This is a genomic window from Parvimonas sp. D9, from assembly GCF_035282565.1.
In the GTDB taxonomy this organism is placed as follows: domain Bacteria; phylum Bacillota; class Clostridia; order Tissierellales; family Peptoniphilaceae; genus Parvimonas; species Parvimonas micra.
The window spans coordinates 115,344-346,029 of record NZ_JAYKBM010000001.1; the positions used below are offsets into that span (position 1 = coordinate 115,344).

The 230,686-nt window shown below is 27.1% G+C and carries 209 protein-coding genes, 1 other RNA gene and 1 other annotated feature (2 of these 211 only partly in view); of the genes, 116 read left to right on the forward strand and 94 right to left on the reverse strand.

Annotated features, from left to right (window positions below; translation table 11 throughout):
* From VJI94_RS00680 to VJI94_RS00730, 11 genes are all read left to right on the forward strand, one after another.
* Window positions 1-915: the 3' portion of a formate--tetrahydrofolate ligase gene (locus VJI94_RS00680; protein WP_150262905.1), read on the forward strand. 756 nt of this gene lie to the left of the window's left edge; 915 of the gene's 1,671 nt are visible here — the last part of the coding sequence; the start codon falls outside the window, past its left edge; its stop codon occupies window positions 913-915.
* Window positions 916-931: 16 nt separating this feature from the next.
* Window positions 932-1,570 (forward strand): cyclodeaminase/cyclohydrolase family protein, encoded by a 639-nt coding sequence (locus VJI94_RS00685; protein WP_324007978.1) that lies wholly within the window; start codon window positions 932-934, stop codon window positions 1,568-1,570.
* 10 nt (window positions 1,571-1,580) lie between these two features.
* Entirely contained in the window at window positions 1,581-2,432 is an 852-nt protein-coding gene (locus tag VJI94_RS00690) for a bifunctional 5,10-methylenetetrahydrofolate dehydrogenase/5,10-methenyltetrahydrofolate cyclohydrolase (RefSeq protein ID WP_150262906.1), read from the forward strand.
* 1 nt (window position 2,433) lies between these two features.
* Entirely contained in the window at window positions 2,434-3,711 is a 1,278-nt protein-coding gene (locus VJI94_RS00695) for a folylpolyglutamate synthase/dihydrofolate synthase family protein (protein ID WP_324007979.1), read from the forward strand.
* Window positions 3,711-4,253: a 5-formyltetrahydrofolate cyclo-ligase gene (locus tag VJI94_RS00700; protein WP_029948918.1), complete on the forward strand. Its 543-nt coding sequence runs from the start codon at window positions 3,711-3,713 to the stop codon at window positions 4,251-4,253. Before VJI94_RS00695 ends, VJI94_RS00700 begins: the two co-directional genes overlap by 1 nt.
* 110 nt (window positions 4,254-4,363) lie before the next feature.
* Window positions 4,364-5,248 carry a DegV family protein gene (locus VJI94_RS00705; RefSeq protein WP_040597123.1) on the forward strand — a complete coding sequence of 295 codons (885 nt, stop codon included), beginning with the start codon at window positions 4,364-4,366 and terminating at the stop codon, window positions 5,246-5,248.
* A gap of 33 nt (window positions 5,249-5,281) precedes the next feature.
* Window positions 5,282-5,665, forward strand: coding sequence for a CidA/LrgA family protein (locus VJI94_RS00710; protein WP_324007980.1), 384 nt, complete (start codon window positions 5,282-5,284; stop codon window positions 5,663-5,665).
* Window positions 5,649-6,338: an LrgB family protein gene (locus VJI94_RS00715; RefSeq protein WP_324007981.1), complete on the forward strand. Its 690-nt coding sequence runs from the start codon at window positions 5,649-5,651 to the stop codon at window positions 6,336-6,338. The genes VJI94_RS00710 and VJI94_RS00715 overlap by 17 nt, the downstream gene beginning before the upstream one ends.
* 138 nt (window positions 6,339-6,476) lie before the next feature.
* On the forward strand, window positions 6,477-7,496 hold the full coding sequence (locus tag VJI94_RS00720; protein WP_324007982.1) for a hypothetical protein: 1,020 nt from the start codon (window positions 6,477-6,479) through the stop codon (window positions 7,494-7,496).
* 4 nt (window positions 7,497-7,500) lie between these two features.
* Window positions 7,501-8,532: a hypothetical protein gene (locus tag VJI94_RS00725; RefSeq protein WP_150262911.1), complete on the forward strand. Its 1,032-nt coding sequence runs from the start codon at window positions 7,501-7,503 to the stop codon at window positions 8,530-8,532.
* A 3-nt stretch (window positions 8,533-8,535) separates the two neighbouring features.
* Window positions 8,536-9,222: an ABC transporter ATP-binding protein gene (locus VJI94_RS00730; RefSeq protein ID WP_150262912.1), complete on the forward strand. Its 687-nt coding sequence runs from the start codon at window positions 8,536-8,538 to the stop codon at window positions 9,220-9,222.
* Between the two features lie 29 nt (window positions 9,223-9,251).
* On the opposite strand, the gene VJI94_RS00735 is transcribed toward VJI94_RS00730, so the two are convergent.
* On the reverse strand, window positions 9,252-10,463 hold the full coding sequence (locus tag VJI94_RS00735) for a nucleotidyltransferase family protein (RefSeq protein ID WP_324007984.1): 1,212 nt from the start codon (window positions 10,461-10,463) through the stop codon (window positions 9,252-9,254).
* Window positions 10,464-10,668: 205 nt separating this feature from the next.
* On the opposite strand from VJI94_RS00735, the gene VJI94_RS00740 reads away from it, so the two are divergent.
* From VJI94_RS00740 to VJI94_RS00865, 26 genes are all read left to right on the forward strand, one after another.
* Window positions 10,669-11,100, forward strand: coding sequence for a macro domain-containing protein (locus tag VJI94_RS00740; RefSeq protein WP_324007986.1), 432 nt, complete (start codon window positions 10,669-10,671; stop codon window positions 11,098-11,100).
* 52 nt (window positions 11,101-11,152) lie between these two features.
* Complete coding sequence (locus VJI94_RS00745; RefSeq protein ID WP_004833532.1) at window positions 11,153-11,881, forward strand: hypothetical protein; 729 nt, start codon at window positions 11,153-11,155, stop codon at window positions 11,879-11,881.
* A 46-nt stretch (window positions 11,882-11,927) separates the two neighbouring features.
* Window positions 11,928-13,439 carry a murein biosynthesis integral membrane protein MurJ gene (murJ, locus tag VJI94_RS00750; protein WP_041953787.1) on the forward strand — a complete coding sequence of 504 codons (1,512 nt, stop codon included), beginning with the start codon at window positions 11,928-11,930 and terminating at the stop codon, window positions 13,437-13,439.
* Between the two features lie 22 nt (window positions 13,440-13,461).
* On the forward strand, window positions 13,462-14,007 hold the full coding sequence (locus VJI94_RS00755; protein WP_041953788.1) for a hypothetical protein: 546 nt from the start codon (window positions 13,462-13,464) through the stop codon (window positions 14,005-14,007).
* A 325-nt stretch (window positions 14,008-14,332) separates the two neighbouring features.
* Entirely contained in the window at window positions 14,333-16,105 is a 1,773-nt protein-coding gene (aspS, locus tag VJI94_RS00760) for an aspartate--tRNA ligase (protein WP_324007987.1), read from the forward strand.
* Window positions 16,095-16,808 carry a tRNA threonylcarbamoyladenosine dehydratase gene (locus tag VJI94_RS00765; protein WP_281703385.1) on the forward strand — a complete coding sequence of 238 codons (714 nt, stop codon included), beginning with the start codon at window positions 16,095-16,097 and terminating at the stop codon, window positions 16,806-16,808. The genes aspS and VJI94_RS00765 overlap by 11 nt, the downstream gene beginning before the upstream one ends.
* Window positions 16,796-17,221: a SoxR reducing system RseC family protein gene (locus VJI94_RS00770; RefSeq protein ID WP_324007989.1), complete on the forward strand. Its 426-nt coding sequence runs from the start codon at window positions 16,796-16,798 to the stop codon at window positions 17,219-17,221. Before VJI94_RS00765 ends, VJI94_RS00770 begins: the two co-directional genes overlap by 13 nt.
* A gap of 494 nt (window positions 17,222-17,715) precedes the next feature.
* Complete coding sequence (locus VJI94_RS00775; RefSeq protein WP_324007990.1) at window positions 17,716-21,840, forward strand: FMN-binding protein; 4,125 nt, start codon at window positions 17,716-17,718, stop codon at window positions 21,838-21,840.
* On the forward strand, window positions 21,841-22,521 hold the full coding sequence (locus tag VJI94_RS00780) for a ferric reductase-like transmembrane domain-containing protein (RefSeq protein WP_004833524.1): 681 nt from the start codon (window positions 21,841-21,843) through the stop codon (window positions 22,519-22,521).
* Between the two features lie 490 nt (window positions 22,522-23,011).
* Window positions 23,012-24,178 (forward strand): FTR1 family iron permease, encoded by a 1,167-nt coding sequence (locus tag VJI94_RS00785; protein ID WP_004833523.1) that lies wholly within the window; start codon window positions 23,012-23,014, stop codon window positions 24,176-24,178.
* Between the two features lie 43 nt (window positions 24,179-24,221).
* Window positions 24,222-24,944 (forward strand): iron transporter, encoded by a 723-nt coding sequence (locus tag VJI94_RS00790; protein ID WP_004833522.1) that lies wholly within the window; start codon window positions 24,222-24,224, stop codon window positions 24,942-24,944.
* 105 nt (window positions 24,945-25,049) lie between these two features.
* The gene (locus VJI94_RS00795) at window positions 25,050-26,378 is read left to right on the forward strand and encodes a Fe-S-containing protein (protein WP_324007991.1); all 1,329 of its coding nucleotides are present in this window, start codon (window positions 25,050-25,052) and stop codon (window positions 26,376-26,378) included.
* Between the two features lies 1 nt (window position 26,379).
* A complete protein-coding gene (locus VJI94_RS00800; protein ID WP_029948936.1) occupies window positions 26,380-27,660 on the forward strand; it encodes an ABC transporter permease in 1,281 nt (426 codons plus the stop codon).
* Between the two features lie 7 nt (window positions 27,661-27,667).
* Window positions 27,668-28,867 (forward strand): ABC transporter permease, encoded by a 1,200-nt coding sequence (locus tag VJI94_RS00805; RefSeq protein ID WP_324007992.1) that lies wholly within the window; start codon window positions 27,668-27,670, stop codon window positions 28,865-28,867.
* 3 nt (window positions 28,868-28,870) lie between these two features.
* On the forward strand, window positions 28,871-29,548 hold the full coding sequence (locus VJI94_RS00810) for an ABC transporter ATP-binding protein (RefSeq protein ID WP_004833518.1): 678 nt from the start codon (window positions 28,871-28,873) through the stop codon (window positions 29,546-29,548).
* Between the two features lie 33 nt (window positions 29,549-29,581).
* A complete protein-coding gene (locus VJI94_RS00815) occupies window positions 29,582-29,983 on the forward strand; it encodes an FMN-binding protein (protein ID WP_029948938.1) in 402 nt (133 codons plus the stop codon).
* Window positions 29,984-30,004: 21 nt separating this feature from the next.
* A complete protein-coding gene (locus VJI94_RS00820) occupies window positions 30,005-30,463 on the forward strand; it encodes a DUF4418 family protein (RefSeq protein ID WP_029948939.1) in 459 nt (152 codons plus the stop codon).
* A gap of 23 nt (window positions 30,464-30,486) precedes the next feature.
* Window positions 30,487-31,695 carry an ABC transporter permease gene (locus tag VJI94_RS00825; RefSeq protein ID WP_118058761.1) on the forward strand — a complete coding sequence of 403 codons (1,209 nt, stop codon included), beginning with the start codon at window positions 30,487-30,489 and terminating at the stop codon, window positions 31,693-31,695.
* Entirely contained in the window at window positions 31,688-32,368 is a 681-nt protein-coding gene (locus VJI94_RS00830; protein WP_004833512.1) for an ABC transporter ATP-binding protein, read from the forward strand. The genes VJI94_RS00825 and VJI94_RS00830 overlap by 8 nt, the downstream gene beginning before the upstream one ends.
* Before the next feature lie 240 nt (window positions 32,369-32,608).
* On the forward strand, window positions 32,609-32,884 hold the full coding sequence (locus VJI94_RS00835) for an HPr family phosphocarrier protein (RefSeq protein WP_324007993.1): 276 nt from the start codon (window positions 32,609-32,611) through the stop codon (window positions 32,882-32,884).
* A 425-nt stretch (window positions 32,885-33,309) separates the two neighbouring features.
* Window positions 33,310-33,795: a complex I 24 kDa subunit family protein gene (locus VJI94_RS00840; RefSeq protein ID WP_004833507.1), complete on the forward strand. Its 486-nt coding sequence runs from the start codon at window positions 33,310-33,312 to the stop codon at window positions 33,793-33,795.
* 10 nt (window positions 33,796-33,805) lie between these two features.
* Window positions 33,806-35,401, forward strand: coding sequence for an NADH-ubiquinone oxidoreductase-F iron-sulfur binding region domain-containing protein (locus VJI94_RS00845; protein ID WP_029948944.1), 1,596 nt, complete (start codon window positions 33,806-33,808; stop codon window positions 35,399-35,401).
* A gap of 25 nt (window positions 35,402-35,426) precedes the next feature.
* A complete protein-coding gene (gene fdhF, locus VJI94_RS00850) occupies window positions 35,427-38,180 on the forward strand; it encodes a formate dehydrogenase subunit alpha (RefSeq protein WP_324008163.1) in 2,754 nt (917 codons plus the stop codon).
* Between the two features lie 155 nt (window positions 38,181-38,335).
* Window positions 38,336-39,019, forward strand: coding sequence for a response regulator transcription factor (locus tag VJI94_RS00855; protein WP_004833500.1), 684 nt, complete (start codon window positions 38,336-38,338; stop codon window positions 39,017-39,019).
* The gene (locus VJI94_RS00860; RefSeq protein ID WP_324007994.1) at window positions 39,004-40,482 is read left to right on the forward strand and encodes a HAMP domain-containing sensor histidine kinase; all 1,479 of its coding nucleotides are present in this window, start codon (window positions 39,004-39,006) and stop codon (window positions 40,480-40,482) included. The genes VJI94_RS00855 and VJI94_RS00860 overlap by 16 nt, the downstream gene beginning before the upstream one ends.
* Window positions 40,472-41,857, forward strand: a complete 1,386-nt coding sequence (locus VJI94_RS00865; protein ID WP_324007995.1) for a hypothetical protein — start codon at window positions 40,472-40,474, stop codon at window positions 41,855-41,857. Before VJI94_RS00860 ends, VJI94_RS00865 begins: the two co-directional genes overlap by 11 nt.
* A 42-nt stretch (window positions 41,858-41,899) precedes the next feature.
* On the opposite strand, the gene VJI94_RS00870 is transcribed toward VJI94_RS00865, so the two are convergent.
* A complete protein-coding gene (locus tag VJI94_RS00870) occupies window positions 41,900-42,832 on the reverse strand; it encodes a selenium metabolism-associated LysR family transcriptional regulator (RefSeq protein ID WP_324007996.1) in 933 nt (310 codons plus the stop codon).
* A gap of 213 nt (window positions 42,833-43,045) precedes the next feature.
* Between VJI94_RS00870 and glyA the strand changes: the two genes are divergently transcribed.
* On the forward strand, window positions 43,046-44,284 hold the full coding sequence (gene glyA, locus VJI94_RS00875; protein WP_004833494.1) for a serine hydroxymethyltransferase: 1,239 nt from the start codon (window positions 43,046-43,048) through the stop codon (window positions 44,282-44,284).
* A 53-nt stretch (window positions 44,285-44,337) separates the two neighbouring features.
* On the opposite strand, the gene VJI94_RS00880 is transcribed toward glyA, so the two are convergent.
* Window positions 44,338-46,098, reverse strand: a complete 1,761-nt coding sequence (locus VJI94_RS00880) for a glycerophosphodiester phosphodiesterase (RefSeq protein ID WP_324007997.1) — start codon at window positions 46,096-46,098, stop codon at window positions 44,338-44,340.
* Between the two features lie 406 nt (window positions 46,099-46,504).
* Here VJI94_RS00880 and VJI94_RS00885 point away from each other — a divergent pair, with 406 nt between their 5' ends.
* The 49 genes from VJI94_RS00885 (at window position 46,505) to truB (ending at window position 97,378) form a co-directional block, all read left to right on the forward strand.
* Complete coding sequence (locus VJI94_RS00885; RefSeq protein WP_324007999.1) at window positions 46,505-47,182, forward strand: phosphoribosylaminoimidazolesuccinocarboxamide synthase; 678 nt, start codon at window positions 46,505-46,507, stop codon at window positions 47,180-47,182.
* 119 nt (window positions 47,183-47,301) lie between these two features.
* Complete coding sequence (gene purE / locus VJI94_RS00890) at window positions 47,302-47,781, forward strand: 5-(carboxyamino)imidazole ribonucleotide mutase (protein WP_248109471.1); 480 nt, start codon at window positions 47,302-47,304, stop codon at window positions 47,779-47,781.
* A 15-nt stretch (window positions 47,782-47,796) separates the two neighbouring features.
* A complete protein-coding gene (gene purM / locus VJI94_RS00895; RefSeq protein WP_324008002.1) occupies window positions 47,797-48,822 on the forward strand; it encodes a phosphoribosylformylglycinamidine cyclo-ligase in 1,026 nt (341 codons plus the stop codon).
* A 17-nt stretch (window positions 48,823-48,839) separates the two neighbouring features.
* Window positions 48,840-52,508 (forward strand): phosphoribosylformylglycinamidine synthase, encoded by a 3,669-nt coding sequence (locus tag VJI94_RS00900; RefSeq protein WP_324008003.1) that lies wholly within the window; start codon window positions 48,840-48,842, stop codon window positions 52,506-52,508.
* A 1-nt stretch (window position 52,509) separates the two neighbouring features.
* Complete coding sequence (gene purC / locus VJI94_RS00905; RefSeq protein WP_324008005.1) at window positions 52,510-53,217, forward strand: phosphoribosylaminoimidazolesuccinocarboxamide synthase; 708 nt, start codon at window positions 52,510-52,512, stop codon at window positions 53,215-53,217.
* Window positions 53,204-54,652 (forward strand): amidophosphoribosyltransferase, encoded by a 1,449-nt coding sequence (purF, locus tag VJI94_RS00910; protein ID WP_269753828.1) that lies wholly within the window; start codon window positions 53,204-53,206, stop codon window positions 54,650-54,652. The genes purC and purF overlap by 14 nt, the downstream gene beginning before the upstream one ends.
* A gap of 18 nt (window positions 54,653-54,670) precedes the next feature.
* Entirely contained in the window at window positions 54,671-55,294 is a 624-nt protein-coding gene (gene purN / locus VJI94_RS00915) for a phosphoribosylglycinamide formyltransferase (RefSeq protein WP_324008006.1), read from the forward strand.
* Between the two features lies 1 nt (window position 55,295).
* Window positions 55,296-56,825 (forward strand): bifunctional phosphoribosylaminoimidazolecarboxamide formyltransferase/IMP cyclohydrolase, encoded by a 1,530-nt coding sequence (purH, locus tag VJI94_RS00920; RefSeq protein WP_324008008.1) that lies wholly within the window; start codon window positions 55,296-55,298, stop codon window positions 56,823-56,825.
* 9 nt (window positions 56,826-56,834) lie between these two features.
* Window positions 56,835-58,076, forward strand: a complete 1,242-nt coding sequence (gene purD, locus VJI94_RS00925) for a phosphoribosylamine--glycine ligase (RefSeq protein ID WP_324008010.1) — start codon at window positions 56,835-56,837, stop codon at window positions 58,074-58,076.
* 133 nt (window positions 58,077-58,209) lie between these two features.
* Entirely contained in the window at window positions 58,210-58,494 is a 285-nt protein-coding gene (rpsF, locus tag VJI94_RS00930; RefSeq protein ID WP_118058773.1) for a 30S ribosomal protein S6, read from the forward strand.
* A gap of 12 nt (window positions 58,495-58,506) precedes the next feature.
* Window positions 58,507-58,959, forward strand: coding sequence for a single-stranded DNA-binding protein (locus VJI94_RS00935; protein WP_324008011.1), 453 nt, complete (start codon window positions 58,507-58,509; stop codon window positions 58,957-58,959).
* 20 nt (window positions 58,960-58,979) lie between these two features.
* Window positions 58,980-59,204, forward strand: coding sequence for a 30S ribosomal protein S18 (rpsR, locus tag VJI94_RS00940; RefSeq protein ID WP_004833472.1), 225 nt, complete (start codon window positions 58,980-58,982; stop codon window positions 59,202-59,204).
* Between the two features lie 204 nt (window positions 59,205-59,408).
* Window positions 59,409-59,636 (forward strand): helix-turn-helix transcriptional regulator, encoded by a 228-nt coding sequence (locus tag VJI94_RS00945; protein ID WP_029948965.1) that lies wholly within the window; start codon window positions 59,409-59,411, stop codon window positions 59,634-59,636.
* 107 nt (window positions 59,637-59,743) lie between these two features.
* Complete coding sequence (locus VJI94_RS00950; RefSeq protein WP_324008012.1) at window positions 59,744-60,070, forward strand: DUF6442 family protein; 327 nt, start codon at window positions 59,744-59,746, stop codon at window positions 60,068-60,070.
* A gap of 9 nt (window positions 60,071-60,079) precedes the next feature.
* Window positions 60,080-60,409 (forward strand): DUF6442 family protein, encoded by a 330-nt coding sequence (locus tag VJI94_RS00955; protein WP_248109478.1) that lies wholly within the window; start codon window positions 60,080-60,082, stop codon window positions 60,407-60,409.
* Window positions 60,410-60,424: 15 nt separating this feature from the next.
* A complete protein-coding gene (locus VJI94_RS00960) occupies window positions 60,425-60,631 on the forward strand; it encodes a helix-turn-helix transcriptional regulator (protein WP_029948967.1) in 207 nt (68 codons plus the stop codon).
* Between the two features lie 87 nt (window positions 60,632-60,718).
* Window positions 60,719-61,993, forward strand: a complete 1,275-nt coding sequence (hflX, locus tag VJI94_RS00965) for a GTPase HflX (protein WP_324008013.1) — start codon at window positions 60,719-60,721, stop codon at window positions 61,991-61,993.
* Window positions 61,983-62,624 carry a YigZ family protein gene (locus VJI94_RS00970; RefSeq protein WP_324008014.1) on the forward strand — a complete coding sequence of 214 codons (642 nt, stop codon included), beginning with the start codon at window positions 61,983-61,985 and terminating at the stop codon, window positions 62,622-62,624. Before hflX ends, VJI94_RS00970 begins: the two co-directional genes overlap by 11 nt.
* Window positions 62,625-62,790: 166 nt before the next feature.
* A complete protein-coding gene (locus tag VJI94_RS00975) occupies window positions 62,791-64,326 on the forward strand; it encodes an ABC transporter ATP-binding protein (protein ID WP_004833466.1) in 1,536 nt (511 codons plus the stop codon).
* Window positions 64,319-65,395, forward strand: a complete 1,077-nt coding sequence (locus VJI94_RS00980; protein ID WP_040597118.1) for an ABC transporter permease — start codon at window positions 64,319-64,321, stop codon at window positions 65,393-65,395. The genes VJI94_RS00975 and VJI94_RS00980 overlap by 8 nt, the downstream gene beginning before the upstream one ends.
* On the forward strand, window positions 65,395-66,330 hold the full coding sequence (locus tag VJI94_RS00985; RefSeq protein ID WP_324008015.1) for an ABC transporter permease: 936 nt from the start codon (window positions 65,395-65,397) through the stop codon (window positions 66,328-66,330). The genes VJI94_RS00980 and VJI94_RS00985 overlap by 1 nt, the downstream gene beginning before the upstream one ends.
* A gap of 117 nt (window positions 66,331-66,447) precedes the next feature.
* The gene (map, locus tag VJI94_RS00990; RefSeq protein ID WP_324008016.1) at window positions 66,448-67,206 is read left to right on the forward strand and encodes a type I methionyl aminopeptidase; all 759 of its coding nucleotides are present in this window, start codon (window positions 66,448-66,450) and stop codon (window positions 67,204-67,206) included.
* 126 nt (window positions 67,207-67,332) lie between these two features.
* Complete coding sequence (locus tag VJI94_RS00995) at window positions 67,333-68,358, forward strand: sugar-binding transcriptional regulator (RefSeq protein WP_324008018.1); 1,026 nt, start codon at window positions 67,333-67,335, stop codon at window positions 68,356-68,358.
* A 31-nt stretch (window positions 68,359-68,389) separates the two neighbouring features.
* Window positions 68,390-69,397: a type I glyceraldehyde-3-phosphate dehydrogenase gene (gene gap / locus VJI94_RS01000; protein ID WP_227718479.1), complete on the forward strand. Its 1,008-nt coding sequence runs from the start codon at window positions 68,390-68,392 to the stop codon at window positions 69,395-69,397.
* A gap of 122 nt (window positions 69,398-69,519) precedes the next feature.
* Complete coding sequence (locus VJI94_RS01005; RefSeq protein WP_324008019.1) at window positions 69,520-70,716, forward strand: phosphoglycerate kinase; 1,197 nt, start codon at window positions 69,520-69,522, stop codon at window positions 70,714-70,716.
* 11 nt (window positions 70,717-70,727) lie between these two features.
* Entirely contained in the window at window positions 70,728-71,477 is a 750-nt protein-coding gene (gene tpiA / locus VJI94_RS01010) for a triose-phosphate isomerase (protein WP_324008020.1), read from the forward strand.
* A 10-nt stretch (window positions 71,478-71,487) separates the two neighbouring features.
* Window positions 71,488-72,777: a phosphopyruvate hydratase gene (gene eno / locus VJI94_RS01015; RefSeq protein ID WP_324008021.1), complete on the forward strand. Its 1,290-nt coding sequence runs from the start codon at window positions 71,488-71,490 to the stop codon at window positions 72,775-72,777.
* Between the two features lie 168 nt (window positions 72,778-72,945).
* Complete coding sequence (locus tag VJI94_RS01020) at window positions 72,946-74,550, forward strand: Na/Pi cotransporter family protein (protein ID WP_004833449.1); 1,605 nt, start codon at window positions 72,946-72,948, stop codon at window positions 74,548-74,550.
* Window positions 74,551-74,710: 160 nt separating this feature from the next.
* Complete coding sequence (locus VJI94_RS01025) at window positions 74,711-75,640, forward strand: NAD(P)/FAD-dependent oxidoreductase (protein WP_324008022.1); 930 nt, start codon at window positions 74,711-74,713, stop codon at window positions 75,638-75,640.
* A 52-nt stretch (window positions 75,641-75,692) separates the two neighbouring features.
* Window positions 75,693-76,979: a glycine/sarcosine/betaine reductase component B subunit gene (locus VJI94_RS01030; RefSeq protein ID WP_324008023.1), complete on the forward strand. Its 1,287-nt coding sequence runs from the start codon at window positions 75,693-75,695 to the stop codon at window positions 76,977-76,979.
* 73 nt (window positions 76,980-77,052) lie between these two features.
* On the forward strand, window positions 77,053-77,517 hold the full coding sequence (gene grdA / locus VJI94_RS01035; RefSeq protein WP_324008024.1) for a glycine/sarcosine/betaine reductase complex selenoprotein A: 465 nt from the start codon (window positions 77,053-77,055) through the stop codon (window positions 77,515-77,517).
* Between the two features lie 53 nt (window positions 77,518-77,570).
* Complete coding sequence (gene grdB, locus VJI94_RS01040) at window positions 77,571-78,878, forward strand: glycine reductase complex selenoprotein B (RefSeq protein ID WP_324008025.1); 1,308 nt, start codon at window positions 77,571-77,573, stop codon at window positions 78,876-78,878.
* A 129-nt stretch (window positions 78,879-79,007) separates the two neighbouring features.
* Window positions 79,008-80,549: a glycine/sarcosine/betaine reductase complex component C subunit beta gene (gene grdC / locus VJI94_RS01045; RefSeq protein WP_041953851.1), complete on the forward strand. Its 1,542-nt coding sequence runs from the start codon at window positions 79,008-79,010 to the stop codon at window positions 80,547-80,549.
* 10 nt (window positions 80,550-80,559) lie between these two features.
* Window positions 80,560-81,720 carry a glycine/sarcosine/betaine reductase complex component C subunit alpha gene (gene grdD, locus VJI94_RS01050; protein ID WP_281703405.1) on the forward strand — a complete coding sequence of 387 codons (1,161 nt, stop codon included), beginning with the start codon at window positions 80,560-80,562 and terminating at the stop codon, window positions 81,718-81,720.
* A gap of 328 nt (window positions 81,721-82,048) precedes the next feature.
* Window positions 82,049-82,378 (forward strand): preprotein translocase subunit YajC, encoded by a 330-nt coding sequence (gene yajC / locus VJI94_RS01055; RefSeq protein ID WP_004833436.1) that lies wholly within the window; start codon window positions 82,049-82,051, stop codon window positions 82,376-82,378.
* Between the two features lie 64 nt (window positions 82,379-82,442).
* Window positions 82,443-84,188 (forward strand): single-stranded-DNA-specific exonuclease RecJ, encoded by a 1,746-nt coding sequence (gene recJ / locus VJI94_RS01060; protein WP_118058783.1) that lies wholly within the window; start codon window positions 82,443-82,445, stop codon window positions 84,186-84,188.
* Between the two features lie 12 nt (window positions 84,189-84,200).
* Entirely contained in the window at window positions 84,201-86,354 is a 2,154-nt protein-coding gene (locus tag VJI94_RS01065; protein WP_324008026.1) for a bifunctional (p)ppGpp synthetase/guanosine-3',5'-bis(diphosphate) 3'-pyrophosphohydrolase, read from the forward strand.
* A complete protein-coding gene (gene dtd / locus VJI94_RS01070) occupies window positions 86,354-86,803 on the forward strand; it encodes a D-aminoacyl-tRNA deacylase (protein ID WP_004833433.1) in 450 nt (149 codons plus the stop codon). The genes VJI94_RS01065 and dtd overlap by 1 nt, the downstream gene beginning before the upstream one ends.
* 9 nt (window positions 86,804-86,812) lie before the next feature.
* The gene (locus VJI94_RS01075; RefSeq protein WP_118058786.1) at window positions 86,813-87,442 is read left to right on the forward strand and encodes an MBL fold metallo-hydrolase; all 630 of its coding nucleotides are present in this window, start codon (window positions 86,813-86,815) and stop codon (window positions 87,440-87,442) included.
* Window positions 87,443-87,457: 15 nt separating this feature from the next.
* Window positions 87,458-88,903 carry an NAD(P)/FAD-dependent oxidoreductase gene (locus VJI94_RS01080; protein WP_324008027.1) on the forward strand — a complete coding sequence of 482 codons (1,446 nt, stop codon included), beginning with the start codon at window positions 87,458-87,460 and terminating at the stop codon, window positions 88,901-88,903.
* Complete coding sequence (locus VJI94_RS01085; protein WP_324008028.1) at window positions 88,896-90,173, forward strand: NAD(P)/FAD-dependent oxidoreductase; 1,278 nt, start codon at window positions 88,896-88,898, stop codon at window positions 90,171-90,173. The genes VJI94_RS01080 and VJI94_RS01085 overlap by 8 nt, the downstream gene beginning before the upstream one ends.
* The gene (locus VJI94_RS01090) at window positions 90,170-90,520 is read left to right on the forward strand and encodes a DUF1667 domain-containing protein (RefSeq protein WP_004833429.1); all 351 of its coding nucleotides are present in this window, start codon (window positions 90,170-90,172) and stop codon (window positions 90,518-90,520) included. The genes VJI94_RS01085 and VJI94_RS01090 overlap by 4 nt, the downstream gene beginning before the upstream one ends.
* Before the next feature lie 127 nt (window positions 90,521-90,647).
* A complete protein-coding gene (rimP, locus tag VJI94_RS01095) occupies window positions 90,648-91,112 on the forward strand; it encodes a ribosome maturation factor RimP (protein WP_004833428.1) in 465 nt (154 codons plus the stop codon).
* Between the two features lie 10 nt (window positions 91,113-91,122).
* Window positions 91,123-92,238 (forward strand): transcription termination factor NusA, encoded by a 1,116-nt coding sequence (nusA, locus tag VJI94_RS01100; RefSeq protein WP_324008029.1) that lies wholly within the window; start codon window positions 91,123-91,125, stop codon window positions 92,236-92,238.
* An 8-nt stretch (window positions 92,239-92,246) separates the two neighbouring features.
* Window positions 92,247-92,513, forward strand: a complete 267-nt coding sequence (gene rnpM, locus VJI94_RS01105) for an RNase P modulator RnpM (RefSeq protein ID WP_029948995.1) — start codon at window positions 92,247-92,249, stop codon at window positions 92,511-92,513.
* A gap of 18 nt (window positions 92,514-92,531) precedes the next feature.
* Window positions 92,532-95,120, forward strand: coding sequence for a translation initiation factor IF-2 (gene infB, locus VJI94_RS01110; RefSeq protein WP_324008030.1), 2,589 nt, complete (start codon window positions 92,532-92,534; stop codon window positions 95,118-95,120).
* Between the two features lie 9 nt (window positions 95,121-95,129).
* Window positions 95,130-95,528 (forward strand): 30S ribosome-binding factor RbfA, encoded by a 399-nt coding sequence (rbfA, locus tag VJI94_RS01115; protein WP_004833424.1) that lies wholly within the window; start codon window positions 95,130-95,132, stop codon window positions 95,526-95,528.
* On the forward strand, window positions 95,500-96,492 hold the full coding sequence (locus VJI94_RS01120) for a DHH family phosphoesterase (protein ID WP_004833423.1): 993 nt from the start codon (window positions 95,500-95,502) through the stop codon (window positions 96,490-96,492). Before rbfA ends, VJI94_RS01120 begins: the two co-directional genes overlap by 29 nt.
* The gene (gene truB, locus VJI94_RS01125) at window positions 96,482-97,378 is read left to right on the forward strand and encodes a tRNA pseudouridine(55) synthase TruB (RefSeq protein WP_324008031.1); all 897 of its coding nucleotides are present in this window, start codon (window positions 96,482-96,484) and stop codon (window positions 97,376-97,378) included. Before VJI94_RS01120 ends, truB begins: the two co-directional genes overlap by 11 nt.
* A 132-nt stretch (window positions 97,379-97,510) precedes the next feature.
* On the opposite strand, the gene VJI94_RS01130 is transcribed toward truB, so the two are convergent.
* Entirely contained in the window at window positions 97,511-98,116 is a 606-nt protein-coding gene (locus VJI94_RS01130; protein ID WP_324008032.1) for a Maf family protein, read from the reverse strand.
* Window positions 98,117-98,261: 145 nt separating this feature from the next.
* Window positions 98,262-98,393, reverse strand: a complete 132-nt coding sequence (locus tag VJI94_RS01135; RefSeq protein ID WP_009449143.1) for a hypothetical protein — start codon at window positions 98,391-98,393, stop codon at window positions 98,262-98,264.
* A 166-nt stretch (window positions 98,394-98,559) separates the two neighbouring features.
* Between VJI94_RS01135 and VJI94_RS01140 the strand changes: the two genes are divergently transcribed.
* On the forward strand, window positions 98,560-99,198 hold the full coding sequence (locus VJI94_RS01140; protein ID WP_324008033.1) for an XRE family transcriptional regulator: 639 nt from the start codon (window positions 98,560-98,562) through the stop codon (window positions 99,196-99,198).
* Window positions 99,199-99,334: 136 nt separating this feature from the next.
* On the opposite strand, the gene mgtE (VJI94_RS01145) is transcribed toward VJI94_RS01140, so the two are convergent.
* The gene (mgtE, locus tag VJI94_RS01145; RefSeq protein ID WP_041953870.1) at window positions 99,335-100,711 is read right to left on the reverse strand and encodes a magnesium transporter; all 1,377 of its coding nucleotides are present in this window, start codon (window positions 100,709-100,711) and stop codon (window positions 99,335-99,337) included.
* Window positions 100,701-102,095 carry a magnesium transporter gene (gene mgtE / locus VJI94_RS01150; RefSeq protein WP_029949001.1) on the reverse strand — a complete coding sequence of 465 codons (1,395 nt, stop codon included), beginning with the start codon at window positions 102,093-102,095 and terminating at the stop codon, window positions 100,701-100,703. Before mgtE (VJI94_RS01150) ends, mgtE (VJI94_RS01145) begins: the two co-directional genes overlap by 11 nt.
* Before the next feature lie 231 nt (window positions 102,096-102,326).
* On the opposite strand from mgtE (VJI94_RS01150), the gene rsmD reads away from it, so the two are divergent.
* The 24 genes from rsmD (at window position 102,327) to efp (ending at window position 125,791) form a co-directional block, all read left to right on the forward strand.
* A complete protein-coding gene (gene rsmD, locus VJI94_RS01155) occupies window positions 102,327-102,869 on the forward strand; it encodes a 16S rRNA (guanine(966)-N(2))-methyltransferase RsmD (RefSeq protein ID WP_004833416.1) in 543 nt (180 codons plus the stop codon).
* A 2-nt stretch (window positions 102,870-102,871) separates the two neighbouring features.
* Window positions 102,872-103,351 (forward strand): pantetheine-phosphate adenylyltransferase, encoded by a 480-nt coding sequence (coaD, locus tag VJI94_RS01160; protein ID WP_269752999.1) that lies wholly within the window; start codon window positions 102,872-102,874, stop codon window positions 103,349-103,351.
* A complete protein-coding gene (locus tag VJI94_RS01165; protein WP_004833414.1) occupies window positions 103,351-103,824 on the forward strand; it encodes a hypothetical protein in 474 nt (157 codons plus the stop codon). Before coaD ends, VJI94_RS01165 begins: the two co-directional genes overlap by 1 nt.
* A gap of 11 nt (window positions 103,825-103,835) precedes the next feature.
* Complete coding sequence (locus VJI94_RS01170) at window positions 103,836-104,804, forward strand: PhoH family protein (protein WP_029949003.1); 969 nt, start codon at window positions 103,836-103,838, stop codon at window positions 104,802-104,804.
* Complete coding sequence (ybeY, locus tag VJI94_RS01175) at window positions 104,804-105,274, forward strand: rRNA maturation RNase YbeY (RefSeq protein WP_269752998.1); 471 nt, start codon at window positions 104,804-104,806, stop codon at window positions 105,272-105,274. Before VJI94_RS01170 ends, ybeY begins: the two co-directional genes overlap by 1 nt.
* Window positions 105,258-105,629 (forward strand): diacylglycerol kinase family protein, encoded by a 372-nt coding sequence (locus VJI94_RS01180; RefSeq protein WP_004833411.1) that lies wholly within the window; start codon window positions 105,258-105,260, stop codon window positions 105,627-105,629. Before ybeY ends, VJI94_RS01180 begins: the two co-directional genes overlap by 17 nt.
* Complete coding sequence (gene cdd / locus VJI94_RS01185; RefSeq protein WP_041953875.1) at window positions 105,630-106,025, forward strand: cytidine deaminase; 396 nt, start codon at window positions 105,630-105,632, stop codon at window positions 106,023-106,025.
* Between the two features lies 1 nt (window position 106,026).
* A complete protein-coding gene (era, locus tag VJI94_RS01190; protein ID WP_269752997.1) occupies window positions 106,027-106,923 on the forward strand; it encodes a GTPase Era in 897 nt (298 codons plus the stop codon).
* On the forward strand, window positions 106,904-107,602 hold the full coding sequence (locus tag VJI94_RS01195) for a hypothetical protein (protein ID WP_041953877.1): 699 nt from the start codon (window positions 106,904-106,906) through the stop codon (window positions 107,600-107,602). The genes era and VJI94_RS01195 overlap by 20 nt, the downstream gene beginning before the upstream one ends.
* A 6-nt stretch (window positions 107,603-107,608) precedes the next feature.
* The gene (gene dnaG, locus VJI94_RS01200; RefSeq protein ID WP_118058804.1) at window positions 107,609-109,420 is read left to right on the forward strand and encodes a DNA primase; all 1,812 of its coding nucleotides are present in this window, start codon (window positions 107,609-107,611) and stop codon (window positions 109,418-109,420) included.
* Entirely contained in the window at window positions 109,413-110,561 is a 1,149-nt protein-coding gene (rpoD, locus tag VJI94_RS01205) for an RNA polymerase sigma factor RpoD (protein ID WP_004833406.1), read from the forward strand. Before dnaG ends, rpoD begins: the two co-directional genes overlap by 8 nt.
* Window positions 110,562-110,565: 4 nt before the next feature.
* Window positions 110,566-111,246, forward strand: a complete 681-nt coding sequence (locus VJI94_RS01210; protein WP_324008034.1) for a class I SAM-dependent methyltransferase — start codon at window positions 110,566-110,568, stop codon at window positions 111,244-111,246.
* Complete coding sequence (locus VJI94_RS01215) at window positions 111,236-112,015, forward strand: Nif3-like dinuclear metal center hexameric protein (RefSeq protein ID WP_324008035.1); 780 nt, start codon at window positions 111,236-111,238, stop codon at window positions 112,013-112,015. Before VJI94_RS01210 ends, VJI94_RS01215 begins: the two co-directional genes overlap by 11 nt.
* A gap of 6 nt (window positions 112,016-112,021) precedes the next feature.
* Window positions 112,022-112,354: RNase P RNA component class A (gene rnpB / locus VJI94_RS01220), an RNA gene on the forward strand.
* Between the two features lie 62 nt (window positions 112,355-112,416).
* Entirely contained in the window at window positions 112,417-114,510 is a 2,094-nt protein-coding gene (gene rnr, locus VJI94_RS01225) for a ribonuclease R (protein ID WP_004833403.1), read from the forward strand.
* Between the two features lie 4 nt (window positions 114,511-114,514).
* On the forward strand, window positions 114,515-114,982 hold the full coding sequence (smpB, locus tag VJI94_RS01230; protein WP_324008036.1) for an SsrA-binding protein SmpB: 468 nt from the start codon (window positions 114,515-114,517) through the stop codon (window positions 114,980-114,982).
* Between the two features lie 11 nt (window positions 114,983-114,993).
* A complete protein-coding gene (gene miaB / locus VJI94_RS01235) occupies window positions 114,994-116,310 on the forward strand; it encodes a tRNA (N6-isopentenyl adenosine(37)-C2)-methylthiotransferase MiaB (RefSeq protein WP_050749951.1) in 1,317 nt (438 codons plus the stop codon).
* Between the two features lie 12 nt (window positions 116,311-116,322).
* The gene (gene mutS / locus VJI94_RS01240; RefSeq protein WP_324008037.1) at window positions 116,323-118,908 is read left to right on the forward strand and encodes a DNA mismatch repair protein MutS; all 2,586 of its coding nucleotides are present in this window, start codon (window positions 116,323-116,325) and stop codon (window positions 118,906-118,908) included.
* Between the two features lie 13 nt (window positions 118,909-118,921).
* Window positions 118,922-120,772, forward strand: coding sequence for a DNA mismatch repair endonuclease MutL (gene mutL / locus VJI94_RS01245; protein WP_324008038.1), 1,851 nt, complete (start codon window positions 118,922-118,924; stop codon window positions 120,770-120,772).
* Window positions 120,773-120,774: 2 nt separating this feature from the next.
* Window positions 120,775-121,716 carry a tRNA (adenosine(37)-N6)-dimethylallyltransferase MiaA gene (gene miaA, locus VJI94_RS01250; protein ID WP_324008039.1) on the forward strand — a complete coding sequence of 314 codons (942 nt, stop codon included), beginning with the start codon at window positions 120,775-120,777 and terminating at the stop codon, window positions 121,714-121,716.
* Window position 121,717: 1 nt separating this feature from the next.
* On the forward strand, window positions 121,718-122,998 hold the full coding sequence (locus tag VJI94_RS01255; protein ID WP_324008040.1) for an aminotransferase class I/II-fold pyridoxal phosphate-dependent enzyme: 1,281 nt from the start codon (window positions 121,718-121,720) through the stop codon (window positions 122,996-122,998).
* Between the two features lie 142 nt (window positions 122,999-123,140).
* The gene (gene nth, locus VJI94_RS01260) at window positions 123,141-123,743 is read left to right on the forward strand and encodes an endonuclease III (RefSeq protein ID WP_036715297.1); all 603 of its coding nucleotides are present in this window, start codon (window positions 123,141-123,143) and stop codon (window positions 123,741-123,743) included.
* An 8-nt stretch (window positions 123,744-123,751) separates the two neighbouring features.
* A complete protein-coding gene (locus VJI94_RS01265) occupies window positions 123,752-125,152 on the forward strand; it encodes a VanW family protein (RefSeq protein ID WP_004833395.1) in 1,401 nt (466 codons plus the stop codon).
* 81 nt (window positions 125,153-125,233) lie between these two features.
* Window positions 125,234-125,791 (forward strand): elongation factor P, encoded by a 558-nt coding sequence (efp, locus tag VJI94_RS01270; protein WP_004833394.1) that lies wholly within the window; start codon window positions 125,234-125,236, stop codon window positions 125,789-125,791.
* A gap of 122 nt (window positions 125,792-125,913) precedes the next feature.
* Here efp and VJI94_RS01275 read toward each other — a convergent pair whose 3' ends face one another.
* From VJI94_RS01275 to VJI94_RS01500, 46 genes are all read right to left on the reverse strand, one after another.
* Window positions 125,914-126,888, reverse strand: coding sequence for a tyrosine recombinase XerC (locus tag VJI94_RS01275; protein ID WP_324008041.1), 975 nt, complete (start codon window positions 126,886-126,888; stop codon window positions 125,914-125,916).
* A gap of 154 nt (window positions 126,889-127,042) precedes the next feature.
* Window positions 127,043-128,155, reverse strand: coding sequence for a tetratricopeptide repeat protein (locus VJI94_RS01280; RefSeq protein WP_324008043.1), 1,113 nt, complete (start codon window positions 128,153-128,155; stop codon window positions 127,043-127,045).
* 6 nt (window positions 128,156-128,161) lie between these two features.
* Window positions 128,162-129,898, reverse strand: a complete 1,737-nt coding sequence (argS, locus tag VJI94_RS01285) for an arginine--tRNA ligase (RefSeq protein WP_324000918.1) — start codon at window positions 129,896-129,898, stop codon at window positions 128,162-128,164.
* 9 nt (window positions 129,899-129,907) lie between these two features.
* Entirely contained in the window at window positions 129,908-132,262 is a 2,355-nt protein-coding gene (locus tag VJI94_RS01290) for an endonuclease MutS2 (protein ID WP_324008044.1), read from the reverse strand.
* Window positions 132,263-132,267: 5 nt separating this feature from the next.
* The gene (locus tag VJI94_RS01295) at window positions 132,268-132,783 is read right to left on the reverse strand and encodes a cell division protein ZapA (RefSeq protein ID WP_004833389.1); all 516 of its coding nucleotides are present in this window, start codon (window positions 132,781-132,783) and stop codon (window positions 132,268-132,270) included.
* Window positions 132,784-132,796: 13 nt separating this feature from the next.
* Entirely contained in the window at window positions 132,797-135,163 is a 2,367-nt protein-coding gene (pheT, locus tag VJI94_RS01300; protein ID WP_269752950.1) for a phenylalanine--tRNA ligase subunit beta, read from the reverse strand.
* A gap of 12 nt (window positions 135,164-135,175) precedes the next feature.
* On the reverse strand, window positions 135,176-136,198 hold the full coding sequence (pheS, locus tag VJI94_RS01305) for a phenylalanine--tRNA ligase subunit alpha (RefSeq protein ID WP_324008045.1): 1,023 nt from the start codon (window positions 136,196-136,198) through the stop codon (window positions 135,176-135,178).
* Between the two features lie 13 nt (window positions 136,199-136,211).
* Window positions 136,212-136,901, reverse strand: coding sequence for a response regulator transcription factor (locus VJI94_RS01310; RefSeq protein WP_004833386.1), 690 nt, complete (start codon window positions 136,899-136,901; stop codon window positions 136,212-136,214).
* 9 nt (window positions 136,902-136,910) lie between these two features.
* On the reverse strand, window positions 136,911-138,815 hold the full coding sequence (gene selB / locus VJI94_RS01315; RefSeq protein WP_324008046.1) for a selenocysteine-specific translation elongation factor: 1,905 nt from the start codon (window positions 138,813-138,815) through the stop codon (window positions 136,911-136,913).
* Between the two features lies 1 nt (window position 138,816).
* Window positions 138,817-140,205 carry an L-seryl-tRNA(Sec) selenium transferase gene (gene selA / locus VJI94_RS01320; RefSeq protein WP_081697332.1) on the reverse strand — a complete coding sequence of 463 codons (1,389 nt, stop codon included), beginning with the start codon at window positions 140,203-140,205 and terminating at the stop codon, window positions 138,817-138,819.
* A 46-nt stretch (window positions 140,206-140,251) separates the two neighbouring features.
* A complete protein-coding gene (selD, locus tag VJI94_RS01325) occupies window positions 140,252-141,307 on the reverse strand; it encodes a selenide, water dikinase SelD (RefSeq protein ID WP_324008047.1) in 1,056 nt (351 codons plus the stop codon).
* Window positions 141,308-141,316: 9 nt separating this feature from the next.
* Window positions 141,317-141,937, reverse strand: a complete 621-nt coding sequence (locus tag VJI94_RS01330; RefSeq protein WP_324008048.1) for a helix-hairpin-helix domain-containing protein — start codon at window positions 141,935-141,937, stop codon at window positions 141,317-141,319.
* A 199-nt stretch (window positions 141,938-142,136) separates the two neighbouring features.
* On the reverse strand, window positions 142,137-143,522 hold the full coding sequence (gene asnS, locus VJI94_RS01335; protein ID WP_324008049.1) for an asparagine--tRNA ligase: 1,386 nt from the start codon (window positions 143,520-143,522) through the stop codon (window positions 142,137-142,139).
* Window position 143,523: 1 nt separating this feature from the next.
* Complete coding sequence (locus VJI94_RS01340) at window positions 143,524-144,810, reverse strand: replication-associated recombination protein A (protein ID WP_029949034.1); 1,287 nt, start codon at window positions 144,808-144,810, stop codon at window positions 143,524-143,526.
* A gap of 53 nt (window positions 144,811-144,863) precedes the next feature.
* Window positions 144,864-145,211: a 50S ribosomal protein L19 gene (gene rplS, locus VJI94_RS01345; protein ID WP_004833379.1), complete on the reverse strand. Its 348-nt coding sequence runs from the start codon at window positions 145,209-145,211 to the stop codon at window positions 144,864-144,866.
* A 58-nt stretch (window positions 145,212-145,269) separates the two neighbouring features.
* The gene (gene trmD / locus VJI94_RS01350; protein ID WP_278553879.1) at window positions 145,270-145,962 is read right to left on the reverse strand and encodes a tRNA (guanosine(37)-N1)-methyltransferase TrmD; all 693 of its coding nucleotides are present in this window, start codon (window positions 145,960-145,962) and stop codon (window positions 145,270-145,272) included.
* Complete coding sequence (gene rimM / locus VJI94_RS01355; protein ID WP_041953912.1) at window positions 145,955-146,455, reverse strand: ribosome maturation factor RimM; 501 nt, start codon at window positions 146,453-146,455, stop codon at window positions 145,955-145,957. The genes trmD and rimM overlap by 8 nt, the downstream gene beginning before the upstream one ends.
* 4 nt (window positions 146,456-146,459) lie before the next feature.
* Window positions 146,460-146,687, reverse strand: a complete 228-nt coding sequence (locus VJI94_RS01360; RefSeq protein WP_009372714.1) for a KH domain-containing protein — start codon at window positions 146,685-146,687, stop codon at window positions 146,460-146,462.
* A gap of 11 nt (window positions 146,688-146,698) precedes the next feature.
* Window positions 146,699-146,953, reverse strand: a complete 255-nt coding sequence (gene rpsP / locus VJI94_RS01365; RefSeq protein ID WP_004833375.1) for a 30S ribosomal protein S16 — start codon at window positions 146,951-146,953, stop codon at window positions 146,699-146,701.
* 17 nt (window positions 146,954-146,970) lie between these two features.
* Window positions 146,971-148,314: a signal recognition particle protein gene (ffh, locus tag VJI94_RS01370; protein ID WP_029949038.1), complete on the reverse strand. Its 1,344-nt coding sequence runs from the start codon at window positions 148,312-148,314 to the stop codon at window positions 146,971-146,973.
* A gap of 12 nt (window positions 148,315-148,326) precedes the next feature.
* Window positions 148,327-148,680 carry a YlxM family DNA-binding protein gene (ylxM, locus tag VJI94_RS01375; RefSeq protein ID WP_029949039.1) on the reverse strand — a complete coding sequence of 118 codons (354 nt, stop codon included), beginning with the start codon at window positions 148,678-148,680 and terminating at the stop codon, window positions 148,327-148,329.
* 133 nt (window positions 148,681-148,813) lie between these two features.
* Entirely contained in the window at window positions 148,814-149,794 is a 981-nt protein-coding gene (gene ftsY / locus VJI94_RS01380) for a signal recognition particle-docking protein FtsY (RefSeq protein ID WP_029949040.1), read from the reverse strand.
* 1 nt (window position 149,795) lies between these two features.
* Complete coding sequence (smc, locus tag VJI94_RS01385) at window positions 149,796-153,332, reverse strand: chromosome segregation protein SMC (RefSeq protein WP_324008051.1); 3,537 nt, start codon at window positions 153,330-153,332, stop codon at window positions 149,796-149,798.
* Entirely contained in the window at window positions 153,322-154,401 is a 1,080-nt protein-coding gene (locus VJI94_RS01390) for an elongator complex protein 3 (RefSeq protein ID WP_324008053.1), read from the reverse strand. The genes smc and VJI94_RS01390 overlap by 11 nt, the downstream gene beginning before the upstream one ends.
* Entirely contained in the window at window positions 154,394-155,110 is a 717-nt protein-coding gene (gene rnc, locus VJI94_RS01395; protein WP_324008055.1) for a ribonuclease III, read from the reverse strand. Before rnc ends, VJI94_RS01390 begins: the two co-directional genes overlap by 8 nt.
* A gap of 11 nt (window positions 155,111-155,121) precedes the next feature.
* On the reverse strand, window positions 155,122-155,343 hold the full coding sequence (locus VJI94_RS01400; RefSeq protein ID WP_004833368.1) for an acyl carrier protein: 222 nt from the start codon (window positions 155,341-155,343) through the stop codon (window positions 155,122-155,124).
* Window positions 155,343-156,338 (reverse strand): phosphate acyltransferase PlsX, encoded by a 996-nt coding sequence (plsX, locus tag VJI94_RS01405; protein WP_314938264.1) that lies wholly within the window; start codon window positions 156,336-156,338, stop codon window positions 155,343-155,345. The genes VJI94_RS01400 and plsX overlap by 1 nt, the downstream gene beginning before the upstream one ends.
* A 156-nt stretch (window positions 156,339-156,494) precedes the next feature.
* Window positions 156,495-158,312, reverse strand: coding sequence for an aminotransferase class I/II-fold pyridoxal phosphate-dependent enzyme (locus tag VJI94_RS01410; protein ID WP_324008056.1), 1,818 nt, complete (start codon window positions 158,310-158,312; stop codon window positions 156,495-156,497).
* 11 nt (window positions 158,313-158,323) lie between these two features.
* On the reverse strand, window positions 158,324-159,367 hold the full coding sequence (locus tag VJI94_RS01415; protein WP_029949048.1) for a DUF1015 family protein: 1,044 nt from the start codon (window positions 159,365-159,367) through the stop codon (window positions 158,324-158,326).
* A 166-nt stretch (window positions 159,368-159,533) separates the two neighbouring features.
* The gene (recA, locus tag VJI94_RS01420) at window positions 159,534-160,679 is read right to left on the reverse strand and encodes a recombinase RecA (RefSeq protein ID WP_036715249.1); all 1,146 of its coding nucleotides are present in this window, start codon (window positions 160,677-160,679) and stop codon (window positions 159,534-159,536) included.
* A 15-nt stretch (window positions 160,680-160,694) separates the two neighbouring features.
* Window positions 160,695-161,237, reverse strand: a complete 543-nt coding sequence (gene pgsA / locus VJI94_RS01425; protein WP_004833363.1) for a CDP-diacylglycerol--glycerol-3-phosphate 3-phosphatidyltransferase — start codon at window positions 161,235-161,237, stop codon at window positions 160,695-160,697.
* Window positions 161,221-163,551: a DNA translocase FtsK gene (locus VJI94_RS01430; RefSeq protein WP_324008060.1), complete on the reverse strand. Its 2,331-nt coding sequence runs from the start codon at window positions 163,549-163,551 to the stop codon at window positions 161,221-161,223. Before VJI94_RS01430 ends, pgsA begins: the two co-directional genes overlap by 17 nt.
* A gap of 11 nt (window positions 163,552-163,562) precedes the next feature.
* Entirely contained in the window at window positions 163,563-163,994 is a 432-nt protein-coding gene (gene dut, locus VJI94_RS01435; RefSeq protein WP_324008061.1) for a dUTP diphosphatase, read from the reverse strand.
* A 66-nt stretch (window positions 163,995-164,060) separates the two neighbouring features.
* The gene (locus tag VJI94_RS01440) at window positions 164,061-165,200 is read right to left on the reverse strand and encodes a hypothetical protein (protein WP_041953933.1); all 1,140 of its coding nucleotides are present in this window, start codon (window positions 165,198-165,200) and stop codon (window positions 164,061-164,063) included.
* Between the two features lies 1 nt (window position 165,201).
* Entirely contained in the window at window positions 165,202-165,744 is a 543-nt protein-coding gene (locus VJI94_RS01445) for a prepilin-type N-terminal cleavage/methylation domain-containing protein (protein ID WP_029949054.1), read from the reverse strand.
* Complete coding sequence (locus VJI94_RS01450; RefSeq protein WP_004833358.1) at window positions 165,722-166,057, reverse strand: type II secretion system protein; 336 nt, start codon at window positions 166,055-166,057, stop codon at window positions 165,722-165,724. Before VJI94_RS01450 ends, VJI94_RS01445 begins: the two co-directional genes overlap by 23 nt.
* Complete coding sequence (locus tag VJI94_RS01455) at window positions 166,047-166,469, reverse strand: type II secretion system protein (protein WP_324008063.1); 423 nt, start codon at window positions 166,467-166,469, stop codon at window positions 166,047-166,049. The genes VJI94_RS01450 and VJI94_RS01455 overlap by 11 nt, the downstream gene beginning before the upstream one ends.
* A complete protein-coding gene (locus tag VJI94_RS01460; RefSeq protein ID WP_004833356.1) occupies window positions 166,462-166,806 on the reverse strand; it encodes a prepilin-type N-terminal cleavage/methylation domain-containing protein in 345 nt (114 codons plus the stop codon). The genes VJI94_RS01455 and VJI94_RS01460 overlap by 8 nt, the downstream gene beginning before the upstream one ends.
* Before the next feature lie 154 nt (window positions 166,807-166,960).
* Window positions 166,961-168,196, reverse strand: coding sequence for an aminopeptidase (locus VJI94_RS01465; protein ID WP_324008064.1), 1,236 nt, complete (start codon window positions 168,194-168,196; stop codon window positions 166,961-166,963).
* An 81-nt stretch (window positions 168,197-168,277) separates the two neighbouring features.
* The gene (locus VJI94_RS01470; RefSeq protein ID WP_324008066.1) at window positions 168,278-168,775 is read right to left on the reverse strand and encodes a CPBP family intramembrane glutamic endopeptidase; all 498 of its coding nucleotides are present in this window, start codon (window positions 168,773-168,775) and stop codon (window positions 168,278-168,280) included.
* 387 nt (window positions 168,776-169,162) lie between these two features.
* A complete protein-coding gene (gene mgtA / locus VJI94_RS01475) occupies window positions 169,163-171,709 on the reverse strand; it encodes a magnesium-translocating P-type ATPase (protein WP_324008067.1) in 2,547 nt (848 codons plus the stop codon).
* A gap of 583 nt (window positions 171,710-172,292) precedes the next feature.
* Entirely contained in the window at window positions 172,293-172,436 is a 144-nt protein-coding gene (locus VJI94_RS01480; RefSeq protein ID WP_324008068.1) for a hypothetical protein, read from the reverse strand.
* Between the two features lie 461 nt (window positions 172,437-172,897).
* Window positions 172,898-173,848, reverse strand: a complete 951-nt coding sequence (locus VJI94_RS01485) for a DUF3644 domain-containing protein (RefSeq protein ID WP_324008069.1) — start codon at window positions 173,846-173,848, stop codon at window positions 172,898-172,900.
* Window positions 173,849-173,867: 19 nt separating this feature from the next.
* The gene (locus tag VJI94_RS01490; RefSeq protein ID WP_324008070.1) at window positions 173,868-175,334 is read right to left on the reverse strand and encodes a restriction endonuclease subunit S; all 1,467 of its coding nucleotides are present in this window, start codon (window positions 175,332-175,334) and stop codon (window positions 173,868-173,870) included.
* A complete protein-coding gene (locus tag VJI94_RS01495) occupies window positions 175,328-177,352 on the reverse strand; it encodes an N-6 DNA methylase (protein ID WP_324008071.1) in 2,025 nt (674 codons plus the stop codon). The genes VJI94_RS01490 and VJI94_RS01495 overlap by 7 nt, the downstream gene beginning before the upstream one ends.
* A complete protein-coding gene (locus tag VJI94_RS01500) occupies window positions 177,353-177,577 on the reverse strand; it encodes a helix-turn-helix transcriptional regulator (protein WP_324008072.1) in 225 nt (74 codons plus the stop codon).
* A gap of 99 nt (window positions 177,578-177,676) precedes the next feature.
* Here VJI94_RS01500 and VJI94_RS01505 point away from each other — a divergent pair, with 99 nt between their 5' ends.
* Window positions 177,677-177,919, forward strand: a complete 243-nt coding sequence (locus VJI94_RS01505; RefSeq protein WP_324008073.1) for a hypothetical protein — start codon at window positions 177,677-177,679, stop codon at window positions 177,917-177,919.
* A 288-nt stretch (window positions 177,920-178,207) separates the two neighbouring features.
* Here VJI94_RS01505 and guaA read toward each other — a convergent pair whose 3' ends face one another.
* The 24 genes from guaA to VJI94_RS01625 form a co-directional block, all read right to left on the reverse strand.
* Window positions 178,208-179,740 carry a glutamine-hydrolyzing GMP synthase gene (guaA, locus tag VJI94_RS01510; RefSeq protein ID WP_324008074.1) on the reverse strand — a complete coding sequence of 511 codons (1,533 nt, stop codon included), beginning with the start codon at window positions 179,738-179,740 and terminating at the stop codon, window positions 178,208-178,210.
* A 120-nt stretch (window positions 179,741-179,860) separates the two neighbouring features.
* Window positions 179,861-180,913: a BMP family ABC transporter substrate-binding protein gene (locus VJI94_RS01515; RefSeq protein WP_004833331.1), complete on the reverse strand. Its 1,053-nt coding sequence runs from the start codon at window positions 180,911-180,913 to the stop codon at window positions 179,861-179,863.
* 71 nt (window positions 180,914-180,984) lie between these two features.
* Window positions 180,985-184,341 (reverse strand): penicillin-binding transpeptidase domain-containing protein, encoded by a 3,357-nt coding sequence (locus VJI94_RS01520; protein ID WP_324008075.1) that lies wholly within the window; start codon window positions 184,339-184,341, stop codon window positions 180,985-180,987.
* Window positions 184,342-184,353: 12 nt separating this feature from the next.
* Complete coding sequence (gene mreD / locus VJI94_RS01525) at window positions 184,354-184,851, reverse strand: rod shape-determining protein MreD (protein ID WP_324008076.1); 498 nt, start codon at window positions 184,849-184,851, stop codon at window positions 184,354-184,356.
* Window positions 184,844-185,707: a rod shape-determining protein MreC gene (mreC, locus tag VJI94_RS01530; RefSeq protein WP_324008077.1), complete on the reverse strand. Its 864-nt coding sequence runs from the start codon at window positions 185,705-185,707 to the stop codon at window positions 184,844-184,846. Before mreC ends, mreD begins: the two co-directional genes overlap by 8 nt.
* Window positions 185,700-186,722: a rod shape-determining protein gene (locus VJI94_RS01535; RefSeq protein ID WP_004833327.1), complete on the reverse strand. Its 1,023-nt coding sequence runs from the start codon at window positions 186,720-186,722 to the stop codon at window positions 185,700-185,702. Before VJI94_RS01535 ends, mreC begins: the two co-directional genes overlap by 8 nt.
* Before the next feature lie 13 nt (window positions 186,723-186,735).
* A complete protein-coding gene (gene radC, locus VJI94_RS01540; protein ID WP_314938314.1) occupies window positions 186,736-187,599 on the reverse strand; it encodes a RadC family protein in 864 nt (287 codons plus the stop codon).
* A complete protein-coding gene (locus VJI94_RS01545) occupies window positions 187,589-188,086 on the reverse strand; it encodes a Gx transporter family protein (protein WP_004833325.1) in 498 nt (165 codons plus the stop codon). Before VJI94_RS01545 ends, radC begins: the two co-directional genes overlap by 11 nt.
* Window positions 188,086-188,454: a NusG domain II-containing protein gene (locus VJI94_RS01550; RefSeq protein ID WP_248109533.1), complete on the reverse strand. Its 369-nt coding sequence runs from the start codon at window positions 188,452-188,454 to the stop codon at window positions 188,086-188,088. The genes VJI94_RS01545 and VJI94_RS01550 overlap by 1 nt, the downstream gene beginning before the upstream one ends.
* Before the next feature lie 225 nt (window positions 188,455-188,679).
* Complete coding sequence (locus VJI94_RS01555; protein ID WP_324008078.1) at window positions 188,680-191,088, reverse strand: U32 family peptidase; 2,409 nt, start codon at window positions 191,086-191,088, stop codon at window positions 188,680-188,682.
* 112 nt (window positions 191,089-191,200) lie between these two features.
* The gene (locus tag VJI94_RS01560) at window positions 191,201-191,617 is read right to left on the reverse strand and encodes a hypothetical protein (protein WP_324008079.1); all 417 of its coding nucleotides are present in this window, start codon (window positions 191,615-191,617) and stop codon (window positions 191,201-191,203) included.
* A gap of 531 nt (window positions 191,618-192,148) precedes the next feature.
* Window positions 192,149-193,156, reverse strand: coding sequence for an ATP-binding cassette domain-containing protein (locus VJI94_RS01565; protein ID WP_314719810.1), 1,008 nt, complete (start codon window positions 193,154-193,156; stop codon window positions 192,149-192,151).
* Complete coding sequence (locus VJI94_RS01570; protein ID WP_324008080.1) at window positions 193,149-193,850, reverse strand: GTP-binding protein; 702 nt, start codon at window positions 193,848-193,850, stop codon at window positions 193,149-193,151. Before VJI94_RS01570 ends, VJI94_RS01565 begins: the two co-directional genes overlap by 8 nt.
* 8 nt (window positions 193,851-193,858) lie before the next feature.
* Window positions 193,859-195,076: an ABC transporter substrate-binding protein gene (locus VJI94_RS01575; protein ID WP_324008081.1), complete on the reverse strand. Its 1,218-nt coding sequence runs from the start codon at window positions 195,074-195,076 to the stop codon at window positions 193,859-193,861.
* Window positions 195,077-195,174: 98 nt separating this feature from the next.
* Window positions 195,175-196,548: a hypothetical protein gene (locus VJI94_RS01580; RefSeq protein ID WP_004833317.1), complete on the reverse strand. Its 1,374-nt coding sequence runs from the start codon at window positions 196,546-196,548 to the stop codon at window positions 195,175-195,177.
* Window positions 196,549-196,658: 110 nt separating this feature from the next.
* On the reverse strand, window positions 196,659-197,084 hold the full coding sequence (locus tag VJI94_RS01585; RefSeq protein WP_029949074.1) for an OsmC family protein: 426 nt from the start codon (window positions 197,082-197,084) through the stop codon (window positions 196,659-196,661).
* A gap of 2 nt (window positions 197,085-197,086) precedes the next feature.
* On the reverse strand, window positions 197,087-198,352 hold the full coding sequence (locus VJI94_RS01590) for a DUF819 domain-containing protein (protein ID WP_004833315.1): 1,266 nt from the start codon (window positions 198,350-198,352) through the stop codon (window positions 197,087-197,089).
* Between the two features lie 80 nt (window positions 198,353-198,432).
* Complete coding sequence (locus VJI94_RS01595; RefSeq protein ID WP_248109538.1) at window positions 198,433-199,164, reverse strand: class I SAM-dependent DNA methyltransferase; 732 nt, start codon at window positions 199,162-199,164, stop codon at window positions 198,433-198,435.
* Between the two features lie 2 nt (window positions 199,165-199,166).
* On the reverse strand, window positions 199,167-199,688 hold the full coding sequence (gene hpt / locus VJI94_RS01600; protein ID WP_004833313.1) for a hypoxanthine phosphoribosyltransferase: 522 nt from the start codon (window positions 199,686-199,688) through the stop codon (window positions 199,167-199,169).
* A complete protein-coding gene (locus VJI94_RS01605; RefSeq protein WP_004833312.1) occupies window positions 199,666-199,866 on the reverse strand; it encodes a hypothetical protein in 201 nt (66 codons plus the stop codon). Before VJI94_RS01605 ends, hpt begins: the two co-directional genes overlap by 23 nt.
* Before the next feature lie 8 nt (window positions 199,867-199,874).
* The gene (locus VJI94_RS01610) at window positions 199,875-202,502 is read right to left on the reverse strand and encodes a valine--tRNA ligase (protein ID WP_324008082.1); all 2,628 of its coding nucleotides are present in this window, start codon (window positions 202,500-202,502) and stop codon (window positions 199,875-199,877) included.
* A gap of 142 nt (window positions 202,503-202,644) precedes the next feature.
* Window positions 202,645-202,827: a binding site (T-box leader), on the reverse strand.
* Window positions 202,828-203,002: 175 nt separating this feature from the next.
* Entirely contained in the window at window positions 203,003-203,566 is a 564-nt protein-coding gene (ahpC, locus tag VJI94_RS01615) for an alkyl hydroperoxide reductase subunit C (RefSeq protein WP_029949080.1), read from the reverse strand.
* Between the two features lie 775 nt (window positions 203,567-204,341).
* A complete protein-coding gene (locus tag VJI94_RS01620; protein ID WP_324008083.1) occupies window positions 204,342-206,909 on the reverse strand; it encodes an ATP-dependent Clp protease ATP-binding subunit in 2,568 nt (855 codons plus the stop codon).
* A 144-nt stretch (window positions 206,910-207,053) separates the two neighbouring features.
* Entirely contained in the window at window positions 207,054-207,980 is a 927-nt protein-coding gene (locus tag VJI94_RS01625; RefSeq protein WP_004833301.1) for a DnaJ domain-containing protein, read from the reverse strand.
* Window positions 207,981-208,223: 243 nt separating this feature from the next.
* On the opposite strand from VJI94_RS01625, the gene yedF reads away from it, so the two are divergent.
* Complete coding sequence (gene yedF / locus VJI94_RS01630; protein WP_029949084.1) at window positions 208,224-208,823, forward strand: sulfurtransferase-like selenium metabolism protein YedF; 600 nt, start codon at window positions 208,224-208,226, stop codon at window positions 208,821-208,823.
* Between the two features lie 45 nt (window positions 208,824-208,868).
* On the opposite strand, the gene VJI94_RS01635 is transcribed toward yedF, so the two are convergent.
* The 11 genes from VJI94_RS01635 to dnaE all read right to left on the reverse strand — a co-directional run bounded on the left by VJI94_RS01635 (window position 208,869) and on the right by dnaE (window position 222,976).
* A complete protein-coding gene (locus VJI94_RS01635) occupies window positions 208,869-209,903 on the reverse strand; it encodes a hypothetical protein (protein WP_324008084.1) in 1,035 nt (344 codons plus the stop codon).
* Window position 209,904: 1 nt separating this feature from the next.
* Window positions 209,905-211,386 carry an O-antigen polysaccharide polymerase Wzy family protein gene (locus VJI94_RS01640; protein WP_314938342.1) on the reverse strand — a complete coding sequence of 494 codons (1,482 nt, stop codon included), beginning with the start codon at window positions 211,384-211,386 and terminating at the stop codon, window positions 209,905-209,907.
* A gap of 13 nt (window positions 211,387-211,399) precedes the next feature.
* Window positions 211,400-212,500 (reverse strand): glycosyltransferase, encoded by a 1,101-nt coding sequence (locus VJI94_RS01645; protein WP_324008085.1) that lies wholly within the window; start codon window positions 212,498-212,500, stop codon window positions 211,400-211,402.
* A gap of 9 nt (window positions 212,501-212,509) precedes the next feature.
* Complete coding sequence (locus VJI94_RS01650; RefSeq protein WP_324008086.1) at window positions 212,510-213,355, reverse strand: LicD family protein; 846 nt, start codon at window positions 213,353-213,355, stop codon at window positions 212,510-212,512.
* Between the two features lie 21 nt (window positions 213,356-213,376).
* On the reverse strand, window positions 213,377-214,396 hold the full coding sequence (locus VJI94_RS01655; RefSeq protein ID WP_324008088.1) for an alcohol dehydrogenase catalytic domain-containing protein: 1,020 nt from the start codon (window positions 214,394-214,396) through the stop codon (window positions 213,377-213,379).
* Between the two features lies 1 nt (window position 214,397).
* A complete protein-coding gene (locus VJI94_RS01660) occupies window positions 214,398-215,105 on the reverse strand; it encodes a 2-C-methyl-D-erythritol 4-phosphate cytidylyltransferase (RefSeq protein ID WP_269754532.1) in 708 nt (235 codons plus the stop codon).
* 3 nt (window positions 215,106-215,108) lie between these two features.
* Window positions 215,109-216,110: a glycosyltransferase family 2 protein gene (locus VJI94_RS01665; protein ID WP_314719777.1), complete on the reverse strand. Its 1,002-nt coding sequence runs from the start codon at window positions 216,108-216,110 to the stop codon at window positions 215,109-215,111.
* Window positions 216,100-216,813 carry a sugar transferase gene (locus tag VJI94_RS01670; RefSeq protein ID WP_004833292.1) on the reverse strand — a complete coding sequence of 238 codons (714 nt, stop codon included), beginning with the start codon at window positions 216,811-216,813 and terminating at the stop codon, window positions 216,100-216,102. The genes VJI94_RS01665 and VJI94_RS01670 overlap by 11 nt, the downstream gene beginning before the upstream one ends.
* A gap of 61 nt (window positions 216,814-216,874) precedes the next feature.
* On the reverse strand, window positions 216,875-218,626 hold the full coding sequence (gene pyk / locus VJI94_RS01675) for a pyruvate kinase (RefSeq protein ID WP_324008089.1): 1,752 nt from the start codon (window positions 218,624-218,626) through the stop codon (window positions 216,875-216,877).
* Between the two features lie 9 nt (window positions 218,627-218,635).
* Entirely contained in the window at window positions 218,636-219,595 is a 960-nt protein-coding gene (pfkA, locus tag VJI94_RS01680; RefSeq protein ID WP_248109548.1) for a 6-phosphofructokinase, read from the reverse strand.
* Window positions 219,596-219,607: 12 nt separating this feature from the next.
* Complete coding sequence (dnaE, locus tag VJI94_RS01685; protein ID WP_324008090.1) at window positions 219,608-222,976, reverse strand: DNA polymerase III subunit alpha; 3,369 nt, start codon at window positions 222,974-222,976, stop codon at window positions 219,608-219,610.
* Between the two features lie 121 nt (window positions 222,977-223,097).
* Between dnaE and VJI94_RS01690 the strand changes: the two genes are divergently transcribed.
* Window positions 223,098-223,487, forward strand: coding sequence for a GrdX family protein (locus tag VJI94_RS01690; RefSeq protein WP_004833288.1), 390 nt, complete (start codon window positions 223,098-223,100; stop codon window positions 223,485-223,487).
* Between the two features lie 102 nt (window positions 223,488-223,589).
* On the opposite strand, the gene VJI94_RS01695 is transcribed toward VJI94_RS01690, so the two are convergent.
* The 6 genes from VJI94_RS01695 to VJI94_RS01720 all read right to left on the reverse strand — a co-directional run bounded on the left by VJI94_RS01695 (window position 223,590) and on the right by VJI94_RS01720 (window position 229,715).
* Complete coding sequence (locus VJI94_RS01695) at window positions 223,590-224,954, reverse strand: hemolysin family protein (RefSeq protein ID WP_269755555.1); 1,365 nt, start codon at window positions 224,952-224,954, stop codon at window positions 223,590-223,592.
* Window positions 224,955-225,134: 180 nt separating this feature from the next.
* Entirely contained in the window at window positions 225,135-227,144 is a 2,010-nt protein-coding gene (locus tag VJI94_RS01700) for a sodium-translocating pyrophosphatase (protein WP_029949100.1), read from the reverse strand.
* A gap of 18 nt (window positions 227,145-227,162) precedes the next feature.
* Window positions 227,163-227,387, reverse strand: a complete 225-nt coding sequence (gene secG, locus VJI94_RS01705) for a preprotein translocase subunit SecG (protein ID WP_004833285.1) — start codon at window positions 227,385-227,387, stop codon at window positions 227,163-227,165.
* 94 nt (window positions 227,388-227,481) lie between these two features.
* Complete coding sequence (locus tag VJI94_RS01710; protein WP_324008091.1) at window positions 227,482-228,117, reverse strand: prepilin peptidase; 636 nt, start codon at window positions 228,115-228,117, stop codon at window positions 227,482-227,484.
* 1 nt (window position 228,118) lies between these two features.
* Window positions 228,119-228,862, reverse strand: a complete 744-nt coding sequence (locus VJI94_RS01715) for a peptidylprolyl isomerase (RefSeq protein ID WP_004833282.1) — start codon at window positions 228,860-228,862, stop codon at window positions 228,119-228,121.
* Between the two features lie 13 nt (window positions 228,863-228,875).
* Window positions 228,876-229,715 (reverse strand): S1 RNA-binding domain-containing protein, encoded by an 840-nt coding sequence (locus VJI94_RS01720; RefSeq protein ID WP_324008092.1) that lies wholly within the window; start codon window positions 229,713-229,715, stop codon window positions 228,876-228,878.
* 336 nt (window positions 229,716-230,051) lie between these two features.
* On the opposite strand from VJI94_RS01720, the gene VJI94_RS01725 reads away from it, so the two are divergent.
* Window positions 230,052-230,686, forward strand: partial view of a hypothetical protein gene (locus VJI94_RS01725; protein ID WP_324008093.1) — the 5' portion only. 202 nt of this gene lie beyond the right edge of the window; 635 of the gene's 837 nt are visible here — the first part of the coding sequence; its start codon is at window positions 230,052-230,054; the stop codon falls past the right edge of the window.

Sequence of the window (230,686 nt, forward strand, 5' to 3'; positions counted from 1 at the left end):
AAACCAAATCTTGTTCAAACATTAGAACATACTCCTGCATTTATTCATGGAGGACCTTTTGCAAATATAGCACATGGTTGCAATAGTATAATTGCTACAAAATTAGCATTGAAATATTCTGATTATGTTGTTACTGAAGCAGGTTTTGGAGCTGACTTAGGAGCTGAAAAATTCTTAGATATAAAATGTAGATTTGCAGGTTTAAATCCTAATGCAGTCGTAGTTGTTGCTACTGTAAGAGCATTAAAAATGCACGGTGGACTTGCTAAGACTGAATTAGGAAATGAAGATTTAGTTGCATTGGAAAAAGGACTTCCAAACTTATTAAAGCATGTTGAAAATATGCAAAATCTATTTGGTATTCCTTGTGTAGTTGCAATTAATAAATTCCCATTAGATACTGATGCGGAAATCAAATTGATTGAAACAAAGTGTAAAGAATTAGGCGTTAATGTAGTTCTTTCAGACGTTTGGGCAAAAGGTGGAGAAGGTGCTATCGATCTTGCTCATGAAGTTGTAAGACTTGCTGAAAATGACAAACCAATTAATCAAATTTATGATATTGAAGATTCTTTAGAAGAAAAATTAAATAAAATTGTTCAAAAAGTTTATGGAGGATCTGGTATAACATTCTCTCCAGGAGTAAAAAAGAAAATTAAAACTATTGAAGAATTAGGATTTAGAAATGTTCCTATCTGTATGGCGAAAACACAATACTCATTCTCTGATGATAAGAATAAGGTTGGTAGACCAGAAGGATTTAAGGTAAATATCAAAAATATAAAAATTGCTGCAGGTGCAGGATTTGCTGTTGCTTATAGTGGAGATATTATGACTATGCCTGGATTACCAAAAGTTCCTGCTGCAAATAATATTGACATAACTGATGATGGAAAAATAATTGGATTATTCTAGCTAATAGGAGGAATTTATGGAACAAAAAATGTGTGATAAAACCATAAATTTATTTATTCAAGAATTATCAGATAAACAACCAGTACCGGGGGGCGGAGGGGCATCCGCTCTTGTAGGTGCTTTGGGAGTTGCCCTTTTAAATATGGATGCAATTTATACTACTGGTAATGAAAAATTTAAAGATGTTGAAGAAGAAATTAAAGAACAAATTAAAAAGTACAATGAATTAATTATTTACTTAAAAGAATTAGTTCAAGGTGATGCAGATGCTTTTTATCCACTTTCTCAATGTTATAAGATGCCAAGAAATACTGACGAAGAAAAGAGATTAAAGAGAGAAGCATTAGAAGAAAACCTTTATAATGCTGCTATGATTCCTTTACAAATAATGGAAAAATCATATGAGGCACTTTGTTTAGTAGATAGACTTATTAGAATTGGGAATAAAAATCTTATTGGAGATGTTGCAACTGGAGCTGTATTTTTAGAATCCGCTCTTAAAGGAGCAAGTCTTAGTGTCTTTGCGAACACTTCTTCAATGAAAAATGAAGATAATATTAAGATGATAAATGAAAAATCTATGAAATTATTAAAAGACGGAACGAATCTTGCTAACAAGGCGTTTGAAGAAATATTTAATGGATTTTTAAAATAAGGAGACTATTATGACAACAATAATGAAAGGTAAAGAAGTAGCAATTGCTTTAAAGGAAAAGATTAAAGCAGGAGTTGCTGAACTTAAAGAAAAAGGAAAAGTTACTACTTGTGGTTTTATTAGAGTTGGAGATAGAAGTGATTCTATAGGTTATGAAAATGCAGCAATTAAAGTTTTATCTTCTTTAGGAATTGAATGTGTTCAATTTCACTATCCAGAAGATATTACTGAAGCTGATTTTATATCTGAACTTGAAAAAATTGGAAATGATGATAGTGTTGATGGTTTTTTACTTTTAAGACCATTACCTGCACATATTGACGATGATTTGGTTGGAATGAAAATTAATCCTAAAAAAGATATTGATGGAGTAAGTCCATATAATATTGGAGAAGTTTTCTATCCGAAAGAAGATAGTTTCATTCCTTGTACCGCTGCTGCTGTTATAAAAATGTTAGAATTTTATGATTTAGATTTAACAGGTAAAAATGCAGTTGTATTAGGTCGTAGCAATGTAATCGGAAAACCTGTTGCAATGCTGTTATTGGCAAAAAATGCAACAGTTACTGTATGTCATAGTAGAACTCAAAACTTAAAAGGAGTTTGCAAAAATGCAGATGTCTTAGTTTCAGCTATTGGGAAAGCTCATTTTGTTACAAAAGAATTTGTAAAAGAAGGGGCTATAGTAGTTGACGTTGGAACAAATTATGATGAAAACGGAAAGGTAACAGGCGATGTTGATTTTGATGAAGTTTCTGAAATTGCAAGTTATATTAATCCTGTACCCGGTGGTATCGGATCAATAACTACTTCAGTTTTAGCTGAAAAATGTTTAATCGCTGCTAGAAAAAAGGTAAAATAATATGAATTATGAAACTGCAATGATAAAACTCAGAGGAGAAGTTTGCAGTGGAGTTAAATTAGGTTTACAAAATATAAAAAATCTTATGGAAAAATTAGGAAATCCACAAGATAAATTAAAAATTATTCATATTGCAGGAACCAATGGTAAGGGTTCCTGCACTTCTTTTGTAAATTCTGTTTTAGTTTCACAAGGGTATAAAGTTGGGATGTTTACTTCTCCCTCTATTTACAATTTTGAAGAAAGAATTAGAATAAATAATAAAAATATTCCAGAAGATAAATTAATAGAATTAATGAATGAGGTAAGAAAAATTGCAAATACTCTTGAAGTTTTTCCAGCCGATTTTGAACTTGTAACGGCTTTAGCATTTTTGTATTTTTATAGAGAAAATTGTGATTTTGCTATTATGGAAGTAGGATTAGGTGGAAGACTTGATGCTACAAATGTAATAAACAAACCTTTAATTACATTAATTACATCTATAAGTTTTGATCATCAACAATTTTTGGGAAATACAATAAAAGAAATAGCATTGGAAAAAGCAGGAATAATTAAAGATGGTGTTCCTCTAGTTCTATATTCTCAAGGTACTGAAATTATGGATAATATAATGGGAGTTGCAAAATCTAAGAATTCTAAAGTTATAGTAAATGATTTATCTAAAATTAAAGTATTGGAAAATAAAAAATTAGGGCAAGTTATTGACTATAAAGATTTTAAAAATTTAAAAATAAATTTACTTGGATCACATCAAGTTAAAAATGCTACAATTTCTCTTGAGCTACTTTTAGAGCTTAGAAAAATAGGTTTTGATATTTCAAATGAAAGTATATATAATGGATTTTCAACAGTTACTTGGCCTTGCAGATTTGAACTGGTTTCAAAAAGTCCGGATTTTATTTTGGATGGAGCTCATAATATTGATGGAATTGAAAAATTTGTTTCAAATATGAATTTTTATTACAAAAATAATAAAAAGATTGCCATTTTTGGCGTTTTAGCAGACAAAGATTATAATGAAATGCTCGAAAAAATTGTTCCATGTTTTGATGTGTTTTTGACTGTTAGACCGGATTCTGAAAGAGCAATGGAAGCTTATGAATTAAAAGAAAAAATTGAAGCATTAACTGAAAAAAAAGTTTATAATTTTGAAAATTATCAAGAAGCAATAGATAAAGCATTTGAAATATCAAGTAAAGATGATGTTATTTCAGCATTTGGATCTTTGTATTTTGTAGGAGAGATTCGTAAACTTTTGGGAGTGAGTGATTATTAATGGATAAAAAAATTATAAGAAAAGAAATTCAAGAGAAACTAAAAAAAATATCAGATAAAGATAGAAAAAGTTTTGAAGAAATTTTATATAAAAAATTATTTGAAAACGAAAATTTTAAAAATGCAAATTGTATTGCACTGACAATTCCATTTGGTACGGAAATAAATACTTATCCAATAATTGAAAAATTGTTGAAAAACGGAAAAATAGTATGTTCGCCTATTTGTGAAAAAGAAAGTAGAAAAATGACTTTTTATAAAATAAATTCTTTGGATGAGTTAGTTGAAGGATATTATGGTATAAAAACTCCCCCTAAAATAGAAGAAAATATTATCAAAAAAGACGAGATTGATTTAATATTAGTTCCGGGAGTAGGATTTGATAAAAATAATTATAGAATTGGATTTGGTGGGGGCTATTATGACAGGTATTTAAAAGATTTTAAAGGATATACGATATCTTTAGCTTTTAAAGAGCAAATAGTGGAAAAAGTTCCAACAAATGAATTTGATTTACCTGTGGATTTAGTAATAACAAATTAAACATTGGATTTTAAAAAATAGTTTTATTTTAAAGCTATTTTTTTCTTGCAAAAAATTCAAAAATAGTATATTATATAAACTAGGTAGGTTTTTTAAAAATGGAGGTAAATATGATAAAGTTATTTTCTGATATGGGAGCAGATATTCCTGTAGAAATTGCAAAAAAATATAAAATCCGAATTTTTAATATGGTTGTTACTGATGGAGAAAATGAATATATTTTAAATTACGATATAGATAAATATAAATTATTTGAAAATATGGCTAAGGGAATCAATTATAAAACTTCTCAGGTATCATATAAAGATTTTTATGATACTTTTAAGGAAGAAATTTTAGCTGGAAATGAAATTATTTATATTTCTTTGTCTTCTGGACTTTCAGGAACTTTCAATACTGCTAATATGGTAAAAAATGATTTATTAGACGAATTTTCAAATGCAAAGATTCATGTGATAGATAGTTTAGGTGCCAGTTTTGGATACGGTATTCTTGTAATAAAAATTGCAAAGATGATTGAAGAAAATGAAAGTATAGAAGAAATTTTAAAATATATTGATTTTTATAAAAAACACATTAATTACATTTTTACTGTTGATGATTTAACTTATCTTTATAGAGGAGGAAGATTAAATAAAGCTAAATTTATAATAGGCAATTTATTAAATATCTGCCCTATATTAGATGTTTCGAAAGATGAGGGGAAACTTAATTTTTTTGATAAAGTCAGAGGTCATAAGGCATTTAAAAAGAAACTTGTAGATATAATTAGTAACAGATCAAATGTTTTAGATAAACAAACTCTTGTTATTTTTCATGGAGATTGTGAAGATAAGGCAAACGAGTTAAAAGAATTATTGATGAGTGAATTTAATAATGACGATATTTTAATTAGCGGAGTAGATGCAGTAATAGGATGCCATACAGGTCCGACTGTTTTAGCTATGGTTTATCTTGATGAATTATATGGAAAATATGATAAGTTTGAAATTTAAGGGTTAGAGATAACCCTTAAATTATTTTAGGAGATGATTAGTATTAAACATATTTATGAATTCTTAATTATTTTAATTTTTTTATTTATTGGAACTATTTTGGAGGTTATTTTTAAATCTCCAATTCCAGCTACAATTTTGTCAATGTTACTTTTAGTTGCATTATTATATTTTAAAGTAATTGAGTTAAAGAAAATAGAAAAAGTTTCAGGGTTTTTACTAGAAAGTATCACATTGTTTATGACACCGTTAGTAATTGGAGTTATAGATAAATTCCATCATTTTAACGGAAAATTTTTACAAATATTTTTAATTTTGTTTATAAGTGTAGTTGTATCTATGATTGTTACATCCTTTGCTACAACTTTTTTTGTGAAAATTTTTGTAAAAGGAGAAAAAAATGGAATTAATAATTAACAGTCCGCTTTTTGGAATTTTTCTAACAATTATAACATTTATTATAGGATATGAAATTCAAGTAAAACTAGGATTAAAATTTTTAAGCCCAATGGTTACATCTTCAGTTTTAATTATTTTGGTTCTTTTAATTTTTAAAATTCCATATACTAATTATAAGCTAGGGGCGGATATATTAACTTTTTTTGTTGCTCCTGCAACTGTTGTACTGGCAGTACCATTATATAAAAATTTAGATATAATAAAAAAATATTTTCTTCCAATATTACTTGGATGCTTAGTTGGAATTGGGGTTGGAGCTATTACAGGAATTGTATTATGTAATATTTTTGGAATAAATAAAGAAATTTTACTTTCTATGCTACCAAAATCTGTTACATCTGCAATAGGTTATGAAATATCAAAGAAAATTGGAGCAATTATGGAAATTTCTATGGTATTTATAGTTATATGTGGAATTATAGGCTATAGCGTAGGGGAACTAATTTTTAAGATTTTTAAAATAGATAATAAAGTCGCAAGGGGCGTTGCGCTTGGTTCTTGTAGTCATGTTCTAGGAACTGCAAAAGCAATGGAGATTGGAGAAATTGAAGGGTCTATTGCTACAGTTTCAATTTCAATTTCAGGGATTTTAGCTGTAATTTTAATTCCTTTAATATTGAATTTTATTTAGTAAAAAGCTGATAAAAACAAATATATTATTTTTATCGGCTTTTGTTTTTTAATCGTAAAACGCGTTGACAATTTAAATAATATATGGTATTATTAACTTCAATAGTGTATAAAATAATTATACTAAGAGGTAAAAGCTATGAAGATAAGTCAAAATAAAAATATAATCTTCCTATTACTGGTTTTAAATTGTATTGTGGTTCTTGGATTAAATTATATTGTAGGAAGAGATTTAATTTATCCTGATTATGATATGAGTGAAAATTTTGTAAAACTAAAATCAAATGGGAATAACTCCAATAAAAAAAATGATTTTGATTTTTTGCTTGAATTTGATGATATAAAGGTTATAGCAGAAACTAATCGAAATGGACTGATAGGTCTATATAATCCCACTATGGATTATTATTATAAGTCCACTAAATTTAATGCATTAGGCAGGCTTAGATATTTTTCTATGGATGACTATATAGAAAAGAAAAAAGTAGCTATTAATATAGATGAAATATCTCCTAATTTTAGGCATACAAAAGAAACATCATTTTTTGATATTCCCGAAGTAAAAGGTATGGAATATATTAATACTTTTGATCCAAATTCAACTATATATAAAGATGGACTGAGAGTTGTAGCTAATTTATTTGCCTTGTCTTCAACTTCCTTTGACACTATTTATATTGATTCGGATAATGTTAAACATTTGGAAGAAATTAAGGATAAAATAAAAAATTTAGGATATGATGAAGTTGAATTTAACAGATTTAACAATAGAAAACCTTTGATAACCAATATATTTAATTCTCTGAGTGATAGATATGCAAAATTTATATTGCAAGGAGTAGTAGCTACTTATTTATTATTCTGTTATGTGTTCGTAGTTTATCTTTCAAAATATAATAAATATTTTAGAGTATGTCTAGAATGTGGGGCTACATTTAAAGAGGTGTTAAAAAACTTTTTAAAGCAAAATCTACTTTTCAATGTAATAGCGGGATTAATATCCTCAATATTTATGTATATATTTTTGAATCATATATGTAAATATTTATCATTTACAGAACTTTTAGCTATTCCGATATTTATAACGATAACTTCAATGGTTTTAACTTGGGCAAAATTTTCGTTTACATTAAAAAAGACAAAGCGAATGATGAGGTGATGTTATGGTTATAGATAATATAAAATTAGGGTTTAGAGACATAAAACGAAATACAAGAATTTTTATATTATTCGGATTGTTAATCTTATCTATTAGTGTTATATTGTCATTCTCTACTTATGCTTTAAATTTGGCTCTAAAAGAATCGAAAGATACTGAAGTTAGTTATTTTGCAATTCCCGTTTCCTATGAAATGAAAGATTTTATAAAAGTTGAAGATAGAGTAGATAAATTATTAAAAAAAGGTGGATACACAAAATTTGTATCTGAGTATGTAAATGAAGAGAAGGGAATTTTTATCCAAATATTTATTGGAAAATTTCAAAAGAGTTCCGAAAATAGGGTTTTGTTCGCAATAAACTCGGAAGATTTAGAATTATTTAAGCAAAAGGAAAAAACTTTAAAAGTAGTTTCAGCTGATGAATTAGATAAGATAAAATTCAAAACAGTCGGTGTTGACCTTGAGATTGATGACGATAATTTGGTTTTTCTGGAAGTGGCTAAAAAAGAGACTTCATTATCCGATTTTAAGTTAAATCCTGCTGAATTAAAAGATTTAATAGAAGGTACAAAATTTACCGATAAAGAATTAAAAAATGGTTTGGATGAGGAGTTTGAAAAGGCGATTTTAAACTCAGATATAGTTTTTAAAAAGCATATTAATTCTGTTAATATGACAGATGTAGATTTTATATTAAAGTATATATATTTTTATGTATTTTTGCTTTTGTTGGCTTTTTTGCTTTCTTTTGGAATATTCATTAAAAATTTATATAAAAGATTACTTAGAGAATATAAAATTCATATAATATGTGGTGCCACCAAAAAAAGTATATTTATTAGAAATTCAGTTTTTGTTCTGTCATTGGCTGTGTTTAATTTTATGATAATTAATTTTCTGAATAGATTTAATTATGATATTATATTTTTTCTAAATATAGGGTTAAATATTGTTTTTGTTTTGTTATTAGAATTTGTTATCTTAAATATGCTCATTAGAGAAGATTTAAGTACAACTCTAATGGGAGGTGAATAGAAATTGATTAGCTTAAAAAATTTAAGAAAAGTGTATAATGAAAATAAAAAATCTGAATTGCTTGTTTTAAATGAGTGTAATTTAGATATAAAAAAGGGCGAAAAAATTATTATAACTGGAGAAAACGGAGCCGGAAAGACTACTTTTTTAAAAATTCTTGGACTACTTGATAAAAATTATTCAGGAGACTATAAAATAGAAGATAAAGATATAAATTCAATGTCTTCAACAGAAATTGCAAGACTAAGAAATGAAGTGTTCGGTTTTTTCTTTCAAGAGTATAATTTATTAGAGGATGAAACAGCTTATGATAATATTGTAATTCCTTTGATGTATTCTAAAAAGTACAAAAGAAGTGAAAGAAAGAAAAGAATAAATGAAGTCTGTGAAAATTTGGATATAGTAAGATTACTTAATCAAAAAGTCAAAACATTATCAGGGGGAGAAAAGCAAAGAGTTGCTATTGCAAGAGCAATAGTAAATGACCCAGAAGTTATAATTTTAGATGAACCTACGAGTGCTTTAAGCAGTAAACTAAAAGCAAAGGCAATTAATTATATTAAGAATATTGTAAAAGATGAAAAAACATTAATTATTGTAACTCATGATTTAGCAATAGTTGACAATTTGGATAATAAATCAGACTATATATTTTATAATTTGGAAGACGGAAAATTTAATATTATGTAATTTTAAAATAACTACCGAAAATTCGGTAGTTATTTTTGCAAAAAAGATATAAACTCAGTTTCGTTTTTGTTATTTGTGAATAGCTTATAAAGTTTTCTTGAATTTTGTTCAATTTCAAATTTGTTTTTTTGAAAATTCGATAGATTTTGTGTGCTTTTATTTGTTGTTACAATTTCTAGATTAGTTTTATTTTTAATTTCTTTAAGCAATTCTTGTCCTTTTTTATTAAAGCCTAAAACAGTTATATATTCAATATCTTTTGAATAAATTTCCTTTATTTCATTATTTATATTTAATAGATAATTGTAAATAAATCTTTTTATTCTAACTTTTTTATATCTTTTACTCTGTATTTTTTCTGTTAATTCTTCTATAGAGTTTACTGAATATATATTTTTCTTAATTAAATTTAAAATTCCATTTTCGTAATTTACAATATTTTCAGGATTTATTTGATTTATTAAAATATTGTATTTTAAAATTTCTAAAATAACTTTTTCATTAGGTAAAATATTATTTTTTACTGAATTTTTTAATTCGTCAAAAGTATTTTTATCTATAAAGTTTTCAATTTTTTCAAAATTATTTTCATAAATTGCTTTTCTTATTGCTGAAGCACTTAATTGATCCTGTGAATTATAATCTTCATCATTATAATTTTTTCCTTTTCTTTTTATAGGAAATGGAGTTATTTGAGATTTTGATAGTATTAAGTTTTTGACATATTCAATTGATAGAATATTATTTGAAATAAAAAAGTCATCTTGTATTTCTAAAACTTTATATTTTTTGTTGATTTCTATACAAGCATTTTTATATGCAACTGCATAACTTTTTCCAAGTTTTATTTCAAAATTCAAAAATTCTTCTATTTCATCTTTATATTTAAGCTGAAATTTTGCAATTTCTATTATATCCTCTTTTTTTTCACATTCAAAGCCAAAACAAAGATAGTCAATGATATTTAGTTTGTTTAGAATAGATATTCCACCTTTTGCAAAATTTTCTGCACTTTGTAAACTGAAAAAAAATGGAAGTTCTATTACAAGATCAACTCCATTATTTATTGCAATTTTAGCTCTTGTATATTTGTCTAAGATTGTACATTCTCCACGCTGAACAAAATCTCCGCTCATTATTGAAATTATATTAGTATTTAATTCTTTTTTTATTTTATCTATTTGATATTTATGTCCTAAATGAAATGGATTGTATTCAGCTATTATTCCTGAAGTCTTCATAGATACTCCTTTGAAAAATTTTCTAATTTTACTATAACATAATTATTTTTTACTGCTTTTATTATATCATATCATTGGGTTAATTGAAAAATAATTTATTAATCAGAAAATTATCAATTTTATATGCCTGTAATTATTGACTAAATCTAAAAAAAAATATATAATAATTGTACTATTTTTTTACGTATACTTTTGGAGGTTTGTTATGGACATTAGAGTGGTTAGCGAAAGTATTTTCAATATTGAATCCGACTGCATTGTTTATTTTGTTGATAATGCTTTTTCAAATGAGGATACTATGGAAATTATCACTAAAGCCGGAAACAGATTACTTGATGTTTTTAGTAAAATAAGTTCATTAGCAACCGGAGAGTTTAAGACAGTTCCGGCATTTAATCTCAAAGCAACTTATGTTGTTCTTTGTTCAATTCCACTAAAAATTGAAAAGGAAGAAGATGAAAAGTTTTTAGAGGAGATTTTTTCTGATATTTTGGTTGAAATTGAAAGACATAAATTCAACACTCTTGCTGTTGATGTTACAAGACTTTCCAATAGTTATAGTTCTAAACATAGTGAAATTTTAAAAAAATTTTTAAGATATGTAAGTGATGACGTTGTTGTTTTTATGTGTAAATAGGTTATATTCTTTATAGAATGTAGTAGATTAAAATTTATAGGGGGAGGGGAATATGAATACTTTATTAGATAGAGATACCAGACTTGCTTTAGAGTATAGTTTTTTGTACTTAAAAGATTCAGTAGCTTTTGATATTTTTATTTCCTCACTTTCAATAGAACAACGTGGGTTTAATGTAAGATTTAGACAAGCAATTTTCAATAAAATTTCTAAGAGTTTAGATATTTTTTACAAAAATAGATCTGATAGAGAATACATAAAGAGTGCTGTTCAAAAACTTGTGTATGATGATATAAATCGTCTAGAAATAGTATTGGCGGTTAATTCTTATATGTATGGAAAAAAATCAAATGTTTTTGCTAATGAATTAGAGAATTATTTTTTAGTTAATTATCCTAATTTAAAGATTAGTAGAAAACAAAAACTTATAGTTAGAAAATTATCTTCTAAAGATTATAGATTTAGAAATAGGCTTATAAATAATGTTATAGATTATTACAATCTAAATAAAAAATTTGAAGAAAAAACTAATGACTTTTTTGAAAATGTAATAAAAGAATATATTTTTAATCTTAACAATTATATTGTAAAACAATTAAAATTGGAATTTAAAGGCAATAGTTATTATGTTCTGCAAAAAGAAAAATTTTTGACAAAGAAAGAACTGGAAGAACTTTATAATCATATAAATAAAATTTTTATGGAACATTTAAACAAAACTTCAAGAATATTTATATGGTATGGGCTTAATGATAAAGTAACAAGTAGATATAAAAACTAAAGTCAAAAACTTATGTTTTTGACCTTTTTTATGATAGGAGAATTTTATGGGTTATACCGCTTTTTTACTTATGGTTATAAATATTTTATCTAAAATTTTGGGATTTTTTAGAGAAATATTGTTATCCTATTTTTATGGAACCGGAGAAATAGCAACAGCATTTCAAATTTCATTTTTGGTTCCTTATACAATTTTAGGCTTTGTAATGTCGGGGCTTTCTACAAATTTTATTCCGACATATACTTCTTTAGAAAATAAAAAAGGAAGAAACGAGTCTGACAAATTTACAAATAATATTTTGAATATAATTTTTATAATAGCAATTTTTGCAACTATTTTAGCTTATATTTTTGCAAGACAAATTGTATTTATTTTTGCAATGGGATATTCCGGTGAAATTTTTGAATTATCTGTTAGATTTACAAGAATTACTATACTTGGAATGTTTGCTCAACTTTTAAATTCTATTTTAAAAGGATACTTAAATATAAAAGGGAATTTTGTAGTTCCGGGATCAACAGGATTTCTATATAATATTATTATAATATTATTTTTAATTGTAAGTTATAAGATAAATCCAATATTAGCGCCTATAGGGGTTGCTGCTGCGACGATTTTTCAATATATTCCATACATTCCTGCAATTAGAAACACAGGATATAAACACAGATTTATTGTAAATTTTAAAGATGAAAATATTAAAAGAATGCTGATTTTAGCACTTCCAATTATTTTTGGGGTGGCAGTAAATCAGATTAATATACTTATAGATCAAAATTTAGCATCATTTATTTCTGTTAAAGGTATTTCAGTTTTAACTTATTCATTAAGACTTTATGAGTTCGTTTGGGGAATAATGATTGTTTCAATAACTACTGCAATTTATCCTACATTAAGTAGACTTGCAATAGAATCCACTATAAAATTTAAAGTTCAGATAACTAAAACTATTTCTACAATTTTGTATTTAGTTATTCCTTCAACCATAGGAATCATGCTTTTTTCAAAGGAAATTGTAACTTTAATATATAAGAGAGGAAAATTTGACGAAAGTGATGTTATATTGGTTTCAGGAGCATTATTCTATTATGCTTCTGGATTGATTGGACTCGGAATTAGGGATGTCTTATCATCTTCTTTTTATGCATTAAAATTAACAAAAATTCCTTTAATAAATTCAATTCAGATGGTTGTTTTAAATGTAGTTGCATCTATAATTTTATCAAAATTTATGGGACTTAACGGGTTGGCTTTAGGTTCAACAATAGCATCATTTTTTGGAGCGTTTAACCTCTATATGAAATTGGAAAAGAAAATTGGAAAAATAAAATGTAGAGTTATGATTAAAAATGTATATAAGATGTTAATTTCCGGACTTTTGATGGCTATAGGTTCAAGAATTATATTCTATTTATTACATCTAAAATTTTCTGGTAATTTTAGTTTAATTATATCAATTATTTTTGCCGTAATAATTTATGCAGTAAGTTCTATTTTACTTAGAACTAGACAAGCATTGGATATTTTAAAGGTTATTTTAAAAAAATTAAAAATATAAATAATTTATGAAAGGAGAAATTATGAAAAAAGGAAATGCTTTATTTGGAACGATTGGTGCAATAATTGGTAGTTTAGCAGGAGTAGCACTATATGTAGGAGTGGCTATGTTAAGAGTGTTCAGTTCATGGTCAGGATTTGTTGCTCTATATTGTGCAATTTTTATGTATACTTTATTTTCAAGAAAATTAACAAAATTGGGAGTTGTTATATCAATTATAGTTTCATGTGCATCAATGATTTTAGCAGAGGTAATTGTAACATCCATTAATATAGCTAATCGCTATCACTTCCCGTTTTTTGAAGTTTTTAAAAACTTTTTAAAGATATATCCTAAAATAACTAATAAGTTTTCATTTTGGATATATCCGGTTATAGCATGTGCATTTGTTTTAATAGGTGGATTTGGATATTTAGTTGGTAAAAACAAAAATGATGTTGAACTTATAGATAATGACGCAGAAGAAAGTGAAGAAGTTATTGAAGACGATGACTTTGGAGATGATGCTGAAGATGACGTTGAAGATGACAGCGAAGATGTTGTAAAAGAAGATAAATCTATTGAGTAAAAGAAAAAAATATTTAAAAATTAAGGAGTTAATAATTTATTATTTGCTCCTTTTATATTTTTAGTTATAAAATGTTTATATTTAATTTTATTGACTTTTTTTTGTTTTGTTGTTATAATTAATAAAAATTAAAATAGTAAGCGATGAAGGAAAAAAGTTTTGTTAAGATTTTTAGAGAGGTAATATTTGGTGAAAGTTACTAATTAATACAAAATGGGACAATCTGGAGCTGTTATATTAAAGAGAGATACCTATAATTAGGGTGGTACCGCGGATTTAATTCGTCCCTGCATTTTTGCAGGGATTTTTTTATAAGGAGGAAAATATGGCACAAATGGGAAATTTAAGAAGAACACATATGTGTGGAAATTTAAGAAAAGAGGATATTGGTAAAGAAGTAATTTTGATGGGCTGGGTTGCTAAAGAAAGAAATTTGGGTTCATTAATTTTTATGGATTTGAGAGATACAACAGGAATTTCACAAATAGTTGTGAGAGATACTTTAGGAGAAACTATATTTAATAGCGCTAAAGAGATAAGATCTGAATTTGTTTTGGCTGTTAAAGGAATTGTTTCTGAAAGGGAAAGTAAAAATCCAAAAATACCTACTGGTGATATTGAAGTTGAAGTAAGTGAACTTGTGATTTTAGATACTTCACAAACACCTCCAATTTATATTAAAGATGACGATAATGTTTCTGAAAGTCTAAGATTAAAATATAGATTTTTGGATTTAAGAAAAGAAAGTTTACAAAATAATTTAAAATTAAGAGCTAAAGTATGTAAGGTTATCAGAGATTTTTACACTGAAAATAATTTTGTGGAAATAGAAACTCCATATCTTAATAAACCTACACCAGAGGGAGCAAGAGATTATCTCGTACCATCTAGAGTAAATCCGGGAAATTTTTATGCTCTTCCACAATCTCCACAAATTATGAAACAACTTTTAATGATTTCAGGAATGGATAGATATTTTCAGATAGTTAAATGCTTTAGAGATGAGGATTTAAGAGCTAATAGACAACCTGAATTTACTCAAGTTGACCTTGAAATGAGTTTCGTTGATGTTGAAGATGTTATTGATGTAAATGAAAGAATGTTAAAAAAATTATTTAAAGAAATTAAAGGAATTGATATTGAATTACCTATAAAAAGAATGAAATATGATGATGCAATGGAAAAATATGGAAGTGATAAACCGGATTTGCGTTTTGGTTTTGAAATTAGAAATATTACAGATTGTGTTAAGGGTGTTGAATTTGATTTATTTAAAAATGCAATTGCTTCTGGTGGGAGTGTAAGAGCAATTTCAATCGGAAAATATTCAAAGGAATATACTAGAAAGAAAATTGATAAATTAATTGATTCAATTAGAGATTATGGTGCAAAAAATTTATTCTGGATAAAAATAACTGATGGAGAAGTTACATCTTCTATTTCAAAGTTTTTAAATAAAGAAATTATCTCTAATATAAAAACAAAAGTGGAAGCTAAAGATGATGATTTGATTTTAATACTTGCAGATAAAAATGATATTGTTTTAAATTCACTAGGAGCTTTAAGATGTGTTATTGCAAAAGAAATGAATTTATTAAATCCTAATGAATATAACTTATGCTGGATTGTAGATTTTCCACTTTTTGAATATGACGAAGAAGAAAAAAGATATGTTTCAAAACATCATCCTTTTACTCATCCGAAAGATGAAGATATTAAATACTTAGAAAGCAATCCCGAAAAAGTTTATGCAAAAGCATACGACATTGTAATAAACGGAGATGAACTAGGTGGAGGTTCAATTAGAATTAACAATTCTGATTTACAAAATAGAATGTTTAAAGCTTTAGGACTTACTAAAGAGGAAACTGAAATAAAATTTGGATTTTTACTGGAAGCTTTAAAATATGGAACACCACCACATGGAGGTCTTGCATTTGGACTTGATAGATTGATTATGCTGTTAGCGGGTACAAACAATATAAAGGATGTAATAGCATTTCCAAAGACACAATCAGCATCTGATTTATTAACAGATGCACCATGTATTGTATCAGAGGCACAACTTGAGGAGTTAAATTTAAAAATTGGAAAATAATATTTATTCAAGAACTGAAAGTCTAATAGGGAAGGATTCACTTAATATTTTAAAAAATTCTAAAGTTATCGTATTTGGAATTGGTGGAGTTGGAAGTTTTACGGTTGAATCTCTTTGTAGATGCGGAATAGGCGAAATTTCACTCGTGGATTTTGATACTATTGATATAACTAATATAAATAGGCAAATTCACGCAATGTCAAATAATATCGGAAAATACAAAGTTGATGAAATGAAAAAGAGAATAGAACTTATCAATCCCGATATAAAAGTAAATACATTTAAAAAAAAGCTAGATAAAAATAATGTCGAAAACTTTAATTTGAAATATTATGATTATGTTGTAGATGCGATAGATATTATTACTTCAAAAATTTATCTGATAAAATGTTGTTATGAAAATAATATAAATGTAATTAGTGCAATGGGAGCCGGTAACAAATTGGATCCTACAAGATTTAAAGTAGTAGACATTTATAAAACATCAGGCTGTCCGCTTGCAAGAGTAATGAGAAGAGAATTAAAGAAACTTGGAATAAAAAAATTAAAATGTGTGTGCTCTGATGAAACTTCTAGTGGAGAAGTAATTGAATCTTATGAGAGAAGAAAATCATCTCCTTCTAGTATAAGTTTTATTCCTTCAACTATGGGACTTATTATTACATCAGAAGTAGTAAAGGATTTGATATTATGGAACAAGTAGGATATATAACAAAAATTTTACCTGAAGATAAATGCAAAGTTTTGATTTCAAGGATAAGTGGTTGTAAGGGAACTTGTAAAACTTGTGGAGGATGTCCAACTCCGACTATGCATATAGTTATGAAAAAAACATTAGATGTTTCGGTTGGGGATTATGTAAAAATAGGAGTTGATAGTAGTGTTGTATTAAAATATTCAATTTTCTTATATGGTTTTCCTATTTTAATGTTTATCCTCTCAATATTATTAGTCAATATTGCTTTCCCCAATTTAAAGGGAATTGATTTGATTGGATTTGGCATTGGTTTATTTACGATGTTTTTTGCATTTTTAATTGTAAAATTTGTAGATAATAAATACGCACATCTATCTGCAAAAGCAATGTATATGGAAGAAATAATTTCAAAAAAATAGATTCAGTAACAAAGTTGGGGAGTGAATTTTAAAAAATCACTCCCTGACTTTTTTATTGTAAAAAAATAAATTATATGAGATTATCATTTGAGGATATAATAAATGGAATACAATTATAGTTAATAAATTTATAAAAATGCCATTAGTAAAATGATAAAAACTTAATATTTTTAATAAAAATTTTTTATATATAAAAAAGTACACTAAATTAGGTATAAATTCATCTAATAATATTTGAATATGATAAATATTTTTAAAAATATAAAAAAATATAGAAATCTTTTAAAAAATTTTTTAAAAATAATATAGTAAAATATGCAATTAGTTACTTATTATATTTAATTATAGAATAATGATAAGAAATTTTAATATTAAAATCAGTAATTTTAGTTGAAAAAAAATATTAATTTTAGTAGAATTGATAATACGTATTGTTATATTTATAAATAAGTGACAAATTTATAAATTTAACAAAATAAATGCAGGAGGAATTTATGAAAAAAAATAGTATTATTGCCGGTTTATTTGTTTTTTGTATTACAACGGCAGGAATAGGTTACACTGTTTACAATAGTGTTTATTCTGATAGACAAAAACATAGGATAAACGAAACTGCAAAACTTGACAGTGCAAAGGCTCCAAATGAATTGAAAGATGGAGAATATACTGCCAGTGCTGAAGGGTATGAAGGTCCTATAACAGTAAAAGTTGTAATTAAAGAAGGCAAAATTTTTTCAGTTGAAGTGCTTTCACATAATGAAACGCCTGAATACTATGAAATGGCAAAGAAAATTTTACAAACTATTGTAGAAAAAAATACTTTTAATGTTGATTCAATTTCCGGCGCTACGGTTACTTCTGATGCAATTAAAGTAGCTGTTTATAAAGCACTTGTTCAAGCCGGTGCAAAAACAAGTGATGTAGCTGAAGGTCTTGAAAAGGAAAATGAAGAATTAAGAGATAAAGAAAAAGCAAAATTATTAGCAAAACAGTCTTCAGCTGTTGCCGGTAAAGTCGGATTTAATAGAAATAATCTTAAAGATGGTACATTTATTGGCGTTGGACGTGGATATAACGGACCAATCAAAGTTTCTATTTCTATAAAAAATGGAGTAATTTATGATGCGAGAGTTATAAGTCACAGTGATGATTATCCATATTTTACTTGGGCATCCAGTGTGCTTAATAAGGTTATAAGCGGAAGCACCAATATTGATACAGTGTCAGGAGCAACAGTTTCAAGTAGAGGAATATTAAATGCTGTAAAAGATGCTTTAAGAAAGGCAAGTAATGGTAATAACAGTTTGGATATCAATTCGCCTGATGAAACGGAACAAAATATTCCAAGACAAAATAGACGTGAAATTGAACAGATAAAGAAATATTTTAAAGGTTTAAAGGATGGTGTTTATTTTGGAAAGTCAAATGGATATTATACAAATTCAATTGAAGTTAAAGTAACGGTTAAAGATGGTAAAATAGCAAAAATAGAATTAACCAAAAATGATGATGATGAATCATATTTTGATAATAAAAAAGCAGGTATATTAGGAGAAAGGATTATTTCAAATCAATCTACAAATATAGATACAATTTCAGGAGCTACAACATCATCAAAAGGTTTTATAAATGCTGTTGTTAATGCTTTAGAAAAAGCGGTTGATTCTAATGGAAGTGATGCTGATAAATATATTTATTCTCCTAAGACTATAATTGCAAATGTGGGGGAAACTATTGGATTACAAAAGATACGAGATGCATTAGAAAAGTTACCCGAAGATGTACAAATTAATATAAAAAATAATGCAGATACAAGTTCTGAAGGCAAAACGAAAATTGTAGTTGAACTTGTATTCAAGGATAACAGTAAAAAGATTGTGGAAATTCCTGTATTGGTAAATTCTAAAGTGGATGGAAGTTATAAATTTTTATCAGCAGAAGAAGTTAAAAATCTTGATAAAAATGTAAATTATCCTGACGGAGTTTATTATGGCGACAGTTATGGATTTGTTTCTAATAAACCTATACCTGTAAAAGTCACTATCAAGAACAATAAAATTGAAAATGTAGAGCTTGTTAAAGAAGAATTGAACAGATTAAAGGGCGTAACATCACCCGGAAATGTAGATGATGGCGGAATATTCCAAGAAAAATTTTATACTATAATTGATAGAATTAAAAACATGCAAAAATTTGAATCCTTGATATATAAATTTGAAGTTTTAAGAGACGCAACTAGCAAGGTTATGGAAGAAGCACGTGGAAAAGAACAGACGCTGGAAGTCTATAGAGCGGCATTGGATAAAGTAATTGGAAAACATAATTTTGGTAAATGGGGGCTTAGTATAGATGAGTCACATTTAAAAGGAGAAAGAAATATTCATGACAGAATATTTTTATTGCTAAAAATATATGTTAGTGAAGAACTGGGTTATGACAGTAGTGATTATGATGCAGTAAGTGGTGCTACTTTCACTGCAACCGGAACCGCTACATCTATTAAAAATGCATTATTAAAAGCTAAAAACTTTGATTTTTATGATATGAGAGTTGATGATAGTAACTTTAAAACTTCTTATAAAGAAGGCGATAAGCTTGATTTAAAAGATTTAAAAGTTACTATATATAAAAAAAATAATCAGAAAATTACAGTTTCATATCCTGATTTTGGCAAATATGGGTTAAAAGTAGTTGATGAGTATAATAAAGAGCTTAAAGATGGATTAGTTTTGAATAAAGAAAACTTAGGCTATAGTGTGACGGACGGATTGAGGCTCAAAGTAGTTCATGAAGAAAGTAGAAGTTTTAAATTTTTAAACACTATTCTTATATCTAAAAGCACGACTAAGAATTTTGAAATTTTCGGAATTAAGATAAAAGCTAAAGATGGTTCTGAGTGGTATGATACTAAAGGCTATAATACAACAGACTTTATTCAAAATCTAACTGTTTCAAAAGAGGTTGCCGAAAAACTTAATAACAAAGAAATTGAGTTTAAAATAATTGCTAAAGACAAAAAGTCTTCTGAAGAAATTGAAATTCCATTAAGACAAGCACAAAATAAGACTTTAATCGCGGATTTTGTTAGTGGAGAATATACATTAGACGTTATTGAAAAGTATAAAGGTGTGTTATTCAATAATACTTTCCGTATCAAAACAAAAGTTGAAGGAAAGATTCCTAAAGCATTTTTATACAAGGAAACACCTGAAACTTTGACTATATCAAAAGGAACAGAAATAACAGAAAGTAAAATAAGAGGTGTTCTTAAAGATTTACCAGATGGAACTGAAATTTCAGTTTTAAGACCGGTAGATGTAAATAAAGTAAATGAAACAGTACCGCAAAAGCTTTTAATTAAACTTAAATTTGATGATGGTAGTGAAAAAGAGATAGAAATAGATGTTATTGTAAAAGAAAAAGTTATTTCTATGGCAGATAAATATGTTTACAAGCCAAAAGATTTGATTACAATTAAAGGTAAAGAAGTAGAATTAAGTCATTTAAAAAATCACCTTAATGACTTACCGGAAGGTACTAAAATTGAAATTATTGAAAAGGCAAATGTAAGTGAAGTAAATGAGGCAGGTACTTTAATGAAAGTAAGGCTTGAATTTACTGATAAGAGTACAAAGGATATTTCAATTAATGTTATAGTAAAAGATACTGCTCCAAACAAAGCAGAAGAATTTAAGATTTTGTATCCTGAAATAAAAAATGAAATAGTAAATGTAGTTGTAAAAGACCCTAAATATGGAAATATGAAAAATTTTGCAGAAACCGTTAAATGGGGTGCATTTTCAGACTTTGCTATAAATAGAGATTTAAAATTGAAATCTCGTTCTGCTAATATTTCACGTATCGAAGTGTTAAAAGAACCGGATAGATCAAAGCTTGGAGATCAAAAAGGCAAGATAAAATTAAGCTTTAATGACGGTTCTAAACTTGAACTTGAAATATCAGTAAAAATTGTTCCGTATCCTGTGTATAAAATATTTAAATTAACATCAAATAAGACGCAGTATAAATTAGAAGATAAGTTTAATTTAAATGATTTAAAAGTAACATTATTTATTTCCAACAAACTGGAAAATGAATCTGATTGGGCAACTACCGGAACACCTATTTTAAATATACCTTATTCAGATTTTCATTTGTTTGGAATTAAAGTTGTAGAATTAGATTCAAAGAAAGAAATAGAAAATGACAGTATTATAAGTTCACTGATTAAGAATAAAAAATTATCAGTTGGAGCATATTGCGAAAATCTAATTCAAAAAAATAATTATGAAAGCGGAAAGAAATTGGTAGAAATTTTCAATATAAAAATAACAAATATTGATGAATGGAAAGAATCTAAAAAAAATATTGTAGAAATTAAAGATGAGAAAAATTCTAAAAAAGCAGATGACTCTAATAAAACAGAAAAAGTTATGGACTCAAAAAAAGAAATTAAAAATGTTGATAACCTAAATAATACTTCTGAAAAAAATAAAACTATTGAATCTGAAAATACAACTAAAGATAAAGTGCAAAGAAAAGATTCGGATAGTGGAGGAAAATTATCTTATGACTCATCAGAAAAACAAAATTTAAAAACCAATGAAAAGGAAGATTAGATGAATTTAATAGTAGGATTAATTGCAATAACATTATTTTACATTTTATTTGCAGATATTATAAAAAAATATCCAGTGTTGTTTTATATGGCAACTTATGTATTAATAATTCCGGTCGTATTGTATTATCAAACAAAGTTTTATAAAAATATGCCGATTTGGTTTACAAGATATGTCATGGATATTTTTCAAAGAGGTATATTTTCAACAGTAACATTTATGATAGTAATGTTTCTAGGAGTTATTACAACTCATAACAAATATACACGAAAACTTATGAGTATAAGAGGTGAAATGTCGATTATCGGTTGTTTTGCTGCACTTTGTCATAATGTGGCTTTTGGGATAAGATACTTTGTAGAATTTTTTACAAATGCATCAAAAATGAATGTATATACTAAAACGGCAACAATAATAAGTTTAATTCTTATAGCTATGATGATTCCGCTTATGATAACTTCATTCAAGTGTGTAAGAAAGAAAATGAAAGCTAAAAATTGGAAAAATTTACAAAAATTAGCATATCCGTTTTTTTACTTGATATATGTTCACTTGATGGTTTTGTTTATGCATAAACCTGAAAAACATATGCTGTCAATAGTGTTATATACTGTTATTTATATGTTATATACGGTTCTTAGAATTAGAAAATGTTTAATAACCAAAAAAAGACAAAGATAAAAATTTAGACTATTGTAAAGTTAAATTACAATAGTCTTTTTTTGTTGTAAAACATCTCAATATCTATACTCGATATAAAGCATTGTATGAGGGAGATTTTCTTATTAAAATTATAATCTCAAGTTCTGTATGTTCAATTATATACTATGTTTGTATGTTAAAATCAGTTAAAAAATTTTTAAAATTAACAATAAAAAATTTTATTAATTCATTGAAATTTTTTTACAAATATGTTAATATATATTTGATAAATTTAATATTTAATTTAAAGCATTGATTATGTATAATTGGTGCTTAACTTTTTTGTTCACTATGTGATATGTATTATCTTTATCATATATTATTGTTTTTAGGGAGGTGCTAAGTTATAAAAAAATTATTTTCTTTTTTTCTAATATTTTGTAGTGTTTTATTTGTATGCAACGTTGGTAATGTTGATGCCAAAGTAGAAAAGAAAAAGTATTCTAATTGGCAAGAAGTTGCTAAAGATATGCACAAAAAATTTACAGAAGCGAAGGAGTATGCTGATAAAAAAGATTTCAAAAGTGCTTACAAGGCAATGGATTCTGCATATTTTGATTATTATGAAGTTCAAGGTTTTGAAAAAAATGTTATGGTTGCAATTTCTAATAGTAGAGTAAATGAAATTGAGGCGGCATTTAGAGAAATTAAGCATACTTTTTTAGGAAATACAAGTGATTCTGTTGAAAAAATTAAGGCATCAATAGATGAACTTGATATGAAAGTTTATAGAGATGCACTTGTTTTGGATAAAGTAATTTCAAAAAATGCACCAGATTCGGAAGGTAAAGCTGTATTTGGAGATACTGAAATTAAACAGGGAGATGAGAAAGCTAAAAATATCCAAGATTTTTTAACATCATTCGGATTGATGCTTAGAGAGGGATTGGAAGCAATTCTTGTTTGTGTTGCAATTATTGCTTATCTTGTTAAAACAGGGAATAAGCATCTTTGTAAGTCAGTTTATTTGGGAATGGGTGCTGCCGTTGTATGTAGTTTTGGTTTAGCCATAATAATAAACTATTTATTAGGAGGAGTTGGACAGGAACTACTTGAAGGCTGGACTATGTTTTTAGCGGTTATTGTTTTATTCTATGTTAGTAACTGGATTTTATCTAAATCTGAAGAAGAAGCATGGGAAAATTATATTCAATCTAAAGTTCAAAAATCAATAGATAACAGAAGTAAGTGGACTTTGGTTTTTGCTGCTTTTTTAGCTGTACTAAGAGAAGGAGCAGAGCTTATTTTATTTTATAAGGCCTCATTTTCGGGTGGAGGTAAGATTTTGTATCCAATGGGAGGACTTGTTGCAGCCTCTGTTGTTTTGGTTATAATATTTTTACTTTTTAGATTCACATCAGTTAAATTACCGCTTAAACCATTTTTCTTGTTTACAAGTATATTATTATATCTAATGTGTATCTCGTTTATGGGAAAAGGAGTTATTGAGTTAACTGAAGCCGGAGTTATTTCTGGTTCAACAGTTATACCTGCAATGCAAGGTTGGAGTATTCCAATTTTGAATATTTATGATAGAGCCGAAACTTTAATTCCACAAGTTATGTTGGTAATAATTACTGTTTGGATATTGTTAGGTCACTATTTAAAATTAAGAAAAATAAAAAAGGAAAGTTAAATTTCTATTTTATTAAAGTTAAAAAATTAGGAGGATTTATTTTATGAAAAAATCAAAAATGGTTGTAACATTAGCATTATTAGCGTCAGTAGGTTTAGTTGGCTGTCAAAAAAATGACACAGCAAAAATAAATGAATTACAAAAATCAATTGAAGAAAAAGATAAAAAGATTGCTGAGTTAAATGACAAATTAAAAGAAGCTGGAGCCGAAGATGAAAAAGCTGAAGATGCTGAAAAACCAGGTGAATCAGGATTTGAAGAAATAAAAATCGGAGAAGAAAAAATTGTAGGTCCTTTCCAAGTTGCTACAGTTTATTTTCAAGGAGTTGATATGATTCCTGAAGGAAGACAACCTAGTGCTGCAGAATCAGATATGCACTTGGAAGCTGACATTCATTTGACTAAAGAAGCCGGTAAAAAATATGGTTTCGGTAGTGGAAAAGATATTTGGCCTGCATATTTAACAGTAAATTATAAAGTATTATCAACTGATGGAAAAGAAGTTACTTCAGGATCAATGATGCCAATGAACGCTGATGATGGTGCTCATTATGGAACAAATATCAAAAAGAATGTTCTTAAAGTTGGTAAGTATAAATTAGTTATCGAAATTCAACCTTCAGCTGATTACTTATTACACACTGATGAAGAAACAGGTGTTCCTGCAATTAAAGATGGTGGAAAAGCTGCTGCTTCAAAATATTATGAAAAACAAACTGTTGAATTTGAATGGAACTATACAGGACAACAATTACAAAATAAATAATATTAATATATGAATAATATTAGTATTAATATATGACAAACGGACAAATCCTCTCTTAAAATCTTAAGAGAGGTTTTGCCATATTTTAGAAGTGAGGTTTTTATTTTGGGAAAATTTTATGTTGATGTAATTTTTGCTATATGTACATTTTCTTTCTTTTTTGCATTAGCATTGTCTTTTTTAAAAGAAAATGTGTCTTTGACAAATAAAATAATTTCATTTTCGGTTCTTTTGATAGGAATAGTTCTAGGTTTATACATACATATACTTAGAGTGAAGAATAAAAAAGAAATGATACACACAGTTACAAAATTGAATAGATATGTATTTGCATTATGTTTATTTATTTTTATTTTAATGAGTATTTTTTTATTTTTGAGTATTTTTGTAAAAAATCATAAGAAAATTTCTAAAATACTTACTTCTTTGAATTTATTATTTATGTTTATATCTATTTCCTGTATGATTTATCTAATAATACCAAAGCTTTTAACTCAAGCAATGGAATTTATCGCATTTGGAGAAGATTCTGTAAGTACAGTTACTTTATTTAGAGTTAGTGGCTATATTCTTGGAATTTTAACTGGAGTTTTGCTTATATTAGCTCTTTATAAGTTTTTAATAAGATGTAGTAAAAAACAATACATTGTAATGTTTATTGCAATATTTGTTAATACTTTTTTGGAATATGGATTAAAAGGAATTACTGCTACTGTTAGACTTAAAGAATATTTGAAAAAAGATTTTAATATATCTCCTATTTTGACTGAAAAAAGTAATATTTTTGGAATAAAAGTTTTTAATTTAATGATTTTTGAAGACAAAAGTGAAGTGTATTTTATAGGAGCTGCTTTTATAATAATACTGATAGGAGTAATATTCTTCGTTTATAATAATTTAAAAGTCAAGGGAAAATTTGAAAATAAGGCCAGTTTAAGAAAAGAAAAATGGAGGCTAATCGTAAATAGAAGATGGGCATATTTTGCAGTTTTTTTATCTTTTGTTACGTTATTTTCCACAACTTACTTAAATTATTTACTTACAAAACCTGTTGAATTAACAGCTGCTCAACCTTATCAAGAAGAAGGAAATAATATTGTAATTCCTTTATCTGATGTTGATGATGGACATTTACATAGATTTTCTTATAAAAAAGATGGGCATAATATTAGATTTATAGTAGTTAAAAAGCCAAATAGTACATCTTATGGAGTTGGACTTGATGCTTGTCAGATATGTGGTGTAGCAGGATATTTTGAAAGAAAAAATGATATAGTATGCAAAAGGTGCGATGTTGTTATGAACAAAGCAACTATAGGATTTAAAGGTGGATGTAATCCTATACCTTTTGAGTACAAAATTGAAAACTCAAAGATAATAATTGATAAAAGTGTTTTAGATAAAGAAAAAGAAAGATTTCCAATAGGTGAATGATATGTTTTGGAGAATGGTTTTTGGGACTTTAATCAGACAACGAAAAAAGATGTTTATGATAGCATTTACTGTTGCACTTGGTGTTTCACTTGCAACAGGAATGTTAAATGTAATGCTTGGAGTTGGAGATAAAGTAAATAAAGAGCTTAAAACTTATGGAGCAAATATAAATGTGGTTTCTAAGGATGCTTCACTTATTTCTGATTTATATGAATTGGAAAATTCTGAAACTGCAACAAATGATAAGTATTTGAAAGAAGAAGATTTGCCTAAAATTAAACAAATATTTTGGGGATTTTCAATTGTAGATTTTACTCCTTATCTTGAAAAGACTGCAAAAGTTAATAATCAAAAGACAAAATTTATTGGTACGTGGTTTGCTAAACATATGGATTTATCAACTGGTGAACAAATTGATACCGGAATGAAAAATTTGAAAAATTGGTGGAAGATTAATGGAGAATGGTTAAATGAAGACGATAATGATAGTGTTATGGTCGGAAGTTTATTTGCAGGAAAAAACGGAATTAAAGTTGGGGATAAAATAGAAGTTAATAGTGGTAAAAATACTAAAGTCTATAATGTCAAAGGGATATTCGAATCCGGTGGGAATGAGGATTTAAATATTTTTTCTACTTTAAAAACTGCTCAGGAATTATATGAAGTTGAAGGTAAAATTTCAAATATTGAAGTTTCTGCACTTACAACTCCTGATAATGAATTGGCAAAAAAAGCAACTAGGGATCCAAACAGTTTAACACCAACAGAGTATGAAACTTGGTATTGTACAGCTTATGTAAGTTCTATTTGTTATCAAATTCAAGAGGTTGTTGAAGATAGTGTTGCAAAACCTATAAGGCAAGTTGCTGAATCAGAAGGAAGGATTTTAGATAAGACAAAATTACTTATGATTTTAATTACGGCATTAGGTTCAGTAGGATCAGCACTTGGAATTTCTAATCTTGTTACGGCAACAGTAATGGAAAAAAGTCAAGAAATTGGACTTATAAAAGCAATTGGAGGTTCCAATTTAAGAATAATGTTACTTATATTGACCGAAATAGTCATAACTGGAATTTTTGGTGGTATAATTGGGTACTTTATAGGACTTGGATTTACTCAAATTATTGGTATTACTGTATTTGGTTCATATATAGAACCTGCTGTTATGGTTATTCCGATAGATATTGCTTTGGTAATAGGAGTTTCTTTAATAGGAAGTATTCCAGCTATACATTATTTATTCAAACTTAAGCCGACAGAAGTTCTTCATGGAAGGTAGGATTGAAATGACTAAAAGAAAAATGTATTTAAAAATGATTTTAAGTTCTTTCATTAGAAGAAAGTCTAGAATGGTAGTAGCTCTTTTGGCAGTTATAATTGGAGCTACAATTATGTCCGGGCTTATTACCATATATTTTGATATTCCCAGACAGTTGGGAAAGGAATTTAGATCTTATGGTGCCAACTTTATATGCCTTCCTAATGAAGGGAAGATTAGTGAAGAGGAATATAATAAATTTAAAGAACTTATAAAGAATAAAAATGTTGTGGGAATAGCTCCATATAGATATGAAACAACAAAAATAAATCAAAAGCCGTATATTCTTGCAGGAACTGATATGGAAGGGGCTAAAAAAAATAGTCCTTTTTGGTATATTGAAGGAGAATGGGCTACTAATACTGATTCAAATGAAGTTATGGTTGGGAAAGAAATAGCCAATACTTTAGGACTTTCTGTAGGAGATAAATTTAAAGTTGGAGGAGTGAAACACGGAAAAAGTGCTGTTGCATCAGATGTAAATGATTCTGCGGAAAAAAGTAAAAATAAAGATACAGGTGATGATTTTTATGACGTAACTTTGACTGTAAAAGGTATTGTAACTACAGGCGGTAAAGAAGAATCTTTTATATTTTTAAGTTTGGATAAACTCAATGAGATTGTAGAAGATACTACGAAAATTGATTCTATTGAATGTAGTATAGAAGCAAATCACAATGAATTAGATAGCTTGGCAAAAGATCTAAATGCTAAATTACCAAATGTTATTGGCTCACCTGTAAAGAGAGTTACTCAATCTCAGGATACTGTTTTAAATAAATTGACAGCACTTATATTGTTAGTAAACATTGTAATTTTAGTTTTAACAACCATATCCGTTTCTACAACTATGATGGCAATAATTGCTGAAAGAAGAAAAGAGATAGGATTGAAGAAAGCACTTGGAGCTCATAATAAAGAAATTATAATGGATTTTATCGGAGAGAGTGTATTGCTTGGATTGATAGGAGGACTTATTGGAGTTGGGTTTGGATTTGTATTTGCTCAAAGAGTAAGCCTTAGTGTTTTCGGTAGGACAATTACCTTCCAATATTTATTGATTCCTGTAATTGCTATTATTTCAGTATTAGTAACTACTGCAGGTTGTATATTACCTGTTAGAAAAGCTGTTGAAATTGATCCTGCTTTAGTATTAAAAGGAGAATAGACTATGGATAATGATAAAGTAATATTAGAACTTAGGGATGTCTCTAAGATTTATGAATCAGTTAATGCACTTAGCAATATAAATTTAAAAGTGAAAAAAGGTGATTGGATTGCTATAATGGGCTCATCCGGATCGGGAAAAACAACTATGATGAATATTATAGGTTGTATGGATAGACCATCTAATGGACAAGTTTTAATTGACGGTGTTGATATTTCTAAAGAAAGTCAAAAAAATCTTACAAATATAAGAAGAGAAAAAATTGGACTTATTTTTCAACAATTTCATTTGATAAGTTACTTAACCGCTCTTGAAAATGTCATGGTTGCTCAATATTATCACAGTATGATTGATGAAAAGGAAGCACTGGAAGCACTTAAAAAAGTAGGTCTTGGAGACAGAGCTAAGCATTTGCCAAGTCAATTATCGGGTGGAGAACAACAAAGAGTTTGTATAGCAAGAGCACTGATAAATAATCCGGAGATTATATTAGCTGATGAGCCAACGGGAAACTTAGATGAAGCTAATGAAATTATGGTTATAGAGATTTTAAAGCAACTTCATAAAGAAGGCGCTACTATAATTGTTGTTACTCATGATCCAGAAGTTGGAGATGAAGCAATGAGAAAAATAACTTTAGATTATGGCAAAATTATAGATGATAAATTATTGACAATATAGATTATTGATGTTAAAATGTATTCGGTGGTGTTTATGAAAAGAAAAAAATTTAAATTTTTTGTTATTTTAATTTTATCTACCATGTTTGTTACAGCTTGTAGTTCTAAAAAAGAACTAAAAGATGGAGTATTTGAAGGATACTATAAAGATGAAAGTGCGACTGTTAAAGTTGTAATAACTATAAAAGATAAAAAGATTGTAGATTGTGTAAGAGAAGAAAGAGATAATAAAAATAATAAGATAAAAGATGAAAACTATGGCAAAGATGATGCTGATTTTAACTATAAACAAGCTCAAAAAGCTGTAAAAAATAGTGAAGGATATGCAAAAAAGTTAGTTGAGGTTCAAGATATCGATAAAGTTGATTCAGTCAGCGGAGCCACTATTTCATATAAGAGATTTAAAAGTGCAGTAAAAGATGCCTTGAATAAGTAAAAAAATTTAAGGAGGATTTTTATGGAAATTTTAAAGAAAAAGTTTATAAATTTTATAGTTTTATTATTAGGAGTGGTTTTAGCTTTAACTCCTTTTATAATCGCTCCGGTTTGTCCTGCAATGGCAAATGGAATGAGAATGAGTTGTTATTATAGTGGACTGTTTGCTACTTATGTTGGAATTGGGATTGTTATAACCTCATTAATTTCTATCTTCGTAAACAATAAAATTGTTAATATTGTTTTAAGTGTTATTAATATAATTGCAGGAGTTTGTGTTCATTTAATACCAAATAAAATTATAAAAATTTCCGTCGGAATGGGGAAAGATGGAGCACCAAGATTTATGGGATATTGTATGAAAGATACTATGGAGTGTATAAAACATCATACATTTACAATAGTTTCCATTTTAGGAATTGCAGTATCTATTATTTCAATTATGTATTTGATTTATATTTTTATAAAAAGAGAAAATTAATATAGGTAAAAGAGAGTTAAAAAATGAGTAATAGAAAAATCGACATTAAGTTCTTAGCAAAAGAAAATATTAGAAAAAAACCACTTAGAAGTATTTCATTAATTAGTATAATTGCTATTTTTGTTTTATTTTTATTCTGCGGAACCATTTTATCATCAAGTATCTCAGGAGGGGTGAATAATCTTTCCAATAGACTTGGTGCAGATATTATAATTGTTCCCGAAGGCTATAAGGCAAACATTGAAAGTGTTTTATTAAAAGGGGAGCCAAGTGAATTTTATCTTCCAAATGATACATTAGAAAAAATTAAAAAGATTGAGGGAATAGAGTCGGCAACACCACAGCTTTATGTAGCAACTCTTTCTGCATCTTGTTGTTCATATCCGGTGCAAATTATAGGGATAGATTATGATTCAGATTTTTTGATTAAACCTTGGTTGCAAAAAACTCTTAAAAGAGAGTTAAAAGATGGTGAGGTTATTGTTGGTAACCATATTGTAGGAGAAAAAAATTCAAAGGTTAAATTTTTTGAAGAAGAACTTGATATAGTTGGAAAACTTGAACAAACAGGAATGGGGTTTGATGCCACTGTTTTTGTTAACATGAAAACTGCTAGGAGACTTGCAAGAGCTAGTGAAAGGATACAAAAAAATCCTGCATCAGAAGGAGAAAAAATTTCTACAATTTTATTGAAATTAAAGCCGAACTATAGTGCTTCAGAAGTATCGAATAAGATTATGAAAGAATATGCTAAAGATGGAATTTTTGCTATGTTCAGTAAAAAATTCGTGAATGAAGTATCTTCAAATTTAAAAGTCATTTCAAGTTATATTTATATTTCAATAGCAGTTATTTGGTTAATGTCAATGATTCTTTTGGCGGTTGTATTTTCTGTTATAGTTAATGAAAGAAAGAAAGAGCTCAGTATTCTTAGAGTTTTAGGTGCTTCTAAGAAAAAATTATCAAAAATAATTATGTATGAGTCTTTGTATATAGGATTTTATGGTTCAATTCTTGGAATAATTGTTGGAATTATATCCGTGTTTTCGATAATACCAATTATTCAAAAAAGGCTAAATTTACCATTTTTGACCCCTTCAATGCTGAATTTGGTTTTAGTGTCTATATTTAGTTTATTCGTTGGAACTATGGTAGGATGTTTATCGTCTCTAAATGCTACTAGAAAGATTAGTAAAACAGATGCTTATTTAACAATGAGGGAGAATGATTAGGATGTTAAAAATTGAACAATTATTTAAAACATATGTTAGGGCAAAAGAATTTAATGCGGTAGACAATGTTAATTTAGAAGTGGAAGATGGAGAGTTTATAGCTATAATTGGGAAATCTGGAAGTGGAAAATCAACTCTTTTAAATATAATTTCAGGAATATTAAGTCCTACAAGTGGAAAAATATTTCTTGATAATGAAGAAATCAGTGCTCTTTCAGATGATGAAAAATCTTTTATAAGAAACGATTCAATGGGATTTATTCCACAATCTACTGTAGTATTATCTACTTTAAATGTTCTTGACAATGTTTGTTTACCTTTCTTTTTAAGTAAAAGAGAAGGAGATGCAGTTGGACGGGGAAAATATCTTTTAAAAGAACTGGGAATAGAACATTTGGAAAGTTCATATCCTAGAGAGTTATCAGGAGGAGAATTAAGAAGAGTTACAATTGCAAGAGCTTTGATGAATTATCCTAAAATAATTCTTGCAGATGAACCAACTTCAGATTTAGACGTAGAAAATACAAAAGAAGTTCTGGAAATTTTAAAAGAAATAAATAAAAAAAATAATACAACAATTATACTTGTTACTCATGATCTTGCATGTCTTGAATATGCAGATAAAATTTATACTATGGTATCCGGGAAAATTGAAGAAGGGAAAAATATATAGTTTAAATATAAAAACTGATTGATTTTTTAATTAATCGGTTTTTTTTTACAAATTAAAAGGCTGAGGATTTTTTACTCTCCAACTTTAGTTACTGAACCTTTTTATCTATAATAATGAAAACATTATTTAATATATTGGTATAATATCATTAAAATAATTTAAGATGTTATTTTTTATATGGACTTTTATGTATTTTTTTGATATAATTTAGGAAAAGCAGTGAAAATAAAGGAGGTAATTATGTTAAAGGAAAAGGTTGTAGTTAAGTCTGAAATTGGACTTAATGCCAGAGTAGCTTCTATGTTTTTGAGGAATTCAGTAAAATTTGATTCTGATATAATATTGATTAAGGATAATAACAGATATAACGGAAAGAGTATTTTGAGTATTTTATCAATGCAAGTGGCAAATGGCGAAGAAATGGAAATAGAAATAACTGGAGATGATGAAAAACAAGCTATGGAATGTTTAACTTTATTTTTTAAGCAAGATTTAAGAGAATTTTATACAATTTAATGGAAATAAAGCTATTTTTTGAAAAATCTCTTTTAAGAGATTTTTTTAGGATAAATATTCTTACAATTAATTTAGTAAGCAAACTAAAATCGAACAAAAATGATAAATAACATTGTTAATTTATTTGGCAAAATTAGGTATTGGATAAAATATTTTTTTGAAAAATATATCAAAATTTTTAACGCTTAAAAGCTAAAATGCTTGAAAAATTTTGTGGTTTTTGCTATACTTTAAGTATAGTATAGCAGAGTTTTTCGCTATATTTTAGATAGAACAACTGCATACTAGTTATATACTAAAATGAGTACATATTGATATTTTTTATAGGGTACAATTTAATATTAGTGTTTTAAAATATATACTATTTATTTTTTGCTATATAATTGTATGAGGTTTTTCTAAAACTTTATAAAAGGAGGCAAATTATGGCTTTTGTTTTTAATGTTGAAGAAAATCAAGACAAAATAGATGAGCTTTGTGAATTTATTGATAAGAAAAAAGACATTCCAGGAGCTTTGATGCCGGTTTTACAAGAAGCACAAAGTATTTTTGGATATCTGCCGGAAGAAATAATGGATTTGATAGCTAAAAGAATGAAAATATTTCCTGCTAAAGTCTTTGGTGTTGCGACTTTTTATTCACAATTTTCATTTATTCCTAAGGGTAAGTATCAAGTTTCCGTTTGTATGGGAACTGCTTGCTATGTAAAAGGAGCTCAAGAGATTTTGAATGAGTTTTGTGATAGAATAGGTGTAGAAGTTGGAGGAACCAGTGAAGATTTAAAATTTTCGGTTGCTCAAACTCGTTGTATAGGCGAATGTAATTTGGCACCTGTTGTTACAATAAATGAGGATGTCTATGCTCATATAAAAAAAGCGGATATCAGAAGAATAATGAGAAAATATAAATAGGGGTGATTTTATGATAAAGACTGAAGTTGATATTAGAATACTGGATTCTATCAAAGAAGAAAACTATCCTCTATTAATTGAAAGGTTAAAGCAAGAACCTGATAAGTACATAATTGACGAAAATGGTATTCGTCTAAAAGGAGAGTTTTTTGAAAAACAAACCAGAATTGCATTGAAAAATTTTGGTATTGTTGATGAACATAGTGTTAAGGAATACGTAGCTTTAGGAGGTTACTATGCCTTAGCTAAAGTTATTAGTAGTTACACTCCTGAAGAAGTAGTTAATGAAATGAAAAATTCAGGACTTAGAGGGCGTGGAGGTGCCGGATTTCCAACAGGTAGAAAATGGGAAGGTGCTATGCAACAACCACCCGGACAAAAGTATGTTGTATGTAATGCAGATGAGGGAGACCCAGGTGCGTTTATGGATAGATCTATACTTGAAGGAGATCCACATTCTGTGTTGGAAGGAATGGCAATCTGTGGATATGCAATAGGTGCTGATAGAGGATTTATTTATGTTAGAGCTGAATATCCTAAGGCTGTCATAAACCTAAGAGAAGCAATTAAAAAAGCAGAAGATGAAAATCTTTTAGGTGATAATATTATGGGAACAGATTTTAGTTTTCATGTTGAATTAAGACTTGGTGCAGGAGCATTTGTTTGTGGAGAAGGTACTGCTCTTATAGAATCTATTGAAGGTAAGCGTGGTATGCCAAGAACTAAAGTTTATAGAACAACTGTTAAAGGACTTTTTCAAAAGCCTACAGTTTTAAATAATGTTGAAACTTTTGCAAATGTTCCTCAAATTATGTATAAAGGATCAGATTGGTATAGATCTATTGGTACTGAAGATAGTTCTGGAACTAAAGTATTTGCTCTTGTAGGAAAGGTTGCAAATGCTGGACTTGTTGAAGTTCCAATGGGTACTACTATTAATGAAATAGTATATGATATTGGTGGTGGTACCGGCAATGATAAAAAAGTAAAAGCCGTTCAAACAGGTGGCCCATCAGGTGGATGTATTCCTACTGATTATTTTGATACTCCTGTAGATTTTGGTTCTCTTGCTAGAATTGGATCTATTATGGGTTCAGGTGGTATGGTTGTTATGGATGAGACTGACTGTATGGTTGATATTGCAAGATTTTTCTTAGACTTTACTGTTGAAGAATCTTGTGGTAAATGTGTTCCTTGTAGAGAGGGTACAAAGAGAATGTTGGAACTATTGGAAAAAATAACTGCCGGTAAAGGTGAAGATGGTGATATTGAAAGATTGGAAGATCTTTCAGAAACTATTACTGTTGCATCTCTTTGTGGTCTTGGACAAACTGCAGCAAATCCTGTTGTTAGTACACTTCATTATTTCAGAAATGAATATGAAGCTCATATTTATGATAAGAAGTGTCCGGCAGGTGTTTGTCAATCACTTCTTGAGTTCTTTATTACAGATAAGTGCGTTGGATGTACTAAATGTGCTAAAGCTTGTCCGGTTGATTGTATTACCGGAGTTCAAAAGGAATTACATGTTATTGACCCATCTAAATGTATTAAATGTGGATCTTGTGAAGCTGCATGTCCAGTTAATGCTATAATTAGAAGATAGGTTCCGGAGGTTTATTATGGCTAATATGATTAATTTAACTATAAATGGCAAAAATGTTAGTGTTGAAAAGGGAACTACTATCATTGAAGCCGCTAAGAAAGTTGGAATTGATATTCCAAACTTATGTTATGAAAAAAGCCTTACCGCCTTTGCTGGATGTAGAATGTGTGTTGTTGAAATAGAAGGAAGTAGAAAGTTAGAAACTGCATGCTCCACACTTGTAAAAGAAGGTATGGTTGTAAATACTGAAAGTGACAAATTAACAAAAATAAGAAGAAATATTTTAGATTTATTGTTCTCTAATCACCCAAGTGATTGTTTAACTTGTGATATGGTTGGTAACTGTAAATTACAAGAATATTGTTATAGATATGGAATGAAAAAAGGTACTTGGATTGGTGAAGTTCAAAATCATAAAATTGATGATAACAATCCGGTTATGATTAGAGATCAAAATAAATGTATCTTATGTGGTAAATGTGTTAGAGTTTGTCAAGATGTTCAAGTTACAGGGGCTATTGACTTTGTAGATAGAGGTTTTGAAGCTCATATCGGTACTCATAAGAATTTAGATTTAAGTACTGATAATTGTAGATTCTGCGGACAATGTATAAGCGTATGTCCAACAGGTGCCTTACTCAATAAACAATTAATGGGAACTAGACCTTGGGAAGTTAAAAAAGTTAGAACAACTTGTCCTTTCTGTGGTACAGGTTGTAATTTTGATTTAAATGTAAATGTTAAAACGGGAAAAGTTATTGGTGTTACACCAAATGAAGATTCTCCAATTAATGGAACTCAACTTTGTGTAAAAGGACGTTTCCATGCTGATTTAATTAACAGTCCGGGTAGACTTACAGAGCCATTGATTAAGAAAAATGGTGTATTTGAAAAAGCTACTTGGGAAGAAGTATTAGATTTGGTTGTTTCTAAATTAAAAGAAACTAAAGAAAATTTTGGACCAGATTCAATTGCAGGTTTAAGTTCAGCAAGAACTTGTAATGAAGATAACTTTGCTTTTCAAAAAATGATGCGTGTTGCTATTGGTACAAACAATGTTGACCACTGTGCTAGAACCTGACATGCTCCTACAGTTGCAGGTCTTGCAACAACATTAGGTTCAGGAGCTATGACAAACTCTGTTAATGAAGTTTTTAAAACAGATTTAATGTTTGTAATAGGTTCAAATACAACAGAAGCACATCCAATAATTGGTAATAAAATGCAACAAGCTCATAGACAAGGGAAAAAATTAATAGTAGTGGATCCTAGAAAAACTGAAATTGCAAGAGAAGCCGATTTACATCTTTCATTAAAATCTGGAACTGATGCCGCCCTGATAGACGGTATTATGAATATAATAATTACAGAAGGATTGTATGATAAAGAATATGTTGAAAATAAAGTGGAAAGATTTGAAGATGTTAAGGAGCTTGTATCAAAATATACTCCAGAACTTGTTAGTAAAATTACTACAGTCCCTGTTGAAAAAATTTACAAAGCTGCGAGAATGTATGCTTCAGCTGAAAGAGCAGGTATATTCTATACTTTAGGTATTACTGAGCATACAACAGGTACTTCAAATGTAATGAATCTTTCTAATTTAGCTTTGCTATGTGGAAATATAGGTATTGAAGGTGGCGGTATTAATCCGCTTCGTGGACAAAATAACGTTCAAGGAGCTTGTGATATGGCTGCATTACCAAATTATTTCCCTGGTTATCATAAAGTATTGGAAGAAGAAAATGTTAAACTTTTTGAACAACATTGGGATTGTAAACTAAATAGAAAAATGGGACTTAGAATTCCGGAAATGCTTGATGGAGCTGCAGAAGGTTCAGTAAAAGCTATGTATATTATGGGAGAAGATCCCGTACTTTCAGACCCAGATGCAAATCATGTTAAACATGCTTTAAGTAATTTAGATTTCTTAGTAGTTCAAGATATTAATTTAACTGAAACTGCAAAACTTGCAGATGTTGTTTTACCTGCTACTTGTTATGCAGAAAAAGATGGTACATTTACGGCATCTGAAAGAAGAGTTCAAAGAGTTAGAAAAGCTGTCGAAGCGCCTGGACAAGCAAGATTGGATTGGGCTATATTGGCAGATGTTTCTAAAAGACTTGGCGGTAAAGGCTTTGATTGGGAAACATCAGAAGATGTTTTCGATGAAATAAGAAAATGTATGCCAACTTATAGAGGAATTACTTATGATAAGATTGATAAATTAAATGGAGTTCAGTGGCCATGTCCTACAGCAGAACATCCGGGAACAAAATATCTTCATGAAGGTAAATTTACAAGAGGCGATAAAGCTCTTATGGTACCTGTTGAGTATGAGGGACCAAAGGAATTAGAAAATGAAGAATATCCAATAATTTTATCAACGGGAAGAACTTTGTATCATTATAATGTAATGACAAGATATTCAGATGCTCTTGATGGAATTCTTCCACACGAATTAATAGAAATTTGTGAAGAAGATGCTCAAAAATATGGCATAGAAGATGGAGACTTTATGAGAGTTACTTCTAGAAGAGGTAGTGTAGTTGGTAGAGCTAAGATTACTGAAAAAGTAAAACCGGGATTAATTTATATGACATTCCACTTTGCTGAAACACCCGTAAATCAATTGACAAGTGCACATTATGATCCAATAACAAAAACAGCTGAATATAAAGTAACAGCTGTAAATATTAAGAAAGTTAATAAACTTGATAAGGGTTTGGAAAGCGAAAAATTTATCAACTTAAATGAATTGGTTGATGAAATAGTTTAGTTAAATAGTCAAAAGAAAAATTAATTGATAATATAAATTGGGGAGTATAATACTTCCCAATTTTTTTATATTTATTATAAAGTTTATTATTGAAACTTGTTGTAATTTAATATATACTATTAGTAGTCTATTTATTTAGTTTTAAGGAGGAAATAATGAGTAAAATATTACTGGTTGAAGATGAAGAAAATATAAGATTGTTTACAAAAATAAATCTTGAAAGAGAAGGTTTTGAAGTTTTAGAAGCAGAAAGTGGAGAAATTGGTGTAGAGCTTGCTTTAAAATATAATCCACAAGTTGTTATTTTGGATGTTATGTTGCCGGGAATAGATGGTTTTGAAGTTTGTAAAATTCTTAGAGAAAAACTTCCCAAGATTGGAATAATAATGCTAACTGCAAAAACTCAAGATGTTGATAGAATTAACGGTCTTGAAAGCGGAACGGATGATTATTTAAGTAAACCGTTTAATCCGGTAGAACTTATTTTAAGAATAAAATCTTTAATTAGACGTCTTGATTCAATTCAAAATAGTAGTGATTTGATAAATATATATCCTTTTAGGTTGGATTTATACTCTAAAAGTTTTTATAAAGATGGAAAAGAAATTGAACTTACACCGACTGAGCTTACTATTATCACTATTTTTATGTCTAATCCTGGAAAAGCATTTTCCAGAAACGAACTTTTGAATATGACATGGGGTGAAGAATTTGAAGGAGATATAAAAATAGTAGATGTCAATATAAGACGACTTAGAGCAAAAATTGAGGATAATTCAAGTAAACCAAAGTATATTGAAACAGTTTGGGGGACCGGATATAGATGGAATTCAAACTAAAATATGACAAATTAGTTGAAAATTTTAATAATATCAAAGATTTCATGTTGAAAAAGTCTTTAAGAACTAGAATAATGACACAGTTTTTTATGGTTATTGTTTTAATAGTTATTTTCTTTGAAATTTTTTTGATATTTACAATAAAAAATTATTACTATTCAGGAGTTACCGGAATAATTCAAAGTCAGGCTAAGTATAGTGCAAAACTTTATGAAATTCATTTAGCCAATTCAAGTTTATCAGAACTTGTTTTAGACGATATTGAAGAATTTTATAGTGAAGTAAATGCACAAGTACAAATTTTAAATAATTCAGGAAAAGTATTATTAGATACCGTAAATGGAAATCAAGTAGGAAGCATTTTATCTACAAGTGATGTTATTTCAGCTAAAAATGGAAGTAATGGATCAAATATATATAAAAATTCTATTTCAAATAAAAATGAACTAGCTGTATCAATTCCTCTTAATAATGGTAATGAACAAGTTGGAATTGCAAGATTTATTATATCTATGGAAAATATAGATAGTATGATTGCACAAAGATATCTTGTATTTTTCCTTTTTGGCTTTTTTGTAATAATTATAGGAGTGAGTATAAGTATTTTTATGAGTACTAAGATTGTTAATCCTATAGAAAAGCTTACAAATGTTGCTTTAAAATTGGCTGATGGGCAGTTAAACGAAAAAGCTGATGAAGTCGGAGATTACGAAATTTCTAAGCTTGGTAGTACAATGAATTTGATGAGTGAAAATTTGGTAAAAAAAGAACAATTAAAGAAGGATTTTATTTCCAGTGTTTCTCATGAATTAAGGACACCACTTACTGTAATAAAAGGATGGGCTTTTACTTTACAACCGGAAGCTAAAAGTAATAAGCTTTTAGAGGATGGGTTAAGTATTATTGAAAAAGAAAGTGACAGATTGGGGAATATGGTTACTGAACTTTTAGATTTTTCAGAAATTAGCAGTGGAAGACTCATAATGAATAAGGAACTATTTGATCTTAATGAACTTGGAATTTTTATAAATAAACAATTAATGCCAAAATCAAGTTCTAAAAAAATAGATATGATTTTAAATTATGATGAAACTAAAAGAGTTATGGTAATGGCAGATAGAGACAGGATTAAACAAGTTTTCATCAATATTTTGGACAATGCTTTAAAATTCACGGACGAAGGTGGAGTTGTTTTAACTGATATAAAAATTGAAGAGGATAAAGCTATTATTGAAGTTATAGATAATGGTTGTGGAATTTCTGAAGATGAAATTTCTTTGGTTACTGGTAAATTTTATAAGGGAAATAACAGTAATTCACATACAGGTCTTGGATTGTCTATTTGTGAAGAAATTGTGAAAGCTCATAATGGTAATCTAATTATAAGAAGTGTTTTAGAAAAAGGAACAGTAGTTAGAGTAGAGTTACCACTTGAAAAGGGAGACATTCAAAATGAGGCATAAAAAATTAATATTTAGTAGTATTGGGATAAGTTTGATAGGTTTAATAATTTTGCTGTTTTTTGTTTTAAGAGGTAATTTTTTTAGATATACAGATATAAATTCTATGATTTCAGAACCTAAAACGAATTCTCTGCTAGTTTCTGGAACATGGAAATTAACTTCTGTAACTTCATTAAGTGATGGTAGTGAGGCAAAAAGTTCAGATGATAAATTGTATATTAGTGAAAAATTTGTTTATTTTGAAAAGACTGGGACATCCAATCCTAAATTCAAATTTAGACAGGTTAATTTTAAAAACTATTTGTTATATAATGGAGTTATAACTGATAAGATTAGTATTGATTCTGATGAAGTTATTGTAGTTTCTATAAGAGATGAGAGGAATTTTTATAAGGAATTTATAGTTTTAGATAAAAATAAAATAGCTACAATTCATAATAAAAAATATTATATTTTTGAAAAAATTTCTGATAATGTTGATGAAAATTTAATTGGAGAATTAAATTTGAATGAGAACTTTAAAAACTCAAAAGATACATCATTTTTAATAGGAGTAAAAAGTGTAGGAACAAAAGATATTGATTATGAAACATTTTTAATTAGAAAAAATGGTGATGAAAAGCCGACAGTAAATAAAATAGAGGGGCTTTTAGTAAATAATAAAAATAAATTTTTCCTTGTTAATTCAATTGGAGACAATATTTATATGACTAATGATTATATAAATAATTCAAATAAAGTTAATTTTGATGTAAAGAATTCCACTATAAATTTTTTGAGTAAAAATTATATTAGTCTTGAGTCTTATAATGCAGAAACTAACAAAAAAAATTATTCTATTTATAAAATTGGAGAATTATCAGATGAGAACCAAATGTCTATTAAAGATATTGCAGGAGATAAAGGGGAAAAAGCATATTTCAATAATATAAGAAAACTTGGATATTCAAGTGAAAATATCAATATATATGATATGAAAAATTTTGGAGTTAAGAGAAATAATTTTAATTGGATTTTTAAAGGAATATTAAGTAATTATTCTCGTGATAATTTTGTTTCAAGTGAGATTGATTTAGATTTGATTCCAAATGTTGACATTTTCTCTAATAAATCCAGTAAAATTTCAAAATTGAAAGTTAAGGAAAAAGTACAAAATGTACTTGATTATTTCGTCTCTCCGGATGAGAGTATGATTGTGATTTTAACTGCTGATGATATCTCAATGTATGAAATAAAAAATCAAGAAATAGGGACACTACCTATTTTTACAACTAGTTTAAAAAATAGAAGAGAGGTCGTTACTTTTCAATGGATAAATTCAATCAGCAGTGAGCTGACATATACAGAATTCTTAAAAATAAAACAAATTAATTGATCAATGTAAAAAATCTCCATGTAATACATAGAGATTTTTTCATTATATTGAATTTATGTCTAGTCCTTTTTTTAACTCGTTAATTTCATCTATCATAAAATCTTTAAATATTTTATTAATATTGGAAAATTGTAAATTTTTATTGTAAACAAAATAAAATTTTCTGTTTAAATAAAGATTCTTTATATTTAAAATCTTAACCTTATCCTTAAAATCGGATAGATTTAACATTCTTTGAGATATAAATCCACTACCAACACCTTTAGTTATAAGGTCTAAAATAGTATTGGTATCATGAATAGTAGCAACGCTATTAGAGATGACATTTAAAGAATTATTTCTTTTTAATTCATCTTCTACTATCTGTCTAGTTCCAGAGCCTATTTCTCTCAATATAATTTTATCGTTACTCAAATCTTCTATATTAATGACTGAATAATTTTTTAAATCAGGATAAGCATCTTTATTAACTACATACACAATATGATCATCCATAATTTGAGTGTAAATCAATTTTGGATTAGAGATTTTTAATCCTACAATTCCAAAGTCTGTCTCTCCTACTAAAATACTATCAATTACAGTTCTTGAATCGTCATTACTGATATTGAATGATATATCTGGAAATAACTTTGAAAATTTTTCAATCAAATTTGGCAAGATAATCTTTCTGGGAACTGAAGAAACACAGATATTCAAAGTTCCTTTTAAATTTTGAGAATATATGTCCAAATCTCTTATAATTTCATCATAAGAAGCAAGTATATTAAGAGCATGTTTATATACTATACTTCCAGCTTGTGTAAGAGTAACACTTCTTCTTGTTCTTACAAAAAGCGAAGTATTTAGCTCTGATTCAAGTGCTTGTATATGATTTGTTACAGACGGCTGAGTTATGTATAAAACATCAGCGGTTTTTGTAAAAGATTTTGTTTTTACAATGGTAATAAAAGTTTCTAATTGTTTAAAGTCCATAAAATCCTCCTTAGATGTAAATTTTATATATTTTTTTATATTATAACATTTTTTTAACAAAAAGTAAATATTAATTAAATAATATAAATCATAGAGTTTTATTGAAAATCATTATAAATTCAACGTTTATACTTTATATTTTAACTTTTTTAGGAAACGTGTTGACTTAATAATTAAAATGTGATAATATATCATTGTTAGGGGGTATTAAAAATGTTTTCAAATGAGAATATAAAAAAAGTTGATCCAGCTATAGCTGAAGTGTTGGATAAAGAATTAGAAAGACAAAATAGCCATATTGAATTGATAGCTTCTGAAAACTGGGTAAATGATGCGATTTTAGAAGCAGCAGGAAGTATATTAACTAATAAATATGCTGAAGGATATCCTGGGAAGAGATATTATGGTGGTTGTGAAGTTGTAGATGAAGCGGAAAGATTAGCTATTGAAAGAGTTAAAGAACTTTATGGTTGCGAATATGCAAACGTTCAACCTCATTCAGGTTCTCAAGCTAACTTTGCTGCATTTTTCGCTATCTTAAAGCCTGGCGATACTTATATGGGTATGAACTTAAATCATGGTGGACATTTAACACATGGAAACCCTATTAACTATTCAGGTAGTATATATCATCCAGTTCCATATGGAGTAGATGAAAATGGATTCATAGATTATGATGAAGTTTTAAAAATTGCAAAAGAATGTAAACCTAAATTAATTTTAGCAGGTGCATCTGCTTATGCAAGAAAGATAGATTTTAAAAAATTTAGAGAAATTTGTGATGAAGTAGGTGCAGTATTAATGGTAGATATGGCTCATATTGCAGGTCTTGTTGCTGCAGGATTACATGAGTCACCAATTCCTTATGCTGATGTAGTTACATCTACGACTCATAAGACATTAAGGGGACCAAGAGGCGGACTTATTTTGTCCAATGCTGCTGCAAATGAAAAATTTAATTTTAATAGAGCAGTATTTCCTGGATCACAAGGTGGACCATTACTACACATAATAGCTGCAAAGGCTATAGCTTTTAAACAAGCGTTAGAGCCTGAGTTTAAAGAATATCAAAAACAAGTTTTGAAAAATGCTCAAGCATTAGCAAAAGGATTAATGAATAGAGGAATTAAACTTGTATCTAATGGTACAGATAATCATTTAATGCTAGTTGATTTGAGAGATTATGATATGAGTGGTAAAGAACTTGAAAAGGCATTAGATTCCGTTCGTATTACTTGTAATAAAAATACTATTCCAAATGATCCAAGATCACCATTTGTTACAAGTGGTATAAGACTTGGAACTCCAGCAATTACTACTAGAGGATTTAAAGAAGAAGAAATGGATTTAATAGCTGAAGCAATTGCCGAAGTTATAAAGAATGGAGAAGAAGGTAAAGAAAAAGCATTGAAAATAGTTGAAGAATTAACTAAGAAAATTCCTTTAAAATAGTATTATTTAATATTTATAAAAAAAAGACGTCAGCACATTTTACTGACGTCTTTTTATGGAATTAATGATATTATCTTATTAATTATTAATTGTTCGAAATTAAAATTATTTTTTTCCAATTCTAAAATTTCTTTTGAAAGAGTAACTTCATCTGTTATTATTCCGTCTGCACCACTAGAGTATGCCTTTGTGATATCTTCATGAGTATTCGCAGTCCAGATATATACTCTTTTTCCATTTTTTTGAATTTTTCTTATCATTTCGTTCGTTACTATTTCTTTTTCTATGCAGAAAAAATCTACAAATTTCATGTTGTAAAAATTGCCATAACTAAAAGCTAAAATTAGTCCCGTTGGAATATTTGGCTCTATATCCTTGACTTCTTTTAATGCTTTAGGAGATAATGAAGAAACAATTACATCATAAGGTTTATCTTTGATTAATTTTGTAACTTCTTTAGCTAAATTCTTTTCATTATTCTTAAAAGGTTTTAATTCTATATTTAATTTTATCTTTCCTGAAGTTTTTTCAAGAACAGTTTGTAAATTAACAAAATTATATTCTTTAGAATTTTTTTTATCAATTATTTTATATTTTTTTAATTCTTCAAAAGTTAAATCTTCAATATTAACTTTTTTTCCAGTAAGTCTTTTCAAGTTATGGTCATGCGATAAAACAACTACATTGTCTTTGGTTAATACAACATCAATTTCTGCAAATTCTGCTTCGTTTTGTATAGCTTCATTTATAGATTCCAATGTGTTTTCAGCAGAATTTTTTGTGCTTCCTCTATGAGCCATAATATCCGGTTTTAAATTTCTAAAAGTATGATAAAATTTAATTTCTTCATTTGAGTTTCTGTATTTACTAAAAATTCCGGCAAAAATTAGAAATATTATTACAAGAGACATCTTTAGTTTAATTTTATTTGTAGGATAGACTATGTTACTAAATTCAACATTGGTTGAAGTTTTAAAATAAAATTTTGATAAATCATAAAAGGTAACGGTATTTGATAAAACATTTGTGAAAATTTTTAAAATTGTTGCTATAGATAAATAAGCTATTATTCCAATATTACTTAATGTTTTATTACTTGTTTGCATATAAAATATTAATATTATAACAAATAAGAAGATAAATTTTACTATTTGAATTAGTAAATTTTTTATTCCTATTATTAATAGTACTTTTATACTTTTGAAGATATTTTGTTTAATTCTCTTAAAACTTATTTTTATGCTTTCTATAAAATTTTTATTTTCTAAAAAAAATATATGGTAAACAAACAATAAAATTATTGAAAAAATTATTGCTAAAATAATTATGATAGTAAATAAAACTATGCCTGTAGTCGAATTTAAAATATATTCAGTAATAAAATTGGGAATTTTAATTCCTTTATGAATTGATGTTGATATTGGTATGTTTATGGATACTAATATCAAAATTAAGTAATTTTGTATTTTTTTTATTTTAGATTTAACTAGTTTATATGAATTATTGAAAATCTCTAAAATAGAAACTTCATTTCCAAGTCTTATTTGATTTGTAGTAAATATAAACCCACTTACTTCAAATAATTTAACTATGGAAAATGAAAAAATAATTATTAAAATAGACCATATTTTTGCTGGAGATTTTGCGAAAATACTAGGACTTTCTATATAGAAAAAGCCAAATTTAGTTAATTTTAAAATATATGAAAAAAATTCTTTTGCAAAAGGCAATAAAATAACAATAAAAGCCAGTTGATATAATAAGTCAAAAATTAATAAATTTTTAAAGCTTTTTTTTCTTAACAGTTTAAACATATTATTTCCTTTCTAAAAAATATATAGATAATGATAACATAAATTAGAAAAAATATAAAGAATTATAGCTTTAAATTTTAAGTTTGTCATTAATTTAATCAAAATTTAAATTACTTTATAGATAAAAAAACTCATTTGATTTTTAATAAAAATATTTTTTAAAGTCATATTGACAAAATACAATTTTCTTGCTATCATTTAGTTGTAAGTTAATTACGATTACTAAAATGAAATAAAATCTATGAGAGAAAGAGTATCTAGGGTTCCGAATTTTGTTGCTGGTCCGAGCGATACGAATACTTTTTAAGTATTACACCTAAGGGAGAAAAGCCCAGGAGGTAGGTTTCGCTTGAAGCCTACTTGCTGGGCTTATTTATTTCTTATGTTTAATTTTAGGAGGTATTTTATGGAAAAAATTTACACTGGAAAGACAAAAGATATTTACAAGAGCGAAGATGGAAATTACGTTTTAAAGTTTAAGGATGATGTTACAGGAGAAAATGGAGTTTTTGATCCGGGTGCTAATACTGTAGGTTTATCAATTGAAGGTGTAGGACATGAAGGTTTAAAGATTACTAAATATTTCTTCGAAATTTTAAAGGAAAAGGGAATTAGAACTCATTATATAGATTGCAATTTAAACGAGAATACTATGACTGTAAAACCTTGCGAAGTTTTTGGTAAAGGTATAGAAGTAATTTGTAGATTTAAAGCTGTAGGTAGTTTTATAAGAAGATATGGTTTATATGCAAAACCTAATGATGATTTAGATACTTATGTTGAAATTACATTAAAAGATGATGAAAGATGTGATCCTTTAATTACTAAGGATGCACTTGTTATGTTAAATATATTAACAGAAAAGGAATATGAAGACTTAGTAGCACTTACTAAAGAAATTTGTACTATTATTAGAGATGTTTTAAAAGAAAAGGGACTTACTTTATACGATATTAAGTTGGAATTTGGTAAAGTTGATGGAGAAGTTGTATTAATTGACGAAATATCTGGTGGAAATATGAGAGTCTATAATGGAGATAAAATTGTTGCACCAACTGATTTATATTCTTTTTTGCTTAAATAATCATAGCCGGAGAATATTTCCGGCTTTTTATATTGTGATAAATGAAGTTTTTTATTACTCACTCAATTTTAATTATAGATTATGTGGGGTTAATATTTAAATTATTTTTGGAGGTAAATATGAAAGTAGCATTAATTATGGGCAGTATTTCTGATAAAGATATTGCTAAAAAAACTTGTGATATTTTAAAAAAATTTGGAATAGAATATGATGCAAGAGTTATATCTGCACATCGTTCATTAGAATTTGCAATAGACTTTGTTAACAAAATGGAAGAAAATAAGATTGAACTAATTATAGCATTTGCAGGTAAAGCAGCTCACCTAGCAGGTGTTTTAGCTGGCATTTCAACAGCTCCTGTAATAGGAGTACCTGTTAAAGCTTCAACTCTTGACGGATTGGACGCATTACTTTCAACTGTTCAAATGCCTAAAGGGGTGCCTGTTGCAACTGTTGCTATTGATGGAGCAGAGAATGCTGGTATTTTAGCAACGCAAATTCTTTCAATAAAATATGATGAATTAAAAGTTAAACTTAAAGAATATAAGCTTGAAATGAAAGAACAAGTAAAAAAAATGGATAATGATTTAGATATATAAATGGAGGATATTTTAATGGCATTAACATATAAATCTGCAGGAGTAAATAAACATGAAGGATATAATGAAGTAAATTTAATAAAAAAATTTATAAAAAATACTTATACAGAAGGTGTTCTTTCTGATTTAGGCGGCTTTTCAGGACTTTTTGAACTTGGAAAAGATTTGAAAAATCCTGTTTTGGTTTCCGGAACTGACGGAGTTGGAACGAAAGTAAAATTAGCTCAAATGATGGATGTTCATAATACAGTTGGAATAGATTGTGTTGCAATGTGTGTTAATGATATTTTATGTCAAGGTGCTAAACCTTTATTCTTCTTAGATTATATTGCTACCGGAAAACTTGTTGCAGAAAAAATGGCAAGTATTGTTGAAGGTGTTGCAGAAGGATGTATTCAATCAGGAAGTGCTTTAATTGGCGGAGAAACTGCTGAGATGCCAGGAATATATAAAGAAGAAGATTATGATATTGCAGGTTTCTGTGTAGGTGTTGTCGAAAAAGATAAAATAATTGATGGTAAGAAAAATGTAAAAAAAGGAAATGTTATTTTAGCATTACCATCTTCAGGGGTTCATAGTAACGGTTTTTCTTTAGTCAGAAAGATAATTTTTGATTGTAAAAACTTTTCATTAAACGATATGATAGAAACAGGAAAAACTTTAGGGGAAGAACTTTTGACTCCAACTAAAATTTATGCGAAATCAATAGTTAATTTGTTAGAAAAATTTAAGGTAAATGGTCTTTGTCATATAACAGGTGGAGGAATTTATGAAAATGTACCAAGAGTTTTAGGTGATGATGTTGATGCTAAAATTATAGAAAAAAATATTCCTCAAAAAGAAATTTTTTCACTTCTTCAAAGATGGGGAGAAATTTCAAAAGAAGAAATGTATGGAACTTTTAATATGGGGATAGGTATGTTAATCTTTGTAGAAAGAGAAGATGTTGAAGGAATAAAAGGCTTATTTAAAGAAATGAATGAGGAAATTTACGAAGTTGGAGAAGTTGTAGAAGGAAATTCTAAAGTAATTTTATGTTAGTAAATTTTGGAGGAATTATGGATAAGAGAATTTTTGTTAAGAAGAGGGATGGATATAATAAAGAAGCTTTAGATCTTAAAAACAATTTAAATATAGAATATAATTTAGAAATAAAAGATTTAGAACTTTATATTATATATGACATTTACAATATCAATGAAAAAACATATGAATTAGCTAAAAATTCAGTTTTCTCAGAAATAATGATTGATGAAGTAGTTGAAGACATAATACTTCAAGATGGAAGATATTTTGCTTATGAAACATTACCAGCACAGTATGATCAAAGAGCTGATAGTGCTGTTCAATGTGTATCTCTTTTAGATAATAATTCAAAAATTACTGTAAGAAGCGGAAAACTTATAATTTTTGATAGAGTTTTAAATCAAGATGAAATGGATAAAGTAAAAAAATATTTGGTTAATCCTATTGAATCAAGAATTAAAGATATGAATATTTTGAGTTTTTCAATGAGTTCAGAAATGAAAAAAATGAAAGACTTAAAAGGCTTTTATTCTTTTTCAAAAGATGAATTAATTGATTTAAAAAATGAAATGTCTCTAGCTATGAATATTGAAGATTTAATTTTCATTCAAGATTATTTCAAAAATGAAGGAAGAACACCTACTGAAACTGAAATCTACGTTTTAGACTGTTATTGGAGTGATCATTGTAGACATACAACTTTTGAAACTGTTTTAGACGATATTAAAATTGAATCTGAGCTTTTCCAAAAAGAAATGCAAAGTGCTTTTGATATTTATTTAAATGTTAGAAAAGAATTAAATATTACTAAGCCTATAACTCTAATGGATATGGCAAGTATATTTGGGAAATATCACAAAAGAGTATTAAATGATAAGAATATAGAGGTTAGTGAAGAAATTAATGCTTGTTCATTTTTTACTGATATTGAAAATAATGGAAAAATAGAAAAATGGTTAATTCAATTTAAAAACGAAACACATAATCACCCTACAGAGATTGAACCTTTTGGTGGGGCGAGTACTTGTGTTGGTGGAGCAATTAGAGATCCATTGTCCGGAAGAAGTTATGTTTATCAAGCAATGAGAGTAACAGGTTGTGGAAATATTTTACAAAAAAGAGAAGAAACTTTGAAGCATAAATTACCTCAAGTTGATATTTCTACAAAAGCTACAAGCGGCTACTCATCTTATGGTAATCAAATTGGACTTGCAACAACTTATGTAAAGGAACTCTATGATGACTCTTATGTTGCTAAACATATGGAAGTTGGAGCGGTTGTTGGAGCAGTCAAATACGGAGATTTCAAAAGAGAAACTCCTGTTAAAGATGATATTGTAATCTTAATTGGAGGAAGAACAGGTAGAGACGGTATTCAAGGAGCAAGCGGTTCAAGTTTAATTCATACAAATGATTCTCTTGAAACAGCATCAAGTCAAGTGCAAAAAGGAAATGCCATTGAAGAGAGAAAAATTCAAAGATTATTTAGAAAACCTAAAGTTACAAAATTGATTAAAAAATGTAATGATTTTGGTGCGGGTGGTGTTTGTGTTGCAATCGGAGAATTATCTGATGGAATTGAAATTCATTTAGATAAAGTTTTATTGAAATATGAAGGGTTAAATCCGACAGAAATTGCCACAAGTGAGTCACAAGAACGTATGGCAATTGTAATATCACCAAATGATTATGAAATTTTTATAAAAGAATGTGAAAAAGAAAATATAGAATATTCTAAAGTAGCAACTATAACTGATAGAAGAAGACTAGAGATGTATTATTATGATGATAAGGTTATGGATTTAAGCGCAGACTTTTTGGCAACAAGTGGAGTAAGACAACACTCAAAAGCATTATTATGCGATAATAATGGAAGCAATCCTTTTGAAAATAAGCTTATTTCTAAAGAAAATGTATTAAATGAATTATCATCATTAAATGTAGCTTGTCAAAAAGGAATTGCTCAAAGGTTTGATGCTTCAATAGGTGCAACAACCGTATTAATGCCCTTCTCAGGTAAAAATCAATTAACTCCTGTTCAAGCTGGTATTCAGGCATTACCTACAATTCATTCAACAAGTGATACAGCTACAATTTTGAGTTATGGATTTATTCCAAAGATATCTCATTACTCACCATTCTTATCAGCTATTTATGCTGTTTTAGAATCTGTTGCCAAAGTTTATGCTGTTGGTGGAGATAAAAGTAATTTATATTTTTCTTTCCAAGAATATTTTGAAAAACTTGGAAAAGACAGTAAAAAATGGGGAAAAGTTACTCAAAGCTTACTCGGAACTATCTATGCTCAAAATGAGATAGGATGTCCAAGTATCGGAGGAAAAGATAGTATGTCTGGAACATTTAACGAATTAAATGTCGTTGAAACATTGATATCTTTTGCATGTACTCCTGTTAAAATTAAGAATGTAATTTCTCCGGAATTAAAAACAATTGGAAATTATATATATTATGTTCCTATTGTAAAAAATTCGAAAGGATATCCTGAAATTAAGGAAACATTAAAAAGCTATGAACTAATAAATGAACTTATAAAATCAGGTAAAATTTTATCAGCATATGTTCAGGAAGAAGGTAGTGTAGTAAGTTCTCTAGTAAAAATGGCAGTTGGAAATGGTTTAGGTTTTACAGTTAATAAGGAAAATATTTTAAATTTTGATCCTGCATCAATTGTTGTAGAATCAAATTGTGAATTACCTTTTGAAAAAATTGGAATGGTTAGTGAAGAAATATCTATAAATGGAATTAAATTTGATTATGATGAAATATATAATGCATATACAAAAACATTAGATAAAATCTATCCTTTATATCAAAATTTAGACTGTGGAAATTGTGAAAATTTATCTAATTATAAAATTGAAAAAAAATATTTTAAAGAATATATTGAAAATGTAAATGTCTTAATTCCTGTATTTCCTGGAACTAATTGTGAATATGACGTAGAAAAAGCATTTATTGACGTAGGTGCTACAACAAAAACTGTTATATTTAGAAACAAAAAGGAAGATGATATTGAAAAGTCAATTGATGAATTGGTAAATGGAATAAAAGATGCACACATTATTATGATGCCAGGCGGATTTTCAAGTGGAGATGAGCCTGATGGAAGTGCAAAGTTCATAGTAAATGTTTTAAAAAATGAAAAAGTTAAAGATGCAATTCATAAACATTTAGATGATAAAAAATTAATTTTGGGTATTTGTAACGGATTTCAAGCATTAATTAAGTCAGGACTTATACCTTACGGAAGAATAAAGTCTTTAACTGAAGATGACTTAACATTATATAGGAATGACAGCTATCATCATATTTCAACAAGTGCTATAACTCGTGTTGCAAATTTAAATTCTCCTTGGACTCAAGATTTTGAAATTGGACAATTGCATGAAATTATGTTTAGTCATGGTGAAGGAAAACTTGTTGGAAACAATATTGAGAAATTTAAGGATTTATGTGCCTTCCAATACTGTGATTTTGAAGGTAATGCAAATAGCAATGGAAAATTTAATCCTAATGGTTCATTATATGCCATTGAAGGTATGATAAGTGAAGACGGATTGGTTTTAGGAAAAATGGGACATAGTGAGCGTTATGGAACCGGTTTATATAAAAATAAAACTATAAAAGGAATTCAAAATATATTTAGAAATGGTGTAAATTATTTTAAAGGAGAAAAATAATATGAAACTTTTATATGAAGGCAAGACAAAACAATTATTTCAATGTGAAAATAATGAAGAAATATATATTCATTATAAAAATAGTGCAACTGCATTTAATGGAGAAAAAAAGGAGGAATTTGATAAAAAAGGCATTTTAAATAATACAATCACCTCATTTATTTTTGAGTATTTAGAAAAAAATGGAATAGAAACTCATTTTATTAAAAAAGTGAATGATACCGATCAAATCTGTAAACATGTTAAAATTATTCCTTTAGAAGTTATTACTAGAAATATAGTAGCGGGTTCTATGGCTAAAAGATATGGTTTAGAAGAAGGTATGAAATTAAAAAAGCCAATTTTTGAACTGAGCTATAAAAATGATGAACTCAATGATCCTCTAATAAATGATGACCATGCAATAGCTTTAGGAATTGTTTCAGAAGAAGAACTTTCTTTTATAAAAAAAGAAACTGAAAAAATTAATGAACTTTTGAAAAAATTTTTTTTGAAAGCGGGATTGATTTTAGTTGATTTCAAAATTGAGTTTGGAAAAACAAGTGACGGTAAAATAATTTTGTCAGATGAAATTTCTCCTGATACTTGCAGATTATGGGACGTAAAAACGAGAAATAAACTTGACAAAGATCGTTTTCGTAGAAATTTAGGTTCAGTTATGGATGCATATGAAGAAGTTTTAAGGAGAATAACAAGTGCGTGGAATTAATGAAGAATGTGGAGTTTTTGGTGTCTGGAATCATAAGGAAGCTTCAAAGTTAACATATTTTGGGCTTCATAGTTTACAACATCGAGGTCAAGAAGGTGCAGGTATTATAAGTTCCGATGGAGAAACTTTATATAGTTATAGAAATTTAGGATTAGTTTCTGAAGTTTTTAAAGATAAAGAAATTCTCTATAATTTAGTTGGAAGTTCTGCAATAGGACATGTAAGGTATGCAACTGCAGGAGATAATAGTGTTAGAAATGTTCAACCATTTTTATTTGACTTTTATGATATGAGTATTGGTATTTGTCATAATGGGAATTTAGTGAATGCTAAAACTTTAAGATTGGAATTAGAAAAAAATGGTGCTATTTTTCATTCTTCATCAGATACTGAAGTATTAATTCACTTAATCAGAAGAAGTAAAAAAGAAACTTTTGAAGAAAAATTAAAAGAGAGTTTAGGTAAAATTAAAGGAGGATTTACTTATTTGATTTTAACTAAAAATACTTTATATGGAGCAGTTGATCCTAATTCTCTGAGACCGCTAGTTATTGGAAAAACTGAAAATGATACCTATGTTATGGCAAGTGAAACTTGTGCTATAGATAATATAGGAGTTGAATTTCTTTGCAATGTAAAAGCTGGTCAACTAGCTATAATCGATAAAGACGGTCTTAAAATTGAAAATTATACTACTCCTGATAGGATTTCTATTGCTGCTATGGAATATGTTTATTTTGCAAGACCGGATTCGAATATTGCAGGAGTAAATGTTCATACTGCAAGAAAAAACACAGGCAGAACTCTTGCAAGAGAATGCCCTGCAGATGCAGATATAGTAGTTGGTGTACCTAATTCTTCACTTTCTGCAGCAAGCGGATTTGCAGAAGAAAGTGGTCTACCTTATGAAATGGGATTGATTAAAAATCAATATATTGCAAGAACTTTTATTCAACCTACTCAGGAGCTTAGAGAGCAAGGTGTAAGAATGAAATTATCTGCGGTAAAAGGGGTTGTTAAAGGAAAAAGAGTTGTTATGGTTGACGATTCAATTGTTAGAGGAACAACATGTAAAAGAATCGTTAAACTTCTAAAAGATGCAGGAGCTTTAGAAGTTCATGTTAGAATAGCCTCTCCGCCTTTTGTCTTTCCAAGTTTTTATGGAATAGATATTTCTACTTCAGGAGAACTTATTGCTGCTAATAAGACATTGGAAGAAATAAAAGAAATAATAGGAGCAGATTCATTAGGATATTTGAGTGAACAGGGACTTGTAGATTCAATAGGTCTTAAGTTTGATGCTCCATATAACGGATTATGTATGGATTGTTTTAATGGAGACTATCCAGCAGGATTGTACGATTATGAAGAGGATTTTAATAATTCTTTAACTGATATTCAAAGAAGAATTTTAGAAAGAAAAATAAATAAGTAATTTTAGGAAAGGTAAATTATGATGAATGTTGCTGTATTTATTTCAGGTGGAGGAACAAATTTACAAGCCATTATTGACGCTATTAAGGAAAATAAAATTAATGGAAAGATTAAATTGGTTTTTTCAAACAGAAAAAATGCTTATGGGCTTATAAGAGCACAAAATGAAAGTATTGATACATTTTATTTGAATAGAAAGAAATTTTTTAGTGATGAAGAATATGATGAAAGAATACTTGAAGAGCTAGAAAGAAAAAACATTGATTTAATTATACTTGCAGGTTATTTGAATATTTTATCTTCAAAGTTGGTTTCAAATTATTCAAATAGAATTATTAATATTCATCCATCTTTAATTCCTTCTTTTTGTGGAGACGGGTTTTATGGAGAAAATGTTCATAAAGCAGTTATAAAATCAGGTGTCAAATTTACCGGAGCTACAACACATTTTGTTGATGAAAATGTAGATACCGGAGCTATAATATTACAAGATGTTGTTCCAATTTTTATAAATGATGACTTTGAAACTGTTGCTAAAAGAGTTTTAGAAATAGAACATAAAATATTGGTGAAGACAGTAAAGGCATTTTGTGATAATAAGATTGTTTTTAAAGATAATAGAGCATTCATAGTGGAGGAATAAGATGTCAAAAAGAGTGTTAATAAGTGTTTTTGAAAAAGATAATATTGTTGAATTTGCAAGTGAACTTGTAAAATTAGGATGGGAAATTATTTCAACTGGAGGAACTTATAAAATTTTAAAAGAAAGTGGACTTAATGTTATTGAAGTTGATGAAGTAACTAATTTTGAGGAAATTTTAAATGGTCGTGTTAAGACATTACATCCTTTTATACATGCTGGAATTTTATATAAACGTAATGAACAAAGTCATGTTGAAACGGTTGATAATCTTGGTATTTCTTCAATAGATATGGTTGTAAACAATTTATATCCTTTTGAAAAAGTTTTAAATAGTGAAAATAAAACACATGAAGATTTAATTGAGAATATTGATATAGGTGGTCCTTCAATGATTAGAGCTGCGGCTAAAAACTATAATGATGTATCTATTGTTGTTGATCCTAAAGATTATTCTGAGATTATTGAAAGATTGAAGGAAGGTAAATTGGATAAAGATTTTAGATTGTATCTATCTTGTAAGGCTTTTAATTATACTGCATATTATGATGCATTGATTTCATCTTATTTCAATGATTTATTAAATATTGATTTTCCTGAAAAACTAACAATGACTTATAAAAAAGTTAATAATTTAAGATATGGAGAAAATCCTCATCAAAATGCTTCTTTTTATGAAAAAGTTTATATTAAGGATGATGAAAAAACGGATTTTAAGCAATTACACGGAAAAGAATTGTCATATAATAATTTAACTGATATGTACTCAGCTATTAAAATTGTGAAAGAATTTGATGAACCTTGTGTAGTTGCAGTTAAACATAACAATCCTTGTGGACTTGCAATTTCAGATTATATTGATGATGCTTATGATAAGGCTTATGCTTGTGATTCAGTTTCAATTTTTGGGGGAATTATAGCTCTAAATAGAGAAGTGACAAAATATATAGCAGAAAAGATAAATAGTTTTTTTGTAGAAATTGTAATTGCAAATAAATTTTCTAAAGAAGCCATTGAAATTTTAACTCAAAAGAAAAATATTAGATTAATTGAAGTAGCAAATATTTCAGATTTTAAACTTCCAAAAACAACAATAAAAGAAGTTTTAAATGGTATAGTTGTTCAAGATTATGATAAAGTTTTATTCAAAGAAGATTTAAAAGTTGTTACAAAGAGAAAACCAACTGAAGAAGAGTTAAAAAATTTAATTTTCGGTTTTAAAGCTTGTAAAACAGTTTGTTCAAATGGAATTGTAATCGTAAAAAATAATGCTACTATTGGAATAGGACAAGGAGAAGTTAGACGCTCGTGGGCAGTTGAAGAAGGATTAGAAAGAGCAAAAGAAAATCTGAAAGATGCAGTTTTAGCATCAGATGCGTTTTTCTTCGAAGATACTGTCGAATTATTAAAAGAAAATGGAATTAAAGCAGTAATTCAACCGGGAGGTTCTATAAAGGACGAGAACGTAATAAAATTATGTGATGAATATGGCATAGCGATGGTATTTACATCTACAAGGCATTTTAGACATTAGGAGGAATTCATGAAAATTTTAGTTATTGGTAATGGTGGAAGAGAAGATGCTATTTGTAAAAAAATATCTGAAAGTAATAGATGTACTGAACTTTTTTGTTCAAAAGGTAATGCAGGAACTCTTAGATATGCTAAAAATGTCGAATTGAATAGTAACGAAGAAATTTTTGAGTTTTCAAAGAATAATAATATTGATTTAGTAGTTGTAGGGCCGGAAGCTCCACTTTGTGAAGGTATTGTTGATTTGTTTAAAGATAGTAATATAAAAGTTTTTGGGGCAGATAAAAAAAGTGCAAGACTTGAAGGTAGTAAAGACTTTGCAAAAAAATTTATGAAAAAATATGATGTTCCAACTGCAAGATATGAAACTATAAAATCAATAGAAGAAGGAAAAAAAGCTATTGAAAATTTTTCATATCCAATAGTTATAAAGGCTGATGGACTTTGTGCAGGAAAAGGTGTTAGAATTTGCAATACCAAAGAAGACGTTTTAGATTATTTCAAAGAACTTTTTGAAGATAAAATTTTTGGAAAAGAAGGGAGCACAGTTGTTATTGAAGAATTTTTGAGAGGAAAAGAAGCTTCTTTACTTTGTTTTGTATCTAAAGGAAATTTAATTCCTATGGAAAGTGCAAGAGACTATAAGAGAATTTTTGATAATGATGAAGGTGAAAATACAGGAGGTGTAGGCTGTTATTCGCCGAGTGAGTTATTTAATGAAGAATTAAAATTAAAAATTGAAAAAATTTTAGAAAAAATTTCAAATGGATTAAAAAAAGAGAATTTAGAATATTCTGGCGTACTTTTTATTGGATTTATGATAGATGAAGATGCTAAAGTATTAGAATTTAATGTAAGATTTGGAGATCCTGAAACGGAAGTAGTTTTACCTAGAATGGAAAGTGATTTACTCTTAGCTATAGAAAAATCTTTAGATGGCAGTTTAGAAAGAGAAGATTTAAAATGGAAAAAAGAAAAATGCTTAACAGTTATTTTAACTTCTAGAGGTTATCCTAAAAATTATGAAAAAGGAAAAGAGATATCTGGAATAGATTCAGTTGACAAAGATATTTATGTTTATCATAATAATACTAAGGTTAATGGAAATAAAATATTGACAGATGGAGGTAGAGTTTTATCTATTACAGCACTTGGTAATAGCTATGATGAAATTAGAGAAAAAGTTTATAGAAATATTGAAAAAATATCATTTGAAACAAAACAATATAGAAAAGATATTGGAAAAATGTAATATTCTATAAATCTAAGTGAAGTGTATGTAATTTTTTACCTAAAAACTTTACATATATTTTTTTGTATGATATAATATACCAGTAAATCCTTGCTCGATAAAAAGAGCCGGAGACCATAAGGAGGTGAATGTAATGAGAAAATATGAAGGAGTTTTTATTTTTAAACCGAATTTAGAAGATGATGTGAGAAACCAAGCATTTGATAGAATCAAAGCAGCTATTGAATCTAATGGGACTATTACTGAAATTAATGAATGGGGAAATAGAAAACTTGCTTATGAAATTAACTACATTAAAGAAGGATATTATATTATAGTTAATTTTGAAGCTGCTGCTGAAGTAGTTGCAGAAGTAGAAAGAAGATCAAGAATATCTGATGCTATCATTAGATATATGGTTGTTAAGCAAGAAGCTTAGTGGAGGAACTTTATGAATAGTGTAATTTTAATAGGTAGATTAATTAAGGATCCGGAATTAAGATATACTCAAGCATCCGGTAGCAGTTATGCTAGATTTACTATTGCAGTAGATAAAGGAATGTCTAAAGAAAAGAAACAGGAATTGGAAGTTAAAGGTCAACAAACAGCTGATTTTATAAATATTGTTGTTTGGGGTAAACAAGCTGAAAATTGCCAAAAATATTTGCAAAAAGGTAGAAATGTAGCAATTCAAGGAAGACTTCAATCAGGAAGCTATACTGCTCAAGATGGAACTAGGAGATTTGTTACAGAAGTTTGGGCTGAAAGAGTTCAGTTTATTGATTGGGGAGATAGAGCTCAAAAACCTGCTGCAACACAAGGATTTGGTTCATTTGATACAGGAATGGATGACGGATTTGATTTACCTTTTCAAGATGCATCAGATGAAGAAATTCCATTTTAATTTTTAAAGGAGATAAAAATATGCAAAGAAAATTTAGACCAAGAAAAAAAGTTGTTGCATATTTCTCAGATAACAGTAAACCACTTGATTATAAAGATGTAAATACTCTAAAAAAATTTATTAGTGAAAGAGGTAAAATTTTACCAAGAAGAGTAACAGGTGCTACTGCTAAACAACAAAGAGAAATTACAGCAGCGATAAAAAAAGCTAGACAAGTTGCATTATTACCATATAGTGCGGAATAATTTGTAATTAACGGGAGAGTAATCTCCCTTTTTTATTTATATAATTACAATAATTTTGACTATTTGCTAAATGTAAATTGTTGAGAAAACTCTTGTTATTTTTAGTATTTAAAATTAATTGACTTTTAAAATTTTTAATGATAAAATGATTGTGTAATATATTTTTAATTTTATTATATGGTTTTTTATAAGAGAGGTGAGCTTATGAATAATAAATTATCCGAAAAGAATAATGTTGAAAAATTTAGAGTTGAAAAGGAACTTTCACAAAGAGAATTAGCCAATCTGATTGGTGTTTCAACCGAAACAGTTGTTTCAATAGAAAATGGAAGTTTCATTCCAGACATAAGACTTGCTCTTACAATATCCACTGAGTTAAATAAAAAATTTGGAGAGGTTTTTTTCTTCAATGCTGGTTGTAAAATATTTTAATCAAAGTACACTCTTTACGAGTGTATTTTTTTACATATTATTGACAAGTATACTTGGTGATGCTATAATGTAGTTGACAATAAAACTTTGCAAAAGGAGTGGTAAATATGAATAAAGAAGAAATACTTAAAAAGAGCAGAAATTTGAAAAATAATGAACATTTTGATAGTATTGTAAATAAATATTTACGTACTCAATCTATAATTATTTCTTGTTTGTGTATAATGTTAGTATTATTTAATTTGAGTATTGGTAAGGGATATTTTGAGTTATTTGCTATATTATTATCAATTCATGTAGTTTTAAATTTTAGTCTATATAAGTACTATTCCAAGAAAATGTATTTATATTTCTGTGGAGTATATTTATTAATATGTTTAAGTTATTTAATATTATATATTGTTAGTGAACTTAAGAAAGTTAATATTATATAGGAGATAAATATGACTAAAGATGAAATACTTAAAAAAAGTAAGAAAGAAAATTGTATTGCTGATGAAATGAAAATATATGTTAATCGTACAGAAAGTGAAAATGCATATTTATTTTTAAAATCCATATTGATTATTTTATTTATAATTTCATCTATTAAAGTAGAATATTATGGTAATTTTTTTGTAAGTCCATATTTATTTTCATTTTTACTATTTGCTGGAATTACTTCACAACTTTTAACAAGATACCATTATTATAAAAAAACAAAAGACCTGATTTTAATTTTATTTTTTATTTTTTTAGTTATATTATCAGCTTGGTTATGTTTTATTTATTAAAAATAAGAGGTTTTTATGGATGAAGATTTAAAATTAAAGAATAATTTAAAAAAAGTTAGGGTTGAAAAAGGGATGTCTCAGCAAAAACTTGCTGATTTAATAGGAGTTTCAAGAAATACTATAAGTTCTATTGAAACGGGACAATTTAATCCAACTGCAAAACTGGCTTTGATTTTGTGTGTAGCCTTAGATAAAAAATTTGAAGAATTATTTTATTTTTAAAAGATATGATTTAATAGCATATCTTTTTATTTGTTTTTATATATTAATTTGTGATACAATTAAGTTAATATTAATAAAGGAGTTTTTATGAATCAGAGAGTTATTACTGTTACAGTAAATATAGATATGGATGAAAAGACTTTAGAAGATAAGGTTATCGAACTGGAAAAATTAGTTGAGGCTTTGGACGGAGAAGTAGTTTTAAGTTTGACTCAAAATAAATCTTATGTAGATAAGGCTTTTTATATTGGAAAAGGAAAAGTAAATGAAATTAAAGATTATTGCGAAAAATTAGATGCTGAATTTGTAGTTTTTAATAATGAATTAACAGGTTCTCAAGTAAAAAATCTTGAAGAAATTATAGGGATTAGGGTTATTGATAGAACTAATTTAATTTTAGATATTTTTAGTGAAAGAGCAAGGACAAAAGAGGCTAAACTTCAAGTTAAACTTGCAAAATTAAAATATACTTTACCTAGATTATCTGCACTTAGAAGTGGTTTTTCTAGACAGCAGGGTGGAATTGGTGGTAAGGGTATAGGTGAACAGCAAATAGAATTGGATAGAAGAACTATAAATAGAGAAATTTCAAGTATTACTTCACAGCTTAAAGAGATTGAAAAGAATAGAAATGAAATTAGAAAAAAGAGAATTAATTCAAAAGAGCTAATTATTTCTCTTGTCGGATATACAAACACAGGGAAGTCAACTTTGATAAATAAGTTGATTTCATATGGGAAAGATGAAAATTCTGAAATTAAAGAAGTGTTTGTTAAAGATATGTTATTTGCTACATTAGATACTTATGTTAGAGAGGGATTGCTTTTAAATGGCTCAAAAGTAATGTATGTAGATACTGTAGGATTTGTTTCTGATATTCCACATAATTTAGTTGAAAGTTTTAAAGGCACACTTGAAGAGATAAAATATTCAGATTTAATTTTGCATGTAGTCGATATTTCAAATGTCAATGTAGATGAACAAATTAAAATAACCAATGATATGATAAAAAAACTTGAATGTGAAGATAAAAATGTAATTTATGTTTTCAATAAAGTTGATAAATTAGCAGATGAAAACATTAAATTTCAATATGCAAATATTGAAAATAAGGTATTTATAAGTGCAAAAAATGATGAAGATATAATTTTGTTATTGAAAGAAATTGAAAAAGTTTTATTTTCGTCATTAGTAAAAACCGAACTTTTAATTCCTTATGACAAACAAAAAATTGTGAGTAATATTTTAAATAATTATATGCCTGAGTTTGTAGAACACATTGAAACCGGAAGTTTTTTAAAAGTCTCTTTAAAAAAGGAAGATTATGAAATTTACAAAGGATATGAAGTAAATGAAAAATAAAGAAAATTTTTTAAGTATTTATAGTAATCAATCATATAGTTTAACAATAAATAAGTCGGAATTTATTGGGCATGCTTTTTATGTTGAAAGTGTTGATGAGGCAGAAAAATATATTTCTGAAATAAGAGAGAAATATAAAGACGCAACTCATAATTGTTTTGCATATATAATTGGAGTGGATAAGTTAATACAAAAGTATTCTGATGACGGAGAGCCTTCAGGAACTGCCGGAATTCCAATGCTTGAAGTTTTAAGAAAAAAGGACTTAACTAATTGCTTGGTGATTTCCACTAGATATTTCGGTGGAATCTTACTAGGAGCGGGAGGACTTGTTAGGGCATATACTAAATCTATAGTCGGAGTGCTGGAAAAGTCCAAAATTGTAAGAAAAGAGCTTTTTTACAATCTGGATATAGTTTTAGATTATATTTTTTTAGGGAAAATTGAGAATATTCTAAAAAATTTTGACTTAAAAATTTTAAATATTGAATATCTCGAAAAAGTCAAAATAAATTTGTCAGTAAGAAAAGACAAATTTGAAAGGTTAAAAAATATTATGATTAATGAAACATCAGATAATTGCATCATTAAGATTAATGAAGAAAATTATGGTTCAGTATTTATTGAATAGTTTATAAACGTTTTTATGCATATATTAAACTATTGTTTAATTGCGTTCTATTTTTTTATGAAATTTACATTTTTATTACTTTTTTTCCTTGTATTAAAATAATTTTTATTGTATAATATCTATTAATGATATAAAAATTGTATATTATTTAGAGGAGGGTTTTAACTTGTCTGATAACAAAACAAATGATAATATTGTAGTTATGAAAGGTATTACTAAAATTTTTGGAAAGAATAAAGTTTTAGATGAAGTTGACTTTGAATTAAAAAAGGGAGAAATTCATGCTCTTTTAGGAGAAAACGGTGCCGGAAAAACTACTTTAATGAATATTCTTTATGGTTTATATTCGCCAAATTCTGGAGAAATTTATATTAATTCTAATAAATACACAAACATGACTCCGAAGATAGCAGTTGAAAATGGAATTGGAATGGTTCATCAGCATTTTATGCTTATAGAGCCTTTTAGTGTTATCCAAAATATAGTTTTGGGAACGGAAGATACTAAAGGTTTATTTATTGACCTTGAAAAGTCACGAAAAAAAGTTATTTCAATAATTGAAAAATATGGATTTAACATAGATTTAGATGAAAAAATTCAAGATATTACAGTTGGTTCTCAACAAAAGGTTGAAATTTTAAAAGCACTTTATAAGGGTGCTGAAATTATTATTTTCGATGAGCCTACTGCTGTTCTTACACCACAAGAAATTGTTGAGTTTATAAATATCTGTAATAATTTAAGAAATGAAGGAAAATCTATCATTATAATTACACATAAATTGGATGAAATTAAAAAAATGGCAGATTATTGTACAATTATTCGTCGTGGAAAGTTCATTGATAAAGTTACCGTTTCTGAATCATCACAAAAAGAACTTGCAGAAAAGATGGTTGGTAGAGAAGTTAATTTCAGTGTAAATAAAAAAGAAACTGAAGTTGGAGATGTTGTTTTGGATATTAAAGATATCAACGTTCTTAACAACAGAAATTTACCTGCTTTGAGTGGATTGAGTTTAAATGTAAGAAAAGGAGAAATTTTAGGAATTGCAGGAGTCGATGGAAATGGACAATCAGAACTTATTGAAGCTATAACTGGACTTAGAAAAGTAGAATCCGGAAGCATTTCTATACTTGGAAAAGATATTACGAATAAATCAGTTTATGATATAATTGAAAGTGGAATTAGTACAATTCCTGAAGATAGACATAAACATGGTTTAGTATTGGATTTTTCTGTTTCTGAAAATATGATTTTAGAAAAAAGAGGAAAGGCTCCTTTTTCTAAAAATGGAATTTTAAACTTTAAAGAAATTGAATCATATACTCAAAAAATGATTGATAAATTTGATATAAGACCAAATGATATTCATGCTACTGCAAGAGGTCTTTCTGGCGGTAATCAACAAAAAGTTATTTTGGCAAGAGAAATTGATAACAATCCTGATTTATTAATAGCTGCTCAGCCTACAAGAGGTCTTGATGTCGGAGCTATTGAAATAATTCATAAATATATTGTAGAACAAAGAGATAAAGGTAAGGCTGTTCTTTTGATTTCGTTTGAACTAGATGAAGTCATGGACTTATCAGATAGGATTGCTGTTATCTACAAAGGAAAGATAGTTGGCGAAAAATCAGCAAAAGATGCCAACGAAAATGAATTAGGACTTATGATGGCAGGAGGTGTTATTAATAATGAATAATAGAAAAAAGATATTAATGCTTTTATTTTCTGTATTGATTGGTTTTGTTGTAGGATCTATTGTTATTATGATAGCTGGTTTTAATCCAATTAATTACTATAAAATAATGATAGAAACGACTTTTTCAAGGCCGAAATTTTTTGCTAGAACATTAGTGGATGCAGTTCCCTTAATCATAGGAAGTATTGGAGTCTCTTTGGCATTTAAAACAGGAGCTTTCAATATTGGCGCAGAAGGTCAATTTATAATGGGATCTTTAGCAGCTGCGTTCTTTGGATATTTTTTAAAGTTGCCACCAATCATTCATCCTATAGTATGTATTATACTTGCAGCTTTAGTTGGAATGGCTTGGGGCGGATTTGCCGGTTGGGTTAAATCAAAATTTGGAGTTCATGAAGTAATTACTACAATTATGTTGAATTGGATAGCTTTATATTTTTCTAATTTAGTTGTAACTTTCGGAAAGTTTTATAATGAAACAGGACAAACTTCAAATGATATTCAATCAACCGCAAGTATAAAAATGTTTCAAGGATTAAGAAATTCTTCTATTCCGTTTGTAAAAGATTTTTTTTCAGCAGATATAAATTTTGGAATTATATTAGCCATTATTTTAGCTTTTGTTGTTTATTACTTACTAAATAAAACTTCAAAAGGTTATGAATTAAAAGCTGTTGGTTTAAATCCGAATGCTGCAGAATTTGGTGGTATAAATGTTGGAAGTAATCTAGTTTTATCTATGGGATTATCAGGAGCACTGTGTGCTGTCGCCGGAGCTGTAAAAGTTCTTGGATTTGCAGGAAATGTTGCAAGACTTACTGTTGCTGAAGGTAATGGTTTTGATGCAATGTCTGTCGCTCTTTTGGCTAATAGTCATCCAATAGGATCAATTTTCTCCGGTTTCTTTTTTAGTGTTTTGAAAAGAGGAGGATTTAGAGTTCAGCAATTATTAGGCGTTCCTTATGAAATTGTTCAAATTATTATAGGTATTATAGTTTTATTTATTTCAATGCCTTTAGTTATAAAAATTATTTCAAGTAAATTTAAAAAAGTTGGAGGTAAAAAGTAATGAGTTTATTAAAAATAGCTTTATTTATATCTGATACATTATTATTTGCAACTCCATTATTATTTACTGCTTTGGGTGGAATGTTTACAGAAAAAGCGGGTGTTACAAATATCGGTTTAGAAGGAATGATGACAATAGGAGCTTTTGCCGGTGCTGCTGTTGGATATTTTACAAAAAGTGCATTGTTGGGATTTTTAGCAGGAGGTGTGGCAGCATCCTTGGTTGCTCTTATTCACGCTATCGTTAGTATAACATTTGGTGCTGATCAAGTTGTTTCAGGTATTGCTATAAACTTTATAGGTCCAGGAGTGTCACTATTCATTTGTTCATTATTGTTTGACGGAGCAAAGCAAACTATCCCTGTAGCAGAAGGTGAAGGAAAAATGATAAAAATATTTGATAACTTAACTGGTATTGATTTTATAGATAAAATATTAGGACAATATGTTACAACATATGTAGCCTTAGGATTGGTCATATTGATATCAATTTACTTATATAAAACTAAATTTGGGTTAAGATTAATCGCAGTAGGCGAACATCCTAAAGCTGCAGAAACTCTAAATGTAAATGTTTATTTATATAGATATTTTGCTGTAATAATATCTGGATTGTTAGCTGGTTTTGGTGGCGCAACTATGAGTTTAGCCACTGTATCAAATTTTTCACAATCTTTAGTTTCTGGACATGGTTTTATAGCATTAGTAGCAGTTATTTTTGGAAAATGGAAACCATATGGTGTTTTGGGAGCATGTTTATTCTTTGGAGCAGCTCAAGAATTAGCAATTTTATTACCAAGTTTGAATATTAATATTCCTGAATCAATTTTACCAATGGTACCATATATTAGTACATTATTAGTACTCATTTTCTTTGTAGGAAAATCAAAGGGACCATCTTCAGCAGGTGTTCCATATATAAAATTAGAAGATTAATAAATAAAGGCATACTTTTTGGTATGTCTTTTTGTTGTGAAATATAAATGTTTATATTTATATAAAATTTGTATTTAATAAAAATTATATATAGTTTATAAAAACAAGGAGATAATTATGATAACAATAAAAAGTAAACATGAAATAGAAGGTATGAAAAAATCAGGTGAAATTTTGTCAAAAATTCATATTGGTCTAAGAGATATAATAAAACCTGGTATTACAACTTTAGAAATAAATAAATTTTGCCATGATTTTATGTTAAAACATGGAGCCAAGCCTAAACAAATAGGATATCATGGGTATCCTTATGCAACTTGTACTTCAGTTAATGATGTGATTTGCCATGGATTTCCTAGCAAACAAAAATTAAAATCTGGAGATTTAATTACTGTTGATATGGTTGTAGATTTAGATGGATACTTATCAGATAGTGCTTGGAGTTATGCTGTTGGAGATGTTTCTGACAAGGTTAAAAATCTTATGGAAGTAACAAAAGAGGCAATGTATAGAGGAATAGAGGCTGCTGTTATTGGTAATAGGATTGTTGATATAGGGAAAGCAATACAAAATTTTGTTGAACCTAAAGGATATTCTATAGTTAGAGATTTTTGTGGACATGGAATTGGAGTAGAAATGCATGAAGATCCTCAAGTTCCGCATTATATTACTGCTACAAGAGGCGTTAGACTTGTTGAAGGAATGGTAATAACTGTTGAACCTATGATAAATACAGGAGATTGGAGATGTACTATTGATGATGATGGTTGGACTGCCAGAACGATTGATGGTGGACTTTCTTGTCAATATGAACATACATTTGCCATTACAAAAGACGGACCACTGATTTTAACAGATCAATCATTGTATGAATAGTATAATATTTAATAGTTATATAAAATTTTATTACTTATTTTATTGCATTTTTTATTAAATAAGAGTATAATCATACTATAGATATTGTAAAATTAATGAAAAATATAATATAGGGACAAAAAATAAATGATGGGACAAAAAGATATAGATTATATAAAAAAGTTTGCTCCTGACTTAGTAGATAAATTTATTTTTAGATATAAAATTTTAGAATATATTTCACTAAACGCCCCTGTCGGGAGAAGAAATATATCAGCCTATTTAGGAGTTGGAGAACGTATAGTTAGAAATGAACTGTATTTTTTTACTGATGAAAAAATTGTTGAAGTAATAAAATCAGGAACATTTATAACTAATCTTGGATTATCTATGCTAGAAGAACTTAGAGAAATAATTAATATTTTTAATGAAAATCAAGCTATTGCAGATGATTTAAGAAAAAAATTAGAAATAAAGAAAGTTATAATTTGTGATTCCTATGAGGACGAATTTCTTGGAAAAGAACAAATTGCTAAAGTTGCATCTGAATATTTCTTAAATATCATTTCTGAAAATGATGTTATTGGAATATCAGGAGGAACTACAGTTAAATCTTTTGTCGATATAATGAATGTAAAAAAATTCTTTAAAAATATTTCTGTTATTCCAGCTAGAGGAAGTCTAGGTAATGGATTGGAATATCAGTCAAATGTTGTGGCTAATAATTTATCAAAAAAGCTTGGTGCGAATTTTTTTGGAACTTTTTTACCAGATTATTTAGATGATTTAACATTTGATAGATTAAAGGATTTAGAAGAAGTAAAAACATTAATTGAGTATTTAAATAAAATAAATATATTAGTTTTTGGGATAGGAAGAGCTGATGCTATGGCAAAACGACGTTCTTTAACTGAAGATGAAATAAATATATTAAATGAAAAAAATGCGGTAAGTGAGGCATTTGGTAATTACTTTGATATTGATGGAAATGCAGTATATAGTTCAAATACGATTGGATTAGATATGGAACAATATTTAAAAATCAAAGAAGTAATTGCAATAGCAGGTTATGGAGAAAAGTATAAGGCGATTATTTCTATTTGTAACATTAGAAAAGACATGACTTTAGTTACAGATAAAGAATCAGCTAAAAAGATTTTAAATATATTATAAGCGAAAGCTTTTTATAAAATTTTAAGGAGGAATCGAAATGAAAGTTGCGATTAACGGTTTTGGAAGAATAGGTAGATTGGCATTTAGACTAATGTATGATTTAGAAGGAGTTGAAGTTGTAGCTATAAATGATTTAACAGATGCAAATATGTTAGCTCACTTATTAAAATATGATTCAACTCAAGGAAGGTTTGGAAAGGAAGTCATTGTAAAAGAAGGAAGCTTTTCTATTGATGGAAAAGAAATTAAAGTTTTCTCAGATGCGGATCCTAAAAATTTACCATGGAAAGAATTGGATATAGATGTAGTATTGGAATGTACAGGTTTCTTTGTTGCAAAAGAAAAAGCACAATTTCATATTGATGCCGGTGCTAAGAGAGTTATTATATCAGCTCCAGGTAAAGGAGATATGAAAACTGTAGTTTATGGTGTAAATCATGAGATTTTGGATGGAACTGAACAAATTTTATCAGGCGCATCTTGTACAACTAACTGTTTAGCTCCAATGGCTAAGGTTTTACAAGATAAATTTGGTATTGTTCAAGGTATTATGACTACTATTCATGCTTATACAGGAGATCAAAATACTTTAGATGCTCCACATAGAAAAGGAGATATGAGAAGAGCTAGATCTGCCGCAATAAATATAGTTCCTAATACAACAGGGGCAGCTAAAGCTATTGGACTTGTTATTCCTGAATTAAAAGGAAAACTAGACGGTTCTGCCCAAAGAGTACCTGTTGCTACAGGATCATTGACAGAATTGGTAACTGTTTTAGAAAAAACTGTTACAGTTGAAGAAATTAACAATGCAATGAAAGAAGCATCAAGTGAATCATTTGGATATACTGAAGATCCTATAGTTTCTACAGATGTAATCGGAATAAAATATGGTTCTTTATTTGATGCTACTCAAACTAGAATAGTTGAAGTTGATGGTAAACAATTAGTTAAAACAGTTGCATGGTATGACAATGAAATGTCATATACTGCAAACCTAATTCGTACTTTCCAATATTTAGTTAATCTTTCAAAATAGTTTATAAATAAGAATTTCCAAAATTTATTTATACTTGCATTTAATGATGCTTTGGAATTTTATTATTTAATAATAATATGAGGTGGAGATTTTCACCTCATATTGTATAGTAAGGAGTAATTATGAATAAAAAAGTTATTACTGATTTAGAAGTGAGATCAAAAAGAGTTATTGTAAGAGTTGATTTTAACGTTCCTATGTCAAAAACAGAAGAAGGTAAAATTACTGATAATGCCAGAATAGTAGCAGCATTGCCTACAATTAAATATCTAATTGAAAATAATGCAAGAATAATTTTATTATCTCATCTAGGCAGGCCAAAGGGAGAAGCTAAGAAAGAATTTTCATTAGCACCTGTAGCTAAAGAATTATCAAAGCTTTTAAATAAAGATGTTAAATTTTTGCAAAGTAATTTAGTAGTGGATGATAATGTAAAAGATGAAGTTTTAAAATTAAAAGATGGAGAAGTTGCTTTATTAGAAAATACAAGATTTAGAAATGAAGAAACAAAAAATATCGATGATTTTTCTAAAGAATTGGCTGAACTAGGTGAATTATATATAAATGACGCTTTTGGCACAAGTCATAGAGCACATTGTTCAAATGTTGGACTTTGTAAGTTTTTACCATCAGCTGTGGGATTTTTAGTAGAAAAGGAAATTTCTATAATGGGAAAAGCTCTTTCTAATCCTGAAAGACCTTTTGTAGCAATTTTAGGAGGAGCAAAAGTATCTGATAAAATTACTGTTATTGAAAATTTGATTGAAAAAGTAGACAGTATAATAATCGGAGGAGGAATGGCATTTACATTCTTAAAATCTTTAGGATATTCAGTTGGTAAAAGTTTATTGGAAGATGATAAAGTTGATTTTGCAAAAGAGCTGATTGAAAAAGCAAAAAGTAAAAATGTTAAGATATTATTACCAATAGATGTTGTTGTTAGTAAAGAATTTTCTAATGATTCTGAATTTAAAATAGTTAATATAGATTCAATAGGAGATGATTATATGGGTCTTGATATTGGAGAAAAAACAGTTAAACTATTTTCAGATGAAATTAATAATGCAAAAACTGTTGTTTGGAATGGTCCAATGGGAGTTTTTGAAATGTCAAATTTTGCAAAGGGTACATTTGAAATTGCAAAGGCTATTGCAGAAAGTGAAGCGATTAGTATTATTGGTGGAGGAGATAGTGCATCTGCTGCTGAAAAATCAGGTTATAAAGATAAAATAACACATATTTCAACGGGTGGAGGTGCATCTTTAGAATTCTTAGAAGGTAAGATTTTACCAGGAATTGAGTCAATAGATAATAAATAATTGGAGGTAGTATGAGAAAACCTGTTATTATTGGAAACTGGAAAATGAATAAAGATTTGGATGAAGCCAAGAAATTAGTAAAAGAAATTGTATCAGAGAAGTTAGATAATGGTGTGGAGAAAGTAATATGTGTTCCTTTTGTTTATGTTACAGAAGTTAATAAATTGTTAGAAGGTTCTGATGTAGGTTTAGGAGTTCAAAATATGTATTTTGAAAATAGAGGTGCATTTACTGGTGAAATTTCTCCTATAATGTTGAAAAGCTGTGGAGTATCATATGTGATATTAGGACATTCCGAAAGAAGAACTATTTTCAATGAAACTGATGAGATGATAAATAAGAAAGTAAAATCTGCGTTGCAAAACGACTTAATTTCAATATTATGTTGTGGAGAAACGCTTGAAGAAAGAAATTCAAGATTAGAAAAAGAAATTGTTGAAAAACAAATAAGAAATGCTTTAGATGGAATTAGTAAAACTGACATTGAAAAAGTAATAATTGCTTACGAACCTATATGGGCAATTGGAACTGGATTAACTGCATCTTCTGATGATGCTGAAAATATGATTAAATTTATAAGAGATATTCTAGCTGATATTTACGGAAATTTATCTGAAAATATAAGAATTCAATATGGAGGCAGTGTTAAACCAAATAATATAAAAGATTTAATGCAAAAAGAGAATGTAGATGGAGCTTTAGTTGGTGGAGCTTGTTTAGAAAGTGCAAGTTTTTGTGCACTAATAAATTATAATTTATAAGGAGAATATTATGAGCTTAATAGTAGAAATTTATGCAAGAGAAGTTTTAGATTCAAGAGGAAATCCTACTGTTGAAGTTGAGGTTACAACTGAAAATGGTACAGTTGGAAGTGCAATTGTTCCTTCTGGAGCCTCAACAGGAGTACATGAAGCTGTTGAACTTAGAGATGGTGACAAAACAAGATATTTAGGAAAGGGAACTTTAAATGCAGTTAACAATGTTAATGAAATCATAGCTGAAGAATTGATTGGATTTGATGTTTTTGATCAAGTTGGAATTGATAGAGCTTTGATCCAAATTGATGGAACTGATAATAAATCAAAGCTAGGCGCAAATGCTATTTTAGGAGTTTCTATGGCAGTTGCAAGAGCTGCAGCTATTGAATCAGATACTCCTCTTTACGAATATATAGGTGGAGTTAATGCAAAAACTTTACCTGTTCCAATGATGAATATTTTAAATGGTGGAGAACATGCTGATAATAATGTAGATATTCAAGAATTTATGGTTATGCCTGCAGGAGCTTGTTCATTTAAAGAAGCTCTAAGAATGGGAACTGAAGTTTTTCATAATCTAAAATCTGTTTTGAAATCAAAAGGATATAATACAGCTGTTGGTGATGAAGGTGGATTTGCTCCTAATTTAAATTCTAATGAAGAAGCTTTAAAAACAATTATGGAAGCTATTGAAAAGGCAGGATATGTTGCAGGAAAAGATATATTTTTAGCTTTGGATGTAGCATCAAGTGAAATGTATGAAAATGGAAAATATAATTTTAAAGGAGAAGGAAAAATTTATTCTTCAGAAGAATTAGTAAATTATTATTGTGATTTAGTTGAAAAATATCCTATTATTTCTATTGAAGACGGATTATCTGAAGATGATTGGGATGGATGGAAACTTTTAACTGAAAAGATTGGAAATAAAGTTCAATTAGTTGGTGATGATTTATTTGTTACTAATTATTCAAGATTAAATATGGGAATTGAAAAAGGAATTGCTAATTCAATTTTGATAAAATTAAATCAAATAGGAACAATAACTGAAACACTTGATGCAATAGAACTTGCTAAGACTCATGGTTATACTTGTGTAATTTCACATAGATCTGGAGAAACTGAAGATACAACTATTGCTGATTTAGCTGTTGCAGTAAATGCAGGACAAATAAAAACAGGTTCAGCATCAAGAACAGATAGAATATGTAAGTATAATCAATTATTGAGAATTGAAGATAGATTGGGAGAAAATTCTAAATTTTTAGGATTGTCTGCATTCTACAATATTGATAGAAAATAATAAACTTTATTTAGCTCATTATTTATATAAATATTAAGAAAGTATTTTTATAAAATTATTTTAAATAAATAAAACATTTAATTGATTTTATGGTATACTATTATTGATAAGTTTGTATAAAATATATGAGCTAATCTTTTGACTATTTTTAATAATTTTGGAGGAAGTATGTCTATTTTTATTTCTGTTTTAGGAGGTTTAGGTTTATTTTTGTATGGAATGAATCTAATGGGAGCAGGGCTGCAAAAGTCTTGTGGTGAAAGATTAAAAGGAATAATTGCTGCAATTACAAAAAATAAAATTTATGCTGTTCTTGTTGGTATTTTTGTTACAATGATTATTCAATCAAGTTCGGCAACTACAATAATGACAATTGGTTTTGTAAATGCAGGATTTATGACTTTAGCTCAATCTGTTGGAATAATAATAGGTGCAAATGTTGGGACTACTATAACTGCACAAATTATTGCATTTGATATCTCTAAGTATGCACCATTAGTTATAGCTGTTGGTGTTTTTATGTGGATGAGAGCTAAAAGTGATAGGAAAAAAGATATATCCGAAATTTTAATTGGATTTGGTATTTTATTTTTAGGTATGTCAATTATGAGTAATGGTTTAGCACCACTTGCAAAAGAAGAATGGTTTAAAGAAATACTTGTAAAATTAAATAATCCGTTCATCGGAGTATTAGCCGGACTTTTATTAACTACAGTTTTACAATCATCATCAGCTTCAATAGGTTTACTGGAAGCACTGGGAATGCAAGGTGCAATAAATATAAATCAGGCATTTGGAATACTTTTTGGAGATAATATAGGAACAACTACAACAGCAATGATTTCAAGTATAGGAGCCAGTAAAAATGCAAAAAGAGCTGCATTTATCCATTTTTTATTCAATTTAATAGGCACTATAATATTTATGACTATATTGAGGATTCCTGTTCAATATTTAGTAGAATACATATCTCCAGGTAATGTTCAAAGACAGATTGCGAATGCACATACTTTTTTTAATATAATTAATGTTTTAATCCAGTTACCATTTTCTAATTTTTTAGTTAAAATTTCTCAATTAGTTATTAAAGGCGATGATGTAGTTGAAGAACGCTATTCTGAACATTTAGACAAGAGATTTTTTGAAACACCGAGTATTGCGATTATACAAGCACAAAAAGAGGTCTCAAGAATGGGAGAAGTTGTAATTGAGTCTCTTGAAAAAACTATAGAAGCATTTAGAACTAAGAGTAGTAAAAATATAGAATTTGTTCTTAATAGAGAAAAAATGATTAATGGATTAGAAAAGGAAATTATTGATTATTTGGTTCCATTAGCCGATAAAAATTTATCAGATGAAGAAAAACATAAAGTCTTTGTTATGATGTATTCTATAAATGATTATGAAAGAATAGGAGATCACTGTGAAAATATTATTGAATTGATTCAAGAAATAAAAGATGAAAATTCAGTATTTAGTAAGACTGCTTTTGATGAATATGATAAAATCTCATCTGATGTTATGAAAATTGTCACTGACACAACTAATGCATATAAAGATAACAATCTTGAATTAGCAAAAAATTGTATTAATATAGAAGAAGAAGTAGATATATTGGAAGAAACTTACAGAAGAAATCACATGGATAGAATTAATAGAGGAATCTGTGATACAAATGCCGGAGTGAAGTTTTTAGATATACTGTCTAATTTTGAAAGGATTGCAGATCATAGTGTAAATATTGCAAATTACACATTAGGAAAAGAATTGTAAAAGTTTGTGAATTTTATATACAAATACTTAAAGTTATAAAAAAGTTTTATTACGATTTTGTCAAAAAATACTTTACAATTGGGTAAACATAATATATAATAATAGACGGGTATGGTTTCATTACAGTTTATTATTTTGATACTGTAATTGGAGGTAAATTATGTACGATTGTATAATAATCGGAGCAGGTCCTGCAGGAATAAGTGCAGGTATATATGCTGCTAGAGCTAGTATGAAAACTATAATAATTGAAAAAGGAACACCGGGAGGTCTGATTGCTAAAACTGATGAAATAGCAAATTATCCCGGAGTAGAAGACGTACCTACGGGTTCGGAATTAATTGAAAGAATGATTAAGCAGGCAAAGTCTTTTGGTGCTGAATTTATTACTGATACAGTTATTAATGTTGATTTATCCGGAACTACCAAAGTAGTTTATGGAGAAAATGATACTTATGAAGGAAAGTCTGTAATTATTGCTACCGGATCTAATCCGAGATTATTAAATGTTCCAGGAGAAAAGGAATTTACAGGGAAAGGTATTGCATATTGTGCAACTTGTGATGCACCATTTTTCCAAGATTTAGATATTTATGTTGTTGGTTCAGGAGAAGCTGCAGTTGAAGAAGCGATGTATCTTACTAAGTTTGGTAGAAGTGTTACATTATTGGTAAGAAAAGATAAATTATCAGTGGCTAAATCAATAGAAGAAAAAGCATTAAAATGTGAGAAACTGAGTATTATGTGGAATGTTGAAGTTGAAAGTTTTGAAGGATCTGGAATATTGGGAGCTATGAATATAGTAAATAATAAAACCAGAGAAAAAACAAAAATTGTTCCAAAAGAAGGCGATATGATGTTTGGAGTGTTTATTTTTGTAGGATATATTCCGGAAAGTACTGTTTTTGATCGAAAAGTTACAACTGATAGAAATTACATAGTATCAGATGAAACTATGAAAACTAGTGTCGAAGGTGTGTTTGTAGCCGGCGATGTTAGAGTAAAAGAACTTAGACAAGTTGTTACAGCAGTTAATGATGGGGCTATTGCTGCAATTAACGCTAGAAAATATGTTGAAAGTTTAAAATAATTGAATTTAATTCCGAAAGGATTAAATATATAAATTTTAAGGAGGTGAGTATATGCGTCTAGAATTAGGAAAAATCTTAATTAACGATGTTAAGTTTTGTTCAGAAACAAAAGTTGACAAGGGTGTTTTGTACATTAATAAAGAGGAATTAATTGCTCATTTAATGGATGATGAACACTTAAAATCAGTAGACGTAGATCTTGCAAAACCAGGTGAAAGTGTAAGAATTACTCCAATTAAGGATGTTGTAGAACCAAGAGTAAAGGTTAACGGAGCAGGCGGAGTATTCCCTGGAATGATTTCAAAAGTTGATGTAGTTGGTTCAGGAAGAACTCATGTTCTTAAAGGAGCCGCAGTAATGACAGTTGGTAAAATAGTAGGCTTCCAAGAAGGTATTGTTGATATGCAAGGACCTGGAGCTGAATATACACCATTCTCAAAAACTAACAATATTGTTTTGATTGTGGAACCAGCTGAAGGAGTTGCAACTCATGCTTATGAAAAAGCTGTTAGAATGGCTGGATTAAAAGCTGCTACTTATTTAGGATTAGCTGGTAAAGAAGTTGAACCTGATGAAGTAGAAGTATTTGAAACTAAACCATTATTTGAACAAGCTGAAGAATTAAAACATTTACCAAAAGTTGCTTATGTTCAAATGTTACAATCTCAAGGATTATTACATGATACATATGTTTACGGTGTAGATGCAAAACAAATAGTTCCAACACTATTATATCCAACTGAATTAATGGATGGAGCTATATTGAGTGGTAACTGCGTTTCTTCATGCGATAAGAATACAACTTATCATCACTTAAACAACCCAGTTGTTAGAGCAATGTATGAAAAGCATGGAAAAGAAATCAACTTTGTTGGTGTTATTATCACTAACGAAAATGTATATTTAGCAGATAAAGAAAGATCATCAAACTGGACTGCTAAGTTATGTGAATTTTTAAATCTTGATGGAGCTATCGTATCACAAGAAGGATTCGGTAACCCAGATACAGACTTAATTATGAACTGTAAGAAAATAGAAGGTAAAGGCGTAAAAACAGTTATCATTACTGATGAATACGCAGGTAGAGATGGTGCGAGTCAATCTTTAGCTGATGCTGATGTAGCTGCAAATGCAGTAGTAACAGGAGGTAATGCTAACGAAACTATCGTATTACCTAAGATGGACAAAGTTATCGGAACTTTAGATTATGTTGACATTATTGCTGGTGGATTTGATGGATCATTAAGAGAAGATGGTTCAATTATGGTTGAATTACAAGCAATTACTGGAGCAACTAATGAATTAGGATTTAATAGATTATCAGCTACAGGCTATTAAAATTTATTAAATAAAACGGAATATTATATAAAATTAAACGAAAATAAAAATTAAGAAAGGATGTGTAAGCGATATGGCACTTTTTACAGAAAATACAAAAGTAATCATAATCGGCGATAGAGATGGTATACCAGGACCAGCTATGGAAGAATGTGTCGCTACAACTCCTGCAGAAATAGTGTTTTCAGCAACTGAATGTTTTGTCTGAACTGCAGCAGGAGCAATGGACTTAGAAAATCAAAGAAGGGTAAAAGAATTAGCAGAAAAATATGGAGTTGAAAACTGTTTAGTTCTTTTAGGAGCATCTGAAGCAGAATCAGCAGCTTTAGCAGCTGAAACTGTTACATCAGGAGACCCTACTTATGCAGGTCCATTAGCAGGAGTTCAGTTAGGACTTAAAGTATATCACGCAGTTGAACCTGAATTTAAAGCAGAAGTTGATGAATCAGTTTACGATGACCAAATTGGTATGATGGAAATGGTTCTTGACTGTGATGCTATCATTGAAGCTGTAAGTGAAATTAGAAACTCATTATAATTTGTAATTAAGAAAAAAATCATATATAAATATATGATAGAGAGGTGATTAGTGTGGAAAAATTAAGAGTAGTTCACTATATAAACCAATTCTTTGCTGGTATAGGTGGAGAAGAAAAGGCAGATTATAAACCAGAAGTTAGAGAAGAAAAAATCGGACCTGGTTTAGCATTAAATGCTGGTTTTAAGGGTGAAGCTGAAATAGTTGCTACTGTTATTTGTGGTGATAGCTATTTTGGTGAAAATATGGACCAAGCTAAAGCAGAAGTTTTAGAAATGGTTAAAAAGTACAATCCAGATTTATTCATAGCTGGTCCTGCATTTAATGCTGGTCGTTATGGAGTTGCTGCTGGAACAATTACTGAAGCTGTTCAAAATGAATTAGGAATTCCAGCTTTAACTGGTATGTATATTGAAAACCCAGGTGCAGATATGTTCAAAAAGAGCATATATATAGTTTCAACTAAAAATAGTGCTGCAGGTATGAAAGATGCTGTAAGCAAAATGGTTCCACTTGCAATGAAGCTTGTTAAGGGAGAAGAAATTGGTTCTCCTGCTGAAGAAGGTTACATTGAAAGAGGAATTAGAAAGAATATATTTAGAGAAGATTTTGGTGGTAAAAGAGCTGTAACAATGATGATTAAAAAGTTAAAGGGAGAAGAATTCGAAACTGAATTTCCAATGCCAAACTTTGACAGAGTAGATCCAAACCCAGCTGTTAAAGATATTACAAAAGCTAAAATCGCTCTTGTAACATCAGGTGGTATAGTTCCTCATGGAAACCCTGATCATATTGAATCTTCATCAGCTTCAAAGTATGGTAAGTATGATATTGAAGGTGTAATGGATCTTAAAGAAGGCGAATGGGAAACAGCACATGGTGGTTATGACCCTGTATATGCTAACCAAGATGCAGATAGAGTTTTACCTGTTGACGTTTTAAGAGAACTTGAAAAGAAGGGTGAAATAGGAAGTCTTCATAGATATTTCTATACTACAGTAGGTAATGGTACTGCGGTAGCTTCTGCTAAAGCATTTGCAGAAAAATTTAGTAAAGAATTAGTTGCTGATGGAGTAGATGCAGTTATATTAACATCTACTTGAGGTACTTGTACTCGTTGCGGTGCAACGATGGTTAAAGAAATTGAGAGAGCTGGAATCCCAGTAGTACATGTATGTACTGTAACTCCAATTTCAATGACAGTAGGAGCTAATAGAATTGTTCCTGCTATTGCAATTCCTCACCCATTAGGTAACCCTAAATTAACTGCTGAGGAAGAATATTCTTTAAGAATGAATATTGTTAAAAAAGCATTAAAAGCTTTATCAACTGAAGTTGATGGACAAACAATATTTGAATAATTTTTAAGTAAAAAAAGGTGTCAGGTATTGACACCTTTTTAATTTAGTGGTATTCTATTATGTAAGGGTAGTTGGCTTATATAATACATACTATGCTATCTGTTTTTTATATTAAAGGAGGTAATTAAGATGAATTTTCCTGTATTAAAAGGAACTTCTTATGTATTAGTTCATGCACCAGACATGATAATTCAAAATGGAACAACTCAAACTACTGAAAAGGCTTTAAATCCTAATTCAGAATATCTAAAAGAAATACCAAAACATATTAGAAAATATGAAGAAGTATTAAATTATTTACCAAATCAAGTTTATATTGGAAATAAAAGACCTGAAGATTTAAAGGCTGTACCACAACCTTGGTCAGATAAAGAAAAATATTTGACTGATTCTCCAAGAGTTGGTAAATATGGTGAAATAATGCCTGAAAATGAATTCATTGGCCTTATGAAGATTTGTGATGCTTTTGATTTAGTTTATCTTAATAAAGAATTCACTGAATCTGTAAAAGCTGATTTGGAAAAACATCCATTAATTAATGAGTCATTAATTGCTAGATTAAAAGAGGGTGTGGAACAATCTGTTCTTGAAGGACATATGGATAACCACGCTGAAGGTTTATATTTTGAAGATAAGTTGGTAGGTGTTGTTACTAGAGCACATGATGTTGATGTTAACTTGTCAGCACATGTTATGTTAGAAAATTTAGTTACTAAAGCATCTGGATTATTAGCTGCTTTACATTTAGTAGATAAAAATGATTTAGATCCTAATGATGTTGAATATATTATTGAATGTTCAGAAGAAGCATGCGGAGATATGAACCAAAGAGGTGGTGGTAACTTTGCAAAATCTATAGCTGAGTTAGCTGGATTTAATAGTGCTTCAGGTTCTGATTTAAGAGGATTCTGTGCTGCTCCAACTCATACTTTAATTGCTGCATCTTCCCATGTTCATTCTGGAACTTTCAAAAATGTTGTTATAGTTGCAGGTGGTTGTACTGCTAAATTAGGTATGAACGGAAAAGATCACCTTAAAAAAGGCTTACCTATATTAGAAGATTGTATTGGTGGATTTGCTGCATTAATCTCTGAAAATGATGGAGTTAACCCGGTATTAAGAACTGATATAGTTGGTAGACATACTGTTGGAACTGGTTCTTCACCACAAGCTGTAATGTCAGCATTGGTTACTGCACCATTAGAAAAGGCTAATTTAACAGTTAAAGATGTTGATAAATATTCAGCTGAAATGCAAAATCCTGATATTACAAAACCAGCAGGAGCAGGAGATGTTCCAAATGCAAACTTTAAGATGATTGGTGCATTAGGAGTAATGAAAAAACAATTAGAAAAAGCTGAAATTGCAAGTTTTATTGAAAATCATGGTATGGAAGGTTGGGCTCCAACTCAAGGACATATTCCTTCAGGAGTACCTTATTTAGGATTCTGTCGTGAAGATTTAACATCAGGTGAATTAAATAGAGCTATGATTATTGGTAAAGGTTCTTTATTCTTAGGAAGAATGACTAATTTATTCGATGGTGTATCAATTGTTTTAGAAAGAAATTCAGGTAAAGTAGAAGATAACTCTGGAGTTTCTAAGGAAGAAGTTAAAAAATTAGTTGCTGAAGCAATGAGAAATTTTGCGTCTTCTTTGATTGAAGAATAGAGGTGATTTCATGTCTGATATAAAAAAGGTAATAGGTAATGTCTTTGAAGAAATTGCTACTGGTTTAGAAACAGGAGCTTTTGGAACGAGACCAAGAATTGCTGTTACAACTTTAGGCAGTGAACATGGATTAGATAATGTGGTTAAAGGAGCTGAACTTGCTCAATCAAGAGATAAAAGTGTTGAATATTGTATAATTGGACCGGAAGTGAAAACTTCTTTAAAACAATATGTTGTTGCAAATGAAGATGAAGGTTACAAAAAAATGGAATCACTTTTAGATAGTGGAGAAATTGATGGTTGTGTAACAATGCATTATAGTTTTCCAATAGGAGTTTCTACTGTAGGTAGAGTTGTTACTCCGGCTGCTGCTAAAGAAATGATTATTGCAACTACTACTGGGACTTCTTCTGCACATAGAGTAGAAGGTATGATTAAAAATGGTATTTATGGAATTATAGTTGCAAAGGCATTAGGAATTGAAAATCCAACAGTTGGTATTTTGAATGTTGATAATGCAGTTTCAGTTGAAAGAGCATTTAAAGAATTAAAAGAAAATGGGTACGATATGAACTTTGCTGAATCAAATAGAGCTGATGGCGGAGTATTAATGAGAGGAAATGACTTATTACAAGGAGTTCCTGATGTTATGGTAAATGATACATTGACAGGAAATCTTCTAATGAAAGTATTCTCATCATACACTACTGGTGGCGGTTTTGAAGCCATGGGTTATGGATATGGTCCGGGAATTGGCGAAGGATATGATAGATTAGTATTAATAGTATCAAGAGCTTCTGGATTCCCTGTAATTGCTAATGCCATGACTTATGCTGGACAATTAGTTAAAGGAAATATCAAAGAAGTTTCAAAGAAAGAATTTGAAAAAGCTAATAAAGCAGGATTAAAATCAATTTTAGAAAAAATAACTTCAGCCGGAGCTAAAAAAGCTGAACCAGAAGAAGACGTTAAATGTCCTGCCGAAGAACAAGCTACTGCCACTATTGGTGGAATTGATATTCTTGAACTTGAAGATGCTAAGGTTGCTTTGTGGAAAAATAATATATTTGCAAAAACTGGAATGGGTTGTACTGGACCTGTAGTAATGGTTAATGATGCAAATCTTGAGAAATCAAAAGAAATCTTGTCAAAAGAAGGATATATTTCTTAGGTATAAAATAAATTAAAGAGAGTTTTTACTTTCTTATTGGCGCAGACAGATTATGAATTTTGTCTGCGTTTTTTGTTGTTCAGTAACTAAGGTTGGAGAGAAAAAATCCTCAACCTTAATTATGAACTAAAAAATATATTTTCATAGATTACTTTAAAATAGTAATATTTGTAAAGCTGTTTTATTAAAGTTCTTGGGCAATTAATTTATTTTCTAATTTTAATAGTTTAATATAATAATTTTTTTGTTATAAAACATTATAAATATTTGAAAAATAATAGATTTTGTGTTAAAATATAGTCGTATATTTAAGTTTAGGAGGAATGTTATGGATCAGGTGACTATGCAGTTAGTTATGCTAGGTGGATTTATGGCTATTGCATATTTTCTTTTGATAAAACCTCAAAAGAAAAGACAAAAAGCTATAATGGATATGAGAAATAATTTAAAGATAGGAGATATTATAATTACAATCGGAGGAGTCAAAGGTAAGATTGTTGAACTTAATGATACTGACGTTGTAATTGAAACATCTGATGATGAAACAAAAATAGAATTTACTAAATCTGCTATTCATTCTATCGTTAGCAAATCTGAAGAATCTTCTGAAGAATGTGATGAAGAAGATAATGCAGATGAAGATAGTGAAGAAAATTAATTTTACTTAAATAGACGGATTTCGTCTATTTTTTCTTTATAGATAATGTTGTAAGGAGGTATTTATGAAAAAATGGTTTATTAAGTCAGATAATGGATTGACTAAAGAAAATTTTAAAAACAATAGTGAATTTTCTTATATAACTTGTCAACTTTTGGCAAATAGAAAAATTGATTATAAAAATGTAAGAAATTTTTTATATCCTAATTATAAATACCTTCATAATCCTTTTTTGATGAAAGATTTAGATACAGCTATTGAAATTCTTGTTGATGCTATAGATAATAACCTACATATACAAATTGTTGGAGATTATGATCAGGATGGCAATTCTTCAACTGTTGTTTTAATGAAAGGAATAGGTTTTTTCACTGATAATCTTAGTTTTTCTATTCCTCATAGAATAGAAGATGGCTATGGCATTTCAAAAGGAATTGTAGATAACGCAAAGAAAAATAATGTTGATTTGATTATAACTTGTGATAATGGAATATCTGCATTTGAAGTTGCAGAATATTGTAATTCTATGAATATTCAAATGATTATAACTGATCATCATCAAGTTTGTTTTGATGATAAAGGAAATCAAATACTGCCCAAAGCGAAAGCCGTTATAAATCCTCATAGGATTGATTGTGAATATCCATTTAAAGAATTATGCGGTGCAGGAGTAGCATTTAAATTAATGCAGGCATTATTTGATGAGTTGGGGGGAGATGAAAATTATTTGATAGATTTATTACAATTTGTTTCTATGGGAACAGTTTGTGATGTGGTTGATTTAGTAGATGAAAATAGGTTTTTCGTAAAAAAAGGATTGGAAATATTAAATTCAAGTAAAAATATTGGAATAAATAAATTAAAAACTGAAAATGAAATAGGTAAAATTACAACTACTTCTTTAGGTTTTAAATTAGGACCTTGCATTAATGCTGCTGGTAGATTAGAATCTGCAAGTATAGGTGTAGAATTGTTTTTAGAAGAAGACAAGAATCTTGCAGATAATTATGCAAAAAAATTAGTTGAATTAAATGAAAAAAGGAAAAATTTAACGAATGAAGCATATTCTAAAGTAAACTCGAAAATTAAAGAAAATGAATATTTTAATGACGATATTATTGTTGTATATGATGATGAAATTCATGAATCAATTGCTGGAATTGTTGCTGGAAAAATTAAGGATCATTATTATAAACCGACTTTAGTTTTTTCTAATGCAAAAGAAGAAGGGATTTTAAAGGGGAGTGCTAGAAGTATAGAAGGTTATGATATAATTTCAAAACTTAGAGATTTTTCAAATCTTTTTGAAAAATTAGGTGGACATGCTATGGCTGCAGGATTTTCAATAAAAAAAGAAAATTTAGATACGTTGAGAAATGAACTAAACAAAAATTCAGAGTTAGTTTTAGAAAATTTTATAGAAAAAATAAAAATAGATTGTTCTTTGGACTTTAAATTGTTAAATTATAATATTGTGGATGAACTAAAATTATTAGAACCTTATGGAAAGGCAAATCCGGAACCATTATTTGGTACTAAAAATGTAGAAATTAAATGCATATCAATTATAGGAAAAAATAAAAACGTAATTAAATTGGTTTTAAGTCAGGATAGTATAGAATTTAGTGGAATTATTTTTACTAATTTTGATAAATATATCGAATATTTAAATGAAAAATTTAAAACTAATGATATAATATCGAAACAGGATAATATTAAAAATAAATTTATAGATATTCTATATACGCCTGTAATTAATGAGTATATGAATACAAAATCTATACAATTGCTTATAAAAGATATAAGATAGGGGGTGAGGGCAATGTTAGATGAATTATTATCAAAAATTAAAAGCTACAATCCAAATACAGATGTTGAAAAAATTACAAAGGCATATAATTTTACTAAGGAATGTCATGAAGGTCAATTTAGAAATTCTGGAGAACCGTATTTTATTCATCCGGTTGCAGTAGCTAATATTTTAGCTGATTTATATATGGATGATGCTACAATTATTGCAGGTCTTATGCATGATATTCTTGAGGATACTGAAGTTACCTTTGAAGAGATGTCAGGAATGTTTGGTGAAGAAATTGCAAATCTGGTAGATGGAGTCACAAAACTTAAAAAAATTAAGTATCAAAGTAAGCAAGAATCTCAAGCAGATAATTTAAGAAAAATGCTTTTGGCTATGAATTCAGATATTAGAGTTATAATAATAAAAATTGCAGATAGACTTCATAATATCAGAACTTTGGAATATATGAAAAAAGCTAAGCAATTGGAAAAAGCAAAAGAAACTTTAGAAATTTATGCTCCATTAGCTTATAGATTAGGTATGAGTAATGTAAAATGGGAACTTGAAGATTTATCTTTAAGATATTTAGAACCCGAAATATATTATGATTTGGCAGAAAGGGTTAAGAAAAAGAGAAGTGAAAGAGAAAAGATTATAAATGATATAATTGAAGAAATAAGCATAAGCCTTAAAGAACATAATATTCAAGGAGAAATAAGCGGAAGACCAAAGAGTTTGTATAGTATTTATAAGAAAATGTATAAACAAAACAAAAGTTTTGATGAAATTTTTGATTTGACAGCAATTAGAATTATAGTTCCTACAATTAGTGACTGCTATGCTGTTTTAGGGATAGTTCATTCTAAATGGAAACCAATTCCTTCAAGATTTAAAGACTACATTGCTGTTCCAAAGCCTAATTTATATCAATCTTTGCATAATACACTCATTAGTACTTCCGGCGATGTTTTTGAAGTTCAAATAAGAACATTTGAAATGCATAGAACTGCAGAATATGGTATAGCTGCTCATTGGAAATATAAAGCAGGCGTCGATAGAAGTACAAGTTTTGACGATAAATTAACATGGCTTAGACAGCTTATGGATTGGCAAAGAGAGGTCAATGATAGTAGAGAGTTTATTACATCTTTTAAAGAGGACTTTGTTTCTGATGAGGTTTTCGTTTTTTCTCCAAAAGGAGATGTAATAAATTTGATAGCCGGAGCAACGCCAATAGATTTTGCATATAAAGTTCATACAGCAGTTGGAAATAATTGCGTTGGAGCCAAAGTTGATGGTAGAATTGTTCCGCTAAATTACAAATTAAAAAATGGCAATATTGTGGAAATACTTACTAATCCTAATTCATCGGGACCTAGTAAAGATTGGCTTAAAATAGTTAAGTCATCTCAAGCAAGAACAAAAATAAAACAATGGTTTAAAAAAGAAAATAAAGCTTTAAATATTGTTCAAGGTAGAGATATGCTTGAAAAGGAAATTAGAAGATTGGGATTTACTTATAGTAAGATTTTAAAAGAAGATTGGCTTTTACAAATAGCAAAAAAATTAAATTTTAATACTATTGATGAAATGTACGCTGCAATTGGATTTGGAAGCATTAATTTAAAACAAATTATTCCTAGATTAAAAGAATTTTATAGTGATTATTATCAAGAATCAGCTGATGATATAATAAATAGAGTAAAAAGCGAAAAATCTGGTAGTAAGTATAATTCTAAAGGGGTTATTGTAAAAGGAATTGACAATATAGAAGTTAGTTTTGCAAAGTGTTGTAATCCTCTTCCGGGAGATGAAATTATCGGTTATATTACGAAAGGTAGAGGGATTTCTGTCCATAATTGTGACTGTGCTAATATAAAAAATGTTACAAATCGTGACAGGCTTATTGCAGTTGAATGGACTAATTCAAAAAATCTGTTTTATAAAGTGGAAGTTGTTATTATTTCTTTGGATCAAGTTGGAGCATTGGCAGATGTAGCACATATTATTTCAGAATCAAAATTAAATTTAGTAGGAATAACCGCAAAAACAGGTAAAGATAAAACTTTTATTACAAATATTATAGTTGAAATAAAAAATATTGATGAACTTGATAGATTAATAAATAAAATAAAATCTTTAAAGGGTATACTTGATGTGTATAGGGTAAGAGCTTAATGAGAGTTATATTACAAAGAGTTAATTTTGCAAGCGTAGAAGTCAACAAAAAAGAAGTGTCCAGAATAAATAAGGGACTTCTTCTTTTTGTTGGCTTTGGTAAGGATGATACAGACGAAGATTTAAAATATATTTTTAGAAAAATTTTAAATCTTAGAATTTTTGAAGACCAAAACTATAAAATGAATTTATCTGTTTTGGATATGTCATATGAAATTTTGATTGTTTCACAATTTACACTTTATGGAGATTGTAGAAAAGGTAATAGACCTAGCTTTGATGGTAGTTTATCCAGTTTTGAAGCTAAAAGGAAATATGAAGAATTTTTAAGATTGTTTTACGATAATAATATTACAGTTAAAACGGGAATTTTTCAAGCTGATATGAAGGTATTATTAGAAAATGATGGACCTGTTACAATTCAGTTAGATTCTAAAAAGAATTACTAGGAGATAATTATGAATATAAAGAGAATAGTCGCTGGAGTATATGCAGTAAATTGCTATATAGTTTATAATGATAACAAAAAGGGATTTATAATAGATCCTGGTGGAGATAGTGATGATATTATTAAATTTATTGATGAAGAAAATGTAAATTTAGAATTTATATTACTTACTCATGGACATGGAGATCATATTGGTGCGGTAAATATTATAAAAGAAAAATATAAATTACCACTTTATGTAAGTGTAAAAGAGAAAGATTTGCTAAAAGACCCTGTTGCAAATTTATCAAAATCAATTCCGCCATTTAGAGGAATTGAATTGGTGGCTGATAAATGGCTTTATGATGGAGAGGTAATTGATTTTTATGGAGAAAAACTTTATATAATGGAAACTCCAGGGCATACAGTCGGTAGTATATGTATTCTTATGGGGAATGTTATGTTTTCAGGAGACACATTATTTAGAATGAGCATAGGAAGAAGCGATTTACCCACTGGAAGTTTTGACGAAATAATTAATTCAATAAAGAAACTATATGATTTAAAAAAAGATTATAGAGTATTACCTGGTCACGGTGCAGAGAGTAATTTACGATTTGAAAAGGAAAATAATCCATTTATGAAAAATATGAATAATTAACAGGAGATACAAGAAATGTATGATATTATAGTGATAGGTTGTGGGGTGATTGGCGCCAGCGTTGCATATGAATTATCTAAATATAATCTAAAAGTTTTAGTACTTGAAAAAGAAATTGATGTTGCTGATGGAACGACAAAGGCCAATAGTGGAATTTTGCATTCGGGATATGATCCTGAACCAGGAACATTAATGGCAAAATTAAATGTCGAAGGTTCAAAGAGAATTAAGGGATTAGTTAAAAAATTGGATGTTCAATACAATGAATGCGGTTCATTGGTTTTGGCATTCAACAAAGAAGATGAAAAAACTTTAGAGAAATTATTAGATAATGGAATTAAAAATGGTGTTGAAAATTTAAGAATAATTGATAAAGAAGAAGTTGAAAAATTAGAACCTAACATAAACAAAACAGTTACCAAAGCATTATATTCACCAGGTGCGGGAGTTATTGATCCATGGGAATTGTGTATTGCAATGTCTCAAGTTGCAGTTTCGAATGGTATTGAAATTAAATTGAACAGTGAAGTTGTAGATATTATTAAAGAAGATGAAAAGTTCATAGTAAAAACTGATGATAATACATATACATCTAAATATATAGTAAATGCAGCCGGTATAAATTCAGATAAGGTTCATAATATGGTTTGTGAAAAGGAATTTGAAATAAAGCCTTCTAAAGGACAATATTTTATATTAGACAAAAGCCAAAAAGATTTAGTTAAACATGTGTTATTTCAATGTCCCTCAAAGCTTGGAAAAGGAGTTTTAATCGCTCCAACATCACATACTAATATTATAATAGGTCCTAATGCTGAAAGTAATTCAAAAATTTCAGATAAATCTACTACATTTGAAGGATTAAATGAAGTAAAGGAAAAAATTTCGAAAACTATTTCTGACGTTCCATATTGGGAAAACATAAATAATTTTTCTGGGTTAAGAGCAAATAGTATAGAATCTGATTTTATAATCAGAGAGGCTAAAAGTTGTAAAAATTTTATTGACTTGGCAGGAATAAAATCTCCAGGGCTAGCTTCATGCGCAGCTATTGGATTAATGTGTTTAGATATTTTAAAAAATATTGGTGTTGATTTTGTAGAAAAAGAAAATTATATTGATAGTAGAAAAATTATTAGAATAAAACATTTATCTCCAGAAGAAAGAGCTGAAAAAATCAAAGAAAATCCTCTTTATGGAAATATAATTTGTAGATGTATTACTGTTTCTGAAGGTGAAATTATAGATTCTTTAAAAATGCCTTTACCACCTAGAACACTTGGAGCTGTAAAAAAAAGAACAGGAGCTGGTATGGGACGTTGTTTAGGTGGGTTTTGCGGTCCAAAAGTATTAGATATTATTTCAAGAGAGTTAGATATTAAACCGGAAGAAGTTTATAATACTAATTTTGGTAGTTATATTATAACTGGAAAGACAAAAGAAGGTGATCAATATGCCTAATATTGAAAAATATGATTTAGTTGTCATTGGTGGAGGGCCTGCAGGACTTGCTGCTGCTTGTGAAGCTAAGAAAAACGGAATAGATAAAGTATTAATTTTAGAAAGAGACAAAGAAGCGGGAGGAATTTTAAATCAATGTATTCATAATGGATTTGGATTACATTATTTTAAAGAAGAATTAACAGGTCCTGAATATGCTCAAAGATTTATAGATTTAGCAAAAGAATCTAATGTTGAAATAAGACTTAATTCAATGGTTCTTAATTTTGATGAAAATAAAGTTATTCACGCAATAAGTAAAGATTATGGGTATCAAATAATACAAGCTAAAGCAATTATACTTGCGATGGGATGTAGGGAAAGAACAAGAGGTGCAATTTCAATTCCGGGAGATAGACCTTCAGGAGTTTTAACAGCAGGATCCGCTCAGATGTATGTTAATATGCAAGGACTTATGTGTGGAAAGAAAGTTGTTATTTTAGGTTCAGGCGACATTGGGTTGATTATGGCAAGAAGGCTTTCTTTAGAAGGAGCTGAAGTTATCGCTTGTGTTGAACTTATGCCCTATTCGAACGGTCTTGCAAGAAATATTGTTCAATGTTTGAATGATTATAATATTCCTTTACTTTTATCACATACAGTTACAAATATAATTGGTAAAAAAAGACTTGAAAAAGTTGTTATAAGTAAGGTTGATGAAAATAGAATACCTATAAAGGATACTGAAATAGAATTAGAATGTGATACGCTATTACTTTCAGTAGGGTTAATTCCTGAAAATGAAATTACTCGTGAAATTGGAATAAATATTGATGCAAGAACCAAAGGAGCGTTTGTTTTTGAAAATATGGAAACAAGTATGGACGGAGTTTTTGCTTGTGGAAATGTGTGTCATGTTCATGATTTAGTTGATTTTGTTACAGGAGAAAGTCAAAAAGCTGGGAAAGCTGCAGCAAAATATATTTCAGAAAATTCTAATTCAGAATTTAGAAAAATTGAAATTCTAAATGGAGAAGGAATTTTTTATACCGTTCCTCAGAATATAAGAGTTGAAAATATAGAAAACAGATTGGAAATATTTTTCAGAGTTAAGAGTGTTGAAAAAAATATTGTAATTTCTGTTACAAACGAAAATGGAAATATTATAAAAGAATTTAAAAGACCTCACGTTGCCCCTGCAGAAATGGAAAAAATTTCTTTAACTAAAAAGCAAATAGAGTCTGTAAGTACAGATAAAATGATTATATCTATGAAAAAAGGAGTTGAATGATGATGAAAGATATGGTTTGTATTGTTTGTCCTGTTGGATGTAGAATATCAGTTGATGAAGATAGCGATTATGAAGTAACTGGAAATAAATGTCCAAAGGGTGCAAGTTATGGTAAAAAAGAATTAACTTTTCCAACTAGAACTATAACTTCTACTGTAAAGATAAAGAATGCCATTCATAATAGACTACCTGTAAAAACTTCTTCAGAGATTCCTAAAAATATGATTTTTGATGTTATGAGAGAACTAAATAAAATTGAAGTTGTTTCTCCAATAAAAGTGGGAGATGTTATTTTAGAAAATGTATTAAATACTGGCGTAAATATTATTGCAAGTAGAGATATGTAATTTATTATAAAAATAGTTGAAAACAAAAAAATTATATGTTATAATAATTGAAGATATTCTTTTAAATTAAGAGTGGGTTGTCCCACTCTTTCGTTTTAGTTTAATTAATGGTTGAAAGGAGAAAATTTTGAAAAAAGAAAATGAATTGTTAAAAACTATTGAAAAAAACTTTAAGACTATTCTTTTGGAGAAAGGAATTTATTTTGTGAACGTGGAATATGTGAAAGAGCCAAAAGGAAATGTACTAAGGATTTTTATTGATAAAGACGGTGGAGTCGATTTGGATTCTTGTGAAATGACAAGTAATATTATAAGTGATTGGCTAGATGAAGTAGATCCCATAGAAGATTCATATTTCTTAGAAGTCTCATCTCCTGGAGTAGAAAGAGAGATAAAAAGCGATGAACAATTAAAAACTTTTATTGGTAAAAAAGTTTTAGTAAAATGTTATAAAAAAATAAACAATGAAAAGGAATTTATTGGGTATTTAAAATCTTTTGACAGAGAAAAATTAACTTTAGAAATAGGTAAATCAAGTATTATTTTTTCAAGAAAAGATATTGCAATAATAAAATCACAAATTGAAATTTAAGGAGAAGATGATGAAAGGAACAACAGATTTTTTAAGAGCATTAGATGAAATTGAACGTGAAAAAGGAGTTTCAAAAGAGATAATTTTTGATTCTTTGGAAAAAGCACTTTTAAAAAGTTATGAAAAAAACTTTGGAGAATATGAAAATGTAAAGATAAATATTAATAGAACAACAGGAAAAGTTGAATTGTTTGCAATAAAAACTGTAGTTGAAGTTGTAGAAGATAATATAACTGAAATTTCTTTGGATGATGCAAAAGCCATTAGCACGAAATATTCTCTTGGTGATGAAGTTTCTATAAAATTAAAAACTATGGATTTTGGTAGAGTTGCTGCTCAAACCGCAAGAAATATTGTTATTCAAAAGATTAAAGATGCTGAGAGAGAAGTAATTTACAATGATTTTCAAGATAAAGAAAGAGAACTTATTTCAGGACAAATTCAAAGAATTGACAGAAATAATTTATTTATAAATTTAGGAAAACTTGAAGCTATCGTAACTCCTCCGGAACAAATAAAGAGTGAAGTTTATCGTGTTGGAGAAAGATTAAAGTTTTACGTTAAGGAAGTAAAAAATACTCCTAAAGGAGCTCAAGTTTTACTTTCTAGATCTGATGTAAATTTTGTGTTAAAATTGTTTGAGTTGGAAGTTCCTGAAATACTGGATGGAACAGTAGAAATTCAATCTATTGCGAGAGAACCGGGTAGTAGAACAAAAATTGCAGTTTTTTCTAAAAATGATGACGTAGATCCTGTAGGAGCTTGTGTTGGTTATAAGAGATCAAGAGTCAGTTCAATTATTAAAGAGCTTAAAGGAGAAAAAATAGATATTATTGTTTATAGTAAGAATGTAAAAGAATATTTATCAAATTCTTTAAGTCCATCCGAAGTTATAGCTGTTTTTACTAATGAGAGTGAAAATAGAGCTAGAATAATTGTTCCTGATTCACAGCTATCATTAGCTATTGGTAAGGAAGGACAGAATGCAAGGCTTGCTGCTAAACTTACAAATTGGAGAATAGATATTAAAGGCTTAGAAAAATATAAAGAAGACATTGAAAATGGGTTGATAGAAGTTGGCTTTGATGGAGAACAGGAATTTATAGATAACGATTTTGAATTATAGGTGATTGTATGAAAATGAAAAAAATTCCTATGAGAAAATGTGTTGCTTGCGGAGAGCAGAAAGAAAAAAAAGAGTTATTGAGAATTGTAAATAATAAAGATGAAGGAGTTTTATTGGACATAAGCGGAAAGAAGAATGGTAGGGGTGCTTATATCTGTATTTCAAATAAATGTGTTGATAAAGCTAAGAAAAATAAAAGATTAAATATTGCATTAGAATCAGAAATTAGTAGTGAATTTTATGAAGAATTGAAAAAATATGTAGATTCTATTTAATAGCAAAGGGGTGCTAGTATGAGTAAAGTTAGAGTACATGAACTTGCAAAGGGGTTAAATCTTCAAAGCAAGGAATTAATTAATATAATAAACGGACTGGGAGTAGAAGTAAAGAGTCATATGTCTATTCTTGAAGGAAAAGATTTGGAAATTGTAATTGGACATTTTAGAAAAATTGAAGCAGAAAAAAATAAGAAGAACGAAAAAAAAGTAGTTAAAACTGAAAATAAGTTTGACGAAAAGAAAAATAATGTAAGTAAAGAAAGAAAGGATAACTTTAATAAAGATAATAAAAATTCAAAAGAAGGTTATAAAAAAGATAATAAATCATTCAATAAGGATAATAAAGGACATAAAGAAGGATATAATAAAGATAACAAACAAAATTTCAGTAAGGATAATAAGATATTTAATAAAGATAAAAAAGGTAATTATAGTAAAGATAACAGAAATTTTGGTAAAGATAAAAAAGAAGGTTTTAACAAAGACAAAAAACAAAATTTCAATAAAGATAATAAACCTTTTAATAAAGATAAAAAAGAAGGTTTCAATAAAGATAATAGAAACTTTGGAAAAGATAAAAAAGATTTTGGCAGAAAGTTTGATGATAGAAAAAGAGAATTTTTAGATGATGTTGTAGAAGTAGTTGATCCGGCAATTGAAAAAAGAGATGCTAGAAAAACACATCTACAAGGTCAAGAAAAAAACAAGAAAAATAAATCTTTAAATGAACATAAAATGAGAGAGGATAGAAATCCGAATCTTATATTAAAACCTGCTAAAAAGAAAAATAAAGCTAATCATAAAACTAAAAGTAATAGCGATTTAGAATTTGAAAACAAGATAGAAAATGTTGGAGAAATTAAAATTCCTGAAAGTATAACTGTAAAAGATTTTTCTGAAAGTTTAGGTATAAATAGTTCTCAAGTAATTTCAAAATTAATTGCGCTTGGTATAATGGCAGGACTAAATCAAGAAATTGACTTTGACTGTGCAAGTTTAATTGCTGAGGAATTTGGAAAAACTGTAATTTTAGAAACACCTGAAATTACAGAAGAAAATGAAATTTTATCATTGGACTATGAAGACAAAAAAGAAGATTTGGTAACAAGACCTCCTGTTGTAACTGTAATGGGACATGTTGATCATGGTAAAACTTCATTATTAGACTATATTAGAAAGTCTAAGGTTACAAGTCAAGAAGCAGGTGGAATTACACAACATATAGGAGCGTACACCGTAAATATAAATAATAGTAAAATTGTGTTCTTAGATACTCCTGGACATGAAGCGTTTACTGCTATGCGTTCAAGAGGAGCAAAAGTTACAGATATTTCTATTCTCGTAGTTGCAGCTGATGATGGTGTTATGCCACAAACTATTGAAGCTATTAATCATTCAAAAGATGCTGGGGTTCCAATTATCGTGGCTATTAACAAAATAGACAAAGAAGGTGCAAATCCTGAAAGAGTAAAGACTGAGCTTGCCGATAACGGATTATTGCCCGAAGATTGGGGTGGAGATGTAATTACAATACCTGTTTCTGCAAAAACGGGGGAAGGAATTGATGAATTGTTAGAAATGGTTCTTATGGTTGCTGAAGTAGAAGAGCTAAAAGCAAATCCTAATAGAATGGCTATTGGAACGGTGATTGAAGCACAACTTGATAAAGGTAGAGGTCCTGTTGCAACTATTTTAGTACAAAAAGGCACTCTAAATTCAGGAGATATAGTTATTTCAGGAACATCTACAGGTAGAATAAGAGCTATGTTTGATGATAAAGGAAAGAAAATAAAAAAGGCAACTCCTTCAATGCCGGCAGTAATTTTAGGACTTTCAGAAGTTCCTGAAGCGGGAAGTTTCATTTATGCAGTTAAAGATGAAAAAACTGCAAGAGGATATGCACAAAGAATTTTAAATGTACAAAAGGAAAATATGATTGCTTCCGGAAATAAGGTTTCTTTAGATGATTTATTTGATAAAATTCAAGATGGTAATTTAAAAGAAATTAAAATTATTATTAAGACAGATGTTAGAGGAACAGTTGATGCAGTTAAAAATTCTTTAGAAAAATTAAGTAATGAAGAAGTTAAAGTTAATATAATTCATGGTGCAGTGGGAGGAATTAATGAATCTGATGTAATGTTAGCAGCTGCAAGTAATGCAATAATAATTGGATTTAATGTTAGACCTTCACAAGGTGCAATTGACTTATCAAGACATGAAAATGTTGATATCAGAACATATAGAGTAATTTATGATGCAATTGAAGATATTAAATTAGCTGTAAAAGGAATGTTAGCACCTACTTTTGTTGAAGAAGTAATTGGTAGAGCTGAAGTTAGAGCAACATTTAAAGTTCCGGGAATAGGTACTGTAGCTGGAGTTTATGTATTGAACGGAAAAGTTACTAGAAATGCAAAAGTAAGACTTCTTAGAGATGGAATTATCTTGCATGAAGGTGAAATTAGTTCATTGAAGAGATTTAAAGATGATGCTAAAGAGCTTTTAACTGGATATGAAGGTGGATTGGGAATAGCAAATTATAATGATTTAAAAGAAACAGATATAATTGAAGCCTATATTGATAAGGAAGTTGAAAGATAGAGGTTTTTTATGAATGCAAAAAGACTTGGAAGAATAGAATCTGAAATTAATAGAGTTTTATCAGATGCTATTTATAATGGAATTAAAGATAACAGAATAGATCCATCAATAACAAATATAACAAAAGTTAGCGTAACAAATGATTTGGGCATTTGTTACGTTAGCATTGGTGTTTTTGGAGATACAAAAACCAAAGAAAAAACTATGAAAGGTCTTGAAAGTGCAACTGGATATATGAAAAAAAGAATTTCTGAGACTTTAGACTTGAGGCATACTCCAAAATTAATTTTTAAATTAGATGAATCATTTGAAAAAGCTGCTTTAATGAACGAATTAATAATAAAAGTTTCTAAAGAGGACAGAGAAAAGAGAGAATTATATGGTAATGCTAATGAAGAAGAACAATAGTACTGAAGAAATTTTAAACTTAATAAAATCATCTGATAATATTGGAGTTATTTCTCACAAAAATCCTGATGGAGATAATATTGGCTCTACAATATCCGTAATACTAGGGGTTAGAGAAAATCTGAATAAAAATATATTTGGGATAAAAGTAGATAACTTTCCACAAAACTTGTTATTTCTTGATACTATTGATAATATTAGAGAAACTGAAGAACAAGATTTAGACTTATTGATTTATGTTGACTGTGGAGAGGTAGATAGACCTGGAGATATTGGAGAACTTTTTAGAAAAAGAGCCAAAAAAACTATAAATATAGATCATCATAAGACTAATGATTATTTTGGAGATTTAAATTATGTATTTCCTAATATGAGCTCAACTTGTGAAATAGTTTATAATTTGTTTAAAGATTTTAATTTTAAAATTTCAAAAGATATAGCGAATGCTTTATTAGTAGGAATAAATACTGATACATATAGATTTCTATATGAATCATCTACGTCTTCTACTTTAAGAGTATGTGCTAATCTTTATGATTTAGGTGCAGATAAAGACTATATTTATAAAAAACTTTATCAAAATAATATTTTTGAAGTTGAAATGCTAAAAAATAAATTAATAAATAGAGCAAAATTATATTTTGACAATAAAGTTGCAGTAATAGGAATGTTTGAATCTGATTTTGAAGGTACCGATTTAACAATGGATATGGTTGATGATGTCGTAAATTATTACAGAGATATTAATGGATTTGAAGTTTCTATTCTATTTAAAGAAATGGAAAAAAATGTATTTAAAGGTAGTGTAAGAAGTAAAGAATTTGTTGATGTTTCTAAAGTATGTGGTTATTTTAACGGTGGAGGACACACAAGAGCTGCTGGTTGTATTATAGATGGTGATTTTGAATCTGTTGTTAATTTATTTTTAGAAAGATTAAAAAGTGAGTATACAAATGAATTTTAATGGTATATTAAATGTCTATAAGCCAAAAGGATTTACAAGTAGAGATGTAGTAAATATTGTTAGAAAAATATATAAAACTAAAAAGATTGGACATGCAGGAACTCTTGATCCCAATGCAACTGGAGTTTTACCCATTGCAATTGGAAATGCTACAAAGATTGTCGAATATATTCAAAGTATGGGGAAATGTTATGTTGGAGAAATGACTTTAGGAATAGAAACTGATACTTTAGATATTTGGGGAGGAAGTCTTAATTCTAAAGAAGTTTATTTAGATAAAAATCAATTTTTTGAAGTTATAAAGGAATACGATAATAAGAAAATTTCTCAAATACCGCCAATGTATTCTGCTTTAAAGAAAAATGGAAAAAGATTATATGAATATGCAAGATTAGGAATTGAAGTAGAAAGAGAAAAAAGAGAGGCTGAAATTTATTCTCTCATAATTCTCAATTTTTATGATAATAAAATACGTTTTGAAGTAAATTGCTCAAAAGGAACATATATCCGATCGTTATTTAACGATATTGCATCAGATACAGATAATTTTGCTTATATGAGTTCTCTTTGTAGAAGTAAATATGGGATTTTTAAGATTGAAAATGCATTTTCTTTAGAAAGGCTTAAAAATTTTAATGAAAATCAGTTATATAATTCTTTAATGAAGATAGAAGACGTGTTTGAATATGAAAGAATAGACTTTGACAAAAAATATTTTAAACATATTTCAAATGGGCTTAGAAAAACTTTCGATATTGAAAAAGAAGGAATATTTAAAATATACTGCGATAATATTTTTATTGGAATTGGAGAACTTCTTTCTGAAGAGAGTGGAAAGCTTTTGAAGATGATAAATATATTCTATAAATCTGATAGCGATGATTAATTTGTGATTGGATTTATTTTACTATATCTATTTTAAACATATTCTTCTAGATTTATTATAAAATTACTAAATTGGAATAAAGAAAAAAGACAAAAAATCTAATGGTTTAGCCATTAGATTTTTTGCCTTTAATTATAAAATTTCTAATAATTTTCTATTTAATTTTGAAATAGGAAGTCCAACAATATTAAAATAATCACCATTTATGTGTTTTATTAAAAGACTAGCACCATCTTGTATTCCATATCCACCAGCTTTATCATATGGATTTTCATTTTTAATATAAGATTCAATTGTTTCTTTTTGAATATCGTCTAAGTCATAAAATGATACATAACTTTTTTCACAAAATGTTGAGAAAGTATCATTAAAGTATATTGTAACTGAGGTTTGTACAATATGTTCTTTTCCGGATAAATACTCTAACATATATTTGGCTTCATCCAGATTGTTAGGTTTTCCAAATAAATATTTATCATCATAAACAATAGTATCAGCTGAAATGATTAGAGAATTACTATGTTTTTTACTTACGTCCTTACATTTTTCGAAAGATAGCATATCACATAATTCACTAAATTTTGATTTATTATCTTTAAATGTTTTACTTAAAAATTTTTGTTCTAATTTTCTTTCATCAATATTAGCAGGAATTACTTTGAATTCATTGTATATGAATTTTAAAAGCTCTTTTCTCCTTTGTGAGTTACTTGCTAAAATGATATCATAATTTCTCATAAAATCCTCCTAATATATATATTATAAAAATTATAACAAAAATAAAGAAACATCTCAATATTTTCAATATTGAAATGTTTCTTTAATCCAGTATTGCTCAACAATTAATAAAATAAAAATTATTTCTTAATAATTAAAATTTATATTAAATCAACTTTCCAGTTACTCCATACATTATCATGAAAAAACAGGATAAAGTAAAAGTTGTGAAAGTTAATAGTAATTTAACCATTTCTAAAGTATTTATATCTTGATTCTTATTTTTTCTCTTTTGCATAATTGTTTCCTCCAATCAAAAAATCACTTTTTAAGTTACTAATATTATATACTATAAAAAATAACTTGTCAAGATACTTTTGAGAAAAATTTTAAAAATATAAAAAATAAATTGCTTTTTAAGTTATTTTATTGTATAATTATTATAGAATAGTAGAGGTGATAGTATGACTACAGGTGAAAGATTAAAAGAGCTCAGACAAAAAGCAAATCTTACATTACAAGATGCGGGTGAACTAATAGGTACAAGTAAACAAAATTTATTTAAATATGAAAATGATATAATTACTAACATTCCAATTGATCGTTTAGTAAAGTTAGCTGAAATTTATAATTCAAGTCCAATAGAAATTTTGGGATGGGAACATTATTCAAATACACCTAATTCTACAAAGGCATCATTATATAATTACTTGCCTTATGGAGTTTCGGCTGGACTTCCTGAAGGACCCGATTATGATGTTGATTTTGAAAAGATAGAAATTAGCGATTCTGTTATGGGACCTTACGCAAATGATGATGATATTTTAATAATGCATGTTAACGGAGAGAGTATGAATAAGATAATACCTAATGGAAGTTATATTGCAGTTAAATTGAATTATCCTATTTATAATTTGGAAGATGAAGATATTGTAGTTTTTTCTGAGAATGGAGAATATAGTTTAAAATTATTTTTTAGAGATGGGGAAGACATAATTTTTAGACCGTCTTCTACTTATCATTCATTTACAGATTTTAAATTTTCAAAAGATGATGAATTTAATATATTAGGTAAAGTTGTTATGTATTGTGTTAATTTATAATTTTTAAATTACACAAGCTACTATCTGTATAATATAAAAAGTGTAGATGTTTTATAAATTTTATACGAATTCATAAATTTTTTACTAAAATTTGTGAGTTCGACTCAATTCATCTACACTTTTTTATTGTAAAATATTAAATTTTTAAGATAGCTATAGCTAACATAAAATATATAATCAAACTGGTTGCATCTACAATAGTTGTTATAAGAGGTGCAGCGGCACTTGCTGGATCCATTTTGAGTTTCTTTGCAATCAAAGGAAGTATTCCACCCGCTAGATTTGCAGAAATCAAAGAAATTGTTATTGTAAGGCTAACAACAAAACTTATAGAAAATGTTGTGCTTTTTGATCCAAAAATATATAATCTTATAAAATTCGTAACAAACAATATTGCACCGCAAAGTAGCCCAACAGCTAACTCTTTTTTTAAAACAATAAAAATATCTTTTATGTTTAAATCATCAACAGCTATTCCTCTTATTACCATAGTTGAACTTTGTGCTCCTGCATTACCGGCTGTTGACATTATAATAGGAATTGAAGCTGACAAAATAGCTAATGCACTTAATTTATCTTCAAAATATTGTAAAATATATCCTGTAAAAGTAGCAGAAATCATCAAAATTAAAAGCCAAGATATTCTTGATTTTACCATTTCCTTAATTCCTGTTTTCAAGTAAGATCCATCTGTAGGAACAATACCACTCATTTTGTGAATATCTTCTGTTGCTTCTTCATTTAGTATATCCAAAACATCATCGGCAGTAACAATTCCGATTAAACAATTTTGGTCATTTAACACACAAATAGTTGTTAAGTCATATTTGCTTAATAGGCGTGCAACTTCTTCTTGATCTGTATTTGTGTATACATAATGGATGTTTTTATCCATTATTTCTGAAATTAATTTATTGTTTTTTGCAACAATAATATCTCTTAAGTTCACTATCCCAACTAGAACTCTTTTTTGATCGATTACGAAACAAACATTGACAGTCTCTGCAATTTCAGCTTGTTCTTTTATTTTTATTATAGCCTCTTCAACAGTGTCTTTTTCATATAGTTCAACAAAATCTGTACTCATTACAGAGCCGGCGGTATTTTCTTCATAACTTAAAAGAGTGTTTATTTCTTTTCGATGTTCTGAAGGTACATTATCTAGAATGTATTTAATAACATTTGCAGGCATTTCTTCAAGAAAATCAATTATATCGTCACTAAACATATTATCCAAAATGCCTTTTACTTCCATAGATGATAGTGCTGAAATCAATCTTTCTTGGTGTAATGGATCTAAATAAGTAAATAATTCAGCAGAAATGTCTTTTGGTAAAATTTTAAAAATAAAAATTGCTTCATCTAGTTCCAATTCGCTAAATATTTCACTTAAATCTACTATATTGTATTCGTCAAAAATTTCTCTTATTAGTAATACTTTTTTTTCTTTTATTAATTCAGGAAGTAGGGAAGACAATTGTTCTTTACTATATTCTAAAAAATTATATTCCATAAATTCCACCTCCTAAAAATAAAGATGCAAGAGCAAAGTATACCGTAAGTGAAATAGCATCACAAACTGTTGTTAGAATTGGACCACTCATTGAAGCAGGATCTTGTTTTAAGGTGCTTGCTAATAATGGTAAAATTCCGCCAATTAAATTTGCAATAGTTATGATTATATATATTGTAGCAGAAATTAAAATTGCAATAGATATGGAAATTTGAGGCATAAATATTAAAATTCTTAATATATTTACAGTAAATAATATTGCTCCCAAAATCAAAGAATTTAGAAATTCGGTTCTTATTACATATTTAAAATCACTAATATTTAGATTATCAACGGCAATACCTCTTACAACCATTGCACTTGATTGACTTCCAGCATTTCCGGCAGTATCCATTAACATTGGAATGAAAATTACCAAAGATGGAAATTTTAAAGTTAAATCAGTATTTTTTGCAAGAATAAATCCTGAAACTGTTGCAGAAATCATAAGAATTAAAAGCCAGGTTATCCTACTTTTGACCATTTCTACTATTGACATATTTATATATGAGCCCTCTATAGGTGTAATACCTACCATTTTTTGTAAATCTTCTGTAACTTCTTCTTGAATGATATCATATACATCGTCAATAGTTATGATTCCCATAAGACGATGTTGGTCATTTACTACAGGTAATACTAATAAATCATATTTAGTAAATATTTTTGCAACTTCTTCCTGATCTTCATCACATTCAACAGATATAACATCTGTTTCCATGATATCAGAAATCATTGTGTTCGAAGACGCTAATAATATACTTTTCATTGAAACAAAGCCTAAAAGAATATGTTGTTCATTTGTTATATAACAATAAGAAATTGTTTCAGCAAGTCTTTCCTTATCTTTAATCATTTTTAGTGCTTCATCAGCTGTAATTTCAGGATCTAATTCAACATAATCAGTACTCATTACAGAGCCGGCACTATTTTCTTTAAAGTTTAAAATCATATTGATTTCACTACGTCTTTGATTAGAAGCAGAATTTAAAACTCTTTTTACAATATTTGCAGGGAGCTCTTCTAAAAATTCACTAATATCATCAGTAAACATATAATCCAACATAACTTTTATTTCATGATCTTGCAAACCGTTTATTACTTGTTGTTTCATATTTTGGGGAAGATAAGCAAAAATTTCGGCAGTTTTTTCTTTTTTAATAACTTTAAACATAAACAAAATGTCTTTAATTTCAAAATATTCTTCAAAAATATTTGCAAGTGTTACTTCATTTGTATCATAAATTATATCTCTTAAATGAAAAATATTTTTTTCTTCTAAAGAAATTTTTAACTCATTAGCAATACTTTTATTTTTTTCTAAAGAATTTTCTTTTAAGTTCATATATCTCCTCCTATTATAATATTTTTGGTAAATTATATCTTAATACATTATATCATATTTTACATTTTATAAAAATACTTAATAGTATATAATTTACACTTAAAAATTTCTAATAAAATGTTGAAAATTTAATATTTTTATGATACAATTTATTATGAATATATTTGAATGGATTTTGTTTTTTATTTTGTGTATACTACAAGTAAAAAATATTAGGATTAAGGTTGAAAAATGAGAATAATATCTGGTAAAAAGAGGGGATTGAAATTATTATCCCCTATGGATTATAGTGTAAGACCAACTACTGACAAGATTAAGGAATCTATTTTTAATATTTTGTTTGAAATAGGTGAAAGTTCTGTTGTTTTGGATTTATTTTGTGGTAGTGGAGCGATTGGTATCGAATTTTTAAGTAGGGGAGCTGAAAAAGTTTATTTTTGTGATTTTTCTGATGATAGTATAAAAATCACAAAAAGAAATCTTGAGAATGCTGGATTATTAACAAAATCGATAATTATGAAAAAAAACTATATGGATTGTTTAAATTATTTTTACAGTAATGATTTAAAATTTGATTATATATTTTTAGATCCACCTTATAAATATGAGTATATAGAAAAAACTCTAGATTATATTTGGAATAACAACATTTTAAAAGAAGATGGAATAATTATTTTGGAAACAAATAAGGATATTTTTGTAGAAAATTTTCAAGTAATAAAAGAAAAAAAATACTCTAAAACCAAAGTGGTATTTTTAGAAAGGAAAAAATAATTATGAAAGTAATTTTTCCTGGAAGCTTTGATCCGTTAACTAATGGACATAAAAGTATTGTTTTAAAGGCATTAAATATTTTTGATTCCGTAGATATTGTGATTTTGAATAATATTAATAAAAATCCACTTTTTTCTCTTGAAGAGAGAAAAAAAATTATATCAAATATATTTAAAGAATATAAAAATGTTGATGTTCATGTTTACTGCGGATTATTAAGTGACTATATTAGAAAAAATAACATCAATGTTTTAGTAAGAGGAGTTAGAAATACTTTAGACTTTGAAGCTGAAAAGATAAATGCTAAAGTTAATAAACAACTTTGTGGTGTAGAAACAATTTTGTTTTTTTCTGATGATTCAGAGGACTATATAAGTTCCAGTATTGTTAAGGATATATTTTTTAATGGTGGCAATATTAATTTATATGTGGATAAAATTGTTTTAGATATATTAAGTGAAAAATTTAGGAGGAATGAGTAATGGAAATTTTAGAATTAATTGATCGTATTGAAGACCTAGTGGAAGAAAGTTCAAGTTTACCTTTTTCAAAAAAAGTTATGGTAGATTCTGAAGCTTTATTTTTCATATTAAAAGAAATGAGAGAAAATATTCCAGAAGAGATTAAACAAGCAGAATGGATTCATGAAGAAAAAGATAGAATTTTAAATGATGCTACTAAAGATGCAAATCAAATTTTAGAACAAGCCAATAAAGAAGCTTCTCAAATCAAAGCTGATGCTGAATCAAGATATGAAAAAATGATTAATGAAAATGATGTTGTCGTTGCAGCTGAAAGCAAAGCTAATGAAATTATATTGAAAGCTGAACAAAATGCAAAGACTATAAAAATGCAAACTAATACTTATGTCGATGATGTTTTATCTAAAACTCAAGAAAAATTGAGAGATTTAATTACTGTTTTAGATAATAACAGAAGTGAGTTAAGAAAATAATTGGAGAAAGAATGAATAAAGTTACTGAAAATTTGATTTTAGATATTGATGATATTCGGAATTTATTTGGAAATTTAGATTCTAATATAGATTTTATTTCTAAAAAATTTGATGTATCTATAAAAAATAATGAGCAAGGTTTATCTATTACAGGAGATGAAAAAATGGTTTTATTGTGTTCTAAAGCTATTGAATTTTTAGTTAAAGATAAATCATCAGAAAATTTAGATAAACAAAAACTTTCTTATATAGTTGAAAAAATAAAATCTGAAAATAAAGAGATATTAAATGATTGGTTGGATTATGTCATTTGTTTAAATGCAAAGCTTAAACCTATAAAGCCAAAAACTTTAGGACAAAGAAAATATATCTCTGCAATAGAAGATAATATAATTACTTTTGGTATTGGACCTGCAGGTACAGGAAAAACTTTTTTAGCTATTGCAATGGCGGCTAAAGCTTTAAAAAACAATTCAGTATCAAAAATAATATTGACAAGACCTGCCGTCGAAGCCGGAGAAAATTTGGGATTTCTACCTGGAGATTTACAAGAGAAAATTGATCCATATTTGAGACCATTGTATGATTCATTATATAATATATTGGGTTATGATAATTTTCTTAGATTAAAAGAAAAAGGTATTATTGAGGTTGCTCCTTTAGCATATATGAGAGGAAGAACGCTGGATGATGCCTTTATAATTCTTGACGAAGCTCAAAATGCGACTAATGAGCAAATGAAGATGTTTTTAACAAGAATAGGTTTTGAGTCTAAAGCGGTTGTAACTGGAGATATTACTCAAATTGATTTAGGTAGAAGAAAAAGTTCGGGTCTTGTTTCAGTAAGTAAAATTTTGAATAATATTAAGGGAATTAATTTTAATTATTTTGATAGTTCTGATGTTGTAAGGCATAGTATAGTAATGAAAATTATAGATGCTTATACAAAATATGAAGATAGTTTAGTGGTGAAAAAATAGTGAATGTTTTTTTTGATGATAGACAAGATATTTTTGTTATTTCAGATACTCTTAAGAGAAAAATCATAAAATGTATTGAAACTGCTCTGAAGGTTGAAAATAAGAGAATGAGTAATATTGAAGTATCAGTTTCTTTTGTTACAAATGAAGAAATAAAGAATATAAATTCTAGATTTAGAAATATTGATAAAGAAACAGATGTACTTTCTTTTCCAATGGATTTTGAATTTTTGGAAGAAGGTATGCCTTTTATTTTAGGTGATATTATAATTTCTACAGAAAAATCAATTGAACAAGCACAGGAGTTTGGACATAGCATCGACAGAGAAATTTTATACTTGGTTTGTCATTCCGTGTTTCATTTATTAGGATATGATCATATTGAAGAGTCAGACAGAATAATTATGAGAAATAAGGAAAAAGAAACTATGAAATTAATGGAAGTTTTTAAAAATGAAAAAGAATTTTAGTTTTATAGAAAGTTTTCGTTGTGCTTTTAGAGGGATAGTATATATTTTTAAAACAGAGAGGAATTTTAAATTTCATGTAATGTTTTCTTTGTTAGTATTGTTGTGTTCTTTAATTTTTAATTTATCTTATATCGAATTATCTATAATATTGATTATGATAGTAATTGTTTTAGTTTTAGAAATTATTAATACTATTATTGAAAATATTATGGATTTTTTATGTAAAGATTATAATTTAAATATAAAAATTATTAAAGATATGTCCTCAGGTGCTGTTTTGGTTTCGGCTTTTATTTCTGTAATAGTTGGGCTTTTGATATTTATTCCTAAAATATTAGTTATTGTTGGTGATTAGATGAATATTTATAAAAAAATGATTAAGTGTGCTTTAGAAAGTCAGAAAAAAGCATATACACCTTATTCAAATTTTAATGTAGGGGCATCTGTATTAACAGATTCAGGTAAAATATATGGTGGCTGTAATATAGAAAATGCATCGTACACTCCTACAGTTTGCGCAGAAAGAGTAGCTATATTTAAAGCTATATATGATGGAGAAAAAAAGATTACAAAAATAGCAGTTGTTGGGAAAGAAAATTCTTTAACATATCCTTGCGGAGTTTGTAGACAAGTTATGAGAGAATTTTGCACTGACGATTGTGAGATAATTATAATAAGAAACGAGCAAGAATATAAGATAATAAAATTTTCAGAAATTTTACCTTATAGTTTTGGTCCAAAGGATTTATAAGATGGACAATATAAAATCAGGATTTGTTACAATAGTTGGAAGATCAAATGTTGGAAAGTCAACTTTATTAAATAGAATAATCGGAGAGAAAATTTCAATTATTTCTAGCAAACCTCAGACAACGAGAGCAAATTTAAAATTAATATATAATTCATTGGATTCCCAAATTGTATTTCTTGATACTCCGGGAATACAAAACCCTAAAAATAAATTAGGAGAATTTATGCTGAAAGAATCCAGAAGCTCTCTTAGAGATGTAGATTTAATTTTATACATGGTCGATGTTAATTTTGAAATTGGAGAATTAGATAATTTGATAATTGATATCTTGAGAAAGATAAATCTTCCAAAAATCTGTGTTATTAATAAAATTGATACATTGAGTTCTGAAGAGCTTTCTAAACTTGTTTCAAAATATGAAGGTATGGAATTGTTTGAAAAAATTATACCTATATCCGCATCTGAAGGGACTAATATATATAATTTGATTGATTGTATAAAATCTTTCTTACCTTATGGACCTAAGTATTATTCAGATGATATGATTACGGATCAAACCGAAAGAGAGATTGTCAGTGAAATAATAAGGGAAAAAACTTTAAATTTGCTAAGAGATGAAATTCCTCATGGAATTAATGTATTAATTGAAAAATTTTCAGTTAGAAAAAATAAACCAATTGTAGATATAGATGCAATTATTTGTGTTGAAAAAAAATCACATAAAGGCATTGTAATCGGAAAAAATGGTGATATGATTTTGAAAATAGGAAAATCTGCTAGGTTAGATATAGAAAAATTTTTAGATTCAAAAGTCAATTTGAAGTTATTTGTTAAAATAGATGATGACTGGAGGAATAAATCAATTAAGGTGAAAGAGTTTGGATATTTTAGAAAATAATATTTATAATAATATAAATGGATATATTGTTTCAGAAAATATATATTTAAATAAAGGAAAAATATTCAAAGTATATACTGATGAGTTTGGACTTATTTCAATTTACACTAAAAATATTGAAATTTATTTTTCTCTGTATTCTAATTATAATTTTAAATTAAATTATAGAAATGATTTTTTTTATTGTAATGAATATGAACTTGAAGAATTTATTCCGTTTAGATCCAAAGAACATATTTTATTTTTGAATATTCTTTCAGAGATAATTTTAAAAACTAGTGTGCAAGAACTTAAAAATCTGGAGATTTATAATCTCATAAAAGAAGTGTTGAGTATTCAAAAATCAGATTACAAAATATTGTTAGCCTATTTTATAATTAAATATTTACTTTTTAATGGTTATCATATACTATTTGATAATTGTAAAAATATGAAGAATTTTAACTTTGATATATCTGAATTAGTTGTAAATTCAAACTCAAAGTTTAATTATAAATATAACTACGTATTAGATAAATGTGAATATGATTGTATTTATTCATTATATAATTCAAAGAGCTTTGAAAATTTAGATTTGGATAATATTAAGGCGGATTTTTCAAGAATTCTTGGAATAATGATAAATGCATTATGCTTAAATTTTAACATATATAAATTAAACAGTTTTAACATAAGGTGATGAAAAATGTCCTATATAAAGAAAGAAAAAATTGAAGAAATCAAAGAAAAAGCGGATATTGTTTCAGTTGTTAGTGATTATGTATCCTTAAAAAAAAGTGGAAGATATTTTATGGGTAATTGTCCTTTTCATAGTGAAAAAACTCCTTCTTTTTTTCTTTATCCTGAAACAGATACTTTCCATTGCTTCGGATGCGGTAAACATGGAGACAGTATTTCATTTGTTATGGAAATGGAGTCATTAGATTATGTTAGTACTTTAAAAAAATTAGCTGAAAAATTTGGAGTTGTACTGGAATATGATAACTATTTTAATGCTAATAATAAAAAAAGTCTTGATAAATATTATGAAATGAATGAATTTGTTGCAAAGTTTTACTACAAAAAGATGATGGAAAATTTAGTTCCTAAACAATATTTATCAAAAAGGGGTATTAATCAAAAATCAATTAATCTTTTTTTTATTGGCTATGCTGACGAGAATTGGAAATCTCTTTATAATGAACTAAAATCAAAAAATATGGATATTAAGATTGCAGAAGAACTTGGGCTCATAATAAAAACTAAAACAGGAGATTATATTGATAGGTTTAGAAATAGGATTATGTTTCCTATTCTAAACATAAATAAACAAATAATAGGTTTTGGTGGAAGAACCATTGTAGATGATAGTGCAAAATACCTAAATTCTCCTGAAAGTGTTGTATTTAAAAAAGGAGACAATGTTTATGCTATTGATAAAATTGTAGAAAATAATATAAGAGGTAAAGTCCTAATTGTTGAAGGATATATGGATGTAATATCTCTGTATCAAAATGGGATTAATTATGTTGTTGCAGGACTTGGAACCGCATTTACAGAGAATCAAGCAAGACTTATAAAAAGATATTTTAGAAATAATGTGTATTTGTGCTATGATGGCGATAATGCCGGAATTAGTGCAACAAATAAAACTAACTCTGTTTTTAATGAAATTTCAATTAAACCTAATATAATAATTCTTCCAGATAAGTTAGATCCAGATGATTATATAAAGAAATATGGGTTGAATGGATTCAATAAACTTTTAGATAAACCTTATGATATTAATGGCTTTAATTATGAAAATTTGAAAAAAAGCAAAAAAAATTCTAATTCAATAACAGATAATACAATTTTTTATGAAAATATTTTAGAATTTTTAACAAAAGTAGATACTAATATATTGAGAGATTTATATATAAGTAAAATTTCAAATGAATTTGGACTAGATAGAAATTCTTTAAAAGAAGATTTTCTTAATTTTGATAAAAATGAAAAAGTGATAGAAAAAAAGAATGAAGAAACTGAAGCAAATTATAAAACGGAAGATTTATTATTAAATTCTGACAAAAAAGTTTTAATAATGGGTATCATACTACTGATGAAATGTGACAATAATATATTGAATATAAGTAATAAACTACAAGAATTTTCAAAAAATTCAAATTTATATGATATTTTTTGTTATGTTAAGAGTAATGCTGAAAATAATACCATAACAGTTCCATCTGTGTTGATAGATGAATTTAAAAATAGTATAGATAATCTAAAAATAGTAGAATATATTGTTAAATGTTATAACGAAAAAATTAAGTTATCAACTTTAGACTATATTAAATTGCTTGATATAACTATTTTAAATTTTGAAATTAGAAAAACAACTATAAACATTGAAAAATTAAGGCAAATGGATCAAAGTAATGAAGCTGTAATTTCCAATTTGAATTTTAATGTTGAAAAGTTAATGGAATTAAACAGGAATCTAAAAAATATTGAGAAAGGGGTTCATCATGAATAATAAGTTAAACGATATTGAATATGATGAAGTAAAAATTCTAATAATAGAGGAACTTACAAAATATGCTAATGAACATAGTGGGTTTGTTAATAACAAGTATCTTGAATCTTTAGATTTATTTAATTTGATAGATATTGATGATATTGAAGAGATAAAATCTAAATTAGCCGAAAATCAAGTAGAATTTATAGATGAAGGTGAAAATTTAGAAGATATTGAAATCGTAGAAGATTTAATAGATTTAGAAGATGAAAAAGAGGATGCTGAAGACGAAGAAATAAAGTTAGAAGATTTTTCTGATTTAAAGGGCTTTAATATAGATGATCCTGTTAAAATGTATTTAAAGGAGATTGGTAAAATTCCTTTATTAAGCGCTGATGAAGAAAGAATTTTAGCTGAAAATATGGAAGCAGGAGACATTGAAGCTAAGAAAAAATTAGCAGAAACAAATTTAAGGCTTGTAGTTAGTATAGCTAAAAGATATGTTGGAAGAGGGATGCAATTTTTAGACTTAATTCAAGAAGGAAATATGGGTCTAATGAAGGCGGTTGAAAAGTTTGATTTTAGAAGAGGCTTTAAGTTTAGTACTTATGCTACATGGTGGATAAGACAAGCAATTACAAGATCTATAGCTGATCAAGCTAGAACTATAAGAATTCCTGTTCATATGGTTGAAACTATAAATAAATTAGTTAGAATTGAAAGACAATTAGTCCAAGAACTTGGAAGAGAACCGACAAACGAAGAAATTTCAGAACATATGGGTATTGAAGTTGACAAAGTAAATGAAATAAGAAAAATTGCTCAGGAACCTGTTAGTCTAGAAACTCCAATTGGAGAAGAAGACGATAGCCATTTAGGAGATTTTATCGAAGATGAAACTGCAATTGCTCCGGATGAGGCAGCTAATTTTTCAATGTTAAAAGAGCAATTAAATCAAGTTTTAAGTACTCTTTCAGATAGAGAGAAAAAAGTTTTGGAACTTAGATTCGGACTTAATGATGGTACACCTAGAACTTTAGAAGAAGTTGGTAAGGAATTTGAGGTTACTAGAGAGAGAATAAGACAGATTGAGGCTAAAGCACTTAGAAAATTAAAACATCCAAGCAGAAGCCAAAAATTAAAAGATTTCTTGGAATAGATATATGGCTGGTTTAAGATTAAAAAAAATTTGTTATTTAGTTGATGAAAATTCAATTGTTGCAGATATAGGAACTGATCATGGAATAATTCCTATTGAATTGTCAAAAAATCATATAGCAAAAAAAATTATTGCAACTGATATTAGTGAGGATTCTTTAGAAAAGTTAGAACAAAAACTAATATATAATAGTAACATAGTAAATATTGAAACTAGAGTATCTGACGGTTTGGATTGCTTTAATGAATTTGAAGTAGATACGATAATTATTTCTGGTATGGGTGGTATTCTTATCAAAGAAATTTTAGAAAGAAATCTAACAGTAGCAAAATCAGCAAATAATTTAATTCTATCTCCGAATAATTCATTAGATGTTTTAAGAAAGTTTTTATTACAAAATAATTTTGTTATCGAAAAAGAAGATGATGTAATAGAAAATAAAAAATATTATCAAATTTTGAAAGTAAAAAGAGGTAAAGATTTTTACAGAAATGATTATGAATACTTATATGGTAAGTTGCTTATAAAGAACAAATCTGAGAATTTAAAGTTATTTTTAGAAAATGAATTAAAAAAATATAGGGATATTATAGATAAAATTAGTATAGAAAGTAAAAATAATAAAAGAATCATAGAAATTACTAATTTAATCAATAAAATTAGAGGGATTTTAGATGAATTTTAAAGTAAGTGATATAATAGAATTATTAGATACCGAATATTCATTTTCCTTACAAGAAAATTGGGATAATTCAGGATTTCAGATTGGGAATCTTGAAGCTGAAATTAAAGGAATTTTACTAGCACTTGATATTACAATTGATTCAATTAATTATGCGGTATCAAATAATATTAATTGCATTATCACACATCATCCTTTATTTTTTGAAAAAATTCAATATTTAAATGTGAATTCTGAATATTATAAAAAGCTTGAACTATTGATGAATAATAAAATTAATGTGATTTCTCTCCATACACCTTTAGATATTCATCCAAATGGAGTAAACAAATATTTGGCAGATAAATGTTTGTTAAATAATCAAGAAGTTTTTGTTGATTATAAAGAGGGTTATGCTTATGGAATAGTTGGAAGTATTGAAAATGAAACATTTAAAAATTATCTTACAAAACTAAAAAATAATTTTAAAAATCCAATACTATATTTTGGGAATATTGAAAAAAGTATTTCAAAAATTGCAGTATTAGGAGGTTCAGGTGCATTTTCTATTAAAAATGCAATTTCAAAAAAAGTAGATTTATTAATTAGTTCAGATTTTAAGTATCATGATATTCAATTATCGTTAGAAAATAATCTAAATATTGTTGACTTAGGTCATTTTGAGTCAGAAATTTTTGGCTTGTTATCTTTAAAAGAATTTTTGATAAGTAAAAATGTTGATTTAAAGATATTGCTTTATGAAAATAATATTTTTAAGAGAAATATATTTTAATTTAATTAAGTAAAACAGACAATCGCGTGAGATAATCACGAGGAAAGTCCGTGCACCATAGAGTAGAATGCTGGATAACGTCCAGTGGGGGCGACCCTAAGGCTAGTGCAACAGAGATATACCGCCATTTATAATGGTAAGGGTGGAAAGGTGAGGTAAGAGCTTACCAGCATATAGGAGACTATATGGCTATGTAAACCCCATTCGGTGCAAGATCAAGATTGAACTTTTGTAGTTGCTCGCTACGTTCATAGGTAGATTGCTTGAACAAATTGGCAACAATTTGTCTAGATAGATGATTGTCTAATACAGAACACGGCTTATAGTTTTGCTTAATATTTATAATTAAATATAAGGTATTACCTTATATTTTTTTACTTTTTACATATAAGGAGATTTTAATGAATTTAGAAAAACAATTATTAAATTTTATGAAAAAAAAAGATTATATTCCATTAACAAAGGAAGAACTAGCTGTAGCTTTAAATATTTCATTTAATAGTTTAAAGCAATTTTTTAAATTATTAGATTCTCTTGTTAATAGTAAAAAAGTTTCATTTAATGATTATAAATATAGTATTTATCAAAAAAAAGAAACTTTAAAAGGAAAAATTTCTTTTACAACTAAAGGTAATGCGTTTTTCATTTCTGAAGAAGACATTGATGATATTTTTATTCCAAAAAAGGAATTAAATCATGCTAATCATAATGATGATGTTGAAATAGAAATAATAAAAGAAAAAAGGATGAATTCGAAAGCTGAAGGTAGAGTACTAAAGGTTTTAAATAGAAATAGCAACTTAATTGTTGGTACTTTTACTGAAAATAAAAATTTTGGGTTTGTTGTTCCCGATGATATTAAATGTAATTATGATATTTTTATTAAAAAAGGTGATAAAAATAGTGCAAAAACTGATGACAAGGTTGTGTGTAAATTAGTTGAATTTCCGGATAAAAAGAAAAATCCTGAAGGAGTAGTTATTGAAGTAATAGGAAATAAAAAAGACAAAAATGCCCAAATAATTTCATTGTTAAAGGATATGGAAATTCCATACAAATTTTCAAATAAGATAAATAAAGAGTTAGAAGAATTAACGCAAACTGATATTAAAAAAGAAATTAAAAATAGAGTAGATTTTAGAAATTTATTTACGGTTACTATTGATGGAGCTGATGCAAAGGACTTTGATGATGCAATTTCTATTGATAAAAAAGATAATGATTATGTACTTTATGTTCATATAGCAGATGTATCTCATTATGTAAAAAAAGACAGTAAATTGGACAGAGAAGCCTATAAAAGAGGTAATAGTGTATATTTAATTGATTATGTTGTTCCCATGTTACCTGAAGTGCTTTCTAATAATCTTTGTTCTTTAAATCCTAATACTGATAAATTATCTATTACTGTAAAAATGATTATTGGAAAAAATGGTAATGTTAAAGAATATAAATTTTATGAATCCGTTATAAATAGTAATTATAGATTAGTTTATGATGATGTAACAAATTTTTTAGAAGGTAAAAAGCATTTTTACGATGATGAAACTTTAAAAGAAAATTTATTAGTTATGAAAGAGTTAGATGAGATTTTAACTAATAAAAGAATAAATAGAGGGACTATAGATTTTAATTTTCCTGAAATTGCAATTACCTTTGGTAAAGATGGTAAAGTTGAAAATATTGCCAAAAAAGAAAATGGACTAGCAAATAGAATAATAGAGTCATTTATGATTTGTGCTAATGAAGTTGTAGGTAAGCATTTTGGAGAACTTGATATACCGATTATATATAGAATACATTCTAAACCACCAGAAGATAAATTGGAAATTTTAAAGAATAATTTAAGTCGTTTAAATATAAAAATGAAACCAATAGATATGATTTCTTCAAAGTATTTAAGTGAAATAATAGATCAATTTAAAGATACAAATAAATCAGATTTTATAAATTATTCTATTTTAAGATCTATGACTAAAGCTAAATATTCTCCAAATATTGATATACATTTTGGATTAGCAACATTTTTATATTGCCATTTTACTTCTCCTATAAGAAGATATGCAGATTTAACAGTTCATAGAACTTTAAAAAATTATTTACATTCAAATATTGAAATACCTAAAAATTATATAAGTTACTTAGATATAACTTCTAATCATATAAATGATACTGAAGTATTAGCTATTGATGCAGAAAGAAAGTTGGAAGATATCAAAAAAGTCGAATTTATGAAAAATAAAATAGGTCAAGTTTTTAAAGGAATTATCGTTTCAGTTACTTCATTTGGACTTTTTGTACAATTAGAAAATACTGTTGAAGGACTTGTCAAGTATGAGGACATTATGGATGATTACTATGAATTTGATGAACAAACATTAACCGCTATTGGTAGAAGAACAAAAAACGTATTTGATATAGGGATGGGAGTAGAAGTTATTGTTGCAAAAGTAAATGAAATAACTAATGAAATAAATTTTTATTTAAATAGGTGATATTATGAGAGATAAAACGACTATAAAAACAATAGCGAGCAATAAAAAAGCAAGACATAATTATTTTATAGAAGATATCTATGAAGTTGGAATTTCTTTATCAGGTACTGAAGTTAAAAGTATTAGACAAGGAAAAGTTTCTATTAAGGAGAGTTATTGTTCAATTAAGAATGGAGAAGTTTTTATTCTCGGAATGAATATAACGCCTTACGATCATGGAAATATATATAATTTAGAACCTACAAGGGAAAGAAAATTACTTTTAAATAAAAGAGAAATTAATAAATTAATTGGACAAACAAAAGAAAAAGGATATTCATTAATTCCTTTAGATGTTCACATAAAGAATGGATGGATAAAACTTGATATTGCACTCGCTCGTGGCAAAAAAAATTATGATAAGAGAGACAGTATGCTTGAAAAAGAACACGAGAGAAAGATACAATATGCATTAAAAAACAAATATAAATAGAGGTGAATTTTTTGAGCAAAAAATATACAATTATAACTTATGGTTGTCAAATGAATCATCATGATTCAGAAAAAATATCATATTTATTAGAAACTTTAGGGTATACAAAAGAAGATGATTTAGAAAAATCAGATTTTATTATTTATAATACATGCTTAGTCAGAGAAAATGCAGAACTTAAAGTTTATGGACAACTTGGTGCTTTGAAAAATTTAAAAAGAAAGAAACCGGAAATGATTATAGCTGTTTGTGGTTGTATGATGCAAACAGGTGATGCAAGAGCTACTATAATTTCAAAGTATAAACATGTAGATATAATTTTTGGGACGAAAAATATATCTAGATTGCCTTCTCTTATCGCAAGACATAGAAGTACCGGAGAAGTAATCGTAGATATTGAAGAGGAAGATATAATTGATGATGAAACTCCTATAAATAGAGAACATCCATTTATTGCTTATGTAAATATAATGACAGGTTGTAATAATTATTGTACTTTTTGTATAGTTCCTTATGCTAGAGGAAAAGAAATTAGTAGAACACCTGAAAGTATAATTAATGAAATAAAAGATTTGGCAAAAAAAGGATATAAAGAAATAACATTATTAGGTCAAAATGTAAATTCATATGGAAAAACATTAAGACCTAAAGTTACATTTCCAGAATTATTAAAAATGGTTAATGAGATAGATGGAATTGAAAGAATTAGATTCTTGACAAGTCATCCAAAAGACTGTTCTGATGAATTAATAGATGCTATGGCAAGTTTGGATAAAGTATGTGAAAATATTCATTTACCATTCCAGTCTGGTAGTAATAAGATATTAAAAGATATGCATAGAGTTTACACTAGAGAACATTATTTGGAATTAATCAGAAAATTAAAAGAGAAAGTACCTAATATTACTCTTTCTACTGATATAATTGTTGGATTTCCAGGAGAAACTGAAGAGGATTTTGAAGACACATTAAGCATGGTGGAAAAGGTTGGATATGACCAAGGATTTACTTTTCTATATTCTATAAGAAAAGGTACAAAAGCTGCTGAAATGCAAAATCAAATACCACATGAAGTAAAACAAGAAAGATTTCAGCGACTAATAGATTCTATGTATAAAATTTTTTATGAAAAAAACAAAGAATGTTTAGGACAAACTCTTGAAGTGTTAGTTGAAGGAATTAGTAAAAATAATCCAGATATTCTTACAGGTAGAACAAGAGGATATAAATTAGTACATTTTAAAGGTGGAAAAAGAAATATTGGACAGTTAGTTAACGTTAAAATAACTGGACATAATTCATTCGCACTTGAAGGAGAGATAGTTTAGTAAGGAGTAATTATGAGCGATTTTACACCAATGATGAAACAATATCTAGAAGTCAAATCTAATTATAATGATTGTATTATTTTTTATAGACTAGGTGATTTTTATGAAATGTTTTTTGAAGATGCAAAAATAGTTTCAAAAATTTTAGATTTAGCTTTGACTAAAAGAGATTGTGGCAGTGGTAAAACTGCACCAATGTGTGGTATTCCACATCATGTTGTAAATCAATATTTATATAAGTTAGTTTCTGAAGGTTTTAAAGTTGCTATTTGTGAACAAGTTCAAGATCCAAAACTTGCTAAAGGAATTGTAAAGAGGGAAGTTATTAAACTAGTAACTCCGGGAACTATTGATGAATTTGATGAATTAGCTACTAATAAAAATAATTATATTATGAGTATCTATATGGATTCTACAAATTTAAGTATCACATACTCTGATATTTCAACCAGTGAAATATTCTGTACAAGTATTTTTGAAATGAACAGAGATAATTTAATTACAGCTTTAGAGGAAGAAGTAATTCGTACAACTCCGTCAGAAGTTATAATAAATTCAAATATATTAAAATCATTAGAAAAAAGTGTTGTTAAATTATTAAAAAATTTAAGAATTATTTATACAAAAGTAGATATAGATCAAGATTTTAAATCTTTAAGAGAGAATAATGAAGAATTTTATTCTAATAATCTTAGTAATAAAATATTACTTTTTTCAATAGATAACTTTTATAAATATGTTTGCAGATTTAATGTTAAATTGAATGATTTTAAAAAAGTTAATTTATATAAATTAAGCGATTATCTAAGAATTGATGCTAATTCAAGAATTAATTTGGAACTAAAAAAAAATAATTTTAGTAATGACATAAATGGCTCTTTATTATCAGTTATAAATCATACTAAAACTCCTATGGGTTTTAGATTGCTTAATAAATGGTTAGATCAACCTCTTATAGAAATAGAAAAAATTCAAAGAAGGCAATCGTTGGTTGAAGATTTAGTTTTAAACTCAAATTTAAGAAATGAATTAGAAGAACTATTAGCAAGTATTTCTGATATAGAAAGAATAAATTCAAAAATTTCTTTTGGAAATTGTAATGCAAGAGATTTAATTCATTTAAAAAATTCTTTATCAGCCGTTCCAAAGATTAAAAAATTATTCTTAGATAGTAATACTTTATTTTCTAATATAGCTTTAAATATTCCTGATACCGAGTATATCTATAATCTCATAGATTCAGCTATTCTTGAAGACGTAGGAATTTTATTGAAAGAGGGAAATTTGATAAAGATTGGATATGATGAAGAACTTGATGTAATTAGAAATAATAAAATCGTTGGAAAAGAAAAGCTAATTAAATATGAAGTTGATCAAAGAAATATTACCGGAATTAAAAATTTAAGATTAATATTTAATAAGAAAACAGGTTATTTTTTTGAAGTTACAAAATCATATCAAAACTTAGTTCCCGAATATTTTGAATTAAAACAAACTTTAACTAATGCAAATAGGTATAAAACAAATGAACTTCTAACTATTGAAAATATGATATTCGGATCTGAAAGTGATATTATAGAAAAAGAATATGAATTATTTATTTCAATAAGAAATACAATAAAAATGAATATAAAAATATTGCAAAAATTATCAGATATAATTTCATTCATAGATTCCATATTTTCTTTATCAATAGTTGCGTTTAAAAATAATTATTGTAAACCAACTTTAAATTCAGAAGGGATAATAGATATAAAAAATGGTAGACATCCTGTTATAGAAAGTTTTTTAAGTTCAATAAATGAATTTATCCCTAATGATACAAATATTGGACAAAGTGATAATTTAATTCAGATTATAACAGGACCTAATATGAGTGGAAAATCAACTTATATAAGACAGATAGCTCTCATAGTTATATTAGCTCAGATTGGTTCATTCGTACCTGCTGATAGTGCAAATATTTCGATAGTAGATAAGATATTTACTCGTATTGGAGCTTCAGATAATCTATATAAAGGAGAAAGTACCTTTATGGTAGAAATGAAAGAAGTTAATAATATTTTAAGATATGCTACTAAAAATAGTTTACTTATACTTGATGAGGTTGGAAGAGGAACTTCAACTTTTGATGGATTAAGTCTCGCTTGGGCAATTCTTGAGTATATTACAAAAAATATAAAATCGAAAACATTATTTGCTACACATTATCACGAATTAATTGACTTAGAACATACTTTTGCTTGCATAAAAAATAAACATATTCAAGTTATTGAAGATAAAGAAAATGATGAAATAGTCTTTTTAAGAAAAATAATGGATGGCGGAGCTAATAAGAGTTATGGGATAGCAGTTGCAAAACTTGCAGGACTTCCTATGGAAGTTATAAATCGTTCAAAAATTATTTTAGATAGCATTGAAAATAAGGAAATTGAAATAGAAAAAGATATTATTGATAGTTCAAATGTAATAAAAACTAAGGTCAATGATAAAATAATTACTAATTTAAATAGTATAAATATTGAAAAAATAAGCCCAATGGAAGCTTTTGGTATATTAAATGATTTAATAAATATATCTAAAAGTGATAATGAATAGATAGGAGATTTATATGTCTATAAAATTATTGTCAGAAGATACAATTCAAAAAATTGCAGCAGGAGAAGTTATAGAAAATCCTTATTCTGTAATAAAAGAGTTGGTTGAAAATTCGATAGATTCAGGTGCAACATTTATTAAGGTTGAAATTAAAAATGCCGGTAAAAAAGAAATTATGATTTCTGATAACGGCTGTGGAATTGAAGAAGATGATATAGAGTTGGCATTTACCAAACACGCTACATCTAAATTAAATAATTTTGAAGATATATATTCTATTCTTTCTTATGGATTTAGAGGAGAGGCATTAGCTAGTATATCTGCAATTTCAAAAGTTGACATTAATACAAGAACAAAGAACAGTGAATTCGGAATTCACTGTTATCTTGAAAATAATAAGATTATTAGAAAAAATAAGATAGGGATGAATTTAGGAACAACAATTTACATTAGAGATTTATTTTACAATGTTCCTATTAGAAAGAAATTTTTAAAGTCAGATGCATATGAAAACTCAATCATAACAACGTTGATGTACTCTTTTGCATTGGCTAATCAAAAAATATCTTTTAAATATATAAAAGATTCGAAAGTTGTATTCGAAACAAGTGAAAAAAATACTTTAAAAGATAATATAAAATATATTTTTAAAGATGATTTTTATAAGAATTTAATTTCTGTAAATATTGAGGACTCAGATTATAAGATTTATGGATATATTTCAAATAATCACTTTTATAAAGGTAGTAGAGCATCACAATTTTTATTTGTTAATGGAAGATATATTTTTGATGAAAAGATTAGAAATATAATAGAAAAATCAATTGCTACATTAATACCAAAAGGAAAGTTTCCTGCATTTGTAATGTTTATCGGAGTAAATCCCAGCTTAATAGATATAAATGTTCATCCAAATAAAAGAAAGATTAAATTTATTTTTGAAGACAAGTTACTAAATTTACTTAATAATAACATTACTGACATTGTTCTAAAAAATACTACAAGTGATTTTATATCTGTAAAGGAAGAACAAAAAGAAAAAATCTTATACAACGAAGAAAAGATTAATAACGAACAATCTTCAGAAGAAGATATTATTGAAACTATAATTTATGATGATGATTATAATACACAAAATATTGTAAATAAGTTTTCTTATGATGATTTATTTAAAGTAAATAAAGATGATATAAAAACGATAAATGAAGAAGATAATATTGAAAATTATATTGTTGAGGACGAAAAAGTAGAAAATACTCCAGTATTGGAACAAATAAAACTTGATGATAATACTGAAACTTCAAAAAATATTTTAGATTATGAAATTATAGGTAAAATTTTTTCAAAATATATTTTATTGTCCGATAAGGATGAGTTTATAATTATAGATATATTAAATGCTAAATATAGACTGTTGTATGAAAATTTATTGGATAATTACAATAATTGTACTATTTCAAAACAGATACTTTTATTTCCTATAATTTTGGAATTAAATGAATATAAATTGAGTGTGTTTAATACTATTAAAGATAAATTGAATAATTTAGGTATAGAAGCTGATATTTTTGATGAAAATTCTATAGCAATAAGGACAATGCCTAATTTATTAAATGATAATTTAGATAAAGAAGATATTAGAGAAATGATTGATGAACTGTTATTTAAAGATAATAGAGTGTTTGAGGACTCATTATACAAAATGGTTTCTAAAAAACGAATAAATTTAAGTTTAACGGATTTTGAGATAGAAGAATTATTGTCACAGTTATCTAAAATAAATCTAGATATAAATTTCTATGACAAAAAAATATTAAGAAAAATATCTAAAGAAGATTTTGATAAATTATTTTTTAAGGAATAAAAATGAAGAAAAAAATAATATTTATTGTTGGCCCTACATCTGTTGGAAAAACAAAATTAAGCGTTGATATAGCAAAAGATTTTTCAGGAGAGATTATATCTTGTGATTCTATGCAAATTTATAAAGAATTTAATATAGGAACTGCTAAGATAACAGAAGAGGAAGTTAGTGGAATTAATCATTATATGATTGATATTTTAGATGGAAATCAAAAATTTAATGTTTTTGAATATAAAAATATGGCAGAGAAATATATTGAAAAAATTTATTCTCATAATAACATTCCGATTTTTGTAGGAGGAACAGGACTTTATGTAAATTCTATATTATATGATTTTAAATTTACTGAATCTGAAGAATCGAATAATCTAAGAGAACAAATTACAGAATTTTACGAAAAAAATGGGGCAAATTTGCTTTATGATTTATTATTATATCTAGACTATTCAAGTAGAGAAAAAATTCATAAAAACAATATAAAAAGAGTAATTAGAGCAATAGAAGTTTGTGTAAATACAAAAAAAGAATTTTCCAAACAATGCAAAGATTATGAAAATAATAATTGTAAGTATGATTACTTAATAATAGGATTAACTTTAGATAGAAAAATATTATATGATAAAATAAATTCTAGAGTCGATATAATGATTAATAATGGACTTGTTGAAGAAGCATCAAGTCTATATAAAAAATATGGCGAGTATTCACAACCATTTACTGCTATTGGATACAAAGAGTTTATTCCATATTTTAAGAGAGAAATTACTCTGGAATCTTGTATTGATAATATAAAACAAAATTCAAGAAAATACGCTAAAAGACAATTTACTTGGTTTAATAGGAATGAAAATATACATTGGATTGATGTTGAAAATGGATATGATGAAGTTCTATTTAAATCTAAAAAATTAGTAAAAGATTTTTTAACTAAAGGAGAATTATAAATTGGAAAAATATTTAGATACTGATTTTAATTTTGATTCTAAAATTATTAATTTTGTAAACAAATGTTCTAAGGAAATAGAAATAGAATTTGAAACTTTAAAAGAAATAGAAGAATATAATCAATTAAAAGTTTTAAATGCATTTAAAAAGCAAAAATTATCTGCTACTGATTTTTCTTGGACAACAGGATATGGATACGGTGACTTTGGAAGAGAGAAATTAGAAAGAATATATTGCGACATCTTTAAAGCAAAAGATGCTATAGTAAGGCAAGAAATAACATGTGGAACTCATGCAATATCTTTAGCATTGCAAGGAAATTTATTACCAGGAGACGAGTTTATTTATATAACAGGAACTCCTTATGACACACTTTTAAAGGTTATAGGTATTAGTGGAGATGAAAAGGGAACACTACTTGATTATGGAATAAAGTATGATAAAGTTGATTTAGTAAATAATGAAATTGATGTAGAAACTGTATTATCTAAAATCAATTCAAAGACTAAATTATTAGCTATTCAAAGATCTCCTGGTTATAGTAGTAGAAGATGTATTTCAATTAGTGAATTAAAAACAGTTATTAATAAAATAAAATCAAAGTTTCCAGATATTATTATAATGATTGATAATTGCTACTGTGAATTTGTTGAAAAAAAGGAACCTCTAGAAGTTGGTGCCGACATAGTTGTAGGATCATTATTAAAAAATTTAGGTGCAGGAATCACTTTAAATGGAGGATACATAGTTTCAAACTCTAATGATATTATAGAATCTATTTCTAATAGACTTACTTCTCCAGGTCTTGGAAAGCATGTAGGTGTAAGTTTTGGTACTACAAGAGCAATTATTCAAGGATTATACTTTGCACCTCATATAGTTTTAGAAGCAGTAAAAAGTGCAATATTAGTATCATATATTTTTGAAAAGTTAGGATATAAAACAATTCCTAAATATAATGAAAAAAGAAGTGATATTATTCAAGTAATTACTTTAAATGATGAGAATAAAGTTATAGATTTTTGCAGAGCTATACAAGAATTTTGTTGTGTAGATAGCCACGTTGTTCCCTATCCATGGGATATGCCCGGATATACTGATAAAATTATCATGGCTTCAGGAAGCTTTATAGATGGCTCAAGCATTGAATTAAGTGCTGATGGACCATTAAGAGAACCATATAACGTTTATTATCAAGGTGGGCTCAATTTCTATCAAACGAAGATTGCATTAATTAATGTTTTAAATATATTTTATGATAAAAAATATATAAATTTATAGTGATTTAAAAGTATTTTTATATAAATTATGGTATAATAGTTATAGTTTTACACTTTATGAAAAAACTATAACTGATAGATTATAATATGATATTGGAGTGAATGTTTTGAAATGTTTATCAAAAGAAAAAATAAACATTGTAATGGAAAAATTAGAAAAATTATATCCTGATGCAAAACCAGAACTTAATTTTTCTAATAGTTTCGAGCTGTTGATAGCAACTATATTATCTGCTCAATGTACTGATGTTAGAGTTAATAAGGTTACTGAAAAATTATTTAGAGATTTTAAAACTCCTGAAGAATTTTTAACTTTAAATATAGAAGATTTATCAAAATATATACACAGTTGTGGTTTTTATAATTCAAAGAGTAAGAATATTTTAGAAACCTGTAGAATTTTAGTAGAAAAATACAACTCTACAGTTCCGAGTGATATGGAATCTCTAACCACGTTGCCAGGCGTTGGGAGAAAAACAGCAAATGTAGTTAGATCCTGTGCCTTTGGTATTCCATCACTTGCAGTTGATACTCATGTTTTTAGAGTTACAAATAGAATAGGAATTATAAATGAAGGTAATGTTTTAGATTCTGAATTTGCATTAATGAAGAAGCTAAAGAAAAATACATGGAATAAAGCTCATCATTTATTTATTTTTCATGGAAGAAGAGTATGTAAATCAAGAAAACCAAATTGTGAAAAATGTATAATAAATTCTGAATGCTTATATTATAAAAATTTGTAGGAGGATATATGAAGAAATATCTAAAAGTATTTGGTATTGTATCTGGAATATCAGGAATATTACTAATAGGAGTAATAACGGCTTACTTCTTACTTAATAGATATCCGTTAAGCAATGCTACCGGAGAAACAAAAAATTTAAAAAAAGAAGAACTTTTAGCGTATGATAAATTTTATGAAGGAATTTTTATTAATGATATTGACTTAAAAGGTCTAACAAAAGAAGAGGCAATAAGTAAAATTAAGCAAAGTTTAGAAGTAAAAAACGAATTTACGTTGACACGAGATAATTATACTAAAAAATTTCTACCTAAAGATATAGATTTTTCGTATAATTTTGAAAATTTAGTTTATCAAGCTTTTAATATAGGCAGATTTGGTACTGAAGATGAAAGAATAGAAATTTTAAAAAATTTATTAAAAAATCCGAAAAAATTTGAAATAAAAGCTACTTGTGACTTATCAAAATTGAATGAAATTGTTTCAGAAGTATCCGAAAAACTGAATTCTGACCCTATAGATGAGAAATTTTCATTTTCTAATGACAAAATATCTGTAACTGAAGGTAAAGTTGGAGTTAAAGTTGAAAACGAAAAAATAGTAGATAATTTTAAAACAGTTCCAGTAAAGTTTGATTTTCAAATACCTGCCACTATTACAGAATATAAAAAGATAGATAAAACTTTATTGTCCTCTATAAAAGGAGTAATAGGAGAAGCTACTACAAAATTTGATAATCAACCTAATAGGAATAATAATATTAAAGTTGCTGCTGGTAAAGTAAATGAATTTGTAGTCAATCCTGGAGAAACTTTTTCTTTTTCTAAAGAACTAGGAGAAGTTTCGAAAAATACAGGTTATAAACCTGCAGGAACTTTTCTTAATAATAAAGTCGTAGATTCGATAGGGGGAGGAATTTGTCAAGTTAGTTCTACATTGTATCAAGCATTAGTAAAATCCGATTTAGAAATAGTTGAAAGGAATCAACACTCTATGAGAGTACCTTATTGTACTATTGGTTTAGATGCGATGTATTATGATGGACAAAGTGATTTAAAATTCAGAAACAAATTCGATTTTCCTGTAGTTATAACAAGTTATGTTTCAAAGGGAGAATTAACTTTTAAAATCTTGGGTGATACTGATAAGAAAAATTATGATATTAAATTATTTACGTCTGATGTGTCTAGAATAGCAATGCCTATTGAAGAAATTAAAGACCCTAATTTACCAGAAGGCAAAAGAGTTGTTGTCGAAAAAGGATTCCCCGGTTGGAGAGGGTCTTCTTATAAACAAAAAGAAAATGAAAAACCAGTTCTATTAAATAGTGATTATTATAAGCCTAAAAAACAAGTAGTCAAAGTTGGAACTAAAAAAGCAGTTACAGAAGAAAAAGAAAATAATGATTAAAAGTAGATTAAAATATGGATATTTTTTTTATATTGTGTTATAATACTTGAGAAATTATTCATAAAATTAGGAGGGAAGTTAATGATATCAGCAGGAGATTTTAGAAAAGGTACAACATTTGAAATGGATGGTGATGTTTATCAAATTATAGATTTTCAACACGTAAAACCTGGAAAAGGAGCTGCGTTTGTAAGAACTAAGATAAAATCAGTTAAAAGTGGTGGATCTAGAGAAATGACTTTTAATCCAAATGATAAATTTGAAGTGGCTAAAATTGAAACTAAAGAAATGCAATATTTATACTCAGATGGAGAATTATATTATTTTATGGATACCGAAACTTATGAACAATTACCATTAAATTTTGATGTTGTAGAAGAAGCTCTTCTATATTTAAGAGAAAATGATAATGCAACTATAAGATTTCATGATGGTAAAGCATTCCAAGTTAATGCTCCGAACTTTGTTGAATTAGAAGTTGTTGAAACTGAACCGGGTGTTAAAGGAGATTCAGCTACAGGTGCAAATAAACCTGCAAAGGTTGAAACAGGTGCAGTTGTTACGGTTCCTTTATTTATTAACAATGGTGATAAAATTAAAATTGATACAAGGACTAATGAATATCTTTCAAGAGTTTAAAAAAATATATATTTGAAATGAACCAAAAGATACTTAAATTGTATTAAAAGGAATGTAATCTATTCAATCAATAGAACACATTCCTTTTAAATTAGTCTTAATTCTCTTAGTTTTTATAATAACTATATTTTTAATTTTGAAATAGGATTTTTAGAAATTCCTTTTTTTATATCGTCATCATCTAGGTGAGTATATATTTGGGTTGTTGCAACACTTGTATGACCTAAAATACTCTGAATTGTTCTTATATCAACATCCCCATATTTATACATAAGAGTTGCCGCAGTATGCCTTAATTTATGAGGAGTATACATTTTTGGGTCTAATCCTGCTAATAGTATATATTTTTTTAATCTTAATTGAATTGATCTATTAGAAATTCTTTTTTTATGTGAACTTAAGAATAGGGCAGTTGTATTTTTTGTACATGGTCTAAGTTGTAGATAGCTTTTTATAGCATAAATACAATTTTCATTTAAAAATACTATCCTTTCTTTATTTCCTTTTCCTATGACACTTAATTTATCATCTTTAATAGATTCTATATTTATACCGGTAAGTTCAGAAATTCTAAGACCACAGGTTAAAAAAATCAAAATTATACATAAATCTCTAGCTCTATTAAATTCATTTTTTTCTTCTTTGATAGAATTAATTACCTTTTCTGATTCGGATAGAGTTAAATATACAGGATTTCTTTTTTGCAATTTTGGTAATTCTAATTTTTCTGCAGGATTTTTGTTGATTAATTCAACTGTATTATGCAAATATTTAAACCAAGATTTTATTGCTGAAATTTTTCTTGCTTTAGTTTTAGTTGAATCATTATAGTTAGAATCACAGAAAGAAATATATGCATGTAAATCACTTATATCTATATCTAAAATATCTCTTTTATTAATTGACAAAATAGATACAGAGTTTATATCTGAATTTAAATTATATCCAAATAATTTTTTTCTCATTATAATAAATTTTAAAAATCTTTTTAAATCATAATAATATTCTTTCACAGTTAGACTGGAGCGTCCTTTAATAGTTAATAAATAATTTAAATAGTCATCTAAAATTATTGGACAATCATTAAAATGTTTCATTATAATATCTCCTTAAAATTTTAATATATTTTCGCAAAACTATAATTTTGCGAAAAATAAAAAAATTAAAATAAAGAAGAGACTTTATTTTAATCTCTACTCTATTTACACATAGATTATATTATATTTTTTGTATTAAGTCAAGATTTTATACTTATTTTAACTCATTTTTGTATAATTCTTGTAAATATAATATATCATTCATTATAGAATTATCTATATCTTCATATAATAATAATTTTTCGATATCTTCTTTAGCTTTTTTGAATCTTTTTAGTTTTAATTCCAATATTATCTTATTAAATAACAATTTTTCATCATCTATATATATAGATAGTCCTCTTTCGAAAATTTTAAGCGATTTTTCGATTTTTTGCATTTTGTAATATAATAACCCTAGTTCTATAAAAATATTTAAAAAATCAGCGTTTAAATCCAATGATTTTTCGTAGTACTCTATAGCTTTTTCGTTTTCGTTTAATTTATTATATATATATCCAATCCAATAAGAATCTTCTTTATCTAGATTAAAATTATCAATATTTTTTAATATTTTATAACAGTCTTCAAACTTAAATCTATCTACCAGTTGTAGTAGCTCTTCAATTTTAACTTTTACATTAATATCTTGTATTTTTTTATTGATAATATTATCAATTATCTTATTTGAATTTGTTATAGCTTTTTTATAAAATATATTAGCTTTAATATAAAATTTTTCTTTTACACATAAATCGCCATAAAGCATATTTAGTAAATAATCATCTTCATTTTTACTTTCTAAATCAGACAACAAAATTTTAATTTCATTAATTAATATATTATAATAACTATTATCATAATCTAAAATCATTAAAAGATATTTAGTATATATTTTTAAAATAAAATCATCATTTTTTTCTAAATTAATTAATCCTCTAATAATTAATAAATTATATATTATGGTGTCATAATTATTATCATTAAAATCAATTTTCGATTTGACAAAATCTAATAAGTTAACATTTTTTGATTTTATAAAACTATTTAAAAATTCAATATTTTCAAAATTTGAATCTATTCCATTTAACAATAAAATCCCTTCAAAAAAGTATGATAAATTAATATTTTCATTAAATTTATTATTTTTAATATTTTCTAATAAAACATTTGAACTAATTGGAAAATCGATATTTTCATAATTTTTTTCATTAATTTCAATATTTTTCACTGTAAGAAAATATACTTTATCAGAAAATTTTCTAAAATAATTATATAAATTATCCATATTCACCTACATTTTTTTAGGAGTATCCATACCTAAAAGTCCTAATCCAATCTCAATAAGTAATCTTGTACAATATGTTAATATAAGCCTAAATTCTTTAACACTATCTTCTTGATTACTTATAGGACAAGAATTATAAAATTTATTAAATAATTTTGCAACTTCAGTTATATATCTTGCAAGTATTGAAGGTTCATATTTCTTGGCTGAATCTAATAAAATATCTTCAAATTTATAAATTGATTTTATTAAAGATAATTCATCAATATTCATTTCGTAATTTGAAACTTTCGAAATATCAATATTATCTAATTTTAAATAAAAATTATTCTTTTCTAATATACTATTAGCTCTTGCAGCGGAATATTGAACATACGGACCTGTTTCTCCTTCGAAATTAAGAACATTATTCCAATCAAAAGAATAATCTTTAATTCTAGTATTGAATAGTTCTTGAAATATTACAGCACCAATTCCTACTTCTTTAGCAATTTCTTCTTTGTTTTCGAGAGAACTGTTTCTCTCATTTATAATTTCTAGAGTTTTTTCTACACTTTTTTCAAGTACATCATTTAAGAATATAACATTTCCTTCTCTTGTGCTTAGTTTTGCAGAAGTTCCTAAAAAATTATCTTTTACACTTACCATACCAAATGAAACATGAATACAATCTTTAGCCCATTCATATCCCATTTCTTCTAAAACAGCTTTTAATTGTTGAAAATGTAATTTTTGCTGAGTTGCAACTACATAAATATTTTTATAAAAATTATAATCTTTTTTTCTAGTTAATGCAGTTGCAATATCTCTTGTTATATAAGTACTGGAAGAGTTACTTTTTAAAATCAAAGCAGGTGGTAAATCATATTTATCTAGATTAACAATTTTACATCCATCACTTTCAACTAATAAATTTTTATCTTCAAGTTCTTTAACAACATCATCAATAAACTGAGAATGATAAGCTTCACCTCTATATGAATCAAATTCAACTTTTAATTTATCGTAAACTTTTTGAAATTCCATTAAACTAATGTCTTTAAACCAATTCCAAAGTCTAACGGACTCTTCATCTCCATTTTCTAATTTATTAAAATAGTCTCTAGCAGTTTCTAACATTTTTTCATCAGTTTTGCATAGATTATTAAAATCGACATACAATTTTAATAATTGATTTATAGGGTCAGCATTTATCTCTTCATCATTCCCCCACAATTTGTATGCAGCAATTATCTTCCCAAACTGGGTTCCATAATCTCCAAGATGATTTACACCAACTGTATTATATCCTAGAAAATTATATATGTTTTTAATTACATTTCCAATTAATGTACTTCTTATATGTCCAATATGAAATGGTTTAGCTATATTTGTTGAAGAATAGTCAATAACAATAGTTTTATCTAAATTATCTTGTGAAGATCCATATTTTTCTTTTTTATCAAATATTTCTTTTATAACATTTTTAGAAAATTCTGAGTTTCTAACAAAGAAATTAATATAAGGTCCAACATTTTTTACATTTGAGAATATACTATCATCTATATTAATTCTATTTACCAATTCTTCAGAAATTATATTTGGTGCTTTTCTTAAAGTTTTAGATAATTTAAAACATGGAAATGAGAAGTCTCCCATTTCTGGATTAGGAGGAATTTCTATCAATTCTCTAATTTCTTCTTTATTTAAATTTATATCTAAATCAAAAATAGTATTTATAACTATATCCTTAAAGTTTATCATAATTTTCTCCTATTTTAGTTTTACAATAGTAGCTCCATCGCCACCTTCATTAAATTTAGCAAAGCTAAAAGATTTAACCAATTTATGTTTTCTCAAAAAATCTGAAATATTATTTCTTAAAACTCCAGTTCCCTTACCATGAACAATTGTTACTTCATTTAAATTAGCTATAAAAGAATCATCTAAAAATTTATCAATTTCATAAATTGCATCTTCTGTATTATATCCTCTTACATCTATCTTATTATTATACATTTTATCACTCTTAATAAAAGTAGCTTTAGAATGAGATATTTTTTCTTTAGAATTATCAATAACTTTTTCAATTCTAATAATATCACTAATATTTGCATTTACTTTTAAAATACCTATTTTAACTTGTAAATTTCCATTTTTATCTGGTAATGTCTGTACATATCCGTTTTCATTTAAACTTAGAACTTTAACTTCTTCACCTAACATTAAAGGTTCATTTAATATATTAGATTCAGTTTCTTTTTTAATCATTTTAGAATGATTAATTTTATCCATTTTCTTTAATATTTCTTCAGAGATTTTTTTTAATTTAGCAGATTGTTCTTTTGATCTTGCTTTGTTTATATGATTAATTGTTTCTTTGCAAAATTTTTCAGTTTCATATATTGAATTTTCAATATATTCTTCTAATTTTTTTATCTTTTTTTCTTTTTGTTTATTAAATTTCTCAAGCTTTTCTTCATATTCTTCTTTAATTTTCTTATTAAAATTTAATAACTCTCTTTGCTCAATAATAAGCTCTTCATATTCTTTACGTCTACTATCAACACTACTAACTAACTTATCAAAAGATAACTCATTATTGGATATAAACTTTTTAGCATTAACAATAAAGCTTTCGTTAAGTCCTAATTTTTTAGAAATCTCAAACGCATTTGATTTTCCAGAAATGCCAATGATTAATTTGTAAGTGGGTTCTAGCTTTTCAATATCAAATTCCATTGCGGCATTTTGAACATTTTCAGTTGACATTGCATACATCTTTAATTGACTATAATGAGTTGTTGCAATAGTTCTAATATTCTTTTCTAAAAAATAATTTAGTATGGCAATTGAAAGACCTGAACCTTCTTCCGGATCTGTCCCGGATCCTAGCTCATCAAATAAAATCAAGGAATTTTCTTTTGCTCTGTTTATTATTTCAATTATATTTTTCATATGAGATGAAAATGTGCTTAAGGATTGTTCTATACTTTGTTCATCACCAATATCTGCAAATAATTCATCAAATACAGCTACTTCTGAATTATCAGCACAAGGTAACATAAGTCCGTATTGAGTCATCAAAGTTAAAATACCAACAGTTTTTAATGTAACAGTCTTACCACCAGTGTTTGGTCCTGTAATTACTAAAGTATTAAAACTATTTCCAAGAGAAATATCAATTGGAACTACTCTATCTTTATCAATTAGAGGGTGTCTAGCCGATTTTAATGAAATTATGCCTTTATTATTTATTATAGGTTTAATAGCTTCCATATCGTATGCCAATTTTCCTCTTGAAAATATAAAATCTATATTGGCAATTACATTTAAGTTTGAAATTAATTCAGGTAAAATTTCTAAAACACGTTTAGAAAATTCTATTAAAATTCTTTCAATTTCTTTTTCTTCATCAATTTCTAACTTTTTTAAATCATTATTTAAATCAACTACAAACATAGGTTCTATAAAAACTGTTTGACCTGATGCAGATTGATCGTGGACAATACCTTTAAAAGAATTTTTAAATTCACTTCTTACAGGGACTACATATCTGCCATCTCTTAAAGTATATAGATTATCCATCAACTTATTAGATGTTGAAATCAGTTGATTTAGTCTATCTCTAATCAAATCATTTTTTGATTTTATCATCTTTCTTATTCTTTTTAAATCAGGACTTGCATCATCAGAAATTTCATCTTCAGATATTATAGAGATTTCTATATCTTTTTCTAATTGAGCAGCTATGTTTAATAAATTTATAAGTCCAAAAATATTTTTAAATTCAGAGGATTCTTCTTCAGAAATTATATTTTTTAAAAATCTTGAAGTATTGAGAAGCTTCCAAACTTCTAAAAGTTTTCTAAGAGAAAAATATTGTCCTATTTCTAAAAGCTTAAAATCTTCTTCCAAGTCATCAATATTAGAAATTCCCGGTAATCTATGTTTAATTATAAATCTGTAGGCTTCATCAGTCTCATCTAATAGCTTTTGTACCTCTATTATATCTGAAGAAACTTCTGAATTTTTTATAGTTTTTTTCCCTATTATACTTTGAGAACGCTCTAATAACATATTTATAATTTTATAAAAATCTAAAGTTTTTAGCACTTTATTATTCATTATTATTATTTTTCTCCATTTTTAATAATTTTATTAATATATTCATTTTTTATTTTTACAATCTCATTTTGCAATTCTATAATTTTTTCATTTTTTTGTTTTAATTCATAAAAATTATCATAAGAGAATTTTTCTAAATTTTCATATCTTTTTTCAAGTGTACTTATTGTATGAACTAAAACATTATTTCTATCTGTTAAGTCCTCTATTATATGTTTTAGTTCTTCTTTTTCTTTTTCAATTTTTTGATTATTTTTCAAAAATTCTTCTTGCTTTTTTATAGGAAATTCACTATCTTCACTTAATAAGTTAATTTCTTTTCTTAAATCAAAATTATCGCTTGAAACATTTAATGCAACTAAAGTAGCGGCCATTGTAGAATTTAAAAGATAATTTTGAGATGTGATTTTTTTAATTTCCTCATCAACAAAATTTGCTATCGCCTCTACTTCATCTTTGCTTTTTTCACCTATAATTGTATAAACACTACCAGCAATATTAACTTTTATTTTGTTGTTCATAATTTTCTCCTAGTTAAAATCTTAAATATGCTCCTAATTGTTCTTTGAGATCAAATAGCATATTATCAATTAAACTGTTTATATCTTCATCAACTAAAGTTTTTTCTTTAGATTGGAAAGTTAGTTTATATGCCATTGATTTCTTGCCTTTATTAATTTGATTTCCAGTATAAATATCAAAAAGTTCAATATTTTTTAGCAAATTATTCGAATTATTTTTGAATATTTTTTCAATTCTACCACTATCAATATCTTTATCCACTATTATTGCTAAGTCTCTTTTAACGGCAGGATACTTAATTATTGGCTCATAGATTTTTATTAAACTTACTTTATCTCTTATTTTTTCAATATCAATTTCACAGACAAATATATTTTTCTTAATTGAAAAATTCTTACAAACATCATAAGAAATTTGTCCAATTTCCCCAACCTTCTCACCATTAGCTAATATATCGGCACATACACCTGGATGAAAATAATCAATACAGTTATTTTTTATAAATTCTATATTCTTAATATTTAAAACATTAAATAAATTAATAATAACATCTTTAATATAGTAAAAATCGTACTTCCCATAAGAACCGATAACTAATCTTTTCTTTTCAAGGGGAACTTCATAATTTTCAACAGTGTGGAATGTATTACCAAGTTCATAAACTAATAAATCTTCATTTTTATAGTTTAAATTTTTAGATAGAACTTCAATAATATTTGGAATCAAAGATTTTCTCATAATACTAAATTCCTCTCCCAATGGATTCAAAATTTTGACAGTATTTTGAGTATTCATCTTTGATTTCTTAATAATACTTCCACCTATAAAAGAATATGTTGTGATTTCATATAATCCTAAATTTAATAAAATATTTTTAATCTTATCTTCTAAAATTCTCTTCTTACTTTTTCTTCCTATCGTATTTGGAGCTAAAATAGGTGTAGGATTAAGATTACAGAATCCATATAGTCTACCTATCTCTTCAACAATATCTTCTTGAATAACTAAATCTGTTCTAAAATAAGGGATAGTACAAATTATAACATCACCTTTGACTTCTGTTTTTATTTCTAACAAATCTAAGTAGGTTATAATATCGGAATTTTTAATTTCAACTCCTAATAATCTTTTTACTAAATTTGTATCAAATTCTATCAATTTAGAAGTAGTTTCTTCTTTATTTACATCAAATATTGAGTCAATTTTACATTTTACATTTTTTTCAAGTAAACATAAAAATCTAGCTAAAACATTCATAGTATGTTCTGAAGTCAATCCCTTTTCATATCTTATAGATGCTTCAGATTTTAACCCCAATCTCTTAGATGTAGACTTAATTGTCTTTTTTGTAAAAAATGCAGACTCAATAAAAATATTTTTAGTATTTTCATCAATTTCAGAATTTTTTAAACCCATAACACCCGCAATAGCAATAGGTTTTACATCATCACATATCAACATATCTTCGCTTGAAAGAGTTCTTTCAACATCATCTAGAGTTACTACTTTTTCTCCTTCGAAGGCATTTCTAATAGAAATATTACCTTCTAATTTATCTAAATCAAAAGCATGTAAAGGTTGACCTAATTCCAGCATTAAAAAATTTGTTAAATCAACAATATTGTTCACAGGTCTTATACCGGAATTCAAAAGATAGTTTTGAACTTTTCTAGCCGATTCCTTTATTGTAACATCCTTTACTATACTTGCAGAATATCTTTTACAGTCGTCTGAATGAATAGTTATATTTAATAAACTTTTATTTTCAATTTCTTTCAAATTCTTTACATTTATCGGATTTAATTTTTTATCAAAACTTGCTGCAATTTCTCTGGCCATACCAACTATTGACAAACAATCCGGTCTGTTTGGAGTTATCTCAAATTCCACAACAGTATCATCTAAGTCTAAAACTTCTCTAATATCTGTACCTAAAACAGTATTTTCATCAATAATTCTAAGAACACCATCTTTATATTCTTTTGGAATAACAGAATCTGGATAACCTAACTCTTTATAACTGCAGAACATTCCTTGTGAAATCTCTCCAGCTAATTTAGCTTCTTTAATTTTTGTATTATCAGAAAGCGTAGAATTAACTTTTGCAACTGGAACATAATCAAATTGTTTTAAATTTTGTGCAGCAGTAACAATTTGAACTATTTCATTCCCTAAATCGACTTTAGTAATCCATAATTTATTGGAGTTTTCATGTCTATAAATGTCAATAATTTTTCCAACTACGATGTTATCTATATTATCTCCTAATTTTATAATAGATTCAACATGTGATCCCGTAAGTGTTACTTTATCACATATATTCATTATATCATCATTTATGTCAACATATTCTTTCGCCCATTTTATTGGTAGTAACATATAATCCCCCTCTTAAAATTGTTCTAAAAATCTTTTATCATTATCGTATAATAATCTAATATTATTTATTTTATGTTTAACCATTGTAATTCTATCAATTCCCATACCAAAGGCAAATCCTGAATATTTTTTTGAATCAATACCACAAGCCTCTAACACATTAGGATGCACCATACCACAACCTAATAATTCCATACTCCATCCTGTTCCTTTACAAACATTACAACCTTTCCCTTTACAATTAAAGCAAGAAACATCAACTTCAGCACTTGGTTCAGTAAAAGGGAAATAATGAGGTCTATATCTTGTTTTCATATCTTCTCCAAAAAATTCTTTAATAAAAGTATTAAGAGTATCAATTAAATTGCTCATATTTATATTTTCATCTACTACAAGTCCTTCAATTTGATGAAACATTGGTGAATGAGTATCATCAACCTCATCAAATCTGAAAGTCCTACCTGCAGATACCATCTTTATAGGTGGCTTAGTAGTCATCATAGTTCTAATTTGAACAGGAGATGTGTGTGTTCTTAACAATAACTCTTTATCAATATAAAAAGTATCTGACATATCTCTTGATGGATGATCTATAGGAGAATTTAATTTATTAAAATTATTTTCAACTGTTTCAATTTCAGGACCTTCAATTACAGAAAATCCCATTGAAATAAAGAAATTTTCTAAATCCTCCATAGTTTTATTCAAAGGATGTCTATGTCCCATATCAATAGTTTTTTTATTTATTGTAACATCTATAGTCTCTTCTTTTACCCTTTTTTCAAGTTCAATTTTATTAAACATTTCAACTTTTTCGTTTATAAGATTTTCAATTTCTTGTTTAGTTAAATTTATAAGTTCGCCAATTTTAGGTCTTTCTTCTTTTGAAACATTTGCCATATTCCTTAAAACACTCGTAAATTCTCCTTTTTTACCTAAATATTTAATTTTAAGTTCTTCTAAAGAATTCTTATCTACAGACCCTTTAATTTCACTTATAATTTTTTTTCTTAAGTTACTAATTAATTCTTTCATACTTATCTCCTGTTTAACCCTGTATTTTTTTGTAATAATAGCCTTCTCCCCATTTAGTTTGAATATAGGTAATATTTCCTATATTTATCTTTTCTCTTAGCCTTCGTATATGAACGTCAATCTTTCTATAATCACTGACATGTTCTTCTTTCCAAACAGTTTTTGCAATATCTTCTCTGCTAAAAATCTTTTCTGGGTTTATTGCCATTATATACAATATGTCAAATTCTTTTCCCGTTAAATCAACTTCTTCGCCTTTTAACTTTACTGTTCTTCCTACTATGTTAAATTCTAAATCATCTGCAAAAATTAAATTATCGATGTCTGTTCTTCTTTGACCGAATCTTCTCATGATAGCACGAATTCTTGCCTTTAATTCAAGAATATTGAAAGGATAGATTAAATAATCATCAGCTCCATATTCAAAAATCAAGATTTTTTGCATATCATCTTTTAAAGTGGTAGTAACAATAGTAGGTATATCACAAAATTCATTTAATTTCCTTTTGAGATCCAATCCTGTACCATCTTTGAAATTCATATCCATAATTATCATATCAAAATTTTTCTGGTCAACTAAAATAATAGTATCTTCGATATTATTAGAAGTAGTTATTTCATAATTTTCGTCTTCTGTCATCGAATACATTAAGTCATTTATTTGTGAATCCGTAGGTAAAGCCATTAATATTTTTAATTTCATAATCTTCTCCTATTTCACCAATATTCTTTCATTATCTTTTCTTAAAGTTATCTTTTCTTTATCTAAAAATTCAAGTAATTCCATAGTTGATTTTCTATTTGAATTTAGTAGATCTCTTGCATCTGAAACGGAAATAGATCCATTTTTTATTATAAAATCTTTAATAATATTTACAGCTAAATCATAATTTTCTCTGAGCATATAACCTGAATCCAATTTTATAACCTCTTTATTACTTATCAAATACAAAATAAGTTCCTTAAAATGTTCAATGTTCATATCTAAATTAAAATCTTCAAAATTTATAATTAAAAATTTATTTGAATTAAATGTATTTTTTATCATTTGAAGATTTTTTAAATCTGTATCATCTAGTGAAACATTAAAATCTAAAGTAGAAACATATTCATCTAAAACTTTGAATTTATCAGAAATTAAGTAATTCATAAATTCATTTTTTGTTTTTCCGCTTAATGAGTCAAAAAATTTTGATTTAATAGTCTCTTTTGAAATTCCAATTCTCTTAGGATATTTTTCTTGAAAATTCTCTATAAATTTAGTTATATTTTTAATTAACTTTTTAATAAATCTATCTGATAAAATTAGTCTATCAGAATTATTTCCAAATGAAACAACTCTATTTTCTTCAATTAATTCGTCAATCAACTTCGAAATATTTTTAGATGAATCAGATAAAAAATTGTAATAATTTTTTTCAAGATAAAATCTATCACTAAATCTATCTACATAACTATAAATATATTCTTTAAAACTACAATTATCAAGATTTTTTATTTCTTCTATATCAAAATTATTAAATCTTTTTTTCTTAGTAGCATTAGAATCAATTACATATCCTCCACCTATAGTATAAAGTGGAGAAAAAAGTCTTAATATAAATCTATCATTTCTTTTACTTATAATTGGTTCTTCTAATCTTAACTGAACAATATATTCTTTATTAGATTCCAATTCTTCGTTTTCCAATAAGATTGCTCTACATAAAACTTCACCAGATCCTAAGTATAAATGAAATCTTGTTCTGTTAGTTATTTCAAAAGGTAAATTAACAGTCTTTAATTTAACATCAATAATATTACTTTCAGTAAAAGTATTATTTGGTATAAGTACTGAACCTTTTGGTACATCTTCTTTTTTTAAATTTGCCAGGTTTACAGCAACACGCTGTCCTGAATAAGCTGTATCAACATTATTATCGTGCACCTGTAAATTTCTTATTTTTGTTAATTTATTTGCCGGATAAATCAAGATTTCATCATCAAGATTTAATGTTCCCGAAATCAATGTTCCTGTAACAACGGTACCGAAACCGGTTATGGAAAAAGATCTATCAACATATAATCTAGGATTTGAATTTAAATCTTTTTCCGGTAATGTATTCACTATTCTTATTATTTCATTTTTTAATTGCTCAATTCCTGTTTTTTCAGTTGAAGATATTTCCACTATTTTTGCATCTTCTAAAAATGTTCCAGAAAATTCATCAGCTATATCTAATTTAACAAGTTCAATCCAATCTTTATCAACTAAATCGCATTTTGTTAAAGCAATAATTCCATTTTTTATACCTATTAAATTTAGAATATCTAAATGCTCCTTAGTTTGAGCCATGATTCCTTCATCAGCAGCTACAACTAAAATTATCATATCCATTCCACAAACGCCGGATAACATATTTTTTATAAACTTTTCATGACCAGGAACGTCAATAATTCCTACTCTAAGTTCATCATTTAAATCAAAATGAGTAAATCCTAATTCAATAGATATACCTCTATTTTGTTCTTCTTTTAATCTATCTGTATTTCTTCCGGTTAATGCTCTTATTAAAGTTGTTTTACCGTGATCTATATGTCCGGCTGTTCCTACGATAATATTTTTCTTATTATCCATATTATTCTCCTATTAACGAATTTAATGCATCTTTAATTATACAAAATTCATTTTCAAAAATTGTTCTCACATCAAAAATTAAATTTCCTTTATAAATTCTTGTAATTATTGGAATTCTATTACTTCTTAACTTTTCCTCTAATTCATTTTCTGTAAATGATTTTGAAATTACTTTTATAGCCTTAGATGGTAATTTTTGAGTTGGAAGTGAACCTGCACCAACTTCTGAATCGATATCTATAATTGCATAAGAAAATTCATTATTTTCTCCCAAATATTCGATAAGTTTTTGGGCTTTATCATATAGTTTCTCAATTTTTATAGTTAACATATTTAATGTTGGTATCTTTGAAATAGCTAATTCTTCATCAATATAATATGAAAATACAGCTTCTAATGCTGACAAAGTAAATTTATCAACTCTTAAAGCTCTAGTTAATTGATTTTTTTTCATTTTTTCAATATATTCTTTTTTACCAACAATAATACCTGCTTGAACTCCACCAAGCAATTTATCTCCGCTGAAACTTACAATATCAACACCATTTTTAATACATTCTTGGACAGTCGGTTCATGAGATAACCCATATTTAGATAAATCTATAAGAACTCCAGAACCTAAGTCTTCAATAATAGGAATATTATATTTTTCTTTTAAGCTTTTTAATTCAAATGAAGACACAGCTTCAGTAAATCCTAAAATTTTAAAATTACTTTGATGAACTTTAAACAGTGCTGCTGTATTTTCATCAATGGCATTTTCATAATCTCTAAGATGCGTTTTATTGGTTGTCCCTATTTCTTTTAGTTCTGCTCCACTTTCTCTACAAACATCAGGAATTCTAAATGATCCTCCAATTTCAACAAGCTCACTTCTACTTGTAATTACATTCTTTCCCTTTGCTATTGTAGATAGAATCAACATAACTGCCGCAGCATTATTATTTACAACCATACAGTCTTCTGCCCCGGTAATTTTTTTTATAATTTCACTTAAATGAGAATATCTCGATCCACGTTCTCCTTTTTCTAAATTATATTCAAGATTAGAATATCCGATTGAAACTTTTTTAATATTTTCAAAAATTTCATTATTTAAAACAGATCTTCCTAAATTAGTATGAATAACAACTCCTGATGCATTAACAACATTTCTTAAACTGAATGTTTTTTTGTTCATTAAATTATCTTTAATGTTATCAATTAGATTTTCAATCTTATTTGATATAATATTTTTATCATATCCATTAGAAATATTGTTTCGAATATTATCTAGTTCTTCATGAATTGATTCCATAACTAAATTTTTTGAATTTTTATCTAATAAATCTTTTATTACTTTATTATCTAATATTTGATCAACTTTAGGTATCATTTTGTATAAATTCATAGTCTTCTCCACTTTAAAATTACTTAATTATATTATTATTTTATTATTATTTTATTATTAAATATTTTTCTTTTTTTTCTACAACTTTACCAACAACAGCAAATCTTGTTGGAATACCTCTTAAATTATTTAGAATATCTACTACTTCGTTTTCAGGAACTGTAATTAGAAGTCCACCTGATGTTTCAGGATTAAACATTACATTTAAAAGAGATTCATCTATTTCTTTTTCCACAATATAGTTATTTCCAACAAATTTTTTATTATCGTAGCAACCTTTAGGAATAAGTCCAATATTAGCATAATCTATTGCACCCTTTAAAATAGGCAAGTTAGAACTATCAAGTACAAAAGTGGTACCTGATCCTTTAGCCATTTCATAACAATGGCCCATTAATCCAAATCCTGTAATATCCGTACAAGAATTAATTGTATAATTTTCTATCGATCTTTTTGCGTATTTGTTAAGAGTTTCCATAGTATGAACTGCATCTGCAATTTCTTCTTCAGTTGCAACTCCACCTTTTATAGCAGTATTTATTATTCCGAGCCCTAATGGCTTTGTTAAAATTAAAATATCACCAATTCTAGCAGAGGAATTTTTCCAAACTTTATTAGGATGAACAAAACCTGAAACACTTAACCCATATTTCGGTTCATCATCTTGAACAGTATGTCCTCCAATTAGTAAACATTCAGCTTCTTGCATTTTTTTAAGTCCACCTTTTAATATTTCTGTTAAAATCTTTGGAGGTAAACAATTTGGGAAACATACAATATTCATCGCCATAGTTGGTTCTCCACCCATTGCATAAACGTCTGAAAGAGAATTAGCAGCGGCAATTTTGCCAAAAGTATACGGATCATCAACTATAGGAGTAAAAAAGTCTAAAGTCTCAATTAATGCTAGTTCATTATTAATCTTATAAACAGCTGCATCATCAGAAGTTTCTATTCCTACAATTAAATCTTCACTTATTGAAGTGCTGTTATCCAATCCTGATAATACCTCGTCCAGAATATCTGGACCAACTTTAGCTGCTCATCCTGAAGTTTTCGCATATGAAGTTAATTTTATATCTTTTAAATTAGTATCTTTCATTATTTTCTCCTAATCTACTGTTATATCATTTTTTATTTTTTCAAAAGTTTTCTTTCCAATTCCCGAAACTTTTGTAATATCTTCAATTTTAGTAAATTTCTTTTTTTCTCTATACTCTATTATAAGTTTAGCTTTATTCTCTCCTATTCCAGTTAATTTACAAAGTTCTTCCTTACTTGCAGTATTAATATTAATTAATTTACTATTATTTTCAACGGAGCTATTATCAACATCTCTAGATTCATTGTGTGAATTTCCATTAGTTTCTCCAATTTTGAAAATATGTATTTTCATTTCATCTTTAAGTTTTGTAGCCAAATTAATTTTGCTTTTTTCAGCATTTTCAGTTAATCCACCTGCTGCTTGAATTGCGTCATTAACTCTATCCCCTATTTTCATCTTATATACACCAGGATTTTTTACTTCTCCATCAATATGTACATATATTTCTGAATTTTGATCTTTATTTTCTGGAGAGTTTTCTTCATTTTGGAGTTTGCTTTCATTGTGAATATTTTCTACAGCTTTTTTCTCGTTAGTAGATGTTAAATATTTATAAGTAAATCCAAGAACAGTTAATCCTAAAAACATACATACAATTAAAATTATATCTTTTTTATTCTTTAACATAATACACCTCAATTATTGCAATTACGAAATAAAAATACATTATAATTATAACATATTATTACAAAAAAATCTATTTTTAATTAATTAAGATATAATATATTAAATAATTTTAATATATTATATAAATGTATAATATTTTCTTGCATATTATTACAAAAAAATGAGATGCAAAGTGCACCTCATTTTAAAAATTATAATATTAAAATTCACATAATCCTACTGTTCTTGGGAATGGTAATACATCTCTTATATTTTGCATTCCTGTTAAATACATTAACATTCTTTCAAATCCTAATCCATAACCTCCATGTTTTGTTCCACCAAATCTTCTTAAGTCTAAATACCAAGAATAATCATCAATATTCATATTTGAATCTTTCATTTTTTGTTTTAATATTTCAAGTCTTTCTTCTCTTTGACTTCCTCCTATTAGTTCTCCTATACCTGGAACTAACATATCTGTTGCTGCAACAGTTTTATTATCATCGTTTAATCTCATATAGAATGCTTTTATTTCTTTTGGATAATCTGTTAAAAAAACAGGACCCTTTACGATTTTTTCACAGATATATCTTTCATGTTCTGTTTTCAAATCAACTCCCCATTCAACCGGGTATTTGAAATTTTCTTTGGATGATTTTAATATTTCTATTGCTTCAGTATATGTCATAACCTTAAATTCTGAATTAACAACAGAATTTAATCTTTCGAGTAATCCATTATCTATAAAATCATTAAAAAACTTCATTTCATCAGGAGCATTTTCTAAAACGAATTTAATAATATATTTAACCATATCTTCTGATAATTTAATAACATCTTTTAAATCAGCAAAAGCTATTTCTGGTTCAATCATCCAAAATTCAGCAGCATGTCTTGTAGTATTTGAATTTTCAGCTCTAAATGTTGGTCCAAATGTATAGATATTTCTATATGCCATTGCAAATGCTTCACCTTCTAATTGACCACTAACAGTTAAATTTGTTGGTTTAGAAAAAAAGTCTTGAGTGAAATCAACTTCTCCATTATTTGTTCTAGGTAGATTGTCTATATCTAAATTTGTCACTCTAAACATTTCGCCAGCACCTTCTGCATCACTTGCAGTTATAATTGGTGTGTGTGCATAAACAAATCCTCTTTCGAAAAAGAATTTGTGTAGAGCATAGCTTAAAATTGATCTAACTCTAAAAACAGCATTAAATGTATTTGCTCTTGGTCTTAGATGTTGGATTGTTCTCAAAAATTCAAATGTGTGTCTTTTCTTTTGAAGAGGATACTTATCAGTGGACTCTCCTTCAACTACTATTTCAGAGGCATTAATTTCAAAATTTTGTTTTCCACCTAAACTTTTAACAACTTTACCTTTAACTATAATTGCGGAAGGTAATAGTAATTTTGATATAGTTTGAAAATTATCTAGTTTTGATTCAACTACAATTTGAATACTTCTGAAAGTTGTTCCATCATTAAGCTCTATAAAACCAATATTATTATTAAAACGACTATTTTTTATCCAACCTGCCACTTCAACTTCTTTGTCAATAAAAATTTTTTCATTTGCAAAAATATCTTTTAGTAAAAACATTCTATTCCTCCTTTAATTTATCAAAAAAATTTTTTTCATATCCAATATTTTTTGGGTTATAAAATTTTATATCTTTAATTTTTTCAGGTAAATATTCTTGACCTGTAACCATATTTTCATAGTCGTGAGGATACTTATATTCCTCATTTTTTTTAGATATTGATCTTGAAGTTTGTAAAAAGATAGGAACTTCTTCAAGTCCATTTTCTTTAATAAATTTTAATGCCTTATTTATAGCTAAGTATGATGAGTTGCTTTTTTCACTACATGCAAGGTAAATGGCACATTGTGATAAAATAATCCTTGCTTCAGGCATTCCTATTTTTTTTACAGACTCTGCACATGAATTTGCTAAAATCAATGCATTTGGATTTGCATTTCCAATATCCTCTGATGCAAAGATTATCATTCTTCTTGCAATAAAATTGATATCTTCACCAGAAATTAACATTGACGCTAAATAATAAACAACAGCATCAGGATCTCCTATTCTCATAGATTTTATAAAAGCAGAAATGAAATTATAATGTTTATCTGAATTTTTATCATAATATACTTTTACCTTATCTAAAATATTTCTTATTTTATATTCAGATATAACTTTATCTTCAGATTCTAAATTATCAATAATCAATTCAAGATAATTTAATGCGGTTCTTGCATCCCCATTTGACATTTTTATTAAATAGCTTATGCCATCTTCTGTATAGCTTATTTTTTTATTCTTTAAAAATTCATCATTTAAAATAGCATTGTCAATTATATCTTTTAAATTTTCAAAACTAAGTGCTTGTAGTTCAAAAACAATAACTCTTGATAATAATGCATTATTTACTTCATAAGCAGGATTCTCTGTAGTAGCTCCAATAAATATTATATCTCCATTTTCTACATATTCAAGTAAAAAATCTTGTTGCATTTTATTGAATCTATGTATTTCATCTATAAATAATATAGTTCTTTTATTATACATTGATAAATTATCTTTTGCAAGTTCAATTATTTCTTTAATCTCCTTTGTTCCAGATGTAACAGCAGAAATTTTTACAAAATAATTATCAGTAGTACTAGAAATAATATTTGCAAGTGATGTTTTCCCAGATCCTGGTGGACCATATAATATCATTGACGAAAATCTATTATTTTTTATCATGTTTTTTAGCACAGAATTATTTTTTATTATATTATCTTGACCAATAAAAAAAGATAAATCCTTTGGTCTCATTCTTTCGGCCAATGGTTTTGATAATTTAGAAAATAAATTGTAATTCATTTTAAATAAATCCATATTTTCCTCTTTTCTATAAAATTAGTACCTCGAAAACTCGAGGTACTTAATTTTTAATATTTCTTTAATTCTTTAACTTTTGAAGCCTTACCCACTCTGTCTCTTAAGTAATATAATTTTGCACGTCTTACTTTACCACGTCTAATTACTTTTAAACTTTCAATTCTTGGTGAATGAATTGGGAATGTTCTTTCAACACCAACTCCTTGTAATACTCTTCTTACAGTAAAAGTTGCTCTTGAGCCTTTTCCTTGTTTTTTAATTACAGTTCCTTCAAAAGCTTGAACTCTTTCTCTATTTCCTTCTTTGATTTTATATCCGATAACAACTGTATCACCAACATTAAAATCAAATTTTTCTTGTCTTAATTGTTCATTTTCAATTTGTTTTATTATATCCATAATAATTCCTCCTAATATCAATGTTCTTAATTTATTTTATATAAACTAGAGGAACATCCTATTCCTTTTTTAAAATGTACTTTTCATATAAGTCAGGTCTTTTTTTCTTTGTATTTTCTAATGAAGACTCTTCTCTCCATTTTTCAATTTCTTTATGATTTCCACTAAGTAAAACTTCTGGAACTTCAATTCCATTAAAATCTCGAGGTCTTGTAAAAACATCATATTGTAACAAGTTATTATAGTGCGAATCCGTAGAAGCACTTTCTGAATTACCTAATACTCCATCAACCATTCTACAAACAGCATCCATAAGTAACATAGCAGGAATTTCTCCTCCTGTTACAACATAATCACCTACAGAAATTTCTTCATCTACAAAATTATTTATAATTCTGGAATCAATACCTTCATAATGTCCACATAGAAATATTAAATGTTCTTTTTTAGATAACTCTTTACATTTATTTTGTGTTAAAACTTCTCCCTGCGGAGATAGAAAAACAACTTTAGAATTATCCTTTTTACTAAATTTTATAGCATCAAAAACAGGTTGCACTGTCATCAACATACCTGCTCCACCACCATATATTTCATCATCAACTTTATTATGCTTGTCTTTAGAAAAATCTCTAATATTCAAAATTTCAAGTTCAATAACGCCTTTTTCAATGGCTTTGCCCAAGACACCATAACTTCTTATTGAATCGATAAAATCTGGAAATAAAGTTAAAATCGTAATCTTAATCATCTAACATACCATCTATTATACTTACTTTCATTATAGATTTTTCAATATCAACATCTTTTATAAACTCTTTTACTGCAGGTATGTATACATCTTTTCCATTATAATCAATATTATAAACATCATTAGCCAATGTTGTCAAAACATTTTTTATTTTTCCAATAAATTTATTATCTTGATCATATACATCAACTCCTATCAGTTTATATATATAATATTCATCTTCAGGAAGTTCTAATAAATTACTTTCTTCAATGAAAAGTCCTTTATTTTTAAATTCTAACACTTGATTTATATTGTCATACTCATTAAAAGCTAACAAAGCAAGATCAGAACTCAACTCTCTGACGGATTTAATAGTAACAGGTATTTTTTTATCAATATAAAATATACAACCCGCATTAAATCTATCAGTATTGGAAGTTAATGAATAAATTTTTACAGTACCTTTTATTCCATGAACATTTATAATTTTTGCAACTTCAATAAATTCCATAATACTAATTTATTTCTATTATTACCTTTTTACCTAACTTCATTGCGGCAGATCTAACAATTGTCCTTATAGCTTTAGCAATTTTACCTTGCTTGCCTATAATTTTTCCAATATCATTTTCGTCTGCCTTAATAAAAATCTTTAATACTTCTCCTTCTTCCTCAGTAGTTATAACTAATTTTTCAGGATTATCAACTAGAGATTTCACAATAAATTCAACTAATTCTTTCATATATACAGTCCTTATTTATTTTCAGAATATATGTTATTATTTTTAAATAATCTATTTACCGTATCAGTTGGTTTTGCACCATTTTTAATCCAAGCATTTACCTTTTCAGCATCAACTTTAATTTCTTTTGATTCTGTTAATGGATTGTAATATCCAATTTCCTCGATAAATTTACCATCTCTTGGTGCTCTTGAATCGGCAACAACTATTCTATAAAATGGTTTTTTCTTTGAACCCATTCTCTTTAATCTAATCTTAACTGCCATATTGTCCTCCTTAAAATTTATTTAAAAAAAGGTAAACCGAATTTGCCTTTTTTCTTAGCTCCTTTAGTCATGTCTTGCATTTTTTTCATCATTTTTTTACTATCTTTAAATTGCTTAAGCAATTTATTAAGATTTGTAATACTAGTTCCTGAACCTTTTACAATTCTTTGCTTTCTAGAATTATCAATAATATCCGGATTTTCTCTTTCTTTTTTTGTCATTGATAAAATCATTGCTTCAATTTTATCAAGCTCTTTTTCATCAATGTTAACATCTTTTAGCATTTTAGAATTCACCCCGGGCATCATAGAAAGTAAATCTTGTAACGGTCCCATATTTCTAACCTGTTGCATTTGACTTAAAAAATCATCCAATGTAAAACTTTGCTTTCTAATTTTTTCTTCAAGTTCTTTTGTCTGTTTCAAATCAAATTGCTTCTGAACTTTATCTATTACAGATAAAATATCTCCCATTCCTAAAATTCTAGATGCCATTCTATCAGGATAAAATTGCTCTAAATCATCAAGCTTTTCACCTACACCAATAAATTTAATGGGTTTTCCTGTGATAGCCTTAATAGATAAAGCAGCTCCCCCTCTCGCGTCTCCGTCTAATTTAGTCATTATCACTCCGGTAATGTCTAATTCATTATTAAAACTTTCAGCAACATTTACAGCATCTTGTCCTGTCATAGAATCTACTACTAATAAAATTTCTATTGGACTAACTGATGATTTAATAGATTTTAATTCTTCCATAAGTACATCATCTATGTGTAGTCTACCAGCAGTGTCTAAAATAACTATATCTTTTGAATTGGAATTTGCAAATTTAATTGATTCATTTGCTATTTTAGTAACATCTTTACAATCGTCAATAGTAAATACTGGAACATCAACTGATTTACCAACAACTTGCAATTGCTTTATTGCTGCTGGTCTATAAACATCACATGCTACTAGTAGAGGTCTTTTATTTTGTTTTATAAAGTATCTCGCAAGTTTTCCAGCATGCGTAGTTTTACCTGCACCTTGTAAACCACAAAGCATAATAACAGTCGGAGGATTAGAGTCAATTTGAATTTTCTCTTCTTTTTTCCCCATAAGAGCAGTAAGTTCTTCATTTACAATTTTGATAACTTGTTGTGCAGGAGTTAAACTCTCCATAACTTCTTTACCAATTGCTCTTTCTTTCACATTATTTATAAACTGTTTAACAACTTTGAAATTTACATCAGATTCTAAAAGTGCAAGTTTAACTTCTCTCATTGCAAGGTCTACATCTTTTTCAGATAATTTTCCCTTACCTCTTAATTTATTTAATGCTCCTTGAAGTTTTTCGGATAAATTCTCAAATATCATTCCTGTCACTTCCTATAAATCATTTTCTATAATTTCATTATTTTTCTTTTGAATAATATCAAGAATACTCTGTAAAGAAGAATCTTCTATTTTTGATTTTTCAATTAATAAATTAATTTCCATTAGACTACTATTTATTTTTTCAAATTTAGAAATTAATTTTAATTCATCTTCATAAAATCTTAATTTTTTTTCTGCTCTACTTAAAATATCTGATATACCTTGTTTAGAAATTCCATTTAATTCAGCGATTTCCTTGAGAGATAAATCTTCATTACAATGTTGATCAATAACATTATATTGCTTATCACTAAGAAGTTTACCATAATAATCAAACAGAACAGCTATCTCAACTATTTTTTCCATAATCACCTCTTAAATAGGTCAAGTTTTTTTCTTGACCTTTATATTATACCATTAAATATATATTTGTCAATACTTTTTTAAAAAAATTTTTTCAAAAAAAATTAACGTATTTTTCAACGTTAATTTAAAATAATTAATTAAATATTGCATTTACAAAATCCTCATCATTGTAATCTTGCAAATCATCTATTTGTTCTCCAATACCAATTTGCTTAACAGGAATTTCCATTTCAAGTTGAATTGTAAAGACAACACCACCTTTAGCAGTACCATCTAATTTTGTTAAAATTACACTATCAATATTTGCAGTATCTCTAAATTCTTTAGCTTGAACAATAGCATTTTGTCCAGTTGTTGCATCGAGAACAAGTGTAACTTCCTTATTTGCTTCAGGATATTCTCTATCTATCACCCTAGCAATCTTATTCAACTCATTCATTAAATTTTTTTTATTATGAAGCCTACCTGCAGTATCACAAATTAAAATATCAATATTTTTACTCTTTGCACTTTGAATTCCATCATATACAACAGATGCCGGATCAGCTCCTTCTTCATTTGAAATTATTGGAACACCGGATCTATTAGCCCATTCAGTCAGCTGTTCAGTTGCTGCTGCTCTAAAAGTATCTGCAGCAACTAGCATTACATTTTTCCCTTTTGACTTAAATTTATTTGCTAATTTTCCTATAGATGTAGTTTTTCCGACACCATTTACTCCGACAACCAATATAATTGTCGGTATACCATCAATAATATTGAAATCGTGATTTAATTCTTTTGAAGCTAACTTTGAGTTCATAAGCTCAATTAATTTGTCTTTGATTAAAGACGGTTCAGTAATTTTTTCCTTTTTAACAATTTCTTTTAAATCATCTATTAGTTCCATTGTAACATTTGCACCAATATCTGCAGAAACTAAAATATATTCCAATTCTTCAAATAATTCTTCATCTATTTTTGTTGACATAGATAGTAAGTTATCTATCTTACTTGACAAATTATTTCTCGTATTTACTAATCCCTTTTTTAATCTTTCAAAAAAACTCTGCTTTTTTTCAGTAATTTCTTCGGCTTCGTTTTCTTCTTTTTTCTTTCCCAAAAAATTAAACATATTATTTTTTCTCCTTATTAAATGTCATAGAAACTATTTTACTAACTCCCTTTTGTTCCATAGTTACACCATAAATCATATCGGCCATTTCCATCGTTGGTTTTCTATGAGTTATCATTATAAATTGTGTTTCTGTTAAATAATTCTTCAAATATTCAACATATCTTAATATATTAGAATCGTCTAATGCAGCATCAACTTCATCTAAAATACAGAAAGGTGATGGTTTTGTTTCAAAAATAGCAAATAGTAGCGCTACCGCTGTTAGTGATTTTTCTCCTCCTGACATTAAAGATAAAGTCTGCATTTTCTTTCCTACAGGTTTAGCAATAATATCTATTCCGCAATTTAAAATATCTTCACTGTCAAGTTCAAGTCTAGCTTCCCCACCATTAAACAAAATTTTGAAAATATTTGAAAAATTTTCATTAATACTTTTAAACTCGTTAAGAAAAGTTTTTTTCATTGTATTTTCTAATTTTAATATAATTTTATTTATGTCTTCTATAGAATTTTGTAAATCTATTTCTTGTTTTTTTTGAAATTCAAGCTCGTTTTTTACTTTTTCAAACTCTTCTATGGAATCATAACTAAAAGAACCCAATTCTCTTAAGTTTTCTTTTAACCTTTTCAATTCTTCTTTAGTAAAGTGCTCATTCTTATATAATTCCATTTTTCTTTCGCAATCTTCCAAAGTTAAAGAATATTCATCACAAAGTCTATTAATTAAATTTGAAAATTGTTCTTTTAAATTTGATATTCTAAGCTCATTTTTCTCGATTTCTTTTTCTAAAGTTAAAGATTTTTCACTTAACTCAGAATATCTTTTTGAAATTTCTTCATTATCTAATATCAGCTTTTTCCTCAAATCAGTATTTTTACTAATAGAATTATTTAATTTATCAGTCTTTAAATTTATTTCTATAATAAGCTGTTCTATCACTTCTATTTCAGATGAATTATTATTTAGTTGTAACTCGGATTCTATTAACTCTGATTCCTTTAGCTTAAGTTTACTCTCATTAGAATTCTTGTTTTCTAACAAAATATTTTTTGAATTATCTAAAATATTTATATCTCTCTCAATCGAATCTAAATTATTTATAACAATTATTTCATTTTTTTCCATTTCTAAAACAAGATTCTTCAATTTATTTATTTCTAAATTGTATTTATTAATTTCATCATCTATAAGAATACTTTTTTCCTTATAAAGAATTAACTCTTTTTCTTTATCAGAAGTAAAACCTTGATGATTTTCTTTGTAATTATTTATCTCGTCAATTTTTTCAGTAATTTTTCTTACATCAAATTCATTTAAATAGATAATCTTTTGTAAAGAATCAATTTTTAATTTTACATCTTCTTTTTCACTTTTCAGATTATCTAAATTTTCTTTATTTGACTGTAAATCAGTTTTTACTTCAGAAATTCTATTTATATTATTCTTTAAGTTAGTTTCTAAATTTTCAATGTCTGATAAAGCTTTTGCTAACTGCTGTTTCCTACCAATTATAGAAAATGAATTTTTACTAGATTTATATCCTCCGGAAATGGAACCCCAACTATTTATAACATCACCATCTAGCGTAACTATTCTAAATTTATTTTTAAACTTGTTAGATAATTTTATTGCGATATCCATATTTTCACATATTATAGTATTCGCTAAGAAATAATCGACTATATTTCTATAATCATTATCACATGTTATTACATCATTAGCAAAAGATAATATATCAGAATCTATAATACTACTGTATTCTTTTTTTAATAATATTTTTGAAATAGGAAAAAAATTAAGTCTTCCAATTTTATTAGCTTTAATTTTCTCAATTATTTTTTTAGCTTCTAAATCATTATGAACAACAATGCCCTGTAAATTTGAAGATAAAACAGTATCAATTGCTTTTTTATACTTCTCTTCAACAGAAATAAGTTCTCCCAAGGTCCCACAAATCATCGACTTTAACTCAGTTTCTCTATCGCAAAGTTTAAATAAATCTTGAACTGATTTACCATATCCTTCATAATTTCTAATATAATTTTTTAACATAATAATTTCTTTATTCTTATAATTTATCTCATTATTTATATTAGAAACCTGATTATTTAAAGAAATAAGTTCTTTTTCTAATTCTGATATAAGTTGTCTCTTTTCAAAAATAGTTAAATCAATATTTTGTACTTTTTGATTATTTGATTCTAAAAGCGAGTTATTCTCAGATAATTTTTTTTCTATATTTTCTTTTTCAATATTTAATTTAGTTACTTCTTCAGTATTTTCTTCAATTTTCTTTTTTATGCTATCAGTTATAATTTCATTAGCTCTTTTTTCAGTTTCTAAATCGCTAATTTTATTTTCAATTTCCTCTTTTTCTAGGAAGAATTTATCTAGAATTTGAACTTTAGAACTCAAAAGTTCTTTGCTTTTTGATAATTCATTCTTTACCTTATTTTTGTCATCAATATAGTTTTTTAAAATCGAATTTTTTTCAGAAATTTTTTTTTCCTGTTCTGATATTTCAAGATTAATTTTTTCTAAATTATCAATATATTCCTGTTTTAATTTTAAGAATTGTTCATTATTTAATCTTATAAACTTATTTCTTTCAATTAAAACATTTTTTTTATTAGTAATATCATTCTTTTTCTTATTTATTCTATCCAATTCAGCAGAGTCTTTTTCAATTACATTAGTTATATTATTGAGTTCCTCTTTTAATGGTGAAATTTTTAATTTTACATTTTCAAATTCTTTATTTATATCAAATAATTCTTCTTTATTGATTTCTAAATTTTCTGAATATTTATTAAAATTACTGTTTAAATTATTATAATCTTTATATGAAATAGAAAATTCAGCTTTTTCAATATCCTCTAATAGGGCAATACCCTTTTTAGCCTTAGTAGATTGTCCTTTTAAAAAGCCATATCTATTTTCATTTTGAATAATTATATCTCTTAATCTTGTTAAATTATCTTTAGCTTTGAATAACTTCTTTTGTGATTCGTTTTTCTGGTATTTAATTTTTGAAATACCTGAAGCCTCTTCAAAAATGGCTCTTCTATCCTCTGACTTTCCATTTATAATTTCTTCAATTCTACCTTGACCGATTATTGAATAACCTTCTCTTCCTACACCAGTATCTAAAAATAATTCTCTAACTTCTTTCAATCTTACATTGGATTTGTTTATAAAATAATCACTTTCACCAGTTCTATATAATTTTCTTGAAATAGTTACTTCTTTAAAATCAATAGGTATTACATTATCTGAATTATCAAAAGTTATACTAACAGTTGAATAATTTTTTTTAATTTTGTTATCTGTTCCGGAAAAAATAACATCTTCCATTTTGCTACCTCTTAAGGTCTTAGCGCTTTGCTCTCCTAAAACCCATCTAACAGCATCGGCAACATTACTTTTCCCACTTCCATTTGGTCCTATTATCGCTGTGATATTAGTCTCAAAATCTAATTTTATCTTATCAGCAAATGATTTAAAACCATTTATTTCAATGCTCTTAAGTCTCATCAATTCTCCTTAAAATATTTTTATTAAAATAATAATCTATAAAATCATTCATATAAACTATATTTTCATTAAATTTTAAAATATTTTTCTCTAAAGTAAGAGTTTTTATTTTTATATTAATATTATATTTTTCTTTAAAATATTTTAAATTTGATCTTTTATTTCCAACAATTTTTGAAACTTCTGAATTGTTACATTTAATAGTAATATCATCTTTAATATCAAAAAAACACATATAATACTCTATAAAATCTCTATAAACCGAACTTTCAACAAGTTCTCTAAATGCAGGATGATATGGTCCGGCAACTATATCTCCATCTTCAGAAATGTTATCACTACTCTGTAATCCTAATCTTATTATAGGTATATCGTAATATTTAAATATTATGTAAATATATTTACAGAAATAAATAGAATCTTCAAGACTCATTGGTATATATTTTTTAAAATAATAAAGTCTTTCCAATTCTGTATCTCTTATAATAAGCGTAGGATAAATTCTAACAAAATCCGGATTAATTTTACACAATTCAAAAGCAGTATTAATTACCATATCAAAAGTGTCTCCATAAAGTCCAACCATCATTTGTAATCCCAATTTAATATCATATTTTTTTATAAGTGTAGATGATTTATATATGCATTCTACATCATGTCCTCTGTTATTTAAATCTAAAGTACTTTTAGTGATAGACTGAACGCCTAATTCTATAGTTTTAACTTCATATTTTTTTAAAATATCTAAAATTTCATGATTTATGTAATCAGGTCTAGTTGATAATCTTATAGAGCTCACAAATCCTTTATCTATATATTCCTTAGCTATGTCAAGATAACTAATCATTAAATTCTTATCTAACCCAGTAAAACTACCTCCATAAAATGCAATTTCTATAGGAATAGTTTTATTCTTAAAATATGAAATATACTGCTCAATATTTCTTCGTATATCAACTTCATCAAGAACATCAACAAAATTTGTTATCTTTCTCTGATTGCAAAAGATACAATCATGAGGACATCCCATATGTGGTACAAAAATTGGAATTATATTACATTTATTCACTTATAGCTCCTGATTTTATAAGAGCATCTCTCGCCGCTTGTTGTTCAGCCTGTTTTTTATTTTTTCCGGTTCCATATCCCTTTACAACACCATCAATATTTACACACATATCAAATTCTTTATCATGATCAGGACCTCTTTCTGCAACAAGGGTATAACTAATTTTAGTTGTAGCATTTTTATGAAAATATTCTTGCAAATAACTTTTATAGTCTTTTATAAAAATATTTTTATCTATCTTATAAATAACAGTGTCAAAAAAGTATTTATTAGCTATTTCAGTAACAACATCCATTCCTCCATCAAGATATAAAGCTCCAAAAAGTGCCTCAAAAGTATCAGCTAAGATGCTATTTCTATTTCTACCTCCAAAACTGTCTTCTCCTTTGCCCAATAGAAGATATTTTCCCAAATTAAAAGTTCTTGCCGCATAAGAAAAAGATTCTTCACAAACAACTTTACTTCTGATTTTAGTTAGATATCCCTCATCAGAGTTTGGAAATTGTTCATATAATTCAACACTCACTATAAAACCTAAAATAACATCTCCTAAAAATTCAAGTCTTTCATTAGAAATTGTAGCATCTTTACATTCATTTAAATATGATCTATGAACAAATGCTAAATTTAACAATTTTAAATCTTTAAATTTATATCCTAGTACTTCCATTAACTCATTTAATAACTCTTTTCTTTCCTTAGTAATCATAAAATTACCTCTTAAATATTTTTTTCTATATATTCTACTAAATCTCTAACTGTTACAATCGAGCGTATAGTTTCTTCATCTAATTCAAGATTATATTCATCTTCAATATCCATAATAACACTTAAAACTTTTATAGAATCAGCTTGTAAATCTTCTCTAAATTTAGTATCTAAATTTATTTCTTTACCTTTAAAGGCATTTTGCAAAAACTCTTTTACTTTTTCAAAAACCATTATTTTTCTCCTCTCTCAATTTTTTCTTCAATTTTTAAATTTATATCTTTTTTTATATAATCAACCATTGAAACAATTCCTGAAACAACAGCTTTTTCATCACTACTTCCATGTCCTTTAAATACAACTTTTTTTAATCCTAACATAGGACAAGCACCATACTCTTTATAATCTAAGGTCTTTTTCAATTTCTTCATTGGTGATTTTATTAGAAGTCCTCCAATCTTTCCAAGTATTGAAGACATTAATGTTTTTTTTATATTATCCAAAATAAACTTAACTGAACCTTCAATAGTTTTAAGTACCACATTTCCATGAAAACCATCACATACTACAACATCTACATCTCCATTGAAAATATCTCTTGATTCAATATTTCCGACAAAATTCATATTCTCGTTTTCCAAAACAGAATATGTTTCTTTTAAGACTTTAGTTCCTTTACCATTTTCACTTCCTATATTTAATAGAGCAATCTTAGGATTTTCTTTATTTAAAGTTTCTTTTGCATAAATATTTCCCATTATTGCAAATTGTTTTAAAATATCAGTAGTACAATCAGTATTTGCACCAATATCCAATAAAATCATTTTATCCTTATTAGTTGGTAAAGTTATTGTTAATGCGGGTCTTTCAACATTTTCCATTCTTTTTACTATGAAAAGTCCGGAAACAAGTGCTGCACCGGTACTTCCAAAGGAAATCAACCCATCAGCCTCCCCTTTATCCAAACACTTCATTCCTAAAACTATTGAAGCATTTTTTTTTCTTCTTACTGCAAAAGTTGGTTCTTCCGTGTTTAAAATATATTCTTTGGTATCTATAATTTCTAATCTATTTTTTAAATCATCACTAATATTTACTTTCTCTATTGTTTCTCTTGGTCCGATAACTACAAAATATAAATCTTTGAGTAATTTACTTGTTTCTATTACTCCTTTAAAAATTGTTTCTACGCCTTTATCCGAACCCAATAAATCAACTATTATTTTCATAATTACCTCCAACATCAATACACTTTAGTATACCATATTTATGACTTTTATACAAATTTTTTTGTATTAAAAATTAAATATATTTTTCATATTTAGATAATAAAAAAACAGTAAATTTATTATAAAGTAAATTATAAATTACTGTCTTTTATGTGTCTATATATTTTTAAAATAATCTTTAACTGCTGAAACAAAAATTTCATTATCTTCAATATTTCTAACTGCTACTCTAATAAATTCTCTATTTTTTAAATTAATCTTTGAAGTTAAATCTTTTATAAATATATTGTAATTTTCGAGCATTTTTGAGCATAATTCTTTAGAATTTCCTTTTTTCAATTCAATAGTAAAATAATTTGCTTGAGAAGGTACAACTCTAAGTTCTTCAATTTTATTTAATTCATTTAAAAATATTTTTCTAGCGTTTTTGATTTCAACTAGTGCATTAGCATAAACTTTTTTATATTTATCATATATCTGAAGATAATATTCTCCAAATGAATTTATATTCCAAATTGACACATCTTTTTTGATCATAGAAATTAAATGTGAATTTGAAGTCGCAACAATACCAAGACGAATGCCTGGAACTCCATAAGATTTTGAAATACTCTTTACAACAATAAAATCGTCATATAAATTTAATAACTTATCATCTAGAAATGTTGAATTTTCTTCTTCAGCAAAGTCAACAAAACTCTCATCTAAAATAAATTTAATTTTTTTACCTCTAGCCCAGTCAATCAAAGTAAAAATATCTTTCTTACAAATATAATTACCGGTAGGATTATCAGGGTTTATTAAAACCAATGCTTCAATATCTTTGTCAGAATAAAATTCAATTATATCTTTAGCAGTATATGAAAAATTATCGTTTTTTGGAATAAATACTATTGATTTTTCACTATTATGTCTATTAGGATATTCTTCAAAAGTTGGTCTGATAAATCCAATATTTCCATCAATTTTTTCGATGACTGATTTTATAAGTTCAGCAGCTCCATTTCCAACAACAATATTTTCTTTTTTTATATCAAAAATTTTTGCTACAAGACTAGAATTTACATCAAGCCCTGACGGGTATTGCTCAAGCAGGACTTTAAAATTATATTTCAACTCATCTATCATTTTTTTAGGCGGGAAATATGGATTTACTAAATAACAAAAATCTAATAGTTTAGGATATCTCCAATATCCACCATATCTTATTTGATATTTTTCAAGTTTTTCATCTCCATTTGAAAAAATTGAAGAGGCAATATTAAGATCTTGTTCATCATCAATTTCATACCACTTGATATCATCTGAAATTACTTTTGCATAAATATAATTTTTACCTAAATCAATAATTGTCTTTAAAACAGCTTCATAATAATCATTTTTTCCATTTGCACTCATATATGCTTCTAAAAATGGAAAATAAATATTTTTAGAAAATTCTTTAGAAAATTTATAAATATTTATAGTTTTAAAATAATTATCAGCATCTTCAAAGTTAAAATCTTTTCCTGGAATAAAATCTAATATTTCCTCATTTTCATTTATTTTTAAACAAGTTCCATCCATCCAACGTTCATATTTTGCAACTAAAGCTAAGTTTTTACGATTATCTTCTAAAATTTCTGTAATCATCTCATCATCAAAAATTAAATCAGATTCAAGTAAAATACTATCTTCATTAATCATTTCATTCTTAGCAAGAAACATTGAATAAATATTATTAGTTTTATCATAAATTTCATTATTTATAAAAGTTAACTTGGTATTTATATTTAAAGATTTCATATAATTAATAAAAAATTCACTCTTATATCCTGTAACAACAACTATATTTGAAAGAGATTTTGTATCTAATATCCTTAACATTCTCTCCATTAGAGAAATACCATTTACCTCTACCATGGATTTTGTATTATTTTCAGTTAATTTTTTTAATCTACTACCAAGACCTGCGGCTAATATAACTGCTTGCATTTAAGCACCTCCTATTTATACTTTTTAAATACTAAAAATGATGGAAATTTTGGAATAAAAAATGTAGATTTTGGCGGTAGTACACAAACTTCATTAGCTAATTCCATAAATTCATCAGCATCTAACGGACAAAGTTCAATTAATACGTCATTTTTTCCAAGATTTTTTTTAACAAATAAAATCTCATTATCTCCAATATATTCAACATTTGAAAAGTTTAAAATTCTAAAAGCTGTCGAAATAATTTGAGTATTCATTCTATATACATCATTGTTCCAGAACAAATCATTTTCTGTATCTTTTAACTTTACAAGGAAAGAATCATCTTGATATGATATTCTAACAAAACCTTTCTTTAATTCTCCATCATCAAAAACTTCTAAAAAGCTATTCATAAATAATTTTGCTTTTTCAAAAGAAGTAGCATCAATATTTCTAATAACTCTATGTATAGGAGAAATTGTGACTTGAGAAAAACTTAAAAAACATGAAAAAACATTGTCTTTATCTTTTAACATAGAAGAAGTATACAATCTATGATGCCCATCAGCTACATACATTTGTTCAACACTTGAAAAATTTTCTATAATTTCTTTAGCTTCGTTTTCAAAATAAACATATAAATCAATATTATCAAAATGATATTCTTTTTTATATTTTTTCATTTCAATAATTTTTTTATAATCAATTTCTTCTTTGTGTACAATGAAAACAGGAGCTGTTTCAGCATTATATATATGATAATTTGCAATCATCCCTTGAATAACATCAGGTAAAACAAGTTCATGACATTTTATTTTTTCTGACGTATATTCTTCAATCGGCAAATCTGCAAGTACACCATAGGAGTTAAAATACTTAAAAATATAAATACACTCTTTATTATTTTCAATAGATTGAGAATTTAATTTATCTTTACTACTTTTAGAAAGAAATAATGTATTATCATCAAAACATATTTTTTCATCATTAATTTTGGCTAAATTAATAAAATCAGAATCATAAATATTCTTAGAAATATTTATAAAACTATTTTTTAATAAATCTATTTTCATAAAACCTCCAAAAACTAATTATTATATATCACTATAATAAAATAAATATCATTATTATAAGGAACAAAACTACGTCTATTATATCATAATAACAAATAAAAATCATCTTTATACAAATTTTAATATAAAAAGATGAGCATTTAAAATCTCATCTTTATTATATACATTATTCAATTATTAAATCATCCAATAATAATTCTTCCGAATCTTCAATTTCTTTATCAGTTAAATTTATTGTTTCAACTTCTTTGGGAACATCTTTCTTTTCATACTCAATCCCATAAGATTCATAAATTTTTTCTTTAATTTCTTCCAAAAACGCTGGATGTTCTTCTAGATAAATTTTCGCTTTTTCTTTTCCTTGTCCAAGTTTAATATCTCCACAGCTATACCATGCACCTGATTTTTTTATTATGTTTTTATCAGCAGCCATATCTACTATAATTCCAAGTTTTGATATTCCTTCACCAAAAATTATATCAAATTCACATGTCTTAAATGGAGGAGCCATTTTATTCTTAACAACTTTTACTTTAGTTTTTGCTCCATAAGGTTCTCCATCTCCTTGCTTTAATTGTTCTGCACGCCTTATATCAATTCTAACACTTGCATAAAATTTTAAAGCCCTACCTCCTGTTGTAGTTTCTGCAGGACCACCTCCGGCATAAGGATTAGTTGAAATATTTGATCTTAATTGATTAATAAATACAACCGTTGTATTTGACTTTGAAATTATACCTGCTAATTTTCTCAATGCTTGACTCATAAGTCTAGCATGCAATCCCATATGAGAATCTCCCATATTTCCTTCAATTTCTGCTCTTGGAACAAGTGCTGCAACAGAATCAACTATAACTAAATCAATTCCGGAACTTCTAACTAAAGCTTCAACAATGGCTAATGCTTGTTCACCAGTATCAGGTTGTGATATAAGTAAATTATCTACATCTACTCCTAATTTTCTAGCATATTCCGGGTCTAATGCATGCTCTGCATCAATAAAGGCAGCTACTCCTCCAGCTTTTTGAGATTCTGCTATTATATGCAATGTTAATGTAGTTTTACCAGAAGATTCTGGACCATAAATTTCCACAATTCTTCCTTTAGGTATTCCTCCAATTCCCAAAGCAATATCTAAATTCATTGCTCCTGTACTTATGGACTCTATATTTACTTTAGGAGCATCTCCCATTCTCATTATTATACCTTTTCCAAAATCTTTTTCAATTTTTTCAAGTGCAATTGATAAAGCTTTTTTTCTTTCATCTTTATCTTCTATTCTTTCGAACTTATCTGTTTTTTTTATAGCCATTTTATCCTCCTAAAATTATATATTTTTTAAATCTAAAACTTTTATATTTTTCCAAATATAATCTATTGCTGAAATAATTGTAAACACAACAGATATATACCACAATATAATATCAATATTTAATGGAATTTTAATTAATCTTGTAGAATTTAAAAGTATAAAACTTATTGCAAAAAGTTGAGTAATAGTTTTTATCTTACCATAAATACTGGCTGAAATAACTATTCCATTTGATGCAGCTATCAATCTAAATCCGGAAATTATAAACTCTCTTGCTAAAACAATGCAAACCATCCATGCCTCAACTTTTCCAAATTGTACAAGCATAACAAGTGCAGAACAAGCCAATATTTTATCTGCTAGAGGGTCCATAAATTTCCCAAAAGTAGTAACTAAATTTCTACTTCTAGCCAAATATCCATCTAACATATCAGTCAAAGATGCAATTACAAAAATTAAAAACCCTAAAATATTATTTATTCCTAAAAATAGCAAACTCATAATAAAAATAGGTACTAAAAATACTCTAAACAAAGTTAATTTATTTGCTATATTCATTACTTTCCCCTTTCAATCTATCTAAATAATCAAAACCCACTAAAATTTTTCTAGGTTTACTTCCATCTTGTTTACTTACAATCATTCTATTTTCCATTTCATCAATTATTCTTCCAGCTCTAGCATAGCCAATCTTCATCTTACGTTGTAATAATGAAATTGAAGCAGAATTTTCCTCTAAAACTATTCTAACTGCATCATAAAATAACTCATCGACATCATCATCTTCATTATCCATATTAGAAACTTCAGATTCAATATTTTTTATAATTTCTTCATCATAAAAAACTTCTTGAGTTTGTTCTTTAATATTATTGACAACTGCTTCAACTTCACTATCAGAAACAAAACAGCCTTGAATTCTAATAGGCTTTGAAACACCTGAAGGATTAAACAACATATCTCCTTTTCCCAATAATGTTTCAGCGCCGGATGAGTCAAGAATAGTTCTTGAATCAATTTGTGAAGAAACTTGGAACGAAATTCTTGATGGAATATTCGCCTTTATTGTTCCTGTTATTACATCAACCGAAGGTCTTTGAGTAGCAACTATCAAATGAATTCCACAAGCTCTAGCCATTTGTGCAAGTCTACAAATATAAGATTCTACTTCATTTGCACTTACCATCATTAAATCTGATAGTTCATCTATTACTATAACCAAATAAGGTAATTTTTCTAATTCATCAGTTTTTTGTTTTTCGTTATATCCTTTAATATCTCTAACTTGATTATCAGAAAATAAAGTATAACGTCTCTCCATCTCTCTAACAGCCCAGTTTAAAGCTGCACTTGCTTTTTTCGAATCAGTAACAACCGGAATTGCAAGATGTGGAATTTTATTGTAAATCTTAAGTTCAACCACTTTTGGATCTATCAAAATCATTTTTACATCCTCAGGAGAAGATTTAAATAAAATGCTCATAATTAAAGTATTTATACAAACAGATTTTCCGGATCCTGTCGCTCCTGCAATTAACATATGTGGCATTTTATCTATTGAAGAAACTATAATTTCTCCTGAAATTGTCTTTCCGAGTGCCATTGGCATCTTAGATGTACAATTTTGATACTCTTTTGAAGATAATATCTCTTTTAAAGATACATTTTCTTTTAAGGTATTTGCAACTTCTATACCAATTACTGATTTTCCCGGAATTGGAGCTTCGATTCTTATATCTGAAGATGCTAAAGCTAAAGATAAATCATCCGCTAAATTTACAATTTTATTTACTTTAACACCCATATCAGGTTGTAATTCAAAACAAGTTACTGTGGGGCCTTTATTTATTCTAACAACTTTTGCTCCTACTCCAAAACTTTTTAAAGTTGCTTCAATTTTTTTAGCTCTTTGTTTTAAAGTTTGTTCTGATTCAGTTTCTTTTACTCTACTTCCCTTTAATAAACTTAAAGGTGGTATCTTATATTCTATTTTTTTATCCTCAGAACTATTTATTTTTATATCCAAATCATCTGATTTTTTTTCAGAAAATTTTTCTTTTCTCTCAATATTTTTTAAATTTTCATCTGGAAACAGATTGAAACTATTTAACAGCTCTTCTTTTTTTATTTCTTCAGTTTCAATTTCTTCGTCCTTGCTAAAATTATCACTATGGTCTAAAAATACTATTTCTCTTTCTTCTGAGTTGTCTTCATTTCCAGTAATTTCTAAATTTTCATTGGCATTTTCTTCTTTTGATTGCTCTTTAAGTTTTTTTTCTTCTTTATATTTTGAATATTTATCATTTATATTTCCAAAAGCTTTTAAAATATAACTTTTCATAATTTTTAAAAAATCTACAAATGTTATATCTAAAAAAGATAGTATTAAAAATAATCCTATTATAAAAGTAAAAATATAAAGACCTATCATTCCAATCATAATATTATAAAAATATCCAAAAACAGCTCCGATATATCCACTTCCTTTTGGAATTGAGTTTTTAGCGACAGCTAATTTTATTGAAAAATTATTAGAAGAATTATTTGCCAAGTCAACCATAGCCATATAATTAAAAAATAATAACAAAGTCATAATACTGCGGTTTTTATTTTTCTTATTTAATTTCCCAAAAAGCACAATTATATAAATAACTTCCATAATAAGTAAAAATATAAAATACGTACTACCGAATAAACTTTGAAAAATATTTCTAACAAAATTCCCTAAAAATCCTGTATTACCAAAAAAAGAAAATAAAATGAAAAAAGAATTTAATAAAAACAGTCCCAAAATAACATTTTTAAAAAGTTTATTTTCTCTATTAAAATTTGCTTTCTTTGTCTTCGGTTTAGTTTTTCTCTTGTTTTTCATATTTTCCCCTATCAATAACCTGTATGTCCAAATCCACCTTTATCTCTAGTTGTATCAGATAGTTCTTCTACAAGTTTAAAATCAGCTCTTCCATATTTTGTAATTATCATTTGTGCAATTCTATCATTATTTTTTATGACATATTCTTTATCAGAAATATTAACAATAAGAACCTTTATTTCACCTCTATAATCACTATCTATAGTACCAACACCATTTGCCATAGTTATACCATGCTTTAAACTCATTCCACTTCTAGCTCTTATTTGACCTTCATAACCCAAAGGTATCTCTATAAATAATCCTGTTGGAACAGCAAATCTTTCCATAGGTTTAATAACTAAATCTTCATCTAAATTAGCTCTTAAATCAAATCCGGAAGCTCCTTCCGTAGCATAAGTTGGATTCTCATTTTTGCTTCTATTTATAATTTTAACTTCCATTAAATTATCCTCCAAAATTATAATTTGAACATTTATAGTATATCAAATTTATAAATTTTAAGCAAACTACTTAATGTCATTTTTTTGAATTTTTTCCAGGTAAAAATCATCACTAATTTTCACAAATCTTGCGGTTAGATCTAACACCTCAGGTAAAAATTTATATTTACTTTTTAATTTGTTTTTTGAAAACAAAATACCTTCAAAATTAAAATCAAATTTTTCTTTATTAGACTTATTTACAAAAACTCCTTGAATTTTTGGTGATTTATCAGTAACTATAATTTCACTTGAATCATCAATCTTTATATTACTATAAATTTCCACCTCTGTATTTAAATCAAAATACAGTTTATTCCTAACATCAATGTTTATAATATTATATTTATGGTCTTTAATATATTCCGAACTTTCTAATAGAAAATTTTTAATAAAATCTTCTCTTGAACAATTCTTTAAATTATCTATATCACACAAATTTATATCCATGCTTTCCAATTCAAATCCTTTATAAGATAGATAATCCTTTAATAATTTTAAATATTGCTCATTATACATAAAATATATTTTTTCTTTATAATCATAAATTCTTAAATCTTCAGAATATGTATTTTGAATTTCATTACTAAAAATTCTTTCATATAAATTAGAGAAGTCATTGTTCAAGTTAAAATAAAAATCATCACTTAACATTTTAAGTTTACCATCAACAAAACCTTTAACTTGTAAATCAAATAAATAATTTTCAATTCTATTCTTATCAACAATTTTATATTCAGTTAGTTCATTATTATTTCTTACTTCAAAGAAAATCTCATACTGACGAACAAAGTAAGATAAAGCTCCATTTTTTCTGTCATAAAAGTTTAGTTTTTTCTTTACCTTTTTGCTATTTAATCTTAAGTCATAATTTTCAAAATTTTGAGAAAAATCGTTAATATTATTGACTTTTAATAAATCATTAATATTAACCTTTAAATTAAAATTTTCTCTTTTATTTAATTTACTATTTACAAAATCTAAAGTAGCTTTTGTACTTAAAATTTCTTCCAAACTTATTTCTTTCAGCTTTTTAGAAATGGCCTTTTCTTTTGAATTTTTATGATTATGTGTATTGAGTGTTCTATGATAAATTGAAAAAAATGCAACTACAACTAGAGAAAATATCAATAAAACAATTGGCATAATATAAGATTTTCGTTTCATATCAATTTTCTCCAGTCAAATATTCAAATTTTTTATTTTTTAAAAAAACATATTTACTATATTCTCTCCCGTTAAAAGAAATTTTTAAAACCAAGTAATCTTCAATATTCTCCACATCAAAATAATCTATATCTTTTATCAACAAATTATTTCCATAATATGTTGAATTTAAAATATCTTTAGATATTCTGCGTATTTCATACTTATCTCCATATTTTACTTTTTTATATGCTATTTCATTTACCTTAGATATTGTATGATTTGAACTTTCACTTAAAAAAGAATTATATCTATATCTTTTTATCTCAATTCCATCTGTATTAACTTTAGTTTCTACAGAATCTGCAATTTCATTTTCCATATAACTCATTGCATAATTTATCTGCTCCAATTTTGAGTAATTTTTCCTTTGGTTTAAATTTACAAAATATGTCCCATAAAAAATATGCACACAACAAATTATGATAACACTCGAAACTGCAATTGTAATCAAAAGTTCTAACAACGTAAATGATTTTAATTTATTTGGATACATAAAATTCATATAATTTCTCCATATTATCTTTTAAAAAAATCTTTATATTGTACAATTCGCCTAAATCGGAAACCTTAATTTCATATTTACTCATATCCACTTCTTTTAAAATTGGTTTATTAGTTTTAATATTATTTCTTATAAGTTCTATTGTATTTTCAATATCTGATAATTTGCTATTATTTTTTATATTCATATTCTGAATTTGTAAAAAATTATTAATTCCTGATATTATATAAATACTTATAACTGATAGAATAAAAATCGCAAAAATACATTCTATCAATGTAAATGCCTTATTTTTTAAAAAGTTATTTTTCATTTTTAATCACATTAACAAAACCTGTTACCGGTCTTATTCTAATTTCATAATTTTCTTTTTCATATGAAAACTTAAAAGTTTTTCCCTCACTTGGAATTCCATTTGTATTAAATTCCAATTTAATACTATTCAATATTTTCAAATTTTTACAATGAATTTTTTTCAATACAGATTCTTCTGATGAAATATTAAAAGTTCCATTTGCAGAATCGGATTTTAAAACAACAATTTTTCTATTTTCTATAGAAAAGACTTTTGCATTTTCAATACTTTCTGCTATTAAATTTAACTCTTCATGCGCAATTGTTTTTTTATTATTTACAAAATTAACTCTAATAACTATAACCATAACAGAAATTATAGCTAAACAGACAATCAATTCTATGAAAGTAAATGATTTTCTCTTAATCATCTTTTTCTACCGTAGGTGTCACTACAACATCACCATTTTTTATTTCAACTTTATAAACCGTTCCTTTTATAGATTTTGGCAATTTAGGGATTTCCTTTATGTATTTTTTACTTACCAATTCCTCAGTTATATCTTTATCAGATTCAACTTTTTCTTCTGATAAATATCTAAGTCCTGCCACTTCTAAAACCTTAACATTTGCAGAATGAGCAGTTTTATCAGCTTTAACTCTTGAATTGTTATATCTAGGAACTGCTATCAAAATCAAAATTGCAAGTATCGCTATGACAACTAAAAGTTCAATAAGTGTAAATGCTTTTTTCTTCAATTTTTTCATTTTAAATCCTCCTAAAAATAAATAAATAATTAATTAATTATTAAATAACTTTTACAATAATAATCTAATCAAAAAATTATTTGCATCACATTTATACAACCTCACAACCTCAAAAATTGGTAAAAAAATTGCAGGAAAATTCCTGCAATTAATTTTAATTTGACCAATTTCCGTTAGTAAATACAGGAACTTCTTCTCCAGATTCAGTTATTCCAACTATATTTAACGTTTCATCTCCAACCATAAAATCAACGTGAACTAAACTATCATTAGCTCCTCTTTCTTTAAGTTCTTCTTCTGTCATCTTTTCTCCATCCTTCAAACAAGTCGGATAAGCTCTACCTAAAGCTAAATGGCAAGATGCATTTTCATCATAAAGAGTTTCAAAGAACATTGTATTTGTATTTGAAATTGGAGAATCAAAAGGTACTAAGGCAACTTCTCCTAAAGACAAAGCACCTTCATCAGTTTCTAATAGAGATTTTAAAACTTCATAACCTTTTTTTGCCTCATAACTAACAACTTTTCCATTTTTAAATTCTAACTTAAATTCATCAATTATATTTCCATTATAATTTAAAGCTTTTGTACTATAAACAACACCATTTATTCCATCTTTATGTGGAAGAGTAAATACTTCTTCTGTAGGCATATTTGCAGTAAAACTAATTCCTTTAGAATTAAATCCACTACCCGCAGCATTCCAAATATGATTTTTTGGTAATTCAATAGTTAAATTAGTACCTTTTTTACTGGAATATTTTAAATATTTAAATTGCTTTTCATTCAAATATTTTGCTCTTCTACTCAATTCATTAATATGTTCTTTCCAACCCTTGATAGAATCTCCTTCTCCTATTCTAGTTGTATAAAATATTAGTTCCCAAAGTTTTTCTACAGCCTCTTTTTCAGTAAGTTCAGGAAAAACAACTTTTGCCCAAGCTGGAGTAGGTGCTCCTACAACACACCAAGAATTTTTATCTGACATAAGAGATGTTGAAAAATATTTCATAGCTTTAGAATTTGCAATACTACTTGCTTTAATTTTTTCAATATCCAATCCGTCTAAATTATTTGGATCGTTTCCAACAACAGAAATAAACACTGCATTACTATCAATATAATCAGTATATTGATCTACAGTCCATTTTTTAACTTCTGATAAAGTTTCGATGCTTGCATATTCAAACTTACGTCTTGTTACAATGTCATCTCTCCAAATAACATCAACATCTCCTGCACCGGCTTTATATGCCTCTTCTGTTAAAGAGCGAACGAAATCTTTTGCTTCAATATTCGCCCTTATGATTACCATTTGACCTTTTTGAACATTGGCTCCTATCTTAATGATAGTTTCAGAATATTTCTTTAATTTTTCTTTAAATTCCATAACACACTCCTTAATATATTTTATAGATTTATTATACACCTTTTTAATAAAAATGCAAACCTTAACAAAACAATAAAATTTTTAATTAAAAAGAAATTTACATACCTCAAAAACTGTAATACCATTCACTATTAAGTTACATATTAAATGTGCAGTCATTGAAACATAAATATTTTTCGTTTTTATATATGAAATACTAAATGGCAAAGCCCATATCATACATAGGAATATTCCCCACAATGTTAAAGAATGTTCCAAAGCATATAAAAACATTGATAACAAAGTAGTAAATACCAATATCTTATTATTCTTAAAAGAAATTAAATTTTTTCTGAAAAATGTTTCCTCAACAATCGGCGGAAAAATTATTGTTGATAAAATTAATAAAACTAATTTTATCCAATTATCAGCTCTCAATAAAATTATTCCCTTATTAAAATTAGGAAATATATTTTCTAAAGTAATAGTAAAGTAAAATGCAACAGAAAGAAATACTACTGTTAAAATTACTTGTACAAAAAATTTTTTTCCACTTTTTATAGCATTATACCATTCTTTTATAGAAAAATCTTTTCTCATATAGAAATAGATACCTAATAATAAATAAAAACAAAAATTTGTATAAATATAAAATTGTTTCTCTACAATAAAACACGATAATACAAATAAAATTTCTATAAAAATAGGAAAAATATTTGACTTTATATATTTACTTTTCATTATTACATCTTCCTTAAATTTTTTAACTACTAATTTTCTTTCTTCTAATTAATTAACTAATGATAGTATATCACAAAATTAAATTTAGCAAAATAATTTATAAGTTTAATCTGCAATTATATAAAAAAATAACGGAAAATTTCTTTTCCATTATTTCAATCGTAATCTAAAACATAAAATATTTACTTAATAACAGTTAATACTTTTGTTTCATAAAAAACATAACTATTTTCAGTCACAATATTATTATTTTTTAATACTTTGTTTTCTAGAAAACGAATTATGTTTATAGAAAAATTTTTTTAATATCTCAGCTGTTAATGCGTATAGTAATGAAACGCCAAGTAAAGATATCAATACCTTAATAGGTAGAGCTATTAATCCTAAATATGAACTTATTGGGCTATATACAATCACAAACAAAACCACAGCTACTCCACTTATAGCAATCAACAATTTATTGCTTGGCTTACTGGCAAAAACCGGTCTTGCTGTTCTAACAATAAGCATTACTACCATAGCAGAAATAATAGACTCTAATAACCATCCAGTATGAAATAATCTTTCATCGGCCTTAAAAGTAAAGAGTAATAGTGCAAAAGTTATATAGTCAAACACTGAAGAAATAATTCCAAAAAGAATCATAAACTTCTTTATAAACTTTGTATCCCATTTAACAGGACTCTTTAACCAATCTTCATCAACAGAATCTGAAGCAATTTGTAGTGAAGGAAAATCTGTTAGTAGATTTGTCAAAAGAATTTGCTTAGGCAATAAAGGTAAAAAACTCAAAAACAAACTTGCTCCTGCCATTGAAAACATATTACCAAAATTTGCACTTGTGGCTACAAATATATATTTTAAAGTATTAATAAATGTCCTTCTACCTTCACTTATGCCTGATACCAACACCTTTAAACTATTTTGTAATAGTACTATAGAAGCTGCATCTTTAGCTGTATCAGCAGCGGTATTTACAGATACTCCAACGTCTGCTTGCTTTATGGCAGGAGAATCATTAATACCATCTCCCATATATCCTACTATTTCCCCTGCCTGTTTATATGCCATAATTATTTTTTCTTTTTGATTAGGACTTATTTCAGCAAAAATATCTATATCTAAAACTTTCTTGTTAAGCTGACTTATAGAATATGAATCCAGTTCTTCTCCTAATAAAATCTTTTCAGGATCAAGTCCAATTTGACTACCTATATTTTTAGCTATAAGACTGTTATCTCCTGTAATCATTTTTAGAGAAACTCCCAATCTATTCATTTCGGCAATAACATCTTTTATATCGTCTTTTAATGGATCCACAAATAGTAATAGACCTACAAATACCATATCTTCAGCTCTTTGATTTTTAGTTTCTATATCATCTTCTATAAATTTATAGGCAAGTCCTAAAATTCTATAACCTTGACTTGAATACTTATCAAATAAATCTAGTATATGTCTCCTAACTTCTTCAATATCTCCACCAGTCTTATCTGATTTTTCATAAGTTTTGCATATATTCAGTACGCCTGTTAATGCCCCTTTTGTAACCATTATATTTCTACCATCAAAATCTAGGTCAGTTTTTACAACGACACTTAAAAGCTTACTTTCAAAAGAGTAAGGTATTTCAAATATTTTTTCATATTTAGAAAAATCATTTTTATTTACTTCTAAAATAGCTTGGTCAATAGGATTCGTATATCCTTCTTGAAAATATGAGTTTATAGATGCTAGTTTGCTTACATTATCTGATTTTTCACTATTACAATCTAAAGCAGAATCAAGCTTTACCTTTCCTTGAGTGATAGTTCCTGTTTTATCAGAACACATTATAGTCATTGAACCGAAGTTTTCAATAGCATTTAATTTCTTTACTATAACGCCTTGTTCCGACATTCTCTTAGCACCTTGTGATAAATTTACACTTATAATAGCCGGTAGCATTTGAGGAGTTAACCCTACTGAGAGAGCTAATGCAAACATAAAAGATTCTAAAAAAGATTTATTCAGAATTATATTAAATAAGAATATAATACCAATTAATAAAGTTGTAACATGAAGTATCAAGTTACCAAAATCTCTTATGCCTTTTTCAAAGTCTGTATCAGAATCTTTTTTATCCAAAGATAAAGTAATTTTTCCAAACTCTGAATCTTTAGCTAGATTTACTATTACTGCCATACCTGATCCACTTATGACATGAGTCCCCATCCAAAGTGAATTTTTTCTATCAGAAAGTCCCGTATTGGCAGATAACTTTTGTATAGTTTTTTCAACAGGAAAAGTTTCACCGGTTAAACTTGATTCATCCATTGAAAGCGAATTTTCTTCTATAAGCAGGCAATCAGCCGGTATCATATCTCCGGTTTTTACATTTATTATATCCCCTATTGCCAACATCGCATTGTCTATTTCTTCAAATTTTCCATCTCTCAAAACAGAAGATTTTACGCTTACAGAAGAAAGAAGTTTTTTTACTGCATTATTAGCTTTGCTTTCATGACTATAACTTAAAAATGCAGAAATCATAATAATGATTAGAATGATAATACCATCAGAATAATCTTTTAAAAACATAGATAATATTGCTGCAAAAATTAATATCATAATTATAGGACTTTTGAATTGATTTATGAATATGCCTAAATTTGAAGATGATTTCTTTTCTTCAAAAATGTTTTGTCCATATTTATCAATTCTTTCTTCAGCTTCTTTACTTGATAATCCGGCTTTATTAGTTTTTAATCGTTTTAATATATCATCTAAATCATAAGACCAGAATTCTTTCATAATATCCTCCTTGTTATATTTAAAACATATTGCTAAAAAGAGTGATACAGTAGACTTTTGAAGTAACTCTTATCATCTTTTAAAATTAAAGAATTACCATATAATGTTAAAATTAAGCTAATAAATAACATTAAAAAATATGTAAAAAATTAAATTATAATTTTAACAAAATCAATAAAGCATCATACTGCTCATTCTCCTAAAATGTGTGAATAATTTTGTGTATGGATTCTCTTAATCTATATAAAATACACTACTTATAAATATTTTTTAGAATAGATATTTCAAACAATTCATTCTAATTTATATACTATCATAGCTATCCTTAAATTTCAACTTATTTTACTAAAATTTTTAAAATATTAAGACTATTTTTGTTGTAGATGTATCACTAAAAAATTTGAGAATTTATATCATAGACATGCAAAAAAATGGTTTGTCTATCTTTAGTCTTAATGGTAATTCTCTTACTTTTTTAGGTTTAGTAATTAAGATTAGAAAGTAAAAATTAAAAAAATGAAATAAAAAAATTAGGGAGTACTTTTAAAGTTTACTCCCTAACCTTAGTTAATAAACTAGTATTTTATTTAACATCTGTTAATGCAGCTCCATTAACATATAAAGTATATCCATTACTTATTACATTTTCAGAATTTCTATTAAATTCTGTAACATAACTATCTCCAGTTAATGTCCATGTACTAGAACTATCAAGTGTTACAGACACTTTTCCTACATCTGTTAATACAGAACTACCTTCTGCATTTGTTATTTTTCCATCTATATAGCCATCAAAAATAGAATTATCAAATATTTCTAGTGTAAGACTTGAATCGCTACCAACCTTAATTGCTCCTGTAAGTTTTTGTGAAGATGCTTTTAGTGTTGCAATATTACTTCCACTTTAAATCAAAAGAATAGACTAATATTCTTGATTTGTTTTACTTCAATCCTTTTTTCTTTACACTTAGTACAAAAATAATATCATCATATTAATCTTTTGCAGTTGAACTGTCAAAGTTAAAATCATTACTGCAAAAAACTACTTCCAATCTTCTTTTCCAAATGTACGATGTATATAAAACCATTCAAAATACAGGCTTTTAGTTCTTTATATCTCGTCAAATTCATTTAATTATAGGACTTTTTTAAACTTTTAGTCCAGAATCAGATATATCCATAATTAAGCTAAAAATTATTCTTTTGGCAAAAATCTCTAACCACTTCGATCCAATTTTCATACCAATACCATTGTTTAGAAACTCTTACTCCATAATTGTATTTTTTATTTTTAGCATCTTTTGCCTTCCATAATTGAGTATGGTAATGCATACTAAATGTAGAATAACCTTCATCCTTCATCATTTTTATGATATCACCAGGCAAAAATTTTGCTTTTTCAACAGCCTTAACTAACACACGTTCTACATCTTTTGCTTTATCACTATCTGGAGAAATAAATTCTATTGCCCTATCTGCTTGATTGGCTCGATTTACTTGTATTGGAATGTATACAATCCTGTAAGAATAGTATAATGATTTTAATTCTTCATCATCCAACTCAGATTCAAATGTTGCAATAAAATTCCTTACATTAGCCGGTATTTCATTTGTTGATTCTTTTCTTAATAACTGCTCCTGTTCAGGTGATATTGGAGAAAATTGAATCGCTAAGCTCAAATTATCTTTTATACTATGCTTATCCCCAAACATTTTGATTATCTCTCTATTATAGTTTAATGCACATGCTTGTAATTTAGCTCCAATATATTCATCAATACTATCTGTTTTCTGATGTTCGATTTCATGTCTTATCCCAATTAAAAACCTGAGATTATTTGCTGTACCTTTATCTAATGGAGAAGCTTGTTCATTAATGCACCTTTCTAACTCCCAGTGTTTATATGCACCATTTTTAGTCCTGTCATATCTTTTCCGTTTGCCTTTCATATGAAAATATCTATAGTCTATACTTTTCTTGCTATAATAAGCATGCATAAGATATGTCCAAGAAATAATGGCAGTGATAATAAACATCTCAGACTTAAATTTAATCAAAGGGTTGTTATAAATTTGTACAGCAGATACCATTGCCTCTTTTGATTTATCAAGCAATTCATTAGTTATTGATCTACCCATTTTAAACCCTCCAACTTCATTACAAGCCTAAAACTTCTCTGTTCATTATTTCAATTGCTTTTTGTTCTTGCTTATAGGCTTGATATCTTAACTCATTTGCCTCTAAAACTAAACAATCTATCTTTTTAACTATTTCTCTATCTTTTATTATTGGTATTTGAACATCTCCCAAAGAGCTATCATCTATCATATTAACAACAGAACCATAGCTTTGCCTTTTTATTAGTATTTGCCCATAATCAGAATTTAAAAAACAGTAAATATATCCTGGATAAATTTTAGGGACTATTTTTAAAACATTTTGGCTCACTGCCATATTTTCCATGTGCTTAGGCACTATGACAACTTTTCCTATTGTTCCTCTATCTGTTACCAATATCCAATTTTCTTTTACTCTCAATTCTTTTTCATATCTTTTTTTATGAGTTATTTTCGAAAGATATTTATCTGTTTCCGGCGACAATTGTGTAATCTCTTTCCCACCAAGAAATGGATAACCATGTCCCTTTTGAACATAGTTTCTCTTAAAAACACCTGCTAGTACTATGTTTTCTGTAATCTCTTTATTCTCTAATTTTACTAAATCAGCCTTCTCCCTAAGGTGATTTTCTAATACTTTTATTATAGGCAAATGATAGTTGCTTTCAAGTCTACCATTTAAATCACTTAGTTTAATTGAAAAAGAGTTAATTTCTTTACTGTATGAAAAAGCTTCTTTCTTTAAGTCGTCAATAGGTGGAAGTTCTAATTCTTCTATCATTATTTTGGTAGCTTCATCTATAAGACGATTTGATTCATCTCTATTATCATACGAATTCATTATTAAATCATGTATCTTCTTCTTTATTATAAAGGGTGCATCGGGAATTAACATCTCTTTAAGATGCTCAGGTTCAATATGTGTAATAACTGAACCATAACTATTTGTTTTTAAAATATTATTCCCATACTCAGATTTTAAATAAGTATAAACATATCCTAAATCTTCTTCATTTCTAAAAGATGTTCGTATTACGTCATCTGAAAAAACTTTGTTTTTCAAAGTTTTAGATACAATAGTTACATTGCCGATAGTACCAGATCTTGTTAATAATAAAGTACCTAATTCCAGTCTTAATTTTTCAATAGAAGCTTTTGTTAATTTTGAAATCCATTTATTTGGTTCAGGATATATATCAGTCATTTGAGACGGGAGGTAAAATTCTATTCCTTCACCTTTTTCACAATAAATTCTTTTGAACCTTCCCGGATAAAAGCTATCTTCTATTAAGCCCTCATCACCATCCAATTGTACTAAAGGATACTTTCCGTTATTCAAAACATCTCTAATATGTTTAGATTCTACATCAAATACTTGAGCATCAAATCTTTTTCCTTTATTAATAACTTCAATTAAAGATACACTAGACCAACTTATATCATCTTTAGGGAGATCAATTATTCCTATAAATTCTTTTTCTAATTTTTTTGTCGCTGAATTTACCATGATATTCCCTCATTTATTTTCCATTTTCTAAAAATATTTGGAACAAGTACTGTTTGATCATCAACAACTTTTTCTCTACTTTCCATTTGAGCGGTTTTAGATCCTGACGATGTTTCATCAAGTTTATATATGTTTTGTTTTTCCGGAACCATAATCTCATTTCCGTCATTATCTCTCTTGAAAAGTGTATTGCCTCTCTTATCATGTCCAATTTTATCAACTATAGCCATATAAATATTATAATCTGCCATTTGCCCAGTTGATTCCTCTTTTGAAATTTCTTCCTCAGTTTTCTTTTGTAAAATCAACACGGAAGTTTGAGTACCATTCCTTGGTTGAAATGTATCTTCATGCAAGTCAATACTTGCAATGATTTTAGTATTTTTGATTAACCATTCTCTTATATAACCTGTTCCCGGTGAACCAAGTAAAGCATCAGGGAGTACAATTCCCATTCTTCCACCTGGTTTTAAAAATTGATAGCAACGTTCTATAAATAAAATTTCTGGCGATACTGAAGATTGATATCTATCAGTAATAGTCCATTTACCAGTTTTCTTATCTTGCTTCCAAATTTTCGCCAAATCAAATTGGCTTAATATGGCATGATCTTTAATTGGAATCTTACTTCCGAACGGTGGATTTGTAACAATAACATCAAAGTATCCTATACTATCTTTATTGATGAGTGTTTTCTTATCTATCTGCAACGCTGCTGACAATCTTATTTTAAAATCATCTGTCCATTCATGCGGTTGAAGTAAAGAATTATTCTGCAAAATATTACCACTGCCATCATTATTCATTACCATATTCATTTTTGTAGCTTTAACTAAATCAGGATTTATATCAAATCCAAAATAATTGTTCATAGCCATATCTGAGATTTTGTCTTGAAAGGCTTTCTTTTCAAAATCGTTCCATTCAGATTTTAACTTGCCAGTTTCTTTTTCAAATTCTATCTTCAGTTGCTTCATTGCATAGGTCATTGCAGTTACCAAAAACCCGCCTGTCCCACAAGAAGAATCCAATACCTTTTCGTCGATAGTTGGATTTATCATTTCTACTACCATCGCCATAACATTTCTTGGTGTAAAAAACTCTCCCCTATCGCCACGCAAATTTGCACCAACAATTTCCTCGTAAGCTTTTCCTTTAATGTCAATTCTTGTATTAAGTAAGCTGTATTTTTGAATTTCACTAACAATATATGATAATGTTCTGGGGTTAAGTTTTATAGTGTCATTAGGATCAAAAATTTTTGCATTCTTTTTTTCTTTTTTTACGCGGTCAAATATTTTTTCAATTCTATTTTTAACCGTTAATTGTCCATCTGAATTAGATCGCTCTTCACTCGTTGCGTAAAATTCAAGAGCCTTGGGGATATTTCTTTCATCTTCAATTTTGCAAAAAATAACTTTAAGCAACTCAAAAAATGCTGGCTGTTTCTGCATTCCTTCATTTACATAAATGTGATTGTGGCAAGTCTTAAATGTAAATAAAAGATTGTCATCTGATGCATTCTTAAGTGAAGCTCTCTTCGGACGATTGATATCATCAATATTGCCATCTGCAGATGGTATATCATTGTAATCCATAAACTGAATTACACCTTTATCATCAGTAAATTTTTTAAAGACAAACTTTTCTTTACTATTTGTCCACATCCCCCATTCAGCATTGGGGCAAGCGGACATATATGATTTTAATTGAGCCACGCCATCCTTAGCATTATTAGCTTCTATCTTTTCACTTTTACATTCAATTATTATCTTAATATTTTCTTGTTTTTTATCTGTTTCTTCATCAGGAAAAATTACAATGTCTGCTCTTTTCTTCCCAGAACCTATTTGGACAGTATATTCAACACATATTCTATCTCTTGAGTATTTATGTTCATTGACAAGTCTTTTTTCAACAGTTTGTCTTACATATTCTTCTGGCGTATCATTTCTAAATTTACCATCAATATAATCACATATTTTACCATCTGGAATAATTACCACTTTCGTTTCCATTTATCTTCCTCCGATTTTATGTTGAATTTTCATAATATCTCCAACCTCAACATTCAACGCAATGCACATCCTTGCTAATACATCAAGGTCTATTCTTTTCACTTTATTATTTGCATAGGAGTTTAACTGACTTCTTTGCAACTTAGCATTTTCTTCTAGCCAGTTTTTACTCAAGTTCTTTTCACTAAGCACATCATCTATTAAAAATTTAATTTCATTACTCACAACTTACACCTCCTATATTTTAAAACATTATACCACAAACAATAACTTCTTACAACTGTTAAAATATACAGCTGTTAAAAGTTATTATTGCTTCATTCATTGCGAATCATTTCGTATTTTTCAGCAACAACAAATGTATATCCCCCACTTCTTTTAAGAAAAATAGCAGATGCACTTAACTGTGATATTTCAGCTTTAATCGACCATGAGCCGAATTCTATTTTTGAAATCTTGCATATTATCTTCGACTACGAAAAGGAAATGAAGTTTCGTCCACTTGCAGGAAATGGCGAGTCTACCGCTCTTTTATCCCATAATCCCATTTTGATGATTTTCTATTAGAATGGGACGAAATGAGAAAGAAACATTATAACGAAGAAATAACCGATGAAGAATTTGAAGATTGAAAGTCGTCTTTTCCTAAGTAATCTCGGTTCCTGAAAAAACATAAATAGGCACAAAAAGACCATAACAACTAAGCTATAATCTGATTTTTTATCTTAATTTGTAAAGCCACAGGAATCTATTACTCAATTTATTCTTTTTGAAATCTTTACCCAATTTTGTCCCAACCGCTTATTCTGATTGACTATAAGCCTTGAAAATAAGCCGTTTTTGATATAATATCTTCTATTCCCACTCGATTGTTGCTGGTGGTTTGCTTGTTATGTCATATACAATTCTGTTTATATTTTCTACTTCGTTTACTATTCTTACGGAAACTCTGTCTAATACTTCATATGGAATTCTTGCCCAATCGGCTGTCATAAAGTCTGTTGTTGTAACTCCTCTTAAGGCCAGAGTGTAGTCGTATGTTCTAAAGTCCCCCATTACTCCAACTGTTTTGTTGTTTGTAATAACTGCAAAATATTGACTTATATTTTTATCTTCTCCCGCCTTTGCAATTTCTTCTCTAAATATTGCATCTGCATTTCTTAAAATTTCTAATTTTTCTTCTGTTACCTCACCCATTACTCTTATTCCTAAACCTGGTCCAGGAAATGGTTGTCTGAAAACTAAATATTCAGGCATTTTAAGTTCTAAACCTAATCTTCTTACTTCATCTTTAAATAAATCTCTTAAAGGTTCTATTAAGTCTTTAAAATCTACAACATCCGGAAGTCCACCTACATTGTGATGTGATTTTATAACTTTTGCATCTCCAAGACCTGACTCAATAACATCTGGATATATTGTTCCTTGTGCCAAATAATCTACTTGTCCTATTTTTTTAGCTTCATCTTCGAAAACTCTAATAAATTCTTCTCCAATTATTTTTCTTTTTTGTTCCGGATCTGTTACTCCTTTTAGTTTTTCTAAAAATCTATCTTTTGCATTTACTCTTACAAAATTTAATTCATCATTTTTAAAAGCAGCTTCTACCTCATCACCTTCGTTTTTTCTCATAAGTCCTGTATCAACAAATACACAAGTTAATTGGCTTCCAATAGCTTTTGAAAGTAATGATGCACAAACAGAAGAGTCAACTCCTCCTGAAAGAGCTAATAATACTTTTTTATCTCCTACAGTTTGTTTAATTTTGTGTATTTGTTCATTCATAAAGTTTTGCATTGTCCAATCACCACTTGCATTACAAATATCGTAAAGGAATGATTTTATTAATTCTTTTCCTTCTTCTGAGTGATTAACTTCTGGATGATATTGAACTGCATAAATTTTCTTTTCTTCATTTTCTATTCCAGCATAAGGACATGTAATAGTATGTTGAATACAGTCAAATCCTTCAGGAAGTTTTACAACTTGATCTTGATGACTCATCCAAACAGTTGTTTCAGATTTCATATTTGAAATAAGTTTTGAATTTTTATCTTTGATGCACAAAGTTTTTCCAAATTCCTTTTTGTCAGCTTTTTCAACAACTCCACCAAATGTTTGAGATATTAATTGCATTCCATAACATAATCCCAAAATTGGCATATTAAATTCAAAAATTTCTTTTTCAATTTTTGGCGCTTTTTCGTCATAAACACTATTTGGTCCACCTGTAAAAATTATACCGATAGGTTTTTTTCTCTTTATTTCATTAACTGCTTTATTATAAGGAACAACTTCACAATACACATTAAGATCTCTTACTCTTCTAGCAATTAATTGGTTATATTGTCCTCCAAAATCAACAACAAGAATTAATTCATTTTTCATTTGATAATCTCCTTAATTATATTTAACAATAATATTATATAATATTAGCAACAAAAGGTAAATATCAGTAAGGTTATTTTAAATGAAAAAGGAAGCCTTCGCTTCCTTTTAATTAATAATTTATTTTACTTCTGTTGGCACTGTAATTTTACCGTCTGCAATGCTCTTCTTTAATTCTTCAATTTTTTGTTTTAATTCATTAGGAATTTTAATCTTTAATTGATCTTCTTTTCCGTATGCAACGTCAACACCGTTTGTTTTAAGTGAAAATTCAATAGTTTCTCCACCTCTAAATTTTCCTTCGTATAAGTCTTTACCAACACTCTTAATAGCTTCATTTACTTTTTTGATTGTAGAAGCTATAACATATTCGGGTGCTAAGTAAGATTGATCTCTATCTACACCGAATACAAATTTTTTATTTTCTTTTGCTGATTCGATAACACCATTACCTGTACCACCTGATGCATGGAAAATCATATCAACTCCTGATGAGTACATACTGTTTGCAATGGCTTTACCTTTAGTAGCGTCTCCAAAACTTTCAGCATATTGAGCAACAACTTCTACTTTTTTATTATTGTCTTTTGCTGCTTGTTCAACGCCAGCTCTAAAACCTGCTTCAAATTTTTTGATTAATGGAGATGTAATACCACCAACGAAACCAACTTTATTTGAAGTAGTTAATGTTCCTGCCAAATATCCTACTAAAAATGAATTTTCATTATCTGCAAAAATTGTTCCGATAAGGTTTTTTGGAGTGTTTTCAAAAGAGGAATCAATAATTACATACTTTTGATCAGGATTAGCTTTTGCTGCAGCTTCAATATCTTTTGCTAATGCAAAACCAATTCCAGCGATTAAATCATTTTTACCATCAAGTAAAGTTTCTAGATTTGTCTTGTAATCAGAAGCTTGTTTACTTTCAACATAAGTAGGTTTTTCAATTATTCCTTCTTTTTGTAATTCTTTTAAGCCTTCATAAGCAGATTGATTAAATGATTGGTCATTAACACCACCAGTGTCAGTTACCATTGCATATTTGATTGGCTTTTTAGTATTTTCCTTTTTTTCTTCTGTTTTTGTTTCTTTTTTTTCATCAGGTTTAGAAGAACAACCTGTTAGAATCATAGCACCAACTAGAAGTGCTGCGAAAGTCTTTTTGAATTTCATATAAAACCTCCTAAATTATTTAGTCTAGTACATTATATATCAAAATAACTAAAATTTCAATACTTTTTATACTAATCTCCAATTAAATTTTCACCATTTTCTGAATTATTGTCATTTTGTTTATCAGATTGAATTTTTTCTCCGGATTCAGATTTATTATCTAAATATTGTCCAATGATATCTCTGACAATTGGTCCACAATATGCACCAGCTCCACCTTGAAATATTACAGTAGCAATAGCAATTTCCGGCTTATTATAAGGTGCAAAAGAAACATTCCAAGCATAATTATCATATGCTTGCCCAGTAACAGGATTGATTCCACTTTTTTGTGCTGTACCTGTTTTTGTACCAATTTCTATCGGTAAATTTTTAAAAATTTTAGAATTTTCAGAAGTTTTAGATGCCATATTCATTCCTTCTAAAATATATTTTAAATTTTTAGGATTAAAAGTTGATTTTTCGGTTTCAGGATTATTTTGAAATGACACCGTCTTATTATCATGGCTTACTATTTTTTCAATAACAGACGTTTTTAACTTTTGTCCACCATTTGCAATCATAGCCATATATCTTGCCATTTGTATAGGTGTATAAGCATTTTGTCCTTGTCCAATTACAGTATTTAATGAGTCTGCATTAGACCAAGAAGCTTGATTTAAATAATCAAATTTTATCATATCTGCTAAAGTAACTTTTGAATTTCCGACTGTTTCTTCAGCCTTTAATTCCAATTTTTCCAGTCTTTTAATTACTTCTGTTCTCGAAGGAACTGTTTCTTCATCAGCCCAGTTTACAATAGTATCAATTATTTTATTAAAGTCATAATCTTCTTTATTTTTATCATCTAAGATATATTTATCAATTTCTTTTTCTAATTTTTGCTTTAACATAGCTTTAGTTAAAGATTTTTTAGTATTTGAATCAGGAACAACTCCTTTACTTTCTTTTGGTACATTTATCTCAATACCTGTTCTTTCTCCAAGTCCCAATTCTTTTACAGTTTTAGACAAATCTTCAATTGTAATTTTAGTCCCTGTTTTTTTATTTGATTTAGGATTTTCTCCCAATGCCAAAGCATAGAAGTAGTAATTACAGCTATCTCTTAAAGCAGTTCTTAAATTTTCATTTCCATGTGTTCTTTTATATTGATTCCATATCCAACAGCCGAATTTAGTATCTCCAACATCCATTACACCCTGACAATTAATATTTTCATTAGGATTTAATCCTTTTTCAAGAGCCGCTAATGCGCTTGCAAGTTTAAATGTAGACCCCGGTTGTGAAATACTTTGTGTTGCAATATTATATAAAGGTCTAGGAGCAAGAAAATCTCTTGCATCTTCCGGAAATAAACTTATCCAATCACTATTTGAAATCCCTGTTACAAAAAGATTTGGATCATAAGAAGGATAACTTGCAAGTGCTAAAACTTTTCCCGTTTTAACATCAAGCACAACAACTGCTCCACTTGTTGCATTTTTGTGACTTTCGTTAGGTTTATAACTTCCCCACTTACTTTTATACTCGCTTCCATTTCTAATAGATTCCAAAGTACGTTTTAAAGACTCTTCTGCTACTTTTTGTAAGTCTGAATCTATTGATAGATATACATTTTTTCCAGGAACAGCCTGCGTTTCAGAAATTGTTTCTGTTCTATTTCCTCTATTATCAACCATTACTTTCTTAAAACCATCTTGTCCCTTTAAAGAAACTTCTTGACTTTCTTCAACTCCTGTTTTTCCAATAAAGCTATCCGAAGAATATCCCTTATCTTTAGTATATTTTTCAATTTCATCCTGTTGAGAAATTTTTCCAATATATCCTAAAATGTGAGAAGCTAATTCCCCATTAGGATAATGTCTTATTGGTTCCATCGAAACAGTAAATCCCTTATTATTTTCAAACTTTTCTTTTATATGAGAAACACAAGGCTCAGAAATTCCATAAGTAAGAGTAATAGGAATATATGCTTTATCTCCCTGTAATTCAACTTTTCTATTTAAAACTAAATAACTATATGCAGTATAGTTATCTAAATCTTCAATAGAATAAGTCTTTTTTAATATGGAAAATAGACTTTCACCAGTATAATCGTCCTTTACTTTATACCTATTCTTTATTTCTGTTCGATTTATATTATATACATAATCAAATGATTTATTTGTTATAGAAATTTTTAAAATAATATTATTTTCAGTATTTACTTCTTGGGCAATGTTTTTTATATCGTCAGATAAAACAAAATCATAAAGCAAATTATTTTCTTCTGCAAGAGAAATTAAGTGAGTCAAAGGTTCGATGTCTTTTTTTTCGTTATCCTTATAATTAAATTGCACTTTTTCTTTATCTTTTTCATCTTTGACTAATGTGTACTCAACATTTGTATCAATATTTTTTTCTTCTAATTTCTTTAATAAAATCTCTGCAGGAATTATTTTATTTCCTTTTTTATCAACTTTTACATAACTCAATAATTTATCCATAGTAAATTTTCTAACCATATTATAGAAATCATCTTTTGCACTGGTTTCTAAAGTTACTTTTGAATTTTGTTTATTTAATTCCGATTTTATTAGTAACAAATTATATCTATTCAAATCAATCAATGGACTTAGCTCAATATTTTTTAAAAGATTTTTTTTCTTTAATTCATCATAAACTAATTTTCTTGCCAAAGGTTGATCCAATATTTTTCTTATTATTGACTTATCATCCTTTACTAAATCTGCAACATGCGAATAAATTCCTTTAGAAAGATCTTTATCTTTTGCATATTCTTCATATTTTTTATCTTTAGAAAAACTTATATCTCCACTATCTACATCAAAAAAATCACTTGGAACATATATTCCTTTAAGTTGTAAATCTCTTATAACCTTTTTTATAATATAGTACGAAAATTTTGATGAAGAATTTTTTTCAATTCTAAGCTTTAAAATATCTTCTACCAATTTATTTTCTAAAATTATATCCAAAACTTTTTCTTTAGGAGACTTTGACTCAGTAAAATAATCAACATCAGAAGAATACACAAAATAATTAATTCCTAAAAAATAATCATCAGTATCCCAACTTGCACCATCTTTATTAAGTATTCTAGTTAATTCTTCAATTTTACTTACTTTCTCATCTTTATTTAATCTATTAAATTCATCTTTCAAAATTTGAACAGCCGGACTAGTCTTAACTCCTGCTAATAATTTACCATTTCTATCATAAATATTACCTCTTGGAGCTGTTATTTTTACATCCTTAAGTCTATTATTATCCGCTTTATCTCTATAGTCATCACCATTCATTATTGTTAAATGAAACAGTTTTACAACAAGTGCAATCATCAAAATAAATAAAATGGAATAAACTATCTTATATCTCAATTGTCTATCATTAATCTTTTCTAATTTATTCTTATCAAAAATCTTCATATAATTTACCTACTAAAATCTAAATTTTTTCTTTTTAAACACTTTTCTCAAAACATAATTACATATCAAGTACAATAAAACATTTAAAAGCATCTCTATAATTATTGGACCTTTTAAATATTTTATAAACCTTGCTGATGATGAATTTTCCAAAAACATATAAATTATTGTATTCATAACCCAATAAAACAAAGTTGCTACAACAGTAATTATAGAGCCTGAACGTATGTCTCCTTTGTTTATGGAGTCTTCATTATATCCAACTATAAATCCTATCATATAATATATCAACGCTCTTATCCCTATAACTCTTGAAAATAAAATATCTTCAAAAAATCCAAGTACAATCCCGGAGTATCCGGAAATATAAGAACCGAAATTCATAGCAATTGTAACAACAACTGCTAAACTCATATTTGCTTTAGAGTTAAATATACTAAAATTAGGTAATATCGCTGTTTGTATCATTATACTTGCAAAAAACATTAATACAACTTTTAATCTATTCATTGTCTTCACCATTTCCTTTTAATACAAACACCCTAAACAAAGTCGTAAAGTCTACAGGAGATTTTACACTAACTTTTTTTTCTAAATTATTTTCTGAAGATTTTACCTCTGTAACTTCTCCGATGTATAAGTTTCTTGGAAATACTCCACCTCTACCTGAAGTAACTAATTTATCGCCAACCACAACGTCAGCATCTGATTTATACATAAAACCAGACAAAAGATTGTTTTCTTGACCATTTATAGCTCCATATGATTGTGTTCTAACGACATTAAATGAAACATTACTTGCAGAGTCAACTAAACTGGAAACTTTACTCCAATTATATCCGACTTCAACTACCTTTCCAACAACTGCCTTAATATAAGTATTTTCCTTATCTCCAATGGTTCCTTGAACAATAATATCTCCAACTTTAACACCATCTTTACTACCTTTATTTATGTTAAACCTTACAAACAAACTATTGTTATCTAGAGCAATCACATTAGCACTTAAAAGATTTTCTTTATTTTTTAAATACAAATTATATTCATTTTTTAAAAATTCTTCTTTAGCTATTATGTTCTCCATACTTATATTTTTTTCTTTAAGTTCTGCGTTTTCAATTTTTAGTTTTTCATTTTCTTCTCTAATTGCTTTTGATCCAAAAATATTCTTAAAAACCTCTTTTGAACTTGCAATAGAAGAATAAACTATTCTTGAAATTGAACTAGTAACCGTTCCTATCGCATTTTCTCCAATATTCATAATAGAAGAATTATTACTGAAAAAAATTATAGAACTTAAAATTATCACTGTTGTAAAAAAAGAAATTTTCTTTTTACGTGCTTTAATATTTCTAAATCTATTCATTATTTTTTCTCCTATTATTTTTAGCTTTCATATTATTAACCAAGATACTTGCTCCTTCACAAGTACAGGTCAATGGATTTTCAGATATATTTATAGCTATTCTCAATTCGTTTTGTAAATACTCAACACAACCGTTAATTTTAGAACAACCTCCTGTTAGAAATATTCCATTTCTTAAAACATTCCCTGTCATTGACGGAGGAGTCTTTTCCAAAATAACTTTTATTGCGTCAGCAACTGCATTAAAAAGCGGAAATAACGAAGATGTTATATCTTTCCCATAAATTGTAGCATTTCTAGGCATACCACTGTTTATATCTCTACCGAATATTGAAAGACTATTAGTGATATTGCTAGTTATAAATGAAGATAGATTAATCTTTATAAATTCCGCAGTTTCTTTATCTATCATCAAATCATATTTATTTTTTACGATATTTATGATGTCATAATCTATTGAATCTCCACCAATATCAACAAATTTAGACGCAACAACTCCACCTAAACTAACTAAAGAAACATCTACAGTTCCTCCTCCAATATTAGCCACAATACTTCCTGACGGTTCTAAAGCCGGAAGTCCCATTCCAATTGCAGATGCAACTGCGCTTGGAATAAATTCAATGCTTCTAGCACCGGAATAAATTACACAATCTTCGATAGCTCTTCTATCAACTTCAGAAATACCACTTGATATCGCAATATGCACCTTTGGATGAAAAACTGAAAAACTCGATTTTGCTTTTTTTAATAAATTTGTTAGCATTACTTGAGCAATTTCAAAATTTATTATCTTCCCACCTTTTATGGGTGCCAATGTTATTATATTATCTGGAGTTTTTCCTTCCATATTTTTTGCTTTTTCTCCAACTGCAACTATTTCATAATTATTTAAATCCACTGCAACAACAGAAGGTTCCATAATTTTACCATCTTTTCTTTTTGAGTATATTAGAGTGTTAGACGTACCTAAATCTAAGGTCAAATCTTCTCCTAAAATCCACGAAAAACCCATTTTTCTACCTCTCTTACCTCATTAATCCTTTTTCTTTTAAACTAACATATTTATTATATCCGATTATAATATGATCTAATAATCTTATTCCAACTAAATCTCCAACCTCTTCCAATCTTTTAGTTATATCTATATCTTGTGAACTTGGAGTAGGATCCCCACTTGGGTGATTATGCAAACAAATAATACTATTTGCACTATATCTTAGGGCATATTTAAAAACTTCTCTTGGATGAACTATAGAAGAATTTAAATCTCCTTTAGATATTTCATCCCAAGAAATTATTTTATTCTTAGTATCTAATAAAAGAACATAAAAATGCTCTTTCATTTCATCTCTCAGTATATTCATAAAAATATCAGCAACGCTTTTAGGAGAACCTATAGAAAAATTATCAACACATTCCCTCATATTCAATCTTTTTGAAAGTTCTAAAGCTGAAACTATAGAACAAGCCTTTGAAAGACCTATTCCATCAATTTTCATCAAATCATTAATTGTAATCTCACTAATTCTATGAAACTTACTCATATATTTCCATAATTTTTTTGAAAGAGTCAAAACATCTTCTTTTTTTGAACCACTTCGAATTAAAATTGCTATAAGTTCATATTCGCTTAAATTTTCTAATCCAAATTTATAAAGTTTTTCTCTCGGTTTATCAGTTTCTTCAAGCTCTTTTATCGAAACAGTAAAAGTTTCTATATCTTCATATTCAATATTTTTTACGCTATTTACTTCATTTATTATTTTTTCTCCAAAAGATAGATTTTCTTCTTTAATTTCTTTTTCAAAAATTTTTTTCTCTTTTAATTTTTCATCGTTTAAAAAAATTTTTAACTCTTTTAAAAAATTTTCATAATCATTACTTGACATAATTACCTCTTAAAATTTTATACATATAATTTGAAATAATACCAACCAAGATTCCGGTAAAAACTCCAATTATACCTAAAAAAGGAATAAAATTAATCAAAGTTCTTGTATTTAAAAGAACCATAGAAACCAGTATTTGAACCATAACATGAGAAACAGACCCCAAAACACTTATTCCTATTAAACTTAAATACTTACTACAAAACTTATTTAATATATACATAGTAACAATGCTTGTAAATCCCGCTGAAAAATTATATATAAAACTTATAGGATTTCCTAATATTATTACTAATAAAATCGCCTTAAGAAATGAAATAAAAAATGTTTCTTTAAAACCGAAAAGTAAGATTGAATTTATAATTATTATATTTGACAGCCCTAATCTTACATTTGGAATAGGTATTGGAATATAATACTCTAATAATGATACTATTAAAGCAACTGAAACAAATAATGAAATTAAAATAACTTTTTTTGCTTTCATTAATTTACCACATCCAAATCATTATTTTGTCTTGATTTTATTTGTATCACCAATCTATTTGGCATACAAATAATTGCTTGTCCAACTTTATTTATTTTTCCAAACTTAACATCGAGTTTATCGGGACAACTCGCTTCGATAACTCTAACTCCATCATTATCTACTTCTAAAATATTAAGTCCAAAAGAAGTTCTTATAGGATAAACTTTCTTTTCATTTCCAAATGTTATCTGCTTAATTTCTTCTCCATTTACTTGAACACTTATATATTTATCTTCGGTTGTTATAAAACTTTTATTTATATATACAAATGAAAAGCAAAAAATAATAATTAAAGTAAAGATAACAATAATATCTCCTTTTTTCATATACACTTCCCTATTTTTACTATGAATATCCTATCAATATAACAAATATTAAAAAGACAGGATTATCATCTCAACATTAATTTTATCAAAAAATTATCTATTTTTCAATGTTTTAAAAATTTTTTTCTGGAAATAATCCATATATTTATTAACTAAACAAAAAAAGTAGTATTAAAAAAATTTAAAAATACTACTTTTTTATCTTTATTTTCATTTTTTCAAAAATTAATTAACTGAATTTATATAATGCCCTTTAAACACATTTTTATAATTAAATTTTTTTGAATATTTTAAATATTCAACACATTCTTTTAAAATTCTATAGATCATATCAGAATCTTCATAAGTAAAATCAAGTCTTACTCTGTCAACTCCAAGCTCAAATATTTCATTTATATTTTCTCTTAAATCAAGGGCAATATGATTTCTTATTTCAGTTCTGCAAAACATATCTTGAAATAGTCTAAATTCTCTATTCTCCATATCTTTTAAAATATAGTCACTTCTTGCACATTCAGCACAACGCCTATCTTTGTGACAATCTTTTGTCAAAACACCCATTGCACAGTATTCCGTAAGCATTGCTCTTGTATGTCCATAAATTATCATATCAACATTTGCATTTTTTTCTTTTGATTTATTCAATAAACTTTTTATTTCAAATTTATTTATTTCTTGTGAAATTGTTATATCTTCAGCATCAAAATATTTTTCAAAAAATCTCAATGAATATGAGTTATAAATATTAAAATATGTGTCTATATTGAATTTTTTAGTTCCAAATTTTGATTTAAAAAAATTTTTTGAACCCCAAGTTGATATTTGAACTTTATTAAAAATTTCATTATTTATTTTAGATAAATATTTTTCTAATATAGAATACTCTTCATTTCTTATAACACCTAAAGCGCTATAAACTAAATTTATCCCAATAGTTTTAAATTTATTATAATATTCTTCAAGTAAAGTAAAATCTTCAGTATAAATTTCTCTTATATACTCTGATATATCCGGATTTTCTAAAATTTTATCAAGTTGAGAATTTTTATGTACTTTTAATGTAATCTTTCCATTAAATACTTTTTTATCTTTCAGATAGCTAAAATTCTTATAAGAATATATAATCCTTTTACTTGAAAAATCCAGTTTATATTCCTCATATTTTTCAATTGCTTTTCTTCTAAGATTATTCAATACTGAAACTGGAACAAAGACATCTTTATCTACAAATATATTATCAAAAACGAATTTGTAAGGAGTTCCACCAGTTTTACACAATTTTTCAATAATCTTATCTATTTCAGCTTCTTTATCATTTGCCTTTTCTATTTTTTCGTCTGAATAAACTTCAATATTTTCTAAAATAAACTTTGCTTTTTCACCAACTTTTATAAAAATTTCACATTTTAAATTTATCTTTTTATTCTCAATTCCTTCTATAAATGATTTATTGGCATTATCTACCAATAATTTATCAGAAGTTTTGTAAACAGGAGTTTTAGATTTTATATTTTTCACAAAATCAATTTCTATAATTTCTCCAGCTACTCCAAAGTCAAAAATTTCACCATTTTTAATTATTCTACCAATACTTCCTCCACCTAAATTAATACCGTCTCCTTTCGAAAGTTTGCCGGATAACTTTATTTTCAATTTGTTCTTTTTGGAGTTAAAACTTAAAACTTCTCCAACTTTTACTCCAACATTATTAGGCTTATCTAAATTGATTATATCAGAACCGTTTTTACTCATAAGGTATCCTGATGTGAATTTTCTATTAAAAATAGCTTCTAAATCTTCTTTTAAAGCCTTTTTATCATCTGTAATTTTATTATTTATGTAATTGTCTATAGTTTTTCTGTATCTTGATGTAACAACTGCTACATATTCTGGTCTTTTCATTCTTCCTTCAATTTTTAAAGATTTAACACCAGTATCCAATATTTTTTCAATGTTTTCTATACTACATAAATCTTTTGGACTCAATAAGTAATTTCCATTTACATCAATAATTTTTCCTGTTGTCTTGTTAATCAATTTATAGCTTTGCCTACAAGGCTGAGCACAACGGCCTCTATTTCCTGAACGATCTCCAAGCATTGAGCTCATCAGACATTGTCCTGAATAACTTATACAGATTGCTCCGTGAATGAATACCTCAATGTCTATATCAACATTATCACAGATTTCCTTAATTTCTTCTATACTAAGTTCTCTTGCAAGAACTACTCTGTTAAATCCAACTTTTTTTAATTCTAAAACGTCATTTAATGAATGTGCAGATATTTGAGTTGATGCATGAAGTTCCATATTTGGATATCTTTTTCTTAAAACTTCTGCAACTCCAATATCAGATAAAATTATTGCATCCACACCAATTTTATATAAAAAATCTGTATAAGAAATCAATTCTTCAACTTCGGTTTCTTTAATAGATGTATTAACAGTGACAAATATATATACATTCCTAAGTTTTGCATATTTTACAGCTTCTATAAGCTCATCATTGTCAAAATTTGTTGCAGAAGCTCTTGCTCCAAAACTGCTACCGCCCAGATAAATAGCATCTGCACCATTTTGAATTCCGGCTTTCAAGGATTCCATAGAACCCGCCGGAGATAAAAGTTCAAACATAAAATCCCTCACAATAAAAATTATATCTTTATAAAATGTGTAAAGACATGTTTATTATACCACATTTTTTGCAATATAAAAGGAGAAATTAAAATTCCTCCTTTTAAAATATTCAATCATATTTAAATTTTATAAGAAAAGTATTAATAAAAATCAAAATAAAATGGATTATTATTATAATCATAAACAAGAAAATTGATTTAGTGCCTAATAATTCAAATTTCCCAAATACAACTGGATATAATATTGCTAATAATTGAAATATTACATAGCATAAATTTATAATTAAAAATTTATAATTTATCTTATACAAAATTGAGAATGTCATATATAATAAGAGTATGACAATGAATGTCCCTCCATTAAGTTCATCAATTATCGGCAAAACCATTAGAAATAAATATTTATCAACACTGTATATATACTCATTATTTAAATCGACATAATCCAACATAAACATAAGCACAATAAATATAACAAAATTTACAATCCATAAATAATTTATAAAATATTTTTTAGCAATATTCATAACCAACACCTCAATATAAAATCTGTTATTTATTAAAACTTAATTTTTAAGATGTTTAAATTGGTATAAATTAATAAGATGTAGCAAAATTATTATCAATATATTTGTAAAAAAATACATCATTGAAATATTATCTTCAAAACCGGCACGTCCTATAGTTATTGGATATATATTGAGAATAAAATATATACTCAAAAATATTTGATTTATAATTAAATATATTTTGTTTGAACAGAAAATTAAATTTAAAATCGAATAAAGTAATATGCTGTAAAAAAATATATGAGTCAAACCATATTCAGGTGGTGACAATATCTTATTCACTCTAAAAATATTAATTAATATATATCTATAATAATTAAATGTAAACTCTTGATTTAACATTATATTTTCTAAAAGAAAAAATGATATTATAAACAAAAATATGCTTAAAACAGAAATTGTTCTCGATTTCATAATAATTTCCTCCTGTTTCACTGTACAATATATACTTTATAAAAGTATTATAATACAGCAAATTAAAAAAGTCAATCATTTAGAATTTATTTTAAAATTGGAAAGTGAGTTCCCATATCTTAATTCTTTTCTTAAATCCTGAATAACATTATCCATTTTTTCAAGTTCTAAAAGTAATTCCTTTTCTTTTTCAGTTGTTTCATGTATAGCAACTATCGCTCCATTATTTATTACAATTCTCTTATCAGCAATTAATGCAAGTATTGGATCGTGTGTTGCCATTAATACAATTTTATTTTCACTAACTAATAAATCTAATGCTTTTTTCCTATCAATTCCTGCATTTTCAATCTCATCAATCAAAACAATCGGAGATGAACTTAAAATTGCTGTATCTGCAATCATTAAAGCTCTGGACTGTCCACCACTTAATGAAGTTATAGGAGTATTTAAGTCAAATTTTTCTCCTGCAAGTTTATTTGCCTCTACAATTATTTTGTTAATTACTTCTTCTTCATTTTCAACCATTCTACTTTTAGCGTGAAGTTCTATAAATTCATAAGCGGATAAATCCATAACAAAATTCATATTTTGAGAAAGTTGAGATACTAATTTATTATTAGCACTTAATCTCCATTTCTTATCAGCGTCTTTCCCATTTATTAAAATTTTTCTATTAGTGGGAGTATCTCTATCTGCTACCCATTCAATATCTCCTAATAGTCTTGATTTTCCACTTCCTGTTGGTCCAACTATTGAAACTATTTCTGATTTATTAATTTTAAATTCATCATAGTTTTCTCTATTACCGAACTTATCTGTACCGGCAAGTAGAGTTATTGAATTTACTTCATCATCTTCTAGTCCTAAAAAACTTTTCATTTGATTTATATATATTTCTAATGAATCACAAAGCAATTCTTCATCTATTGCAAGTTCTTCTTTTTCTTCTTCAGAAAATGAATGTAAATACTCTGCAAATGATAAATGTTTACTATTTGAAATATCAAAGTTATTTTCTTCAAAAAAAACTTCAACAAAAGGATATTTTTCAATTAATTTTTCAATTTTTAGATTACGCATTTTTATCCTCCAATTTCATTTTTTTGATATTTCCCATTTGATATTTCGCCCCTATTTTCTTTTCTCCCAAGCAGTAGGAACATAATGCAGTTGGCATTGCAAATTTTAATTCCATACCATTTACTGTATTTATTGAGTTATTTTCATCATATAATAAAGTACTTAATTCATAAGTTCCTTGTCCTGTGAGACCATTTATATTCATAACTATAGCACTTGGATTAACAGATGCAACTCTTGATGAAAAAACTTCTCTTTCGGCCTGTGAAACAATATCTCCTTTTGTTATAACAACATAATCCGCACTTTTTAACATCGGACCTATTTTTTTAGGTGTATTTATACCTGATAAGTTATCAATAACACAAACTGCTTTTATATTTTTTATATAGGGTGAACATCTATTACAAAGTCCTGCAGATTCCGTAATTAAAATATCTAGGTTATTGCTTATTCCCCATTGAACAACTTCTTCAATATTGGATACAAAGAAATGATCTGGACATAAAGCACCAGAAAGGCCTTTTCTAACTAAAATATTGTTTTTTTCATAAATTAAATCATCATCAGTATATAGACAGTCAAATTTTACAACTCCTGCTTTAATACCTCTATTTTTTAAGCTTTCAATTGTCTTTACTATTACACTGGTCTTCCCTGATGAAGGAGGACCTGAAAATACTACTAAATTCATATAAACCTCTATTTTAATATTTCTTCATTAAAAATCTTTTCAGATTCTTTCATAATCTTTACTATATCATTATTGTGAATATAATCCCAACCACAGAATAGAAATCCACAATCTTTATCCAACATATTATCTACACCATATATCGTAGTAGGAAATTTTCCGTTTGAAGAAAGTAATTTTCCAACATCTTCATTTCTAAAAAATTCAACAACCTTTTGTGCTTTTTCATTATCCTTTTTAGCCATTATAAACACAGGGCTGACAATTGCACCATCCTTTGGCCAAACAACTTTTAGTGCTGAACTTCTTGACACCATTTGTGTGAAAAAATATGGAGTTATACTAACAAGTGGATTGTTTTTTGAATCTCCTTTTTTCTTAACCATTTCAGCAGGATGTAAACTCTTTTTATATATCTTTGCCAATGCCTTAATTCCTTTAATTCCCCATTTTGCATAAATATTCACAACTAAAGCATTGAACATATCCAAATCAGATAATGGTATTGCAACACTATCTGTATACTCTCCACTAAAAAGTAAATCATCCCAAGAAGTAGGAATTTTTCTTCCATTAAGATTATTTTCATTCACTAAAAATACACAAGGAACTACTGCAATAATATTGTAGATATTTTTTGGATCTCTTAAACAGATTTTTTCATTATCAAAGTCTTTATTCATCTGCTTATTTTCTATATAAAATTTATCCTCTTCAAAAAATTTCCCAAATTTATCTTTATCAAAAAATAACTCAAAACCTGCTGAAATCATAATATCTGCAACCTTATTAATATCTCCGGAATCAATATCATTTTCAATCCAATCTAAACCCAAATTTGCTGACTTTAGTTCATATCCAATTGTTAAATCATTCGTCTTTTCATCTTCAACAAATTTATCAAAAGCTTCTAAAATTGGAATTTTTAGAGGGCATGGCAAAACACCTCTTACAATAACATCACCTGAAATAATTTTTTCTTCTTCAAGTGATTTATCAACAGTGCTATGTTCATCATTCAAAAATAAATCTAGCTTTTCTTCGAAAGCAGCTTTATTAATTCCTCTAACTTTTAAAGCCATATTTAAAGAAACCATTTTACCCATTGTTTTTAACATTTTTTCATTTTTTAATTGATCAAAACCATTATTTATAAAAAACTGTAAAAGTTTTTCGTTTCCATTTAAAATATTATATAATTTATCATCAAAATTTATTTTTTCCATAATTACCTCCTAACAGTGAAATAATATTACAACAAATTTTTTAATGTGTATGTTGCAAATGCAATATAATGAAAAAAATCGAAAATAATTTTCGATTTCTATCTTTTTCTTCTATTGACTTTTTTACTCTTAAAATAAACATTTTTTAAATATAACACTCCTACTATTTCCACAACTCCTAACATAATGAGTGCATAATTAGTATATGATTTTGGCTCTTTTTCGCTAAGTCCTTTTACATATTTTTCTTTATAAACTAAATTTGTTATAAGTTCTGTTGAGGCTTTTGCTAATGTTATTTCTGAACCATTTTTGGTGTTATAATACTTTACATTTGAATTTATAATATATTTGTATTCATCATTTCCTAATAAATTATATTTAAAATTCTTAAAACTATCAAAAGTAGAAAATGGAGAACTTTCTAAATTTAATTTCATAACATTAATATTATTTACAGTTGTAATAGTTGCAGAAATTGGATATTCAACATTTAACTTTTTCTCAACTTTAGGTTCAATTGAAGTTTCAAAAGTTACAACAATTTGTTTGTCTGCCGTTGGTTTTAAAACTCCTAAACTGTCATATCCACTACCACCTAAAATTTTATCAAAGTTTTCAACAAAAATTTCATATAAATTATCTTCTGAAAATCTTTGACGAACATTTTCCGGAACTTCTCCTAAAAATATAGTCTTCATAAAATTTTCAACATTAATTGATGATTTTTCAATATTTTCTTTGTATCCAGAATTTACTTGCTTATCTCCTGAAAACACCTTAGTTGTTATATTTACATCTTTTCCAATAGTATATAGAATAGGTGTTTTACTCTTTCCGCTAAATTCATGAGTTAAAATTAAAGTTTTATTATTCTTATTTTCTTCAACTTTTATATCTTCTCCACCGGATAAGAATAATTTTGTCTTATCTGTGGAGTATTTAATTGTAATCTCATATTTTAAGTTTTCAGCCTTATTCGATTCTAAATTGAATTTCCTAAGAGTTCCAACATCATCTTTTTTGAAATTAACAGGTTCATAAGCCGGAGAATCTATATTACTTACAATCTCTTTATAAAATTCACTACCTGTTGGAGATTTAAATTTATCATTCAAAAATTTAAAAGAATATGGAATATCTGCACCATCCATCTTTATTGAAAATTTACTTAATTTTTCAATGCTGCTATTAAATGTTAACCCCATTTTTAAAGTAGAATTCCCATTATTTGTACTTTTTAGAGTATAATTGGCTTTATATATCCCATCCAATTTATTTTCATTTGAAGTTGCATTTGAAAAGTCTATCTTCGACTCTCCGGTTAATTCCAAATTCTTAGTATCAGATAAATTAAATGGTTCATAAATTCTATAATTATCAGTCAAATTATTTTGTTCTGCCTCAGTTCTATACGTATTGCTCAACAAAAAGCAAAATAACGTTAACATAAGTAAAAATCTATTTTTCATATTTTCCTCCAACTCTTTATATGAGCTATTATATCATTAATACATACTATTGTAAAGTTCCTTAAAGCATAAAAAATCACAGATTAAACAATCTGTGATTTAAAATAATTCTATAATAATTCTATTGTATGTGTTTGTTTTATATTTTTATCAACAGCTATATTTACAGTGCAAATTTTTCCTGCAAGCTTAATCACTTTCTCAATATCATCAATACTTGCATCTGTTTTTAAAAAATATTTTGTCCTTATTTCTGAATATTCTTGGTTCTTAAATGGAGTATCTCCAATATTATCAGTATTTACAACATCCGCTTCAACTTCAATATTCAAATCTTCAAAATCAATTTTATAATATTTTGATGACTTTATGAAAGTTAAAAGTTTACAACCTGCAAGAGCACCCATAAACATAGCTCCTGGAGACATATATCCGGAATTTGCTTCTTTACATTTTAAACTATGTGTAACTATCTCCTGACCATTACTGGATAAAATCATCTCTCCATTTTTTTCTAATCTTATACTACAAATCATAACTAAAACAACTTCAATATATTACCGATAAATACACCATAATAGTTACCGATAACATATCCTAAAATACCAACTAACATTGCAGGAACAACTAATTGATTCCAACCTCTCGCAATAGCAAGTGCTGCTGCTGTTGTTGGACCTCCGATATTAGCATTTGATGCAATACAAACTTCTTCGATTGAATATCTGAAAATTTTACCAAAAATAAATGAAATAAGCATATTTATAACTACAATAAGAATACAGAATACCAATAACCATGGTGCTTTCTTCAAAATAATTTCAATTGATGCAGGTGCACCGATTGCTCCAAAGAAAATATGAATTAAGAATGTACCAATTTCTTCTGCACCTGAAATTTTAGTTAAGAATTTAGTATAAGTAGCTAAAATAACTGTAATAGTAGTCATTAATAAATACTTACTACCTAACAAACCGAATAATAAATCAACAAGGAATTTTAATCCTGTTCCCATTGTTTTAGTATCAGGCTTAAATCCTGAAATATACGCACCTAATTCTGTTGAAATTGCAACTATTGCAAATGAAATAGAAACAACTTTTGCAACATCTAACAATGAAACATCTTTTTTAGTCCAAAATTGTGCAGCTTTGTTTTCTCCTGCAGAACCTAATTTTTCCATTTCATCTTCATAAGGATGTGAATAATGTTTCCTGAAAAATTTCATTGTAGGAATAATTGTTAAACTTACAAAGTAAATTCCCATAAATAAGTTATCAGCTACAACTGCAGAACCAAGTAATCCTTTATCAGTTAAAGGAAAAGCATCTGCCATAGCAGTTAAGTTCATACTACCACCAGTATAAGTTCCTACCATCATTGCACTTAGTTTATAAAGTTCCGGAATAAAATTTCTCAACAAGAAAAACGCAATAAATGCTCCCAAAATTGTTCCAAGACCACTAAGCAAATAAATTCCTATAAGTCTTCCTGATTCTTTCCAAACTTTCTTTAAGTCTGCTTTGAAGAGTAACATAGGAATTGCAAGAGGAACTACCCAACCCCATACTATATCATATGCTGTTGTATCTTCTGCCGGGATAATTTTAAGATTTGATAAAACCATCGTAAAAGCCAATGCTAAAATACAGCCTGTAACTTTTCCTGCCCAGCTATAAGTTTGTTCAAGATAAATACTGAATGCAGCTATTGCACATAAAATAGCTAACAATACTAAAGTGTTATCTATCTTGATAAGTGACCAATATTTTTGTTTTGCCACTTCTTGAGCAAAATATAACATAAAATACCTCCTATAAAAATATATGGAATGCTTTTCACATTCTTCTATAATTATATACTCATTGATTATATTTGTCAAACTTAAATTTTTAAGACATATAATATTCTATAGCTATTTTCACTCTTGTTCTTAAAAGTTTCAAAATCTAAAATCTCCAAAATTTCATATTTATTTTTACTAATTAATCTTACTATATCATTTTCCGAATGAATATATTGCCTTTGTCTTTCTTTAATTTTTTCATAAGTATTATTTTTGTTTCTTATAAAAAAATCAATTTCAAAATCAATATATTTTTTATAAAGAAAATTTCTCCATACATAAAAAATATTGTCCTCTTCAATTACAAAAGTATTATTTCCTAAATATTCTTTAAGTTTATATTCTGAATTTATATCAAACATCAAAATTGAATTTTTATCCATCTGTTTTCGAGCATTTTGTAAAAATAATTCTATTTCATTTAAGCTTTTTAGATAATTCAAAACATCAAAAAAACAACATATTAAATTATATTTTTTATTAGCGGAAAAAGTTCTTATATCTCCCTTCATAATATTAACATTATTATAGTCAAGCAATTTGTTATAAGCAATTGACAACATATTATCTGAAATATCAAAACCGTCAACATCAATTTTTCTTTTTAAAAATTTTTCAGTTAAATTTCCACTACCCATTCCACATTCTAATATATTTTTTACAGCAATTTTATATTTATCGCAAATTTGTATAACATTAGAGGCAAGTAAATCATAATCTACTTGCCCTTTCATAAGTTCATCATAAATATAAGAAAATTTATCGTACATCTTTAATCCTCATAAGAAAAAATATAAGGAATATTTCTATACTTATTTCCATAATTAAGTCCATAACCAACTATAAACCAGTCTTCAATTTCAAACCCAAAATAATCCGGAACTATATCGACCTCTCTTCTGCAAGGTTTATCAAGCATTACACAGGTTTTAACACTATTTGGATTTTTAGTTAAAATGTATTCTCTAATATTTTTTAAAGTATTTCCTGAATCCATAATATCATCTACAATTAAAACATCTTTTCCCTCGATGTTTTCTCTAAGATCAGAAAGGATATTAACTGTACCTGTTGAAATTTCAGAATGCTCATAAGATGATGTCGTTATAAAATCAACCACTATGGGATTATCTATCTCTCTAACTAAATCTGCGAGAAAAACAAAACTGCCTCTTAAAAGACCTATAGCCACTAATTCTTTTCCGGTATAGTCTTTTGAAATTTGTTTTCCGAGTTCTTTTACCTTATTTGCAATTTCTTCTCTTGTAAATCTAGTAACTTCTCTTTTGTTCATCAAAATAATCCTCCTTTGGAACTTTTTTATCATTTTTATTTTTTCTTAATTCTAATTTTTTCTTTTCGGAATCTTTAATTTCTTTTAAAATTATCAATATTTTATTTAAAGTATATTGAATACTAACAAGTATTATAATTAAAAAAGTCATAAATATAACATTAAAATCTATATTCATAAAATCACCTAATTATTCTTTATTTTCTTAATACTTGACACTATTTCGTCATAAATATTTTGATATTTTTTCAATTTTTCTCTTTCCTCATTTACAACTTTTTCAGGAGCGTTATTAACAAACTTCTCATTTGAAAGTTTAGAAGAGGCTCTTTTTATTTCTCCTTCATATTTTTGTAAATCTAAATTTAATTTTTCTAATTCTTTTTCATAGTCTACAAGTCCATCTAATGGAATATAAATTTTTTGATTATTACAAATTACAACCATAGAATTTGCAATTTCTTCATCTTTATCCATTACTAATACCTTAGAACAAGATGCTAAAAATCTGTATAAATGTTCCAATGAACAAGTATATTTTTTTGTAACCTCATTACTTGAAATAAAATACAAATCCGATTTCTTTGAAGGCGGAATATTCTTTTCACTTCTCTTGTTTCTAATTGCAGTAATTGTTTCAATTAGGTTTTCAACTTCAGTTTCTTCTTCAATAAACATATTCTTTTCATTATATACCGGGAAATTTGCATTAATAAGTTTTCCAACTGAATTAGGCATAAAAGAATAAATTTCTTCAGTTATAAATGGCATAAATGGATGCAATAATTTTAAAATGTTATTCAAAACATATACTAAGACAGATTTTACAACAATTTTTTTACCAAGATTATCTCCATACAGTCTGGTTTTAGAAAACTCAATGTACCAATCGCAAAATTCATTCCATATAAAATCATAAATTTTAACTGATGCTAAACCAAATTCAAATTTTGAAAGATTTTCTGTTAATTCTTCAATGGTTCTATTTAGTCTCGTCAAAATCCACTTATCTTCTATTTCTATTTTATTTAAATCAATATCATAAATTTCTTCATCATTTAAGTTCATAAGAACAAATCTTGATGCATTCCAAAGTTTATTGGCAAAATTTCTATTAGACTCTACTCTTTTTTCATAGAATCTCATATCATTTCCTGGAGTGTTTCCTCCAACTAATGTAAATCTTAAGGCATCTGCACCATATTTATCAATTATTTCAATTGGATCAATTCCATTCCCTAAAGATTTACTCATTTTTCTTCCAAGCTCATCTCTAATTAATCCTGTAAAATATACATTTTTAAAAGGAACCTCATTAAGATTATATAAACTTGAAAATACCATCCTGATAACCCAGAAAAATAGAATATCATAACCTGTAACTAAAGTATTGGTTGGAAAAAAATATTTTAAATCTTCAGTTTCATCAGGCCAACCTAAAGTTGAGAATGGCCATAAAGCAGAAGAAAACCAAGTATCTAAAGTATCTTCATCTCTAACGAAAGTTTTTCCATCTTCATTTGGTTCTGTTCTACTTACAACAACTTCTCCGGTTTCTTTACAATAATATACTGGAAGTCTATGTCCCCACCATAATTGACGAGAAATACACCAGTCTTTAATATTATCTAACCAATTTATATAAACTTTTCCAAATCTTTCCGGAATAATATTTAATTTTCCATCTAAATAAGCTTGTTTAGCAGGTTTTGCTAATTCTTCCATTTTAACAAACCATTGTTTTGATATAATTGGCTCAATCGTTGTATTACATCTTTCACAATGTCCAACGGCGTGGTTGTGAGATTCAATTTTAATCAAATAGCCTTGTTTTTCAAGTTCTTTTACGATTTCTTTTCTCGCAACTTCTCTTTCTAAACCTGAAAATTTACCAAATCCTTTGGCAATTTTTCCGCTATAATCCATAATAAGTTTTTGACCTAAATCATGTCTACTTCCGACCTCAAAGTCATTAGGGTCATGTGAAGGGGTTATTTTTACACATCCCGTTCCAAATTCCATATCAACATATTCATCCGCTATCAAAGGAATTTCAATGTTCAAAATAGGTAAAATTAAAGTCTTTCCAACCTTATCTTTATACCTTTCGTCGTTAGGATGTACTGCAACAGCAAGATCTCCGAGCATTGTTTCAGGTCTTGTAGTTGCAATTGTTAAATATTCTTCACTATCTTTAAAAAAATATTTAATATAATAAAAATGTCCATCCTCATCTAAATGCTCAACTTCAGCATCAGAAATAGCAGTTCCACAATTACAACACCAGTTTACAATTCTATCTCCTCTATAAATTAATCCATCATCGTACATCTTTATAAAAACTTCTTCAACTGCCTTAGAAAGATTCTCATCTAAAGTAAATGCATCTCTTGACCAATCACAAGAAACACCTAGTGTTTTTAATTGATTTTTAATATTTCCTCCGTATTTTTCAGTCCAGTCCCATGCTTCTTCTAAAAACCCGTCTCTTCCAAGTTTTTCTTTAGAATTACCGTCTTTCTTTATTTTTTCAACAACTTTTGCCTCTGTAGAAATGGACGCATGGTCAGTTCCAGGAACCCAAAGTGCCTCATAACCACTCATTCTTTTCCAACGAATTAAAATGTCTTGAATAGTATTGTTAAGTGCATGTCCTAAATGTAAATTACCGGTTACATTTGGAGGTGGCATAACAATAGTATACGGTACCTTATCGGGATTTACTCTTGCAACAAAATCTTTATCTTCTAACCAACTATCATAAATTTTTTTTTCGAAATCTTTTGGATTATAAGTTTTTTCTAAATTTTTCATAAAGCCTCCTAAACATAGAATCTACTCTTATGATACTTTTCGGCAGGTCGGTACTCTATAATAATTTTTTCTTCTTAATGTGATATTTTACATCTGACGAAAGTTTTGAACATCGTTACTTTATAAAAAAACTTCGTCCTATACATAGGACGAAGTTATCGCGGTACCACCTAATTTTCATAAAAATGACTCTCTAATTTATAACGAAATTACCCGTTTTTCAAAGCTAAAAAGCTACCTTCACAAAAAACGAATTAAATTTTTTCACCAAACAAATTCTCTCTAAAAATTCCTTTTAAGTTACTCCTCTTTTATATGCCTATATTTAATTTTCTATTTACATAAAAATATTAGATATATTATAACACGAAAATAATTAATTTTCAACAAAAATAATACACTTGCTTACAATAATTTCTATTAAATACATCGCTAAAAATCACGTTGTTTCAAAATAAAAAAAAGACCGAAATACAATATCGGTCTAAAATAATTTATAACTAAATTTTACCAACTAAATCTAATCCTGGAGTTAATGTTTCATCACCCGGTTCCCATCTTGCAGGACATACTTTATCTCCATGTTTTGCAACAAATTGAGCAGCTTGAACTTTTCTTAATAATTCTTTAGCGTTTCTGCCGATTCCATTAGCATTTACTTCATAAAGAACTATTTCACCTTGAGGATTTACAACGAAAGTTCCTCTTAATGCTTGTCCTTCTCCTTCAATCAAAACACCAAATTGTTCTGAAAGAGCTAAAGCTCTATCTGAAATCATTGGATATTGAATTTTTCTAATAGTTTCAGATGCATCCCACCAAGCCTTGTGAACAAATTCAGAATCAGTAGATACTGAATAAATTTCGCAGTCAATAGCTTTAAATTTATCATAACTTAGTGCTAAATCTTCCAATTCAGTTGGACATACGAATGTAAAATCTCCAGGGTAGAAGAAGAAAACACTCCATTTACCTTCTAAATCTTTATTTGATACTCTTATTATGTCCCCATCATAATATGCTGGAACATCAAATTCTTCAATTTTCTTTCCAATTAAACTCATACTAATACCTCCTATATTTGCCTCTTTTACTAAGACAGTTTTATTATACCACTTTTTAAAATTTTCAAACAAAAAGGTTCAATCATTAAGTTTAAAAAATAAAATAAAAAAACATTCACTAATTTTTTTGCTATTTAAAAAAATATATAATCTTAATTTATTAATGCAATTTTTGTGTTAATAAATTAACAAATTGATAATTTTAGTCTTCAATGCTAATTACTGAACCAATTTTTTTACTCTTAATATCTTAATAAACACAAAAAATATTATTACTACAGTTACTATTGAAAAAAAATAAGGTTGAAATCTTATCATTTTTTGCCATGAAGATATATTTTTGTCAAATATATAATCTACTAAACTCTTGGGAGGATTAATTTCAAATCCTTGAAATAATTTCCCGTCTCCTTCTAAATTTTGACTATTCATCGTGGATTAGTATTAATTTCAAATTTTTTAGATCTAAGACTTATAGCCTCAATATTAAGCTCAAAATCCTGACTTTGAAATTCAGGAGCTATCTTTTCTTTTATCAAATACATAACTTCCTCCATAATTATTTTAATAATAAATTAAGAAATCTATCATTAAAATTATATTTTAACTATAAATATAATATATATTTTATATAACAATATACATTATAAAAAATACATCTCATAACCGCAATGATTATACCACATTTTTTAATTTTTGTGAAAAAATTTTATAAAAATACAAAAAGAGCTAAGATTTTTTTATTCTCAGCTCTTTTTGTCTATAAAATATAAGTTTATGAAATACAAATTTTTCCATTTATATTTTTAAAATTTATTGTGGAGTTTGGAGTAATTTTTCCTTCAATTATCTTTGTAGCTATTTCAGTTTCAATATTTTTTTGAATGTATCTTTTTATTATTCTAGCTCCGTAGTTAAATGAATAAGTTGAATCTAAAATTAACTTTTTACAATCTTCATCTAAATTAATCTTTACTCCAATATCTTTTAATCTGTTTTCAATTTCTGAAACAGTCATATCAATTATCTTATAAAGTTCTTCTTTTTGTAATGGTTTGAATAGTACTATATCATCAACTCTATTTAAAAATTCAGGTCTAAAAGAATTCTTTAATTCTTTCATAACCTCATTTTCAGCTTCTTTTGTTATTTTGCCATTTTCATCAATTCCATCAAGCAAGTAAGTTGAACCTATATTGGAAGTCATAATTATAATAGTATTTTTAAAGTCAACCACCCTTCCTTGATTATCAGTAAGTCTTCCATCATCAAGAACTTGTAATAAGATGTTAAATACATCCGGATGAGCTTTTTCTATTTCATCAAATAAAATTACACAATATGGATTTCTTCTAACTCTTTCTGTAAGTTGTCCTCCTTCATCATATCCTACATATCCTGGAGGTGCTCCTATAAGTCTTGAAACTGAATGTTTTTCCATATATTCACTCATATCTATTCTAACAAGATTTTTTTCGCTATCAAACATACTTTCACATAATGTTTTTGCTAATTCTGTTTTACCAACTCCTGTAGGACCTAAGAAAATAAATGAACCAATAGGTTTATTTTCATCTTTTAATCCACTTCTTGATCTTAAGATACAATCTCTAACTAAATCAATTGCCTCATCTTGTCCAACAACTCTTTTATGCAAAATTTCTCCAAGATGCAATAATTTTTCTTTTTCCCCTTCGACTAACTTCTTTATCGGAATATTAGTCCATTTTGAAATTACTTCTGCTATTGTTTCTTCAGTAACTTCTTCTTTTAAATAACTTTCTTTTTCTTTTTTCTTTTCATTAAGTTCAGCTAATTTTAATTCTAAATTTGCAAGTTTTCCATATCTTAATTCAGAAAGTTTTTCAAAATCATACTCTCTTTCCGCTTTTTCAATATCTATTCTGACAGAATCAATTTCAGCTTTCACAGATTTTATTTCATTAATATCTTTTTTATCACTTTCCCATCTAGCAAGTTCAACATTGTACTTGTTTTTCACATCGGAAAGTTCTTCTTCTAAATTTTGCAATCTTTTTTTACTAATTTCATCAGTTTCCTTAACAAGACCTGCTTTTTCGATTTCTAATTGTAAAACTTTTCTTCTAAGGTCATCAATTTCTTGTGGCATTGAGTCAATTTCAGTTCTTACCATAGAAGATGCTTCATCCATTAAGTCAATCGCCTTGTCCGGTAAAAACCTATCAGTAATATATCTATCACTTAGAGTTACACATGCAATAACTGCAGAATCAGTTATCTTTATTCCATGATGAATTTCGTATTTTTCTTTTATTCCTCTAAGAATTGAAATTGTATCTTCAACAGTAGGTTCCTTTACCAATACTTTTTGAAATCTTCTTTCCAATGCTCCATCTTTTTCGATATATTTTCTATATTCATCAAGTGTTGTTGCTCCTATTGTATGCAATTCTCCTCTTGCGAGCATCGGCTTTAACATATTTGATGCATCTAAAGCTCCGTCGGTTTTTCCTGCACCAACTAAAGTGTGAATTTCATCAATGAATAAAATTATTTCGCCTTCTGAATTTTTGATTTCTTCAAGAACAGCCTTTAATCTTTCCTCAAATTCTCCTCTAAATTTGGCACCTGCTATTAAACTTCCCATATCTAATGAAAAAATTATTTTATTCTTTAATCCATCTGGAACGTCATTATTTACAATTCTTTGAGCTAATCCTTCAACAATAGCTGTCTTACCAACTCCGGGTTCGCCTATTAAAACAGGATTATTTTTTGTTCTTCTTGATAAAATTCTAATTGAATGCCTTATTTCTTCATCCCTACCAATCACAGGATCAAGTTTACCATTTCTTGCTTCTTCTGTTAAATTTCTTCCATATTTTAACAATTCTTCGCTTGTACTTCCATCTTTATGTTCATTTTTCATATTCTTAATTCCCATCAAAGCATATTTAAAAGAGTTGTATGTTATGTTATACTTTCTAAAAATATCTGATGATTTTATATTCTTTTCTTTCAAAAGAGAAAGGTAAATATGTTCAGGTAAAATTGTACTATCTCCTGTTCCTTTTATTTCATCTTCGGAATTAAGCAAAATTCTTTGATAAACGGTATTTGGATAAATGTTAGAATCTCCATATTGTGAAGGTAAATTATCAAATGCAAGTTTTACATCATTTCTATAATTATCTATATTTACATTCATGATATTTAAAATTTTAATAATTATATTATCATTATCAATCAAAGCTTTGTGTAAATGAATATCTGATATTTCTACATTTGCATTTTTTATTGCTAAACTTTGAGACTCTTCTACAATTTTCATTGCATCACTACTAAATTTTTCTAAATTCATAATACTCCTCCTTTTTTTTGAATTTAACTTTTCACTTAAAAATTAAATTCAACATAATTAAATATTTATTGCATAATAATAAAACTTTATTCAACTTAACATATACATTCTGTAATAGATAAGTTAAATATCATTATTTTAATCTTATTTTTCCATTAATTTTTTATATAATTCTAATTTTTCACCTGATAAGTTTTTAGGGTTATTTATAACTATTTCAAGATATAAATCTCCTGTTTTTCCTTTTAAATCAGTATATCCCTTGTTTGAAATTCTTATTTTTTTCATACTTTCTATCTTTGCAGGAATCTTAACTCTAACATTTCCGTTTAAAGTTTCAATAACCTTCGTAACTCCAAAATATGCTTCCCATGGATATAAACTAACTGTCTTTATTAAGTCTAAACCTTCAAGTCTATATTCATCATTTATAACATTTATTTTTACATATATATCACCATCAAGCTTATACTTATCTCCATTGACTTTTACCTTTTTACCTGTTGTAATTCCTCTAGGTATCTTAACAGTTATTTTTTTAGGAGAATTATTTATATTGACGTAAAGTACTCGCTCTATTCCGGAATATGCTTCTTTAACAGATAAATTCAAGCTAGTTTCATATTTTTGTCTTTGAGGTTGTCTTCCAAATCCTGAGTAAGAATTTCCAGAATATGCATTTGAATTTGTAAAACCATCAAATCCTGAAAATCCGCTAAAATGTGATGAAGTTTTTCCACTTCCACCAAAAAACATATTAAAGAAGTCAGAAAAACCACCCATATCACTTCCACTATAGGAAGCACTAAAACCATAATTTCTTGGGTCAAAATTATCTCCACCACTAAAATTATAATTTGATCCGAACATATCATATTGTTTTCTTTTTTCTTTATCAGACAAAACTTCATAAGCTTCATTTATTTCTTTAAATTTATTACTTGCAGCTTCATTATTTTGATTAACATCAGGATGATATTTTTTTGCCAACTTTCTATATTCTTTTTTTATCTCTGCATCAGTCGCGTTCTTATCGACGCCTAAAATTTTATAATAATCTTTATATTCCATAAATTCCTCCTTGTTTTGACTTTCTTTGACCTTTAATTTTATTATACCCTATATAGAAAATTTAAACAATATTTTTATAAAAATTAAATATGATTTTTAACTTTATTTAAATTTTAATATTGATTTGTACACTAAAAATTCATACATGATATTGCATACAAAAATATAAACTATTTTACTTGTATTAATAATTTTTATATTGTATAATTATATTGTATAAATTAATTTTTTTGGAGGTAAATTATGAAAGAAATAAATGCTAAAGGTTTAGCTTGCCCTCAACCATTGATTTTAACTAAAAGAGCTGTTGAAAGTTCAGAAGAAAAAGATTTTTTAGTTATAGTTGACAATGATACTGCAGTAAAAAACTTAGAGAAATTTGCTAAAAGTAGCAATCTGGATTTTAAATTTGAGAAAATATCTGATAATGAATTTAATGTATTTGTATCAAAAAATAACGAAACTTCTCTAAAGGAACCAAGTGCCTTTTGTTCTGTTGAAAACTCATCAGATACAGTAATAGCTATTTCTAAGAACTTTATGGGAAACGGCTCTGAAGAACTTGGAAAATTGTTAATCAAAGGCTTTGTTTATACTTCAAGTGAATACGAAAAATTGCCAAAAACACTAGTATTTTTTAATTCAGGTGTTGAATTGACTTGTGAAGGATCACCTTGTATTGATGACTTAAAGAAACTTCAAGAAAAAGGAGTAGAAATTATTTCTTGCGGAACTTGTCTAGACTATTTTAAACTTAAAGAAAAACTTTTAGTTGGTGAAATAAGTAATATGTATTCAATATACGAAACATTATTCAATGCAGGAAAAGTAATTAATATCTAAAAAAATCAAAACCGGCTAACATTAGCCGGTTTAGTTTTTTTAAAATTATAATTTATATGATAATACTCCAATTATATTTTTCTCATAATTTTTTATATTTTGCAATAATTTTTCAAAAGCTGAATATCTTGTAATTCCATACTCTTCAACTAATATAACATTTTTTAAATTCATTATATTACTTAAGTCATTTGTTTTCACTATATTTACTTTATCAATATTCAAATCATTTAATTTATCAATAATTTTTGAATTTGAACTAAGTATACTTAATTCTTCAATATTTTCATTATTAATTTTATATTTCAAAACTTCAAGTAAATCATTATTATTTTTTATTTCCTGAACAAATTTTATATTGTATTTTCTATAATCTCCTTCTCTATTAATTGTAGGATCAAATATATACATAATAAAATTTATGATAGCAACTAAAATTATTAAAGCTACTTCAATTGCAAAAACTTTTACTAATAATTTTTTCATACTATATCCTGTATTAACATTTTCTTTAGAGCTTAATTCTTTAGAATAATTTGATTCAACTTTTTCAATAGTAACATTTTTATAAACGGATTTATACTTATTTATTAATTCATCAAATTTCTTTTCAATAACATCATTTACAGCTTTACTTGGTGTTAAAATTTTAGCAGAAACCCCTAAATTAGTAGAAATATAATTTACCACTACTTTCTTATCCCAATAATCAGCATTAGAATTTTTCAAAGTAACAGCCGATGTATCCAATTCTTTAGCCATTTTTGACAAATCTTTATCGCTTACATCATTAAATAAATAAGCGCCATTTAGATTAGATACTAGTAGCTTTTCATAAAAATCTGAATAGCCTCTTCTACTATATAACGCATTTATATTATCACTCTCAGGAGCTGTTATTTTATAAGCAACATAAGTTGAATATTGCACTCCTTCTTTTGTTATAGTTTTTTTATTTATTGTTTGTAAAACCAACGGACAAACCAAAGCAATACTCAACAGCAAAAATGCTATTAAATTTAAAATTCTCTTTTTATATATATTGGATAATAAATCTCCAAATGAATAGTTTTCAAACATATCATATCTCCTTTATTTTAAAAATTGTATAAGAATTTTCTTTTGATATTAATTTTGCCACTACAAAAATTAATATAATTATAAACCAAAATTGGAATGTAAGTAATATTGAAAAACTTTCTGAAAAACTACTTCTAGGCATAAAAAACAAATTGTTTAATATTATTAATGTGCAAACGAAAGGTAAAATTTTATTTCTATAAGAAACATTTAACATTCTTATAAATAAAAATCCTAAAGCAACACTAAATAAGAATACACCCAAATATCCGTAATCTGTAAAATTTTCCATTATAAAACTACTTCCTAAACCATGTCCTTGCAAATAATCACCTTTCATCGCTATATAAGAAAGATTATGTGCATAGCTATTACTTTTTATTGCCAACTCAATGCTGTTTGTTGTAGCTGTAAATGGTTTTGTATCAAATAATAACTTACCAAAATTCCCATGAGTAAAATACTCAACAATAGGTCCAAAGGTAAAGTTTGTAAAACTTCTCACTGCAATATTACTGTTATACAAAAATCCTTTAGCTAAAACACCAAAACTTGTTCCCTGTTTATAGATAAAATCTATAAATATATCAAATATTTTAAAATTAGAAACTTCAACATTGTCTCTGACATAGTTTAAAAGTCCCATTCCTACAATTATTATAGGAAGACTTGTAAAAATTAGTATTTTTTCTTTAACTCCTATCCATTTATTTTTAATATCTTCTTGTCCCCTTATAAAATAATATATAAAAGAAAATATTAAGCTTAAAATAAATGGATTTCTGGTCCCAATAAATAAATATATTGCATTTGCAAATAGGTTACTTACCAGAACTATAGTAGCATTTCTTTTATTTGGTTTAGATGCTAAATATACACACATCGAATATACTGTAAAAACTGATAATATATACGTAAAGTAAGGCAAATTACTTTTGAAAGACGCATAATAAATATAATAAGATGTATTTAATTTAAATATTAATCTTTCAATCAGTCTTAAAGCATAAAATGGATATGTCAATATATATACAGTAAGAGAAACTATTCTTATATTTTTTAACCATATAGAGCTTTTTAACTTATCATTACTATCTACATCTAACCTCTTTTTGTTTTTTATTTTTAATAATGCTTTTGAAATTACTCCTCCAATAAACAATCCTAAAAGTGAAATCATAACTATAACAAACGCAAAAACATATGCATCTTTTTGATAAGTATTAAAACTATAACTTCTCAAGTAATCTATCGTAGGCCTTGAAACTAGAAATATAAAAATAGTTATATAAAAAAATAAATGTATTATATAATATTTTATATCTGTAAAACAAAACAATATTAAGCTGACAAAAAAAGACAACAATGTAAAAAGTAATATATCCAATCTATCTGTATATAAATAACTTACTCCAAGTAACAGAGTAAAAATAAAAGAGAACGCGGTAATTAAAGAATAAAATTTTCTAAAAGTAATATTCATATAATTATCTCCATTATTCTAATATTTCATTTATATTTTTCATTTGTTCTGAAATCGTAAACTGAGTTATAAAATTTTTCATTTCTGATTTATCTACTGACATACTATTTTCAAAATAATTAACAATACATTCACAAGCATCATCAGTAGAATTTACAATTTTACCGAATTTACCGTCATTTGAAAGTTCCTTTACTCCTCCAACATCTGTAGAAATGAAAGGAATTCCTAAAGCCAATCCTTCAACAATTGCACCGGAAAATCCCTCTTGTTTAGACATTGAAAACATTAAATTCATTTTTTTTATATATTTATATGGATTCTTTTGATATCCTAAAAAATGAACATACTCTTCCAAATTATCTTTTTGTACAAGCTCTTTTATATGAGCCTCTAATTCTCCTGTACCTAAAAAATATAAATGATACTTTTTATTTAAATTTTTATGTAATTTTTTTATTGTATCATAAACTTCCAATGAACCTTTTAAGTTTTCAATTCTTCCAATTACACAAATCGAATTTTTTTCAATATTAATATCTGTCCTCTCATTTGATTTTTCCAAAATACTTTCAAAATCATAACCATTATAAATTGTCAAGACTTTATCTTTGTATTCCGGATAAACTGAAATTATGGACTCTTTAGTTTTTTCTGATACAGAAATTATTTTATCAACATTTTCTAAATATCTCTTATGATTATTCCTCTTTTGAGAATCTTTTATAAAATCTTCAATACTGCCATGAATCCAAGCAATTTTTTTTATATTCTTATCTTTTGAAAATTCAAATGGCGGATTAATTATAGTAAATGAAATTTCAATATCATATTTTTCTTTAACCATTATTTTTCTTACTAAATTTGGAAAAAATTTTCTTATTCTCCATAAAATAGCTCTTTTTAACTTAGACTGTCTATAGTCTTGCCACGATTTTAATATTCTTATATTGTCATCAACAGGTTCATATCCTTTATCAAAATGCTCGATTTCCAATATATCAATATCATATTTTTCGCTATCAAGATTATTTACAATTGTTGATAATATTTTTTCAGCTCCTCCTCCTAATGAAAAGGACCATAAAAAAAATAATATTTTCGTTTTTTTCAAATAATCACCTTATTTCCAAATATTCTCATAATTCGTATAGCTGTTTTTTAGATCTAAGAAAAGTAAGTCATGATGTGGCATTTGTTTTTCCTTTGGAGGCAATTTCATATAATCTCCAAATGCTGTCTTTAAGTATCCATCATATCCAATAGGAATCGGCATTCTTGTATCTTCAAAGTCAAAATACTTCTTATCTACAAACCATTCTTTTCTATATATCTTTTTCATATAATATGGACCAGAACAAAGTTCTGTAATATATTCTGATTTATCAATTCTATATTTAGTCATTCTTTTTTCTGCGAACTTCCAAATTTTATATCTAATTTTTTTAGATTTAAAAATTGATAATAACAACTTAGAAACTTTTTTCTTTAGCCCACCATGTTTTTCAGGTAAAACTTGAGCACAAAAAAGAGAATAAATTAATCCCCACATTATCTGAAATTTTCGCTTAATTTTCACACTTGGACAACCATCAAGAGGTAAAATATCAAGCGCTATTCCGTGACTTATATTTAAACCTTTTTGATATGGTTTAATAGCAGTAGTTTCATTATCTCTAATAGTAATAAAAAGATTATGATCAACTAAATCTTTATTGGCCTTAACAAGTGAATATTTTTTAGTATCAGCTTTTTCATTCCATAACAAATCTAATTTTTCATAATCTTCTCTAGGCATAAAAAAATCTAAATCATCATCCCAAGGAATAAATCCTGAATGTCTTAAACTACCAATTGCTCCTCCACCACAAAGATAACATAACAAATTATTTTCTTCACAAAATGAAACAAAATATTTTCCCATTTCTAAACTCTTAAGTTGTAACTCTCTTAAATTTATTTCATCCATAATTTATATCATAACCACTAATTAAATGTTCCATTTTGCAACAGTTTTAAAAGGTGTGTTCAAGTCATTTTTAAAAAATCTATGAATATCATCAACACTACTGATTTCATCATCTTCAAACACAATCGACTTAAATCTGTTTTGAATTTTTTTATTTTCAAGCATCTTTACTGCTTCTTGAAAATCAACTCTTCCCGATCTGGAACATCCAATTAATGTTAGTCCTTTCTCCAATATATCTCTAGTATTAATTGCGACTTTATTTTCGCTAACACCCATTAACATAATTGAGCCTTGAGGTTTAATATATTTTATTATATTATTAATAGCATCTTCACTTCCCGGCCCTCCGGCACACTCAAATCCATGATCTGTAGAAAAATCTTCAGGAATATCATCACTTGAATAAACTTCATCTACGAACGAAAAGATTTTTAATTTTTCCAAGTTTCTGCCAATAACAACTATTTTGCTATCAGGAAACTTATACTTTAAAACATTAGCCATAACGAATCCTAAACTTCCGTTTCCAAAAATAGTTATTGTTTCTTTGTTTTCAAGTGAATTTTTTATAAATCTGTCATAAGCGTGAAAACCTACCGAAACAAACTCCAAAATAGATGCTACCGATAAATCAATATCATTAAATTTAACAAGCCTATCTGGAGTAATTTTTACAAATTCCCTCATAAAACCATCATGACCACTAGATAGAAAATAAGAACCCTTCACATAATTTTCATATATACTTTCATCATAAGTACAAGGTGGAGTATTTGGTATCATAGATACCTTATCTCCAACCTTAAAAGTGTTTGTTGGATCAAAAACAACCTCTCCACAAGATTCATGAATTGGAGCCATAGGCAATTTTTTTGCTAATACTTTTGGATCTCTCTTTCCTAAATAATATCTTTGATCAGCATGACACAAAGATACGTATAGTGGTTTTACAATGACTTTATCTCCTAAAAAGCTCTCATCAACATATTTAACTGAGATAAAACCCGGTTTCATTAACTGAAAAATTCTATTTATCATCTTAAATCTCCATAAGCATTGCCTTAGCAATCTTTAAGTCTGTTACAGTAGTAATTTTTATATTTGAAAAATCTCCATTAACTAAAAATACTTTTTCTCCATTTAACACAAATATTTTACAAGCATCAGTTAAAATGTTCTTTTCTTCTTCTGACAATTTATTATAGTATTCCATGAATTTATTAATTTTAAATGTTTGAGGAGTTTGTCCTTGAAACATTGTTTTTCTATCTGGTATTGATGAAATAAACTTTCCATCTTCAGAAGAAACTATAGTATCAAAAGCTGGAACTACAGTATCAATAATATTATATTTTTTACAATTATCTATATTTTCTTCAATCATTTTAATTGAAACAAATGGTCTAACAGCATCATGAGTTATAAGAATATCTTCATCAGACAATCCATTATCCTTATCAATAGCTGAAATAATATTTAAAATTGTAGAATTTCTATCTTTTCCACCATCTACAACAACAATTTTTTCAGATATATAATTATAATCTTTCTCAATTATATCAACGAGATAAGAATTCCAATCAGGATTTACTCCAACATAAATTTTATCTATTTTGTTACATAATAAAAACTTTTCAATAGTATGAATTATAATAGGCTTATCTCCAATATTTAAAAATTGTTTTGGAATATTAGAAATATTCATCCTACTACCTATTCCTCCAGCAAGAATACCTGCATATATCATAGTCTAGTCCTCCTTATTATATGTTTTTAAAAATGATGGGATTTTTAAAAAACCTATCAATGTACCATATCCATAACTAATATGTAAAAGAAAAAATACAATTGGAAGCAATAAGTTGTAGGGATTAAATTTACCTTTAAAAATTGAACTTAAAGACATCAAAATATTCACTATAAGATATGAACCAAATACTAATAAAAATAAATATTTAGTAAAAAATAATGAAATAATTGATATAAAAAGTGCAACTAAAAATGCAAAAGGAACATAATGATATAAATTTAAACACTCAGGACAAATAGCTGTTGTAAGTCCTATCCACATTCCATTAGCTTTCTTTTGTTTAATCATTTTTAGAAGTGAATTCCTTGTATGTTGATATGAAACAATATTATCATCATAGCAAAGTTTATATCCTGCTTTTCTGATTCTATAATGGAATTCATTATCTTCTGTTCGTAATAATTTTTCATTAAAAAAACCAACTTTTTCCAATACTTCTCTTTTATACATTGCATGAAACATTGATTTAACATATTTTTTTCCTGATGCATTTCTAAAAGGTGCAATACTACTCCCAAACATAGAAGATTCCGCTTCTAAAAGCATTCTTTTATAAGCAGTATTTTCGTCAATTATATTTGGCCTTTTACCACCTGAAACATCTTCTCCAGATTTTATGTTCTTAACATTTTTTTCTATAAAATCTCTTGGAATTGAAGAATGTGCATCTATTCTTACTAAAACATCTCCCGTAAAATTTTTTATTACAATATTCCAACCTGCAGACTGAATTTTTTTAGGATTATCTAAAATTTTTACTTCTAAAAAATCATTATTGTCTTTGAAAGTCTGCATAATTTCCTTTGTATTATCTGTAGAAATGCCATCAACTAAAATTATCTCAATTTCATCATGTGGATATGTCTGTAATTTAAAATCTTCAAAAAGAGAAGGTAAAGTTTTTTCCTCGTTCAAGGCAACTACTCCTATGCTAACCTTCATTATTTTTTCCTCCCAAAAATACAGATAAAAATGTTTTAAACATAATCTTAATATCATACCAAAAAGAAAATCTTTCAATATATTCTATATTATATTTCATTTTATCAGGTAAAATATATTTTATATAAATATCATCTACACTGATATTATCATCTAAATGCTTTGATATTATTTCGTCCTCATCTTTATAATTTATGCTGGAATATGACGTAAGTCCTGCTGGCAATAACAAAGTCGCATACATATAATCTGAATATCTTTCAACATATTTTGTAACTTCAGGTCTTGTCCCTACAAAACTCATATCACCTAAAAATATATTAAAAATTTGTGGAAATTCATCTAATCTATATTTCCTCAAAAATTTTCCAACTTTAGTTATCCTCGAATCTGATTTTACAGTTACAAGTGTTCCGATTTTATCAGCGTTTGAAACCATTGTTCTAAATTTAAAAATTTTAAATTTCTTACCATACCTTGTAACTCTTTCCTGTCTATAAAAAACACTACCTTTAGAATCCAATTTTATAGCAATAGAAATTATAAATATCGGAATAAGCAAAATTATTAAAGTTAAGACAGAAAAAATAATGTCAAATATCCTTTTAAAAACCAAACTAAGCCTCTTTTTTGAAACTATTTCATAATACTTCTTTACAGATTCATTTTGAAACTCTTTAGGTAAATCTTTATATTTTATCAAAATATTTTCTCCTTATTTAAACGTCTGTAATATAATAACATATATTTAAAATAAAGTAAAATTAAAGAACCTTAACATCTCCATCATAAACTAAACCACCAACAGTATCTATTGTTACAAGTTGTCCATCTTTAATTATATTTGTTGCATTTTCAGCGCCAATAATTGTTGGAATGTCAAAATGTAATGCAATTATTGCAGCATGTGAAGTCAATCCTCCTGTTTCAACTATAATCCCTGATGCTCTATCAATAAATTCGACAAACTCTCTATCTGTAAATTTAGAAACAATAATATCTCCATCTTTAAATTTATTTTTTAAATCTTCTTCACGATGTATTACGCAAACTTTTCCGGTAATTGATTCTTTTCCTATACCAAGTCCTTTTATCAAAATTTTTCCAACTGTGTGCACTTTAATCAAATTCGTTGTGCCTGCAACTCCGACAGGTATCCCTGCTGTTAAAACAACAGTGTCTCCGTCACTAATATAATTTGCATTTAATGTTGCTGATATAGAACGTTCAATCACTTCATCTGTATGTTCTGATTTTTTTGAAATTAAGCTAGTAACTCCCCAAAATATTTGTAATTTTCTTCTAACTTTTTCAGAATACGTAACAGCAATAATATCAACAAATGGTCTGAATTTTGAAATTGATATTGGTGTAATTCCTGAAGCTGTAGCACAAATAATTGCTTTTGCTCTTAAATTTTCGGCAATTTCTTTTGTACATAAACTTATTGAATTCATAGTATTCAAAATATCATTTCTATTTTTATGTTTTATACTATTTTGAAAATCAAATGAGTTTTCAGTAGTTATAGCAATGCTATTCATTACTTTGACTGCATCTATTGGATATTTTCCGGCGGCAGTTTCCCCTGATAACATAACACAATCACTTCCATCAATAATTGCATTTGCAACATCTGTAACTTCCGCTCTTGTTGGTCTTGGATTTCTAATCATGGAATCTAACATTTGAGTTGCAGTTATTACCGGTTTTCCTATTAAATTACATTTTCTGATTATTTCTTTTTGGATTTTTGGAATAAATTCTGCTTTAATTTCAACTCCTAAGTCTCCTCTAGCAACCATTATTCCATCTGAAGCTTCTATAATTTTATCAATATTTTCAACGCCCTCTTGATTTTCTATTTTAGATATGATTTTGATTTCAGAATTATTTTCATCTAAAATTTTTCTAATTTCATATACATCTTCAGGTTTTCTAACAAAAGATGCTGCAATAAAATCTAAATCATTCTTTATTGCAAATAAAATATCTGATTTATCCTTTTCTGTAATTGAAGGTAAATTTATTATTTCATTCGGTATATTTACACCTTTATTACTCTTTATTACACCATTATTTTTTACAAAGCATTTTATTTCTTTATTAGTTTTAGAAACAACTTCCATTTCAACCAAACCATCATCTACTAAAATTGTTCCTCCAATTTTAACATCACTAGGTAATAATTTATACGAAACGGAACAAATTTCTTGATTTCCTAAAATTTCTTCAGTTGTAAAAGTATAAGTATCTCCTGCTTTTAAAACAACTTCATCAACACTAAATTTCCCAAGCCTAATTTCTGGACCTTTAGTATCGAGCATTATTGCAATAGGTAAATCTAACTCTTTTCTCGCTTGCTTTATATTATCAATTCTAACTTGATGTTCTTCTTTGCTTCCATGTGAAAAATTCAGTCTACAAACATTCATTCCACAAAGCATTAATTCTTTTAAACTTTCAACTGAATCTGAAGCAGGTCCAATCGTACATATTATTTTTGTTTTTTTCATAATTCTCTCCTAAATAGATAATTCATCAACTATATCATATAAATTTTTATTAAATATTTTTTTGCTTGAAACTGCATCTTCAATAAAAATATATTCAATGCTATTATTTCTAAATGCTAAAGCTAAATTGGTCTTATCCTTCAACAATAATTTAACAGCCATACTTCCCATTTGGCTTGCAATAATTCTATCAAATGAACTTGGGGTTCCTCCTCTTTGGATATGTCCAAGAACAGTTACTCTTGTATCAATCTTTGTTTTTTCTTGAATCTGTCTTTTAAGTTCATAAGGACTTAAAATCCCCTCAGTTAAAACTATTATATGGTGTAATTTACCTCTTTTTCTACCAGATACAATTTTATTGCAAACTTTATCTATATCAAAATCGACTTCCGGAACTATTATACTTTCAGCTCCACCAGCCAATCCGGAATTTAGAGCGATATCTCCACATTTTCGTCCCATAACTTCTAATATATTTGCCCTTCCATGTGAAGATGAAGTATCACGAAGTTTCGAAATAGCATCTATAACTGTATTTACTGAAGTGAAAAATCCAATTGTATAATCAGTATATCCCATATCATTATCAATAGTACAAGGTATAGCAATAGTCTTTATTCCATATTTACTTAAAACATTAGCACCACGAAAAGTACCATCTCCTCCTAAAACTACAAGTCCTTCAATACCATTATCTTTTAAACTCTGAACTGCTTTTTCCTGACCATCTTTAGTCATAAATTCTTTACTCCTAGCACTACCTAATATAGTTCCTCCTTTTTGAATTATATCTGCAACACTAGATACATTCATTTCAAAGATGTCTCCTTTTATAAGACCATCATAACCAAACTTAACTCCATAAATTCTAATATTATGATAAATACAGGTTCTTACAACAGCTCTTATTACAGGGTTCATTCCCGGAGAATCTCCTCCACTTGTAAGAATAGCGATTTTTTTCAAAATATCCCTCCATTAATTTATATAAAAACAATCTTTTCCAAAATTGTCTTCTAGCTCAACCAGTAAATTTTCATTTCTCAAATCAAATTTATTTTCTAACTTCAAGGTTTTATGATTAGATGAAATATATAAAATAACTTGATTTTCTCCATTGTATTTTTCTGAAAATTCTCCCAATTTTTTCTTAGTATCATAATTTAAACTATCTAATTTTATATACAATTTCTTAATATAAATATCATATATTTCATCAGCATCTATTATAGTAAAATTAGTATTTCCAAAGGAATTCACAGTTACTTTAACAGATATTTCATAGATTTTCCCTTTATTAATATCTAAATCTTTTACATTTAAAAGTTCAATACTACTTGAAAAATCTTCTACATTTATAATTTTTAATGTCTTATTTTTTTTGCTTTTTCTAGTTTTTACAGAATTTACATAAACTATTACTTTATAAATACCTTTATCTAAAACTTTTAAATCAATAAGCTTCATACTATTTTTAGACTTTATATATTCTTTATAAGAATCTAACGGATGTGCAGAAATATAAAAACCTAAAACATCTTTTTCAAACTCTAGAGTATCATCTTTTGAAAAATTTTTAGATTCAACAAACTTTTCCTGCATAAAATCCGAACTGATTAGAGAAAGTTGTCCTGATAATTCATTCTTACTTTTTGAAACAATTTGTGTAAACAAAGTTTCACAAGAATTTAAAATCTCAATCCGATTTTTTTCTATTTCATCAAAAGCTCCCGACTTTATTAGATTTTCGATTGAAATCAGATTCATATTTTTTGAATCTTTCAATCTTTCCAAAAATTCTTTAAAATTTTTAAATTTTCCTGCTTTTCTTGCCTCTATAATATCTTTAGCTAAAAGTCTATTAAATCCTTTTATCTGAGAAAAACCTACTCTCATACATTTATTTTCTGTACTTATTTTATAAAAACTGAAATTTACACTTGGAAGTAAAATCTTTATTCCCATTCTTTTAATTTCTTGAAAATATAAGAAAAATTGTCTTTCATAATTTATAACAGAATTTAAAAGGCAAACCATATATTCAAGCGGATAATAGTATTTTAAGTATGCGGTCCTATATGCATTTAAAGAATAACAAGCACTATGTGATTTATTAAAAGCATAATTACCAAACTCCACAATTAAATCAAAAATATTTTGTGCAAGTTTTTCATCAACTCCATTTCTAATACAACCTTTAATTTTGATACTTCCATCTAAATTATCCAAGCCATAAATAAATATTTTTCGATTATATTCCATAATGTCCATATGCTTTTTACCGATGGCTTTTCTCAAATTATCAGCTTGTCCCCAAGTATATCCTGCAAGTTCCCTTGCAATCTGCATAACTTGTTCTTGATATACAATAATTCCATAAGTAGATTTTAAATATTTTTCTAAACGTTTATCCAAATATCTAATACCACTAGGATTTCTTTTGTTTTTAATATAATTAGGTATTTGATTCATAGGTCCGGGTCTAAATAGAGAATTTGCAGCAACCAACTCATCAAAATTATCTGCTTTCAAATCTTTCAAAAATAATCTCATCCCCGTACTTTCAAATTGAAAAATTCCAATGGTATCTGCCGTTTTAAATAGGTTTAAAATATTTTTATCATTTAAAGATATTTTTTCGATATCTATATCTCTATTATAATTCTTTTTAACAAGTTTTATTGTATCATCAATTACGGTAAGTGTTCTAAGACCCAAAAAATCCATTTTTAAAAGTCCAAGTTCCTCTAATTCTACCATATTAAACTGTGTTACAATATTTTCTCCACTTTTAGCAAGTGGAATATACTCTGTAAGTTCTTCTTTTGTTATTACAATACCCGCAGCATGAATTGAAATATGTCTATGAAATTTTTCGAATTTTTCAGAAATATTTATCAATTTTTTTATATTAATATCTTCATCATATAATTTTTTTAATTCTAAACTATCTCTTAATGCATTTTTAAAAGTAACATCCAAATTATTTGGAATCAGTTTTGCAACTTTATCCACAGTTGATAATTTATATCCCAAAACTCTACCTATATCTCTTACTGCTGCGCGCGGTTTCATTGTTCCAAAAGTTATAATTTGTGAAACGTGATTTTTCCCATATTTTTTAATTACATAGTCAATAACTTCTTCACGTCTTTCATTACAAAAATCTATATCAAAATCAGGCATTGAAACTCTTTCAGGATTTAAAAATCTTTCAAAAATTAAATCATACTCAATCGGATCAATATCTGTAATCTCTAAACAATAAGCAACAATAGAATTTGCTCCCGACCCTCTTCCGGGTCCTACCGGAATTTTATTTTTCTTAGCAAAATTTACAAAATCCCATACAATTAAGAAGTAATCGGTAAATCCCATCTTATTTATTACTGAAAATTCATAATTTACTCTTTTTTTGATTTCATCAGTTAGATTTTCATATCTTTTTTTCATACCTTCTATAATTAGACTATGTAAATAATCTTCTTTTGTACTAACCCCATCAGGTACTTTATATTCAGGTAAATGATATGTAGAAAAATCAAACTCAACATTACACCTTTGAGCAATCATTTTTGTATTATACATTGAATCTTCAAGTGTAGAAAAAATCTTTAACATTTCTTCTTCACTCTTTAAAAAATATTCAGCCTGAGTAAAATTGTCTTCTTTTAATTCGGATAACAAAACTCCTTTAGAAATACATCTTGCAATTTTAAACAAATTAAAATCCGTATTTTCTAAATAATGAACATCATTTGTTACTACGGTCTCTATATTCACCTCATTTGCAAATTCCAAATATCTATTCATCATCAATTCATCATTTTCTTCAAAATGAAAATTTAATTCCAAAAACAAATCTTCTCTATTGAATAAACTTTTAAAATTTAAAATCTCATTTTTTGCACTCAAAATATCTTCTGAATATAAACATTTTCGAATGAAACTTCTCTTTGAACCAACTATTAAAATTAAATTTTTAGAATATTTTTCAAGTTCATCAAAAGTTATAAATTCTCTATTTCTATTTTCAACAACATACAAATTAGAAACTAATTTACATAAATTTTTATAACCGAGATTATTTTTAGCTAATAAAATTATATTATAAAATTCATTATTTGAGTACGACAAAGTAAGCTCACAGCCAATAATAGGTTTTATAGAATTTTTTTTACATCTTTTATAAAAATCGATAACACCATACATATTGTTATAATCAGTAATAGCCATAGCTTTAAAATTTAATTCTTTTGCTTTTTCTATCAATTTTTCTATCGGATTATAGTTATTCAACAAACTATATTCAGTATGAACATTTAAATGTACAAAATCATTAGCCAAAAATTATCACCTCTTTATTGATTTTACCATATTTTTAATATTTTTTAAATATATTTTACCTAATCACTTTATATTTTTATATTTTTATGTTACAATTTTATAGTACGAAGGGAGAAACGATATGAAATTTACATTAATAACTAATAATATTGATTTATATGAAAAGGTAAAAAATAAAAAAGATCTAGACATAATATTCAATGAAAAATATACATATGGAGATGTTTTAGATATAGTTAAGAAAAAACTGCAAAATGGTTTTGAACTTTCGACTCATCCACTTTGTGGAAGTATAAAACCTAATGAAACTCCTTACAGATCTATTTTAATAACAAAAACAAAAGAACTGGATGTTAATGGAATTATAATAATTGATGAAGCAATAGAAACATATAAAAAATTCCAAAACAATATGAAAACACCATTATGGATCGATAGAGTCCTAAGAGATTTTAGGTATGTTGACTGTAATATACTTGTTCAAACAATAGAAAAATTGGGAATAGAATAAATAACAAAAACACAAAAACCGCTAGATTTACTTAGCGGTTTTCAAGTATATAAATTATTAAAAAGGATCTTCGTCAAAAAAATTTATTATTTTACTAAAGGATTATTTTTCAGAATTCTTTTCTTCATTTTCATCTTTGTCAGTCTCTACAACCTCTTCTTTAGGAAGAACTATTCTAACTTTCTTAACCCTGTGTTCATAAATCGACAAAATATTATAAATAACACCATTATCCTCAATAGTAAGTTTTTCACCATCATTTGGTATATATCCCAAAAGGTACATAAGCATTCCACCTAATGTATCATAATCCTCAGAATTTTCATCAAGTTTTAAATTACAAGCATTATTAACGTCTTCTATTTCACAGGCACCTGTTGCGATAAAATGTCTATCATCTATTTTTTTTATTGCAGGATTAGTTTTCTTATCATATTCGTCATCTATTTCACCCATAACTTCCTCAATTAGGTCTTCCATAGTAACAATTCCCGTAAAACCACCATATTCATCAATTAATACAGCCATTTGATTTCTTGAATTTTTAAGTTCAAGAAATAAATCATTTATATTCTTTCTCTCAGGAATAAAATAAGCCGGCCTTAAAATAGAACGTATATTAACATTTTTAAATCCAACTTTATAAGCCTCTAAGAAAAAATCCTTAATATACAGAATTCCTATTATATTATCAATATCACCTTCATAAACGGGTACCCTCGAATATCTCATTTGCATTAAAGTTTCAAAATCTTTATCAGGTTCATCAATATCAATCATAAAAACTTCAGTTCTAGCAGTCATTACCTCTTCCGCCAAAACATCATCAAAAGAAATAACTCCATCTATCATTTCACGTTCTGTAGGATTAATTATCCCTTGTTCTTGCCCTACCTCTACAATAGATTTTATTTCTTCTAAAGTGACTTTAGCTTCAACTCCACTTGTAGGAATCGAAAAAATCTTCAAAATAACATTTGTAGATAAAGACAATAAATAAACAAAAGGGCTCATAATCTTATAAACAAAATTTATTGTTCCAACAGAAAATAAAGCAAATTTCTCTGCGTTTTGTAAAGCAATTCTCTTAGGTACAAGTTCTCCAAAAACCAAACTAAAAAACGCTAGAATAACAGTTATCAAGACAAAAGAAACTCTATATGCAAATGGAACTGATAAATTTTCTAAAAAATTTCCAAACTTATGCGAAAGTCCAACAGCAGCAGAAGCTGAAGTAAAGAATCCGGCAAAAGTAATTCCAACTTGAATCGTTGATAAAAACTTTGAAGGCTCTTTCAAAAGCTTTTCAACTTTAATAGCCCTCTTATCCCCCTGTTCTGACAAAGTCAATAGTTTTTTCTTATCCATAGAAACAATTGCCATTTCTGATGCAGCAAAAAAAGCATTAACTAAAGTTAATAAAATTAAAATAATAATTTGAAAATAGACCTCGGGTCCACTATCCATAATAACCTCCTAAAACTTATTCATTTAAAAGCATTATATCAAAAATTTTTAAATATTGCAAATAAAATATATTATATTTTTCATTTAAACAATAATACTAAATATTTTTACGTAGATAACTAATACAAAAAAATAAAAAGTGTATAAAAATACACTTTTTACAAAAACATAATATTATAATTATTTTATTAACATTCCACCATAGTTTAAAATAACTTGAGCAAATACTAAAGCTACTACAGTCATTAACTTAATTAAAATATTTAATGATGGACCTGAAGTATCCTTAAATGGATCCCCTACAGTATCACCAACAACTGCTGCTTTATGAGGATCTGAACCTTTACCGCCGTGATGTCCTTCTTCAATATATTTTTTAGCATTATCCCAAGCACCACCAGCATTTGACATAAAGATTGCCATTAAAACGCCTGTTACCAATGAACCTGCTAATAGTCCACCAAGAGCTTCAGCTCCTATCAATAGACCTACTAATACAGGAACTACTACTGCTAATAATCCAGGAATAATCATTTGTTTTAACGCTGCCATTGTAGAAATATCAACACATTTTCTATAATCTGGAGTTCCAGTTCCTTCCATAATTCCAGGAATAGTTTTGAATTGTCTTCTAACTTCTTGAATCATTTCATTTGCAGCATTTCCAACAGCTTCCATAGTTAAAGCTGAGAATAAGAATGGCAACATACCACCAATAAACATTCCGGCTACTACTTGAGGTTTTGTAACATCTATTGAAGTTAATTTTACAGCTTGAGTATATGATGCAAATAATGCTAATGCAGTTAAAGCTGCTGAACCTATTGCAAATCCTTTACCAATAGCTGCTGTAGTATTACCAACTGCATCTAGTTTATCTGTAATATTTCTAACTTCATGAGGTAATTCACACATTTCTGCGATACCGCCTGCATTATCAGCAATTGGACCGTATGCGTCAACAGCAATAGTCATACCACAAGTAGAAAGCATACCTATAGCAGCAACAGAAATACCATATAATCCTTGACCTGCATTTGAAAAACCATTTGATGCTATATATGATACTAAAATACCTATTGCTATTACTACAATAGGACCAGCAGTTGACTTCATTCCAACAGCTAAACCTGAAATAATATTTGTTGATGAACCTGTTTCAGATTCTTCCGCAATATTTTGAACAGGTTTCTTATCTCCTGAAGTATAATATTCAGTAAATTGTGAAATAATTAAACCAACTAAGATACCGGCAACTGAAGAAATAAATGCTGAGTTATTTCCTAAAATTTGTTTACTTAAGAAATATGTAACTATAATAGTTAATACTGAACTAACAATAGTTCCCATATTTAAAGATTTTTGTGGATCTTTATCTCCTCTAACACAGAACAATCCGACTAATGATGCTAAAATACCTGTTGCAGCAAGAGCTAATGCAAATATGATACCTTCTTTTCCAAATGCAACTGAACCAAGTGTAATACCAGAAAGAATTGAACCTACATAAGATTCAAAAAGGTCAGCTCCCATACCTGCAACGTCACCTACATTATCCCCTACATTATCTGCTATAACTGCAGGATTTCTTGGATCATCTTCAGGAATTCCGGCTTCAACCTTACCTACAAGGTCCGCTCCAACGTCAGCAGCTTTAGTGTAGATACCACCACCAACTCTTCCGAACAAAGCAATAGATGATGCACCAAAACTGAATCCTGTTACAATATTAACATCTCCTACTAAGAAGTAGCAAACTGTCATACCTAAAATACCTAATCCAACTACAGAAAGTCCCATTACAGCTCCACCAGAAAATGCTGTTTGAAGTGCTTTTCCCATTCCATATTCTTTAGCAGCATTTGCAGTTCTAACATTTGCTTTTGTAGCAGCTTTCATTCCAAAAAAACCTGCTAAAATAGAACAAATTGAACCGGCTAAGAAACAAACTGCTGTAAGTAAATTAATGGCTACTCCTAAAATAATTGCAACAACAACAACGAATATAGCTAAATACTTATATTCACGAACTAAGAAAGCCATCGCACCTTCTTGAATGTAACCTGATATTTCTTTCATTCTTTCATTACCAGGTTCAATTTTTGTAATGCTTAAATATTTAATATAAGCAAACACAAGCGCAATAACCCCAACGGCAATTGCACAATAAAAAATCAAATTAGTATCCATTTTTTCCTCCTAAATTTTTTATTTAATCGCAGCCATAGCAATAGCTACTATAAAAAACACAATTGATGCTATAATAGTAATTTGACTTAAGTAAGCATCTTTAGTTTTTTTACCACCTTTTCCTGAAATATTAGTTTCTCCAGTCAAAGATGCTACTCCATCAGACTTCGATTCTTGCATAAGAACTGCAACTATTATCACAATACTAGCAATAAACAATATTATTTCCATAAAAACTTGCATAACACACCTCCGTTACATCCATAATTAACCTGCTACTTATGATAACACATTTACAAGTAAAAATCAACTTAAAATATTGATTTTTAAGTTGATTCTAAAAATAAATTAAAATTAAATAACTAGATAGTATAAATGGGACTAGTGGTATTTCTTGATGTTTAAAAGTTTGTAATTTCCTTACGAATATATACTTTATGAAATAAAAAATTCCTGCAATTACAAAAGCGAACAAACCGATATTAAAAACTGTATACCAATCAGTTGAAAGTCCAATTAAAGATAATACATAGATATCGCCTATCCCAAATGCTTCCATTCCATAAAATAGTTTAGATAAAATATAAATAATCCCATACAAAAGAATCCCGGAAATCAGTCCAAAAACAGAAATTTTAATATAATTACCATATATATTAAAAAATATGATAGGACAAGCAAAACTCAAAATTATATCTAAAAAAATATTTTTACAAATAATATCTGTAACTGAACAAATATATATACATAAAAAACAAAGTAAATTTATTATGTATAATACATTATTATTCAAAAATAAAGATATTAAGTATAAGTTAACAAAAAATATTATTATAAAATTTATTAAATTATAATATTTTTTTATATTTCTAATTGAAACCTTAATCCTTTCTTTTTTATTCAAAAAGTTTAAATCTATTGATGAAACAAATAAACAAACAAAAAAACTAAGTATCCCACCTACAAAGTACATATTAATATTTTCTTTCTATCTTTGCATCTTTCATCAAAGCATCCATTTTTTTCACATAAGCTATTTGTTCTTTGGCTTTTACTATATTTTTTCTAATTTCATCTTTAACTGTTTCCAAATCTAGTTGTTCAGGTTCTGTTTTTGATTCCAGCATAATTAAGTGGTATCCAAATTGTGTTTTTACAGGTTTAGTAATTTCTCCTACTCTTGCATCTATACAGGCATTTTCAAACTCCAATACCATTTGTCCTTGAGAAAATTCTCCTAAATCTCCCCCCACTTCTTTAGAAGGGCACATAGAATATTTTTTTGCTAATTCTTCAAATTCTTCTCCATTTTCACAAAGCTTCTTTAACTCATCTGCTTTTTCTTCACTTTCAACTAAGATATGTTTAGCTTTAAAAGTATATCTACTCTTAAATAAATTTTTATTTTCTTCATAGTATTTTTTTATTTCCTCATCAGAAACTTTTATATCACCAAATAATTCGTTTAAGAAATGTTTTGCTAAAATTGAGCGTGTAATTTCATTAATTTCCTTTACGAATGCTTCACTTTCATTTAACTTTCTATTATAACAATCTTGAATTATAAGCTCTTGTTTTACAAGTTCTTCACATAATTGTTTTTTACCTTCAGGATTTTTATATGGTAACGCTCTATCCCCCATTAATTCTATAAACCTGTCAACGTCACTCTCTAAAATTTCTACTCCATTCACAATTGCCATTACTTTACTTTCCATAAATATTTCCTCCTTAAATTAGTTTAATTCCATTACCTTCAAATTTAACTTTTTCATTTTTTAAAAGTCTTCCTACTGCTTTTTTAAAAGATGATTTACTCATCCCGCAAATATCTTTAATTTTATCAGGATCACTTTTATCATTTAAGTCTAAAAAACCTCCTCTATCTTTGATAATATTAAAAAGAATATCAGCATTATCATTTATTTCAATATGAGAAAGATTTTTTAAAACCAAATTTAAACGACCATCTTTTTTTACTTTTGAAATTCTAAAATTAATTGGTTCTCCAATTTCTAAAACTCCAACTATGTCTTTATTTTCAATCATTGCATCATATTTTTTATCTACAGCAACAAAAGCACCATAATCTTTATGAATTGAATAAATAATTCCTTCAACCCATTCACCTTCCTTATATGGTGAATCAGAAGTTAAATAATCTCTCATCTTCATTGTTGCACAAAGTCTTTCCGACTTATCAATATATAAAGCAACTAAATATTTTCTTCCTTTTTCAAGTTTCATAGATTGTTCTTTAAAAGGTAAAAATAATTCTTTTTCAAGTCCCCAATCTAAAAAAGCTCCAATTTTTGAAATATCCATCACTTCTAAAGTTTCAAGTTTTCCTAAAGAAATTTTCGGAATTTTTCTTGTAGCAACAAATCTGGCTTGATTATCTTTATAGACAAAAACCTCAATTTCATCACCAATCTTATCTGTTTCTAGGACTTCCTTTTTAGGTAGTAAAATATCTAGTTTTTCATTTTTTATTTCTTTAAGTCCAATATAAGCACCATTATTTTTAAAGCGCTTTATAAATAATTTTTGAAATTCTCCTAAATTATACATGTTTTCTCCTTTATCTCAAATTTTCACTATAAAATTATTATACAATTAAATCTTTTTAATAACTTAATTAAGGCAATTATGATAAAATTGCCATATCTTTATCATACACCATAAAACTACAGTAATTATACCATAATTTCTCTTTGATTGCTAAAATTAAGGTTATTATAATAAAATTACTATACCTTTATCATATGACGTAAAGCTACAGTAATTATATCATAATAGTTTAATTAATGTAAGCATAATATAGAAAAAATTACTGATACATTTTGAAATATAATCAAAATGTAGTATAATATTTATGTGAATACTTACTAAATAAGGAGTTTAAATATGTTTTGTATAAAAAAAAGATTTATTTTGATTTTATTTTCAATTTTTATGCTAGTATCATGTAGTAAAACAGGCACTAAAAATGTTGATAAGGTAAATAATGAGATAAAAAATTCAACTTCTCAATTTTCCCTAAATACAGAAGAATTAGCTGTATTAGAAAAACCTTATAGAGATTTTTCAGACGAAGACAAAAAAATATTTAATAAAATATTAGAAAAGTATAATAAATTTAAAGAAAATTCATCTAATGATATAGCATTTGAAACAAAAATATTGGAAAAGCTTGAAGAAATAGAAAATTTTTATGGCAAAAAATATATAAATTTTAAAAATGAATCTTCAATAAATGTAAAAGTAGAAGAAAAGTTATTAAATCAAAACACAAAAACAGAACTTAGTAAAAAAGAATTTTCTTATGATAATTATTTAATAAAACTAACCGGTAAGGGTAATTTCAAATATTCTGTGGATAAAAGAATAATCTGTGAAGAAACTCTAAAAGAAAATGAAAAACCTAGATATGTGCGAATTAAGATTTTAGAAAATTCTAATGTTGAATTTAATGGAAATATTATAGGTATTATTTTTAAAGATAATATTAAATATGATGACTTTAAAAATCTGCCAAGTGG

What these genes read in the sequence shown, in the direction of transcription:
- VJI94_RS00880 (WP_324007997.1), bottom strand. Translation starts at nt 46,098, where the DNA reads ATGTTTAAACTGTTAAGAAAAAAAAGCTTTAAAAATTTATTAATTTTT.
- purE (WP_248109471.1), top strand. Translation starts at nt 47,302, where the DNA reads ATGAAAGTAGCATTAATTATGGGCAGTATTTCTGATAAAGATATTGCT.
- recA (WP_036715249.1), bottom strand. Translation starts at nt 160,679, where the DNA reads ATGGCTATAAAAAAAACAGATAAGTTCGAAAGAATAGAAGATAAAGAT.
- VJI94_RS01360 (WP_009372714.1), bottom strand. Translation starts at nt 146,687, where the DNA reads ATGAAAGAATTAGTTGAATTTATTGTGAAATCTCTAGTTGATAATCCT.
- VJI94_RS00745 (WP_004833532.1), top strand. Translation starts at nt 11,153, where the DNA reads ATGAATACTTTATTAGATAGAGATACCAGACTTGCTTTAGAGTATAGT.
- VJI94_RS00755 (WP_041953788.1), top strand. Translation starts at nt 13,462, where the DNA reads ATGAAAAAAGGAAATGCTTTATTTGGAACGATTGGTGCAATAATTGGT.
- VJI94_RS01665 (WP_314719777.1), bottom strand. Translation starts at nt 216,110, where the DNA reads ATGAAGGTTAGCATAGGAGTAGTTGCCTTGAACGAGGAAAAAACTTTA.
- VJI94_RS01515 (WP_004833331.1), bottom strand. Translation starts at nt 180,913, where the DNA reads ATGAAATTCAAAAAGACTTTCGCAGCACTTCTAGTTGGTGCTATGATT.
- VJI94_RS00830 (WP_004833512.1), top strand. Translation starts at nt 31,688, where the DNA reads ATGATTAGGATGTTAAAAATTGAACAATTATTTAAAACATATGTTAGG.
- rbfA (WP_004833424.1), top strand. Translation starts at nt 95,130, where the DNA reads ATGAATGCAAAAAGACTTGGAAGAATAGAATCTGAAATTAATAGAGTT.
- ahpC (WP_029949080.1), bottom strand. Translation starts at nt 203,566, where the DNA reads ATGAGTTTAATTGGAAAGAAAATTGAAGAATTTGATGTTCCAGCATAT.
- cdd (WP_041953875.1), top strand. Translation starts at nt 105,630, where the DNA reads ATGAATATTTATAAAAAAATGATTAAGTGTGCTTTAGAAAGTCAGAAA.
- VJI94_RS00985 (WP_324008015.1), top strand. Translation starts at nt 65,395, where the DNA reads ATGAGTTTATTAAAAATAGCTTTATTTATATCTGATACATTATTATTT.
- nth (WP_036715297.1), top strand. Translation starts at nt 123,141, where the DNA reads ATGGAAAAATTAGAAAAATTATATCCTGATGCAAAACCAGAACTTAAT.
- nusA (WP_324008029.1), top strand. Translation starts at nt 91,123, where the DNA reads ATGAAAGGAACAACAGATTTTTTAAGAGCATTAGATGAAATTGAACGT.
- pheS (WP_324008045.1), bottom strand. Translation starts at nt 136,198, where the DNA reads ATGAAAGAATTAATTAGTAACTTAAGAAAAAAAATTATAAGTGAAATT.
- VJI94_RS01595 (WP_248109538.1), bottom strand. Translation starts at nt 199,164, where the DNA reads ATGTACGATAAATTTTCTTATATTTATGATGAACTTATGAAAGGGCAA.
- VJI94_RS00685 (WP_324007978.1), top strand. Translation starts at nt 932, where the DNA reads ATGGAACAAAAAATGTGTGATAAAACCATAAATTTATTTATTCAAGAA.
- VJI94_RS01450 (WP_004833358.1), bottom strand. Translation starts at nt 166,057, where the DNA reads ATGAAAAATAACTTTTTAAAAAATAAGGCATTTACATTGATAGAATGT.
- VJI94_RS00810 (WP_004833518.1), top strand. Translation starts at nt 28,871, where the DNA reads ATGGATAATGATAAAGTAATATTAGAACTTAGGGATGTCTCTAAGATT.
- VJI94_RS01550 (WP_248109533.1), bottom strand. Translation starts at nt 188,454, where the DNA reads ATGAAAAAAGGAGATATTATTGTTATCTTTACTTTAATTATTATTTTT.
- trmD (WP_278553879.1), bottom strand. Translation starts at nt 145,962, where the DNA reads ATGATTAAGATTACGATTTTAACTTTATTTCCAGATTTTATCGATTCA.
- VJI94_RS01030 (WP_324008023.1), top strand. Translation starts at nt 75,693, where the DNA reads ATGCGTCTAGAATTAGGAAAAATCTTAATTAACGATGTTAAGTTTTGT.
- VJI94_RS01330 (WP_324008048.1), bottom strand. Translation starts at nt 141,937, where the DNA reads ATGTTAAAGAATAAAAAAGATATAATTTTAATTGTATGTATGTTTTTA.
- VJI94_RS00860 (WP_324007994.1), top strand. Translation starts at nt 39,004, where the DNA reads ATGGAATTCAAACTAAAATATGACAAATTAGTTGAAAATTTTAATAAT.
- VJI94_RS00855 (WP_004833500.1), top strand. Translation starts at nt 38,336, where the DNA reads ATGAGTAAAATATTACTGGTTGAAGATGAAGAAAATATAAGATTGTTT.
- grdD (WP_281703405.1), top strand. Translation starts at nt 80,560, where the DNA reads ATGTCTGATATAAAAAAGGTAATAGGTAATGTCTTTGAAGAAATTGCT.
- VJI94_RS01650 (WP_324008086.1), bottom strand. Translation starts at nt 213,355, where the DNA reads ATGGATGAAATAAATTTAAGAGAGTTACAACTTAAGAGTTTAGAAATG.
- VJI94_RS00715 (WP_324007981.1), top strand. Translation starts at nt 5,649, where the DNA reads ATGGAATTAATAATTAACAGTCCGCTTTTTGGAATTTTTCTAACAATT.
- mreD (WP_324008076.1), bottom strand. Translation starts at nt 184,851, where the DNA reads ATGAATAGATTAAAAGTTGTATTAATGTTTTTTGCAAGTATAATGATA.
- VJI94_RS00725 (WP_150262911.1), top strand. Translation starts at nt 7,501, where the DNA reads ATGGTTATAGATAATATAAAATTAGGGTTTAGAGACATAAAACGAAAT.
- purH (WP_324008008.1), top strand. Translation starts at nt 55,296, where the DNA reads ATGTCAAAAAGAGTGTTAATAAGTGTTTTTGAAAAAGATAATATTGTT.
- infB (WP_324008030.1), top strand. Translation starts at nt 92,532, where the DNA reads ATGAGTAAAGTTAGAGTACATGAACTTGCAAAGGGGTTAAATCTTCAA.
- VJI94_RS01440 (WP_041953933.1), bottom strand. Translation starts at nt 165,200, where the DNA reads ATGAAACGAAAATCTTATATTATGCCAATTGTTTTATTGATATTTTCT.
- VJI94_RS01555 (WP_324008078.1), bottom strand. Translation starts at nt 191,088, where the DNA reads ATGTTTGAACTTTTATCTCCGGCGGGTTCTATGGAATCCTTGAAAGCC.
- VJI94_RS01085 (WP_324008028.1), top strand. Translation starts at nt 88,896, where the DNA reads ATGCCTAATATTGAAAAATATGATTTAGTTGTCATTGGTGGAGGGCCT.
- VJI94_RS01090 (WP_004833429.1), top strand. Translation starts at nt 90,170, where the DNA reads ATGATGATGAAAGATATGGTTTGTATTGTTTGTCCTGTTGGATGTAGA.
- VJI94_RS01535 (WP_004833327.1), bottom strand. Translation starts at nt 186,722, where the DNA reads ATGGGTTTTTCGTGGATTTTAGGAGAAGATTTGACCTTAGATTTAGGT.
- smpB (WP_324008036.1), top strand. Translation starts at nt 114,515, where the DNA reads ATGAGAGATAAAACGACTATAAAAACAATAGCGAGCAATAAAAAAGCA.
- VJI94_RS01620 (WP_324008083.1), bottom strand. Translation starts at nt 206,909, where the DNA reads ATGAATTTAGAAAAATTTAGTAGTGATGCAATGAAAATTGTAGAAGAG.
- VJI94_RS01215 (WP_324008035.1), top strand. Translation starts at nt 111,236, where the DNA reads ATGAATTTTAAAGTAAGTGATATAATAGAATTATTAGATACCGAATAT.
- VJI94_RS01210 (WP_324008034.1), top strand. Translation starts at nt 110,566, where the DNA reads ATGGCTGGTTTAAGATTAAAAAAAATTTGTTATTTAGTTGATGAAAAT.
- truB (WP_324008031.1), top strand. Translation starts at nt 96,482, where the DNA reads ATGAATTTTAATGGTATATTAAATGTCTATAAGCCAAAAGGATTTACA.
- hpt (WP_004833313.1), bottom strand. Translation starts at nt 199,688, where the DNA reads ATGAACAAAAGAGAAGTTACTAGATTTACAAGAGAAGAAATTGCAAAT.
- VJI94_RS01275 (WP_324008041.1), bottom strand. Translation starts at nt 126,888, where the DNA reads ATGAAACATTTTAATGATTGTCCAATAATTTTAGATGACTATTTAAAT.
- hflX (WP_324008013.1), top strand. Translation starts at nt 60,719, where the DNA reads ATGAATCAGAGAGTTATTACTGTTACAGTAAATATAGATATGGATGAA.
- VJI94_RS00735 (WP_324007984.1), bottom strand. Translation starts at nt 10,463, where the DNA reads ATGAAGACTTCAGGAATAATAGCTGAATACAATCCATTTCATTTAGGA.
- VJI94_RS00885 (WP_324007999.1), top strand. Translation starts at nt 46,505, where the DNA reads ATGGAAAAAATTTACACTGGAAAGACAAAAGATATTTACAAGAGCGAA.
- VJI94_RS00785 (WP_004833523.1), top strand. Translation starts at nt 23,012, where the DNA reads ATGCACAAAAAATTTACAGAAGCGAAGGAGTATGCTGATAAAAAAGAT.
- VJI94_RS00960 (WP_029948967.1), top strand. Translation starts at nt 60,425, where the DNA reads ATGGATGAAGATTTAAAATTAAAGAATAATTTAAAAAAAGTTAGGGTT.
- VJI94_RS01565 (WP_314719810.1), bottom strand. Translation starts at nt 193,156, where the DNA reads ATGCGTAATCTAAAAATTGAAAAATTAATTGAAAAATATCCTTTTGTT.
- dut (WP_324008061.1), bottom strand. Translation starts at nt 163,994, where the DNA reads ATGGAAGTTAAAATTATAAATAGAAGCAAAAATGAGAATCCAACTTAT.
- VJI94_RS01470 (WP_324008066.1), bottom strand. Translation starts at nt 168,775, where the DNA reads ATGAGAAAAGATTTTTCTATAAAAGAATGGTATAATGCTATAAAAAGT.
- tpiA (WP_324008020.1), top strand. Translation starts at nt 70,728, where the DNA reads ATGAGAAAACCTGTTATTATTGGAAACTGGAAAATGAATAAAGATTTG.
- VJI94_RS01460 (WP_004833356.1), bottom strand. Translation starts at nt 166,806, where the DNA reads ATGAAAAAATTGAAGAAAAAAGCATTTACACTTATTGAACTTTTAGTT.
- VJI94_RS01605 (WP_004833312.1), bottom strand. Translation starts at nt 199,866, where the DNA reads ATGAATATAGATTTTAATGTTATATTTATGACTTTTTTAATTATAATA.
- mgtE (WP_029949001.1), bottom strand. Translation starts at nt 102,095, where the DNA reads ATGAACTTAAAAGAAAATTCTTTAGAAAAAAATAAAAGTATTGCTAAT.
- VJI94_RS01430 (WP_324008060.1), bottom strand. Translation starts at nt 163,551, where the DNA reads ATGAAAAACAAGAGAAAAACTAAACCGAAGACAAAGAAAGCAAATTTT.
- VJI94_RS01140 (WP_324008033.1), top strand. Translation starts at nt 98,560, where the DNA reads ATGACTACAGGTGAAAGATTAAAAGAGCTCAGACAAAAAGCAAATCTT.
- pgsA (WP_004833363.1), bottom strand. Translation starts at nt 161,237, where the DNA reads ATGAATATAGCAAATAAATTAACTTTGTTTAGAGTATTTTTAGTACCT.
- purM (WP_324008002.1), top strand. Translation starts at nt 47,797, where the DNA reads ATGGCATTAACATATAAATCTGCAGGAGTAAATAAACATGAAGGATAT.
- VJI94_RS01495 (WP_324008071.1), bottom strand. Translation starts at nt 177,352, where the DNA reads ATGGAAACGAAAGTGGTAATTATTCCAGATGGTAAAATATGTGATTAT.
- mreC (WP_324008077.1), bottom strand. Translation starts at nt 185,707, where the DNA reads ATGAATAGATTTAGAAATATTAAAGCACGTAAAAAGAAAATTTCTTTT.
- selA (WP_081697332.1), bottom strand. Translation starts at nt 140,205, where the DNA reads ATGAATTTATACAAAATGATACCTAAAGTTGATCAAATATTAGATAAT.
- yajC (WP_004833436.1), top strand. Translation starts at nt 82,049, where the DNA reads ATGGATCAGGTGACTATGCAGTTAGTTATGCTAGGTGGATTTATGGCT.
- mutL (WP_324008038.1), top strand. Translation starts at nt 118,922, where the DNA reads ATGTCTATAAAATTATTGTCAGAAGATACAATTCAAAAAATTGCAGCA.
- asnS (WP_324008049.1), bottom strand. Translation starts at nt 143,522, where the DNA reads ATGTTTTTACTAAAAGATATTTTTGCAAATGAAAAAATTTTTATTGAC.
- miaA (WP_324008039.1), top strand. Translation starts at nt 120,775, where the DNA reads ATGAAGAAAAAAATAATATTTATTGTTGGCCCTACATCTGTTGGAAAA.
- VJI94_RS00995 (WP_324008018.1), top strand. Translation starts at nt 67,333, where the DNA reads ATGATGGGACAAAAAGATATAGATTATATAAAAAAGTTTGCTCCTGAC.
- VJI94_RS01635 (WP_324008084.1), bottom strand. Translation starts at nt 209,903, where the DNA reads ATGTTTGAAAACTATTCATTTGGAGATTTATTATCCAATATATATAAA.
- VJI94_RS00845 (WP_029948944.1), top strand. Translation starts at nt 33,806, where the DNA reads ATGATAAAGACTGAAGTTGATATTAGAATACTGGATTCTATCAAAGAA.
- VJI94_RS01120 (WP_004833423.1), top strand. Translation starts at nt 95,500, where the DNA reads ATGGTAATGCTAATGAAGAAGAACAATAGTACTGAAGAAATTTTAAAC.
- mutS (WP_324008037.1), top strand. Translation starts at nt 116,323, where the DNA reads ATGAGCGATTTTACACCAATGATGAAACAATATCTAGAAGTCAAATCT.
- coaD (WP_269752999.1), top strand. Translation starts at nt 102,872, where the DNA reads ATGAAAGTAATTTTTCCTGGAAGCTTTGATCCGTTAACTAATGGACAT.
- VJI94_RS01580 (WP_004833317.1), bottom strand. Translation starts at nt 196,548, where the DNA reads ATGAAAAATAGATTTTTACTTATGTTAACGTTATTTTGCTTTTTGTTG.
- VJI94_RS01560 (WP_324008079.1), bottom strand. Translation starts at nt 191,617, where the DNA reads ATGAATATTGCTAAAAAATATTTTATAAATTATTTATGGATTGTAAAT.
- VJI94_RS01695 (WP_269755555.1), bottom strand. Translation starts at nt 224,954, where the DNA reads ATGGATAGTGGACCCGAGGTCTATTTTCAAATTATTATTTTAATTTTA.
- VJI94_RS01310 (WP_004833386.1), bottom strand. Translation starts at nt 136,901, where the DNA reads ATGAAATTAAAAATATTAATGGCTTTACCTACGGATTCACAAATAAAT.
- VJI94_RS01290 (WP_324008044.1), bottom strand. Translation starts at nt 132,262, where the DNA reads ATGAATAATAAAGTGCTAAAAACTTTAGATTTTTATAAAATTATAAAT.
- VJI94_RS01465 (WP_324008064.1), bottom strand. Translation starts at nt 168,196, where the DNA reads ATGGAATTTAAAGAAAAATTAAAGAAATATTCTGAAACTATCATTAAG.
- secG (WP_004833285.1), bottom strand. Translation starts at nt 227,387, where the DNA reads ATGCAAGTTTTTATGGAAATAATATTGTTTATTGCTAGTATTGTGATA.
- efp (WP_004833394.1), top strand. Translation starts at nt 125,234, where the DNA reads ATGATATCAGCAGGAGATTTTAGAAAAGGTACAACATTTGAAATGGAT.
- purD (WP_324008010.1), top strand. Translation starts at nt 56,835, where the DNA reads ATGAAAATTTTAGTTATTGGTAATGGTGGAAGAGAAGATGCTATTTGT.
- VJI94_RS00825 (WP_118058761.1), top strand. Translation starts at nt 30,487, where the DNA reads ATGAGTAATAGAAAAATCGACATTAAGTTCTTAGCAAAAGAAAATATT.
- VJI94_RS01625 (WP_004833301.1), bottom strand. Translation starts at nt 207,980, where the DNA reads ATGGAATATAAAGATTATTATAAAATTTTAGGCGTCGATAAGAACGCG.
- VJI94_RS01545 (WP_004833325.1), bottom strand. Translation starts at nt 188,086, where the DNA reads ATGAAAGCAAAAAAAGTTATTTTAATTTCATTATTTGTTTCAGTTGCT.
- VJI94_RS00710 (WP_324007980.1), top strand. Translation starts at nt 5,282, where the DNA reads ATGATTAGTATTAAACATATTTATGAATTCTTAATTATTTTAATTTTT.
- VJI94_RS01575 (WP_324008081.1), bottom strand. Translation starts at nt 195,076, where the DNA reads ATGGAAAAAATAAATTTTGATGATAAATTATATAATATTTTAAATGGA.
- VJI94_RS00970 (WP_324008014.1), top strand. Translation starts at nt 61,983, where the DNA reads ATGAAAAATAAAGAAAATTTTTTAAGTATTTATAGTAATCAATCATAT.
- VJI94_RS01715 (WP_004833282.1), bottom strand. Translation starts at nt 228,862, where the DNA reads ATGGAAAGTAAAGTAATGGCAATTGTGAATGGAGTAGAAATTTTAGAG.
- VJI94_RS01005 (WP_324008019.1), top strand. Translation starts at nt 69,520, where the DNA reads ATGAATAAAAAAGTTATTACTGATTTAGAAGTGAGATCAAAAAGAGTT.
- VJI94_RS00820 (WP_029948939.1), top strand. Translation starts at nt 30,005, where the DNA reads ATGGAAATTTTAAAGAAAAAGTTTATAAATTTTATAGTTTTATTATTA.
- glyA (WP_004833494.1), top strand. Translation starts at nt 43,046, where the DNA reads ATGTTTTCAAATGAGAATATAAAAAAAGTTGATCCAGCTATAGCTGAA.
- VJI94_RS00815 (WP_029948938.1), top strand. Translation starts at nt 29,582, where the DNA reads ATGAAAAGAAAAAAATTTAAATTTTTTGTTATTTTAATTTTATCTACC.
- VJI94_RS00770 (WP_324007989.1), top strand. Translation starts at nt 16,796, where the DNA reads ATGGAACAAGTAGGATATATAACAAAAATTTTACCTGAAGATAAATGC.
- era (WP_269752997.1), top strand. Translation starts at nt 106,027, where the DNA reads ATGGACAATATAAAATCAGGATTTGTTACAATAGTTGGAAGATCAAAT.
- VJI94_RS01585 (WP_029949074.1), bottom strand. Translation starts at nt 197,084, where the DNA reads ATGATTTGTAGTATAAGATTAGAAAAAAATGGAGAGATGATTTTATCC.
- rpsP (WP_004833375.1), bottom strand. Translation starts at nt 146,953, where the DNA reads ATGGCAGTTAAGATTAGATTAAAGAGAATGGGTTCAAAGAAAAAACCA.
- VJI94_RS01520 (WP_324008075.1), bottom strand. Translation starts at nt 184,341, where the DNA reads ATGAAGATTTTTGATAAGAATAAATTAGAAAAGATTAATGATAGACAA.
- VJI94_RS01400 (WP_004833368.1), bottom strand. Translation starts at nt 155,343, where the DNA reads ATGGTTTTTGAAAAAGTAAAAGAGTTTTTGCAAAATGCCTTTAAAGGT.
- VJI94_RS01080 (WP_324008027.1), top strand. Translation starts at nt 87,458, where the DNA reads ATGTATGATATTATAGTGATAGGTTGTGGGGTGATTGGCGCCAGCGTT.
- VJI94_RS00835 (WP_324007993.1), top strand. Translation starts at nt 32,609, where the DNA reads ATGTTAAAGGAAAAGGTTGTAGTTAAGTCTGAAATTGGACTTAATGCC.
- rpsR (WP_004833472.1), top strand. Translation starts at nt 58,980, where the DNA reads ATGCAAAGAAAATTTAGACCAAGAAAAAAAGTTGTTGCATATTTCTCA.
- plsX (WP_314938264.1), bottom strand. Translation starts at nt 156,338, where the DNA reads ATGAAAATAATAGTTGATTTATTGGGTTCGGATAAAGGCGTAGAAACA.
- VJI94_RS00840 (WP_004833507.1), top strand. Translation starts at nt 33,310, where the DNA reads ATGGCTTTTGTTTTTAATGTTGAAGAAAATCAAGACAAAATAGATGAG.
- VJI94_RS01075 (WP_118058786.1), top strand. Translation starts at nt 86,813, where the DNA reads ATGAATATAAAGAGAATAGTCGCTGGAGTATATGCAGTAAATTGCTAT.
- ftsY (WP_029949040.1), bottom strand. Translation starts at nt 149,794, where the DNA reads ATGTTTAATTTTTTGGGAAAGAAAAAAGAAGAAAACGAAGCCGAAGAA.
- dnaG (WP_118058804.1), top strand. Translation starts at nt 107,609, where the DNA reads ATGTCCTATATAAAGAAAGAAAAAATTGAAGAAATCAAAGAAAAAGCG.
- VJI94_RS01165 (WP_004833414.1), top strand. Translation starts at nt 103,351, where the DNA reads ATGGAAATTTTAGAATTAATTGATCGTATTGAAGACCTAGTGGAAGAA.
- VJI94_RS01295 (WP_004833389.1), bottom strand. Translation starts at nt 132,783, where the DNA reads ATGAACAACAAAATAAAAGTTAATATTGCTGGTAGTGTTTATACAATT.
- VJI94_RS01065 (WP_324008026.1), top strand. Translation starts at nt 84,201, where the DNA reads ATGTTAGATGAATTATTATCAAAAATTAAAAGCTACAATCCAAATACA.
- VJI94_RS01265 (WP_004833395.1), top strand. Translation starts at nt 123,752, where the DNA reads ATGAAGAAATATCTAAAAGTATTTGGTATTGTATCTGGAATATCAGGA.
- VJI94_RS00800 (WP_029948936.1), top strand. Translation starts at nt 26,380, where the DNA reads ATGTTTTGGAGAATGGTTTTTGGGACTTTAATCAGACAACGAAAAAAG.
- VJI94_RS00980 (WP_040597118.1), top strand. Translation starts at nt 64,319, where the DNA reads ATGAATAATAGAAAAAAGATATTAATGCTTTTATTTTCTGTATTGATT.
- purN (WP_324008006.1), top strand. Translation starts at nt 54,671, where the DNA reads ATGATGAATGTTGCTGTATTTATTTCAGGTGGAGGAACAAATTTACAA.
- guaA (WP_324008074.1), bottom strand. Translation starts at nt 179,740, where the DNA reads ATGAAAAATGAATTAATTCTTGTTGTTGATTTTGGAGGACAATATAAC.
- VJI94_RS01590 (WP_004833315.1), bottom strand. Translation starts at nt 198,352, where the DNA reads ATGTTATATTTTGCTCAAGAAGTGGCAAAACAAAAATATTGGTCACTT.
- rnc (WP_324008055.1), bottom strand. Translation starts at nt 155,110, where the DNA reads ATGATTACTAAGGAAAGAAAAGAGTTATTAAATGAGTTAATGGAAGTA.
- VJI94_RS01415 (WP_029949048.1), bottom strand. Translation starts at nt 159,367, where the DNA reads ATGAAAATAGATTTATTAAAAAATAGTTTTATAAATATTTCTAAGAAT.
- smc (WP_324008051.1), bottom strand. Translation starts at nt 153,332, where the DNA reads ATGAGACTTAAGAGCATTGAAATAAATGGTTTTAAATCATTTGCTGAT.
- VJI94_RS00865 (WP_324007995.1), top strand. Translation starts at nt 40,472, where the DNA reads ATGAGGCATAAAAAATTAATATTTAGTAGTATTGGGATAAGTTTGATA.
- pyk (WP_324008089.1), bottom strand. Translation starts at nt 218,626, where the DNA reads ATGAAAAAAACAAAAATAATATGTACGATTGGACCTGCTTCAGATTCA.
- grdC (WP_041953851.1), top strand. Translation starts at nt 79,008, where the DNA reads ATGAATTTTCCTGTATTAAAAGGAACTTCTTATGTATTAGTTCATGCA.
- VJI94_RS00955 (WP_248109478.1), top strand. Translation starts at nt 60,080, where the DNA reads ATGACTAAAGATGAAATACTTAAAAAAAGTAAGAAAGAAAATTGTATT.
- map (WP_324008016.1), top strand. Translation starts at nt 66,448, where the DNA reads ATGATAACAATAAAAAGTAAACATGAAATAGAAGGTATGAAAAAATCA.
- VJI94_RS01700 (WP_029949100.1), bottom strand. Translation starts at nt 227,144, where the DNA reads ATGGATACTAATTTGATTTTTTATTGTGCAATTGCCGTTGGGGTTATT.
- VJI94_RS01485 (WP_324008069.1), bottom strand. Translation starts at nt 173,848, where the DNA reads ATGGGTAGATCAATAACTAATGAATTGCTTGATAAATCAAAAGAGGCA.
- VJI94_RS01660 (WP_269754532.1), bottom strand. Translation starts at nt 215,105, where the DNA reads ATGATATATGCAGGTATTCTTGCTGGAGGAATAGGTAGTAGGATGAAT.
- VJI94_RS01340 (WP_029949034.1), bottom strand. Translation starts at nt 144,810, where the DNA reads ATGGATTTATTTAAAATGAATTACAATTTATTTTCTAAATTATCAAAA.
- recJ (WP_118058783.1), top strand. Translation starts at nt 82,443, where the DNA reads ATGAAAAAATGGTTTATTAAGTCAGATAATGGATTGACTAAAGAAAAT.
- rpsF (WP_118058773.1), top strand. Translation starts at nt 58,210, where the DNA reads ATGAGAAAATATGAAGGAGTTTTTATTTTTAAACCGAATTTAGAAGAT.
- VJI94_RS00945 (WP_029948965.1), top strand. Translation starts at nt 59,409, where the DNA reads ATGAATAATAAATTATCCGAAAAGAATAATGTTGAAAAATTTAGAGTT.
- VJI94_RS00705 (WP_040597123.1), top strand. Translation starts at nt 4,364, where the DNA reads ATGATAAAGTTATTTTCTGATATGGGAGCAGATATTCCTGTAGAAATT.
- VJI94_RS01690 (WP_004833288.1), top strand. Translation starts at nt 223,098, where the DNA reads ATGAAATTTACATTAATAACTAATAATATTGATTTATATGAAAAGGTA.
- ylxM (WP_029949039.1), bottom strand. Translation starts at nt 148,680, where the DNA reads ATGGAAAAAATAGTTGAGATAGCTGTTCTGTTTGATTATTATGGTAAA.
- VJI94_RS01445 (WP_029949054.1), bottom strand. Translation starts at nt 165,744, where the DNA reads ATGAATTTTATGTATCCAAATAAATTAAAATCATTTACGTTGTTAGAA.
- rplS (WP_004833379.1), bottom strand. Translation starts at nt 145,211, where the DNA reads ATGGATATAATAAAACAAATTGAAAATGAACAATTAAGACAAGAAAAA.
- rpoD (WP_004833406.1), top strand. Translation starts at nt 109,413, where the DNA reads ATGAATAATAAGTTAAACGATATTGAATATGATGAAGTAAAAATTCTA.
- eno (WP_324008021.1), top strand. Translation starts at nt 71,488, where the DNA reads ATGAGCTTAATAGTAGAAATTTATGCAAGAGAAGTTTTAGATTCAAGA.
- VJI94_RS01170 (WP_029949003.1), top strand. Translation starts at nt 103,836, where the DNA reads ATGAATAAAGTTACTGAAAATTTGATTTTAGATATTGATGATATTCGG.
- VJI94_RS01655 (WP_324008088.1), bottom strand. Translation starts at nt 214,396, where the DNA reads ATGATAAATAGAATTTTTCAGTTAATGAAACCGGGTTTTATCTCAGTT.
- VJI94_RS01135 (WP_009449143.1), bottom strand. Translation starts at nt 98,393, where the DNA reads ATGCAAAAGAGAAAAAATAAGAATCAAGATATAAATACTTTAGAAATG.
- VJI94_RS00950 (WP_324008012.1), top strand. Translation starts at nt 59,744, where the DNA reads ATGAATAAAGAAGAAATACTTAAAAAGAGCAGAAATTTGAAAAATAAT.
- rsmD (WP_004833416.1), top strand. Translation starts at nt 102,327, where the DNA reads ATGAGAATAATATCTGGTAAAAAGAGGGGATTGAAATTATTATCCCCT.
- mgtA (WP_324008067.1), bottom strand. Translation starts at nt 171,709, where the DNA reads ATGAAAGAATTCTGGTCTTATGATTTAGATGATATATTAAAACGATTA.
- VJI94_RS01720 (WP_324008092.1), bottom strand. Translation starts at nt 229,715, where the DNA reads ATGTATAATTTAGGAGAATTTCAAAAATTATTTATAAAGCGCTTTAAA.
- aspS (WP_324007987.1), top strand. Translation starts at nt 14,333, where the DNA reads ATGGCACAAATGGGAAATTTAAGAAGAACACATATGTGTGGAAATTTA.
- VJI94_RS01130 (WP_324008032.1), bottom strand. Translation starts at nt 98,116, where the DNA reads ATGAGAAATTATGATATCATTTTAGCAAGTAACTCACAAAGGAGAAAA.
- VJI94_RS01180 (WP_004833411.1), top strand. Translation starts at nt 105,258, where the DNA reads ATGAAAAAGAATTTTAGTTTTATAGAAAGTTTTCGTTGTGCTTTTAGA.
- murJ (WP_041953787.1), top strand. Translation starts at nt 11,928, where the DNA reads ATGGGTTATACCGCTTTTTTACTTATGGTTATAAATATTTTATCTAAA.
- VJI94_RS00805 (WP_324007992.1), top strand. Translation starts at nt 27,668, where the DNA reads ATGACTAAAAGAAAAATGTATTTAAAAATGATTTTAAGTTCTTTCATT.
- VJI94_RS00695 (WP_324007979.1), top strand. Translation starts at nt 2,434, where the DNA reads ATGAATTATGAAACTGCAATGATAAAACTCAGAGGAGAAGTTTGCAGT.
- VJI94_RS01490 (WP_324008070.1), bottom strand. Translation starts at nt 175,334, where the DNA reads ATGGTAAATTCAGCGACAAAAAAATTAGAAAAAGAATTTATAGGAATA.
- VJI94_RS01610 (WP_324008082.1), bottom strand. Translation starts at nt 202,502, where the DNA reads ATGAAAAATTTAGAAAAAACTTATAATCCAAAAGATTTCGAAAAAAAA.
- pheT (WP_269752950.1), bottom strand. Translation starts at nt 135,163, where the DNA reads ATGTTACTACCAATAAAATGGGCGAAAGAATATGTTGACATAAATGAT.
- VJI94_RS00790 (WP_004833522.1), top strand. Translation starts at nt 24,222, where the DNA reads ATGAAAAAATCAAAAATGGTTGTAACATTAGCATTATTAGCGTCAGTA.
- VJI94_RS01710 (WP_324008091.1), bottom strand. Translation starts at nt 228,117, where the DNA reads ATGTACTTTGTAGGTGGGATACTTAGTTTTTTTGTTTGTTTATTTGTT.
- VJI94_RS01455 (WP_324008063.1), bottom strand. Translation starts at nt 166,469, where the DNA reads ATGATTAAGAGAAAATCATTTACTTTCATAGAATTGATTGTCTGTTTA.
- yedF (WP_029949084.1), top strand. Translation starts at nt 208,224, where the DNA reads ATGAAAGAAATAAATGCTAAAGGTTTAGCTTGCCCTCAACCATTGATT.
- rimM (WP_041953912.1), bottom strand. Translation starts at nt 146,455, where the DNA reads ATGGAATTTATTGAAGTTGCAAAAATTATAAATGTTCATGGAATAAAA.
- VJI94_RS00690 (WP_150262906.1), top strand. Translation starts at nt 1,581, where the DNA reads ATGACAACAATAATGAAAGGTAAAGAAGTAGCAATTGCTTTAAAGGAA.
- VJI94_RS00870 (WP_324007996.1), bottom strand. Translation starts at nt 42,832, where the DNA reads ATGGACTTTAAACAATTAGAAACTTTTATTACCATTGTAAAAACAAAA.
- rnpM (WP_029948995.1), top strand. Translation starts at nt 92,247, where the DNA reads ATGAAAATGAAAAAAATTCCTATGAGAAAATGTGTTGCTTGCGGAGAG.
- VJI94_RS00775 (WP_324007990.1), top strand. Translation starts at nt 17,716, where the DNA reads ATGAAAAAAAATAGTATTATTGCCGGTTTATTTGTTTTTTGTATTACA.
- VJI94_RS01020 (WP_004833449.1), top strand. Translation starts at nt 72,946, where the DNA reads ATGTCTATTTTTATTTCTGTTTTAGGAGGTTTAGGTTTATTTTTGTAT.
- VJI94_RS00900 (WP_324008003.1), top strand. Translation starts at nt 48,840, where the DNA reads ATGGATAAGAGAATTTTTGTTAAGAAGAGGGATGGATATAATAAAGAA.
- VJI94_RS01025 (WP_324008022.1), top strand. Translation starts at nt 74,711, where the DNA reads ATGTACGATTGTATAATAATCGGAGCAGGTCCTGCAGGAATAAGTGCA.
- VJI94_RS00935 (WP_324008011.1), top strand. Translation starts at nt 58,507, where the DNA reads ATGAATAGTGTAATTTTAATAGGTAGATTAATTAAGGATCCGGAATTA.
- VJI94_RS00780 (WP_004833524.1), top strand. Translation starts at nt 21,841, where the DNA reads ATGAATTTAATAGTAGGATTAATTGCAATAACATTATTTTACATTTTA.
- VJI94_RS01280 (WP_324008043.1), bottom strand. Translation starts at nt 128,155, where the DNA reads ATGGATAATTTATATAATTATTTTAGAAAATTTTCTGATAAAGTATAT.
- VJI94_RS00700 (WP_029948918.1), top strand. Translation starts at nt 3,711, where the DNA reads ATGGATAAAAAAATTATAAGAAAAGAAATTCAAGAGAAACTAAAAAAA.
- purC (WP_324008005.1), top strand. Translation starts at nt 52,510, where the DNA reads ATGAAACTTTTATATGAAGGCAAGACAAAACAATTATTTCAATGTGAA.
- VJI94_RS00740 (WP_324007986.1), top strand. Translation starts at nt 10,669, where the DNA reads ATGGACATTAGAGTGGTTAGCGAAAGTATTTTCAATATTGAATCCGAC.
- VJI94_RS01640 (WP_314938342.1), bottom strand. Translation starts at nt 211,386, where the DNA reads ATGAATATTACTTTTAGAAAATTTTATTCTTTAATTACCGCGTTCTCT.
- selB (WP_324008046.1), bottom strand. Translation starts at nt 138,815, where the DNA reads ATGGATAATAAGAAAAATATTATCGTAGGAACAGCCGGACATATAGAT.
- ffh (WP_029949038.1), bottom strand. Translation starts at nt 148,314, where the DNA reads ATGATATTTGAGAATTTATCCGAAAAACTTCAAGGAGCATTAAATAAA.
- VJI94_RS01410 (WP_324008056.1), bottom strand. Translation starts at nt 158,312, where the DNA reads ATGCAAGCAGTTATATTAGCCGCAGGTCTTGGTAGTAGATTAAAAAAA.
- dtd (WP_004833433.1), top strand. Translation starts at nt 86,354, where the DNA reads ATGAGAGTTATATTACAAAGAGTTAATTTTGCAAGCGTAGAAGTCAAC.
- radC (WP_314938314.1), bottom strand. Translation starts at nt 187,599, where the DNA reads ATGTCAAGTAATGATTATGAAAATTTTTTAAAAGAGTTAAAAATTTTT.
- argS (WP_324000918.1), bottom strand. Translation starts at nt 129,898, where the DNA reads ATGATAAACTTTAAGGATATAGTTATAAATACTATTTTTGATTTAGAT.
- VJI94_RS01570 (WP_324008080.1), bottom strand. Translation starts at nt 193,850, where the DNA reads ATGAATTTAGTAGTATTTTCAGGTCCTCCTTCATCAGGGAAGACCAGT.
- VJI94_RS00720 (WP_324007982.1), top strand. Translation starts at nt 6,477, where the DNA reads ATGAAGATAAGTCAAAATAAAAATATAATCTTCCTATTACTGGTTTTA.
- rnr (WP_004833403.1), top strand. Translation starts at nt 112,417, where the DNA reads ATGAATTTAGAAAAACAATTATTAAATTTTATGAAAAAAAAAGATTAT.
- mgtE (WP_041953870.1), bottom strand. Translation starts at nt 100,711, where the DNA reads ATGGAATATAATTTTTTAGAATATAGTAAAGAACAATTGTCTTCCCTA.